At 76.1% G+C, this 224,394-nt stretch carries 208 protein-coding genes, 1 pseudogene and 2 riboswitches (1 of these 211 only partly in view); of the genes and pseudogenes, 112 read left to right on the top strand and 97 right to left on the bottom strand.

All coding sequences use genetic code 11. The annotated features are described in order from the left end of the window. A protein-coding gene (locus tag LPA54_RS01045; RefSeq protein WP_228973120.1) for a helix-turn-helix transcriptional regulator crosses the window boundary here: on the top strand, nt 1-56 show its final stretch. 238 nt of this gene lie to the left of the window's left edge; only the last 56 of its 294 coding nucleotides appear in the window; its start codon lies beyond the left edge, outside the window; it ends in the stop codon at nt 54-56. Continuing rightward, nucleotides 53-439: a VOC family protein gene (locus LPA54_RS01040; RefSeq protein WP_228973119.1), complete on the top strand. Its 387-nt coding sequence runs from the start codon at nt 53-55 to the stop codon at nt 437-439. The genes LPA54_RS01045 and LPA54_RS01040 overlap by 4 nt, the downstream gene beginning before the upstream one ends. A 36-nt stretch (nt 440-475) precedes the next feature. Here the strand turns inward: LPA54_RS01040 and LPA54_RS01035 are convergent, their stop codons facing one another. The 6 genes from LPA54_RS01035 to LPA54_RS01010 all read right to left on the bottom strand — a co-directional run bounded on the left by LPA54_RS01035 (nt 476) and on the right by LPA54_RS01010 (nt 5,576). Continuing rightward, nucleotides 476-1,378: an aminoglycoside phosphotransferase family protein gene (locus tag LPA54_RS01035; protein ID WP_228973118.1), complete on the bottom strand. Its 903-nt coding sequence runs from the start codon at nt 1,376-1,378 to the stop codon at nt 476-478. 86 nt (nt 1,379-1,464) lie between these two features. Next, nucleotides 1,465-2,505, bottom strand: coding sequence for a serine hydrolase domain-containing protein (locus LPA54_RS01030; RefSeq protein WP_308112785.1), 1,041 nt, complete (start codon nt 2,503-2,505; stop codon nt 1,465-1,467). A 23-nt stretch (nt 2,506-2,528) separates the two neighbouring features. Then, nucleotides 2,529-3,461, bottom strand: coding sequence for a hypothetical protein (locus LPA54_RS01025; protein WP_228973260.1), 933 nt, complete (start codon nt 3,459-3,461; stop codon nt 2,529-2,531). A gap of 50 nt (nt 3,462-3,511) precedes the next feature. After that, nucleotides 3,512-4,531, bottom strand: a complete 1,020-nt coding sequence (locus LPA54_RS01020) for a hypothetical protein (RefSeq protein ID WP_228973117.1) — start codon at nt 4,529-4,531, stop codon at nt 3,512-3,514. Between the two features lie 80 nt (nt 4,532-4,611). Continuing rightward, entirely contained in the window at nt 4,612-5,373 is a 762-nt protein-coding gene (locus LPA54_RS01015) for a hypothetical protein (protein WP_228973116.1), read from the bottom strand. An 11-nt stretch (nt 5,374-5,384) separates the two neighbouring features. Then, a complete protein-coding gene (locus tag LPA54_RS01010; RefSeq protein WP_228973115.1) occupies nt 5,385-5,576 on the bottom strand; it encodes a hypothetical protein in 192 nt (63 codons plus the stop codon). 458 nt (nt 5,577-6,034) lie between these two features. Between LPA54_RS01010 and LPA54_RS01005 the strand changes: the two genes are divergently transcribed. After that, nucleotides 6,035-7,549: a carboxylesterase/lipase family protein gene (locus LPA54_RS01005; protein WP_228973114.1), complete on the top strand. Its 1,515-nt coding sequence runs from the start codon at nt 6,035-6,037 to the stop codon at nt 7,547-7,549. Nucleotides 7,550-7,594: 45 nt separating this feature from the next. Here LPA54_RS01005 and LPA54_RS01000 read toward each other — a convergent pair whose 3' ends face one another. Continuing rightward, entirely contained in the window at nt 7,595-8,905 is a 1,311-nt protein-coding gene (locus LPA54_RS01000; RefSeq protein WP_228973113.1) for a sodium:proton antiporter, read from the bottom strand. Between the two features lie 368 nt (nt 8,906-9,273). On the opposite strand from LPA54_RS01000, the gene LPA54_RS00995 reads away from it, so the two are divergent. Together LPA54_RS00995 and LPA54_RS00990 are read left to right on the top strand one after the other, a co-directional pair. After that, complete coding sequence (locus LPA54_RS00995; RefSeq protein WP_228973112.1) at nt 9,274-9,696, top strand: DUF6003 family protein; 423 nt, start codon at nt 9,274-9,276, stop codon at nt 9,694-9,696. Nucleotides 9,697-9,772: 76 nt separating this feature from the next. Further along, on the top strand, nt 9,773-10,309 hold the full coding sequence (locus LPA54_RS00990; RefSeq protein WP_228973111.1) for an isochorismatase family cysteine hydrolase: 537 nt from the start codon (nt 9,773-9,775) through the stop codon (nt 10,307-10,309). A gap of 43 nt (nt 10,310-10,352) precedes the next feature. On the opposite strand, the gene LPA54_RS00985 is transcribed toward LPA54_RS00990, so the two are convergent. Both LPA54_RS00985 and LPA54_RS00980 read right to left on the bottom strand, forming a co-directional pair. Continuing rightward, nucleotides 10,353-10,775, bottom strand: coding sequence for a VOC family protein (locus LPA54_RS00985; RefSeq protein ID WP_228973110.1), 423 nt, complete (start codon nt 10,773-10,775; stop codon nt 10,353-10,355). Between the two features lie 198 nt (nt 10,776-10,973). Next, entirely contained in the window at nt 10,974-11,912 is a 939-nt protein-coding gene (locus LPA54_RS00980) for an AraC family transcriptional regulator (protein WP_228973109.1), read from the bottom strand. Nucleotides 11,913-12,106: 194 nt separating this feature from the next. Here LPA54_RS00980 and LPA54_RS00975 point away from each other — a divergent pair, with 194 nt between their 5' ends. Further along, complete coding sequence (locus tag LPA54_RS00975) at nt 12,107-12,748, top strand: NAD(P)-dependent oxidoreductase (protein ID WP_228973108.1); 642 nt, start codon at nt 12,107-12,109, stop codon at nt 12,746-12,748. A gap of 53 nt (nt 12,749-12,801) precedes the next feature. On the opposite strand, the gene LPA54_RS00970 is transcribed toward LPA54_RS00975, so the two are convergent. Beyond that, nucleotides 12,802-13,113 (bottom strand): hypothetical protein, encoded by a 312-nt coding sequence (locus LPA54_RS00970; protein ID WP_306806445.1) that lies wholly within the window; start codon nt 13,111-13,113, stop codon nt 12,802-12,804. A 420-nt stretch (nt 13,114-13,533) separates the two neighbouring features. Beyond that, nucleotides 13,534-14,562: a hypothetical protein gene (locus LPA54_RS00965; RefSeq protein ID WP_228973259.1), complete on the bottom strand. Its 1,029-nt coding sequence runs from the start codon at nt 14,560-14,562 to the stop codon at nt 13,534-13,536. 175 nt (nt 14,563-14,737) lie between these two features. Here LPA54_RS00965 and LPA54_RS00960 point away from each other — a divergent pair, with 175 nt between their 5' ends. From LPA54_RS00960 to LPA54_RS00945, 4 genes are all read left to right on the top strand, one after another. Further along, nucleotides 14,738-15,193 (top strand): MarR family winged helix-turn-helix transcriptional regulator, encoded by a 456-nt coding sequence (locus LPA54_RS00960; protein WP_228973107.1) that lies wholly within the window; start codon nt 14,738-14,740, stop codon nt 15,191-15,193. Nucleotides 15,194-15,429: 236 nt separating this feature from the next. After that, a complete protein-coding gene (locus tag LPA54_RS00955) occupies nt 15,430-16,254 on the top strand; it encodes a glycerophosphodiester phosphodiesterase family protein (protein WP_228973106.1) in 825 nt (274 codons plus the stop codon). A gap of 112 nt (nt 16,255-16,366) precedes the next feature. Further along, nucleotides 16,367-16,939, top strand: coding sequence for a GNAT family N-acetyltransferase (locus LPA54_RS00950; RefSeq protein WP_228973105.1), 573 nt, complete (start codon nt 16,367-16,369; stop codon nt 16,937-16,939). A 196-nt stretch (nt 16,940-17,135) separates the two neighbouring features. Next, nucleotides 17,136-18,188, top strand: a complete 1,053-nt coding sequence (locus LPA54_RS00945) for a serine hydrolase (protein ID WP_228973104.1) — start codon at nt 17,136-17,138, stop codon at nt 18,186-18,188. A gap of 39 nt (nt 18,189-18,227) precedes the next feature. On the opposite strand, the gene LPA54_RS00940 is transcribed toward LPA54_RS00945, so the two are convergent. Further along, a complete protein-coding gene (locus tag LPA54_RS00940) occupies nt 18,228-18,626 on the bottom strand; it encodes a hypothetical protein (RefSeq protein ID WP_228973103.1) in 399 nt (132 codons plus the stop codon). A gap of 369 nt (nt 18,627-18,995) precedes the next feature. Further along, nucleotides 18,996-19,445 carry an SRPBCC family protein gene (locus LPA54_RS00935; RefSeq protein ID WP_228973102.1) on the bottom strand — a complete coding sequence of 150 codons (450 nt, stop codon included), beginning with the start codon at nt 19,443-19,445 and terminating at the stop codon, nt 18,996-18,998. A 292-nt stretch (nt 19,446-19,737) separates the two neighbouring features. Between LPA54_RS00935 and LPA54_RS00930 the strand changes: the two genes are divergently transcribed. The 5 genes from LPA54_RS00930 to LPA54_RS00910 all read left to right on the top strand — a co-directional run bounded on the left by LPA54_RS00930 (nt 19,738) and on the right by LPA54_RS00910 (nt 23,642). Further along, nucleotides 19,738-20,079 carry a DUF3140 domain-containing protein gene (locus tag LPA54_RS00930; protein ID WP_228973101.1) on the top strand — a complete coding sequence of 114 codons (342 nt, stop codon included), beginning with the start codon at nt 19,738-19,740 and terminating at the stop codon, nt 20,077-20,079. A gap of 211 nt (nt 20,080-20,290) precedes the next feature. Continuing rightward, entirely contained in the window at nt 20,291-20,713 is a 423-nt protein-coding gene (locus LPA54_RS00925) for a thioesterase family protein (RefSeq protein ID WP_228973100.1), read from the top strand. 349 nt (nt 20,714-21,062) lie between these two features. Beyond that, nucleotides 21,063-21,467 carry an ATP-binding protein gene (locus LPA54_RS00920; RefSeq protein WP_228973099.1) on the top strand — a complete coding sequence of 135 codons (405 nt, stop codon included), beginning with the start codon at nt 21,063-21,065 and terminating at the stop codon, nt 21,465-21,467. Between the two features lie 180 nt (nt 21,468-21,647). After that, nucleotides 21,648-23,261 carry an adenosine deaminase gene (locus LPA54_RS00915; RefSeq protein ID WP_228973258.1) on the top strand — a complete coding sequence of 538 codons (1,614 nt, stop codon included), beginning with the start codon at nt 21,648-21,650 and terminating at the stop codon, nt 23,259-23,261. 132 nt (nt 23,262-23,393) lie between these two features. Then, entirely contained in the window at nt 23,394-23,642 is a 249-nt protein-coding gene (locus tag LPA54_RS00910; RefSeq protein ID WP_228973098.1) for a DUF5133 domain-containing protein, read from the top strand. Nucleotides 23,643-23,777: 135 nt separating this feature from the next. Here the strand turns inward: LPA54_RS00910 and LPA54_RS00905 are convergent, their stop codons facing one another. Next, nucleotides 23,778-24,158: an STAS domain-containing protein gene (locus LPA54_RS00905; RefSeq protein WP_228973097.1), complete on the bottom strand. Its 381-nt coding sequence runs from the start codon at nt 24,156-24,158 to the stop codon at nt 23,778-23,780. Between the two features lie 120 nt (nt 24,159-24,278). On the opposite strand from LPA54_RS00905, the gene LPA54_RS00900 reads away from it, so the two are divergent. The 4 genes from LPA54_RS00900 to LPA54_RS00885 all read left to right on the top strand — a co-directional run bounded on the left by LPA54_RS00900 (nt 24,279) and on the right by LPA54_RS00885 (nt 29,065). Beyond that, nucleotides 24,279-24,623: a helix-turn-helix domain-containing protein gene (locus tag LPA54_RS00900; protein WP_228973096.1), complete on the top strand. Its 345-nt coding sequence runs from the start codon at nt 24,279-24,281 to the stop codon at nt 24,621-24,623. Nucleotides 24,624-24,909: 286 nt separating this feature from the next. Further along, nucleotides 24,910-25,164, top strand: a complete 255-nt coding sequence (locus tag LPA54_RS00895; protein ID WP_228973257.1) for an EF-hand domain-containing protein — start codon at nt 24,910-24,912, stop codon at nt 25,162-25,164. Nucleotides 25,165-25,439: 275 nt separating this feature from the next. After that, entirely contained in the window at nt 25,440-27,794 is a 2,355-nt protein-coding gene (locus LPA54_RS00890; RefSeq protein ID WP_228973095.1) for an Orn/Lys/Arg decarboxylase N-terminal domain-containing protein, read from the top strand. Nucleotides 27,795-27,988: 194 nt separating this feature from the next. Then, nucleotides 27,989-29,065 (top strand): GNAT family N-acetyltransferase, encoded by a 1,077-nt coding sequence (locus LPA54_RS00885; protein ID WP_228973094.1) that lies wholly within the window; start codon nt 27,989-27,991, stop codon nt 29,063-29,065. Nucleotides 29,066-29,309: 244 nt separating this feature from the next. Here LPA54_RS00885 and LPA54_RS00880 read toward each other — a convergent pair whose 3' ends face one another. Then, the gene (locus tag LPA54_RS00880) at nt 29,310-31,370 is read right to left on the bottom strand and encodes a SpoIIE family protein phosphatase (protein WP_228973256.1); all 2,061 of its coding nucleotides are present in this window, start codon (nt 31,368-31,370) and stop codon (nt 29,310-29,312) included. A 519-nt stretch (nt 31,371-31,889) separates the two neighbouring features. Beyond that, the gene (locus LPA54_RS00875) at nt 31,890-32,276 is read right to left on the bottom strand and encodes an antibiotic biosynthesis monooxygenase family protein (protein WP_228973093.1); all 387 of its coding nucleotides are present in this window, start codon (nt 32,274-32,276) and stop codon (nt 31,890-31,892) included. A 220-nt stretch (nt 32,277-32,496) separates the two neighbouring features. On the opposite strand from LPA54_RS00875, the gene LPA54_RS00870 reads away from it, so the two are divergent. Next, complete coding sequence (locus LPA54_RS00870) at nt 32,497-34,470, top strand: PQQ-binding-like beta-propeller repeat protein (RefSeq protein ID WP_228973092.1); 1,974 nt, start codon at nt 32,497-32,499, stop codon at nt 34,468-34,470. Nucleotides 34,471-34,520: 50 nt separating this feature from the next. Here the strand turns inward: LPA54_RS00870 and LPA54_RS00865 are convergent, their stop codons facing one another. The 3 genes from LPA54_RS00865 to LPA54_RS00855 form a co-directional block, all read right to left on the bottom strand. Continuing rightward, nucleotides 34,521-36,104, bottom strand: coding sequence for a GAF domain-containing SpoIIE family protein phosphatase (locus LPA54_RS00865; protein WP_228973091.1), 1,584 nt, complete (start codon nt 36,102-36,104; stop codon nt 34,521-34,523). After that, nucleotides 36,101-36,682, bottom strand: a complete 582-nt coding sequence (locus tag LPA54_RS00860; RefSeq protein ID WP_228973090.1) for a methanogen output domain 1-containing protein — start codon at nt 36,680-36,682, stop codon at nt 36,101-36,103. Before LPA54_RS00860 ends, LPA54_RS00865 begins: the two co-directional genes overlap by 4 nt. Before the next feature lie 613 nt (nt 36,683-37,295). Continuing rightward, on the bottom strand, nt 37,296-37,502 hold the full coding sequence (locus LPA54_RS00855) for a hypothetical protein (protein ID WP_228973089.1): 207 nt from the start codon (nt 37,500-37,502) through the stop codon (nt 37,296-37,298). Nucleotides 37,503-37,774: 272 nt separating this feature from the next. Between LPA54_RS00855 and LPA54_RS00850 the strand changes: the two genes are divergently transcribed. The 4 genes from LPA54_RS00850 (at nt 37,775) to LPA54_RS00835 (ending at nt 41,817) form a co-directional block, all read left to right on the top strand. Then, nucleotides 37,775-37,984 (top strand): hypothetical protein, encoded by a 210-nt coding sequence (locus tag LPA54_RS00850; protein ID WP_228973088.1) that lies wholly within the window; start codon nt 37,775-37,777, stop codon nt 37,982-37,984. A 185-nt stretch (nt 37,985-38,169) separates the two neighbouring features. Continuing rightward, nucleotides 38,170-40,092 carry a protein-arginine deiminase domain-containing protein gene (locus tag LPA54_RS00845; RefSeq protein WP_228973087.1) on the top strand — a complete coding sequence of 641 codons (1,923 nt, stop codon included), beginning with the start codon at nt 38,170-38,172 and terminating at the stop codon, nt 40,090-40,092. A 109-nt stretch (nt 40,093-40,201) separates the two neighbouring features. Then, complete coding sequence (locus LPA54_RS00840) at nt 40,202-41,041, top strand: alpha/beta fold hydrolase (RefSeq protein ID WP_228973086.1); 840 nt, start codon at nt 40,202-40,204, stop codon at nt 41,039-41,041. Then, the gene (locus LPA54_RS00835; protein ID WP_228973085.1) at nt 41,038-41,817 is read left to right on the top strand and encodes a methyltransferase domain-containing protein; all 780 of its coding nucleotides are present in this window, start codon (nt 41,038-41,040) and stop codon (nt 41,815-41,817) included. Before LPA54_RS00840 ends, LPA54_RS00835 begins: the two co-directional genes overlap by 4 nt. A gap of 15 nt (nt 41,818-41,832) precedes the next feature. On the opposite strand, the gene LPA54_RS00830 is transcribed toward LPA54_RS00835, so the two are convergent. Both LPA54_RS00830 and LPA54_RS00825 read right to left on the bottom strand, forming a co-directional pair. Then, complete coding sequence (locus LPA54_RS00830) at nt 41,833-42,279, bottom strand: Imm63 family immunity protein (protein WP_228973084.1); 447 nt, start codon at nt 42,277-42,279, stop codon at nt 41,833-41,835. 313 nt (nt 42,280-42,592) lie between these two features. Then, a complete protein-coding gene (locus LPA54_RS00825; protein WP_228973083.1) occupies nt 42,593-43,390 on the bottom strand; it encodes a PepSY domain-containing protein in 798 nt (265 codons plus the stop codon). A 132-nt stretch (nt 43,391-43,522) separates the two neighbouring features. On the opposite strand from LPA54_RS00825, the gene LPA54_RS00820 reads away from it, so the two are divergent. Continuing rightward, nucleotides 43,523-44,188 (top strand): response regulator transcription factor, encoded by a 666-nt coding sequence (locus LPA54_RS00820; protein WP_228973082.1) that lies wholly within the window; start codon nt 43,523-43,525, stop codon nt 44,186-44,188. Next, nucleotides 44,185-45,693, top strand: a complete 1,509-nt coding sequence (locus LPA54_RS00815) for a HAMP domain-containing sensor histidine kinase (RefSeq protein ID WP_228973081.1) — start codon at nt 44,185-44,187, stop codon at nt 45,691-45,693. The genes LPA54_RS00820 and LPA54_RS00815 overlap by 4 nt, the downstream gene beginning before the upstream one ends. A 48-nt stretch (nt 45,694-45,741) precedes the next feature. Here LPA54_RS00815 and LPA54_RS00810 read toward each other — a convergent pair whose 3' ends face one another. From LPA54_RS00810 to LPA54_RS00800, 3 genes are all read right to left on the bottom strand, one after another. After that, nucleotides 45,742-46,728, bottom strand: coding sequence for an aldo/keto reductase (locus LPA54_RS00810; protein WP_228973080.1), 987 nt, complete (start codon nt 46,726-46,728; stop codon nt 45,742-45,744). Between the two features lie 105 nt (nt 46,729-46,833). Beyond that, nucleotides 46,834-47,496 carry a lysophospholipid acyltransferase family protein gene (locus tag LPA54_RS00805; RefSeq protein ID WP_228973079.1) on the bottom strand — a complete coding sequence of 221 codons (663 nt, stop codon included), beginning with the start codon at nt 47,494-47,496 and terminating at the stop codon, nt 46,834-46,836. Between the two features lie 124 nt (nt 47,497-47,620). Next, complete coding sequence (locus tag LPA54_RS00800; RefSeq protein WP_228973255.1) at nt 47,621-47,971, bottom strand: helix-turn-helix transcriptional regulator; 351 nt, start codon at nt 47,969-47,971, stop codon at nt 47,621-47,623. A gap of 135 nt (nt 47,972-48,106) precedes the next feature. Between LPA54_RS00800 and LPA54_RS00795 the strand changes: the two genes are divergently transcribed. Next, nucleotides 48,107-49,189: an NADH:flavin oxidoreductase/NADH oxidase gene (locus LPA54_RS00795; protein ID WP_228973078.1), complete on the top strand. Its 1,083-nt coding sequence runs from the start codon at nt 48,107-48,109 to the stop codon at nt 49,187-49,189. A 190-nt stretch (nt 49,190-49,379) separates the two neighbouring features. Here LPA54_RS00795 and LPA54_RS00790 read toward each other — a convergent pair whose 3' ends face one another. Next, nucleotides 49,380-50,144, bottom strand: coding sequence for an alpha/beta fold hydrolase (locus tag LPA54_RS00790; RefSeq protein ID WP_228973077.1), 765 nt, complete (start codon nt 50,142-50,144; stop codon nt 49,380-49,382). Between the two features lie 158 nt (nt 50,145-50,302). Here LPA54_RS00790 and LPA54_RS00785 point away from each other — a divergent pair, with 158 nt between their 5' ends. Further along, complete coding sequence (locus LPA54_RS00785; RefSeq protein WP_228973076.1) at nt 50,303-51,049, top strand: hypothetical protein; 747 nt, start codon at nt 50,303-50,305, stop codon at nt 51,047-51,049. A 32-nt stretch (nt 51,050-51,081) separates the two neighbouring features. Here LPA54_RS00785 and LPA54_RS00780 read toward each other — a convergent pair whose 3' ends face one another. Then, the gene (locus tag LPA54_RS00780; RefSeq protein WP_228973075.1) at nt 51,082-52,326 is read right to left on the bottom strand and encodes an MFS transporter; all 1,245 of its coding nucleotides are present in this window, start codon (nt 52,324-52,326) and stop codon (nt 51,082-51,084) included. Nucleotides 52,327-52,380: 54 nt separating this feature from the next. Between LPA54_RS00780 and LPA54_RS00775 the strand changes: the two genes are divergently transcribed. Together LPA54_RS00775 and LPA54_RS00770 are read left to right on the top strand one after the other, a co-directional pair. Next, nucleotides 52,381-53,133, top strand: coding sequence for a helix-turn-helix domain-containing protein (locus LPA54_RS00775; RefSeq protein ID WP_228973074.1), 753 nt, complete (start codon nt 52,381-52,383; stop codon nt 53,131-53,133). A 504-nt stretch (nt 53,134-53,637) separates the two neighbouring features. Further along, nucleotides 53,638-54,378 (top strand): trypsin-like serine protease, encoded by a 741-nt coding sequence (locus tag LPA54_RS00770; protein WP_228973073.1) that lies wholly within the window; start codon nt 53,638-53,640, stop codon nt 54,376-54,378. A gap of 123 nt (nt 54,379-54,501) precedes the next feature. Here LPA54_RS00770 and LPA54_RS00765 read toward each other — a convergent pair whose 3' ends face one another. After that, nucleotides 54,502-56,010, bottom strand: coding sequence for a SulP family inorganic anion transporter (locus LPA54_RS00765; RefSeq protein ID WP_228973072.1), 1,509 nt, complete (start codon nt 56,008-56,010; stop codon nt 54,502-54,504). Between the two features lie 14 nt (nt 56,011-56,024). Then, complete coding sequence (locus LPA54_RS00760; protein ID WP_228973071.1) at nt 56,025-56,609, bottom strand: carbonic anhydrase; 585 nt, start codon at nt 56,607-56,609, stop codon at nt 56,025-56,027. 458 nt (nt 56,610-57,067) lie between these two features. On the opposite strand from LPA54_RS00760, the gene LPA54_RS00755 reads away from it, so the two are divergent. Then, nucleotides 57,068-57,223: a hypothetical protein gene (locus tag LPA54_RS00755; protein ID WP_228973070.1), complete on the top strand. Its 156-nt coding sequence runs from the start codon at nt 57,068-57,070 to the stop codon at nt 57,221-57,223. An 83-nt stretch (nt 57,224-57,306) separates the two neighbouring features. On the opposite strand, the gene LPA54_RS00750 is transcribed toward LPA54_RS00755, so the two are convergent. Further along, nucleotides 57,307-58,494 (bottom strand): spore photoproduct lyase family protein, encoded by a 1,188-nt coding sequence (locus LPA54_RS00750; RefSeq protein ID WP_228973069.1) that lies wholly within the window; start codon nt 58,492-58,494, stop codon nt 57,307-57,309. Nucleotides 58,495-59,107: 613 nt separating this feature from the next. Here LPA54_RS00750 and LPA54_RS00745 point away from each other — a divergent pair. After that, nucleotides 59,108-59,566: a hypothetical protein gene (locus tag LPA54_RS00745; protein WP_228973068.1), complete on the top strand. Its 459-nt coding sequence runs from the start codon at nt 59,108-59,110 to the stop codon at nt 59,564-59,566. 145 nt (nt 59,567-59,711) lie between these two features. On the opposite strand, the gene LPA54_RS00740 is transcribed toward LPA54_RS00745, so the two are convergent. From LPA54_RS00740 to LPA54_RS00730, 3 genes are all read right to left on the bottom strand, one after another. Next, the gene (locus LPA54_RS00740) at nt 59,712-62,216 is read right to left on the bottom strand and encodes a prolyl oligopeptidase family serine peptidase (protein WP_228973067.1); all 2,505 of its coding nucleotides are present in this window, start codon (nt 62,214-62,216) and stop codon (nt 59,712-59,714) included. After that, nucleotides 62,189-63,976 (bottom strand): N-acetylglutaminylglutamine amidotransferase, encoded by a 1,788-nt coding sequence (locus tag LPA54_RS00735; protein WP_228973066.1) that lies wholly within the window; start codon nt 63,974-63,976, stop codon nt 62,189-62,191. The genes LPA54_RS00740 and LPA54_RS00735 overlap by 28 nt, the downstream gene beginning before the upstream one ends. 177 nt (nt 63,977-64,153) lie before the next feature. Further along, nucleotides 64,154-65,329 (bottom strand): glutamate--cysteine ligase, encoded by a 1,176-nt coding sequence (locus LPA54_RS00730; protein WP_228973065.1) that lies wholly within the window; start codon nt 65,327-65,329, stop codon nt 64,154-64,156. Between the two features lie 242 nt (nt 65,330-65,571). Here LPA54_RS00730 and LPA54_RS00725 point away from each other — a divergent pair, with 242 nt between their 5' ends. From LPA54_RS00725 to LPA54_RS00715, 3 genes are all read left to right on the top strand, one after another. Next, on the top strand, nt 65,572-66,180 hold the full coding sequence (locus LPA54_RS00725; protein WP_228973064.1) for a PadR family transcriptional regulator: 609 nt from the start codon (nt 65,572-65,574) through the stop codon (nt 66,178-66,180). Between the two features lie 169 nt (nt 66,181-66,349). Further along, nucleotides 66,350-68,071, top strand: a complete 1,722-nt coding sequence (locus LPA54_RS00720) for an acyl-CoA dehydrogenase family protein (RefSeq protein WP_228973063.1) — start codon at nt 66,350-66,352, stop codon at nt 68,069-68,071. A gap of 119 nt (nt 68,072-68,190) precedes the next feature. After that, nucleotides 68,191-69,474 carry a hypothetical protein gene (locus LPA54_RS00715; protein ID WP_306806435.1) on the top strand — a complete coding sequence of 428 codons (1,284 nt, stop codon included), beginning with the start codon at nt 68,191-68,193 and terminating at the stop codon, nt 69,472-69,474. 44 nt (nt 69,475-69,518) lie between these two features. Here LPA54_RS00715 and LPA54_RS00710 read toward each other — a convergent pair whose 3' ends face one another. The 5 genes from LPA54_RS00710 to LPA54_RS00690 are packed head-to-tail and all read right to left on the bottom strand — an operon-like array spanning nt 69,519 to nt 82,306. Next, a complete protein-coding gene (locus LPA54_RS00710; protein WP_228973062.1) occupies nt 69,519-71,408 on the bottom strand; it encodes a hypothetical protein in 1,890 nt (629 codons plus the stop codon). Then, nucleotides 71,405-75,103: a DUF5682 family protein gene (locus LPA54_RS00705; protein ID WP_228973061.1), complete on the bottom strand. Its 3,699-nt coding sequence runs from the start codon at nt 75,101-75,103 to the stop codon at nt 71,405-71,407. The genes LPA54_RS00710 and LPA54_RS00705 overlap by 4 nt, the downstream gene beginning before the upstream one ends. 5 nt (nt 75,104-75,108) lie before the next feature. Then, nucleotides 75,109-76,299 (bottom strand): AAA family ATPase, encoded by a 1,191-nt coding sequence (locus LPA54_RS00700; protein WP_228973060.1) that lies wholly within the window; start codon nt 76,297-76,299, stop codon nt 75,109-75,111. Beyond that, on the bottom strand, nt 76,296-81,455 hold the full coding sequence (locus LPA54_RS00695; RefSeq protein ID WP_228973059.1) for a hypothetical protein: 5,160 nt from the start codon (nt 81,453-81,455) through the stop codon (nt 76,296-76,298). Before LPA54_RS00695 ends, LPA54_RS00700 begins: the two co-directional genes overlap by 4 nt. Beyond that, a complete protein-coding gene (locus LPA54_RS00690) occupies nt 81,452-82,306 on the bottom strand; it encodes a DUF4132 domain-containing protein (RefSeq protein WP_228973058.1) in 855 nt (284 codons plus the stop codon). Before LPA54_RS00690 ends, LPA54_RS00695 begins: the two co-directional genes overlap by 4 nt. 313 nt (nt 82,307-82,619) lie before the next feature. Here LPA54_RS00690 and LPA54_RS00685 point away from each other — a divergent pair, with 313 nt between their 5' ends. After that, entirely contained in the window at nt 82,620-83,837 is a 1,218-nt protein-coding gene (locus LPA54_RS00685; protein WP_228973253.1) for a glycosyltransferase, read from the top strand. A gap of 107 nt (nt 83,838-83,944) precedes the next feature. Here LPA54_RS00685 and LPA54_RS00680 read toward each other — a convergent pair whose 3' ends face one another. Beyond that, entirely contained in the window at nt 83,945-84,220 is a 276-nt protein-coding gene (locus LPA54_RS00680; protein ID WP_228973057.1) for a helix-turn-helix domain-containing protein, read from the bottom strand. A 57-nt stretch (nt 84,221-84,277) separates the two neighbouring features. On the opposite strand from LPA54_RS00680, the gene map reads away from it, so the two are divergent. Beyond that, on the top strand, nt 84,278-85,045 hold the full coding sequence (gene map / locus LPA54_RS00675; RefSeq protein ID WP_228973056.1) for a type I methionyl aminopeptidase: 768 nt from the start codon (nt 84,278-84,280) through the stop codon (nt 85,043-85,045). Nucleotides 85,046-85,078: 33 nt separating this feature from the next. On the opposite strand, the gene LPA54_RS00670 is transcribed toward map, so the two are convergent. The 4 genes and pseudogenes from LPA54_RS00670 to LPA54_RS00655 all read right to left on the bottom strand — a co-directional run bounded on the left by LPA54_RS00670 (nt 85,079) and on the right by LPA54_RS00655 (nt 88,941). Further along, complete coding sequence (locus LPA54_RS00670) at nt 85,079-86,062, bottom strand: DUF5995 family protein (protein WP_228973055.1); 984 nt, start codon at nt 86,060-86,062, stop codon at nt 85,079-85,081. 174 nt (nt 86,063-86,236) lie between these two features. Beyond that, nucleotides 86,237-87,163: an aminoglycoside phosphotransferase family protein gene (locus LPA54_RS00665; RefSeq protein ID WP_228973054.1), complete on the bottom strand. Its 927-nt coding sequence runs from the start codon at nt 87,161-87,163 to the stop codon at nt 86,237-86,239. Between the two features lie 378 nt (nt 87,164-87,541). Further along, nucleotides 87,542-88,468 (bottom strand): annotated as a pseudogene (ppk2, locus tag LPA54_RS00660) (polyphosphate kinase 2); the annotation flags it as partial. Nucleotides 88,469-88,773: 305 nt separating this feature from the next. Continuing rightward, nucleotides 88,774-88,941 (bottom strand): hypothetical protein, encoded by a 168-nt coding sequence (locus tag LPA54_RS00655; RefSeq protein WP_228973053.1) that lies wholly within the window; start codon nt 88,939-88,941, stop codon nt 88,774-88,776. A 476-nt stretch (nt 88,942-89,417) separates the two neighbouring features. On the opposite strand from LPA54_RS00655, the gene LPA54_RS00650 reads away from it, so the two are divergent. Then, a complete protein-coding gene (locus tag LPA54_RS00650; RefSeq protein WP_228973052.1) occupies nt 89,418-89,984 on the top strand; it encodes a hypothetical protein in 567 nt (188 codons plus the stop codon). 29 nt (nt 89,985-90,013) lie between these two features. On the opposite strand, the gene LPA54_RS00645 is transcribed toward LPA54_RS00650, so the two are convergent. After that, nucleotides 90,014-90,541, bottom strand: a complete 528-nt coding sequence (locus LPA54_RS00645; protein WP_228973051.1) for a hypothetical protein — start codon at nt 90,539-90,541, stop codon at nt 90,014-90,016. A gap of 145 nt (nt 90,542-90,686) precedes the next feature. After that, the gene (locus LPA54_RS00640; protein WP_228973050.1) at nt 90,687-91,271 is read right to left on the bottom strand and encodes an HdeD family acid-resistance protein; all 585 of its coding nucleotides are present in this window, start codon (nt 91,269-91,271) and stop codon (nt 90,687-90,689) included. A 325-nt stretch (nt 91,272-91,596) separates the two neighbouring features. Here LPA54_RS00640 and LPA54_RS00635 point away from each other — a divergent pair, with 325 nt between their 5' ends. Beyond that, entirely contained in the window at nt 91,597-94,089 is a 2,493-nt protein-coding gene (locus LPA54_RS00635) for an SCO7613 C-terminal domain-containing membrane protein (RefSeq protein ID WP_228973049.1), read from the top strand. 83 nt (nt 94,090-94,172) lie between these two features. Here LPA54_RS00635 and LPA54_RS00630 read toward each other — a convergent pair whose 3' ends face one another. Both LPA54_RS00630 and LPA54_RS00625 read right to left on the bottom strand, forming a co-directional pair. Next, on the bottom strand, nt 94,173-94,496 hold the full coding sequence (locus LPA54_RS00630) for a hypothetical protein (RefSeq protein ID WP_228973048.1): 324 nt from the start codon (nt 94,494-94,496) through the stop codon (nt 94,173-94,175). A 496-nt stretch (nt 94,497-94,992) separates the two neighbouring features. Further along, the gene (locus LPA54_RS00625; protein WP_228973047.1) at nt 94,993-95,538 is read right to left on the bottom strand and encodes a hypothetical protein; all 546 of its coding nucleotides are present in this window, start codon (nt 95,536-95,538) and stop codon (nt 94,993-94,995) included. Nucleotides 95,539-95,878: 340 nt separating this feature from the next. Here LPA54_RS00625 and LPA54_RS00620 point away from each other — a divergent pair, with 340 nt between their 5' ends. Beyond that, on the top strand, nt 95,879-96,808 hold the full coding sequence (locus LPA54_RS00620) for a YihY/virulence factor BrkB family protein (protein ID WP_228973046.1): 930 nt from the start codon (nt 95,879-95,881) through the stop codon (nt 96,806-96,808). Here the strand turns inward: LPA54_RS00620 and LPA54_RS00615 are convergent. Continuing rightward, the gene (locus LPA54_RS00615) at nt 96,777-97,529 is read right to left on the bottom strand and encodes a sigma-70 family RNA polymerase sigma factor (RefSeq protein WP_228973045.1); all 753 of its coding nucleotides are present in this window, start codon (nt 97,527-97,529) and stop codon (nt 96,777-96,779) included. The two genes, LPA54_RS00620 and LPA54_RS00615, sit on opposite strands and share 32 nt — an antisense overlap. A 162-nt stretch (nt 97,530-97,691) precedes the next feature. Between LPA54_RS00615 and LPA54_RS00610 the strand changes: the two genes are divergently transcribed. The 5 genes from LPA54_RS00610 (at nt 97,692) to LPA54_RS00590 (ending at nt 103,617) form a co-directional block, all read left to right on the top strand. After that, a complete protein-coding gene (locus LPA54_RS00610; RefSeq protein WP_228973044.1) occupies nt 97,692-98,693 on the top strand; it encodes a MerR family transcriptional regulator in 1,002 nt (333 codons plus the stop codon). A gap of 216 nt (nt 98,694-98,909) precedes the next feature. Then, entirely contained in the window at nt 98,910-99,716 is an 807-nt protein-coding gene (locus LPA54_RS00605) for an FAD-dependent oxidoreductase (RefSeq protein ID WP_228973043.1), read from the top strand. Nucleotides 99,717-100,061: 345 nt separating this feature from the next. Beyond that, nucleotides 100,062-101,336, top strand: a complete 1,275-nt coding sequence (locus LPA54_RS00600; protein ID WP_228973042.1) for a lycopene cyclase family protein — start codon at nt 100,062-100,064, stop codon at nt 101,334-101,336. After that, nucleotides 101,333-102,064: a class I SAM-dependent methyltransferase gene (locus LPA54_RS00595; protein ID WP_228973041.1), complete on the top strand. Its 732-nt coding sequence runs from the start codon at nt 101,333-101,335 to the stop codon at nt 102,062-102,064. The genes LPA54_RS00600 and LPA54_RS00595 overlap by 4 nt, the downstream gene beginning before the upstream one ends. Further along, a complete protein-coding gene (locus tag LPA54_RS00590; RefSeq protein ID WP_228973040.1) occupies nt 102,061-103,617 on the top strand; it encodes an FAD-dependent oxidoreductase in 1,557 nt (518 codons plus the stop codon). Before LPA54_RS00595 ends, LPA54_RS00590 begins: the two co-directional genes overlap by 4 nt. A gap of 133 nt (nt 103,618-103,750) precedes the next feature. Here the strand turns inward: LPA54_RS00590 and LPA54_RS00585 are convergent, their stop codons facing one another. The 6 genes from LPA54_RS00585 to LPA54_RS00560 all read right to left on the bottom strand — a co-directional run bounded on the left by LPA54_RS00585 (nt 103,751) and on the right by LPA54_RS00560 (nt 110,263). Next, on the bottom strand, nt 103,751-104,755 hold the full coding sequence (locus LPA54_RS00585) for a DUF5914 domain-containing protein (RefSeq protein ID WP_228973039.1): 1,005 nt from the start codon (nt 104,753-104,755) through the stop codon (nt 103,751-103,753). Then, on the bottom strand, nt 104,752-105,753 hold the full coding sequence (locus LPA54_RS00580; protein WP_228973038.1) for a phytoene/squalene synthase family protein: 1,002 nt from the start codon (nt 105,751-105,753) through the stop codon (nt 104,752-104,754). Before LPA54_RS00580 ends, LPA54_RS00585 begins: the two co-directional genes overlap by 4 nt. Further along, nucleotides 105,740-107,374: a phytoene desaturase family protein gene (crtI, locus tag LPA54_RS00575; RefSeq protein WP_228973037.1), complete on the bottom strand. Its 1,635-nt coding sequence runs from the start codon at nt 107,372-107,374 to the stop codon at nt 105,740-105,742. Before crtI ends, LPA54_RS00580 begins: the two co-directional genes overlap by 14 nt. After that, complete coding sequence (locus LPA54_RS00570; RefSeq protein ID WP_228973036.1) at nt 107,371-108,654, bottom strand: polyprenyl synthetase family protein; 1,284 nt, start codon at nt 108,652-108,654, stop codon at nt 107,371-107,373. Before LPA54_RS00570 ends, crtI begins: the two co-directional genes overlap by 4 nt. Before the next feature lie 149 nt (nt 108,655-108,803). Continuing rightward, a complete protein-coding gene (locus tag LPA54_RS00565; protein WP_228973035.1) occupies nt 108,804-109,688 on the bottom strand; it encodes an SDR family oxidoreductase in 885 nt (294 codons plus the stop codon). Between the two features lie 218 nt (nt 109,689-109,906). Further along, nucleotides 109,907-110,263, bottom strand: coding sequence for an alpha-amylase (locus LPA54_RS00560; protein WP_228973034.1), 357 nt, complete (start codon nt 110,261-110,263; stop codon nt 109,907-109,909). Nucleotides 110,264-110,453: 190 nt separating this feature from the next. On the opposite strand from LPA54_RS00560, the gene LPA54_RS00555 reads away from it, so the two are divergent. Both LPA54_RS00555 and LPA54_RS00550 read left to right on the top strand, forming a co-directional pair. After that, nucleotides 110,454-110,747 (top strand): hypothetical protein, encoded by a 294-nt coding sequence (locus tag LPA54_RS00555; RefSeq protein WP_228973033.1) that lies wholly within the window; start codon nt 110,454-110,456, stop codon nt 110,745-110,747. 532 nt (nt 110,748-111,279) lie between these two features. Next, a complete protein-coding gene (locus LPA54_RS00550) occupies nt 111,280-112,287 on the top strand; it encodes an isopenicillin N synthase family oxygenase (protein ID WP_228973032.1) in 1,008 nt (335 codons plus the stop codon). Between the two features lie 23 nt (nt 112,288-112,310). Here the strand turns inward: LPA54_RS00550 and LPA54_RS00545 are convergent, their stop codons facing one another. Continuing rightward, a complete protein-coding gene (locus LPA54_RS00545) occupies nt 112,311-113,138 on the bottom strand; it encodes an MBL fold metallo-hydrolase (protein ID WP_228973031.1) in 828 nt (275 codons plus the stop codon). A gap of 366 nt (nt 113,139-113,504) precedes the next feature. Here LPA54_RS00545 and LPA54_RS00540 point away from each other — a divergent pair, with 366 nt between their 5' ends. Then, on the top strand, nt 113,505-114,524 hold the full coding sequence (locus LPA54_RS00540; protein WP_308112784.1) for a lactonase family protein: 1,020 nt from the start codon (nt 113,505-113,507) through the stop codon (nt 114,522-114,524). Nucleotides 114,525-114,624: 100 nt separating this feature from the next. Here LPA54_RS00540 and LPA54_RS00535 read toward each other — a convergent pair whose 3' ends face one another. After that, a complete protein-coding gene (locus LPA54_RS00535; protein WP_228973030.1) occupies nt 114,625-115,104 on the bottom strand; it encodes a C40 family peptidase in 480 nt (159 codons plus the stop codon). A 3-nt stretch (nt 115,105-115,107) separates the two neighbouring features. After that, nucleotides 115,108-115,291, bottom strand: a riboswitch (cyclic di-AMP (ydaO/yuaA leader). A 236-nt stretch (nt 115,292-115,527) separates the two neighbouring features. Next, nucleotides 115,528-115,944, bottom strand: a complete 417-nt coding sequence (locus LPA54_RS00530) for a VOC family protein (RefSeq protein WP_228973029.1) — start codon at nt 115,942-115,944, stop codon at nt 115,528-115,530. Between the two features lie 206 nt (nt 115,945-116,150). On the opposite strand from LPA54_RS00530, the gene LPA54_RS00525 reads away from it, so the two are divergent. Further along, nucleotides 116,151-116,837 carry a hypothetical protein gene (locus LPA54_RS00525; protein WP_228973028.1) on the top strand — a complete coding sequence of 229 codons (687 nt, stop codon included), beginning with the start codon at nt 116,151-116,153 and terminating at the stop codon, nt 116,835-116,837. Nucleotides 116,838-116,965: 128 nt separating this feature from the next. Here LPA54_RS00525 and LPA54_RS00520 read toward each other — a convergent pair whose 3' ends face one another. Both LPA54_RS00520 and LPA54_RS00515 read right to left on the bottom strand, forming a co-directional pair. After that, complete coding sequence (locus LPA54_RS00520) at nt 116,966-117,436, bottom strand: hypothetical protein (protein ID WP_228973027.1); 471 nt, start codon at nt 117,434-117,436, stop codon at nt 116,966-116,968. Continuing rightward, on the bottom strand, nt 117,433-117,714 hold the full coding sequence (locus LPA54_RS00515; RefSeq protein ID WP_228973026.1) for a hypothetical protein: 282 nt from the start codon (nt 117,712-117,714) through the stop codon (nt 117,433-117,435). The genes LPA54_RS00520 and LPA54_RS00515 overlap by 4 nt, the downstream gene beginning before the upstream one ends. Before the next feature lie 294 nt (nt 117,715-118,008). On the opposite strand from LPA54_RS00515, the gene LPA54_RS00510 reads away from it, so the two are divergent. Together LPA54_RS00510 and LPA54_RS00505 are read left to right on the top strand one after the other, a co-directional pair. After that, nucleotides 118,009-118,842, top strand: a complete 834-nt coding sequence (locus LPA54_RS00510; protein ID WP_308112783.1) for an aldo/keto reductase — start codon at nt 118,009-118,011, stop codon at nt 118,840-118,842. A 123-nt stretch (nt 118,843-118,965) separates the two neighbouring features. Further along, complete coding sequence (locus LPA54_RS00505; RefSeq protein WP_228973025.1) at nt 118,966-119,886, top strand: hypothetical protein; 921 nt, start codon at nt 118,966-118,968, stop codon at nt 119,884-119,886. A gap of 114 nt (nt 119,887-120,000) precedes the next feature. On the opposite strand, the gene LPA54_RS00500 is transcribed toward LPA54_RS00505, so the two are convergent. Further along, entirely contained in the window at nt 120,001-120,486 is a 486-nt protein-coding gene (locus tag LPA54_RS00500) for a DUF6098 family protein (RefSeq protein WP_228973250.1), read from the bottom strand. Between the two features lie 326 nt (nt 120,487-120,812). Here LPA54_RS00500 and LPA54_RS00495 point away from each other — a divergent pair, with 326 nt between their 5' ends. Then, nucleotides 120,813-121,082, top strand: a complete 270-nt coding sequence (locus tag LPA54_RS00495) for a DNA-binding protein (protein ID WP_228973024.1) — start codon at nt 120,813-120,815, stop codon at nt 121,080-121,082. Nucleotides 121,083-121,198: 116 nt separating this feature from the next. Here LPA54_RS00495 and LPA54_RS00490 read toward each other — a convergent pair whose 3' ends face one another. Further along, nucleotides 121,199-121,804 (bottom strand): flavodoxin family protein, encoded by a 606-nt coding sequence (locus tag LPA54_RS00490; RefSeq protein ID WP_228973023.1) that lies wholly within the window; start codon nt 121,802-121,804, stop codon nt 121,199-121,201. A gap of 135 nt (nt 121,805-121,939) precedes the next feature. On the opposite strand from LPA54_RS00490, the gene LPA54_RS00485 reads away from it, so the two are divergent. Then, nucleotides 121,940-122,536, top strand: a complete 597-nt coding sequence (locus LPA54_RS00485; protein ID WP_228973022.1) for a DUF2730 domain-containing protein — start codon at nt 121,940-121,942, stop codon at nt 122,534-122,536. 75 nt (nt 122,537-122,611) lie between these two features. After that, nucleotides 122,612-122,944, top strand: a complete 333-nt coding sequence (locus LPA54_RS00480) for a glyoxalase superfamily protein (RefSeq protein WP_228973021.1) — start codon at nt 122,612-122,614, stop codon at nt 122,942-122,944. A gap of 88 nt (nt 122,945-123,032) precedes the next feature. Here the strand turns inward: LPA54_RS00480 and LPA54_RS00475 are convergent, their stop codons facing one another. Genes LPA54_RS00475 through LPA54_RS42800 form a run of 3 tightly spaced genes read right to left on the bottom strand, consistent with a single transcriptional unit; the run spans nt 123,033 to nt 124,871 of the window. After that, on the bottom strand, nt 123,033-123,791 hold the full coding sequence (locus LPA54_RS00475; RefSeq protein ID WP_228973020.1) for an ALF repeat-containing protein: 759 nt from the start codon (nt 123,789-123,791) through the stop codon (nt 123,033-123,035). Nucleotides 123,792-123,816: 25 nt separating this feature from the next. Continuing rightward, complete coding sequence (locus LPA54_RS42150) at nt 123,817-124,092, bottom strand: restriction endonuclease (RefSeq protein WP_308112782.1); 276 nt, start codon at nt 124,090-124,092, stop codon at nt 123,817-123,819. Next, nucleotides 124,032-124,871, bottom strand: a complete 840-nt coding sequence (locus LPA54_RS42800) for a restriction endonuclease (protein WP_308112781.1) — start codon at nt 124,869-124,871, stop codon at nt 124,032-124,034. The genes LPA54_RS42150 and LPA54_RS42800 overlap by 61 nt, the downstream gene beginning before the upstream one ends. Before the next feature lie 329 nt (nt 124,872-125,200). On the opposite strand from LPA54_RS42800, the gene LPA54_RS00465 reads away from it, so the two are divergent. Together LPA54_RS00465 and LPA54_RS00460 are read left to right on the top strand one after the other, a co-directional pair. Continuing rightward, nucleotides 125,201-126,415 carry an FG-GAP-like repeat-containing protein gene (locus LPA54_RS00465; RefSeq protein WP_228973019.1) on the top strand — a complete coding sequence of 405 codons (1,215 nt, stop codon included), beginning with the start codon at nt 125,201-125,203 and terminating at the stop codon, nt 126,413-126,415. 214 nt (nt 126,416-126,629) lie between these two features. After that, nucleotides 126,630-127,520 carry an NAD(P)-dependent oxidoreductase gene (locus LPA54_RS00460; protein WP_228973018.1) on the top strand — a complete coding sequence of 297 codons (891 nt, stop codon included), beginning with the start codon at nt 126,630-126,632 and terminating at the stop codon, nt 127,518-127,520. Between the two features lie 181 nt (nt 127,521-127,701). Here the strand turns inward: LPA54_RS00460 and LPA54_RS00455 are convergent, their stop codons facing one another. Next, entirely contained in the window at nt 127,702-128,016 is a 315-nt protein-coding gene (locus LPA54_RS00455) for a DUF6355 family natural product biosynthesis protein (RefSeq protein WP_228973017.1), read from the bottom strand. A gap of 156 nt (nt 128,017-128,172) precedes the next feature. Here LPA54_RS00455 and LPA54_RS00450 point away from each other — a divergent pair, with 156 nt between their 5' ends. Further along, nucleotides 128,173-128,844: a helix-turn-helix domain-containing protein gene (locus LPA54_RS00450; RefSeq protein ID WP_228973016.1), complete on the top strand. Its 672-nt coding sequence runs from the start codon at nt 128,173-128,175 to the stop codon at nt 128,842-128,844. A 114-nt stretch (nt 128,845-128,958) separates the two neighbouring features. Here LPA54_RS00450 and LPA54_RS00445 read toward each other — a convergent pair whose 3' ends face one another. The 7 genes from LPA54_RS00445 to LPA54_RS00415 form a co-directional block, all read right to left on the bottom strand. Then, nucleotides 128,959-129,555, bottom strand: coding sequence for a dihydrofolate reductase family protein (locus LPA54_RS00445; protein WP_228973015.1), 597 nt, complete (start codon nt 129,553-129,555; stop codon nt 128,959-128,961). Between the two features lie 212 nt (nt 129,556-129,767). After that, nucleotides 129,768-130,328, bottom strand: a complete 561-nt coding sequence (locus tag LPA54_RS00440; protein ID WP_228973014.1) for a GNAT family N-acetyltransferase — start codon at nt 130,326-130,328, stop codon at nt 129,768-129,770. Between the two features lie 121 nt (nt 130,329-130,449). Further along, the gene (locus tag LPA54_RS00435) at nt 130,450-130,803 is read right to left on the bottom strand and encodes an SCO0607 family lipoprotein (protein WP_228973013.1); all 354 of its coding nucleotides are present in this window, start codon (nt 130,801-130,803) and stop codon (nt 130,450-130,452) included. A gap of 131 nt (nt 130,804-130,934) precedes the next feature. Then, entirely contained in the window at nt 130,935-132,233 is a 1,299-nt protein-coding gene (locus tag LPA54_RS00430) for a phytase (protein ID WP_228973012.1), read from the bottom strand. 253 nt (nt 132,234-132,486) lie between these two features. Beyond that, nucleotides 132,487-134,097 carry an MFS transporter gene (locus tag LPA54_RS00425; RefSeq protein ID WP_228973011.1) on the bottom strand — a complete coding sequence of 537 codons (1,611 nt, stop codon included), beginning with the start codon at nt 134,095-134,097 and terminating at the stop codon, nt 132,487-132,489. Nucleotides 134,098-134,485: 388 nt separating this feature from the next. Beyond that, on the bottom strand, nt 134,486-134,959 hold the full coding sequence (locus LPA54_RS00420) for a MarR family winged helix-turn-helix transcriptional regulator (protein WP_228973010.1): 474 nt from the start codon (nt 134,957-134,959) through the stop codon (nt 134,486-134,488). A gap of 182 nt (nt 134,960-135,141) precedes the next feature. Further along, nucleotides 135,142-135,603 (bottom strand): SRPBCC family protein, encoded by a 462-nt coding sequence (locus LPA54_RS00415; protein WP_228973009.1) that lies wholly within the window; start codon nt 135,601-135,603, stop codon nt 135,142-135,144. 272 nt (nt 135,604-135,875) lie between these two features. On the opposite strand from LPA54_RS00415, the gene LPA54_RS00410 reads away from it, so the two are divergent. The 4 genes from LPA54_RS00410 to LPA54_RS00395 all read left to right on the top strand — a co-directional run bounded on the left by LPA54_RS00410 (nt 135,876) and on the right by LPA54_RS00395 (nt 139,312). After that, a complete protein-coding gene (locus LPA54_RS00410) occupies nt 135,876-136,376 on the top strand; it encodes a SigE family RNA polymerase sigma factor (RefSeq protein WP_228973008.1) in 501 nt (166 codons plus the stop codon). Then, nucleotides 136,369-136,815 carry a hypothetical protein gene (locus LPA54_RS00405; protein WP_228973007.1) on the top strand — a complete coding sequence of 149 codons (447 nt, stop codon included), beginning with the start codon at nt 136,369-136,371 and terminating at the stop codon, nt 136,813-136,815. Before LPA54_RS00410 ends, LPA54_RS00405 begins: the two co-directional genes overlap by 8 nt. Nucleotides 136,816-136,920: 105 nt before the next feature. Continuing rightward, nucleotides 136,921-138,219: a hypothetical protein gene (locus LPA54_RS00400; RefSeq protein ID WP_228973006.1), complete on the top strand. Its 1,299-nt coding sequence runs from the start codon at nt 136,921-136,923 to the stop codon at nt 138,217-138,219. A gap of 118 nt (nt 138,220-138,337) precedes the next feature. After that, the gene (locus LPA54_RS00395) at nt 138,338-139,312 is read left to right on the top strand and encodes a TIGR03557 family F420-dependent LLM class oxidoreductase (RefSeq protein WP_228973005.1); all 975 of its coding nucleotides are present in this window, start codon (nt 138,338-138,340) and stop codon (nt 139,310-139,312) included. Nucleotides 139,313-139,484: 172 nt separating this feature from the next. Here LPA54_RS00395 and LPA54_RS00390 read toward each other — a convergent pair whose 3' ends face one another. Together LPA54_RS00390 and LPA54_RS00385 are read right to left on the bottom strand one after the other, a co-directional pair. After that, complete coding sequence (locus LPA54_RS00390; RefSeq protein WP_228973004.1) at nt 139,485-140,213, bottom strand: carbonic anhydrase; 729 nt, start codon at nt 140,211-140,213, stop codon at nt 139,485-139,487. A 79-nt stretch (nt 140,214-140,292) separates the two neighbouring features. Then, nucleotides 140,293-141,489 (bottom strand): galactosyldiacylglycerol synthase, encoded by a 1,197-nt coding sequence (locus LPA54_RS00385; protein ID WP_228973003.1) that lies wholly within the window; start codon nt 141,487-141,489, stop codon nt 140,293-140,295. A 181-nt stretch (nt 141,490-141,670) separates the two neighbouring features. Here LPA54_RS00385 and LPA54_RS00380 point away from each other — a divergent pair, with 181 nt between their 5' ends. The 3 genes from LPA54_RS00380 (at nt 141,671) to LPA54_RS00370 (ending at nt 144,180) form a co-directional block, all read left to right on the top strand. Continuing rightward, entirely contained in the window at nt 141,671-142,438 is a 768-nt protein-coding gene (locus LPA54_RS00380) for an SDR family oxidoreductase (RefSeq protein WP_228973002.1), read from the top strand. 9 nt (nt 142,439-142,447) lie between these two features. Beyond that, the gene (locus tag LPA54_RS00375) at nt 142,448-143,320 is read left to right on the top strand and encodes a DMT family transporter (protein ID WP_228973001.1); all 873 of its coding nucleotides are present in this window, start codon (nt 142,448-142,450) and stop codon (nt 143,318-143,320) included. Between the two features lie 140 nt (nt 143,321-143,460). Beyond that, the gene (locus LPA54_RS00370) at nt 143,461-144,180 is read left to right on the top strand and encodes a polysaccharide deacetylase family protein (RefSeq protein WP_228973249.1); all 720 of its coding nucleotides are present in this window, start codon (nt 143,461-143,463) and stop codon (nt 144,178-144,180) included. A 104-nt stretch (nt 144,181-144,284) separates the two neighbouring features. Here the strand turns inward: LPA54_RS00370 and LPA54_RS00365 are convergent, their stop codons facing one another. Continuing rightward, nucleotides 144,285-144,509: an acyl-CoA carboxylase subunit epsilon gene (locus LPA54_RS00365; protein WP_228973000.1), complete on the bottom strand. Its 225-nt coding sequence runs from the start codon at nt 144,507-144,509 to the stop codon at nt 144,285-144,287. Nucleotides 144,510-144,821: 312 nt separating this feature from the next. On the opposite strand from LPA54_RS00365, the gene LPA54_RS00360 reads away from it, so the two are divergent. The 3 genes from LPA54_RS00360 to LPA54_RS00350 are packed head-to-tail and all read left to right on the top strand — an operon-like array spanning nt 144,822 to nt 147,788. Then, entirely contained in the window at nt 144,822-145,994 is a 1,173-nt protein-coding gene (locus LPA54_RS00360) for a type III polyketide synthase (protein ID WP_228972999.1), read from the top strand. Nucleotides 145,995-146,034: 40 nt separating this feature from the next. Further along, on the top strand, nt 146,035-147,252 hold the full coding sequence (locus LPA54_RS00355) for a cytochrome P450 (protein WP_228973248.1): 1,218 nt from the start codon (nt 146,035-146,037) through the stop codon (nt 147,250-147,252). Further along, nucleotides 147,249-147,788, top strand: a complete 540-nt coding sequence (locus tag LPA54_RS00350; RefSeq protein ID WP_228972998.1) for a cupin domain-containing protein — start codon at nt 147,249-147,251, stop codon at nt 147,786-147,788. Before LPA54_RS00355 ends, LPA54_RS00350 begins: the two co-directional genes overlap by 4 nt. A gap of 154 nt (nt 147,789-147,942) precedes the next feature. Here the strand turns inward: LPA54_RS00350 and LPA54_RS00345 are convergent, their stop codons facing one another. Then, entirely contained in the window at nt 147,943-148,398 is a 456-nt protein-coding gene (locus tag LPA54_RS00345; RefSeq protein WP_228972997.1) for an SPW repeat protein, read from the bottom strand. A 314-nt stretch (nt 148,399-148,712) separates the two neighbouring features. On the opposite strand from LPA54_RS00345, the gene LPA54_RS00340 reads away from it, so the two are divergent. The 3 genes from LPA54_RS00340 (at nt 148,713) to LPA54_RS00330 (ending at nt 150,971) form a co-directional block, all read left to right on the top strand. Beyond that, the gene (locus LPA54_RS00340; RefSeq protein WP_228972996.1) at nt 148,713-148,946 is read left to right on the top strand and encodes a hypothetical protein; all 234 of its coding nucleotides are present in this window, start codon (nt 148,713-148,715) and stop codon (nt 148,944-148,946) included. 332 nt (nt 148,947-149,278) lie between these two features. Next, entirely contained in the window at nt 149,279-149,728 is a 450-nt protein-coding gene (locus tag LPA54_RS00335) for a subtilase-type protease inhibitor (protein ID WP_228972995.1), read from the top strand. 202 nt (nt 149,729-149,930) lie between these two features. Further along, entirely contained in the window at nt 149,931-150,971 is a 1,041-nt protein-coding gene (locus tag LPA54_RS00330; RefSeq protein ID WP_228972994.1) for a hypothetical protein, read from the top strand. Between the two features lie 62 nt (nt 150,972-151,033). On the opposite strand, the gene LPA54_RS00325 is transcribed toward LPA54_RS00330, so the two are convergent. From LPA54_RS00325 to LPA54_RS00315, 3 genes are all read right to left on the bottom strand, one after another. Next, nucleotides 151,034-151,546: a two-component system response regulator gene (locus LPA54_RS00325; protein ID WP_228972993.1), complete on the bottom strand. Its 513-nt coding sequence runs from the start codon at nt 151,544-151,546 to the stop codon at nt 151,034-151,036. Nucleotides 151,547-151,681: 135 nt separating this feature from the next. Beyond that, on the bottom strand, nt 151,682-152,374 hold the full coding sequence (locus LPA54_RS00320; protein ID WP_228973247.1) for a polysaccharide deacetylase family protein: 693 nt from the start codon (nt 152,372-152,374) through the stop codon (nt 151,682-151,684). A 323-nt stretch (nt 152,375-152,697) separates the two neighbouring features. Then, nucleotides 152,698-153,102 carry a hypothetical protein gene (locus LPA54_RS00315; protein WP_228972992.1) on the bottom strand — a complete coding sequence of 135 codons (405 nt, stop codon included), beginning with the start codon at nt 153,100-153,102 and terminating at the stop codon, nt 152,698-152,700. 181 nt (nt 153,103-153,283) lie between these two features. On the opposite strand from LPA54_RS00315, the gene LPA54_RS00310 reads away from it, so the two are divergent. Then, on the top strand, nt 153,284-153,607 hold the full coding sequence (locus tag LPA54_RS00310; RefSeq protein WP_228972991.1) for a plasmid stabilization protein: 324 nt from the start codon (nt 153,284-153,286) through the stop codon (nt 153,605-153,607). A gap of 25 nt (nt 153,608-153,632) precedes the next feature. Here the strand turns inward: LPA54_RS00310 and LPA54_RS00305 are convergent, their stop codons facing one another. Next, nucleotides 153,633-154,298: an HAD family hydrolase gene (locus tag LPA54_RS00305; RefSeq protein WP_228973246.1), complete on the bottom strand. Its 666-nt coding sequence runs from the start codon at nt 154,296-154,298 to the stop codon at nt 153,633-153,635. Nucleotides 154,299-155,139: 841 nt separating this feature from the next. On the opposite strand from LPA54_RS00305, the gene LPA54_RS00300 reads away from it, so the two are divergent. Continuing rightward, the gene (locus LPA54_RS00300) at nt 155,140-155,649 is read left to right on the top strand and encodes a DUF6328 family protein (RefSeq protein WP_228973245.1); all 510 of its coding nucleotides are present in this window, start codon (nt 155,140-155,142) and stop codon (nt 155,647-155,649) included. Here LPA54_RS00300 and LPA54_RS00295 read toward each other — a convergent pair. After that, entirely contained in the window at nt 155,631-157,178 is a 1,548-nt protein-coding gene (locus LPA54_RS00295; RefSeq protein ID WP_228972990.1) for an ATP-dependent DNA ligase, read from the bottom strand. The two genes, LPA54_RS00300 and LPA54_RS00295, sit on opposite strands and share 19 nt — an antisense overlap. 192 nt (nt 157,179-157,370) lie before the next feature. Between LPA54_RS00295 and LPA54_RS00290 the strand changes: the two genes are divergently transcribed. Beyond that, the gene (locus tag LPA54_RS00290) at nt 157,371-158,417 is read left to right on the top strand and encodes a phosphatidylinositol-specific phospholipase C domain-containing protein (RefSeq protein ID WP_228972989.1); all 1,047 of its coding nucleotides are present in this window, start codon (nt 157,371-157,373) and stop codon (nt 158,415-158,417) included. A 516-nt stretch (nt 158,418-158,933) separates the two neighbouring features. On the opposite strand, the gene LPA54_RS00285 is transcribed toward LPA54_RS00290, so the two are convergent. From LPA54_RS00285 to LPA54_RS00275, 3 genes are all read right to left on the bottom strand, one after another. Then, nucleotides 158,934-159,341 (bottom strand): roadblock/LC7 domain-containing protein, encoded by a 408-nt coding sequence (locus LPA54_RS00285; RefSeq protein WP_228972988.1) that lies wholly within the window; start codon nt 159,339-159,341, stop codon nt 158,934-158,936. Between the two features lie 99 nt (nt 159,342-159,440). Next, entirely contained in the window at nt 159,441-160,025 is a 585-nt protein-coding gene (locus LPA54_RS00280) for an ATP/GTP-binding protein (RefSeq protein WP_228972987.1), read from the bottom strand. After that, nucleotides 160,006-160,524, bottom strand: coding sequence for a DUF742 domain-containing protein (locus LPA54_RS00275; protein WP_228972986.1), 519 nt, complete (start codon nt 160,522-160,524; stop codon nt 160,006-160,008). The genes LPA54_RS00280 and LPA54_RS00275 overlap by 20 nt, the downstream gene beginning before the upstream one ends. Nucleotides 160,525-160,788: 264 nt before the next feature. Between LPA54_RS00275 and LPA54_RS00270 the strand changes: the two genes are divergently transcribed. The 3 genes from LPA54_RS00270 (at nt 160,789) to LPA54_RS00260 (ending at nt 163,073) form a co-directional block, all read left to right on the top strand. Next, nucleotides 160,789-161,388: a class I SAM-dependent methyltransferase gene (locus tag LPA54_RS00270; RefSeq protein ID WP_228972985.1), complete on the top strand. Its 600-nt coding sequence runs from the start codon at nt 160,789-160,791 to the stop codon at nt 161,386-161,388. A 114-nt stretch (nt 161,389-161,502) separates the two neighbouring features. Further along, nucleotides 161,503-161,865: a hypothetical protein gene (locus LPA54_RS00265; protein ID WP_228972984.1), complete on the top strand. Its 363-nt coding sequence runs from the start codon at nt 161,503-161,505 to the stop codon at nt 161,863-161,865. Nucleotides 161,866-162,146: 281 nt separating this feature from the next. Next, complete coding sequence (locus tag LPA54_RS00260; protein WP_228973244.1) at nt 162,147-163,073, top strand: hypothetical protein; 927 nt, start codon at nt 162,147-162,149, stop codon at nt 163,071-163,073. Between the two features lie 66 nt (nt 163,074-163,139). Here LPA54_RS00260 and LPA54_RS00255 read toward each other — a convergent pair whose 3' ends face one another. Next, on the bottom strand, nt 163,140-164,228 hold the full coding sequence (locus LPA54_RS00255; RefSeq protein WP_228972983.1) for an acyl-CoA desaturase: 1,089 nt from the start codon (nt 164,226-164,228) through the stop codon (nt 163,140-163,142). Nucleotides 164,229-164,657: 429 nt separating this feature from the next. Between LPA54_RS00255 and LPA54_RS00245 the strand changes: the two genes are divergently transcribed. Both LPA54_RS00245 and LPA54_RS00240 read left to right on the top strand, forming a co-directional pair. Next, nucleotides 164,658-167,858: a DEAD/DEAH box helicase gene (locus LPA54_RS00245; protein WP_228972982.1), complete on the top strand. Its 3,201-nt coding sequence runs from the start codon at nt 164,658-164,660 to the stop codon at nt 167,856-167,858. Beyond that, nucleotides 167,855-169,243 carry an SWF or SNF family helicase gene (locus tag LPA54_RS00240; protein WP_228972981.1) on the top strand — a complete coding sequence of 463 codons (1,389 nt, stop codon included), beginning with the start codon at nt 167,855-167,857 and terminating at the stop codon, nt 169,241-169,243. Before LPA54_RS00245 ends, LPA54_RS00240 begins: the two co-directional genes overlap by 4 nt. Before the next feature lie 135 nt (nt 169,244-169,378). Here LPA54_RS00240 and LPA54_RS00235 read toward each other — a convergent pair whose 3' ends face one another. The 3 genes from LPA54_RS00235 to LPA54_RS00225 all read right to left on the bottom strand — a co-directional run bounded on the left by LPA54_RS00235 (nt 169,379) and on the right by LPA54_RS00225 (nt 171,576). Next, nucleotides 169,379-170,251, bottom strand: coding sequence for a bifunctional 5,10-methylenetetrahydrofolate dehydrogenase/5,10-methenyltetrahydrofolate cyclohydrolase (locus tag LPA54_RS00235; protein ID WP_228972980.1), 873 nt, complete (start codon nt 170,249-170,251; stop codon nt 169,379-169,381). A 31-nt stretch (nt 170,252-170,282) separates the two neighbouring features. Next, a riboswitch (ZMP/ZTP riboswitch) is annotated at nt 170,283-170,372 on the bottom strand. A gap of 230 nt (nt 170,373-170,602) precedes the next feature. Next, nucleotides 170,603-171,307 (bottom strand): helix-turn-helix domain-containing protein, encoded by a 705-nt coding sequence (locus LPA54_RS00230; RefSeq protein WP_368857856.1) that lies wholly within the window; start codon nt 171,305-171,307, stop codon nt 170,603-170,605. Next, nucleotides 171,304-171,576 carry a hypothetical protein gene (locus tag LPA54_RS00225; RefSeq protein WP_228972979.1) on the bottom strand — a complete coding sequence of 91 codons (273 nt, stop codon included), beginning with the start codon at nt 171,574-171,576 and terminating at the stop codon, nt 171,304-171,306. The genes LPA54_RS00230 and LPA54_RS00225 overlap by 4 nt, the downstream gene beginning before the upstream one ends. 310 nt (nt 171,577-171,886) lie before the next feature. On the opposite strand from LPA54_RS00225, the gene LPA54_RS00220 reads away from it, so the two are divergent. Both LPA54_RS00220 and LPA54_RS00215 read left to right on the top strand, forming a co-directional pair. Beyond that, nucleotides 171,887-172,330 (top strand): hypothetical protein, encoded by a 444-nt coding sequence (locus LPA54_RS00220; protein ID WP_228972978.1) that lies wholly within the window; start codon nt 171,887-171,889, stop codon nt 172,328-172,330. A gap of 8 nt (nt 172,331-172,338) precedes the next feature. Then, nucleotides 172,339-172,530 (top strand): hypothetical protein, encoded by a 192-nt coding sequence (locus LPA54_RS00215; protein ID WP_228972977.1) that lies wholly within the window; start codon nt 172,339-172,341, stop codon nt 172,528-172,530. Nucleotides 172,531-172,659: 129 nt separating this feature from the next. Here the strand turns inward: LPA54_RS00215 and LPA54_RS00210 are convergent, their stop codons facing one another. Further along, nucleotides 172,660-173,304, bottom strand: coding sequence for a TetR/AcrR family transcriptional regulator (locus LPA54_RS00210; protein WP_228972976.1), 645 nt, complete (start codon nt 173,302-173,304; stop codon nt 172,660-172,662). 84 nt (nt 173,305-173,388) lie between these two features. Here LPA54_RS00210 and LPA54_RS00205 point away from each other — a divergent pair, with 84 nt between their 5' ends. Then, nucleotides 173,389-174,633 (top strand): FAD-dependent monooxygenase, encoded by a 1,245-nt coding sequence (locus LPA54_RS00205; RefSeq protein WP_228972975.1) that lies wholly within the window; start codon nt 173,389-173,391, stop codon nt 174,631-174,633. Then, the gene (locus tag LPA54_RS00200; RefSeq protein WP_228972974.1) at nt 174,630-175,106 is read left to right on the top strand and encodes a hypothetical protein; all 477 of its coding nucleotides are present in this window, start codon (nt 174,630-174,632) and stop codon (nt 175,104-175,106) included. Before LPA54_RS00205 ends, LPA54_RS00200 begins: the two co-directional genes overlap by 4 nt. 203 nt (nt 175,107-175,309) lie before the next feature. On the opposite strand, the gene LPA54_RS00195 is transcribed toward LPA54_RS00200, so the two are convergent. Both LPA54_RS00195 and LPA54_RS00190 read right to left on the bottom strand, forming a co-directional pair. Then, on the bottom strand, nt 175,310-176,395 hold the full coding sequence (locus LPA54_RS00195) for an LLM class flavin-dependent oxidoreductase (protein WP_228972973.1): 1,086 nt from the start codon (nt 176,393-176,395) through the stop codon (nt 175,310-175,312). Nucleotides 176,396-176,565: 170 nt separating this feature from the next. Further along, nucleotides 176,566-178,998, bottom strand: a complete 2,433-nt coding sequence (locus LPA54_RS00190; protein ID WP_228972972.1) for an excinuclease ABC subunit UvrA — start codon at nt 178,996-178,998, stop codon at nt 176,566-176,568. 451 nt (nt 178,999-179,449) lie between these two features. Between LPA54_RS00190 and LPA54_RS00185 the strand changes: the two genes are divergently transcribed. The 10 genes from LPA54_RS00185 (at nt 179,450) to LPA54_RS00140 (ending at nt 191,358) form a co-directional block, all read left to right on the top strand. Then, a complete protein-coding gene (locus LPA54_RS00185) occupies nt 179,450-180,181 on the top strand; it encodes a hypothetical protein (RefSeq protein WP_228972971.1) in 732 nt (243 codons plus the stop codon). A gap of 154 nt (nt 180,182-180,335) precedes the next feature. Then, nucleotides 180,336-181,283 carry a hypothetical protein gene (locus LPA54_RS00180; protein WP_228972970.1) on the top strand — a complete coding sequence of 316 codons (948 nt, stop codon included), beginning with the start codon at nt 180,336-180,338 and terminating at the stop codon, nt 181,281-181,283. 259 nt (nt 181,284-181,542) lie between these two features. Next, nucleotides 181,543-182,322, top strand: a complete 780-nt coding sequence (locus LPA54_RS00175) for a methyltransferase domain-containing protein (protein ID WP_228972969.1) — start codon at nt 181,543-181,545, stop codon at nt 182,320-182,322. Between the two features lie 596 nt (nt 182,323-182,918). Then, nucleotides 182,919-184,964 (top strand): PhoX family phosphatase, encoded by a 2,046-nt coding sequence (locus LPA54_RS00170; RefSeq protein WP_228972968.1) that lies wholly within the window; start codon nt 182,919-182,921, stop codon nt 184,962-184,964. A gap of 349 nt (nt 184,965-185,313) precedes the next feature. Beyond that, complete coding sequence (locus LPA54_RS00165; RefSeq protein WP_228972967.1) at nt 185,314-186,054, top strand: class I SAM-dependent methyltransferase; 741 nt, start codon at nt 185,314-185,316, stop codon at nt 186,052-186,054. Between the two features lie 2 nt (nt 186,055-186,056). Then, nucleotides 186,057-186,701, top strand: a complete 645-nt coding sequence (locus LPA54_RS00160; RefSeq protein WP_228972966.1) for a bifunctional 4-hydroxy-2-oxoglutarate aldolase/2-dehydro-3-deoxy-phosphogluconate aldolase — start codon at nt 186,057-186,059, stop codon at nt 186,699-186,701. A gap of 70 nt (nt 186,702-186,771) precedes the next feature. Then, complete coding sequence (locus LPA54_RS00155; protein WP_228972965.1) at nt 186,772-188,031, top strand: aspartate aminotransferase family protein; 1,260 nt, start codon at nt 186,772-186,774, stop codon at nt 188,029-188,031. Continuing rightward, the gene (locus LPA54_RS00150) at nt 188,028-189,410 is read left to right on the top strand and encodes an aspartate aminotransferase family protein (RefSeq protein ID WP_228972964.1); all 1,383 of its coding nucleotides are present in this window, start codon (nt 188,028-188,030) and stop codon (nt 189,408-189,410) included. The genes LPA54_RS00155 and LPA54_RS00150 overlap by 4 nt, the downstream gene beginning before the upstream one ends. Then, a complete protein-coding gene (locus LPA54_RS00145) occupies nt 189,407-190,228 on the top strand; it encodes an inositol monophosphatase (RefSeq protein ID WP_228972963.1) in 822 nt (273 codons plus the stop codon). Before LPA54_RS00150 ends, LPA54_RS00145 begins: the two co-directional genes overlap by 4 nt. Continuing rightward, nucleotides 190,225-191,358 (top strand): Gfo/Idh/MocA family protein, encoded by a 1,134-nt coding sequence (locus tag LPA54_RS00140; protein WP_228972962.1) that lies wholly within the window; start codon nt 190,225-190,227, stop codon nt 191,356-191,358. Before LPA54_RS00145 ends, LPA54_RS00140 begins: the two co-directional genes overlap by 4 nt. 108 nt (nt 191,359-191,466) lie before the next feature. On the opposite strand, the gene LPA54_RS00135 is transcribed toward LPA54_RS00140, so the two are convergent. After that, nucleotides 191,467-192,375 carry a hypothetical protein gene (locus LPA54_RS00135; protein ID WP_228972961.1) on the bottom strand — a complete coding sequence of 303 codons (909 nt, stop codon included), beginning with the start codon at nt 192,373-192,375 and terminating at the stop codon, nt 191,467-191,469. Between the two features lie 27 nt (nt 192,376-192,402). Here LPA54_RS00135 and LPA54_RS00130 point away from each other — a divergent pair, with 27 nt between their 5' ends. From LPA54_RS00130 to LPA54_RS00050, 17 genes are all read left to right on the top strand, one after another. Then, a complete protein-coding gene (locus LPA54_RS00130; RefSeq protein ID WP_228972960.1) occupies nt 192,403-193,083 on the top strand; it encodes a gluconate 2-dehydrogenase subunit 3 family protein in 681 nt (226 codons plus the stop codon). Further along, nucleotides 193,076-194,767 carry a GMC oxidoreductase gene (locus LPA54_RS42135; protein ID WP_228972959.1) on the top strand — a complete coding sequence of 564 codons (1,692 nt, stop codon included), beginning with the start codon at nt 193,076-193,078 and terminating at the stop codon, nt 194,765-194,767. The genes LPA54_RS00130 and LPA54_RS42135 overlap by 8 nt, the downstream gene beginning before the upstream one ends. Then, a complete protein-coding gene (locus LPA54_RS00120) occupies nt 194,764-195,819 on the top strand; it encodes a hypothetical protein (RefSeq protein ID WP_228972958.1) in 1,056 nt (351 codons plus the stop codon). Before LPA54_RS42135 ends, LPA54_RS00120 begins: the two co-directional genes overlap by 4 nt. Before the next feature lie 230 nt (nt 195,820-196,049). After that, the gene (locus LPA54_RS00115; RefSeq protein WP_228972957.1) at nt 196,050-196,358 is read left to right on the top strand and encodes an acyl carrier protein; all 309 of its coding nucleotides are present in this window, start codon (nt 196,050-196,052) and stop codon (nt 196,356-196,358) included. Further along, nucleotides 196,355-197,407 carry an acetylserotonin O-methyltransferase gene (locus LPA54_RS00110; protein ID WP_228972956.1) on the top strand — a complete coding sequence of 351 codons (1,053 nt, stop codon included), beginning with the start codon at nt 196,355-196,357 and terminating at the stop codon, nt 197,405-197,407. The genes LPA54_RS00115 and LPA54_RS00110 overlap by 4 nt, the downstream gene beginning before the upstream one ends. A gap of 58 nt (nt 197,408-197,465) precedes the next feature. Further along, the gene (locus LPA54_RS00105; RefSeq protein WP_228972955.1) at nt 197,466-198,536 is read left to right on the top strand and encodes a glycosyltransferase family 2 protein; all 1,071 of its coding nucleotides are present in this window, start codon (nt 197,466-197,468) and stop codon (nt 198,534-198,536) included. Next, entirely contained in the window at nt 198,533-199,090 is a 558-nt protein-coding gene (locus LPA54_RS00100; protein WP_228972954.1) for an AAA family ATPase, read from the top strand. Before LPA54_RS00105 ends, LPA54_RS00100 begins: the two co-directional genes overlap by 4 nt. After that, nucleotides 199,087-199,860, top strand: coding sequence for a 4'-phosphopantetheinyl transferase superfamily protein (locus LPA54_RS42585; RefSeq protein ID WP_228972953.1), 774 nt, complete (start codon nt 199,087-199,089; stop codon nt 199,858-199,860). The genes LPA54_RS00100 and LPA54_RS42585 overlap by 4 nt, the downstream gene beginning before the upstream one ends. A 59-nt stretch (nt 199,861-199,919) precedes the next feature. Continuing rightward, the gene (locus tag LPA54_RS00090; RefSeq protein ID WP_228972952.1) at nt 199,920-200,213 is read left to right on the top strand and encodes an acyl carrier protein; all 294 of its coding nucleotides are present in this window, start codon (nt 199,920-199,922) and stop codon (nt 200,211-200,213) included. Further along, nucleotides 200,210-201,376 carry a beta-ketoacyl synthase N-terminal-like domain-containing protein gene (locus LPA54_RS00085; protein ID WP_228972951.1) on the top strand — a complete coding sequence of 389 codons (1,167 nt, stop codon included), beginning with the start codon at nt 200,210-200,212 and terminating at the stop codon, nt 201,374-201,376. The genes LPA54_RS00090 and LPA54_RS00085 overlap by 4 nt, the downstream gene beginning before the upstream one ends. Next, nucleotides 201,366-202,124, top strand: coding sequence for a beta-ketoacyl synthase N-terminal-like domain-containing protein (locus LPA54_RS00080; protein WP_228972950.1), 759 nt, complete (start codon nt 201,366-201,368; stop codon nt 202,122-202,124). The genes LPA54_RS00085 and LPA54_RS00080 overlap by 11 nt, the downstream gene beginning before the upstream one ends. Further along, nucleotides 202,121-203,647 carry a class I adenylate-forming enzyme family protein gene (locus tag LPA54_RS00075; protein ID WP_228972949.1) on the top strand — a complete coding sequence of 509 codons (1,527 nt, stop codon included), beginning with the start codon at nt 202,121-202,123 and terminating at the stop codon, nt 203,645-203,647. The genes LPA54_RS00080 and LPA54_RS00075 overlap by 4 nt, the downstream gene beginning before the upstream one ends. Then, nucleotides 203,644-204,627 (top strand): ACP S-malonyltransferase, encoded by a 984-nt coding sequence (locus tag LPA54_RS00070; protein ID WP_228972948.1) that lies wholly within the window; start codon nt 203,644-203,646, stop codon nt 204,625-204,627. The genes LPA54_RS00075 and LPA54_RS00070 overlap by 4 nt, the downstream gene beginning before the upstream one ends. Continuing rightward, nucleotides 204,624-205,361 carry an SDR family oxidoreductase gene (locus LPA54_RS00065; protein ID WP_228972947.1) on the top strand — a complete coding sequence of 246 codons (738 nt, stop codon included), beginning with the start codon at nt 204,624-204,626 and terminating at the stop codon, nt 205,359-205,361. The genes LPA54_RS00070 and LPA54_RS00065 overlap by 4 nt, the downstream gene beginning before the upstream one ends. A gap of 51 nt (nt 205,362-205,412) precedes the next feature. Next, nucleotides 205,413-207,764, top strand: coding sequence for an aminodeoxychorismate synthase component I (pabB, locus tag LPA54_RS00060; protein WP_228972946.1), 2,352 nt, complete (start codon nt 205,413-205,415; stop codon nt 207,762-207,764). 125 nt (nt 207,765-207,889) lie between these two features. Next, nucleotides 207,890-208,090 carry a Trm112 family protein gene (locus LPA54_RS00055; RefSeq protein WP_228972945.1) on the top strand — a complete coding sequence of 67 codons (201 nt, stop codon included), beginning with the start codon at nt 207,890-207,892 and terminating at the stop codon, nt 208,088-208,090. Between the two features lie 41 nt (nt 208,091-208,131). Beyond that, on the top strand, nt 208,132-209,637 hold the full coding sequence (locus LPA54_RS00050; protein ID WP_228972944.1) for a peptide MFS transporter: 1,506 nt from the start codon (nt 208,132-208,134) through the stop codon (nt 209,635-209,637). Between the two features lie 43 nt (nt 209,638-209,680). Here LPA54_RS00050 and LPA54_RS00045 read toward each other — a convergent pair whose 3' ends face one another. The 6 genes from LPA54_RS00045 to LPA54_RS00020 all read right to left on the bottom strand — a co-directional run bounded on the left by LPA54_RS00045 (nt 209,681) and on the right by LPA54_RS00020 (nt 217,699). Then, a complete protein-coding gene (locus LPA54_RS00045; RefSeq protein WP_228972943.1) occupies nt 209,681-211,486 on the bottom strand; it encodes an ABC transporter ATP-binding protein in 1,806 nt (601 codons plus the stop codon). Further along, a complete protein-coding gene (locus LPA54_RS00040; RefSeq protein ID WP_228972942.1) occupies nt 211,483-213,294 on the bottom strand; it encodes an ABC transporter ATP-binding protein in 1,812 nt (603 codons plus the stop codon). Before LPA54_RS00040 ends, LPA54_RS00045 begins: the two co-directional genes overlap by 4 nt. 201 nt (nt 213,295-213,495) lie before the next feature. After that, on the bottom strand, nt 213,496-214,443 hold the full coding sequence (locus tag LPA54_RS00035) for an aldo/keto reductase (protein ID WP_228972941.1): 948 nt from the start codon (nt 214,441-214,443) through the stop codon (nt 213,496-213,498). Nucleotides 214,444-214,568: 125 nt separating this feature from the next. After that, nucleotides 214,569-215,144, bottom strand: a complete 576-nt coding sequence (locus tag LPA54_RS00030) for an AAA family ATPase (RefSeq protein WP_228972940.1) — start codon at nt 215,142-215,144, stop codon at nt 214,569-214,571. Between the two features lie 69 nt (nt 215,145-215,213). After that, a complete protein-coding gene (locus LPA54_RS00025; RefSeq protein WP_228972939.1) occupies nt 215,214-216,095 on the bottom strand; it encodes a class I SAM-dependent methyltransferase in 882 nt (293 codons plus the stop codon). 482 nt (nt 216,096-216,577) lie between these two features. Further along, entirely contained in the window at nt 216,578-217,699 is a 1,122-nt protein-coding gene (locus LPA54_RS00020) for a LuxR C-terminal-related transcriptional regulator (protein ID WP_228972938.1), read from the bottom strand. A 143-nt stretch (nt 217,700-217,842) separates the two neighbouring features. On the opposite strand from LPA54_RS00020, the gene LPA54_RS00015 reads away from it, so the two are divergent. The 3 genes from LPA54_RS00015 to LPA54_RS00005 all read left to right on the top strand — a co-directional run. Continuing rightward, on the top strand, nt 217,843-218,157 hold the full coding sequence (locus LPA54_RS00015; protein ID WP_228972937.1) for a hypothetical protein: 315 nt from the start codon (nt 217,843-217,845) through the stop codon (nt 218,155-218,157). 329 nt (nt 218,158-218,486) lie between these two features. Then, nucleotides 218,487-221,792 carry a S8 family serine peptidase gene (locus LPA54_RS00010; RefSeq protein WP_228972936.1) on the top strand — a complete coding sequence of 1,102 codons (3,306 nt, stop codon included), beginning with the start codon at nt 218,487-218,489 and terminating at the stop codon, nt 221,790-221,792. A 107-nt stretch (nt 221,793-221,899) separates the two neighbouring features. Beyond that, on the top strand, nt 221,900-224,394 hold a 2,495-nt coding region (locus tag LPA54_RS00005), incomplete at its 3' end, for a BTAD domain-containing putative transcriptional regulator (protein ID WP_267486577.1).

Below are 224,394 nucleotides of genomic sequence, written 5' to 3'. Positions count from 1 at the left end.
TTGAGCACATCGTCAACCGGTGGCTCAGCCCCGATGCAACGGAGGACACCCCATGAGGATCCACCTGTCCAGCGTCTTCGTCGACGACCAGGAGAAGGCCGAGCGCTTCTACACCGACGTCCTCGGCTTCGTGAAGAAGCACGACGTCCCGCTGGGCGAGGACCGCTGGCTCACCGTCGTCTCGCCGGAGGACCCCGACGGGACCGAACTGCTCCTGGAGCCCTCCGGCCACCCCGCGGTGCGGCCGTACAAGACGGCGCTGGTGGAGGACGGCATCCCGGCCACCTCTTTCGCCGTCGACGACGTGCACGCCGAGTTCCGCCGGCTGCGCGCGCTCGGGGTGCGCTTCACGCAGGAGCCGCTGGAGATGGGGCCGGTCACGACCGCCGTCCTCGACGACACCTGCGGCAACCTCGTCCAGCTCGTGGCCGGCCAGTAGGGCGGCGGGCCGGGCGCCCCGGCGGGGACGCGCGCCTCAGCGCTCCGCGAGGACGGCCCGGATGACGTGCCGGGCGTTGCGCGCCATGGCCGGGTTGGTCGTGCGGTAGTACGGCAGGGCCACCAGCGCCTGCGCGAGCGTCCGGCCGCGGCCGCGCACCCAGCTCGCGTCGTCCACGCCGAGCTCCGTCCGGAAGACCACCCGTGCGGCGGGCGGCAGGAGGTTCCAGGCCGGGAACAGGTCGCAGGCCGGGTCGCCCGCCCCCGCGCACCCGAAGTCGATCACCGCGGCCAGCCTGCCGCCGCCGCGCACCAGCAGGTTGCCCGGCATCAGGTCGCCGTGCAGCCACACCGGCGACCCGTCCCAGGCCGGGGCCCGCAGCGCCTCCTCCCACACGGCGGTCGCGGCGTCGCAGTCGACGCGCTCCCCCGGCGTGCCGCGCAGCTCCTCCACCGCCGCGCGGACCTCCGCGTCCAGGGAGGCGACCGGCCCGCCGCGGTGGGCCGGCGGCGCGTCCGGCAGTGTGAGGCCGCGCATCGCGGCCACGAACCCGGCGAGGTCCCTCGCCAGCCGCAGCGGCCGCGCCGGCGCCGCCTCGTCGGGCGGCTCCCCCGGCAGCCACCGGTACACCGCCCACGGCCACGGGTACCCCTCCGCGGGCTCCCCCGCCCCGAGCACCTCCGGGACGGTGACGGGCAGCCGCGGCCCGAGCCGGGGCAGCCACCGCAGCTCGCGCTCCACGTCGGCGGCGGCACCGGCCACCAGCGGCAGCCGCACGACCATGTCGTCACCCAGCCGGTGCATGGCGTTGACCGTGCCGCCGGAGGGGAACCGGCGTACCGGCAGCCCCGCCCACCTCGGGAACCGCCCGGCCACCAGCCGCCGAACGAGTTCCTCGTCGACCGGGTGCTGCCCGGGGTGCATCGGTCCTGTGCCCATGGGACGCCATCCGACCCGGGGAAGGACGGGAGGCGCAACCGCTTTCCGGTCGTCCACGCGGGCGGCAGTCCCGTATGGCGGTCCCGTCAGAGGTCCTGGAGGAGGGAGTGGGCCGTGGCGATCAGGGCGTTGTCGGGGCCGTGGCGGCGGTTGCACACGGCCGCCAGCGCGGCGCCCCGGTCCGGGCGGAAGCCGAGGAAGGCGGTCTGGCCGAGGGTGGCGCCGCTGTGGAAGTACATCGTGCCGCCGTCCGCCGCCGGGTGGTGGAACCACGTCAGGGTGTGGGTGTGGCGGTGCCCGAACCCCCGGCGCAGTACGGGCCGGCGCACCTCGTGGAGCGCGGCGGCGAGCGGGGTGCCGTCGGGGGCGAGGTGCGCTTCGAGGAAGGTGAGCAGGTCGTGGGGGGTGGCCCGGACGGCGCCCGCCGCCTGGAAACCGCCGGTGCGCAGCGGCGGCGTGGCGGTCCCGTCACTGCGGTACCCGGTGGCGTCGGTGTCGGGGCCGGCCGGCCGCAACCCGGTCCCCGCGAGGCCGAGGGGGTGGAGGACGTGGTCGGTGACCAGGGCCTCCCAAGGCGTGCCGGTGGCGGCGGCGAGCACGTGGCCGAGGACGGCGACACCGAAGTTCGAGTACCGCCAGCGGGTGCCCGGCGCGTGGCGCGGACGGCTGCGGAGGAAGGCGCGGACGACCCGGCTCGGCGGGTATCCGCCGTACGGGTCGCTCCCCCAGCGGGGCAGGGCCTGCGGGTAGAAGTCGGCGGGGAGCGGCGGCAGCCCGCTGGTGTGGGTGACGAGGTGGGTGAGGGTGATGGGGCCGCGTGGCCCGACCGCCGGACCGCCGTCGGGCCGCAGGTGGCGCGAGGCCGGGTCGCCCCCGTGCACGGCCCCGAGGTGGACGAGGTGTGCGAGCAGCAGTCCGGTGTACGGCTTGGAAGCCGAGCCCAGTTCCCAGCGCAGGCGGTCGCGCGGGGTGGGAGGCGGGGGCCCGGTGCCGCCCGAGCGGACCGTCCGCCGTCCGTGGCGGGAGAGGGCGAAGACGACGTCCGGGGCGTCGACCGCGCGCACGGCGCCGTCCAGCCGTTCGGCGTCGCTCTCCCCCGTTCGGGGCGGCGCGGCCTGCGGCGCCACCCGGTCGGTGCCGGTCGGCGCGGTCACGCGGGGGCCCCGTCGACCAGGGCCGTGAAGGCGCGCGAGGTGGCCAGTACGGAGGCGAACGCGGCGACCAGCGTCGGGTGGTAGACGAGGTCGAACACCTCCTCCGGGCCGCCCTCGGGCATGTCGCCGATGACGGGCATGGCGCCGTCGGGCTGCTGGGCCGCGGCGAACGCCTGCCACGCGGCGGCGTCCAACGTGGGTCGTGGCAGGCAGGCGTCCACGACGAGCAGTTCCCCGAGCAGGTCCCAGCGCTGCAGGTCGGCCCAGTCGTCGAGCCAGGCGGGCAGCCACAGGTCCAGGTAGTGGGCGAGGGCGGCCGGGAGGCCGGCGGGGTTCTCGCCCCAGTCGGTCAGGTGGAAGACGGTGTGGGTGATGTCGTACCCCGTGCGGGTGACGACCGTCCACGGCTCCGGGGTGTGGGCGAGCCAGGTGCGGCGGGCCGCTTCGTCCTCGGGCATGGTCGGGGTGAGTCCGTAGCGGCGCTCGAAGGCGCTCAGGCACAGTCGGCGGACGGGGAGGAGCTCCGCGGCCCGCCAGCTGCCGAGGCGGTGGTTGAGCCGGATCAGGCGGTCCAGTTCGGGGTGGTCGTATCCGAGTTCCTTGAACGGCAGGTAGACCTCGAAGGGGATGGGTGAGTGGGGTTCGATCCGCTGCCCCCGGACCAGCATGCGGCCCCCGTCCAGGACGTCCCGCCAGGCGTGGTCGATGAGCTGGCGGGCGAGCGCGGCGTGGCGGGAGCCGGAGACGCCCTCCCGGAAGAGGACCTTGCAGATGACGGCGAGCTCCCCGACGGGCTTGAAGCGGTCGAGGAAGCCGGTCTCCGGGTCGACGTCCGGTTCGAGGCGGAACCCGTCGCGGTGGGCGTGCAGCCATTCCAGCGCGCCCGTGCCGACGGCCTGGATCAGCCGGATCCCTTCCGTGCCGGCCATGCCGCCGGTACCGGCAGGGCCGGCCGCGCCGGTGGTGCCCGTGGTGCCGCTCATGCCGGTGCCTCCCGGAGGGTGTGCCGGTCGTCGCCGTGGGGGTGGCCGGTGCGGCGGGCCGCGGTCAGGGTGGCGGCGAAGGCGGTCACCAGCGTCGAGTGGTAGCAGTTGACGAAGACGTGCGGCACGTCCTCCCCGCGCGGTCCGCGGCCGACCTCGGGCACGGCGCCGTCCCCGTCCTGCGCGGCGGCCAGTGCCGCCCACGCCTCCTCGGTGGCGTCCGGGGCGGGTGGGCGCGGCAGGCTCGCCGCGACGGCGAGCAGTTCGCCGCAGAGGTCCCACTGCTCGGCCTCGACGCACGTGTCGAGCCAGGGCGGCAGCCAGGTGAGCAGGTACGCGGCGATGTCGTCGGGGACGGCGTCGGGGCGGTGGCCCCAGTCCGTCAGGTGGAACACGACGTGCGTGAGGGTGTACGCGGCGGTCTTCTCGAAGAGCCAGGGTTCGGGGAGGGCCCCCAGCCAGGTACGGCGCAGCGGCCCGTCCATCGGCCCGTGCGGCGCGAACCCGGCGCGGTGCTCCGAGTTGAGGACGCCGAGGAGGCGGTTGGGCAGCAGCTCCGGGGTGCGCCAGCTGCGGGTGCGCACGAGCAGGCCGACCAGCTCCTCGTACGGCGGGTGCCGCAGTCCCGAGGCGGCGAACGCGGCGTACACCTCCAGGGGGTACGTGGCGTTCGGTTCCAGGCGCTGGACGTCGAGGAAGAGGGCGCCGTCGCCGGCCTCCTGCCAGGCGTGGCGCACCAGGGCGGTCGCCGCGGTGTGGAGCGGCGAGCCCGGGGGCGTGCTGCGGCGGACGCAGGTGCAGAGCTGGGCCAGTTCGCCGACGCGCTTCCACGAGGCGTTGGGGTCGGCGTCGGGCTCCAGCGCCCGCTGCCCCAGGCGGAAGTCGGGGCGGTGGGCGGACAGCCAGCCCAGCGCGGCCCCCGCCACGGCGTCCAGATCGGTGAGCCCCGTCGTATCCGCCGGGTCCGTGGGGTCCGCCGGGCGTGTCAGGCCCGTCGGACCCGTCGGAGGTGTCAAGGCCGTCGGTCGCCTCGGGGCCGTGCCGCCGCGGGGCGGGCCGTCGGGCGCGGGCGGGGGCGCGGGCAGGGGCGGGGGCGTCATCCGGCGCTCCCCCGGCTCCGGGCCAGGCCGTGCCGCGCCGCGTGGAGGTGCAGGGCCACCCGGGGGTCGTCACCGCTCATGGCCGCGACGAACTCCAGCCCGGTGTCGAGGCCCAGCGTGTCGGGAACGTCGTCGAGGACCGACAGCCACCGGCCCGCTCCGGCCGCCTGCAGCCAGCCCCGCCGGCGCACGGCGCGCACGAACCCGCGCGCGATGTCGACGGTCCGCCGGCCGGCGGCGCGCACCAGAGCGCTCTCCGCCGTCGGCGCCGAGGCCGACGCGGACGACACCGCAGGCGAGGAGGGGGCGGCCGGCAGGGGCACCGCCAGGCCGGCGAGGAGGGCGAGCTGGTGGGTGAGGGCCTGCCAGGGCAGGGTGTCCACCCACCCGGTGTCGGGTTCGTCGTCCTGCGGGACGACGGCCGCTGTGCTCTGGCCGCGCAGGGCCCGGGTCATCCCCCAGTGGGTCCACCGCGACGTGAGCGACGCGTCCGGGGCGGGCGGGAAGGCGATGACCGCCTTCTCGAAGAGTGCGAGGTCGTCGGGGTGTGGTGGCCGCAGGCCGAGGGCGCCGGGGAGCAGTGCGTCGGGGCCGAGGACGCGCACGGCCGCGAGCAGGAGGTCCTCGTCGCTGGTGGCGGCCGCCGCCGTACCGGCGAACACCGCCGGATGGTCTCCGCCCCGGAGGGCGGAGACCACCTGGGAAGCGAGGTCCTGCACAGCGCCTGCCAGGGGCGTCTGAGTGCCGGGACTCTCCATATCGTCGCCCGTCAGCGCTTCTTCGGACGGGGAGCAGGCGGTGACAGCAGCAGGCTGCCGGAGCCGCCCTTCAGGGCAAGTGCCGCACATTCGCGGGTGTCGCGGTAGAAGCCCTGGGCCTCACCAGGGTTCAGTACCTGTTCGACCTCGGCGTCCAGCGCAGCCTTGACTTGGTCACGGGTCACGTTGTCCAGCTTTGCCATACCCCACCATCTCCTTTGAAGTGGGCATTTTTTCCTTGCACATCCAGCCCAACACACCAGGACATACCTGGCAAATCATCCTTTGAATGACTTGTCAACTAAAATCTCTGTAAAGCGAGGTTTAAGCACCGATCGCTGCGGTCATTTCCGCGCACGGATGCGCGAAAGGCGCCGGGCGCGCACAGTGACGGAGAGGGGGCGTCACCCCAACGGGCGGCGGCGCGGGGGCCGGTGCGTCGTGCGACCGCCGTCGACCCGGCGGGCACTGGCGTCCGGTCGGGGCGCGCGGCACGTCGGCGCACGGAACGACGGGCCCAAGTCCCCCTTTTCCGAGGCCCATTGACATCACAGGCGAGTCAATCACAGCGATCTCGGTGTTGGTCATGTCGTGCGGGGCGGTGGCAGGCTGGGGCCGCCGCCGTCACCGGCGGCGCGACCAGCAGCGAGAGGTGGACTCCATGGACGTCTTCGAGACGGCCGGCGGCCCGGTACGGGGGCTGCGGCCCGCCACGGACGTCGTCGCCGTCCTCGGGATCCCGTACGCGGCCCCGCCGTTCGGCGCCGACCGCTTCCGGGCGCCGCGTCCGCCACGGGGGTGGACGGGCGTGCGGGACTGCACCGCCTTCGGACCGCCGGCCCCCCAGTCGGCGCGTCTGCCCGGTGCCCCGGTGTGGGAGCCCGGCGACGAGGACGTCCTCACCGTCAACGTCTGGACCCCTGCGCACTCCGGCGGGTGCCTGCCCGTCCTGGTGTGGATCCACGGCGGCGCCTACACCTTCGGCTCCTCGGCCCAACCCGACTTCGACGGCACGGCGCTGGCGCGGGCCGGCCTGGTGGTGGTCACGCTCAACTACCGGGTCGGCTTCGAGGGCTTCGGGCACGTACCGGTCGACGGGCCCGCCCCCGCGCGGGCCGACCTGCCGGACAACCGGGGCCTGCTCGACCAGGTCGCCGCTCTGCGCTGGGTACGCGAGAACATCGCCGCGTTCGGCGGCGATCCGGGCAACGTCACGGTCGCCGGCCAGTCCGCCGGCGCCACCTCCGTCGTCTGCCTGATGGTGATGGACCGGGCCCGCGGCCTGTTCCACCGCGCCATCGCGCACAGCCCCGCCTCCCCGTACGCCACACCGGACATGGCCGCTGCGACGACCCGCGAGGTCGCGGCGGCCGCCGGGTGCGCCGCCACGGCCCGGAGCCTGACCGCCACGAGCCCGCAGGCCCTGGTCGACGCCTCCGACCGCGTCGTGGACGACTACCGGCGCGACCCGGCGTCCGGCTCCCGCCACTACGACCCGGTGCTCTACGCCCCCGTCCTGGACGGTGACGTCCTGCCCGCCGACCCGCTCGGGCGGCTGGCCGCCGGCGCGGCCCGCGAGGTGGACCTGCTGGTCTGTCACACCACGGAGGAGTACTGGCTGTTCGACGCCGTCGGCGGCAGCGCCCGGGTCACCTCCGACGAGGGCCTCGCCCGGTTCGCCGAGGACTTCGGCCTCCCCGACGGGCTGGTGGCGGGCTACCGGGCGGCGATGCCCCACGCCCCGGTCCTCGACCTCTACCTCGCCATCTTCGGCGACCTGCTGTTCGGGGCGTTCACCGAGCGGCTCGCCGAACTGCACGCCGAGGGTGGCGGCAGGGCGTACCTCTCGCGCTTCGACCGGCGGCGCGCGGCACCGGACCGGACGGTGCGGGCCTGGCACTGCGCCGACGTGCCGTTCGCCTTCGGCAACCTCGGCGACCCGCACCTGGAGTTCCTCGTCGGCGGGCCGCCGACCGACGCCGACCGCGACCTGGCGGGACGCATGGTGCGCGCCTGGGCCGACTTCGCCGCCACCGGCGACCCGGGCTGGGCGCCGGTCGACGGGTCGCCCGCCCGCGCCCGCGTCTGGACCACCGACGACACCCCGGCCGACGAGGGGCCCGTCACCCTCCGGGACCTCTGGGCCGGCGTCGACTTCCCGCTCCTACGCCCGTGAACCCGTTCCGGCGGAACGTTTCTCCACGCTGTGGTCCACCCTCGGTCACAAACGTTCGCGGGCCACGTCCCCGTCGTCCGGTCCGCCGGGCCCACGCGCCTTCTTCCGGGCCTGGAGCAGGCGCAGACGGTCCAGCCGGCTGATCACCGGTGTGGCGGTCACCCCGTGCAGGACCACCGAGGCCAGTACCGTCACGCTCACCAGGGCCCACAGCGCGTCGGCCGGCACCCCGAAGTCGGAGTGGCCGAGCGCGTACGCCAGGTAGAACAGCGAGCCGATGCCGCGGACGCCGAAGAACGCCGTCACGACGCGTTCGCGTGGTCCGGCGGGGCTGCCCAGCTGGGCGGTCCAAGCGGTGAGGGGGCGCACGACGCACAGCAGGAGGAGGCCGACGACCGCCCCCTGCCAGGTCAGGGCAGTGAGGGCGCCCTGCGCGACGAAGGCGCCGAGCAGGAAGAGGAGGGCCGCGGTGAGGAGCCGCTCGATCTGCTCGACGAAGTCGTGCAGCACCGTGTGGTAGCCGTGCGCGCGTTCGGCCGCGCGGACGCGGCAGGCGGTGACGAACACCGCGAGGAAACCGTAGCCGTGGGCGAGTTCGGTGACCCCGTAGGCGAAGAAGGTGGCCCCCAGGGCGACGAAGCCCTCCCGGTGCTCGGACAGCCGCATCACCCGGCGGGAGGCGTGGAAGAACATCCAGCCCAGCAGCTTGCCGACGGCGAGCCCCGCCAGCACGCCGACCGCGCACTTGTAGGCCACGTCGACGAGGAGCCACCGCCCGAACCAGTCGCCCAGCGGCGTCGCCCCGGCGGTGGCCATAGCGACGGCCGCCATGACGACGGGGAAGGCGAGGCCGTCGTTGAGACCGGCCTCGCTCGTCAGCGCGAACCGCACCTCGTCCTCGTCGTGCTCGGACTCGGTCGGCGCGCCGACCCGCACCTCGGACGCGAGGACGGGGTCGGTCGGCGCGAGGACGGCCGCCACGAGCAGCGCGGCAGCCGGCTGCCAGCCGAGCAGCGCCCAGGCGGCCACGGCGGTCACGGCGATCGTCAGGGGCATGGTGATGCCGAGCAGCCGCCAGGTGGTGCGCCACGTACGGCGGCCGAAGGGGCGGTTCAGAGCGAGCCCCGCGCCCATCAGGGAGATGATCACGCACACTTCCGTGACGTGCTCGATCAGGGCGCGGTCCCGCACCGGGTCGATCTGCGGCACGGGCAGCGGCAGCAGCTGGACGGCGAACCCGCACAGCAGGAACACCAGGGGCATGGACAGCGGGCGGCCGGCGACCAGCCGCGGGACGACCGCCGCCGCGAGCGCGCCCGCTCCGAGCAGGGTGAAGAGGAAGTCAACCGAGGTCACCGCTCACGAATGCCCGCCGAAGGCCGATGGCACGCAGGTACGAATCATGAATCCCGCTCCCGCGCCCGCACCCGGCCGACGTGGCGACGCGGGCGCGGCGCAACGGGGCGGCGTGCGGGTCCGGGGGCCGAGGGCCGGCGTGCGGGTCCGGTCCCACGCGGCCGGCGTGCGGGTCCGGTCGGGCCGGGGCCGGGACCGGCTCCACCCCGCCGCGACACCGCCCGCGCCGGTGCGGCGACGGGGAGCGGGGCCGTGCTGGGGGAGGGCGCGGCACCACCCGGGTGACGCGGCGCCTCCCGTGACGATGATCCGGCCGCAGCGGGGTAGGAGGACCGCGACCACCGCACCACTGACCGAAGGAGCCGCAGGTGACCGACGACGCCTACCTGTTCCTGCTGGACGAGACCGCGACGCCGCTCGGCGTTCCGCCGGCCTCCGTCGGCGACCTCGCCTGCCTGGAGACCCCCGCCGTGCGGGCATGGCTCGACGCGCACGGTGTCACGGTGACGTCCCCGCGGCTGCGCCTGGTGCCGCCGGAGGAGACGGCGGCCATCCCCGAGGGGGCGGAACGGCTGCCGGTCCCGCTGGGCGACGACGAGCTGAGCCGACTGCGGCACGACAACGCCCCCGAGTCCCTCAGCCGCCTGGAGGAGCAGCTCCTCGCCTACCGGGAGTGCACCGACGGCCGGGACGCCCTGCTCGGCCGGGCGCTGGCCGCCGGGGTGCCCCTGTCGCGCGTCGTGGAGCTGACCGGCGAGGAGCCCCGTACCGTCGCGGAGGCCGCCCGATGACCCGGGAAGCGCGGCACGTCGGGCGGCGCGGCCCGGTCGACCCGGGCGAGCGCCGTGCGGTGGCAGCCTGAGCGACATGGCCAAGACCGCACTGATCGTGATCGACATGATCAACACGTACGACCACAAGGACGCCGACCAGCTGCTCCCCTCCGCCCGGGCCGTGGTGCCGGTCGTCGCGGAGCTGCTGCGGCGGGCCCGCGAGCGGGACGTCCCGGTCATCTACGTCAACGACAACTTCGGCCAGTGGCGCTCGCACCACGGCGAACTCCTGGACACCGCCCTGGCGGGGCCGCACGCGGACCTCGTCGAGCCCCTGCGGCCCGACGACTCGTCGCTCTTCGTCGTGAAGGCGCGCCACTCCGTCTTCTTCGAGACCCCGCTGACGTACCTGCTGCACCAGCAGGGCATCGAACGGCTCGTGCTGTGCGGGCAGGTCACGGAGCAGTGCGTGCTGTACTCCTCCCTCGACGCGCACATCCGGCACTTCGACGTGGTCGTTCCCCGCGACGCCGTCGCCCACATCCACGCGGACCTCGCCGACGCCGCCCTGCGCATGATGGAGCGCAACATGGGGGCGCGGGTGTGCGACAGCGACGAGTTGTGGTCCTGAGCCGGCCCGCCCGGGCGCCGTGCGCGCGCCCGGGCGGGCCGGCTCAGGACGGCGCGCTCACGAAGATGCAGAACGGGTGCCCCGACGGGTCCGCGAAGACGTACAGCGGCTCCTCCGGGTCGTCGTACCGGTCCAGCAGCAGCTCGGCGCCCAGTTCCCGGGCCCGTCGGCGCTGCTCGGTCAGCTCGGCCGTGTCCGGGACGGTGAGGTCGAGGTGCGCCTGCATCGGGACGTCGTGCGCGGGCCACGTCGTCCGTGGCAGGCGCTCGACCTGCTGGAAGGCGAGTAGGTTCACCCCGTCGGAGGTGCGCAGCACGAGCCAGTCGGGCTCGTCGGGCGCGCCGTCGGCCGGCGGTTCGTCGCCGGGGCGGTACGTCAGCCCGAGCAGGCGCCGGTAGAACTCGGCCAGCTCGCGGGGCCTGGTCGTGTCGAGGACGGTGTGCAGCAATCGGGGGTACGCGGTCACGGGCCCTCCCTGGGGGCGGCGGGTCGACTCCCTCAGCCTGCCCCGATCCGTCCGGTCGAGCCCCGCCCGCCTCCGTCATCTCCCCGGCCCCTTCTCCCTCTCAGTCCCCCGCTCCCCCGCCGCCCCCGTCACCTCCGGCGCTCTCCCCGTCCCTCTCCGCCGGCCTGCCTCCGGGCCCCTGTCCGCCCTGGCCGCCGCTCAAGGCTCCGCCCTGGACTCCGCCGCGGGCCGGCCCCGTACGGCGGAGCGGAAGCCGAGCGGGGTGTGCCCGGTGCGGTGCTGGAAGAACTTGCCGAAGTTGGTGGCGCTGGAGAAGCCGAGCCCGGCGGCGATCCGCGCGACGGAGGCGTCGCTGTGGGCGAGGACCCGCTTGGCCTCCAGCACCACCCGCCGGTCGACGAACTCCTTCGCGCCCACCCCGGCGGCGGCGTACGCGGCCCGGGTGAGGGTGCGGGGCGAGTAGCCGAGCGCCCGCGCGTACTCCTCCACCCGCCGGGTGCGCGTGAAGTCCCGCTCGGCCGCGTCCCGGAACCGCAGGAACGTCTCGTCGGGCTCCGCGCCCGGGCCCGTGACGGGCCGTGCCAGGTGGGACAGGCGCAGGACGAGGACGGCGAGGAGGTGGCGCAGCGCGGCGGTGTGCGGCTCCAGCGGCATCCTCCCCAGGGCGTCGAACTCGTGGCGCAGGTGCTCGGCGGCCAACCGCAGCGCCGGCGCGTCCCGGGCGGCGGGCGTGCCGACCGCCGCCGCGTACGGATCGTCCAGGTGCGCCGCGCCGGCGGTGGCGGCGTCGAGGAAGTCCGTCTCGAAGAACACCGCGATCCCGTCGACCCCCGTCATGTCGTGCCACTGCTGCACCTGGCCGGGCCGTACCCACAGCCACGAGCCGGGTCGGACGGTGTGGTGCACGAAGTCCACCGTGTGGTGCAGGACGCCGGCGGACGGGGCCAGCAGGTGGTGGAAGGCGGGGCGCTGCGGCGTCTCCAGGCTCCGCCGCGGCAGCCGGGCGGCGAGCGCGGCGAGCGACCCCACCTCCACGCCGGCCGGCACGCCGGCCGGCGCAACGAAGGGGACCTCCCTGATCCGCTCTCCGCCCCTGCCCCTGCCCTCGCCCGGCGCCTGTCGCTTTTTGACCGTCATCGGTCGCCAACCTACCCGGTGGCGGGGCCGCTGACCTCGTACGTTGAAGGAGGTCGAGGAGCCCCGCGCCGGGTGGAGTCCGATAAGGGCACCATCCGGCGGGGCGCTCGCACCCCCGCGCGGACGAACCGGCGGGGAGAGCTCGGCCACCGTGCCGGACGGGTCCCCCGTCACTCCCAGGAAAGGAACAGTCGATGAAGATCGCGCTCTTCGGTGCCACCGGAATGGTCGGGAGCCGCATGGCCGCCGAGGCGGTACGGCGCGGCCACGACGTCGTGGCGGTGTCCCGCTCGGGCGGGTCGCCCGTGGAGGCCCCGGGGGTGACGGCCGTCGCCGCGGACGCCCGCTCCGCCGAGGCGGTCGCCGCCGCCGTCGCGGGGGTGGACGTCGTGGCGTCGGCGCTCGCCCCCGTGCGCGACGGGAGCGACCCGCGGGCCCCGTTCGCCGCGCTGTACGACGCGTTCCTCGACGGCGTGCGGCGGGGCGGCGTGCGTCGGGTGGTGATCGTCGGCGGCGCCGGCTCGCTGCTCGTCCGGCCGGGGACGGCCCTGGTGGACACGCCGGACTTCCCCGCGGAGTACGAGGCCGAGGCGCGGGCCCACGCCGACCTGCTGGCCGCCCTGCGCGACGTGACCGACCCGGAGTGGACGTACGTGTCGCCGGCCGCGCTGATCGCCCCCGGGGAGCGGACGGGCGTGTTCCGCGTCGGCGGGGACGCGTTGCTGACCGACGCCGAGGGCGGCAGCGCCATCAGCGCCGAGGACTACGCGGTCGCCTTCGTCGACGAGATCGAGCGGGGCGCGCACCGGGGCACCCGGATCTCCGTCGCCTACTGAGCCGACGACCGTCGCACGCCCGCGCGCCCGGCGCCGCGGCGCGACGCTGTCGGTCAAGCCGCGGCGTCGCGGCTCCACGGCCCGTCCGGCGCGAGGGCGTCGAGCACGGCGCGCAGCTGCGGCGGTTCCACCGGGTCGGTCAGCGCGCCCAGGTCCGGCCACGCGAGCCAGGCATGGGTGTCGAGGCTCGCGAGCTCGTCGGGGAGCAGGCCGGTCCGGGCGAGCGGCGGCCGCTCGTCGGGGAAGCGGGCGAGGAAGAAGTCCTCCGTCCCGACGTGCCGCCCGCCGTTCCACCACAGGTCCCGGTGGACGGGGACGGAGCGGTCGAGCACGGCCGCCGGATCGAGTCCGGTCTCCTCCGCCAGTTCGCGCCGTGCCGCCGAGAGCGGCGTCTCGCCGGGCTCGACGCCGCCCGCCGGGCGGCTCCCACAGGTACGTGCCGTCGAGCGGGTCGCGCCAGCGCAGCAGCAGGAGGCGGTGGGCGGAGTCCAGGCAGATGATCCGGGCGGCGGGCCGGTGTGTCGGTTCCACCGGGTCGACGGTATGCGCCGCTCCGGTCCCGATCAAGACCGGGCGGCGGCCCGTGGGACGACCGAGCCGACCCGGTCCTGTCCGGTCGGCCCCGGAGGCGGCCGGCCCGTGGCCCGGGAGGCGGCCGGCCCGTGGCCCCTGAGGCGGCCGGCCCGGTCGACGGGAACCGACCCGGTCGGTACGGGAGCGGCGCGACGGGCCGCGGATCGGGCGGCGGGACGGACGGCGGGGCGGTGGGGTGGTGAGGGGGCTGGTCAGACGCCGACCGCCTCCTCCATCTCCTCCTCGGCCTCCGCCTTCCGCTCCTCCGGCCCTGCCTGACCGGCTCCCTGCGGCTCCGCGGGCCGGGCGGCGTGGCGGGGCGCGGGGGTCGCGGCGGCGCGGGCTCGGCGCGCCTCGGTGACGCCCGCGACGGCCGTCAGGGCGACGCCGGCGAGCAGCCACAGCGCCAGGACGAGGAGGTGCCCCCCGAGGGCGCGGCCGTCGAAGTAGACGTGTGCGCGGGCGCCCTCGACGAAGCCGGCGCCGTTCCAGAAGGCGTGCAGCGAGGCGAAGAAGCCCGGCTGGAGTTCGGGCCGGTAGATGCCGCCGGAGCTGGTGAAGTTGAGCATGACGAACAGCACCATGACGCCGAGGGTCGTCCACCGCTTGAGGTAGGTGTGCAGGCCGACGCCGATGAGGAGGATGCCGGCGCTGTACAGCCAGGCCATCGCCCACAGACCGGCCAGCCCCCGGTCGACGAGGTGGAAGACGGGCCCGGCGAAGAGGGTGCCGACGAGGCTGACGACGAGCGACATGCCCGCTGCGAGGAGGGCCCGGACGCGCATCGGCAGGACGGCTCCGGCGCCGCCGATGACGGCGACGGAGGCGTAGGAGCCGATGCTGAGCGCGACGAGGAGGAAGAAGACGCCCTGGCCGGTGGGGTCGCCGTCGGAGAGGGGCGCGACGTCCGTGACCTTGAGGGGCGCGTCCTGCGCGGCGGCCACCTTGGTGAAGACCTTCTCGACGGCCAGGGCGGTGGTGTCGGACGAGGCGCCGGCGACGAGCAGTTCGGGGTGGGCGCCGGGGAGGTAGGCGCCGAACGAGGACTGCTCGCGCAGGGCGGTCACGGCGTCGCCGCGGTCGGCGACGGTGCGGACGTCGAGGGCTCCGGCACCCCGGTCCTGGAGTGTCTGGGCGAGTACCCGGGCGGAGGGGCCGGAGCCGACGATGTCGACGCGCAGGTGGTCGGGGGCGGGGGCGTGGAAGGCGCCGAGGTAGGCGAGTCCCATGCCGACGCACATCAGGAGCGGGGTGAGCAGGTGCCCGAGGACGTGGCGCAGCGCCCCCCGGGGAGTCGGTCCTGCGGACACTGGACCTCCATGGTTGGCTTTTACAACTAATCTCGTTGTACTATACAACCGAACCGGACGCGCGTCGACCGACGGCGTGCGCGGGCGACGAGGGGTGCGGTGCACGATGGGCGACGACGCGCGCGAGACGTCCGTGGACGTCATCCAGCGGGAGCTGACGGCCTTCGCCCGGCGAGCCCGGTCCGCGGCGGCGCGGCTCCACCCCGACCTGCCGCTCGTCTCCTACACGCTGCTCGCCCACATCCACGACCGGCTGGGGTGCAGCGCCACCGACCTGGCGGCCCACTACCTGCTGGACAAGTCCACGGTGAGCCGCCAACTCGCCGGCCTGGAGCGGCTCGGCCTGGTGGAGCGGCGCACGGAGCCGGACGACCACCGCGTGCAGGTGCTGCACCCCACCGACGAGGGGCGGCGCGTCCTCGCCGCCACGCAGGCGAGCCGGCTCGCCGCCTACGAGGAGCGGCTCCGGGACTGGTCCGCCGAGGACCTCGCCCGCTTCGCCGCGTATCTCGTCCGCTACAACACCGCCGTCACCTCCGACCCTCCGGACACCCCCCGGTAGCTGACGCCCCGTCGGGTGAAGCGACCGCCCACCCGGGTCCCATCGGCGGACCCGACGGCAAGTGCCGCGCGCATGGGCACGGGACACGCGCGTTCTCCTCGTATGCTGCGGCGGCACCTCCCGCCCGCGCCCGCCCGCGCGCGCCGGCCGCGGGGTGGCGCCCCGGCCCCCGTCACGGCCGGCGGCGGAGACGGGCGCGTCCCGCGCGCCGGGACAGGTACGAGATGAGGAGAAGGATGAGACCGACGACATGGGGGGTGGCCGCCGTCACGGCGGCGCTGCTGACCGGCACCGCGCAGGTGGGCCCTGCCGAGGCGGCCTCGCTCCCCCTCTGCCCGACGGTGTTCGGGCACGGCGGTTACCCCACCGGGGCGAACCCCTGGGAGCGGGATCAGATCCGCCAGCCCAACCACCCGAGGGGCCTGGCGCAGCAGAAGAGCTGGGGCGCGAGCGGCGTGGAGGCCGACCTCCAGCTCACCAAGGACGGCGCCACGGGCGTGATGTGGCACAACACCACGACCAACGGACTGACCGGCACCCGCAAGGCCATCACGGAACTGTCGTGGGCGTCCGGGGCCGACCAGCTCAAGGGCCGTACGATCACGCGCGGGCCTTACGCCGGGGAGACGGTCTACACCTTCCGCGAGTGGCTCGACGCCGCCGCCACCCAGGGGATGATCCCGCTGGTGGAACTGAAGGGCGAGGCGAGGCAGTCACTGCTCCACAGCGACCCGGCGATCCGCGAGGCGGGCTGGTCGCAGGTCATCGAGCCCCTGGAGGAGCGGGTCACCTCGCAGCAGATCATGATCTACACGCATGACGCGACGCTCAAGCCCGAACTCGAACGGCGCGTCCTCGAGGCCGGTCTCGCCACCTCGCTCACCGGCTACCCGTACTGGGTCGACGCGATCGGCTGGGAGGAACCGCCCCCGCCGGCCTCGGGCAACCACGCGTCCTGGGAGCAGGAGTTGGCGCTGCGCGGATCCGAGGTCACGTCGGTGCGGATGGCGACGTCGTGGACGGAGGACTTCACCGCATGGCTCAGCGGGCGCTGCGTCTGACGCCCCGTCGGCGCCGGTCGCGCCACCCGGCCGGTACGGGGCGCGGCGGGCGCGTCGCCGCCGGCCGTGCGGCCGGTGCGCGCCGCCGCCGCGACCGTGGCATCGTGTTGCCATGACCATCGACGTGCGTCCGGCCACCGTGTTCGAGGACGTCCGGACCCTGGTGGGGCCCAAGTCGCCCGACGCCGACGTCTGCTGGTGCCTGAGCTACCGCGTCCCCTCCAAGGTCAACAACGAGCTGCGCGGCCCGGCCCGCGGCGCGTACGTCGCCGAGCTGTGCCGCACCGGGCCCCCGCCGGGCGTGATCGCCTACGACGGCGACGAGCCGGTCGGCTGGGCCGCCGTGGCGCCGCGCTCCGCCACGTCCTTCGCGCGCAGCCGCAGGATCCCGCACGTGGACGACCTGCCGGTCTGGTCCCTGTGGTGCATCCGCGTCCGCCCGGGGCACCGCAAGCGCGGGATCTCCCACGCCCTCATCGCCGGCGCGGTCGGCTTCGCCCGCGCCCAGGGCGCGCCGGCGGTCGAGGCGTACCCGCTCGACAACGGCGGCGCCCGGGTGGACCTGACGATGGCGTACCCGGGGCTCCGCGCGAACTTCGAGCGCGCCGGGTTCGTCCACGCCGCCGACACCACCTCGGTACTGGCCGGCCATCCCCGGGTCCTGATGCGCCGCGACCTGCGCTAGGGGTTGTCTCGTCGATCAGGCCGGATCAGCGAGACGTCGGGAGCCCGGCATGATCGGCGAGACACCCCCCAGGTCCTGTCCGGCAGGGGCCCCCGGGTGGCGGGGTGTGCCGTGCCCCTCAGGCAGGAGCGCCCGACAGTGAAGATCATCACTGTGGCCGATCAGGTGGTGGGTGTCGGAGCGTGATGCTGGGGCCATGACACAGGACCCTGGTGTACTCGCCCGGCAGACCGCCGAACAGCTGGCCGAGGACGGCGTCGGCGCGGTGGTGGCCGCGGTGGTGGACGGCCGCGCGGAGATCAGGGGCGCCGGACGCGTCGCATCCGACCGGCCGGACGTGCCGGGCGCGGACACCCTGTTCGAGATCGGCTCCGTGACGAAGGTCTTCACAGCGCTGTGCCTGGCCCGGCTCGCGGTGGCGGGCACCGTGGACCTCGACGAGCCGTTGGCGGGGCTTCTGCCCGAAGGGACGGTCGTACCGTCGCGCGAGGGAGCGGAGATCACGCTGCGGCATCTCGCGACGCACACCTCCGGACTGCCGCGGCTGCCGAAGGGCATGCTCCTGCGGACCCGGCTCCGCCCGAACGCCCCCGATCCGTACGCCCGCTGCACCGCCCGCGTCCTGCTGCGCGGCCTGGCCAGGACCCGGCTCGACGCCCGGCCCGGAGCGCGGTTCCAGTACTCCAACCTCGGCGCCGGACTGCTCGGGCTGGCGCTCGCCCGCCGCGCCGGGACCGACTACCCGTCGCTCGTGCGGCGGGAGGTCTGTGCGCCGCTCGGGCTGGCGGACACCGTGGTGACCGTCGGCGCGGACCGCGCGGACCGGCTGGCCCGGGGGCACGACGGCGACGGGCGGCCCACCCGGCCGTGGCACCTCGCCGACCTGGCGGGGGCGGGCGCGCTGCGGTCGACGGCGAGCGACCTGGTGACCTTCGTCCTCGCCCAGTGGGACGCCTCGGGACCACTCGCCGAAGCCGTACGTCTCAGCCGGGAGACGAGGCACCCGACGGGCCCCTCCTCGTGGGCCCACCTGGGGTGGGTGGGCCACCGCCCGGACCCGCGGCAGGGCGGCCGTCCGCAGATCTGGCACAACGGCGGCACCGGGGGCTTCTCCTCATTCGTGGGCTTCGACCCGGACCGGCGGACGGCCGTCGTCGCCCTCGCCAACACCCGGTCACCGGTGGACGCCGCCGCGGCCCGCCTGCTCGCCACCCTGCAGACGGGACACGCCGCTCCGGCCCGCCCGTGAGGGGGCGAGCCGGCGCGGTCGAGGGGAAGGAACGCCCGGTCAGCCCGCCCACACGCCGGAGTTGGCCGCCGTGGAGCCGAAGTCGAAGATGAAGCGGGTGCCGTCCTTGACATCGGTCGCGACGACCGTCCACACGCCGGCCTTCGCCGTCTTGAAGGACGGCTGGCACTGGCTCCCCCCGGAGGACGGACGGAAGCAGACCGCGATCTTGGTGGTGGTCTTCGGCTTGATGTTGATGTCGCTGCAGTTGGCGGTGGTGGTCAGGGTGCTGGAGCCGTTGTTCGGGTACCAGCGGTTGCCCGAGGGCTTGGAGTAGGACTTCGCGCTTCCGTAGCAGGACTCGGCCCCGGTCGGCTGGGCCTGCGCGGTCGGCGCGATCACCAGTCCGGCGACCAGCACGGCCGCGGAGAGCGTGCCCAGGGCGAGGTGCTTGTGCATGTTCTGTTCTCCTCCGGCAGGACGGACACGTCGGCTCCGCCCGGCCGGTCGCGCACGGCGCACCGTGCGCGCGGTCCCCGGCGGCGGGCGGCGTGGTGCCGCCGTACGGCACCGGCTCGACCCATGACGATGGTGACAGTCCGGTCTTGTGCCGGTAAGGGACGTTTCCGGCCATTGCGGGAGGGAGACGGCTGTCGGACGGGCCGGCTCCCGACCGGGCCCCGGGGGCTCCCGGCCGTGGACGCGGCGCCCGGCTCGCCACCCTGCCCCGGCACGGAGCAGGCCCCGGCCGCGGCACGGAGCAGGCCCCGGACCGGGAGCCGGTCCGGGTTCGCCGCCGCGCCCTTGGCGTCCTACGCCGCGCCCGGGTCACACCCCGCCGCGCCAGGCACCCGTCTCGGAGCCCCGCCCCTCGATGAAGGACCGGAAGCGCTCCAGGTCGCCGGTGACCTGCCGCTTCACGAAGCCGAGCTTGTCGCCGACCGTCTCCGCCACGCCGCTGGGGTCGAAGTCCATCTGGAGCATGACCTTGGTGGTGGTGTCGTCGATGCGGTGGAAGGTGACGACCCCGGCCTGCCGGGCCTCCCCGTCCACCGTCGTCCACGCGACGCGCTCGTCCGGGATCTGCTCGGTGATCTTGGCGTCGAAGGTCCTCTCCACGCCGTTGACGTTGGTCGTCCAGTGGGTGAGCGTGTCGGAGCGCTGCTCGACGCGCTCCACGCCCTCCATGAACTGGGGGAACGTCTCGAACTGGGTCCACTGGTTGTACGCGGTACGGACCGGGACGTTGACGGTGACGGATTCCTCGACCTGCGACATGGTGGTGTCTCGCCTTTCGCTCGCCGCCGCTCCCGCGTGGGAACCACGGGCTTCGCTCTCTCCGGAGACGCCCGTATACCCCCGACCGCGCCGGGCATGACGGACGCCGGCGGACGGGCCGGTCCGCAGTCCCGGGCGTCCGGGTGGCCCAGGCGGGCGCCACCCGGAGGGATGAACGCGACCGCCGCAGGCCGTACCCGCCCCCGGGCGGAGGAACGATCGCGGGGACCCGCCGCCCGGGGGCGACGGGGCCGCCCGGCGGCGCGCCCGCCACGACGAAGGGGACACGCGGATGAGCGACCGGGACGACCGCGACGAGAAGATCGCCGAGTTCGGGAGGCTCGTCAACCTCTCCCCCGAACAGTTGGAGGACTGGCTGGAGCGGGACGAGTCCAAGGCCGCGGGGCAGCACGAGGACGGCGGGGAGAGCACCGGCCACGCCTCCGGCCGCCGCATCGTGCGGCTGCTGCGCACCTCCCCTTCCGCGCTGGACGACGACGATGTCGCCCACATGCGCAAGGTCGTCGGCTACATCAGGCGGCACCTCGCCCAGCGCCCCTCGGGTGACGTCACGGACACCAGGTGGCGCCACTCGCTCATGAACTGGGGACACGACCCGCTGAAGGACTCCTGACACCGGCGTCCCGGCCCCGGGCGCACCGGAGGGGTGTGGCGGGTCCCGGACGGGGCAGGGAGCCGGGCGACGGCCCCTCCGTACGCCGGCCCGTCACGCCGACGACACGTCGCGCGGGCGGGCCGGCGCACGGACCGGCCGGCGCAGGGGCGGGCCGACGCAGGGGCGGGCCTGAACGTCGTCGGGGACGAGACCGTAGGAGAGGAACGCCGTGACAGAGCCGTTTTCGGTGCCCGTCGTCGTGCGCGGCTACGAGACCGACACCCAGGGGCACCTGAACCAGTCCGTCTACCTGCAGTACGCGGAACACGCCCGCTGGTCGCTGCTCCAGGAGGCGGGCATCCGGCAGGCCGACCTGCTGGGCAGGGGCCTCGGTCCGATGGCTCTCGAAGTGACCGTGCGCTACCTGCGCGAGCTGCGCGCGGGGGACGAAGTGCGGGTTTCCTGTGCCTTCGTGTGGGGTGAGGGCAGGACCTTCCGCGTCGAGCAGACGGTCCGGAAGGCCGACGGCACCGTGGCCGCCGAGGTGACCGGCGTCGGCGGGCTGATGGACCTGGGCGCGCGCAGGCTGGTGGCGGATCCGCGCGAGCTCTTCCGGGAACTCGCCGACCGGCCGGAGGTCATGGGCGCCTGACGGGCCGCCGGGCGGTCGCCCGGGCCGGGGGGCGGCCGGCTGCCGAGGCCCCGCCGCCACACCGTCCCGCCCGGGGCGGGGCTCCACACCACGGCCCGGCCAGGCGTCCGGCTCGTCGTCGGCGCTCCGGCACCGCCGTCGACGTCGACGTTGCCGCCCCTCACCAGCGGTCCACCCTGGCGCGCCGGGCGCGGGTCGTGCTCCCGGTCGGCTCCGGGCGGTCCGACGGCCGCGACTCGTCGGGCGGAGTTCGCGCCCGCGTGCGGACGGTCGCGCCGGGACCGGTGCATCGGAGGTGGGCGGGTAGACGCGTCGATGTGGGCGACATCACGACGGTGAAGGAGAAGCGATGACCGACTCTTCGATGAAGGCTGTGGGCTGGGCCCGTTCGTTCCCCATCTCCGGAGGCGTGCGCGCGGGGAGGCAGTGGGCGCGCGAGCACCTCGCGTCGCTGGGGTGGACGGAGCGGGCGCCGGAGACGGTCGACGACGTGTTGCTCGCCGTGTCGGAACTCATCACCAACGCCCACGTCCACGCGCACAGCTCGGCGCAGGTGGTGCTCACCTGGGACAACCGCTGCCTGCACGTCAGCGTCCACGACGCGGGGGACCGACTGCCCGCTCCGCGCACCCCGGACACCACTTCCCCGGGCGGCCGCGGCCTCGCCCTCGTCGACGCCCTGTCCGACCACTGGCACACGCACCCGCAGAAGGACGGCAAGACCATCACGGCCTGCTTCACCCCGACCGGTTAGCGCCTCCCGGCGGCCCCGCCCCCGGCGGCGGGCGGGTCACCCGGGAGGGTGGACCGTCCCCGTCCGCCGCCGTGGGGGCGCCGCCGCCCGCCCGTGCGTGGCGATCCTGCCGGGGTGACCGACACGCAGCCCCACTCCCCGGACCCGGCGGCGCGGCCCTGGGCACGGACCCCGGCACGCCTGCGGGCGCGCGTGCGGATCCGGGCCCGCACCCTGCTCGCCGCCACGCTCGGCGCCGTCGCCCTGCTCCCCCTGTCGCCGCCGGGCGTCGGCGCCGCCGCGCCGCCCCCGCTCCAGCGCCCGGCGCACGTACGGCCGTTGACGCCCGGGGAGGCGGGGACGCTCCGGTACCTGGTCGCCGTCCGCGACGAGCCGTCGCTCCTGCGCGACTTCTTCCGCCGCCTCCCCAAGGGCGCCGACCTGCACCACCACCTCGCCGGGGCGGTCCGTACCGAGTACCTGCTGCGCCTGGCGGCCGAGGACGGGCTGTGCGTCGACACCACGATGACGGCCCTCCCCCCGCCCTGCGGCCCCGGCACCCGGCCCGCGTCCGACGCGCGCCACGACAGCGCCTTCCGTGACGCGGTCGTACGGGCCTGGTCGATGCAGGACTTCCCGCCGGGCGGCGACGGCCACGGGCACTTCTTCGCCACGTTCGGGAAGTTCGCCGAGGTCGTCCGGCGCCACCGCGGCAAGCAGCTCGCCCAGGTCGCGGACGAGGTCGTCGCGCAGAACCAGTTCGCGCTGGAGACGATGGTCACCCCCGTTCCCGAGGGCGCGGAGGAACTCGCCGCCCGCACCGGCTGGGACGGCGACCCCGCGCGGACGCACCGCCGGCTCCTGGCGGGCGGCGGGCTGGACGCGCTGGTCGCCGCGGCGCGCGCGGAAGCCGACGAGGCCGACGCCGAGTTCCGCGCGGAGGCCCGCTGCGCGACACGCCGGCCCGCACCGGGCTGCCGTCTGCCGGTCCGCTGGATCGCACACGTCCTGAGGGGCGGCCCGCCCGCTCTGGTCTTCACCCAGATGGCCCTGGGGATGCGCCTGGCGGAGAGCGATCCGCGTTTCGTCGCGGTCAACCTCGTCCAACCCGAGGACGGGGACGTCGCCCTGCGCGACCACGACCTCCATCTGCGGATGCTCGCCCACCTGCGCGGCGCCTACCCGGGCGCGCACCTCACCCTGCACGCCGGCGAGCTGTGGCCGGGCCTGGTCGACCCCCGGCACCTGCGCTCACACATCCGGCAGGCCGTCACCGTGGCCCGCGCCGAACGCGTCGGCCACGGCGTCGACCTCCGCCACGAGGACGACTGGCGGGACACCGCCCGGACGATGGCCGCGCGGGAGGTCGCCGTCGAGATCCCCTTCACCAGCAACGCCCAGATTCTCGGCGTGCGCGGGGCGGACCACCCCTTCGCGACGTACCGGCGCTTCGGCGTGCCCGTCGTCCTCGCCACCGACGACCCGGGCGTCAGCCGCACCGACATCAGCCGCGAGTACCAGTACGCCGCCGAGACGTACGGCCTGTCGTACCCGGAGCTGAAGGACCTGGCGCGCGCCTCCCTGGAGTACGCCTTCCTCCCCGGCCGGAGCCTCTGGCGCGGCAATCCCACTCGTGACGGCTACCACCGCGTCCCCGCCTGCGGCGCCTCGCGGCCGGGCGGGGCGCAGCCGGCGGACGCGTGCCGGGCCCTGCTCGCCGCGAGCCCCAAGGCGGCGGTTCAGTGGCGCCAGGAGGTGGCCTTCCACCGCTTCGAGTCCCTCGCCCGTACGAGCGCCCGGGTCCCGGCGGCGTGAGGTCCGCCCTGCCCGGCCGCCGGCCCGGAGGGGAGCCGGTACGCCCTTCCGTGAGGTTCCGGCGGGGAATCCGGCATGGTCGTGTGAACTCGGGGTAGGCGGGCGACACTGGCCATCGATGAAGGGCTGCCCGTGCTCACACCTGCTCCTCAGTACCTGCGTACCCTGCTCGCCCGCTACGCGGACCTGCGCATCGCTCAGAGCCGCGGTGAGAAGGGACTCCAGCACCGCTTGGACGACGTGGTCTACACCCTGTGCGTCGCCACCGGCACCACGTGCGTCGAGGACGCCCTGGCCGCCGCGGACGCCATGCTGGCCTCGCAGGCGCTCGGGTCCGGGCAGCCCGCCCTCGCGGCGGAAGGCGCCGAGCTCGCGGCCTGAGGCCCGAACGCGTCACGTCACCCCGACCCGCCCTCCGGACCGGCCGCGCCGGTGCCGGCCGGGGCGGGTCGGCGTCTCACCGGGCGGAGCGGGGGCGTTTCACGGCGCAGGGTGGGGGCGGTTCGGGCGGGCGGGTCAGTCGAAGAGGCCGTCCGCGCCCGTCAGCTGGAGCAGGCGGTCGACGACCGGACTGCTGGAGCGGATGACGACCGTCTTGCCCTGTTCGAGGGCCTGCCGGCGCAGGCCGAGCAGGGCGTTGAGGCCGGAGCAGTCCACGAACCGTACGGCGCCCAGGTCGAGGTCGATGCCCTGGGCGGAGTCCCGCAGCGTCGCGCACAGGTCGTCGCCGATCCGCCCGTCAGCGCTCAGGTCGAGTTCCCCGGTCACGGCGACCCTGACGCGCTCCCCCTCCGCGCGGACGTCGGCCGTGGCCAGGCGGGGTCCACCCGCCGCCGGGCCGGCGCTCACCGCCGGTCTGCCCTCCCCGGCGGGCGCACGGTAAGCATCCTCGGGCATGCCACGTCTCTCCCTCGCGTCCGTCTCCAGGCTTCCCCTTCTGCCCACAGACGTCAACAGATACACGAAATCTTATACGTGCTTTTGAATGCGTGAAGGTCTTCTCGTTAAGGTAGGCGCATGGACGGAGTACCAGAGCCGCACACAGGATGGACTTTCCTCACCAACCACGCCCGGGTCCTCGCGGCCATCGCCGACGACCACACCACCCGGATCCGCGACATCGCCGCGCACTGCCGCCTCACCGAGCGCGCGGTCCAGAAGATCATCGCCGATCTCGAACGGGACGGGTACCTCTCGCACACGCGCGAGGGGCGCAGCAACACCTACCGGATCGATCCGAGCAAGGTGCTCCGCCACCCGGCGGAGGCCGGGCTCACCGTGGCGTCACTCCTCTCCCTCCTCGTGCAGGACGAGAGCCACCGCACCACGCCCGGCGCCGCTCGCCAACCGGCGCCCCGCTGAGCCCGAGCACCATGGACGCGTCACCTCGCCACGCCACGTCGCGTCGCGTCACCCGGGGACGTCTCCGGGCGGCCCCGCGAGGCCGGCGCGCGGCCCGTCCTCTCCCCTGGCCGTGGGCCTCGCCGACGCGGGCCTGCCGACCGGCCCGCGACCCGCGCGGACCGGTCGTCGCGCGGCCGGTACCGGCCGGTCGTCGGACGGTGGGAACCGGTGGCGGTCCGGCGGCGTTCTCGTCCGTGGGCGGGGCCGCCGCCCGCTCGGGGACACGACGGACGGGGACGACGTGATCAGTGACAAGGCGAGGAAACTGTTCGAGGCGTTGGACCTCGACCAGGACGGGACCCTGACCCGCGAAGAGGTGATCACCGCGCTGCGGGTGAAGGGCCCGTCCCTCGCCGCCTCCGGAGACCTGCCGTTCTGGGGCCTGGGCAACGCCGACGCCTCCTCCGCGCTCTTCGACAGCGCCGACCAGAACGGCGACGCTGTGCTGACGCTGGAGGAGTTCGCCGCGGTGGTCGACCGCCGCTTCGGCTGGCGCTGAGCCCCGACGAGGCCGCCCGGGGTGGGCGGCGCCGGGTCGAAACGGGCCCTGCCCGGCCCGGCCCCGTCCTCCCCGTGGCGTCATGGAGGCCCGGCCGGCCTCTCCCCCGGTCGGAGCGGGACACGGTCCCGGTGGGACGCCCGCCGGGGCCGGTCGCGCCCTGCCGCCCGGTCGTTGCGCCCTGCGGGTGACTCCCGCCCCGTCGCGGCCCGTGCGCGGCGGCCGCCTGCCCAGACTGGGCCCGAGGCGGCACGGGCCGCCGCGAAGGGAGCCGCATGGCGGACAGTCGAGTTCTGGTGGCGGTACGGGAGCATCCGAAGGACGAGGGCGCCGGGGCCAAGCAGTTGGTCCGCATCCGCGAGGCGATCGAGGAACGGGGGTTCGACGTCCGGTGGGCGGTCGACGTCACCGACGCCGAGGCGGTGCTGCGCACGGAGGCCGGGCTCACGGCGGCGCTCGTCGCGTGGGAGCTGCCCGGCCGGCTCGGCGCCGACGGCGAACCGGGCGGTGCCGCGGTACTGCGCTCCCTCGGCCGGCGCTACCGCGACCTGCCGGTCTTCCTCGTCATGAACGGCGACGGCGTGCGCGACCTTCCGCTGTGGGTGTCGGAGTCGGTCGTCGGATACGTGTGGCCGCTGGAGGACACCCCCGGGTTCATCGGAGGCCGGATCGCCACCGCCGCCCGGACGTACCGGGAGACGATCCTGCCGCCCTTCTTCCGGGCGCTGCGCCACTTCGACGACGCGCACGAGTACTCGTGGCACACGCCGGCGCACTCCGGCGGGGTCGCCCTGCTGAAGTCGCCCGTCGGCCGCGCCTTCCACGACTACTTCGGGGAGCGGCTGCTGCGCAGTGACCTGTCGATCTCCGTCGAGGCGCTCGGTTCGCTGTTCGAGCACACCGGGCCGATCGGCGCGGCCGAGCGCAACGCCGCCCGGGTCTTCGGCGCCGACCTCACCTACTTCGTGCTGCACGGCGACTCCACCTGCAACCGCGTGGTCGGCCACTTCAGCGCCACCCGCGACGAGATCGCACTGGTGGACCGCAACTGCCACAAGTCGGTGCTGCACGGACTGGTCGTCTCCGGCGCGCGCCCGGTCTACCTCGTCCCCACCCGCAACGGCTACGGTCTGGCCGGACCCCTGCCTCCCGCGGAGTTGGACGCGGAGTCCGTCGCGGCCCGGATCGCCGCCAACCCGCTGACCGCGGAGGCCGTTTCGGCGCGGGCCCAGTACGCGGTGTTCACCAACTCCACCTACGACGGCCTGTGCTACGACGCCCCGACCACCGCCCGGGCGTTCGCCGCGAGCACGCCCCGGCTCCACTTCGACGAGGCGTGGTTCGCGTACGCCCGCTTCCACCCGCTGTACGCGGGCCGGTACGGGATGTCCGTGGACGAGGACGCCTTCCCCGGCCCCGACCGGCCGACGGTCTTCTCCACCCAGTCCACGCACAAGCTGCTGGCGGCGCTCTCGCAGAGCGCGATGGTCCACGTCAGGCCCGCCCCGAGGGCGCCCGTCGAACACGACCGGTTCAACGAGGCGCTGATGATGCACGGCACCACCTCGCCGCTGTACCCGATGATCGCCTCGCTGGACGTGGCGACCGCGATGATGGACGGGCCGCAGGGCCGCTGGCTGATCGACGAGGCGGTGACGGAGGCCGTCAGGTTCCGCCAGGAGATGGTGCGCATCGGCCGCCGCATCGAGAGCGCCGGCGACCGGCCGCCGTGGTTCTTCGGCGTGTGGCAGCCCCCGACCGTCACCGACCCGGGCTCCGGTGAGCGGCTGCCGTTCGACGAGGCCCCCACCGACCTGCTGCGCACCGAGCCGTCCTGCTGGCACCTGGAGCCCGGCGCCGACTGGCACGGCTTCCCGGGGCTGGCCGACGGGTACTGCATGCTCGACCCGATCAAGGTGACCCTGACCTGCCCGGGCATCGACGCCACCGGGAGGACCGCCGAGTGGGGCATCCCGGCGCGGGTGCTCACCGCGTACCTCGCCACCCGCAACATCGTGGTGGAGAAGACCGACAGCTACACCACGCTCGTGCTGTTCTCCATGGGCATCACCAAGGGCAAGTGGGGCACCCTCCTCGACGCGCTGACCGACTTCAAGTCCCTCTTCGACGCGGACGCGGAGGTCGACCGCGTCCTGCCCGCGCTCGTCGCCGAACACCCGCGGCGCTACGCCGGCCAGACGCTGCGCGGGCTCTGCCGGGACATGCACGAGCACCTGCGCTCCGCCCGCCTCGTCGACCTGCTGGACAACGCCTTCCGGGAGCTGCCCGAGCCGGTCGCCCCACCCCAGCGGTGCTACCAGCGGCTGATCCGCGGCGGCACGCACCGGGTACGGCTGGCCGACGCGGCGGGGCAGGTGGCCGCCGCCATGGTCACCGTCACCCCTCCCGGCATCCCCGTCCTCATGCCCGGCGAGAGCGTCGGCTCGCCCGACGGGCCGCTGCTGCGGTACCTGACCGCGCTGGAGACGTTCGACCGGCGCTTCCCCGGCTTCCGCAGCGAGACCCACGGGGTGACCCGCGACCCGGAGACCGGTGACTACCTCATCGAGTGCCTCCGGCCGACGGGACAGGAGGAGACGGACGCCGCCGCTCCGCCGCGGCACGTGTGACCCGGGCGGCGGCGAGGGCCCGCCGAGGGCCGCCCGGGACGAACCGCGGGGCGGCGCGGCGCTCCGCGGCGGGACGGCGCGCGGCCGGTGCTCCCCTGCCGTGGGACGAGGGGGAACCCTTCTGCCGTGGGCCGATCGGGGCCGGGGGAAAAGGAGTCGGCCCGACCGGCGGGGTGCGGCCTAGGCTGGCCGGCATGGGGACGATGGGTGCGGTGGACGTCGACGCGGCGGTCTCTCTGGCCGCCGCCGCGCTGTGCGAGGTGGCCGACCGGGACTGGTCGGTGCCGGCGGTGGGGCTGGAGTGGAGCTGCCACGACACGGTGGTGCACCTCGCGCAGGACTTCGCGGGGTACGCCGCCCAGGTGGCGGGCCGGGTGACCGACGGGTACGTGCCGTTCGAGGTCGTGCCCGAGCCGGGTACCGGCCCGGACGGCCTGGTGCGTCTGGTGGAGGCGACCGGTGGGCTGCTGGCCGCGGCCGTGTCCCGGGCGCCGCGGGAGCTGCGCGCCTGGCACCCGTACGGATGCGCGGGCGGCGACGGCTTCGCCGCGATGGGCGTCGTCGAGGCGCTGCTGCACACGCGGGACGTCGTCGCGGCCCTGGGCCTCCCGCACTGGCGGCCACCCGGGCAGGTGTGCGCCGACGCCCTGGAACGCCTCTTCCCGCAGGCGCCGCGGGACAGCGACCCGTGGCGGACGCTGCTGTGGGCCACCGGCCGGGGCGGGCTCGACGGCCTGCCGAGGCTGGGCGCCTGGCGGTGGTACGCCGACCCGGTCCGCTCGGCGGGGCTCGTCCTGTGCGAGCTGTCACCGGGTTTCGCGGCCGATCTGCACAGGGGTGGAGAGGGCGGCTTCGCCTGGGCGGAGGGCGGCCCAGAGGAGGGGACCCGGTTCGCCGGGGGCCTGGTCGAGGAGGCGTATGGGGCGGGCGCGTACCGGCCGGGTTGGGGCGTGTACGTCATGGTCCGGGCCTCCGACGGGCGCGCGGTGGGAGGCATCGGCTTCCATGCCGCGCCGGACGCGGAGGGCGCGGTGGAGATCGGGTACGACGTCGTGGAGTCGGCGCGCGGCCGCGACCACGCCACGGAGGCGCTGCGCGCGCTGGCCGCGTGGGCGTTCCGCCACCCGGAGGCGCGGGTGCTGCGCGCCACCGTCGAACACGGCAACGCCGCCTCGCACACCGTCGTCGGGCGGGCCGGTTTCCGGCCCGTCGGCTCCGCCGGGGGGAACGTCCACTACGAGCTGCGGCGCGGCGGGCTCCGGACGGGGTGACCCGCTCGGCCGGGACGCCTGTGCGGGCGCGGTGAACGCGCCGGAAGCGGGCGGGCATGACCCGGGAGGGCCGGGGTACCCGGACGGGGACCCGAGTCGGCGTCGACGCCCCCCCCGACCGGCGCCGGGCACCCGGCCCCGCCACCCCTTCCTGTCCCGGTGGCGGGGCCGCCTTCCGTCCGGGCCCCTCCCGGCGCGGTCCCGCCGAGGTCCGCCGAGGTCCCGGCGCGGTCCCGGCGGGACGTCAGGGCGCCGGCGGTTCCGTGCGGAGCAGGAGCATGGCGATGTCGTCGGTGTACCGGCCCGACGTCCACGCGTGGCGGATCAGGCCGTCGATGAGCAGGTCGGGGTCCTGCGAGGCGTGTGCGGCCAGGTACCGGGCGAGGTCGGCGGTGACGCGGTCGGGGTCGGCTCCCGGCACCTCGGTCAGACCGTCGGTGTGGAAGGCCAGCGTCGTGCCCGGGGTGAGCACCAGGTCGGTGACGGCGCAGGTCAGCTCGGCGTCGACGCCGAGCAGCGGGGCCGGGTCGAGGGGCACCGGTCCGGGTGGCCGCCCCGGCTGGTACAGCAGCGGCGGCGGGTGCCCCGCGCCGGCGAGGGCGGCCCGCCCCCGGGCGAGGTCGATGTGCGCGTACAGGCACGACACCAGCAGATCGGTCTCCAGGTCGGCGAGGACCCGGTTCGTGCGCGCGAGGACCTCGTCGGGCGCGGCACCGGCGGTGGCGTGGATGGCCGTGCGGACCTGCCCCATGAGCGCCGCGGCGGCGACGTTGTGGCCCTGGACGTCGCCGATGACGGCCGCGACCGTGGTGGAGTCGAGGCGGATGACGTCGTAGAAGTCGCCACCGACGTTCATGCCGTGGCTCGCCGGGAGGTAGCGGGCGGCGATCCGCAGCCCCGCGACCGTGGGCAGGCTCCGCGGGAGCAGCGCCTGCTGGAGGCCGTGCGCGAGGTCGTGCACGGCGTCGTAGAGGCGGGCGCGGTCCAGGGCCTGGGCGATCAGTCCGGCCAGCGAGGTGAGCACGGCCCGCTCGTCGGCGGTGAAGGAGCGCGGGTGGTCGTAGGAGAGGATGCAGCAGCCCACGGGGCGCCCGGAGATGACCAGCGGGAGGAAGGCCCACGCCTGCTTGCCGCTGATCTGCGGGGCCCTCGGGTAGCCGTGCGCCATCTCCGCGGGGTCGGTGAAGAAGGAGGGCACCCCGGTGGCGAGGACCTGTCCGGCGGGGGTGAGGTCCGTGTCGAGCGGCAGCCCGTCGAGGCGCTCGATCACCCCGGGGTCGTAGCCGTGGTGGCCGGTGATCCGCAGCCGGCCCGCGTCGGCGGCGGACAGCACCAGGCCGTCGGCGTCGAAGGCGGGCAGGATCTGCTGGGCGACCAGGTCGACGACGTCGCGGACGGCGACGGTCTCGGTCAGGGCGGCCGCCAGGTGCAGCAGCTGGTAGAGCCGCCCCACCTGGACGGCGCCGGGGGCGGCGGTGGCGGGGGTGCCGGTGGGCCCGGGGGCGGTCGGCGCCGATGCGGGAGCGGTCGGCGCGGGTGGGGCGGCGGGAGCGGGGGACGCGGCCGGGCCGGGGCAGGGGGGCCCGGTCCCCTCGGGCGGGGCGGCGCGGGTGACGCGGACGCTGATGCCGCTGGCGTCCGGGTGGAGCTCGAAGCGCAGGTGCGTGTCCGGGGGGCGCAGCGTGGTGAAGGCCACGGGGTCGCGGCTGATCACGGCGGTGCGGTAGTGGTCCTCAGCGGAGGTGGCGTCGAGCCAGGGCAGCGACTGCCAGGGCCGGGTCCCGCGCAGCCGGTCGGCGTCGCGGCCGAGGAGCGCCGCGGCGGTCGAGTCGAGGAAGGTGATCCGGCCTTCCAGGTCCAGTGCCACGGCCCCTTCGGGGAGGCGTTCCAGGTAGTCGGCGGCGGCGTGGTGGGACGGGACGCCCGCGGGGTCGCCGGCGACCGGGATGAGGCGGGGCCGCGCCGACGCGGCGGGTGGGGCGGGGGCCTCGTCCAGCGTGCGGGCGATGCGCCGGGCGGCGGCGGTGATGTGCCCCCGCTCGCGGCGGGTGGCGACCTCCGGGTGGCTCGCGGGCCACAGCAGGAGCAGAGCGCCCCAGCAGCGGGCCCGGCCGGGCAGCGGGGCCGCCGCCAGGGCGAACCGGTACGGCAGCCCGGCGGCGGCGCGCGGGTAGGCACGGACCATGTCGTCCTGGGACGCCACCCAGACCAGGCGGTCCTCCCGGACGGCGTCGGCGACGGGGAACGGGGCGGCCACGGCCATCCGGCCCCACGGCAGCGCCACTTCCACGGGCACCCCGCACATCACCGCCAGCTCCAGCGTCCGAGCCGGCTCGTCCAGGAGGTAGACGCCCCCGGCGGAGGCCCCGGTACGGCGTACGGTGTCGGCGAGCGCCCCGTCCAGCAGCCCGGCGGCGACGGGCTCCTCACCCCGCGGACACACCACGGCCCCCTGCCGCACCGCCGGGCGGCCGCACACGCCGACGCCCGGCGGGCCGCACGGTCCGCCGGTGCGCGTCGGCGCCCCGGCGACCCGTAACGAGCCCGGCGGGGAGGCTCCCGGACCGGGCGGCACACCCGTCACCCATACCAGGACAATACGCTCATCGCGCTACCCCTGCGACGCCCCCTCACGCGCCCGCGGGCTCCCCCGGCCCGGGCGCGGGCCCCCCGGTCCCGCCGCCCGGCCGCCGCCCCCCTTGCCGTACGCCACCGCTCCCCCATGGCGGCGGCCGCCCGCGTCCGCGGCGGAGCGACAGCGGCCCGGCCCGGCCCGGCCCGTCGATCGTTCGGTCGGCCGGCCGGTCGGGGCAGGCCGAGTCGGTCAGGTGGGGTCGGTCAGGCCGTCGGGCCGCGACGTGACGGCGCGGAACTCCACGGCGACGTCGTAGAGGCCGGCGCTCGACGCGATGGGGGTGGTCGCGTCGTCGCGCGCGGCCTCGGTGCGTTCCCTGAAGAGCGTGTCGGCGGTGGCCGCCTCCCACGCCTCCTGGCTCTCCCAGTGCGCCACGTTGACCAGTTGGAAGCGGTTCTCCGACGAACGGGCCCGGTGCAGGCGGGAGTCGAGGAATCCCGGCTTGGCACTCATGAGGGCCGCCCGCTCCTCCCAGCGGGCCACGAAGGCGTCCAGGTGCTCGGCTGTTATCTCGAAGACGTTGATGAACGTGACGGAAGTTCCCGGCGCGGTCACCGACGGGTTGTCTAAGGCCATGGGTCGACTCTATAGCCGTCCCGTCCCGGCGCCTCCGACACCCCGAACGGCACCGCTGACGGCACCGTCCGGGGCGGCCGGGGGCGGTCGGGGAGGGTCCGCACCAAGATCGTCACAATAGGGCGGGGGGACGGCGCGACAGCGCCGCCGGTCCCGGGCCCCGGCCGTACGTCCGCCCCGGCACCACCGCCCCCTGGTGACGACTTCTCCTGGAGGACCTGTGAAACCTCGCTGGCTCGTACCGCTCCTCGCGGCACTGCTCGCGGTCCTGTCCCCGACGGCGCCCGCGCACGCGGCGTCCGCCGCCGACTGCGGCGGGACGGGGGTGGAACGCTTCGGCCCGGCCTCGGTCTCCGGGGCGATAGTCGGCGCCGTCGTGCACGAGGGCCGCGGCTACGTGGTGACGCGCGGCCAGACCCCGCCCGTCGTCGCCGAGTACGACCTCACGACCCGGAAGGTCGTGCGCCAGGTGCCCCTCGGCGGTTGGCCGGGCAGCGTCGCGCCCGAGGGCGCGTGGGCCACCGTCGTCTCGGGCGGCCAGATCTACATCGGCACCTACCCGGCGCCGCTCCTCTACCGCTTCGACCCGGCCACGGGCACGGTGCGGTACCTGAAGACGCTCGGCGCGGCCAGGGGCACCATCTGGAGCCTCGCCGCGGCGCCGGACGGGAAGATCTACGCCGGCACCAACCCCGACGGGCGGGTGTGGGAGTACGACCCCGCCGGCGGGGCCACCAGGAGCTGGTCGCTCGCCACCGGGGAGCACCACGTCCGTGCCGTGGCCGCCGACGCGACCACCGTCTACGCCGGCCTGCTCGACACGAAGCGGCTGCTCGCCGTCAACCGGACCACGGGAGCGGTGCGCGTGCTGGCGCAGGGTGAGACGGGGTTCTCCACGGTCTCCCTCGGCCGCACCCGGCTGCGCGCCGGCAGCGGCTCCACCCTGTACGACATGAAGACCGACGGCAGCGACGTCCGGACGGTGTCCCTCGGCCGCAACTCGGCGGACTCGATCGGCGTCGCCGCGGACTACACCGCGTACATCTCCACCCGCCCGGCCGGCCACGTCTTCTCCTACCGCACCGGGGACACGGCACCGACGCTGGTGGGCACGGGCAAGCCGCAGGACGAGACCCGGCACCTCGCCGTCGGCGGCACCACGCTGACCGGCTTCGCCGGCAGCGGTGGCGTGTGGACCATGGACCTGGCGACCGGCGCGTCCGCGCACACCGACCTGATCAAGGCCGGACTCTCGGTGGGCGCCGAGCGCCCGCACTCCATCCTTCGCCACCCCGACGGCACCGTGTGGGTGGGCGGCCACTTCAAGATCACCGTGCATGATCCCGCCGCCCGCACCTCGCGGAGCATCTGGGTGCCGGGCGAGCCGAAGGCCATGGCCCGCGTCGGCGAGCGCGTCTACGCGGCCCTGTACCCGAGCGGCGAGATCCTGGAAATCGACCCGCGCGACGAGGACCGGGTACGGTCCCTCGGCGCCTTGGGGCACGGCCAGCAGCGCCCCTGGGACATGGAGTACGACCCCGTCACCGGCAAGCTGCTGGTCGCGTCCGTGCCGCCCGGGGCGAACCTGAAGGGCGCGCTGACCGTCGTCGACCCGGTGGCGCGCACGATGAAGGTGTTCGTCGACGTCATCCGCGACCAGGGGCTGACGACCCTGAGCGCCGGCCCCGGCGGCGTCGTGTACGTCGGCGGTGACGTCCTCGGCGGCGGTACGGCCGCCGCCACCCGGAGCACGGCCGCCGTCGCCGCCTTCGACCTGGCCACCGAGAAGGTGCTCTGGGAGGTCGAGCCCCTGCCGGGCAACCGGACACTGCAGGACGTCAAGGTCCACGACGGCCTGCTCTACGGGGTGCTCAAGCGCGACGCCGGCTGGTTCGTTATGGACCTGAGGACCCGTGAGGTCCTGCGCCACGGCGCCCTGTCCGGCTACGGCGAGATCGAGGTGCACCAGGGCCAGGTGGTCGCTTCGACCTACTTCGCCGGCGGAAACGTCCATCTGCTGGGCCCTGGCCTCGCGGAGCCCAGGACGCTCGCGACGGGCCTCGGCGACGAGTGGCACACCGACCCGCAGCTCGCGTTCGAACCGGTCGGCTGGCGCGCCTGGACGCTCGTCGGACGGGACCTCGCCCGCCTGCGCCTCGACCCGGCGTGCGCGCCGCCGCTGCTCGGTTCCTGACCGCACGGCCGGAGGGGGGTGAGGGGCGGGGGTCGCGCGACCCCCGCCCCTCACCCCCCTCCGGCCGGACCGGGCGGGAAGCGGACGGTCAGCAGCGCCCGGTCGTCGGGCATGTCGGAGTCGGGCTGCTGGTGCAGGAGCCGGTCGCAGGCGCCCCGGGCGTCGAGGCCGGCGGTCGCGCGGGCGGCCCGGGCGAGGCGTTCGAGCCCCACGTCGAGGCTCTCGCCGCGCCGTTCGATGAGGCCGTCGGTGTAGAACAGCAGCGTGGCGTCGGCCGGGATGGTGACCTCGGCCTGCGGGTACTCCGTGAACGGCACGGGGCCGAGCGGCGGGGCCAGCGCCCCCTCCAGGTACCGGGTGGTGCCGTCCGCGCCGATCAGCAGGGGCGGCGGGTGCCCCGCCTTGGTGTAGCGCAGGGTCCGGGTGGGGCGGTGGTAGGCGGCGTAGCAGGCGGTCGCCATGCGGCCCTCGTGGTACGTGCCGAGGAAGTCGTTGAGCTCCGCCATGATCGTCGGTGGGTGCTCGCCGTGTCGGCGGGCGATGCTGCGCAGCACGGTGTTGATCTGCGCCATCGCGGTGGCCTCGGCGATGCCGTGGCCGGCGACGTCGCCGATGGTGAAGCCGACGGTGTCGTCGTCGACGAGGTGGACGTCGTACCAGTCGCCGCCGACGTCGACCATGTGCGTGCCGGGGGCGTAGCCGCTGGCGATGTCGAGGTCGGGGACGTCCGGGAGGCGGGGCAGGAGGCTGCGCTGGAGCCGTTCGGCGAGGCGGTGTTCGTGCTCGAAGAGGCCCGCGCGGCGGAGGGCCTGGGCGATCTGCTGGGCGATCGCGGTGCTGTGGTCGGCGTCGGGTTCGGTGTCGGGCTCGTAGTGGACGGCGAGGCTCCCCAGGTGGATGCCCTCCGTCTCCAGGGGGACGCGGCGGGCCGTCGCGGGCAGGGGCGGGCCGGGCGGGGCGTGGGACCGCTCGTCGAGGTCGATCCAGCGCGTGGTCGCGGTCGGGAGGGTGTCGGTGGGCCCCAGGGCCGGCACGATGCGCCGCACGTGCAGCTCCAGGCCCACCTCCCGGGCGTCGAGCGCCGCCGGCGCGCACCGGTGGACGGCTTCGCACACGTCGGTGAGGTCGCCGCTGGCGGCGAGAGCGGCGGTGAGCCGGTACAGGCGCTGCATCCGGGCGCGGGCGGCGGTCTCGGTGCGCAGCAGCCGGTCGCGCTCCTCCGCGATCGCGTGCCGGTAGGCCAGTTGCTGGTGCATGAGGGTGACGCGCTGGCTCAGGGCCACGAACCGGTCGCTGACGTCGAGGCGCGCGAGGTGGATCTGGACCGCGGGTTCCCCGCCGCGCCACCAGGTGGCTCGGGCGCCGTGGCACCGCAGGCGTACGGGCGGGCCGCTGCCGCCGCGCACGGTCATGACGCCGGGCAGGGGGGATCCGCTCCGCAGCCACTGCCCGAGCCGCGCGGCCACCTCGTCGGCGTCGGTCACCAGCTCCAGCAGTTGCGCGCCGGGGCGCAGGCCGTCGACCGTGCGGTGGGTCGCGGCGTTGGCCGCGAGGACCCGCCCCGAGGCGGTGCACACCATGACGGCGTGGGGCAGCGGCCGGGTGACGGCCTGGAACACGGACAGGTCCATCATCCGCCCGCCGTGGAGGGGGCGGCGCCGCCGGGCGCGCCGAGTGCACCGCCGGTCCAGGTCGCCCCGGCGCCGCCGGGCGCCACCGTGGTCCGTACGTCGCCGAAGTACTCGCGACCGGGTTCGTCCAACACGTCGAGGTCGGGGCGCAGGTGCACGACGACGCGGCAGCCGGAGCTGCCGCGGGCGATGGTCTCCTCCAGGTCGACCCGCGCGTACCCGAGGTTCTGCGCGGCGATGGTGCCGAAGACGTTGGACGTCATCATGCACATGGACTCGCGGCCGAGCACCTTCTCCGCGAACGGGCAGCTGCGGCTGCCGAGGACGATCTTCTCGTCGTCCTGCGAGATGACGAAGAAGTCGCCCTCGATGCGCAGTTTGAGGTCCACCAGCACGTCGGCCACCTGCTCGCGGGAGAGCCGCGGTACCGCGAGCGCCCTGGTGTACGCTTCGTTGATCTGCGAGCCGACCGACTGGCCGACGAGGCTGATGTAGCCCGACGCCTCCTCCAGTCCGACCACGGACTCCAGGGAACTGGCCAGCTCCCTGATGAGGCCACGCATGAAAACGTCGCGGTCCAACGCGACATCGGATTCGTTCGCCGACTTCAGGGCCGCCCCCTTCCGTACGCAGTGGAGCACCGTGCGGCCTGCCGGCGCGTACACGACTCCGGGCGCGGCCGCCCGGGTTCGTGACCCCGTCCCTTCGAGCATAGGGCGCGCTCACAGGTTGTCGAAGCTTCGCTTCCACCACCATCCGGACATGGGACAATGCCTCCCGCCGGTCCGGCACCGGCCCCATGAGCGCCTCCGAACGCGCCCGTTCCCACCACTCCCACCACCGTGGCTCCCCCCCCCGCCCCCGTAAGCGGGGCGACCGCCGCGAGGGGTCGGCCCGGGCCCGCCGGGGCCGGTCCGCGCTCCCCCGGCGGTGCTCGCCGACGGGACCCGCCCGGTGAGGGTTCGTCGGGTACGGTCCCGTGACCGCCTGCCGGCGGGACGGCCGGCCGGGCCGGGCCGCTCCCGGACGCGGTCGATGGCGCTCGGCGGTCATGACGGTGCCCCCTCCCCACGGCCGCGAGACGGGGGGCCTGCTCGCAGCCGTGGGGAAGGGGCACTCGGCACGCCCCGCGCCGCGGGTACACGCGGTCGGACGGGCGCTCGCCCGCGGGGGCCTCGTGACGGACGGCCGCCCTCAGGCGGCGTGGCGGCCGTGACCGCGCGTCCGCGCCGCGCCCGGCTCCCGCGAGTGGACCAGGCGCAGGTGGCCGCGGCGGGCGTGGCGAGGCGGGGCGGGCGGGGCCGAGCTCGTCGGCGGGGCCAGGATGCGGTCCTCGTACCGGCCGAGCAGCACGACGGCGAGGAGGAGGAAGGGCGGCAGCAGGATGCCAAGGACGAACACGGTGTCTCCCGTTGGGAAATGGGTGGTGCCATCCGGGTTGCCGGGGTCCCCGGGACCATGGCCGCAAGTCTGTGAAGGTGTTGTGACCGATACGGCGCGCGGTCGGGGCTCGCGCGCCCGGGGCGCACACCTCCCGTCACGGTCCGCGGGGCGGGTTCGCGGGGTGCGGTGGGTAGAGCTGCGGGGTGAGACCCTCATGGATCGTTCAAAGCAGAAACGAATCGCCCTTCCGGGAGGCACCCGCCTTGAGCGCGGGGTTGCCCCGCCCGCCCGTGAACACGATGGCGGTGGACGTGCACCCGTGGGAGCTGCGCGTGGGAGACGTCGTCCCCTTCTCCGACCACGTGGGTCGGCCCGTCATCGACATACGAGCGGTGAGCCTGGGCCAGCGGGCCCGGTGCCTGACGTTCGCGGACCTGCCGCCGGTGACCGTGCACGGCCGCATCCGCGTCTACCGCAGGTGTGAGCTCCGGGTCGCCTGACCCGCGCGTGCCCCCGGCCACGGCCGCCGGGGGCACCCCGTACCGATGCCGCCCGCCCCGCGCGGCGGCCCCGGCCCCTCGCCAATCGGCCAACGGTCGGCAAAATCCGCCACACAGGCAACGCCACGCGTCTCCATCGACTCTTGCCGGTCGTCAGACCGCCACTTTTCACGATGGGACGCACGGTGGTTACGAGCAACGCGAGACGAGTGACCCTCGCCCTCACCGCAATAGGTGCCGTACTGGCGCCCACGACACCGGCGTTCGCCGCGCCGGCACCGCCCCGGGTGGACCTGCGGGCGGACGTCGACCGGGACGGCCGCGTCGACGTCACAGGGACGACCGACACGGCCGGCGAGGACGGCTGGACCGCCGACCGCGGCGCCGTGTTCCTCCCCAACATCGACGACGACACCAAGCGCTGCCCCACGGCCGGCCCCGGCGGGCGGCCCCTGTCCGACGCCGCGCTCGCCGCCTGCAACGACGCGGCCGACGCGGTCGTCAACGGCAACGCCGACGCCACCGACCTCGCGCGGGTCCGCTCCGTACCGATGGCGAACCTCCCCGCGAGCGCGAGCGGCACGCTGACCGTCCGAGCCGGCGCCAAGAACACCCGGGTCTTCGTCAAGCGGGGCTCCGGCTGGACCCTCGTCACCGGCAAGACCCGGCTGACCGGCGCGGAGCTGCGCGCCGGCGTGGAGTTCGGCGTGGAGGCCACCGACGTCGTCCGCGACGCGAAGGCGTGGGGAGGGCGCACCGTGCTCCGCCTCGCGGTGACGGTGCCCGGCGGCCAGGGCGGCACCGACGACATCACCCTGCGCGTCGCGCCGCTGCTCACCCACCACCACCTCCAGGCCGCTCAGCAGCTGATGGTGACGAAGGTGTCGGGCAAGGAGGACTACGCGCGCCGCCAGCAGGCGTTCGTCGCCGGCCTCGCCCAGGAGGTGAAGTCCGCCGGGATCGCACCGCCCCTCCTCACGTTCGACAAGTACCAGGACGTCTGGGCGCAGGACTTCGTCGAGCCCGGGTACGTGAGCATGCCCGCCGCGGACGGCCGGCGGCAGGTCATCCGCGTCATGCTGCGCTCGGCGCAGCCGGACCGGGAGGCGGGCCGCGAGCTGTTCGAGAAGCTGCGCGGCCGGGGTGTCGGCGTGGTGCAGGTGTCCGGGGTCCGCGACTCCGAGGAGTGGACCCTCAACTCCATGGGCAACCTCGAGACCATCCCCCCGTACGCCCACGGCGGCCGGTCGTTCCCCGCCGGGCGCATCATCATGGGGGAGCGCAAGGACTACGGCTCCAAGCCCGCGCAGGCCATGCGGACGCTGCTGGCCTCCCAGGGCATGCAGGACCCGCTGCTGCTGGACACGTCGTGGCTGCACGTCGGCCACGTCGACGAGTTCGTGCAGTTCCTGCCGGCCGCCACCCCCCGCGGGTGGAAGATCGGCCTCGCCGACCCCGAGGCGGGGCTGAAGCTGCTGCGTGACGCGCAGAAGGCCGGGCACGGCAAGGTCCGGATGTTCTCGGTGCCCGGGACGAAGGACACGCCCGGGCCCAGGGAGACCATCGACCAGGCCCTGGCCTCCCGGTGGCTCGTCGCCGACAACACCCTGGCCGCGCAGCGGATCAAGGCGAACCTCGCGATCCTGCAGCGCGAGACGGGCGTCACGGACGCCGAGGTCGTGCGGATACCGGCCCTGTACACGCGCGGTACCGAGGTGGACGCGGCGCCCGGGGACCGGGTGCCGCGCCTGACACGGCTCGGCGCCGACCAGGTGCCGCGGGCGGTCAGCGAGTACGGACAGCAGCAGGAGCTGACGCGCCGCACGGACCGCGCCAGGACCGCGGACACCGTGATGACCAGCGCGTACGTGCCCGGCGCCGTCAACGGCATCCTGCTCGCCCGGGACCGCTACCTGGCGCCCCGCCAGTGGGGCCCGGTCATCGGCGGCAGGGACGTCTTCACCGACGCCGTGACCGCCGCCTACACGACGGTCGGCATGCGGGTGTCGTACATAGACGACTGGTACACCTACCACCTCGGCATGGGCGAGGTGCACTGCGGGACGAACACCCTGCGCAGCACCTCCGACGCCTGGTGGAGGCGCTGAGCGAGAGCGCACCACGGGGCAGTCCGGGCGCGGTCCGCGCGCCCGGGCTGCCCCCCCCCTCATCGAAATGGGCGGGCCGCCGGCGGGTGCCTCGACTACAGTCCGCCGGATGCCTCTCTCTCATGATCTTTCCGGCCGGTCCCCCGCCGGCGGCACCGACGTCGTGCTGTTGCACTCGTCGGTGTGCGACCGGCGCATGTGGGACCCGCTGGTGCCGGTGCTGGCCGACGCCGGCCACCGCGTGGTCCGGTGCGACTTCCGCGGGTTCGGTGGCACCCCCGTCGCCGAAGGACCCTACGACGACGCGGCGGACGTCGAGGCGCTGCTCGACCGGCTGGGCGTCGAGCGGTTCGCGCTGGTCGGGGCGTCGTACGGCGGGCAGGTCGCCCTGCGGATCGCCGCCCGCAGGCGGGACGCGGTCACCGCGCTGGTGCTGCTGTGCTCCGCTGCGCCCGACCACGAGCCGGGGCCCGAGCTGCTCGCCTTCGACGCGCGCGAGGAGGCGCTGTTCGCGGCCGGTGACCTCGCCGGTGCCGTGGAGCTCAACGTGGCGACCTGGCTCGGTCCGGAGGCCGACGACGGCGTCCGGGCGCGGGTGCGGGACATGCAGCGCCACGCGTTCGAGGTGCAGTCGGCCGCGGCCGAGGAGCACGCGCCGGATGGGCCGGCGGCCGAGGAGCACGCGCCGGACGAGCCGGAGGTCGACCTGTCGCGGATCGGGGCGCCGTGCCTGGCCGTCTCCGGCGCCCACGACCTGGCGGACTTCCGGGAGATCGCGCGGAGCATGCCCGAACGCGTGCCCGGCGCCCGCCACGTGGAGCTCCCCTGGGCCGGCCACCTGCCGAGCCTGGAGCGTCCCGCGGAGGTCGGCGCCCTGCTCACCGACTTCCTCCGCGTGGCGGTGCCGGAGGGCCGAGGCGGGTCCGGCGGGGCCATGACGGGGCGGTGACGCGTACGTACGAGGAGCTCGTCGGCGAGGCGGAGTCGGCCCCCGTCGAGGGCTGGGACTTCTCCTGGCTCCGGGGGCGCGCGACGGAGGAACGCCCCTCGTGGGGGTACCAGCGGCAGATGGCCCGGCGCCTCGCCGGCGCGTCAGCCGCCCTGGACGTCCAGACCGGCGGCGGGGAGGTACCGGCCGGTGCGCTGCCCGGCGAGCCGGGGGCCCGTCCGCCGGTGATGGTCGCCACCGAGTCGTGGCCCCCGGACGTCGCCGGAGCCACCCGGCTGCTGCACCCGCGGGGCGTGGTCGTCGTCGCCGATCCCGTCGAGCCCCCGCTGCCCTTCGCGGACGGGGCGTTCGACCTCGTGACCAGCAGGCACCCGGCCACCGTGCGGTGGTCGGAGATCGCCCGCGTCCTGCGGCCCGGCGGTACGTACTCCGCCCAGCACGTCGGGCCCGCCAGCGTGTGGGAGCTGGTCGAGTTCTTCCTGGGGGCGCGGCCCGAGGCGCGCCGCGAACGCCACCCCGACGACGAGGCGGCCGGGGCGCGCGCCGCGGGACTGGAGGTGGTCGACGTGCGCTGCGAGCGGCTGCGCGTGGAGTTCCTCGACGTCGGCGCGGTCGTCTGCTTCCTGCGGAAGGTCATCCGGACGGTCCCCGGCTTCACCGTCGCGCGGTACGGCGACCGGCTCCGCGAGCTCCACGAACGGATCCGGGCGGACGGCCCGTTCGTCGCCCACTCCTCCAGGACCCTCATCGAGGCCCGCAGGCCCTCCGACGGCTGAGCCCCGCCCGCAGACCTATGTGCCCGGCGGCAGTCCGGGCACGAGGCGGATGTCGTCCGGGTCGCGGAACGAGGCGATCAGGTCGGCTCTCCGGCGGTGTGCCCAGGCGGGGCGCAGGGTGTGCAGCAGGGCGAACTGACGCCGCCAGAGCGTCACCCGGAAGGGCTCCCCGTCCTGCGGCCGGCTCCGGGCCCAGACGGCTGCGGCCTCGAAGGTGGCGTCCTGGAAGGCCCAGTAGAGGACGTCCTCGGGGTCGTGGGTGACGCGTTCCAGGACCTTCCGGCCGCGCTCGTAGGCGAGGTAGCGCAGCTCTCCGTCGGCGCCGACCTCGACGAACGGGTAGGCCCCGTCGCAGGGCGTGAAGCCCGGCAGACGGCCGGGCGCGATGCCGGCGAGCCGGCCCAGCCGGGCCATCTCGTCCTCCAGGTACCCGCGTGTCGCGGCCCGCTCGTCGTCGGTCATGTCCGTCCACTTCACCGCTCCCCCGCCGCGCTCGCGCGCGCCGCTTTCGGCGACGGCGGGCGGCGGGTCGCCGCCAGCCTTCCCCAGGCCGGGGCCCGGCCGCAACCGCGACCGAGCCGACCGGCGGGACGGCCGTGTCGGCATGGCGGTGTGGCGGTGTGGCGGTGTGGCGGTCTGGTGGTGTGGCGGTGCGACCGGGTGCGCCCGGCCGGTCCAGCCCGGGAGCGCGGTCCGGCCGGGCCGCCCCCGGGGGGTGCGGTCCGGCCGGGCGCCGGCCTGCCGTATGCGGGCGGCCATGCGGACGCTGAGGCCGTCAGTCCTCCGAGCCGGGCGCGTCGTCGTCCGAGCCGGACGGGCGCGAGGAGTCCGCCGGCGCGGCCGCCTTGCTCGCCGGGGCCGTCCTGGCGTCGACCCGCGCCTCCTTCTCGGCGCCGTCGGCGGTGCGGAGCTCGACCTCCCAGGTGCCGTCGTCGTCGAAGCCGACACCGGTGACCTTGGTGCCGGGGTGTGCCTTGAGGGCCTCGGCGCTCGCCTGGGCGGCGTTCACCCCGGCCGAGCGCAGCGCGGCGCGCTCCGCGCGGTCGTCGTCGGCCCGGTCGTCGTCCGCGTCGTCGCCGGGCCGGTCGTCGTCGGGTGTCACGGTCGCCTTGGCGGCGTCCACCCGCAGGTCGTGCTCACGGCCGTCCTTGCCCAGCACCTCGACGTCCCAGTGGGTCCCGTCGTCGTCCAGCTCGGCCGAGGCGACCACGCCGGGCGCGGACTTCAGCGTGGCGGCGATGGCCTGGGCGGCGGTGACGGAGCCCGTCGGGGCCGCCTGGACGTGGTCGCGGTCGTCGTCGCGGTCCTCGCCCCGGTCGTCACCGCGGCCGTCCTTGTCGTCGTCGGCCCTGTCCTCCGCCTTGTCGTCCGCCTTGTCGTCCGGCGTCCCGCCCGCCTCGTCGTCGGCCTCGTCGGCGTCGTCGGCTCCGCCACCGACGTGGTCGTCCACCACGGCCGCCGCCGTCCGCAGGGACGGCGTCGTGTCGCCGGTGGCCGCGGCCACCGCCGTGTACGTGCCGCCGCCGACCAGGGCGGCCGCCGTCAGTGTGGCGATGACGAGATTGCGCTTCATGGGTGTTCCTCCTCCGTGCCGGCACGCTCGGTGCCGTTCGCCGATGACGTGGTCCACCCTGGCCGCCGCACGCTGAAGGCAGCCTGAAGCCACCTGAAGGGTTCTTCAGCTCCGCTCTGCGACCCTGAGGCCATGAGGTTGTTGATCGTGGAGGACGAGAAGCGGCTCGCGGCGTCCCTCGCCGCGGGGCTGAGGGCCGAGGGCTACGCCGTGGACGTCGTCCACGACGGGCTGGAGGGGCTCCACCGCGCCTCCGCGGAGGCGTACGACCTCGTGGTCCTCGACATCATGCTGCCCGGCATGAACGGCTACCGGGTCTGCGCCGCCCTGCGGGCCGCCGGCAACGACGTGCCCCTCCTGATGCTGACCGCGAAGGACGGCGAGTACGACGAGGCGGAGGGCCTGGACACCGGCGCGGACGACTACCTGACCAAGCCCTTCTCGTACGTGGTGCTCGTCGCCCGGGTCAAGGCGCTGCTGCGCCGCCGGGGCCGGGGCGCGGCCTCGCCGGTCCTCAGCGTCGGGGACCTGCGCGTCGACACGGCCGCCCGCCGGGTCTTCCGCGGCGACGACGAGGTGGCGCTGACCGCCAAGGAGTTCGCCGTACTCGAACAGCTCGCCGTCCGTCCGGGCGAGGTCGTCGGCAAGCCGGAGATCATGGCGCACGTGTGGGACTTCGCGTACGAGGGCGACCCGAACATCGTCGAGGTGTACGTCTCCGCCCTGCGCCGCAAGCTCGGCGCGCACCGCATCCAGACGGCCCGCGGGGCCGGCTACCGACTGGTGGCGGCGCCGTGAGGTCGGTCCGCGCGCGGGCCGCGCTCGGTGCCACCCTCGTCGTGGCCGTCGCGCTGGTGGCGGCGGGCGCCGTCCTGCTCCAGGTGCTCCGGGCGAACCTGATCGGCCAGGCCGGGCTCCAGGCGGAGATCGCCGCGCGGGAGGTCGCCTCGCAGATCGCCCTGGACCGGCCGCTGGACCGGCTGGACCTGCCGGACGGCGACGAGCGGCCGGTGCAGGTCGTCGAGGAGGGCGGCCGGGTGGCGGCGGTGAGCGAGGGGCTGGAGGCGGTCTCGGGCACGTCGACCCGAGCGGTCGCGCCCCTGCCGTCGTCGGCGGCGTCCCCACCCGGCGACGACGACGGGGACGACGGCGGCGCCGACGGGAACGACGACGACGCGCCGGCACGCGGCGAGGTCGGCGCCGGCCCTCCCCGGTTCACCTCCGGCAGCGCCACCGTCGACGGGCGGACGGCGGCGTACCGGTTCGCCGCGGTGCAGGTGACGTCCGGTACCGCCCAGCGCACGTACACCGTGTACGCGGGGGCGCCGCTCGCGGCGGAGCGGGACGCGGTGGCGACGGTGCGGACCGCGATGCTGATCGGCCTGCCGGTGCTGCTCGCCGTGGTCGGCTCGGTGACCTGGCTGGTGACCCGGCGCGCCCTGCGGCCCGTCGAGGCGATCCGGAGCGAGATGGCCGCCATCACGGCGTCCGAGGACCTGTCGCACCGCGTGCCCGAGCCCGCGTCGCGGGACGAGGTGGCCCGGCTGGCCCGTACGACGAACGAGACGCTCGCGGCGCTGGAGGCGTCCGTGGAGCGGCAGCGCCGGTTCGTCGCGGACGCCTCGCACGAGCTGCGCAGCCCCATCGCGTCGCTGCGCACGCAGTTGGAGGTCGGCGCCGCCCACCCGGAACTGCTCGACCTGGACGGAGCGGTGCAGGACACGCAGCGCCTCCAGCAGCTCGCCGCCGACCTGCTGCTCCTGGCGAGGCTGGACGCGGGTGAACGGCCGGCGGCACGGCGCGTGGACGTGGCGGAGCTGCTCCAGGAGGAGGTGGCGCGGCGCCACGGCGACCGCCTCCCCGTCACCGTGGCCGTCCACAGGGGCGGGGCCGGACCCGGGGCCGGCGACGGCGCCGGGTTCGAGGTGATCGGGTCGCCGGGGCAGCTGCGCCGGGTCATCGGCAACCTGCTGGACAACGCCCAGCGGCACGCGGCCGCCTCCGTGTCCGCGTCCGTGCGGGCCGCCGCGGGCCGGGTGGAGGTGGTGGTGTGCGACGACGGGGCGGGCGTACCGGAGACGGACCGCGAGCGGATCTTCGAGCGGTTCGTACGGCTGGACGACGCCCGTACGCGCGACGAGGGCGGCGCCGGCCTGGGGTTGGCCATCGCGCGGGACGTGGCCGGGCGGCACGGCGGCACCCTCACGGTCGGCGCGGCGGAGGGCGGCGGCGCGCGGTTCGTCCTGTCCCTGCCCGCAGCGACCGGCGCCGGCCAGGCCCCCACCGGACCCGGGCCCGCCTGAGCGGGCGGGGCCCCGGGGCCGGCGGCGCGACCCGGGGCCGGGGCGGTCTCAGCCGTCGACGAAGGCGAGGGCGGCCTCGTCGTAGCGGTTGCCGGCGACCTGCCCGGGCGGGGCCGCGGCCTCGATGGCGGCCAGGTCCTCGGCGGACAGCTCGACGGTCAGGGCCGCGAGGTTCTCCTCCAGGTAGCTCTGCCGCCTGGTGCCGGGGATGGGCACCACGTCGTCGCCGCGGTGCTGCACCCAGGCAAGGGCGAGCTGACCGGCGGTCACGCCCTTCGCCCCGGCCAGCTCCTCCAGCCGCGAGACGATCGCGAGGTTGCGTTCGAGGTTGCCGTCGGCGAACCGCGGCTGGCTCCGCCGGATGTCGCCCTCCGCCAACCCGTCGACCGAGCTGTACCGGCCGGTGAGGAAGCCGCGGCCGAGCGGTGAGAAGGGGACGAGCCCGATGCCCAGCTCCCGGCAGACGGGGGCGACCTCCGCCTCGGGGTCGCGGGTCCACAGCGACCACTCGCTCTGGAGCGCGGCGATCGGGTGCACCGCGTGGGCCCTGCGGAGGGTGTCCGCGCCGGCCTCGGACAGTCCGAGGTGGCGGACCTTCCCGGCCCGCACCAGCTCCGCCATGGCGCCGACCGTCTCCTCGATGGGCACCCGCGGGTCGACGCGGTGCAGGTAGTAGAGGTCGATGTGGTCGACGCCGAGGCGGCGCAGCGACGCCTCGCACGCCTGCCGTACGTAGGGGGCGTCGCCGCGGATGCGGGTGGGCTCGCCGAGGCGGTTGGCGAAGCCGAACTTCGTGGCCAGCACCGCCTCGTCGCGGCGCCCGGCGACGGCCCGTCCGACCAGCTCCTCGTTGTGCCCGGCGCCGTAGAAGTCGGCGGTGTCGAGGAGGGTCACCCCGAGGTCGAGGGCGCGCCGGAGCGTGGCGATGGACTGCGCGTCGTCCGCGGCGCCGTAGCCGTGGCTCATGCCCATGCAGCCCAGGCCCTGGGCGGAGACCGCCAGGGCGCCCAGGTGCCGGGTGGGTACGTCGGTCATGCGGGTGCCTCCCGTGGTCGAGAACCGTTCACACGTGACGCTAGGTATTGGAGTGCGCTCCAGGTCAACCCTGCGAGGCCGGGCGCGCGTTCCGCGTCCGGTCCCTCAGCGTCGGGCGGCGGGTTCGTCGAGGTGGGCGGCGGCCGTCCGCCAGGCGGCGGTCACGGCGCCCAGCGCCTGGGACGTACCGGCCGCGCCGTCGCCGGTCAGCGCGAGCGGCCGACCCACGTGCACGTGGAGACCGGGGCGGCGCAGCGGCGCGGTGACGAGACCCGCGAGCTGCTTGGCCGTACCGCCCGAGACGAGCCGCCGCGCCCCGGCCTGCCCGACGGGGACGACGGGCGCGCCGGTGCGCCGGGCGAGCCGGGAGAGACCGCTGCGGAAGGCGCCGGGCGGGGCCTCGGCGGCGTCCGCGCGGCGCGGGAGGCCGCCCTCGGCGTAGATGAGGACGAGACGGCCCCGGTCTAGGGCCGCCTCGGCCAGGTCGAGGGCCCGGGCGGCGCGCCGGTCGCCGCGGTGGACGGGGATGTGCCCGTCGCGGACGAGGGCGCGGCCGAGCAGGGGTACCCGCCAGAGGCCGGCGGCGGCCATGACCACCGGCTGGGCGCCGAGGTGGCGCAGGGCGGCGAGGACGACGGCGGGGTCGGCGAGCGAGGTGTGGTTCGCGGCGACGATGCTGCCGGGCGCCAGGTCGGCACCGTCGTCCGCGGTGACCGAGAGGCGCCCGAAGGCGGGTACGAGGGCGTCGGCGAGGCGGCTGATAAGCATGCGGGTCTCCCGGTGGCGCGGCTTGGTGATCGCCATCATGGGAGGCCCGGCGGCAACGGGGCCTGAGCGCTCGTACTCGGGTGGGGCAGGTCGCGGTACCCAGACGGGCCGCGCGGACAGCCCCCTAGGGGGCGGCGAGGCGGGCGGCCTGGTCGCGGGCCGCGGCGAGGACGGCGTCGAGGAGGCCGGGGAAGAGCGCGTCCAGGTCGTCGCGGCGCAGGCCGTTCATCTTGGCGGTGCCGCGGTAGGTCTGGCGGATGACGCCGCTTTCGCGCAGTACGCGGAAGTGGTGGGTGGTGGTCGACTTGGAGACGGGCAGCTCCACGTCCGAGCAGGTCACCTCCGTGTCGGCCGCGGCCAGTTCGCGCACCACGCGCAACCGCATCGGGTCGGAGAGCGCGTGGAGCACGCCTTCGAGACGGATGTCGTCGCGCGCGGGGTGCGGGAGCTCACGCGGGCTTGTCGCGGCGGTCACGGGTGTCACGGGGGCTCCAGGCTCGTCGGGTCGTGCCCTCATTGTACGAAGGCCCTCGTAGTTTGACAGATGGCGTACTACGAAGGCTATCGTACGAGTCGTACACCGGTCCCGTCCTTCCGAGTGGAGTCCGCCGTGAGCGCACTGTTCGAGCCCCGCACCCTGCGGTCGCTGACCGTCCCCAACCGCGTCTGGATGGCGCCGATGTGCCAGTACAGCGCCGAGGCGACCGGCCCGGACGCCGGCGTCGCGAACGACTGGCACTTCGCCCACTACGCGGCCCGCGCCGCGGGCGGCACTGGCCTGATCCTGCTGGAGGCGACCGCGGTCTCCCCCGAGGGCCGCATCAGCCCGTACGACCTCGGCATCTGGAACGACACGCAGGTCCGCGCGCTGCGCCGGATCACCGACTTCCTCAAGGGCCAGGGCACGGTGCCGGGCGTCCAGATCGCCCACGCGGGCCGCAAGGCCTCCACCGACCGCCCCTGGAAGGGCGGCGCCCCGGTCGGCCCCGACGCGCACGGCTGGCAGCCGGTCGCCCCGAGCCCGCTGGCGTTCGACGCGGACCACCCGGTACCGGACGAACTGACGCATCAGCGGATAGAGGAGATCAAGGGGCAGTTCGCCGCGGCGGCGCGGCGGGCCCTCGACGCCGGTTTCGAGGTCGTCGAGATCCACGGTGCGCACGGCTACCTGATCGGCGAATTCCTCTCGCCCCACAGCAACCACCGCACGGACGCGTACGGCGGCTCCTTCGAGAACCGCGCCCGGTTCGCCCTGGAGGTCGTCGACGCGGTACGGGAGGTGTGGCCGGAGGAGCTGCCGCTGTTCTTCCGCATCTCGGCCACCGACTGGCTGGAGGACCGCGCGGGTTGGACGGCCGACGACACCGTGCGGTTCGCGGCGTTGCTGAAGGAGCACGGCGTGGACCTGCTCGACGTGTCGACCGGCGGCAACGCGCCCCGCGTGCGCATCCCGGTCGGGCCGGGTTATCAGGTGCCCTTCGCGGCGCGGGTGAAGGCGGAGACAGGCCTGCCGGTCGCCGCGGTCGGACTGATCACCGAACCCGAGCAGGCGGAGAAGATCGTCGCCAACGGCGAGGCCGACGCGGTGCTCCTCGGCCGCGAACTGCTGCGCAACCCGTCGTGGGCCCGGCACGCCGCCCGCGAACTGGGCGGCGACGTCCACGTGCCCGACCCCTACCACCGGTCCGTCTGAGAGGGCGGTCCCCGAGTCCGGCGAGGAGCCCTGCCGTCGCGAGGCACGCTGTGGGCCCGAGCGGGACGCGCAGGGCAGGCGGGGCCGGGCCGTGGACATCCCCGGCCCGGCCGTCGCCGCCACCGTCTCGGCCGTGAGCGCGACGACCCCGCTTTGACGGGGCAACCGGCGGGCAGGACCCGCGGGGGGGTCAGTCCGAGTCGGACAGGAAGTCCTCGACCGCGGCGGCGAACCGGTCCGGAGCGTCGTGGTGCACGACATGACCGGCGGGCAGGTCGACGCGACGGATCACACCGGTGTGACGGGTGGTCATCTCATCGGCATGGGCGGCCGTCAGCTCGTCGCTGCGCGTTCCGCGGATCAACAGGGTGGGGCAGGTCACCGCCGTCCAGTCCGGCCAGTGGTCGCCGTTGAGTGCCTTCTGGGACGCCACCGTGTGTTCGATGTCGAACGAGAATCCCCAGCCGTCCTCCGACCGGCGGAAGGAACACTCCACGTACGGAGCGGTCGCGCCCAGCGCGGCCACCAGTTCCCGGCGCGACGGCGCACGGCGGGGCAGCCGCGAGGTGAACGACCAGTCGCTGTCCACGACCGCGCCGATGTCCTCGACGATCAGCGCACGGACCCGGTCGGGCTGCCGGGCGGCGTACTGGTAGGCGTTGACGCCACCGAGCGAGTGGCCCAGCACCGCCACCGGGCCGATGTCCAGATGCCGGTGGAAGGCGGCGACATCGGCGACGTAGTCGTCCCGCCCGTAGCGCCGCGCACGATCGGACTCGCCGTGGCCGCGCTGGTCGAGCGCGACGACCCTCCACCGCGGCGCCAACGCCTCGGCCAAGGGCGCGAACGCCGACGCCTCGTTGTAGTGCCCGTGCAGGGCGAGAAGCGGAGTACCCGGGCCGCCGAAGTCCAGGTACGACAGGGTCCGTCCGCCGACCACGAAGAATCCACGCATGACGCGGATGCTAGACGGCGCCACCGACAGCCGATGGCCGACCAGCGTCCGGAAGGGCACGGCGGCCTTCCTCCCGGTCGGGACGGGCGGCCGACGGGCAGCACCTGACGAACCGCCCCCGAGATCCCGCTGTTCGGCGCGTCCGGCAGACTGGGGGCGTGGACGACCACCCGCCCGTACACGGCGACTACCCGCCGGTGGACCGTGACCGCGCCCCCGAGCCCTACGGACGCCTGCGCGCACGGACCGACCTCGGCCCCGCCCGCTGGCTCACCCGCCACCCGCCCGGCGCGGGCGCCTTCGGCACGGTGGCGGGTGTCGCCGCGCCCGGCTTCGCCGCGTACGTCCGCGTCCTGCACCCGGCCTCCCTGGAGGACCGGCCCGTGCGGTGGTCGGCGGTGGCGGCGGCCCACGGGCGGCGGATCACGCCGACCACGCGCTGGCACGAGGTGGTCGGCATGGACGACCTGTACCAGAACGCGTCCGTGTACGGCCTGGCCGGAGTGTGGGACGAGCACCCGCAGGAGGGGCCCACGCCGCCCGACGTGGCCCGCGCCCTCATCCCCGTCCTCGCCCGGCACACCGGCACCCCCGACGACTGCTGGTACGGCCTGTGGAACGGCTACGGCAGGTGGGACTTCGACCACCTGCCCGTCTTCGAGCGGCCCCACCGGGACGAGGTGCTCCTCGCCGGCAGGCTCGCCGACGCCGTGTCGCCGGCGGAACTCGACACGTTCGCCGAACTCCCCGACCTGTGGTGGCCCCAGGACCGGGCCTGGTGCCTGGGCGGCGACGTGGACCTGGTCAGCACGTACATCGGCGGGTCGGAGGCGCTGGTCGCCGAGGTGCTGGCGGCGCCCGGCCTGGAGGCGCACCGGGTGGACCCCGGCGACCCCGTCGGCTGAGCCTCCGGTAGGCCCCGCTCCGGCGGGGCGGTTCACTCGGGGGCCGACCGCGCCGGCCGCGCCCCCGGGGCCCGGGGGTCGTCCCCGGGCGCCGGCGGTCCGTCGCCCTCGCCGGCCCGGGGGGCCGCCGCCCGGGCGCGGGGCGCGCCCGGCTCCGGGAGGGTGCGGAAGAGCAGGGAGGCCGCGAGGGGCAGCAGGACCAGCGGGCTCAGCGCGGTGGCCAGCGTGGTCGCGTCGGCGAGGGCGCCGACGAGCGGGGCGGTCAGTCCGCCGACGCTCACGGTGAGTCCGAGCGTGATGCCGGCGGCCGTGCCGACCCGCGAGGGCAGGTAGTCCTGACCGAGCGTCACCTGGAGCGAGAACGGCACGTAGAGACCGACGGAGGCCAGGGCCACGCACGGCACGAGCGCCGGGCCGGGCAGGGCGACGATCCCGGCGACCGCGACGGCGGTGGCCAGGTACGACCAGCGGCAGACCGTCACCCGGTCCCAGCGGTCGGCCAGGGCCCCGCCGAGCACGGACCCCACGGCGCCGCCGAGGAAGAGCACGAAGAGCGCCACCGTCCCCGCGAGGGCGTCCCCGCCGCCGCGCTGCCGGGCGAGGAGGGGGACGAAGGTGCTCAGGCCGACGAAGACCACGGAGCGGCAGACCACCGCCAGGGACAGCCGCAGGAAGGGGCCCGGCCGGTCGGGCCCGACCGCGGCCACCGCACCGGCGCCGGCCCGCTCGGCCCTCCGCACGGCGCGGATGGCGGGCAGGCACAGCACGCCGCCCACCAGGGCCGGTACCGCGAGGAGCGGTGACATCCGCAGCCCGCCGACGGCCATCACGGCGGCGACCAGGAGGGGCGCGAGCGCGAAACCGACGTTGCCGCCGAGGGAGAACCAGGCCATCGCGCGGTGGCTGCCGCCCGCGGCGAGCCGCGCGACGCGGGCGGACTCCGGGTGGTACGCGGCCACGCCCAGCCCGGACACCGCCACGAAGAGCAGGGTGTGCGCGTACGAACCGCCCACGCCGACCAGGGCGATGCCGGCCCCGGCCAGCAGCGTGGCGACCGGCAGCAGCCACGGCATCGCCCACCGGTCGGTGAGCAGCCCGAACAGCGGCTGGGCCACCGAGGACAGCACGGACGCGGCGAGGACGACGCCGGACACGGCGGCGTAGCCGTAGGCGTGCTCGGCGACGAAGAAGGGGACGAGCGAGGCCACGGCGCCCTGGTAGACGTCCACGCAGGCGTGCCCGACGGACAGCATGATGATCGGTCTGTTCTTCCGCACGGCCCCATCGTGCGCCGCGCGACACCCGTCGTACTTCCGATAACCTGCCACGCGATGACGGAGATCCGCCACCAGCCCGTGGCGCCGACCCGGGTGCAGAGCATGGCCACCGGAGCGGTGATCGACGCCCACCGGCACGACGACCACCAGATCGTCCACGCGGGCCGCGGGGTGCTGACGGTGACGACGGACCGGGGCACCTGGGTGGCCCCGGCGACGCGTGCCATCTGGGTGCCGGGGGGCACCGTGCACGCCCACCAGGCGCACGGGGCGGTGGAGTTGCACCTCGTCGGCCTGCCCGTGGCCGACAACCCGCTCGCCCTGCGCGAGCCGGCCGTCCTCGCCGTCGGCCCGCTGCTGCGCGAGCTGCTCCTCGCGTACACCCGGCCGCCGCTCGACGACTCCCCCGCCCGGGGCAGGCTGCGCGGTGTCCTGCTGGACCAGTTGCGGGTCTCCCCGCAACAACCGCTGCACCTGCCGACGCCCGCCTCGGCCCTTCTGGCGGCGGTGTGCGGGCTGCTGCGGGACGACCCGGCCGACCAGCGCACGCTGCCCGCCCTGGGCCGGGCGGTGGGTGCCAGCGACCGCACCCTGTCCCGGCTGTTCCGCGAGGAGCTGGGCATGACCTTCCCGCAGTGGCGCACCCAACTGCGCCTGCACCGGGCGCTGGTGCTGCTGGCGGAGGGCGTCCCGGTGACCGCCGTGGCGCACCGGTGCGGCTGGTCGTCCGCCAGCGCTTTCATCGACGTCTTCCGCCGCGCTTTCGGCCACACTCCGGGCGAGCACCGGGTGCGCCGGCCCCGGTGACGCCTCCGGGCGTCCGCCCGCGAGGGTGTCCGCAGTCGGTGGACTTCTCGACCGGAACGCCCTTTCGATGCGATTGCGGTCCAGACCACTCCTTTCCTCTCACTATGCAGGAAAGCGCATATCTACGCGAATAGCCAGCCGGCCGACACGAGCGGTGCGCGAGGCCGTACGGAGGGTCATTGCCGCGAGGGTGGATCGGGCGGCGCGCATCGGAGGAGGCCCGGTGCCGCATGACGGCATTCCTGCGACGAACTCGGACCTCGACCACAAATACCCCTGCCATCAGCCTGTTTGGCACGCAAATCCTCATCGCCCCATCAACGGGCGCCAGTTGGTCCGGTCCGGACCCTTGCGGGGGCGGCGACCCGTCTGCCAGATTCACCACAGCCGCACATGGCATGCACGCGACAGGTTTACCCAGCCGTCGCGCGCTTCCGCTGCTGCATAAGTATGCAGCGCAGTCCTCATGAAGGACGCCTCCACCCCCACACAAGGGAGACGCACGTGCGAACAAGCAGACTGGTCACCGCGCTCGCCGCCACCGCGCTGACGGTCCTCGGGCTCGCCGCCCCCACCGCCACCGCCCAGGTGCCGACCGTCGACAGCGCGCCCGCCGCGGTGTCCGGGACCGCCGTCCAGCCGATCATCGGCGGCGGTTACGCGAACAACGCCCCCTGGGCGGCCCGGCTGTTCTCCAACGGCCGGCAGACCTGCAGCGCCTCGATCATCGCACCCACCTGGATCCTCACCGCCAAGCACTGCGTGGGCGGCGGCGGGCTGTCGTTCCGCATCGGCAGCCTCGACCAGAGCAGCGGCGGCACGGTCGCCAACGGCGTCAGCGTCTACAACCACGCCTCGTCCGACCTGTCCCTGGTGAAGCTCGACCGGTCCGTCTCGGGCACGTACGCCCGCCTGGGCCAGCCCGGCTCGGTCTCCGTCAACCAGACCGTCCAGGTGTACGGCTGGGGCGCGACGTCCCAGTGCGGCTCCGAGGCCAACTGCCAGTCGCAGTACCTCAAGGTCGCCAACGTCATCGTCACCGGCGGGTGCCGCGACGCCTACAACGGCTCGGCCATCTGCGCGCGCCGCGGCGACGGCATCACCGCCGGCGGTGACTCCGGTGGTCCGATGATGGCGAACGGGGTGCAGGTCGGCGTCGCCTCCACCAGCGACCGGCAGACCACCACCGCGTACACGAACGTGACCGCGTACCGCTCCTGGATCCAGGGCATCGCCGGCGTCTGACCGGCCCCCCTCCCCCGCCGCGTCGCGAGCCGCGCGCGGCCGGGAGGACACCGGGGCGGTGCGGACCGGGCGCCGGGAGGCGCACCGGCCCGCACCGCCCCTCGGCCGTGCTCACCGCACCGGTCAGCGGCCGGCGCCGACCGTCTCCCGCCCTTCCCGCTGCCGGGGCAGGGCCGGCAGGGCGGTCATGCTGACCGGCCCGTCGCCCGGCGCGCCCCGCTGCTCCGCCCAGGTCCGCAGCGCGGCCCGGCACGCGTGGTCCAGGTGGTGGAGCCCGGAGAGGTCCAGCTCGACGCTCCGGTCGCGGGGCAGCGCCTCCAACGCGTCGAGTATCCGGGGCAGTCGGAGGAAGGTCGCGTTCCCGGAGAGCCGGGCCCGTACGGGTCCGGCGCCCGGGTCCACGACGTCCAGCCTGACGTGCGACGCGTCCCAGGCCGCCTTGGCGACGGAGAGCGCCAGGCCGATGAGGACGCCCTGGAACATGTCGATCGTGACGATGGCGACCGCGGTGACGACGAGGACGACCGCCTCGCCGCGGTGGGAGCGCCACAGCGTGACGACGCCCCGGAAGGGGATCAGCTTCCACCCGGCGTGGACGAGGATGCCGGCGAGCGCCGCGAGCGGTACGAGCTCCAGGGTGGCCGGCAGCGCGGCGGCGAACAGCAGCAGCCAGACGCCGTGCAGCACGCGGGACGCCTTGGTCCGCGCCCCCGCCTGCACGTTGGCGGAGCTGCGGACGATCACCGCGGTCAGCGGGAGCGCGCCGAGCAGGCCGCAGACGGTGTTGCCCGCCCCCTGCGCCATGAGCTCCTTGTCGTAGTGGGTGCGCGGTCCATCGTGCAGCCTGTCCACGGCGGCGGCGCTGAACAGCGACTCGGCGGAGGCGATGAGGGCGAAGGCGAGGACCGTGCCGAGGAGGCCCGGCGAGGCCAGCTCGGCGAACGCGTCGAGCCCCGGGGGCTGGACGGCGCCCAGCAGGCCGTCCACCTCGACCGTGGCGACCGGCAGCTCCAGCCACCAGGTGAGGAACGCGGCGAGGACCACCGCGGCCAGCGCGCCCGGCACCGCCCGGACCGGGCCGGGCAGGCGCCGCCACAGGACTATCAGGACGACGGTGCCCGCGGCGATGGCGAACGACACCAGGGCGGCCGGGCTGCCCGCGGCCTCGACGACCGCCTCCGGCAGCCGGGCCACCTTCTCCAGCCCGGAGGCAGGGGCGTCCGCCCCGGCGGCGGCGTACAGCTGGCCGGCGATGATGACGAGTCCGATGCCGGCGAGCATGCCCTCCACCACGGCGAGGGAGATCGCACGGAACCAGCGGCCCCACTTCAGCAGCCCCATGGCGAGCTGGAGCACGCCCGCCAGCAGGACGATGACGCCGAGGACGGGCAGGCCGTAGGTGCGCACGGCCTCGAAGACGAGCACGGTGAGCCCGGCGGCCGGCCCGGACACCTGGAGGCTGCTGCCACGCATCAGCCCGGTGACGATGCCGCCGACGATGCCGGTGACCAGCCCCAGTTCGGCGGGCACGCCGGAGGCGACGGCGACGCCGATGCACAGGGGCAGGGCGACGAGGAACACCACCAGGGAGGCGGCGACGTCCTGCCGCAGGTGGGGGAAGCGGTCGCGCACGGTGTCCACCCCCCTCACAGCGCCTCGAAGGTGTCGGTCGCCGCCCGGTGTTCGCGTACGGCGCCGGTGTGGACCTCGTAGTACCAGCCGCGCAGCGTGATGCGCCCCTCGTCCAGGCGCCGGGCGACGCACGGGTACGAACGGAGCCGCAGCAGCTGCGCCAGCACGTGGTTCTGGACGGGCCCCGCGACCGTCGGGTCGTCGTCCGCGCGGTGCCCGGCGGGTGCCGGCGCCGCGTGCGCCAGCCAGTCGCGGACCGCCGGGACGGTGCTCAGGTCGTCACCGCGGACCAGGGCGCCGACCGCGCCGCAGTGCGAATGGCCGCAGACCACGACGTCCCGGACGCCGAGCACCTCGACGGCGTACTCGATGGTGGCCGCTTCGCCGGTGGGCCGGCCCGTGCCGTACGGCGGCACGATGTTGCCCGCGGTGCGCAGTTCGAAGAGCTCACCCGGACGGGCTCCGGTGATCAGGGCGGGGACGACCCGGGAGTCCGAGCAGGTGATGAACAGGACGCCGGGCGACTGGCCTTCGGCGAGTCCGGCGAACTCCTCAGGGCGCTGTCCGAACGTGCGGGCGTTGTCGATGAGGGGTTGCATGCGGTGATTCCTCCTGGCGCGCACTGACGGCGCGTCGGGCTGACGGGGGGTCAAGTGGAGGGCGACGGGGGTCGCCCGGTGGCGGCGTGCAGCGGGGGCGGCCGGGACGCGGGCCGCCGCGCCGGGTCTCGGCGGGTGACGCTGCGGACCACCTCCTTCCTTCGCGGCGGGCACGCCGAGCACGGCCAAGGAAAGTTAAAGGCAAGGTCAATGAAGAGTAATGGCGCAGGTGGGGTGGGACTGTGAAGACACTCTGAACACACGGTGTTTCCGACTGGAAACGGCCAGAAGTCGACGGAAAACCGCCCGGCGCACGGGGTGAAACGGGGGCGCGACGACGGCGGACACGTAGCGGCACCACTCTCTGAGCCACCGCCGCGCCGCGGAAGCGGAACGCTTCGGTCTGCTCAGCGCCATGCGGACATGCGTCGTCCTGTATGGCCTCTGGCGTCTCCGCCATGACGACGACGCGGAACACCTCCGAAGCCCCCGCGTCCCCCGTTCACGGTGGCGAGCGCGGCGAGCTGCTGCGGGCCCTGGCCGAGCAGCGGGGACTGCTGCCGATCACCGTCCGCGAGGCGTTGGACGGCGCCAGTACGACCGAGCAGCGCTGACCCGGCTCCGCTCCGTCCACCGGCCCCGGTCCGCCCCCGGTCCGCCCCGTGCCGGAGCGGCGGGGCGGGGGCGGGCGCCTGCCTCAGAAGGCGTAGCGAACGTCCAGCCAGGGCGCCTCGGCGTCGATCAGTCCCCGCAGGGTGGCCACGGACGCGGACTTGACGGTGTTGCGGTACCGGACGTTCCGGTCGCCGTTCTGGGAGAGCTTGGGCTGCTGGACTTCGGGCCGCCACAGCAGTTCCTCGGCGCGCGGGTGCCAGTCGAGGTTCACCTCGTGGAGGCGTTCGTTGTGGGTCAGCATGATGACCTCCGCCCGCGCCTGCTCCTTGACGCGCGGCGGCAGCACGTCGTCCAACTGCCGCAGCAGGTCGGCCCAGTCCCGCTCCCAGCCGGGCCGGACCACGACCGGCGAGAGGTTGAAGTGGACCTCGTAGCCGGCGTCGAGGAAGTCCGCCGCCGCGGCGATGCGCCGCTCGACGGGGCTGGTGCGGATGTCGAGCGTCCGTGAGTCGGCGGGCGGCATCAGCGAGAACCTGACGCGGGTGCGGCCCTGCGGGTCCAGTTCCAGCAGGTCCGGGTTGACGAACTTCGTCGCGAAGGACGCCTTGGCTGTGGGCCAGCGGCGGAACGCCTCGACGAGGTCGGCGGTGTTGTCGCAGATCAGGTCGTCCACGGAGCAGTCGCCGTTCTCCCCGATGTCGTAGACCCACGCGTGCGGGTCGCACTGGTTCGGCTCGGGCTTCGTGCCGTGGGCGGCAACGTGCCGGGCGAGGTGGCGGACGACCTGCTCGACGTTGGTGAAGACGGTGATGGGGTTGGCGTAGCCCTTGCGGCGGGGCACGTAGCAGTACGCGCACGCCATCGCGCACCCGTTGCTGAGCCCGGGGGCGATCCAGTCCGCCGACCGGCCGTTGGGCCGCGTGGTGAGGGAGGAGCGCTCGCCGAGGACGAGCGTCCGGCGCTTGACGCGTACCCAGCGCTCCGCGTTGCCCTCGTTGCCGTGGAGGTGGGGGATGCGCCAGTGCGAGTCCGTCTCCAGGACGCGCGCCTCGGGGAAGCGGGCGATGATCTGCCGGCCCCGGGGCGAGGCGGCCGCCCGGGGTTCGGCGTGGATCTCGGTGACGTCGAGCATCCGGCGGGCCTCCGGCGAGTCGCGGAAGGCGCGCCGGCGCGTCCCGCCCGCCTCCGCGGGCCGGGCGGCCGCGGCGAGGTCGTCGACGGAGAACAGTCCCTCCTGGCCGCCCTCCGCTCCGCTGGGGCGATGCCGCATGACCACTGGACAGCTCCGATACGGACGGGGTGGGGCCGGGGACGGCGCGGGCAACCACCGCGGGGCGCCACCCGCGCTCGCCCGGGGGCGGGCGAGCCACCCCCTACTGTACGAAATCGGACACGGCTTCGGCGCTGCCCTACCCCGGGGCGAGCGGACGCCCGCGCTCCCCGCCGTCGACCCGCCGTCCGCCCGCCGTCTATCCGCCGTCCGCCGCCCCGGTGCCCCGCCGCCCCGGTGCCCCGCTCCCGTCCCGGTGCCCCGGTGCCCCGCTCCCGTCCCGGGACGGGAGCGTCCCAGCAGGTCACAAGGGTCGGGATCCCGGACTCGGTGAAGCGTGCGGGACCCGCTTGTCCGGCTTCCCGCGGGCTGCTCCCATGGTGCTCACCGCCCCTCCGGCGGCCCGGTCCGACGGGCTGCCGCGCCGGGCGGTGCCTCGTCCGACCAGCGCCTTCCGCCATGTGGAGGCGCCTTGCGGCGCCGGCGGCCGACCACCGTCGGCGCCGTCACGGTCGGCGGCGCGTCCCGACGGCGGTCCCGGCCACGGGGCCGGTCCGCTGCATCCATCCGTCCCGCCGGCAGCTCGACCTGCCCGGAAAGAAGGAGCACACCCATGCACACCACCTCGCTCGCACCGGCCCTCCGCGCCTCCGCCGAGGGCGGTACCGTCCGACCGGCCCGGCGGCTGCGCAGGGCCGTGCTCGCGGGCCTCACCGCGCTCACCGTGGCGGGCGGCCTCGCCTCGGCCGCGCCGGCGCAGGCCGCGACGCACACCCTGGACTGCCTGATCACCGGGGGCATCGCCTACACCGGCTGTTCGGGACAGCTGACCGTGAACCCGGGGCAGCGGGTCGACGTCGACCTGGTGTCCTCGGGCGGCAAGAAGGTCCGGTTCTGCGTCGAGCCGTTCGGCGGCGGCTGGGACCTCGGCTGCTCCGGGTGGGTCCACCCGGGTGCCCACACCGCCCTGGTGTGGCACAACACCACCGGCCAGGCCCACCGGGTCCAGCTGATCGCCGGCAAGAACGTGTCGGTGAACGTCCACGCCAAGGGGCAGTACCACGTGCGCTAGCCGCCGTGGAGGTGGTGGGGGCGGGATGCCCTGGCCCCACCACCGGCCGGGACCGCCGCCTGCCGGCCGGGACCGCCGCTCGCCGGACGCACGGGGGTCCGGCGGGCGGGGTCCGGCCGGCGGGCGGCGCCGTGCGTCCCGCGGCTCACTCCTCGCCGTGTCCGAAGGGCACCGTGCCGCTGCCCCCGCCGACCAGGTGGCGTTCCAGCCAGTCGGCCGCGGTGCGGCGGAAGAGGCGCCGGTTGTCCGCCCGCTGGAAGTCGTGCCCCTCGTCGCGGAGCGTCAGCAGCTCGGCGGGGATCCCCCGCTCGCGGGCGGCCCGTACGAACTGCTCGGACTCGCCCGGCGGCACGTTGGTGTCGTGCTCGCCGTGGACGGCCAGCACCGGCACCCGCAGGGCGTCGATCCGGTGCAGCGGGGAGAGCGACCGCAGCAGCTCGCGGTCCCGCTCGGGGTGGCCGTACTTGTGGGCGGCGGACTCGGCGATCCACGGTTCCGTCCCGGCGAAGAACGTCTGGAGGTCGGACATGCCGCACACGGCCACCCCGGTGCGGAACAGCTCCGGGTGCCAGACCAGGGACGCCATGACGAGGTAGCCGCCGTACGAGCGGCCCATCACGCCCAGCCGCGCCGGGTCGGCGGGGCCGGCGAGGACGGCGTGCGCGGCGCAGTCGGCGACGTCCTGGAGCGCGGCGAACCGGCCGGTGCCGAGGTCGGCGTCGACGAAGGTCCGCCCGTGGCCGGACGAGCCGCGCACGTCCGGCGCGAACACGTCGAAGCCTCGGCCCAGCAGCTCGTGGTAGAGCGGGTCCAGGACGGGCCGCTCCTGCTCCTCGGGGCCGCCGTGCAGGTGGATCACGCAGGGCGCCGGCCGGTTCGGGCCGCGTCCGGGGGCCCGGTAGTACCAACCGCTCAGCGGCGTGCCGTCGCGCGCCGTGAAGCGGTGCAGGACGGGCCGCGTGGGCCGGCGGCCGGGCGGTACCGCGTCCTCGTCGCGCGAGGACCACGGCGTCCGCAGCGGCGCCCCCGCGGCGGGCAGCCACCAGAGGCCGGGGCGGCGCTGGGAGCCGCTGAGCGCGACGACGGCCGCCCCGCCGGTGCCGGCGGGCGCGACCCGCGTGGCGACCTCGTGGGGCAGGGGGACCTCGCGGCCGGCCTCGGTCACGGTCCTCCCCGGGTCGGACGCCTCGGGGTCTTCCGGGGCGCCCTGAGCGGGCGGGGGCTGCGGTGCCTCCGTGCCGGGCGGGGTGGCCGGGGCATCCGGGGTCGCCGGGGCTTTCGGGGGCTGCGTGAGCGGACGGAACTCCAGCTCGCTCAGCCCGCCGTCGTTCCAGGCGAGGAAGGCGCCGCGACCCTCGGGGGCCACCGCGAGCAGTTCCAGGTCGACACCGTCGCGCTCGGCCGCGACCGACAGCCGGGTGATGCTCCCGTCGGGCGCGAGGTCGGCGGCGAGCAGGGCGGCGAACTCCCGGTCGGCGTCGCTGCGCAGCCAGAGCCGGCGCCCGTCGGGCGAGAAGGCGCCGATCCACGGGTCGCCGTCCGCGACCGGGACGGCCGCGGCCGTCCCGAGGTCGGACAGTCGTACGACCACGGCCTCCCGCCGGTTGCGGGGCCCGCGCCGCAGGACGGCGAGCCGGCCGTCACGGCTGACATCGCAGATGCGCAGGGTGGCCGCCGTCCGCTCGACGGCGACCAGTACCGGCGCGCCCACGCCGTCCGGGTCGACGAGGTAGGCCGCCAGGCCGCTGCCCGCGCGCACCGTCGGCCCGCCGGGGCCCGGTCCGCCGGCCGTGCCGGCGCGCGTCCCGTCCGGACGCGTCAGACCGGTGAGCGTCCCGTCGAGGAGCGTCCCGTCACGGTGCGCCCCGTCGAGGAGCGTCCCGTCGAGGTGGTCGCCGTCGAGGTCGAGGCGGGTGCCGTCCACCGGGGGGTACGGCGCGCCGGTGAACAGTTCGTCGAACCGGCGGCGGCCCCCCGGCCGGTACGCCGTCCCGTCGGGCAGGACGACGACGGGCGGCCGGACGGCGGGGTCGACATCGCCGCGGTGCGCCCCGCCGAGGAGCACGGCGCGTCCGTCGCGCTCCCGCCAGCCCGCCGGGAGCCCGGCGAAGGACGGGTCGCCCGGCTCCGCCTCGCCCGGCGCCGGCTCGCCGGGCGCCGGGCCCGCCCCCGCCGCGGGGGCGGCGACCGTGACGGCCAGGGCGGACCCGTCGTGGAGCCAGCACCCCAGGTAGGCGGAGGTACCGGGCTCGGCGCCCGCGAGGACGCGGCGCCCGGTGCCGTCGGGGCGTACGCACAGCACGCGGGAGTGCTCACCGCCGCCGGGCCTGGTGGTGTAGGCGATCCACCGGCCGTCCGGCGACCACGCCACCTCCGACACGGGGTCCGGCCCGGCGTCGAGGAGATGCGCCTCGCCGCCGTCGACCGGTCCGGTCCACAGCTGCGGCACGCCGCCGCGGTCGCAGACGAACGCGACCTGCGCGCCGTACGGGTCCGCCGACGGGTACCAGCAGCCGTGCGCGGTGAGCCGCACCGGTTCGTCCCGGCCCCCCTCGGCCGGTGCCAGGAGGACGGCCGAGGGGGCGGCGACCGGGGCGTCGCCTTCGTCCCGCCGGGGACCGGTCAGTTGATGCCGTGCTTCTGCAGCCATAGCTCCAGCAACGCTACCTGCCACAGGCCGTTCGCTCCTCGCCTCGTGCGGTGCTCGTCGGGCGCCGCGAGGAGCTCCGCCACGTACTCCTCCCGGAAGACGCCGCGCGCCTTGGCCGCGGGGGCGTCCAGCGCCTCGCGCACCCGCTCCAGGACCGGACCGGCCATGTGCTTGATGGCCGGGACCGGGAAGTACCCCTTGGGCCGGTCCACCACCTCGGCCGGCAGCAGTTTGCGGCCGGCTTCCTTGAGCACGCCCTTGCCGTCGTGGGCGAGCTTCAGCTCCGGCGGGCAGGCCGCGGCGAGCTCGACCAGCTCGTGGTCGAGGAAGGGCACCCGGGCCTCCAGGCCCCAGTCCATGGTCATGTTGTCGACCCGCTTGACCGGGTCGTCGACGAGCATGACGTGGGTGTCCAGCCGCAGGGCCGCGTCGAGAGCCGTCTCGGCCCCGGGGGCGGCCATGTGCTCCCGGACGAACCGCGTCGCGACGTCTTCGTCGGGGAGCATGTGCGGCTGCACGATGCGGGCGAGGTCGGCGTGCGTGCGGTCGAAGTACGCCTCCGCGTACGCGTCGGGCGCGTCCTCGCGCACCGGCACGGCGAGGCGGGGGTACCAGTGGTAGCCGGCGAAGACCTCGTCGGCGCCCTGGCCGCTCTGCACCACCTTGACGTGTTCGGACACCTGCCGGGACAGCAGGTGGAAGGCGATGACGTCGTGGCTCACCTGGGGCTCCGCCATGGCGGCGACGGCGGCGTCGAGCGCGCCGGAGACCTCGGTGGACGGCACCATCAGCTCGTGGTGGTCGGTGGCGAACTCACGGGCCATGAGCCGCGAGTAGTGGAACTCGTCGCCCTGCTCGCCGCCGGCCGACTCGAAGCCGACGCTGAACGTGGCCAGGTCGCGCTGGCCCTCGTCGGCGAGGAGCGCCACGACCAGGCTGGAGTCGAGGCCGCCGGAGAGCAGCACGCCCACGGGCACGTCGGCGACCATGCGGCGGCGGACGGCGACGCGCAGCGCCTCCAGGACGGCGTCCCGCCACTCGTCCGCGCTCATCCCGTCGTGCTCCGGGCGGCGGGTGTACGACGGCTGCCAGTAGTGGCGGTCGCGGTACGTGCCGTCCGGCTCGACCACGCGGACGGTGGCCGGGGGGAGCTTGGCCACGCCGTTGAGGATCGTGCGGGGGGCGGGGACGGTCGCGTGCCACGTCAGGTACTGGTGGAGGGCGACCGGGTCGATGGAGGTGTCCACCCCGCCGGCGGCGAGGAGGGCGGGCAGCGAGGAGGCGAACCGCAGCCGGCCGGGGCCGGGCGCCAGGTACAGGGGCTTGATACCGAGCCGGTCCCGGCCGAGGACGAGCTGCCCGGTGCGGTGGTCGAGGAGGGCGAAGGCGAACATCCCGAGGAAGCGGTCGACGCACTGGACACCCCACTCCAGGTACGCCTTGATCAGCACCTCCGTGTCCGAGGTGGACACGAAGCGGTGACCGAGGCGCTGCAGTTCCCGCCGCAGGTCCTGGTAGTTGTACAGGCAGCCGTTGAAGACGCCGGTCGCGGCGGCGTCGGAGCCGTCCGTCATCGGCTGGGCGCCCCGGTCCGACAGGTCGATGATCTTCAGCCGGCGGTGGCCGAGGGCCACCGGGCCCCGGCTCCACAGGCCCTCGCCGTCGGGGCCGCGCGGGGCCAGCCGGTCGTTCATGCGCCGTACCGCGTCGGTGTCGGCGCGGCCGCCGTCGAAGCGTATCTCGCCGCTCAGGCCGCACATCGCGTGTCACCCCCCGGGGTGAGCGCCTCGGCCGCCTCGCGGCCGGGCCGACGGGTGCCTCCGGCCGGTGGGCGACCCTGGGGTGTGGTATCGCCGGACATGCGGATCCTCCTTCTCGTGTGCTTCGTCTTGCCTGGCGGCCCGGCCCGGGTGCGGGGGGCCGCCGCGTGGTGGCGGTCAGCCGCCGATGGGCTCCACGGGGCCGCGGCGCAGACCGGTCCGGGCGGGCCTCGCGGGCGCCGGGGCGCGGTCGCGCCGGCCGTCCGCGCCGCGGGTCAGCGCGATGAGCTCGTCCACGCAGGCGAGCAGGTCGTCCTGGGCCGCGATGCGGCGCAGCCGGTGCGCGGCGCTGCCGTCGGCGAGGGCCTTCTCGCTCAGCTCCCGCACGGTCTCCCAGTCACCGCACGCCTCCAGCTCCGGGCGGAGCCGGGCCAGCATCGTGCGGACGACGCGGGCGGCGGGGGCGGGGCGGCGGGAGACGGGGTCGATCAGATCGCCCTCCAGGCCGGAGCGTGCCGCCCGCCAGGTGGCCGCGCGCAGCCATTCGTGTCGGCCGCCGCAGCGCGCGGACGCGGAGCCGCCTGCTTCGAAGCGGCTCGTCGCGCGCATCACCAGGGCCCGGAAGAGCGCGGCGACCAGGACGACCGTCTCGGCGCTCGGCGAGGAGTCGCAGACGCGCAGCTCCAGGGTGGGCTGGTGGTCGGAGGGCCGGAGGTCGTAGTAGATCATCCCGGGGTCGGTCACCACGCCGGAGTCGATCAGCTCCGCGACGGCGGCGTCGTAGGCGGCCGCGTCGGGGAAGCAGCCGGCGGGGCCGGCGGTGGGCCAGCGCTGCCAGAGCATGGTGCGCCAGCTCGCGTACCCGGTGTCCGACCCGTCCCAGAAGGGCGAGCTCGCGGAGAGCGCCAGCAGGACCGGTGCCCAGGGCGAGATCAGGCACATCATGCGGACCGCGGTGTCGCGGTCGGGGACGTCGACGTGGACGTGGGTGCCGCAGATGAGCTGCTCGTCGGCGATCTGCCGGTACTCGGAGACCATGTGGCGGTAGCGGCGGTCGGGCGTCACCCGGCCCGCGCCCGTGCCGGCGAACGGCACGGTGCCGGCCGCCACGACGGCCAGCCCGTTGGCGGCGGCGTTGCCGCCGAGGCGTCCCCGGGACTCGATCAGGTCGGCCCACAGGGAGTCCATCGTGGTGTGCACGTCGCTGTTCGACTCGACGGTCGACTGCAGGAGCTCCGTGGTGTAACGCCCCTTCGGCAGCCCTTGGAGCACGTCCCCGGCGCGCGGGACCAGCTTCCCGGTCTCCACTTCGAGGACATGGAACTCCTCTTCCACTCCCACACTGAGCGTCACCGTCACTCCTCCTGAACAGTGCGCGGCGTGACCCGCGCTCGCCCCCACCGGGTGCCCCGAAGCGCGGGCAACACGCCTGACCCATTTCGTCCGGGTGGCAGAAGGGGGCGCCGACGGCGCTCCGGCGGGTTCCCGCGGCGCCTCGGGCGGCACCGGGGGCCACCCTTCCGACCCGGGGTGAGCCGCGTCTCACCGGGGCTGCGCGACTTGTCTATGCAACAAGTTGCATAGAAGATCGGGGCATGGCGCTCGACCACGCGATCCTCGTCTCGCTGCTGGAGCAGCCGGGCTCCGGCTACGAGCTGGCCCGGCGGTTCGACCGGTCCATCGGCCACTTCTGGACCGCGACGCACCAGCAGATCTACCGCGTCCTCAAGCGCATGGAGGGCGACGGCTGGGTCGACGCCCGGGACGTGCCCCAGCAGGGCCGCCCGGACAAGAGGGAGTACTCGGTGGCCCCCGCGGGGCGGGCCGCCCTCTCCGCGTGGCTGCGCGAGCCGGTCGAACCCGAGAGCCTCCGCCACGACCTCGCCGTACGGATCCGGGGCGCCGCGTTCGACGACCCCGCCGCGCTCGTCGCGGAGGTCGAGCGGCACCGGCGGGCGCACGCCGAGCGCCTCGCCCACTACCTCGCGGGCGAGGCGCGCGACTTCCCGCCCCCGGACGCCCGGGACGCCGCGACCGCCGACCGCACGGGACCCGACGCGGGGCGCGAACTGCAGCACGTGGTGCTGCGGGGCGGCATCGCGTACGAGCGGATGACGATCGCCTGGCTCGACGACGTCCTCGCCACCCTGCGCCGCCTCGCCCGCACCGGTCCGGCCGGCGGCGGCCCCGTCGGCGGCGGCTGAGCCGCACCGCCCCGGGCCCCGCTCGCCCACCGGCTGCGCCCACCGACGGTCCGCACCGGCGACGGTACGGCCCGGCGGCGGGGCCGCCCGCGCGCCGGCGGCCCCGCCGCGACCCACGACCACCCACCACCACTCGCGATCCACGACCCTCACCAGGAAGGCGGACCCCATGGCCGACCCGCTGCTGTTCAACCCGCGCACCTACGACCCGGCGCACTTCGACACCGAGACCCGCAGGCTGCTGCGGGCGACGGTCGACTGGTTCGAGAGCCGCGGCAAGCGCCGGATCATCGAGGACTACCGCTCCCGCGCGTGGCTGGGCGACTTCCTCGACTTCGCCGCGAAGGAGGGGCTCTTCGCCACCTTCCTCACCCCGGCCGGCGCCGCCGACGGGCACGCCGACAAGCGGTGGGACACCGCCCGCATCGCCGCCCTCAACGAGATCTTCGGCTTCTACGGCCTCGACTACTGGTACGCCTGGCAGGTCACCATCCTCGGGCTCGGCCCGGTCTGGCAGAGCGGCAACGCCGAGGCGCGCGCGCGTGCCGCGCGGCTCCTCGCCGAGGGGGAGGTGTTCGCCTTCGGCCTGTCGGAGAAGAACCACGGCGCCGACATCTACTCCACCGACATGCTGCTGGAGCCCGACGGCGAGGGCGGCTTCCGGGCCACCGGGTCCAAGTACTACATCGGCAACGGCAACGCCGCCGGCCTGGTCTCCGTCTTCGGCCGCCGCACGGACGTCGAGGGCCCCGACGGGTACGTCTTCTTCGCCGCGGACAGCCGCCACCCCGCCTACCACCTGGTGAAGAACGTCGTCGACTCCTCCAAGTACGTCAGCGAGTTCCGCCTGGAGGACTACCCCGTCGCCGCCGAGGACGTCCTGCACACCGGCCGCGCCGCCTTCGACGCGGCCCTCAACACCGTGAACGTCGGCAAGTTCAACCTCTGCACCGCCTCCATCGGCATCTGCGAGCACGCGATGTACGAGGCCGTCACCCACGCCCACAACCGGATCCTGTACGGCCGCCCCGTCACGGCCTTCCCCCACGTGCGCCGCGAGCTGACCGACGCGTACGTCCGCCTCGTCGGCATGAAGCTGTTCAGCGACCGCGCCGTCGACTACTTCCGCTCGGCCGGTCCCGACGACCGCCGCTACCTCCTCTTCAACCCGATGACGAAGATGAAGGTGACCACCGAGGGCGAGAAGGTCATCGACCTGATGTGGGACGTGATCGCCGCCAAGGGCTTCGAGAAGGACAACTACTTCGCCCAGGCCGCGGTCGAGATCCGCGGGCTGCCGAAGCTGGAGGGCACGGTCCACGTCAACCTCGCGCTCATCCTGAAGTTCCTGCGCAACCACCTCCTCGACCCGGCCGACTACGCGCCCGTGCCGACCCGGCTCGACGCGGCCGACGACGAGTTCCTCTTCCGGCAGGGTCCGGCGCGCGGCCTCGGGTCGGTGCGCTTCCACGACTGGCGGCCGGCGTTCGACACGTACGCGCACCTGCCCAACGTGGGCCGCTTCCGCGAGCAGGCCGACGCCCTGTGCGCGTTCGTCACCACCGCCGCACCGGACGAGGAGCAGAGCCGCGACCTCGACCTGCTCCTCTCCGTCGGGCAGCTCTTCGCGCTGGTCGTCCACGGCCAGCTGATCCTGGAGCAGGCGGGCCTCACCGGGCTCGACGAGGACGTGCTGGACGAGCTGTTCGCCGTCCTGGTGCGGGACTTCTCCGCGCACGCCGTCGAACTGCACGGCAAGGACTCCGCCACCGAGGCCCAGCAGGCGTGGGCGCTGGGCGCCGTGCGGCGGCCGGTCGTCGACGAGGAGCGCTCGGCCCGGGTCTGGCAGCGCGTCGAGGCGCTGTCCGGCGCGTACGAGATGGCGCCGTGACCCCGTGACAGCGCCTGGTGGGCGGCCGGCCCCCTAGGGGAACCCCGGGTGGCCGGCCCCCCGACCGCCGGGGCGGCCGCCCCGTGTCGCCCCGCGGCGCGACGGGACAGCATCGGGGCATGGACATCACCCACCGCAAGCCGCCGGGGTCCCGTCCCGTCGTCGTGGCCCCCGTGGTGGCGGCCGTGGCCGCCGTCGCGCTCCTGGCCGCCCCCGCCGCGACCGCCACGACCACCGCACCGTCCGCGTCGGCCGCGAGCACCGGGTCCACGCTCGCCCGCGGGGGTGGTCGGGCCGCCGCGCCGGGGACGGTCGTGGCCGTCGAGGCAAGGGGCGGCATGACCGCGGCGGAGGTCTCGCTGAGCCTCCGTGAGGCGGACATCGACGCCTCACGGGTGCGGTACGGGGCGACCTGGTACCGCGTGCTGTACCGCACCACCGACAGCGCCGGCGCCCCCACCACGGCGAGCCAGCTCGTCGTCCTGCCGCACACCCGGCGCGCCACCCTGCCGGTCGTGTCCTGGCTGCACGGCACCACCGTCCACCGCGACGAGGTCGCCTCCGTCAACCCCGCCTCCAACGACCGGCGGGCGGCGCTCCTCTTCGCGTCCACCGGACGGGCGGTCTCCGCTCCGGACTACGTCGGCCTCGGCAGGGGCGAGGGGTTCCACCCGTACGGCGATCCCGCCGCGACCGTCTCCGCGGCCGTGGACGGGCTGCGCGCCGCGCGCGCCCTCGCCCGGAGCACCGGCCGCGACCTGGCGCGCGAGGTCCTGATCAGCGGGTTCTCGCAGGGCGGCCCGGCGACGATGCTGGTGGGCCGGGCCCTGCGGGAGCAGGGCCGCGACCCGTACTTCCGGGCTGGTGCGCTGGCCCCCGTGGCCGGCCCCTTCGCGCTGAGCGCCTTCGAGGCCGCGGCGGCCGACGACGCGGTCGACCACGCGCCCCTGTACCTCGCCTACTTCGCCACCGCCTGGAACCGCATGTACGGCCTCTACGACACACCCGCCGAGGCGTTCCGCGCCCCCTACGACCAGCGGATCGAGGAGCTCTTCGACGGCCGCCACAGCGCCCGCGACCTCAAGGAGGCGCTGCCGGCCACCTCGCGCGAGCTGTTCACCCCCGCCTTCCTGGACCGGATCAGGAAGCCCGACGGCGACCTCGCACGCAGGCTGCGCGTGCTGGACCACACCTGCGACTGGCGGCCGGCCGTCCCCGTGCGCCTCTTCCACGGCAGCGGGGACCAGGACGTCGTCTTCGCGCACGCGCGGCACTGCGCCGCCCAACCGGAGCGCAACCGCGCCGACCACGTGCTCACCGACGTGGGGGCCGTCGACCACAACACCTCGGTGAAGCGTGCCCTGCCGCTCGTCGTCGACTTCTTCGACCGCCGGCGGCCCTGAGCCCGCCCGCCCCACGGCCGCTCCGAAGGCTGACGCCTCCCCCGTCACACCTCCCCGCCCCAGGCGGCCGCGCACAGGGCGCGGTCGACCTCGTCCGCGTAGACGGCGGCCGCGAGCCACGACCGTGCGAAGTGCCCGGTGTCCGCCGGGAGAAGGCGCCCGAAGGGGTCGCGGCCGCGGTCCGCGGCGGCGGCGTGGAGCCGGTCGAGCAGGTCGGCCGCGGTGGGGAGTCCCTGCCGGCGCAGGTGCCGCGCGTCGGCGGCGGCGTCCCGGTCCAGGGCGAGCATCCGGCGCCCGCCCGAGACCGCCTGGTGCACGCGGCGGCGCAGGAGGTGCAGCGGGGACCGGTCGGCGGCTGTACCGGGCGCGGCCGCCGCCGGCGCGGCCGCCGCCGGCGCGGCAGGCCCGCTCGTCGCGGCCGCCGGTGCGAGGTCCGCGCGCCGGAGCCGGTCGAGGCCCAGATCGAGGCGGACCCCCGCGTCGGTGGGGTGTGTGACCGCCAGGAGCCCGGCGCGGGCGTGGGAGGCGGGGACGAGGCGGGCGACCGCGCGCAGCGGCGTGCCCGCGGTCTCGGCGAGCAGGCGGAGGTTCTCCCGGTACGCGAGGTCGGGGTGGTCGTCGGCGGCGGTGAGGCGCACCGTCACGCCCCCGCAGTCGGCGAGGAGGCAGTCGCCGGCGGCCTCCCGGACCGTGCCGGTGACGGTGAGGTCGAGGAAGAGCAGCCCGTGCCGCTCGCCGGCCAGGGCGCGCGCGGCCTGTTCGGCGACCGGGACGGCCCACAGGCGGTCGAGTGGGTCCTCGTGCCACCCGGCACCCCGGGCGCGTACGGCCCGAACGCCGGAACCGGCGCCGAGCCTGCCGTCCGCGGAGACGGTCGCGCCGGATACCGCGAGGCCCTCGCGGGAGAGCCGGCGGTGGGTGAGCGCCGTGTCACCGAGCCGTACCGCGCGGTCGGCGGCGCCGGCGGCGCGGGCGGGACCGCCCGGCGCGACGTCCGACACGGTGTACAGCCGGCCCTCGGCATCCGCGGTCCAGGTGACGGCGCCGGCGTAGCCGCTCGCCGTGACGACGGGCTCGCAGAACAGGCCGTGGAGGCGGAGGGACCCCTCGGGGGTGTAGGCGCGGCGGGCCGTGCCCCGCAGCTCCGTCAGCTCGGCCCCGGTGGCGTGCGGCAGGCGGTGGGCGGTGGCGAGCAGGTCGCGGAGCCGCCCGGAGAGCTCGGCCAGTCGATACGCCGGGTCCGCCGACCGCGCGGCACGCAGGCCGTTGACGACGGCGACCGCCGTCGCGGCGGTGCGGGGCAGTCCGGTGAGGCGGGCGGCGTGGGCGGCGCGGAGCAGCTCGGCCTGGGCGACCGCGCCGGCGCCGTCGGTGCCGGTGTCGAGCACGGCGGCCGCGGCCCCGAGGACCGCCTCGGCGGCGGCGCCCTGTCCGGCGGTGGCGCGCGAGCCGTGCGGGGCCTCGCCGTCCGGTGCGGGGGTGCCGTCGGCGGCGGGGGCGTCGGGGCTCGGGTGGCCGTCGGGCGCGGCCGTGGGCCCCTCGGGCCGGGTTCGCTCCGTGTCCTGGTCTTCCGTCTCCTGGTCCGCTTCCGCCTCCGGTGCGGGATCGGTGTCGGCTCCGGTGCCGGTCTCGGTGTCGACTGCCGTGTCGGCGACGGGCGCCGCCGACGCGGCAGCGGCACGGTGCAGGCAGGCCGGCGCGAGCAGGCAGCCGCAGCGGACCGCCTCGGCGGTCGTCACCGTGCCGCCGGGGGCGTGCAGTTCGAGGGTGGTGTCGTCGTCGAGGGCGATCCGGACGACGTCGCCGTCGCGTACGACCGGGCGGGCGGAGAGCTTCGCGACGCCGCCGTCCAGCCGCTTGCGCAGCCGGGGCGGGAGCGCGGCGACGAGTTCGGCGGTCACCGCGGGGGCGACGGCCGGCAGGTGCGGGCTCATGAGATCTTCTCCCCTACCCATTGGGCGAGTTCGAGCGGGCTGAGGGCGGCCACGGGCATGCCCGCGGCGACGAGCCGCGCCGCGACGCCCGTGGAGTAGCGGGGACGGCCGGAGTCGTCGAGGCTCGCGCAGCCGAGGACGTGGCAGCCCGCGCCGACCAGGGCGCGGACCTCGGCGAGGAGCCCGCCCACGGGGTGGCCCTCCTCGAAGTCGCTGACCACCACGACGAGGGTGCGGGACGGCACGGTGACCAGTTCACGGGCGTGGCGCAGTCCGGCGGCGATGTGGGTGCCCCCGCCCACGCTCACCTCCAGCAGGAGGGACAGCGGGTCGTGGACGTGGTCGGTGAGGTCGACGACCTGGGTGGAGAAGGCCAGGAAGTGCGTGGAGAGGGTCGGTACCCCGGCCAGCACCGAGGCGGTGAGGGCGCTCCAGATCGTCGACGCCTCCATGGACCCGGACACGTCGGTGACGAGGACGAGCCGCCAGTCGGCGGTCCGGCGGGCGCGGGTGCGGAAGACCGGCCGCTCCGGGACGATCGCGACCGTGCCGTCGGGGCCGGGGCGGGCCGTCGCGAGGTTGGCCCGCAGGGTGCGCGCCAGGTCGAGGCCGCCGCCGGGGCGGCGGGAGGGGCGGGGCAGGGCCGTGCCGTGCAGGGCGGGCCGCAGACGGGTGGCCAGTTGCCGGGTGAGTTCGTCCACCAGGCGTCGCACCAGCGGGCGCAGCGCGGCCACCCGCGCCTCGGGCAGTCCTCCGGCGTGGCGAAGGACGGTGCGCAGCAGTTCGACGGAGGGGCGCACGCCGCGCGGGTCGAGCTCGGCGAGGACGTCCGCGCGGCCGGACGCGGCGGCCGCCGCGAGGACCTCCTCGCGCACGCCCGGCCCGAACAGCGCCGCCAGCTCCCGCGACCACTCGCGGACCCCGGGATACGGTGCTTCACGGCCACCTCCGGGTCCGCCGGGACGGCCGCCCCGGCTGCCCTCGCCCCGCCCGGTGCCGTACAGCTCGTCGAGGGCGGTGGCGAGCGCGCCGGCCGCGGGCGGCAGCCGGTCGGCGCGGCGGCCCAGCACGAGCCGCCAGCGGTCGGCCGCCGCCAATCTTCGCTCCCCCGCCGCTGCTTCCGGGTACGCCGGGCGCGTCCCGTACGGCGTGAGGTGCGTCGGGGTGTCGTCGGGGGTCCGCACCACCGGGCGGTCGGCTGCCGGTGGGGCGTCCCGTACGGCCGCCTCGCCGGCAGCGGTGTGCGAGGGCGCCGGCCCGCCCGCCGCTGCGGCCGCTGCTTCCGGCGCCGGCCCGGACGGGGGCGGGGGCAGCAGCTCCAGCCGGTGCAGCGCGGCGCGTGCGGCGAGGTCCGCGCGGGCCCACAGGGCGAGGGCGGCGGGATCGGCGTCACCCGTGTCCGCGACGCCCGCGCCGAGCCGCTCCTCGACGACGGCGAGCAGGCGGTCCCGGGCGGCGGGGCTGAGCGTGTCGAAGCCGCCGCGCAGCGCGGGCAGGCGGGTGAGGAACGCCTCGTCGGGCAGGTCGGCGACACGGTCGAGCAGCGGGTCCAGCGCCGCGGCGGCCGTCTCCAGCAGGGGGCCCGCCGCGGTCAGCAGCCCGGCGAGGCGCGCGGTGAGGGCCGAGCGCGACGGCGGGTCCCCGGCCGCGTCCACCCACGAGGCGGCGCGCGCGCCGAAGCGCGCGGCCTCCTCGTGCCCGAGCAGGACCCGTACGGCGCCGGCCGCGCCGCGCATCAGCGGGGAACCGTCGTCGGCGAGGCGCGCCAGGGCGGCGGCCGGCCGGACACCTCCCAGGAGGTCGGCGCGGTGGGCGAGTTCGACGAGGGCGCGGGCGTCGGCGGGGTCCTCGGAGCCGGTGAGGCCGTCGATCTGGCGGACGGCGGCCGCGGTGAGCAGTCGCGTCGTCTCCGTCACCGCCCGCAGCCGGTCCTCGTCCGCGTCGAGACCGGGGACGTGCCCGGCGCGCACCCGGTCCGTCAAGGACAGCCCGGCGAGCAGCTCCGGCAGCGTGGCCGTCGCGGGCAGGACCTCGGCGACCTCGGCGAGGCGGGCGTCGACGAGCGCGGGCAGGGCGCACCGCGCCGCCTGTTCGAGCCCGAGGAGGACCTGCGCGGCCGTGGGTCCGCCGTCGGCGGCCTCGGCGCGGCGGCCTTCGCGCAGTACCCCCTCGGCGGCCTGCGCCAGGGTCACGCCGCGGGCGCCGGCGGCGGCGAGCACCGCCGCGGTCGCGGGCGTCCAGCGCACCTCCCACCGGGAGGTGAGGGCGTCACCGCCTCCCGTGCCGGCGACCTCGCGGGCCTGCGCGTACGGCACTCCGCACACGCCGAGCCGGTGCAGCGCCAGTTCCCGGCGGCGGTCGAGGTCGGAGCGGAGCGGGTCGAGCCGCAGGTCCACGGCGTCGGCCGACCGGGGACCGGGGCCGGGCAGCCGCAGTTCCGCCAGTTCGGCCTCGACCGCCGGTCCGAGGCCGCTGCGGGGCACGTCCGGCGCGAGGCGGCCGCATCGGTCGCCGACGAGGACGCGCTCCATGGCGCGCGCCACGGCCCGGCCCCTGCCGTACGGCTCGCCCTGCGCGAGCACCGTCTGCACGGCCTCGACCAGTTCGCCTCGGCCCGCGGCGGGAAGTCCCCGCAATCGGGCGAGGTCACCGGCGAGGCGGCTGATCTCGCGGGCGTCGGCCGGGCCCGAGGGATGGCCGAGGGAGCGCAGTTCGGCGCAGATCCGCACGGCCGCGCGGACCAGGACGTCCTCGTGTGCGGCGGGGTCCTGGGCGGCTGTCAGGACGAGGTGCTGCCACTCGGGGTCGCGGATGCCGGCCGGGTACCCGGACCGGGCGTCGAGGAGGGCGTAGGTGTAGGGGATGAGCGACGTCGTCCAGGCGGACCGGCCCCCGCCCGAGCCGTCCGTGCCGTCCGTGGGCCCGGAGCCGTCCGTACCGTCGAAGGCGTCCGGGCCGTCCGTGTCGGGCGGTGCGAGGGCCGGCGCCAGCGCCGGGGCGTGGAAGGCGCCGACGACGGCCGCCGCCCGCTCGCCGTTGACCGTGGCGGCGGCCAGAGCCGTACGCATCCACCGCTCGCGGCGCAGGTCCAGCGGGCTGACGCCGCCTCCGGCCGTGGCGTCCTCGCGCAGCGCCCAGCCCGTGAGGAGGGCGGCGCGGCGCACCGCGTGCGGTGGGGAGCCGGGGGCGGCGGCTTCCACGAGGCGGTCCCACAGGTCCTCGCCCGGGCGTCCGGTGAGGCGGGAGCGCAGGGCGTCGTGGATCCCGGGCGCGGTCCGGCAGGAGGCGGGTGCGGTGGTTGCGGCGGGGGCCCGCCACGCCGCGTCGGCGAGCGGCAGGTCGCAGGCGACCACCGGGACGCCGTGCCGGGCGGCCCAGCGGACGGCGACGAGTTCCGGCGAGAAGTCCGCGAACGGGTGGAAGGCCGGCCCGGCGCCGCCCTCCCCCGCGCCGCCGCGGCCGCCGGGCACGGCGGCCAGGGCGACCGGGGCGTGGGTCCCCTCGTGGGCGAGCCACGGCAGCCACTCGCCCATCTCGGCGGGGAGCTCCACCAGGAGCACGTCCGGTGCGGCCTCCTCCAGCAGGGCGGGGACGACTGCCGCGAGGGAGGGCGCGTGGTGCCGCACGCCGATGAGGTAGGGGCCGGCCGGGTCGGTGAGGGCGGCGACGGCCTCGTCCGGGGAGAGGGGGGTCACGGCTGTCAGCCCTCCAGGACGGCGCGCAGGTCCCACAGGGTGCGCCAGGTGGCGGAGCCCTGTTCGGCGCGGCGCCGCACGGGGCCGTCCCAGTACCCCAGCAGCCGGGCCGCGTCGGCGGGGTCGTCCTTGCGGACGACGCCCAGCAGGTGGCCGGGGAGGAGGCCGAGGACGTCCCGGTCGCCCGGGAAGTACGCCGCGGCGAGGCCGAGCGCACCCGCGACGGAGACGGCCTCGGCGGTGCTCATCACGGTCGAGGGGCGCTCCACCTCCCACCCCTCGGACGACCGGCCCTCCCGCAGGTCGCGGAAGGCGGTGACGAGGGCCTCCAGGACGGTGTCGTCGACGTGGAAGGCCGCTCCGGCGCGCTCGACCGCGGCCCGGGACTGCCGGCGGACCAGCGCGGTCTCCGCTTCGAGGTCGCCGATGGGGCCGACGGTCTCGAAGTTGAAGCGGCGCTTGAGGGCGGCGGACATCTCGGAGACGCCCTTGTCGCGCAGGTTGGCGGTGGCGATGACGTTGAAGCCGGGCGCGGCGTGGGCCAGGGCGTCTTCGGTGCCGGCCAGTTCGGGGACGGAGAGGCGTCGTTCAGAGAGGAGGGACACCAGGGAGTCCTGCACCTCGGGCAGGCAGCGGGTGACCTCCTCGACCCGGGCGATGGCGCCGCGGCGCATCGCCGTGAGCACGGGCGAGGGGACGAGCGCGTGGCGGCTGGGGCCCTGGGCGAGGAGGAGGGCGTAGTTCCACCCGTACCTGAGCTGGTCCTCGGTGGTGCCCGCGGTGCCCTGGACGACGAGTCCGCTGGTGCCGCACACGGCGGCGGAGAGCAGCTCGGACAGCATCGACTTGGCCGTGCCGGGCTCGCCGACGAGCAGCAGGCCGCGCTCCCCGGCGAGGGTGACGACGCACCGCTCGACGAGGGCGCGGTCGCCGACGAACTTTCCCTCGACGACGAGGCGGCGCGGTACGCCCTCGGGGGCGGGGGCGTCGTCGGGGAGGCGCAGGGTCCGCCCGTCGCTGCCCATGACGAAGGTGACGGCGGCGCGCGGGGTGAGCCGCCAGGCGGGCGGGCGCGGTCCGTCGTCGTAGGCGGCGAGGAAGGCCAGTTCCGTGGCGTGGCGCTCCTCCGGCGGGACGATCTGCCGGCCGCCGGGGGTGGCGCGGGGGGTGGAGGGGGTGGTGGCGGTGGTGCTCATCGGCGGCGGCCCTTCCGGGTGGCTCGGGTGGTCAGTTCCTCGTAGGCGGGTGCGTCGCCGGCGCGTACGCGGTCCCAGGCGCGGGCGAACAGTTCGGGCACCGGCAGCAGGGGCAGCACGCGGGTCCCTTCGCGTACCGGGTACAGCCCCTCCTTCCAGGTCTCCAGCGGCAGGGCCGGGGCCTTCAGGTCGCGCCAGCCGCAGGGCAGGAAGAGGGTGCGGCCGGCACGGGCCCTCTTGGCCTCGACGACGAGGTCGGTCGCGGCGAGTTCGGCACGCGCCTCCCTGATCCGGGCGGGCCGCAGGCCGGTCCAGCGCGCGCAGTTGCGGTCCGTGGGGTCGGGCAGGGCGAGGAGCTGGAGGTACAGCGCCGCCGCGTCCTCGCTCAGGCCGTGGTGCGCGGCGACCTCGGCGACGAGCGCCGGGGCGCTGACGGTCGGGTCCTGGGCGTGGCCGGCGGGGCACCCGTCGGCGGCGCCGGCGGCGAGGGTGCGGGCCAGGTCGTCGCCGAGGACGGTCCGCAGGGCGTGCAGGGCGCTGCCGGCCCGCGCGCCGACGAGCCCCTCCAGCAGGCCGAGGACGGGGTCGTCCGACCCGGTGAGGGCGGCCGGGCGCAGCAGTACGGCTTCGGTGTCGCCGTACCAGGGGCGCAGGACGAGGGCGTCGCCGACGGGCGTGAGGCCGCGGGCGTCGGTGCCGCCGACGGGCGCGAGCCCGTACGCCTTGCGGATCCCGACGGCCGTGGCCGTTCCCTTCTCCGTCCACGACACGTGCGGGTCGAGGAGGAGTCCGGGGTCGGCGAGGCGGCCGCGCAGGGCGGCGAGGCCGGCGGGCAGCGCGGTGCGCAGCGGGTGGCCGTACGGCAGGTGGTAGGCGAGCGCGGCCAGGGTGTGGACGGCTCCCGTCAGGTGGCCGGGGGCGGGCAGGGCGGCGGGGTCGTCGGGGACGAGGTCGCCGTCGGCGTCGGGCCGTTGGACGGTGGTGCGGCTCAGCCAGGGTGTGCGCCCGGGGCCGAGCACGGCTTCCGCCGTGCCGGGCTGGACGTCGGGCAGTTCGGCGGCGACGTCCTCCGGGAGGCGGACGCGGGAGCCGAGGCGCGCCGCCCACTGGTGGGCGGCCGCGGCCGTGTCGGGGCCCGCCGTCCACAGCTCCTCGGGGTCCTGCGGGAGGAGGGCGGCGACGAGCGCGGCCCGGTCGGCCTCGTCCACCGTCCGCAGCAGCTGGCCGCCGAGCGCGTACTGGCGGGTCTTCAGCCCCGTGACGGCCGACGTCTCCGCGGTCGGCCGCTGCGGCAGCCCGGCGAGCAGGAGGGTGGCCTGTACGGGGCCGAGGCCGGGCGCGCACGCGTCGGTGAGGGCGGTGACCGCGTCGTCCCGCCAGGGGGCGGGGCCCTTGTCGCGGACCAGTCGGGTGACGGTGGTGAGCAGTTCGGCGGGGCAGTCGGGGGTGCGGTCGGTCTCCTCCCGCAGCGTGAAGTGCGCGACCGCGCCGAACACGCCGGAGGGGTCGTGGTCGAGGGCGAGCCAGGAGACCCGCTCGCGGCGGTCGTCGCGTCCCTCGGAGGCGAGGATCACCACGGTCCTGCCGTCGCGGCGCAGGACCTGCCCGACGCGCTGCTGGTGGTCGTGCTTCTCGCTGAGGACCACCTCCCGCAGCCGGCCGGTGGGCGCGGCGAGGGGGCCTTCGGTGAGGGCGTCGAACAGCAGGAGGAGCGCGCGGCGTTCGTCGTCGGGCAGGGCGGGCGAGGTGGCACGGTAGGCCAGGGGGCGCAGGGCGGTGAGGAAGGGCGGCCAGTGGGCGCCCATGGCGGGGGCGGTGTGCGCGTCGCCGCGCCAGCCGCCGTCGAGGGCGTTGAGGCGTTCGGCGCCGGGCAGCGGCCTGCCGTCGGCGGGCCTGCCGGACAGGACGTGGTTGACGGCGTGGACCTGGCGCAGGGCGCTCCAGCGCCGGTCGCTCCCCCACCAGGAGTACCGGTGTTCGACGGTGAGGCCCGTGGTGGCGCGGCGGAGCGTCTCGTCGTCGCCGCTCTCGGGGCTGACGTGGGCGAACATCTCGGTCGTCCCGGGTCCGGCCTTGCGGGGGGTGTCGGGCGTGGCGTACGCCGTGGCGGCCTCGGCGTGCCGGACGGCGGCGCGGACGACCGCCGTGACGCCGATGAGCAGCCGCTCGTCGGTGAGCGCGGGCAGGGCCCGCGCCACGGCGAGGCGGGCGACGTCCTCGGCGGTCGGCCCGGTGGTGGCGGCGCGGTCGGCGCCGGTGGCCGCGGTGGCCGCCGCCCGGTGCTCGGCCAGGGCGCGGGCGGTGGTGGTCAGCAGCTCCGCCGCCCGCTCGTCGGTGAGGGCGCGCAGGGCGCGGGAGCCGTGCTCGTCGCGGGGCCGCAGCGCGTGCCAGAAGGCGACGGGCGGGACGTACCGGGTGCCGGCGGCGAACTCCCCACCCGGCTTGCCCGGGGTGACGCGGCCCAGCTCGGCGGTGCCGGGCCCCGGTTCGGCGGTGCCGGGGCCGCCGCCGGGGAGGAGGACGACGCCGCTGCGGGTGAGCGCGACGACGGGCGCGGCACCGCCCGGCAGGCGCAGCGCGCCGAGCGGGGTGGGGGCGGTGCCGTCGGGTCCGGCGGTGAGGGTGACGGTCCGGCCGTCGGGGGTGCCGGTGGTGGTGCGGGTGCCGGCTCCCTCGCCCTCGGTGCGGACCCAGCGGCCGAGGACGGTGCCGTCGGTTCCGAAGGGGCTGTTCTCCAGACCGGGCTGGAGGGGCAGCAGCTCGCAGGCGTCCTGGAGGAGCCGCGCGTCGTCGCGGATGCCGGACCGCAGGAAGGCGGGGAGCGAGGCGCGGCCGTGTGTGCCGGTCGCGGGGTCGTACTCCAGCCACACGGCCCGGCCCGACTGCCGGCCCTGGCGCCAGTACCCGGTGCCGTCGCCGAGGACGGGGCGTCCGGGCGGCAGGGCCGTGTCACCGGCGTGCAGGGCCCGCCCGCCGGTGGCGCGGCCGCCACCGGGCAGCGGCAGGGAGGGCGTGCCGGTCCCGTCGTACCACCAGCGGGGAGAGAGGTTCTCGCCGCCGACGGTGAACACCTCGGTGGGCCGGTTCGACCAGTAGCCGAGCTGCTTGCCCTCGTGCCACCACACGACGAGGAGTTCGCCGTCGGTGTACCGGAAGTGGGGGCGGCGCCACCGGTCGGGGGCGCCGGGGATGCGCAGGTCGTGTTCGAGGAGCACCCCGTCGGGGCCGACGACGACGGCCCGGTCGCCGCGGGAGAGGACCAGCGCGGGCCACGCCTCGGTGACGTGGACGGTGTCGTCGTGGCCCTTCTTCGGGGCCTCGTCGAGCCGCCGCACGGCGTCGTCGAGCTCGGGCCAGCCCAGCTCGTCGAGGATGCCCGCGCGCAGGGTCCGGCCGAGGAGCGGCGCGGCCTCGTGGCGGGCGACGCGGGCGGTGGCGTCGGGGTTGACGCGCGCGGCGACGGAGCGGAACAGGCGGAGCCGGTTGAGCGCGGTGCGCGCGGCGGGCAGCCCCTCGGCGCCGTCGAGGGCGTCGGCCGCGCCGGCCAGCCAGTCGCGCAGGACGCCGCCGAGCACGGGGTGGGCGGCGACACCGTCGAGGATCTCCGGGGTCGGCCGGTTCTCGCCGAGGGCGCCGACCGCGCGGTGGAGCAGGTCGCGGAAGCGCGGGTCGGCGCCGAGGGCGGTCAGGTCGCGCCGTCCGGGGCCCTGGTCGGCGAGCCAACCGTCGAGGGGCAGGTGCGCGTCGGCGGGCGGGGTGGTGAGGGGGATGCCGGCGGCCACGCACAGGTCGAGCAGGTCGGGTTCGGCGCCGGAGCGCCAGCGGCCGGTGAAGAGGTCGACGGGACGACCGTCGGCGCGCAGCCGCGGCGCCATGCGGGCGACAAGGTCGAGGGTGGCCGCGGACCGGCGGGATGCCACGGCACCGTGCTTGCGGTGGGCGGCCCACCGGCTGAGCCACTCGGCCGGGTCCACCCGACCGTCGGCGCCGGCGGCCGGGTGGACCCGGCCGACTCCACCGGCCCCTCCGGCCCCGTCGCCCCGACCGGTCCCGCCGGTCTCCCCGGCCCCGCCGGTCTCCCCGGTCTCCCCGGTCCCGCCGGTCTCCCCGGTCTCCCCAGTCCCGCCGGTCTCCCCGGTCTCGCGGGTCTCGCCGGTGAGGAGGGTGTCCGCCCCCGTCTCCGCCAGCAGCCCCAGCCACCACTCGTCGTCCTCGACGCCGCTGCCGAGCTCCCTCGGAAGGATCTCCAGCAGCCTGGCCCTCACCTCGGGGCGCTGCCCGGCGAGAACGGCGAGAGCGGGCCGGTAGGTGGTCCAGAAGGTGCGTGGTGCGCGGACGACGGCGGGTGAGGCGACCAGGTCGGCGACGAGGGCGCACTCCTCGGCGACCCGGTCGAGCCCGGCCGCCCTGACGAGGGCGCGGGCGTCCTGCGGCAGCGAGGCGTACGGGGGCATGCCGGCGGCGCAGCGCTCGACGGCCAGCTGTCGGTACTGCGCCCACGCCTCGGCCGGTTCCAGCCGGTGGGCGAGGTCCTTGACGTGCTCCTTGAGGGCCTTGACCGTGAGCGCGCCGGCGAAGGCGAACTCCAGGAACACGGCCCGCTGCCGCTCCTCGTCGACGGCGAGGCGGTGCACCCGCTCCGCTTCGCGGGCCCTGCCGAAGAACGCGGCGGCGTACGTGGTGTTCTCGTGCCGGAGGAAGATGCGCGCGGCCTGCTCGTAGAAGGTCGGCAGGAAGTGCGGGACGGTGCGGCCCAGGCGCTCGCCGAGGGCCTCGAAGCCCTGCTTGGCGGCGCCGGCGCGGGACTTCGCCTGCCGGGCGAGCCGCTCGACGTCCTTCACCAGGGCGAGGGCGTGCCGCCCGTTCGCCGGGTCGTTGACGAGGGCCCAGGCGGGGAAGCCGAGCGTCTCGCGGCGGATCCGGCCGACCTCGGGGGTCTCCGGTTCACGGGCGAGGCCGAGGAACTCCAGGGCGAGGTCCTCCGCCTCACCGAGCGTGCCCGGGACGAGGCGGACGACGCGACGGTCGTCCAGCGCGGCGTGCGAGTAGGTGCGCACGGTGAGCGTGTCGGCGTCCTCGCGGCCGCTGCCGCCCGGCGGCAGGATCGCGCCCGACTCCAGCAGGGTGGCCTCGGTGGTGTGGTCGTGGGTGCTCATGCGGCACGCTCCTCGTCCTCGATGTCGCGTCCGGCGTGCAGCGCGGCCGCCATGCGCATCCCCTCCGACCAGGCGACGGGCCCGACCTGGCCCGCCCTCAGCGTCCGACCGGAGCGGTCCGTCCAGGTGAGGGGGCCGGTCTCGGTCTCCTCGTAGCCGTCGTAGTCGCCGATCCACACGCGGGCCTCGGTGAAGCGGCCGTCCTCCAGCACCGGGCAGACGGCGTGGCCGCCCCGCACCCGGTAGCCGAGCTGGGTGGCCCGGCCGTGCAGGAAGCGCAGCTCCTTGAAGGCGCCGCCCGCGTACGTGTCGACGCTGCCGCTTTCCGGGTCGTGGTCGGCCGGCCGGTGCCACACCTCGCGGAAGAGCTGTCCGACGCGCTGCTCGACCCCGAGCTCGACGGCGAACTCGCGCAGGTCCTCCAGGTCCTCCAGGAGGACCGGGTGCGGGACGCGGACCAGCGCGGGGCTGATGCGGACCGTTTCACCGTCGAGGTCGACCAGGCCCAGTCCGCGCCCGGGGGCGGCGTCCCGCAGGAACCCGGCCACCTCCCCGTCGTCCCCCGAGACGACGAGGTCGCGCAGGGCCGTCTGCCAGGCGGGGTCGGGCCACACCCGTTCGATCACGGCGAGGGGCACGGGCAGGGAGCGGACCATCCAGCGCTCCACGTCGTCCAGGCACCGGCGCTCGTGCCGCTCCAGCCATTCGACGAGCTGCCGCAGGCCGACCACGGCCGGGTCTTCGGCGATCTTGGCCGGTACGGACTTCAGCCGCCGTCCGGTCGCGTTGCGGCAGACGACCTTCCCGTCGTCGAGGGCGACTTCGTAGTCGCCCGCTGCCACCCACCCCATACGTGCCTCCCCAGCACCGTGCTGATCTTTCGAACCGGAACGCTAGGGGACGGCACTGACAACGCCGCCCCTGGGGGCGCGGCCCCCACCGGCCCCCACCAGTGCTGACGGGGTGTCACCCGCCGGTCCGGGGCCGCCGACACCGCCGGCCGCCCACGGCCGACCAGCCGCCGACGAGCGGGCCGGTGAGCCGCCGCGGCACCGGCGCCGGATCACCCTCCGAGCCGCCGCGCAACCGGGCGCGGCGGCACCGGCGGGCCCTCTGTGCCGCCGCGCCCGGGCGCGTCAGACTGACCCGGTGCGAATCGTGATGATGACCGCGGGGTCGCGGGGCGACGTGGCCCCGTACACGGGACTGGGCGCCGGGCTCGTACGGGCCGGGCACGAGGTGACGCTGGCCACGCACGCGGTGTTCGAGCCGTTGGTGGCCGGCTCGGGGGTGCGTTTCCACCCGCTGCCCGTGGATCCGCGGGCCGAGCTGCACTCCGAGCGGGGCCGTCGGCTGCACGAGGCGCGGACCGGCCCGGGGAAGCTGGTGCGCCTGGTGTCCATGGCGCGGGAGGCGGTCGCCGACCTGACGGCCGCGTTGGTGGAGGCGTCACGGAAGGGCGACGTCCTGCTGGTCGGTGGCGCGCTCGGACCGCTCGGGTACGCCATCGCCGACGGCCTGTCGGTGCCCGCTCTGGGACTGCACCTCCAACCGCTTCACCCCACTGGCGAGTTCCCCGCGTCGATACTCGGCACGCGGTCGCTGGGCACCGTGGGGAACCGGCTGAGCGGACGGGTCGTCACCACGTCGGTGGAGCTGGTCTTCGCCGACGCCCTCCGTACGGTGCGGCGGCGGCACGGACTGCCCGCGGTCGGGCGCGAGCGCGGCACCCGCACGCCGCGGCCGGTGCTGCACGGCTACAGCGAGCTGGTCGTCCCCCGCCCCCGCGACTGGCCCGCCGAGCTGCGGGTCGCCGGCTACTGGTGGCCCCACGAGACCGAGCGGCGGCTCCCGGAGGAACTGGAGGACTTCCTCGCCGCCGGGCCCGCCCCGGTCTTCGTCGGCTTGGGCAGCGCCACCGTGCCCGACGCGGAGCGGGTGAGCCGCGAGGTCGTCGGCGCGCTGCGCGCGGCCGGGCTGCGCGGGGTCGTCCAGCAGGGCTGGGCCGGGCTGGCCGCCGACGGCGACGACGTCCTGACGATCGGCGAGGTGCCCCACTCGCTGCTGTTCCCCAGGACGGCCGCCGTCGTCCACCACGCCGGGGCGGGGACGACCGGCGCCGTCCTGCGGGCAGGGGTGCCGACCGTACCCGTACCGGTCCAGTTCGACGCCGCCTTCTGGGCGTCCAGGCTGACCGCGCTGGGCACCGCCCCGGGGGCCGTACCGCTGCCCCGCCTCACCGCGGGCACCCTCGGCGCGGCCCTGCGCCGGGCGACGCGGGACGAGGCGCACCGGGTCCGGGCCCGGGAGCTGGCCGCGCGCCTGGCCGAGGAGGACGGCGTGGCACCGGTGCTCGCCGCGCTCGACCGCCTGCGGCGCTGACCCCCGCCCTGCCTCTGCCCCGCCCCTGCCCCTTGCCTCCGCCAACCGACCGCCGCCACGCCGACCGATGCTCGGCGACCCGTCGGCTGTCGGCCGTCGGCCGCCAGTCAGGCGGAGAGGGTCTGCTCCTCCTCCGGCATGTCCCGGGCGCACGCCGCCACCAGGTCGTCGAGGGAGACCCCGAGAGCCGTCGCCAGGGCCACGACGGTGAAGAACGCCGGAGTCGGCGCCCGCCCCGTCTCGATCTTGCGCAGGGTCTCCGCCGAGACCCCGGCCGCCGCGGCGACGTCCACCATGCTGCGCCCGCCGCGTGCTTCCCGGAGCAGAGCGCCGAACCGTTCCCCGCGCTGCCGTTCCCACCGGGTCAAAGGAGTCCTCACCATGACCGTGATACTAATACCGGTATAAGAATTGGCACCACAGGGGTGGGAGAACCGGACATGGTGGAGCTGAAGAGCGAGGCGGCAGTGGCGGCGATGCGCGAGGCGGGACGGGTCGTGGCCCGTGCGCTCGCCGCGGCCGAGGCGGCGGCCGTGGTGGGGGCGACCCCGCAGCAACTGGACGAGGCGGCCCGTGCGGTGCTGGCCGGCGCGGGGGCGCGCTCCCCGTTCCTCGGGTACCGGCCCTCCCACGCCCCCACGCCGTTCCCGGCCGTCATCTGCGCGTCCGTCAACGACGCCGTGGTGCACGGCATCCCGTCGCGGGACCGGCTGCGCGACGGGGACCTGGTCAGCGTCGACTGCGGCGCCCTGCTGGACGGCTGGGCGGCCGACGCGGCGGTCAGCTTCGTCGTCGGTACGCCGCGCCCCGCCGACCTGGCCCTGATCGACACCACCCGGCGCGCGCTCGACGCGGGCATCGCCGCGGCCGTACCGGGCAACCGGGTGGGCGACATCGCGCACGCCATCGGCGCCGTCGCGCGGGAGGCCGGGTACGGCGTGCCCGCGGACCTCGGCGGCCACGGCATCGGCCGGCGCATGCACGAGGACCCGCACGTACCCAACCGGGGCCGTCCCGGGCGCGGCTTCCCGCTGCGCCCCGGCGTGGTCCTCGCACTGGAGCCGATGTTCACGGCGGGCGGGCGCGACGAGTACGCCACGGACGGCGACGGCTGGACGCTGCGCACGGTCGACGGGAGCCGGGCCGCGCACGTCGAGCACACCGTCGCCGTCACGGCCGACGGCCCGCGCGTGCTCACCCTTCCCTGAGCGCGCCGGCGTTCCGCGCGGAGCCGTCCGGGCTCAGCCTCCGACGACAGCGGCGGCGGCGGACGGTACGCCTGCGGCCGCGCCGGCGACCGCGGGCGGGGTCGGGGCAAGGCCGTGTGCGGGGCGCGCCCGGCAGTACTCGTCCCGCACCGTCCGGTAGCCGGGCACGCTGGCAGTGCCCAGCAGCTGCGCCCACTGCGCGGCGTTCGTCTCGATCTTCCGGACGACGCGGTCGCGGGCCGCCTGGTCGGGGGCGGCGGCGAGCTGCGCCGCGTGCTCCCACGCCTGGGCGCGCCAGGTGCGGAACAGCTGCCCGGCGGTGAGGCCGGCGATGGGGTTCCAGCGGTCGTCGGCGAGGGCGACGAGCGGGTCGTAGCGGCGGGCGACGTCCTGGACGGCGGGCCCGTAGGCACGGTCCATGACGGCCTGGAAGCGGTCGTAGTCGGTCTTGCGGGAGCCCCCGTCGGGGCGGGTCAGGCCGAGGGCGGCGAGGACGTACGGCATGTCCCGCTGGATGTGCGCGTTGGCTCCGAGGAGCACGTCCTGCCCGGCGTTGACGTCGGCCGTGCGCGCCGCCTCGAACGCCGCGTGCCAGGCCGCCGGGACGGGTCGCCCCGCGCGGTCGGCCTCGTAGGCGTCGAGGTACAGGTTGACGAAGCCGGTGTTGAGGCTGCCGGCGAGCCATGACGGTTCGTCGAAGGCGCCGCCGTCTGCGACCGCTGTCTCCAGTGTGCGCTGGAGGTGGACGTAGATGGCGGAGAAGGGGGCGCGGTGGTCGCAGCCCAGCCGGTCCCGGACGGCCTCCAGGGTGCGGCGCGCCTCCCGGACGCAGCCGATGACCGGGCCGTGGCACGACAGGCGCCCGACCGGGGCGGCGGCCGGTGAGGCGATGGCCGGCGGGGCGGCGGGGCGCGTGGCGGCCGGTGGGGCGGCGGAGGCGGTGCCGCCGGTCAGGGCGATGACGCCCGCCATCGCGACAGCGGTGATCGTGCGGACTCCGTGCGGCCGACGGCCCATGGGTCGCCCCTCCTCGTTCCCGGCGGTGGTGGTGTCGCCTGCTGGAACGAGGCCGGCGCAGGGGCGGTTACGGCCGGTGGGGCCGCGTGGCGGCACGGGCCGCCGGTAGGAGGGAAAGGCGTCCGACGGCGGACGGGGCCCTGCGGCCGGGCGCCCGCGTCACGCGAGGGGCCGTCAGGGCCGGTGCAGGAGCCCGTCGGAGATGACGACCTCCGACGGGGTGAGCGCCCGCGCCCCGTCCTCGATGTCCCACAGGGCGTTCTGCAGCAGGCGGCCCAGGGTCCACGCGGCCGCGCGGTCGCGGTCCAGGCCGAGCGCGTCGGTGAGCAGGTCGAACCGGCGGCGTACCGCGCGAGCGGGGTCCGACGCCGCGGCCATGCGGTCCCACCGGCTGTCGAGGGCGGGCCACAACTCGAAGCCGGGGTCGCCGGCGAGCGGCTCGGGGTCGATGGCGAGCCACGGCTCGCGCTCGCCCGCGAGGACGTTGCCGTAGTGGAGGTCCCAGTGCAGCAGCCGGTCGCCGGGATCGCCGGCCGGCTCGGCGACCGCCGCCGCCCAGGTCCGCAGGAGCCGCCGGTCGGCCGCGTCGGTGAGGGCCCGCCGCGCGTCGGGTACGCGCTCCAGCATCGCGGCGACGACGTCTCCGAGCCCGCGCAGGTCGGGTGGCGCCGGGACCGAGACGAGCCGGGCGAGGAGCCCGCCGAGGACGCCGAGGGCGGTGTCGTCGTCCTCGACGGTCTCCAGCGTGCGGGTGTGGTCGAGGCGCTCCAGCAGCTGGGCGCCGGTGCCCGGGTCGTGGTCGAGGAGGCGGACCGCGCCGTCGCCGTCCCAGAGGCGCAGTCCGGTCACAGCGGCGGCGGCCCCCTCGCCCGGGGGTCGGAACTTCAGCACGCCGCGTGTCCCGTCACGGCGCAGGGCCACCGGCAGCACCAGGGACGCCTGCCCGGAGGCGACCTCCCCGTCCGGCGCGGCGTCCCACCGCCGCAGGGCCTCCGCGACCCGGCCCGGCAGCGACGCGAGCCACGCCCGCCCCGCCCCGCCGCCCCCGGCGTACGACGCGGCCAGCGCGTCGGGGACGCGGATGTCGGGGGGCGAGGGCATGGGGCCACCTCCGTCGGCTACGGGCTGCCCCCGCACAGTAGCCGCGAACCCCGGGGCGGCCCACGGCTTTTCCACGGAGGGACGGCGGGGGGGGGCGGGCCCCGTCCGCGCCGCGACTGTCGATGTCCGCCGACCGGCGCCGCCGCCCGCGGCTCAGGAGTCCCTGGCCCCGCCCGCCGTACCGCCCGCACTGCCTGCCGCCCCGCCGGACCGCCCGCCCGCGCCCGGCCGATCATCCGGACCGCCTTCCGCCGGCGCCGGGCCGTCCGCCGGGCCGTCCGCCCGGCCGACGGTCGAGCCACCCGCCGGGCCCTCCGCCGGACCGCCCGCCGAATCGTCCCCCTGGGGGGAGCCGGGGTGGGAGCCGGGGTGGGCGCCGGGGTGGGCGCCGGGACGGCCGGCGGGGTGGGTGAGGGGCGTGGGCGAGAGGTTCGAGCTCTCCTCCCCCGCCTCCAGCAGGGTGTCCGCGGCGCCCACGATCAGCGGGTCCGGTTCGCCGAGGAGCTGCCCGTCCTTGCGGTCGTAGTCGAACCGCCACAGCAGGCTGCGCATCGCCTCCAGCCGGCCGCGACGCTTGTCGTTGTTCTTGACGACCGTCCACGGGGCGTGCGACGTGTCGGTGGCGCGGAACATCTCGACCTTGGCCGCCGTGTAGTCGTCCCAGCGGTCCAGCGACTCCAGGTCCACCGGCGACAGCTTCCACTGGCGCACCGGGTCCACCTGCCGGATCGCGAACCGTGTGCGCTGTTCGGCCCGGGAGACGGAGAACCAGAACTTGACCAGCAGGATGCCGTCCTCGACGAGCATCCGCTCGAAGACGGGGCACTGCCGCAGGAACAGCTCGTACTGCTCGTCGGTGCAGAAGCCCATGACGCGCTCGACGCCGGCCCGGTTGTACCAGGACCGGTCGAAGAAGACGATCTCACCGGCGGCGGGCAGGTGCGCCACGTACCGCTGGAAGTACCACTGGCCGGCCTCCTTCTCGGTGGGCTTGTCCAGGGCGACCACGCGGGCGCCGCGCGGGTTGAGCCGCTCCGTGAAACGCTGGATCGTCCCGCCCTTGCCGGCCGCGTCACGGCCCTCGCACAGGACGACCAGGCGCTGCCCGGTGTCCTTCACCCACCGTTGCAGCTTCAGCATCTCGATCTGGAGGACGCGCTTGCGCTGCTCGTAGGCGCCGCGCCGGATCTTCGTCGCGTACGGGTAGTTCTCCCGCCAGGTCTCGATGGACGCGCCGGAGCCGTCGAGCAGGATGGGCTGCTCCGGCCTGCTGGTGTCGACGGTGAGCCCGTCGAGCAGCTCCATCGACCGGTCCTGGTCTTCCTCGCTGTCGTTCACACTCCCCACCTTCCCCGGATCGCCGCGGAATCGCCCACGGACCGCTCCCGGGCGCGCCTCGACGGACGCGGGGCGGGGGCGGGGCGGGTACGGCCGGCGGTGGGGGGCCGGCGGGGACGGCGTACGGCTGCGGCCGGTGCCGCTGAGACCGACGCCCCGGGCGTGGGGAAGCGGGTGTCACGAGGGGTGGCCGGCGCGGCGTCGGCGGCGGCCGTCGGCGGGCCCCCGGCCGCACGCGGACACCGCGGCCCCGGGGGCGGTCCGGGCAGCCCTCAGGGCGCGTGGGGGCGGTAGTGCTGGCCGGTGGCGGGGGGCTGCGGGCCCGTCGCGATCAGCCGGCCGAGGTCCCGGCGTATCCGCTCGGCCTCACCGCGCACCTCCTGGGGGACGTCACCTCTCTCCGCGACGAGCCGGCTGTAGATCGGGGTCTCCTGGAACACAGGCTGACTCTGCTTTCTGGTTGGCCTCTACTGCTGCTGGCAAGGGTGGGCGTGCACATGGCACACCCTGACGGCAGCTTAGAGGGAAGCGCTGACAGCGGGTCAGGGCAACGAGAGATAACGCACACCACGCGCCACTCCACACGCGGCGGGGGGAGAGAGCCGTCGCCCCCGGGCACGCACCCGGTACGAGCGCCCGGGCGATGTCGCATACGGGCGCGGAGCGGACGGCCGGGACGAGGAAGGCTCCGCCGGGTCGGTCCGTCATCCCCAGACGGAGTGCGTACTCATGCGAAAGGACCTCTGAGTCCGGGCGGTCGGCATCCGCTCACCGGGGCGGCCGGGCGGGCCGCCGCCCGGTCGCCCCCTGCTCGCGCGGTTCCGGGTGCGACGGAACGGGCATGCCGTACGCGTCCCGGCCCTACGATGGTCGGCACGGCCCGCCGGTCGGGCCCTCGCACACCTCGGGAGGCCCCGTGACGACGCCCATGGACGCTGGGAAGTGGCCGCCGAGCTACCCCCCGAGGACACCACCGCCGCCGAAGCGGCCGGTGGAGCCGCCACGCCCCGACCCGAAGGGCGACGCGGGCGACGCCGTCGCCACGCGCTCGCGTCTCCGCGCCAGGATCGCCAACCGCCGCGCGGGCAACTGGACGTACGACACCGCACCGTGGGCCTCGTCCTCGTCGCCGTCGAAGGCCGGTGACGACGTGCTGTCCCGGCTCCGGGCGTGGGGCTACCACCTGCCGGACGACCACCCCGTGGTGGCCCTGACGGCGCGGTTGGTGCGGGCCGCGGTGGCCGACGGGGGCCGCCGCGCGAGCGTCCACCTCGCCGACGAGGAGCAGGACCGCCAGGTCGTCGTCCTCGTCCTCTCCCACCGGCCCGGCCCGGCGCCCGACGGCTCCGGGCGGCCCGGTGACACGACACCCGACGACGGGGGGCTGTTGCAGGAACTCGCCGTTCTCGGGGCGAGTTCGTGCGGGACGGAGACCGACCGCGACGGCGGCGGCCGCCGCCGCTGGGCACTCGTCGCCCTCTGAGCGGACGGCGCCGCCCGCCGGACGGGGGTCTACCTCCGGGCGGGCAGCACGGCGGCCAGGGCGGCGAGGAGGGCGGCGCGGTCGTGTGTGGCGATGGAGAGTTCCTCGCCGCCGCGCGTGGTGAGGACGACGATGTCCATGCCCAGCGGGACGCCCCACCCGCCGCCGACGAGGCGGGGCGCGCCCCGGTCCGCCGCGCGCAGCCCCGGGACCGGAGCGTCGACGGCCTGTGCGGAGGCGGCGTAGCGGGCCGTCGCGCCGGGCGTCGGTTCCCGTAGCGCCGCGTGTACCGACGCCGGGTCGATGTCGGCCAGCGCGAGCCGTTCACGGCCGACGCGCAGGACGCCGGCGTCCCCGTCGACGGCGACGCGGTGGTAGATCGCCTTCGACAGGGGTACCGCGAGGCACGGCAGGAGCACCAGCAGGAAGGCGGCGGAGACGATCAGCCACAGGCCCAGGTCGTCCGGGAGGGTGTCGATGCCGAGGTTGACGACCAAGGCGAGGTAGATGCCGACGGAGATGACCGTCCAGGTCTTGGGAAGTCGCTCTCGGTACACGCGGTGCCTTTCGGGCTCTCGGGGGCGGGCGGTGGCCCGCGGGGGCGTGAGGCGACCCTATGCGCGCCGCCCCCGGGGGAGGTGGGCCGCCCCCGGTGGGACCGTCGGCCCGACCAGCGGTGGTGAAGAGTGGTGGATCATCGGGTCAGGCGCGGCCGGGCTGGTGTGCGTGGTGGGCGCGGTGGCGCGGGGTGCCCGTGTGCCGGGCGGCGGTGTGCAGGCGCCAGGCCGCCGTACCGATCAGCGCGCCGGTGATGAGGGCGTACACGCCGATCACCTGGGCCACCGCGACCGCGCCGATGTCGGGCCGGAGCCACAGCAGTACCCCCGCGACGACGGACGCGGCGCCAGCCAGGGCGAGCGCCCACTCGTGCCGCAGTTCGCGGTGGAAGCGCACGGCCGCCCAGATCTCGGCGGCGCCGGTGACGACCGCCCACACGCCGACGAGGGTGGTGAGCACCAGGGCGGTGACGCCCGGCCAGGCCAGGGCCACCAGGCCCGTGACGACGCCGAGACCGCCGGCCAGGGCGTGGAGCGCGCGGTGCCGGCGGTCGTCGTGCCGCCGGAAGACGTCCACGAGCATGGCGATGCCGTCCACCAGCGCGTAGGCACCGAAGAGCAGGGCCAGGGCCACCACCGTCACACCCGGCCACATCACCGCCAGGAGCCCGAAGAGGAGCGCGGCCGCGGCCCGCAGGGCCAGCGTCCAGGTCAGTCGCCGAGTCGCCATTCGTGCACGTCCCTTCCGTCGGCCCGGCACCGTCCGGGCGTGTGCAGCCCCGCCTACCCGCGCGCGGTCGGTGATCACCTCATCGACGGAGCCGGACGGGGGCCGGGGCCGGTGAGCGGGCGGCCGGGGCCCGAGCGGGGCGGGCGGCCGGGGCCCGGGAGACGAGGGACGGGGGGGCGGGGGACGGTCAGGAAGCTGGGGGCGAAGGGGGTGCTCGAGTCGCTCTCATCGGCGGCCAGTCGCGCTCCCGGGCTGCGGAAGAGGTCCTGGGATCTGAGTACGTGGGCTCATGTCCGGCGCGGTCGGCGGGGGGACACTCCCAGCCATGACGACGCTTCCGCCCCCGGCCGAGGAACTGCGGCTCATCGACACCGAGCTGCGGCACCTCGACGCCCGCCGTGCCGTCCTGCTGCGGCGCCGCGAGTGGCTGGTCCACACGTTGCGCGCGGCCGCCGCCCAGCAGCCCGCCCCGGGGCCCGGGCACCCACCGCCGGCGTGGCCCGTCGGCGCCGGCGCCGGTACCGCCGCCCGTCGGCCGGAGGCCGCGGAACCGAGTGTGCAGAACGTGCTGCTGCTCCTCGGCGGGATCCTGCTGACGATCGCCGCGGCCGCGTTCACCCTGGTCAGCTGGGGCCACCTGGGCGTCGCCGGGCGGGCGCTGGTGCTCGGTGCGGTGACGGTGGCGGCGCTCGGCGCGCCGGTGGTACTGCTGCGGCGCGGACTCGGCTCGACCGCGGAGGCGGTGGCGGGTCTCGGGCTGGCGCTGACCGTCCTCGACGCCTACGCGCTGCGCGAGGCCGCGTTCGCCGGCACGGACGGCCTGGGATACGCGGCCGCCGCGTCGGCGGTCCTGGCCGGGACGTGGACCGCGTACGGCCTGGGCGCGGGCGTGCCGGCGCCGCCCGCGCGGGACGGCGCGGGGCGGACGGGCGGAACGGGGCGGGTGGTGCTCCGGCTGCCGCTCCCCCTGGCCGTGGCGGTCGCGCAACTCCCCCTGCTGCTCTGGGCGCTCGCCGCCGGGGCGGGCCCGTACACGCTCACGGCCGCCTTGTTGGTGACCGCTGCCGCCGACACCGCCGTCGCCCTGCGGGCGGCGCTCCCCTCGGTCCGGGTCGTCGCCTCGGTCGGAGCGTGCGCCCTGGGCGCCGGGGGTGTCCTGTCGGCGGGGTGGCTCTGCTGGGGCGCCGCGACGCCGGGCTCCGCCGGCCGGGCGGCGGCTCTCCTGGCCCTGGCCGCGGCGATCGCCTTGGCCGGGGCCCGGTTCGACCCGAGGCGGGCGGTCGCCACCGGTTCCGCCCTGGTCGGGGGTCTGTGCCTGGTCGCCGGGGCGGGCGGGGTGTTGCGGGCGTCGGTGCCCGGGGAGTGGACGGTGCCGGGGTGCCTGGCCTGCGCGGTCGCCATGAGCGCGGTCGTGCGGACGCGCCTGCCCGAGCCCGTGCGCCACGGTCTGGCGGGGGCTTCGCTGGCCGTCCAGGGTCTCGCGGTGCTGTGGACGGTGCCCCTGGTGGCCGGCACGCTCGTCGGTCCGGTGGCATGGGTGGGGCGGATCTGGTCCGGGGCGCCGTCGGGCACCCGGGTCGCCGTGCTCGCCGGGGCGCCCTGGCATCCGTACGCGGCGACCGTTCCGCTCGTTCTCGCCGCGGTGGCCGGTGTCTCCGCGGTGGCCGGGCGCGGGGCGTCCTGGCGTCCGGCGGCCGCGGTGGGTTCGCTCGTCCTGGGGTGGGCGGCGGCGTTCGTCCTCCCGGCGGTGCTCGCACTCCCCTACGCCGTGGGGCTGGTGGCGCAGGGCGCCTTGACGGTGGCGGCGCTGGCCTTCGCCGAGGGGGCGCGCCGCCGCTGCGTCGAGGCGGCCGGCCGCTCGGCGTCGCACCTCGCGGCGGTGGTGCTGGCCCTGGTCACCTCGCTCCACCTGGCGCTCCTGTCGCTGGCCTCGCAGCCCGCGACAGTGGGTGTACTGGCGGCGCTCACGGTCCTGTTCGGCGCGGCGAGTCTCCTGCGGGGGCGAGGGCTCGCCGTGTTCACGGCGCCCGCCTCGCTGGGGTACGCCGCGGCACTGGCGTGCGCGGTCGGCGCGTCCGCCGGATGGCAGCCGCAGTACACCGCGCTGCTGGTCCTCGTCGTCCCGGCCGCCGGGGCGGTGGTCGCGGCGCGTACCGGCGGCGCCGCCGCGACCGTCGCCGTCGAGGCGACCGCGGCGGTCGGGCTGCTGCTCGCGTCCGTCCTGGCCGTGGCCGATCCGCCGATGCTGGCCCTGGTGCTCTCGCTCGGCGGGGTCATCGCGGCGGGCACGGCGCTGCGGCCGGAGCGGCGGCCGAGCGGCTACCTGGCCGCCGGCCTGTTCCTGCTGGCGGCCTGGACACGTCTGGCGGCCTGGGACGTCACCGTCCCGGAGGCCTACACCCTGCCGGTGACCGCGCCGGCGCTGGTCGTCGGGTACCTGCGCCGGCGCCGCGACCCGGCGGTGTCGTCCTGGACCGCGTACGGCGCCGGGCTGGCCGTCACCCTGCTGCCGAGCCTCCTCGCGGCGTGGGACGACCGGCACTGGCTGCGCCCCCTGCTGCTCGGCACCGCGGCGCTGGCCGTCACACTGGTGGGCGCCCGGCACCGGCTGCGGGCGCCGCTGGTCCTGGGCGGGAGCGTGCTGGCGCTGGTGGCGCTGCACGAACTCGCCCCGTACGCGGCCCAGATCGTCGGGGCGCTCCCCCGCTGGGTGCTTCCCGCGCTCGCCGGTCTGCTGCTGCTCGCCCTGGGCGCCACCTACGAGCAGCGGCTGCGCGACGCGCGGCGCGTGCGCGAGGTGTTCGGGCGGTTCCGCTAGCCGCCGACCTCTTCGGCAGCCGGCCGGGGGCTCGGCGCAGGGGCTTGGCCGGGGGCTTGGCCGGGGGCTTGGCGCGGGGCGCCTCAGCGACGCGGGGGGCGGCGGGACGCCGCGGCCTGCTGCCTGAACGTGACGGCGAGGCTCATCGCCGCCAGTACGACGACCAGGGTCAGACCGAACGTGCCCTCGCCCACCTCGCCGTCCGCGAGCACTCTGACGATGTGGGGCAGGGCGGCCAGTGCGGCGCCGCCGGTGAGCAGCCACGGCGGGAGAACGGTCTCCCCTGGCCGGTCGGGATCGAAGTGGAACACCGCTTTCCCTACGGCGCCGGCGATCACCAGCGCGATGACCGCGACCGGGTACCACCATCCGTCGGCGGCGGAGTCGAGCAGGCCCCTTGCGTCCACCGTGCGCCTCCCCGTTGTCGGCTCGGGGGAGCCTGCCCCGGGGGCGTGCGGGGTAGTCCCCCGCTCCCTGCGGATCGACGTGCGGCGGGGTGCCCGGCGGCACCGGCCGTGGACGGCAGCCGAAAGGGGCACGCCCCTCCCCCGACGCGCCGCACAGACGTTCCCTCGGCCACTGCCGCGCGTGGCGGCACGGGAGGCGGCCCGCGACCGCCCGGTCACCGGCCCGAACGGGGCTCCCGGGTGACGCGCGGTGGGCGCCCCGGCCGCGGGTCCGTCCCGGCCCGGGCAGGCGTCAGGCCCCGCCACGACGGGGGAACCGTGGCGGGGCCTCGCACCCCGTCTGCCCGGGCTCCGCGGTAATACACCTGTTCTCTCTCCATCGGTGGAATACCGGCCGGAACTCACCGCCGGAGGGGCGCGTACCGGGTCGGGGCCCGCCTCGGCCGGGAGTCCCGGGACGGCCGCCCCGCCCCGGAGGGGTACCCGTGAGCCGTGGTCAGGCGGGGCGGGACGGTCCGCCGGCGCCGTCCAGTTCGGCGAGCAGCGCCCTCGCCTCGCTCCGCACCCGGGGCACGTCGACGTCGTCGCAGACCACTTCGAGTCCGAGCGCGGTCGATCCGGGCCCGCCGGGCAGCGCGTAGTACGACTGGTAGGCGAAGAAGCCGCGCAGCTCCTCCTCCGGGTCCCGGCCGATCCACAGGGTGGCGTACCGGGTCTCCTCCGCCGGACCGCCCAGCAGTGTCCTCCGGACGGTCTCCGAGAAGACCAACCGCCGTTCGTACGGGGCAGGCTCAGGCGGCAGGTCGAGCACCGCCCGCGCGAACTCCGCGACGTGCTCGAGCCCGTCGAAGGCGAGGGTCTCGCTGAAGTCGGGCGACCCGGCCAGGAGGACCCAGCGCCACAGGTGCTCCGGAGCCCCCGGATCCGACTCGTGGGCGGCGGACCCCTGCGCCAGGGACTCACGGGCGACGGACAGGACGGAAGGTCCCCGCCCTGTCGGCCCGTCCTGCCAGGCGTGGGTGAAGACCTGTTCGAAACGCACCGTGTGCTCCCTCGTATGTACGCGTACCGCCGCACCGCGGGGCGGGTGAAGGAGGCCGGCGGCCGGGTGTGGAGCGGCGTCCTCCGCGAGGCTGCGGCGGTGCGCCGTCCCCGTGCCACGACCCGCCGCGGCCCCGACCCTACCCGGGGCGCCGCCCGCCTCGTACGCGCTTTCGGCGGGCGCCGGCCGCAGGGCGCCCGCCCGGCCCGGAGCCGGGGCGGGGCCCGGAGCCGGGGCGGGGTCGCTCGGGCGCGCGGGTGGCGTAGGGCGGGTGGCTCGTTCCGGTGCCGGTCGGCGGTGCGGCGCCCCGCGCCGGGCGGGCGCGGGTAAGCGATGTCCCATGTGGTGGTTCCACCGGATGCACGGCTCCTTCCGCGGCTCGGCCGCCGGTCGCGGCTGGCGGCGCGGCAAGAGCCTGGAGTTGATGCACCGGGCGACGGGCTTCGCCGCGCTCGGTCTGCTCACCCTCGTCCCCCTGCTGATCGTGGTCGCCGCGGCGGACCCGGCGAACGGGCAGGGCTTCGCCGAGTGGCTGGCGGAGGGGCTGGGGGTGGCCGAGGCGTCCCGGGACGAGGTCGAGCGGCTCTTCGCGCCGCCCCGCACGGCGTTGGAGTCGACGACGGGCTTCGGCCTCGCGGCGCTCGCCGGCTTCGGCCTGACGTTCGGCGGTGTGGTGCAGACGGGGTACGAGAAGGTCTGGGAACTGCCGGCGGCCCGCTGGCACACGATGTGGCGCCACCTCGTGTGGCTGGCCGCCCTCATCGGGTACCTGCTGCTCTCGTCGCACATCGCGGCCCGCCCGTCCGACGCCGGGGACCTGACCTGGCGGGTGGCAGTCGCCACGATCAGCGCGTGGCTGTTCTTCTGGTGGTCGCAGCGCCTGCTGCTGGGCGGGCGGGTCCCGTGGGGGGCGCTGCTGCCGGGGGCGATCGCCACGGTCGTCGGGCTGGCCGGGCTGTGGGTCTTCTCGCACCTGGTGTTCTCGCCGCTGATCGCCTCGAACGCCGTCGCGTACGGCCCGGTGGGCACGGTGCTGGTCATCCAGTCGTGGCTGGTGGGCGTCGGTTTCGTCGTCTTCGGCGGGGCGCTCGTGGGGCGGTTGCTGTACGAGGAGCGCTGGCTGCTGGGCCGCTGGGCGCGGGGCGCCGTACGGCGAGCGGTACGGCGGCCCGGACGGCGGCGACCGCCGGTCGGACGAGCGGGCCGGGGCCGCCCGCGCGGCCGGACGGTGGATCGGCCTACGACGCGTCGGCGGTGGCGGTCGCGGTGACGGCCGAGGAGGCGGCGGGTCCGTCGGACCGCCCGATCCGGCGGCGCAGTACGTGCAGGCCCCTGCGGGCGTGGCTCTTCACCGTGCCCAGCGGCATGCCGGTGCGCCGGGCGATCTGCGTCTGCGTCAGGTCCTCGTAGAAGGCGAGACGCAGGACCTGCCGCTGCCGCTTCGGCAGCCGGGACAGTTCACCGGCGAGGACGACGCGGTCCAGTACGCCGTCGGCCGCGGCCTCCTCCCGCAGCGGGGCGGAGGCATCGCAGAGCCGGGCGGCGGCCTCGGCGAGCCGGAGGCGACGGGTCCGCGCGGCGAGGGCGTCGACGGTCTTGCGGCGGGTGATGCCGACGAGCCAGGCGCCGAGCGCCCCGCGCTCGGGGTGGAACCCGGCCCGCCCGTGCCAGGCCGCGACGAAGACCTGCTGGGTGACGTCCTCGGCCTCGCGCGCGTCACCCAGCGAGCGGGTGGCCATCGCCTGGACGAGCGGGCTCCACCGCCGGTATATCGCGGCGAAGGCGGCCTCGTCCGACGCGAGAAGGCCCCGGGCCAACCGCTCCTCGGCCCACGTCTCCCGGTCCCACGTCTCCTCGGCCGGGGCCGGTTCGGCCGGGATCTCCTCGGCCGGGGCCGGTTCGACCGCGGTCCGTTCGGCCGGGGCCTGTCCGGCCGGGATCCTCTCGGCCGGGGGGAGCAGGCGGTCCGCCGGGCGCGTGATCGTGCTCATGGTCTCTCTCCTCCAACCGGACGGCGTGCGCGGGACGGGGAAGCCGCGTGCGGGAAGGGCAGCACCGACGGGCCCGCGCGCCGGAACCTGCGCGTTCCCCCAGTCTTGGACGCACAAACGACGCATGCAACGTGCGTCGCTTGTGCGTCGTATCCTGGCGTGGTGAGCGAGGACGACCACCTGGACCAGGGGAGGGGCGGCGGGCTGACCACCGGTGAGGTGGCGCGGCGCCTGGGCGTAGCACCGACCACGGTGCGCTCCTGGGACCGCCGTTACGGGCTCGGCCCCGACGCGCACACCGGCGGCAGGCACCGCCGCTGGACACCCGCGGACGTGGCCCGGCTGGAGCGGATGTGCGCCCTGACGGCGACCGGTCTGCCGCCCGCCGAGGCGGCGCGCCTGGCGCGCACGGGCATGGGGGCGGAGCCCGCGCCGCCGCCCGGGCGCCGCGCGGCCCGCGCGGGGGGCCGGGTCCGTACGGGCCTCCAGCTCGGCGGGGCCCGACAGGAGTGCAGAGGGCTCGCCCGGGCGGCGCTGCGCCTCGACGCCGTGGCGCTGGACGAACTGCTCTCCGCGGCCATCGCCGAGCACGGACTGGTGACCGCGTGGACGGAGGTGATCATGCCGACGCTCCAGGCGGTGGGCCGCAAGTGGGAGGGCTCGGGCGAGAAGTACGTGGAGGTCGAGCACTTCCTGTCCTGGCACGTGTCCGGTGCCCTGCGCCGTTGCGCCCCCGCCCCGCCGGCCGCCGGCGGCCGGCCCGGCTCCACCGTCCTGCTCGCCTGCGTCCCCGGGGAGAACCACACCCTGCCCCTGGAGGTGCTGACCGCCGCGCTCGCCGAACGCGGCGTTCCGGTGCGGATGTTCGGGGCCGCCCTGCCCGTGGAGGCGCTGGTCGAGGCGGTACGCAGGACCGGCCCGGCGGCTGTCGGCCTGTGGGCCCAGTCCCGTACGACCGCGAGCCGGCCCCTCGCGCAGCACGTCGCGGCGATGGAGTGGGGTGTGCGGGGCGCCCGCAGGCAGCCCGCCGTCCTGACGCTCGGCCCGGGGTGGGCCGGGGGGCAGGCGGTGCCGGGGCTGCCGCGCCCGCCGGGGCTGGCGGAGGCCCTGGCCGCGCTGGGGGCGGCGCGGCCGGGCGACCCCCGACAGGGCGTCACCCGATGAGGTCACCGCCGTGGCGGCTCCTGGCGTCGGCGTCCGCGGCGTGGTCCGCTGGACCGCCCTGCCGGACCCGTCCGGGTCGGCGGGAGGTCCCCGGGCCACTCCGCGCCGCCGCGCCGGCCGCCCGCGGGGCGGGGCCGCACGGCACCGCCGGCCGGGCGGAAGGCCGCGGTCGGGCGGAAGGCCGCGCCGACGCCCACCGGTGGACGGAGGAGACGGATGACGAGGGATCAGCGGGAGGGCGCGGCGGACGCGGTGGTCGTCGGCGCGGGACTCGCGGGACTCGCCTGCGCCCTGGACCTGTGCCGGTCGGGGCGGCGCGTCACGCTGCTGGAGGCGTCGGACGGGGTGGGTCGCAGCATGGCGCGCGGCACCCTGTGCCTGTCCGCCGACGGCATCGGGGCCGTACCGGCGATGCTCGCGGCCGGGCTGCCCGAGGGGGCCTTGCGCCTGGAGACCCCCGTCGCCGCCGTCACCGACGAGTGGGTGCTCCTGGCCGACGGCACGGAACGGCCGGCCGGCCGCGTGGTCGTCGCCACCGACGCCGCCACCGCGGCCCGCCTCCTGCCCGGCCTGCGGATCCCGGGCAGCCGCACGGTCACCACCTACCACCACGCGGCCGACGCCCCGCCTCTTCGCGAGCCGACCCTCGTGGTGGACGCGACCCTGGCAGTCCTCAACACCTGCGTGCTCACCGAGGTCAGCCCCACGTACGCTCCGCCCGGCACGGCCCTGGTCTCCACCTCCGAGGCGGGCGGGGGGCCGCCCGGCGGGGAATCCGCGGTGCGGCGCCGCCTCGCCGAGCTGTACGCCACGGACACCGTCGCGTGGCGGGAGGTCGCCGCGTACACGGTCGACGGCGCGCTGCCCGCGATGACGCCGCCCTGGCCGCTGAGCCGTACGACGCGCTTCGCGCCGGGCCGGTACGTGGCCGGGGACCACCGGGCGACGGGATCGGCGCAGGGCGCGCTCGCCTCGGGTGCCCGGGCCGCGCGGGAGGTCCTCGCGGACCTGGCGGGCGGATGACCGCGGCGAGAGCCCGTCCCCGGCGCATCCGGCGGCGGGTGGCCGGCCGAAGAGGGGACGTCAGCGGGATCCGGGGCAGGGAGCGGGGCATGGAGTCGGGCATGGACGTCGACGGAACGCGCGGGCCGGCACGGGCGACCGGAGTGGCACCGGCACCGGCACAGCGGGCCGTGCCGGCGGGGCGCCGGGGCCGGGTGCCGTGCTGACGGCGCGCCGCACACCCGCCGGAGACCCCGCCCGTGCCGCGGGGGCCTGCCCTGCGGTCCGTGCCCCCCGCACCGCGGGCGGCGGACGACGGCGGGTGCCGTGCCGCGCCGTCCCGGCCCTCGCCGGGCGGCGCGCGCGGTGAGCGGCGGCGCGCGCGGCGGCACTCGCGGCACTCCGGACACCGGGCCGGACGGCGTGGTCATCGTGGGCGGCGGCGCGGCGGGGCTGAGCCTCGCGCACTGGCTGACGAAGACCGGCCACAGCCCCGTGACGGTGGTCGAGGCGCCGGACGGCCCGCTGCGCCCGACCGAACGCACCTGGTGCTACTGGGACGAGGGGCCGGGCGAGTTCGACGAGGCGGTCCTGGCCTCCTGGCCCCTGCTGCGGATCCACGGCCGGGACGGCGGCGCCCTGACCGCCGACCCGGCGCCGCTGCGCTACCGCATGCTGCGCTCCGCGGCCTTCGAGGCGCTGGTCCACGCCCGCCTCGACCGCCACCCGGGGGCGCGCGTGGTCCGCGCGACCGCGCACACCGTGCGGGACGTGCCGGGCGGGGCGGAGGTCCGGTGCACGGCGGCCGACGGGCGGGAGCTGACCCTGCGGGGCCGCTACGCCTTCGACTCGCGGCCGCCCCGACGGCTGCCGCCCGCCCGTACGACGCTCCTGCAGCACTTCCGCGGCTGGTTCGTGCGGACCGCCGCCCCCCGCTTCGACCCGGGCGTCGCCGACCTCATGGACTTCCGCGTGCCGCAGCCGCGCCACGGCCTGGCGTTCGGGTACGTCCTGCCCCTCGCGCCCGACCGCGCCCTCGTGGAGTACACGGAGTTCTCCCGCGCCCCGCTCGGCACCGCCGCCTACGAGGCCGCCCTCGGCCACTACACCCGCGAGGTGCTGGGGCTGGGCGCGCTGCGCGTGGAGGCGGCCGAGCAGGGCGTCATCCCCATGACCGACGGGCGCTTCCCCCGGCGGACCGGCGCCGCCGTGTTCCGCGTCGGCACAGCCGGGGGCGCCACCCGCCCCGCGACCGGCTACACCTTCGCCGCGGTGCAGCGGCAGAGCCGGGACGTGGCGCGGGCGCTGGCCGAGGGGCGCGACCCCGTGCCGCGCCCCCACGGGCGCCGGGCGCTCGCCATGGACGCCGTGCTGCTGCGGGCCCTGGACACCGGCCGCGTCGACGGGCCCGACTTCTTCACCGGGCTCTTCCACGGGGTGCCGACGGAACGCCTGCTGCGCTTCCTCGACGGCGCCACCTCCCCCCGGGAGGAGTTCGGCATCGGGCTGCGCACCCCCGTCGGGCCGATGCTCCGCACCGTCGCCGAGCTGCCCTTCCTGCCCCGGCGCTCCTCCACCGGGCTGCCCTTCCCGCCCCGCCGCACCACCGTCCGACCGCCATCCGGAGAGAAGCCCCTATGACGCTCCTGCGGGACAACGACCTCGCCACCGCCTTCGACCGCGCCGCCCCCGCCTACGACCGTCTGACGGCGGCCAACCCCGGCTACCACGCCGACCTGCGCCGTTCCGCGCGGCGCCTCGCCCTGCCCGACGGGGGCGCCGGACTGCGGGTCCTGGACCTCGGGTGCGGCACGGGATCCTCGACGCGCGCCCTGCTCGACGCGGCGCCCCGCGCGCGGATCACGGCCGTCGACGCGTCGGCGGGGATGCTGCGCCGCGCGCTCGCCAAGACGTGGCCGGACAACGTGCGGTTCCTGCACCTGACGGCGGAGGAGGTGGCCGCGGCCGCCGGCGAGGCCCCGTACGACGCGGTCTTCGCCGCCTACCTGTTCCGCAACGTGACCGACCCCGACGACGTGCTGACCTCCGTGCGCGCCCTGCTGCGCCCCGGCGGGCGCCTCGCGGTGCACGAGTACAGCCTCAGCGGCTCCCCCGTCCACCGGGCGCTGTGGAACGCGGTCTGCCGGGGAGTGATCATCCCGGCGGGCACCCTCACCGGCGACCGGGCGCTCTACCGTCACCTGCGGCGCAGCGTCCTCGACTTCGACACCGCGCCGGCCTTCGCGGCCCGTCTCGCCCGCGCCGGTTTCACCGGTGTGCGCACGCTGCCGGTCGCGGGCTGGCAGACCGGGGTGGTCCACACGTTCCTCGCGCGCGGTGGCCGGACGGACGCGGCGGCCGCCCGATGAGCCCGACCGGGGAGCGCGCCGCCCGCCGGGGCCGGGACCGCAGGGCGCAGGTGCTCCTGCCCGCGCCCGGGCGGGAGCGCTGCGCCGGCGACGGGCCGCGCGCCGCCGTCGTCGGCGGCGGCATCGCGGGCCTCGCCGCGGCGACGGCGCTCGCCGAACGCGGCGTCCGCGTCACCCTGTACGAGCGGGAGGACACCCTCGGCGGGCGGGTCCGCGGCTGGCGCACCCGGTTGGCGGACGGCTCCGAGGTGACGATGAGCCGCGGCTTCCACGCCTTCTTCCGCCAGTACTACAACCTGCGCGGGTTGCTGCGGCGGACCGACCCGGGGCTGTCCCGGCTGGTCGGGCTGCCCGACTACCCGCTGCGCCACAGCCGGGGCGTGACGGACGGTTTCGCCCGGGTGCCGCGCACTCCCCCATGGAGCGCGATCGGCTTCGCCGCCCTCAGCCCGACGTTCCGCGCGCGGGACCTCACCGCCCTGGACGCCCGGGCGGCGCTCCCCCTGTTCGACGTGCGGGTGCCCGAGGTGTACGAGCGGTTCGACGGCGTGAGCGCGACGGAGCTGCTGCGGCGGATCCGCTTCCCCGAGGCCGCCCGCCACCTGGCGTTCGAGGTGTTCTCCCGCAGCTTCTTCGCCGACCCGCGGGAGCTGTCGGCCGCCGAGCTGATGGTGATGTTCCACATCTACTTCCTCGGCTCCTCCGAGGGCCTGCTGTTCGACGTGCCGGACGATCCGTACCCGCAGGCCCTGTGGGAGCCGCTGGGCCGGTACCTGGACGGGCTCGGCGCCGAGGTGCGCACCGGCGCGCCGGTGCGCGGCGTCCGCGAGGTCGAGGGCGGCGGCTTCGTCGTGGAGGGCGAGGGGACGGCCGACCGCCACGAGGCGGTGGTCCTCGCCCTGGACGGCGGCGGGCTGCGGCGGCTCGTGGCCGCGTCGCCCGGCCTCGGCGGGGACGGGTGGCGCGGCGACGTCGCCGCGCTGCGCGACGCGCCGCCGTTCCTCGTGTCGCGGCTCTGGCTGGACCGGCCCGTGCGCCGGGACAGGCCGGGCTTCCTCGGGACGAGCGGCTACGGCGGCCTGGACAACGTCAGCGTCCTGGACCGCTGGGAGGGCGAGGCCGCCCGCTGGGCGGCGCGCACCGGCGGGTCGGTGGTGGAGCTGCACGCCTACGCCGTCGACCCCGCCGACGAGCCGAAGCGGGTGCAGGACCGGCTCGTCGGGCGGCTGCACGAGGTCTACCCGGAGACGCGGGACGCGCGGGCCGTCGACGTCCGGCACGAGTGGCGGGCGGACTGCCCGATGTTCCCCGTCGGCACCTACCACCGCCGCCCGGAGGTCCGCACGGGCCGGCCGGGGCTCGTGACGGCGGGCGACGCGGTCCGCTGCGCCCTGCCGGTCGCCCTGATGGAACGGGCCGCCACCACGGGCTTCCTCGCGGCCAACACGCTGCTCGCCGGCTGGGGGGTGCGGGGCCAGGTGCTGTGGACCGTCCCGCGCGCGGGCCGCTCACCGGTGCTGCGCGCCCTGGCCGCCCTGGGCGGACGCGGCTGACCCGCCCCGGCCTCACCCTGGCGGGACCGGTCGCGCCCGCCCGAGGCAGCCGGCAGCGGGCCCGCCCCGGGAAGCGGGCGGCGGTTCACCCCGGGAAGCGTGCGGGCGGCTCACCTGGGAGGCGAGCGGCGGCTCACCCCGGGAAGCGGCCCGTGCTGCGCAGGGCCCAGCGCCGCTCGGCGTAGGCCAGGTCGTCGCGCCACAGCCGGCCGGCGGCCCGGCGCACGAGGGGCCGCAGCAGCGGGGCGGTGGCGCGGGCCAGCGCGAAGCCGCGCCGGTCGGAGGCGGCGACGACCGCCTCGACCACGGCGGTCCGCGGGGCGGCCGACCCCTCGGCGGTGAGCGGCGTGGCGTGCGTCTCCACCACGGACGTCGCCCCCTCGCCCTCGGTGATGTGCATGACGACGGTGCGGGGTTCGGGCGCGGTGAACTCCGCCCGTACCGGTACGACCAGCCGGCCCGCGACGCGGAACGAGACGTCGACGGCGAACGCGTCCTCCCCCTCGCCGCGCGGGACGTCCACCACGCGCAGGTCGACGAACGAGTACGGGTGGAACCAGGAGCCGTGCCACGGGTCGAGCCGGTTGGCGACCACGTCCTCCGGCTCGCACCGGCCCACGGCGGTGAACACCGTGTCCACGCCGACGCCGGACGCCGGGCGCACCGGGACGACGGGGCGCTCCAGCGGCTCCTCGCCGCCCGCCCGGTCCAGGCGGACCCACACGAGCACCCCGTCGTCGTGGACCGGGTAGGGCTCCCAGCCGGCGGACGGCCCGCCGTCCAGGGCGAGTCCGTGCCAGTGGCACACCAGCGTCCCGCACACGACGCGGCTGTCCCGCAGCGGGGCGCCCAGGTGCGGGCAGGCGCCCGGCCCGGCCCGCAGCTCACCGGAGGGCGACCGCCACAGGACGACCTCGACGCCGGCGACGGTCCTGCCGTACGGGCGGCCCGGGGCGACGTCCCGTGAGGCGCCGACGACGAACCAGTTGCCGGAGGGCCGCGCCGAGGCGCGTTTCAGTGCCTCGGCGATGAGTGCGGGCTTCGCCTCCCGCCACGTGGGCCGCTGCTCCTCCCACCCCGGGCCCCGGCGGATCCGCAGCGGTGACGTCCATCGCGTCCCGTCCCTGGCGTCGCTCATCGGCCGCACCGCTCCCGTTCCGTCCGTCCTGCGTGTGCCGGCGCCGCCGGGGGGCGCGGCGCCAGCCGTGCGTGTACCCGTGCGCCGACGACGTGCGCCAGTCCGGCGACCGCCGCGGCCGCCCGGCGGCGGCGCGGCACCACCGAGCGGCGGTGCAGCACCGCGTAGCCGTCCTCGGCGATGGCGTCGAGGATGCCGCCGTACAGGGTGCGGGCCGCGAGGATGCAGGGGCGTACCCGCGGGTCGAGCATGGCGATGCCGGGTTCCGCCTCGCGGTACACGGACCGGGTCAGGGCCTCGGCGGCGGTGAACGCGGCGCGGATGCGGGTGTCGCGGCGCCCGGTGCGGCGGCTCCACTCCAGCAGCGGCCGGTCGACGCCGTGGGCGGCGAGCAGGTCCGCCGGCAGGTAGACGCGGTCGCGGTCCAGGTCCTCCCCCACGTCGCGGAGGAAGTTGGTGAGCTGGAACGCCACGCCGAGGGCGGCGGCGTGCGGCGCCGCCTCCTCGCGGGGGGCGACGGTGCCGAGCACGGGCAGCATCTGGAGCCCGATCACCGCCGCCGAGCCGTGCATGTACGCGCGCAGGTCGGCGTAGGTGGGGTAGTCCGTGACGCTGAGGTCGCTGCGCATGGACGCCATGAAGTCGGCGAACAGGCGGTGGTCGATGCCGTACCGGTCGGCGGTGTCCGCGACGGCGCGGACCACCGGTTCGTCGCCGGCGCCGCCGCGCAGGCCGTGCGCGAGGTCGTCCTCCAGGTGGCGCAGCAGCCGGTCGCGTTCGCAGGGGGCCCGGCCGCGGTCGAGGTCGTCGACGATGTCGTCGGCCCACCGGGCGAAGCCGTACAGCGCGTGGACGGCGGAGCGTCGTTCGAGGGGCAGCAGCCGGGTGGCGAGGAAGTAGGTCCGGCCGTGGCGGGCGTTGAGCTGCCGGCACCGTGCGTACGCCGCGCGCAGGCCGGGGTCGGTGACCCCGGCGGCGTCCAGTTCACGACGGGTCATCGGCGCTGCCTTTCGGGGAGGGCGAGACGGCGCTCGCGCGGGGCGCGGGGGCTCCGGTACCGGTGCCCGAGCGCGCGGCGTTACCGGCGGTGGGGCGTGCGCCCGCTCCCCCTCCCGCCCGGCCCCGGGGTGCGGCGGCGTGGCCGCCGGTGACGCGGGCGGCGGCGAGCTTGCCGCTGACGAGCACGGTCGGGACGCCCACGCCCGGTGTGGTGCCGCACCCGGCGAGGACGACGTTGTCCCAGCCGCGTACGAGGTTGCGCGGCCGGAACGGGCCGGTCTGCGCGAACGTGTGGGAGACGGAGAACGGCGTGCCCGCCGCGTGGCCCTGCGCGGTCCAGTCCAGCGGCGTGACCAGCTGCTCCCGCTCGACGGACGCGGCGAACCCGTCCAGCCCCCGCCGCTCCAGTTCGGCCACGAGGCTGTCGCGGTAGCGCGGTCCCAGGCCGTGCCAGGACTCCGCCGCGGGACCCGTCGTGGTGTTGGGGCAGGGGGCGAGGACGTAGTGCAGGTGGCGCCCTTCGGGGGCGAGGGACGGGTCGTGCGTCGTCGGCCGGGTGATGAGCAGCGACGGGTCGCTCATGAGCGTGCCCCGGCGCGTCAGCTCGTCGAAGGTGCCCTCCCAGGCCGCGCCGAAGGAGATGGTGTGGTGGGCCAGTTCGGGCCAGGTGCGGTCGGTGCCCGCGTGGAGGACCACCGCGGACGGCGAGTGCCGCAGCCGTACCGGCCGGCGGGGCGCCCGCCCGAGGAGCCGGTGCGCGACGGGCAGGTCGGGGGTGAGGACCACGGCGTCGCAGGGGACGCGCTCCCCGGTCGACAGGTGGACGGCGCTCGCGCGCCCCGCCGAGCGTTCCAGCCGGGTCACCTCGGCCGACCAGTGGAAGCGGGCGCCCGCGTCGGCGGCGGCGTCGGCCATCGCCCGCGGCAGGGCGTGCATGCCGCCGCGGGGGAAGTACACGCCGGCGACGGTGTCCATGTAGGCGATGACGGCGTACGCGGCGAGGGCGCGGGCGGGGGCCACGCCCGCGTAGAGGGCCTGGAAGGAGAAGACCCGGCGCAGGCGCTCGTCGGAGAGGAAGGAGCCGATGCGGGGGGCCAGCCGTCCGAAGCCGCCCAGTGCCGCCAGCCGGGCCAGGTCGGGGTGGAGCAGGGAGAAGGGCGAGTCGAAGTTCGCGTCGATGAAGCGGCGCATCTGGACCCGGTACAGGCGTTCCAGCCAGCTCCTGAGCCTGCGGTAGCCCTCGGCGTCGGCGGGCCCGGCGAAGCGCCGCACCTCCGCCTCCATGGCGTCGGCGCCGGTGTGGACGTCCAGCGCGGAGCCGTCGGCGAAGCGGGCGCGGTACGCGGGGTGCAGCGGCAGCAGTTCGACGCGCCGGTACAGGCTGTCGCCGACGGCGGCGAACGCCTCGTCGGCCAGGTCGGGCATGGTCAGCACGGTGGGTCCGGTGTCCAGCCGGTAGCCGCCGAGCTCCTGCCGGCCCGCGCGGCCGCCCGGGCCGGCGTCCCGTTCCACGACGGTCACCCGCCGGCCGGCGCCCAGCAGGTGCAGCGCGGCGGCGAGGCCGGACAGCCCCGCTCCGACCACGACGACGTGGTCGGTCGGTCCGGGCACGGTCCTCATGCGGTCCCCTCCGTGTGCGCTGCGTCGGTCGGTACGTCGGGCGGTGCGTGGGTCGGCGCCTCGGCCGGTACGCGGCCCGGGGCGGCGGCCCGTGCGCGGGTGGGTGCCCCGGTCGGTATGCCGGCGGCCGGTACGGGGCCCGCCGGTACCGGTCCGACCGCCGCCCGCACCGACGCGGCGAAGTCCTCGCGCGCCGCCGCCCCGGCACCCGAGGCGGCGAAGTGGCGCAGGCTCAGCGCGGCGAGCTCGCCGATCCGCGCCTCCACGGCGGCGCGGGCCCCGGTGCGCTCCATGGCCGCGCGCATCCGGGCGACGCCCTCGTCGCCGACGTCACCGGCCGGGGGCCGCAGGGCGGCGACCGCCTCCGTGTCCCCGGCCGCCTCGGCGAGCGAGGCGGCGACGGCGAGGAGGTAGGTGAGCTTGCGTCCGCGCAGGTCCTCGCCGGTGGGCTTCCCGGTCACCTCGGGCTCCCCGAAGGCGCCCAGGAGGTCGTCGCGGAGCTGGAAGGCGAGGCCGGCGCACCGCCCGGCGGAGCGCAGCCCGCCCAGGACGGCGTCGTCGGCGCCGGCCAGCGTGGCGCCGAGGGCGAGGGGGCGTTCGACGGTGTACAGGGCGCTCTTCAGCACGGCGATGACGACCGCGTCCCCCACACCGGACGCGCCGGTCGCCTGGGCGTGGATGTCGCGGTACTGGCCGGCGACCATCTCGCCGCGCATCGCCCGCCACTCGGCGTGCAGCCGCCGCGGGTGGGGGGTGGCGAGGGCGGTCTCGGCCAGCAGGTCGTCGGCCCAGGCGAGGGCGAGGTCGCCGGCGAGGACGGCGGCCGCGGTGGAGAAGGCCCCGGGCGCGCCCCGCATGCCGCCCGTGTCGTGCAGCCGGGCGTACTCGGCCTGGACGGAGGGCGCGCCGCGCCGCATCGGGGACCCGTCCATCACGTCGTCGTGGACGAGGGCGCACGCCTGGAGCAGTTCCAGGGCGGCGCCGGTCCTCAGGACGGCCGCGGGGTCGCCGCCGCCGCCGGCGGCGCGCCACCCGCACCACAGGAACGCCGTCCGCAGCCGCTTCCCGCCCCGCTGCACGAACGCGGCGACACGGCCCGCGACGTCCCGGGCGAAGACCGGGTCCATTTCGCGGGCCTCGCGCAGCCGCCCGCCGAGGTGTTCCGCGAGGACCGCCTCGACGGCCGCGGCGGCGTCCCGCGCCGAGCGGGGCTCCTCGCGCGCACCACCCGCGCCGGCCCGGCCGTCGCCGCCGGGCGCGGTCGTCCGGGTGCCGAACATGCGCAACCCCCTTCGCTGTGACGTCGTCGCCTGCACACCCCGTCCTTCCGCGCGCGGCACGGGAACGGATGCGCTCATCCCTGCCCGGTACGGCGCGCTGCCGGGATACGGCTCACCGGGATGGCCGACAGGGGGGCCGTTCCGGCCGGTCAGCCGGCGGTGGGGCGGTGATCCGCGGTGTCGGCCCTGCCGCCCGGTCCGAGCAGGCCCGTCGGCTCGAAGGGCTGCCGGGCGGCGAGGCGGGGCAGTTCCCTGCGGGAGAGCGCCGTGACCACGGGCGGCATGGCGGCGCGGACGAGCTGGGTGGCCCGCAGCCAGGCCGGTACGTAGACGGCGGCGCGGCGCCGTTCGATCGCGGTGACCAGCCGGCCGGCGACGTGGTCGACGGGGTACACCTTGCGGGCCGGGGGCGGCATGTGGCCGCGCAGCTCGCGCAGGACGGCGTGCGCGTCGACGTCGCGGACCATGTCGGTGTCGGTCCAGTTGATGTAGGCGATGCCCACCCCGACGCGGCGGTGCGCCACCTCGGCCCGCAGCGCGTGGGCGAACGACTCGACGCCGGCCTTGGAGGCGCAGTAGGCGCTCATCATCGGCGCGGCGCCGATCGACGCGAGGGAGGCCACCTGGAGGAAGTAGCCCCGCGTCGCGTACAGGGCGGGGAGGTGGGCGCGCGCGGTGGCGGCGCTGCCGACCAGGTTCACCTCGATGACGCGCCGCCAGACGGCCGGGTCGGACTCGGCGAAGGGGCCGCCCTCGGCGACGCCCGCGTTCGCGACGACGACCGACGGGGGGCCGAACCGCTCGGCGATCTCGGCGGCCACCTGTGCCATGCGGGCGTCGTCGGTGACGTCGACCTCCCAGCAGGAGGACTCGCCCGGCAGCCGGTCCCCCACCCGGGCGAGGGTCTCCTCCTCGCGTCCGAGGAGCGCCACCCGGGCGCCGCGTTCGGACAGGAGGCGGGCGAGGGCGGCGCCGAGGCCGCGCGCCGCTCCGGTGACGACGGCGGTGCGTCCGTACAGCGGGCTCACCGGCACGGTCCGGGCGGCGCCCCTCACGCCGGGCCCCGCCCGGGCCGGCCGGTCGAGGGGCCGGCGGGGGTGCGGGCCGCGGCGGTGCGGTGGTCCATGGGGCGCCTCCCTGCGGCGACGCGGCCGTGGTCGGCCGTCGTGTCGACGCTAGGCGCACCGGCGCGGCCCGGCGCGGGGCCGTGGGCCCATCGGGTGACGGCCAGGGCCCCGCCGGACGGGTCCGGTCAGCAGGCGGCGACGTACGCGACGTGGCCGTGCCGGCCGGTGTAGCCCTCGCCGACCGTGCTGGTGGTGCCGGGCCGCACGGTGTGGCAGAGGCCCTCGGCGCCGTCCTCGTAGACGACCTTCACGTCGAGGGTCGTGGCGCAGTCGTTGGCGACCTGGGTGTAGCGCCAGCTCTGCCAGTGGGTCACGCACGGCGCGGCGGGCTCGGCGGAGGCGGGCTCGGAGGCCGTGGGGGCCGCGGCCGCGATGGGCGGGGCCAGTACGGTCGCCGCGGCCAGCAGGGCGCCGAGTCCCGCGCCGAGCGCCGTCCGTGCCGCGCGGGCCGTCCGTGCCGCGCGTCGGGTCTGGGCGTTCATGGGAGGGTCCTCTCGGTCGGTGGTGGTGACGGCCCCAGGCTAGGAGCCGGGAATGCGCCCGTGTTAACGGTACGTATCGCCCCTGTAACACTTCGTGCAACATTGAACCGCCCCTGCCCCGGCGGGCGGGCGGCGCACCGGCCGCGGCACCCGGCCGTGTCCTGAGCGGGGGTGGGGCGTTGATCCCGGTATGACCAAGACGCAGCGCGTTCTCGCCGCCCTCGCCGTCGCCGCCGGGGCCACCGCCCTGGCCGCGCCCTCCGCGCACGCGGCCCTCGTCCCCGCCCCCGGCCCGCAGGGCCCCTCCCTGCTCAGCCAGGTCGACGACCTCGCGGTCAGCGGCATCGACCCGCGGTACCGCTCGCAGGTGCCGCGGATCATGGACCAGTTCGGCGGGCTCAGGGGGGTCCAGGAGCTGGGTCAGCTCCGGCAGGTCATCGCCCCGGTGGCGCCGGCGCTGGGACTGGTCCCCGGGATCGGCTGAGCCTCACCCGTCCCCTCCCCCGGCGCCACTCGGCGCGGTGGGCGAGACGCCCCGTGACACCCGTCGCGGGGCGTCTCGCCGTACGGGCCCGTCCGCACGCGCGCTCGCCGGCGGCGGTCCGGGCGCGGCCACGGCACGGCGGGCGGGGGCAGGGCGGCGGCCCGTACGCGCCGCTCACCGTCCTGTTCCGGCCGTCGCGCCCCTGCCCGCGGGACGGCACCGGGGCGGGGTGCCGCTCGGCGACGCGGGGCCGGAACCGCCCCCGCTGTGGCGGACGTCTCCCCGCCGTCCCGATCACCCCGCGCTACGCTGTGCGGGTGACTCTTCTCGTGATGCGCCGCCACGTGGACTACGCGCGCGTCACGACCATGAGCTGTCTGCGCCAGGACTGATCTCTCCCCTCTCCACCGGTCCTGCAGCGGACGCACGTCTTCCGGCACACCCACGCCGGCACCTTCCGTACGCCGCTATCCCGCCATCATCGGGATGTGGGGCCTCGTCACACTCGAAACGGAAGGCCACCATGCCGGCCATGACTGCCGCCACCACCCGCTCGCTGCCCGTCATCGACCTGTCCGCGGCGGACGACCCGGCGACCCGGGGCGCGTTCCACCGGGACCTGCTCGCCGCGGCCCGAGACGTCGGGTTCCTCCACCTCACCGGCCACGGCGTCCCGCCCGGGGAGACGGCCCGCCTGATGGAGCTGACCAGGGCGTTCTTCGCTCTCCCGGAGGCCGATCGGCTGGCGCTGAGCAATCTGAACTCGCCCCACTTCCGGGGCTACACACGCGTCGGGCACGAACTCACCGGGGGCCGTTCCGACTGGCGCGACCAGCTGGACGTCGGCGCCGAGCGCGCGCCCGTCCCCGTGGGCCCCGGCGACCCGGCCTACCTGTGGCTGGAGGGCCCCAACCAGTGGCCGTCGGCGCTGCCGGAGCTGCGTACGGCGGTCCTCGGCTGGCAGGACCGGCTCGCCGGGGTGGCCCACCGGCTGCTGCGGGAGCTGCTCACCGCCCTGGGCGCGCCGGCGGACTTCTTCGACGGGGCGTTCGCGGACCGCCCGCACCTGCACACCAAGCTCATCCGCTACCCCGGGTCGGCCCCCTCCGGGGCGGACCAGGGCGTCGGCGCGCACAAGGACTACGGCTTCCTGACCCTGCTCCTGCAGGACGAGGTCGGCGGCCTCCAGGTCCGCTCCGGCGACGGCTACCTGGACGTGCCGCCGCTCCCGGGCGCGTTCGTCGTCAACCTCGGCGAGCTGCTGGAGATAGCGACCGACGGGTACCTCTCGGCGACCGACCACCGGGTCGTCAGCCCGCCGGGCGCGGTCGAGCGCTTCTCCGTGCCGTTCTTCTACAACCCGCGGCTGGACGCGGTGGTCGAGACGGTCCCCGGCGCCTACCTGGAGCACGCGCCGGGCCTCGCCCAGGACGGCGCCAACCCGCTGCACGCCGAGTACGGCCGCAACGAGCTGAAGGGCTGGGTGCGCGCCCACCCCGAGGTGGCCCGGCGCCACCACCCGGAGCTGGTCGCCGGCTGACCGCACCGCCCGGGTGCCCCGCTTCACGCCGCCGGTGCGCCTCCCTGAGGGCGTACCGGCTCGAAGCCGGCGAGCATCCGCTCCAGCGCCTCCTGGTCGGGCCCGACGAACGGGTCCGCCTCGGGCGCCCTGCCCAGGGTGTCCAGCATCCGCCCGGTGATGCCGACAGCGGGCGGCAGGTGCACGGAGAGCACCGTCTCGGGGTCCATCTCGCGAAGCGGCCGGAGCCCGGCCAGGAACCCGTCCCGGTCCACGATGTGCACCCACGGGCTGTCGACGGTCGCCCAGAGCAGTTGCGCGCCCTCCAGCTGGTCGGCGTCCAGCGCCCCGGCGTCCCCGCTGTCGGCCAGCTCGGAGGTCGGCATGGGGCCGCCGAAGCAGTCGGAGCTGAAGCACGTGCGGGAGCGGTCGTCGTAGAAGCCGACGGTCGCCGGATTGTCGAAGAGCGGCGGACGGAAGGCGTACAGGGTGCGGTCGCCGACGTCGAGGGACTGCCCCGGGTTCAGCAGGAAGACCCGGCTCGTGGGCAGCGGCCGCTCGGTGGACATGATCCCGGCGCCGATGTACGTGGTGACGACCCGCGCGTCCGGGGCGGCCTCCAGCAGGTCGAAGAGCCCGCCGGTGTGGTCGCGGTCGGGGTGGGTGAGCCAGATCCAGCGGACGTCGACCGGGTCCATCACGGAGCCGAGCCGGGCGAGGAAGTCGCGGTCGGGGAGCCCGAGTCCGGTGTCGACGACCACGGGCTCACGGGCGTGCAGGACGAACGCGTTGACGGTGAGGAAGCCCATTCCGGGGACGGGGAGCGAGTCCCCGAGGACGGTGATGTCACGGCCGACCCTGTGTGTGGTCATGGCGGTGCTCCATTGCCCCCCGGGGGGTGAACGCTCGCGACCGCGGCCGGACCTCCGGTACGTCCATCATCGCGCCTGCCGGACCGCGCCCGCATCTCGCCCGGCCGGCGCCCCCGCGCCGGTCGTCGTACCGCCCGGAGGAGGGCTCCGGCGCGCGGCGAGCGCGCCGCCCGGTGACGATGGCGCCGTAGGACGACGAGGACGACGGAAGGGGTCACCGTGGGCGGCGAAGCACCGGCGGCAGACACGGGCGGTACGGACGGGACGGACGGGACGAGCGGCCGGACCGGGGGGACGGGCGGTGCGCGGGGCGGGGGTAGGGGCGGGGGGCCGGGCCGCAGGCGGGGCGGCGGGCGCTGGGCGTACATCGGTTCCTACACCTCGGGGGGCGGCCGCGGCATCACCGTGGCGGCCGTGGACCCCGGCGACGGGTCGCTGGCCCCGGTCGCGGTGGTCGACACGGCGCCGAACCCGGCGTGGCTGGCCCTCGACCGGGAGGCCGGGGTGCTGTACGCGGTGAGCGAGGCCGATCCGGGCGCGGTGACCGCCTTCCGGGTCGACGGGCCGCGGCTCACACCGCTCGGTCCGCCGGTGGGGGTGGGCGGCGCCGCGCCGACCCACGTGGGGCTCGCCGCTGGCAGGCTGTTGACCGCGAACTACGCCTCGGGGAGCGTGAGCAGCCTGCCGCTCGCGCCCGGCGGCGCCGTCGGCGGGCCGCCCGTGGTCCTGGCGCACGAGGGTTCCGGCCCGGATCCGGACCGGCAGGAGGCGCCGCACGCGCACCAGGTCGTCGCGGACCCGGGCGGCCGGTGGCTGCTGGGGGTGGACCTGGGGACCGACTCGGTCCGCGTCTGCGCGTCCGACCCGGACACCGGCGGCCTGCGAGTGCACGCGCGGACCGCGCTGCGGGCGGGCTCGGGGCCGCGCCACCTCGCCTTCCACCCGGACGGCGAGGTCGTCTACGTGCTGCACGAGCTGGCCCCGCAGCTGACGGTGTGCCGGTGGGACGGTACGTCAGGGGCGCTGGAGCCGCTCGCGGAGGTCGCGGTGGACGCCGACCCGGCCCCGGAGGGCGGCCGGCTTCACCCGTCGGTCGTCGCGGTCGCGGCGGACGGGCGATTCCTGTGGGTGGCCGTGCGGGGCAGCGACACCCTGCTCACGCTCTCTCTGGAGGACGGGGCGGAGAAGCCCCGTGTCGCGGGGAGCGTGGGCTGCGGCGGCGTGTGGCCGCGCGACCTGGTGCCCGACGCCGCGGGCCGCCGGCTGTACGTGGCCAACGAGTGGTCCGGCGACGTGACGTGGTTCGACGTGGAACCGGAGACCGGGCTGCCGCGCCCGGCCGGTGCGCTGGAGGTGCCGGCCGCGGCGTGCGTCGTCCTCGGCTGACCGGCCCTCTCGGGGCGGCCGCGCCGGGCGCCGGGACCCACTCGCGGTCCCGGCGCCCCGGCGTTCGGACGTTCGGGCGTCCCGGCGCCGGCGGTGGCCGTCAGCGCACGCGGCCGTAGTAGACCGCCTTGGACCAGATCTTCTCCTGCTTCACCACCGAACCGGCCTTCGGGGAGTGCCAGATCTTGTTGCTGCCGGCGTAGATGCCGACGTGGTAGACCCGCCCACCGGAGTGGAAGAAGACCAGGTCGCCCTTCTGGCGGCTGCCGGCCGAGATGCGGCGGGTCTTGTTGTACTGCTGCTGCGCCGTGCGAGGCAGCGTCTTGCCGGCCTGCTTGTAGGCGTAGAGCGTCAGCCCCGAGCAGTCGAACCGCTTCGGGCCGACGGCCCCGTACTGGTACGGGGAGCCCTTCTTCGAAGCCGCCACGTTGAGCGCCTTGGTGGCGGGCGCGGGTGCCGCGGCCTCCGCTTGCGGGGCGACACCGGGGGCCAGGAGCGAGCCGCAGACTGCGGCGATGGTGAGAGCCGAGACCGTACCGGTCCTGGACAGCACGGACGGGACATGAATCTGCGCGGTCATGCGCAACCCTTCGTCATCCGCCTGCGAAGGATGACCTGTCGGGTTCGGGCTGGCGAAGTTGCCCGGCCGCTGACGCGGCTTCACCCCAAGGGACGGCCGTGGTGCACACGTCCCGTACTGCTGGGTCCTCCACTCCTGCCGATTCACATCTGTCGACCAGTCATCCGGGCAGCGGCAGGACTCGGCGTCCGCCCGGACCGCCCCGCCACGGCGGCGAGGGCTTGTCGTCGTCACGGATCCTGACCCATGTCGAGCCGAAAGATCGAACAGATTCGGCTTTTTGTGAGACTCCTCACCGCCCACCCCTTCCCGGCATTACGGGTGTTTCCGGACGGGGCGTCATGGCGTGAAACCCCCTGCGAGCAGGGCGATTCGCGGCGGAATCACCCCTTCCGGAAAGCTCGGCCGCCGCGGCCGGGGAGGTCAGGCCGACGCGGGGCTCCCGGCCGTCCCGAGGTAGTCGGCACGGCCGTCGTCGTCGTCGACCTCGAACGGGCCGGGCGGGATCACGCAGAACTCGTTGCCCTCCGGGTCGGCCATGACGAGGAACCCGCCGGCCGCGTACTCCCGCAGATGACGGCCGCCCAGGGCCTCGATCCGCCGCCGCGCGGAGGCCGGGTCCGCCGCGGCGACATCGAAGTGGACGCGGTTCTTCCCCGGTGTGGGCGCCGCCACTTGCTGGAAGCCGACCCCGGGCCCCGGCCCCCGGGTGAGCCAGACGTACGGTCCGGTCCTGGCCGCGACGGGGCGGCCGAGGAGCTCCGCCCAGAAGGCGGCGACCCGTTCGGCGTCGACGCAGTCGATGATCAGGTCCTTGATGGCAAGGTGAGTATCGGTCACCCGCTCATGGTCGCAAGGTCCGTTCGATTCCGGCCGGTCCGGTGACGCCGTCCTTACGCGAACGCCGGCGGCGTGCGCCCCCGTTCGCTTCCGTGACCCGCGGAGCGGGACCTTTTCGGCCTGCCGGCCGGGACCTACCCTCTGCGGGCAGCGGGGCCACACGCGCCGACGGGCGGGGCGGCACACGGGTGCGACGGGGAGGGATCGTGGAGCGTTTCCTCAAGCGGTTCGGACGGCGGCGCGGGGGCGCGCCGGGCGGCGGGACCGGCCGCCGAAGGCCGGGCGGGCCGGGGCCGGACGCCGTGGGGGAACGTGGGGCGGACGAGGCGCTGGTGCGGGAGGTCGCGGCCCTGGTGATCGGACAGGCCGCCCCGCACGAATCGGTGGCCTTCCACGCCGAGAGCACGGCCTACTTCGCCGACCCCGAGGGGACGCTCGACGCGGCGCGCGCACGCTCGATCCGGATGGGCGCCGGCCCGGAACGCAGCTGCGGGGCGGCCGAGCCGGTGGAGACGCTCTCGCCGTACGCCCTCGCGGTGGTGGGCGCGGTGCTCCGGCCGATGGTGGAGGACCTCGTCCGGTCGGCGGCCGTGCGCGACCTCGCCGGGGCGCGCGCAGCGGTCCGGGGCCGGTGGGCACGGACACGCTCCGAGCCGGACGGCACCACCGGCACGGACGCGGCGGACGCGGCGGGGAGTCCTGAGGCGGCGGATCCGGGTGGGGCGGGCCGTCCCGACGCGGCGGCTGTCGCCGCCGCCCTGGAGCAAGCGGGGCATACGCGCCGCCGGGTGTGGCAGGCGGCGTACGACGAGGGGCTCCGGCTGGGCCTTGACGACCGGGGCGCCCGGCGGCTGGCCGACGCGCTGGCGGAGGGCCTGGACGACCGGCGCTGAGCGGGCGCGCGCCATGCGCGACCGGCCGCACCGGGGGGCGGTGCGCATGTGCCGCCGCGCGGGTGACGGGGCGGTCGAAGGGCCGTACCGAAGCGGCCGGGTCGATGTCGCGGGCCGGCCCGCCGGGGTCAGGGCGCGGAGGGTCCGGGTCCGCCGGGAAGCCGGACCAGTTCGTACAGGTCCCCGGCGTCCGGGTCGCCGACGTACCGGTACAGGACCAGGGTCAGCGTCCCGCCCCCGCCGTCCGACCAGGTGCCGACGAGGGACGCCTTGTCGACCCGCGGCGGGTGGTACTCCGTCAGGAGCCCGGTGCGGATCGCCATCCCGCAGAGGGCATGGGCGCACACCACCAGGAGCGTCCCCCACAGCGCCACCGTGCCGACCGACCCGCGGCGCCGCAGTCGGCTCAGCAGGGCCGCCGCGGTGATGGCCACCGCCGCGAGCGCCCAAATACCGAAGTAGCCCGCCGGGCCCCGGGCACCGGTCACGGCGGCCCCCGCGGCGGCGGGCGGCAAGGCCACCGCGGAGGCCACCGGTGGCACCCACCGCCAGGACTGGCGGCCGCCGGTCCGGCGCCCCAGGGCACCGCTCAGCCTCACCACCGGCAGGACGAGCACAACCGACGCGACGAAACGGCGACCGCCCCGACGACGAGGAGGGACGGGACGGTCAGCGGCCCGCCGTCAGGGCCGCCGACGCGCGATTCCTGCGTCATCGCGTACGTGGACCCGATCACGGACGCCAGTGCCGCCGCCAGGAGCAGCACGGTCACCGAGACCGCCGGCCTCCAGCCGTGCCGACCGTCCTCGTCCATCCCGGCCCCCTTCGCGACGCCGCGGGCGGCGGCTTGTCGGGCGTCCACCGCGTCAGCGCCCATCCTGACAGGTGGTTGAACGCGTTCAATACGCGGGGTCCGGCACGGCACCGCCACGGCCACGGCCGCGACCGCCGCGCCCGTCCGGCGCACCAGCCCTCCTTCCGGCGGAACGCCCCGCAGGGCGTCCCTCCTGCGCGCGCCCGCCCCGCCGGCCTGTGACGGCCGGCCGGACGCCGGGGCGCGCGGACCGCCCGGTCGGCCCGACATGGAAAGCACCGATCCGGGAATGCGTCACCGCGTGTGATCGTTGATCCCCGGATGTACCGACCGATATGACGTAAGGATCGACCGCCCGTGAGCAAGGTCCCCTCCCTCATCCTGAACAACGGTGTCGCCATGCCGCAGCTCGGCTTCGGCGTCTGGCAGGTCCCGGACGACGAGGCGGCGAGCGCCGTGGGCACGGCCCTGGAAGCCGGTTACCGGAGCGTCGACACGGCCGCCGTCTACGAGAACGAACGCGGCACCGGACAGGCCATCGCCTCGTCGGGCATCCCCCGCGAGGAGCTGTTCGTCACCACCAAGCTGTGGAACAGCGAGCAGGGCCACGACTCCACGCTGCGCGCCTTCGACGCCTCGCTGGAGCGGCTGGGCCTCGACTACGTGGACCTGTACCTGATCCACTGGCCCGTCCCGGCGCTGGACGCGTACGTCGACACGTACAAGGCGTTCGAGAAGATCCTCGCCGACGGGCGCGCCCGCGCCATCGGCGTGTCGAACTTCCTGCCCGAGCACCTGGAGCGGCTGATCGACGCCACCTCCGTGGTCCCGGCCGTCAACCAGATCGAGCTGCACCCGCAGCTCGCGCAGGCCGAGTCCCGCGCCTTCCACGCCCGCCACGAGATCGCCACCGAGGCGTGGTCGCCGCTCGGACAGGGCAGGGGCCTGCTGGAGGTGCCGGCCGTCGCCGCCGTCGCCCGCAAGCACGGCCGCAGCCCTGCGCAGGTCGTCCTGCGCTGGCACCTCCAGCTCGGCAACGTCGTCATCCCGAAGTCCGTGACCCCCTCGCGCATCCGGGAGAACATCGACGTCTTCGACTTCGAGCTGGACTCCGAGGACATGGCGGCGTTCGCCGCCCTCGACGAGGGCAAGCGGCTCGGCCCCGACCCGGCCGAGTTCGACGTCCGCTGACCGAAACGCGACACACAATGACCGACGCTGACCGGTACTGACCGGTCGAACGGCACACGGCAGGGCGGGGCGGGGCGCGGCCGGTTCGCGCCCCGCCCCGCCCTACCGCGCAGGAAGGGCCCCATGGACATCGACCGAGACCCCGGGTTGGAACGCACCTGCCATGAGGTCGCCGCGCTCGCGCCGCGGTGGACCCCCGTCTCCGAGCGGGCCGCGTGCGGACTGTGGCGGCTGCCCCGGGCGGCGGAGGCCGTGGAGCGGGCCCTCGCGTCCGAGGACACGGCCCTGCGCGAGCGGGGCTGGGTGATGGTGCGCGCCCGCGTCGCCGAGGAGATCGACTCGGGGCGCGACTGGACACGGGAGGCGGCCCTGTGGCTCGCCCGGGGCTCGGCCTCCTGGGTGGAGTCGGCGCGGGTGACGGGCGACCTCTCCTGGCGGGCCCGGGCGGAGGGCCGCAGCGCCCTGCTCTTCCTCGGCGACGACCACGTGGCGTCGGTCGACCCCGGCGGCGCGTACGGCCGCGCCGTGTGGCACTGCTTCCTCACGACGCTCCGGTACGACTTCCGGTGCGCCGCCATCGAGGAGTTCTTCGGCCGCGGCCCCCGCGAGCTGCCCGACCTCGACCCGTACAGCGACGCCATGCGCGTCTTCGCCCTGCTGGGCCGCTCGCGCACCGAGGGGCTGCCGCTGCTGGACGCCGTCGTGGCCCGGGCGGGCGACGACGACAAGGTGGTCCATGCCCTGCTGCACGGCCTGTGGCTCGGGGAGGACCTGCCCGACCAGGCGGACCGCATGCTGCGCCTGCTGGACGCGCCGGCCTTCGCCGGGGGCCTCGACCCGGAGGCGCTGTTCCGCAAGGCGGGGGCGCTGCGCCGGCTGCGGCGGTACGGGCCGGCCCTGGAGGCCGTCCAGGAGGCGATCGACGGGCTGGACCCGAGCCAGGTGGTCGTGCACGCCGACTGCGTCCGCGAGCGCTCCCTCATCCTGGCGGAGCGGGACCTGTACGGGGCCGCCGGGGGGAGCGAGCGCGCCCCGGCCCGCTGACGGCCGGGCGACACCGGCGAGCGGGCGAGAGACAGCGGCGGGGGCGGCCCGGATCCCGGGCCGCCCCCGCGTCACCTGCCGTGCCCCCTGTCACATGCCGTGCCCCCCCCGCTCTCACGGCTCGCGGCGCATCGGTCCCCACGGGCGCCGCTGCCGCGCGACCTCCTCCTGCGCCTCCTCGATCACCGCGAGGTCGATCCAGCACACCGGCTCCACGTCCCGCACCAGTGGTTCGTTGTCCGGGCCCCGTGCCACCTCGCTGCCCCGCAGCGCCCAGGGGCGCACGTCGCCACCGCGCTCCTGGCGGAGGTGGCAGTAGTCGTAGAGGCGGCGCGCCACCCACAGGCGGACGGGGCGGGCCTCCCACCACGTCTCGATCGCCAGAGGGTTCGCCGACAGGCCGGGCATGGTGATCCCGGTCAGGTGGTCGACGCTGCGGCTGGTCCGCAGGTCCTCGGCAGGGCCCCGCGACCAGCGGACGTAGAGGGAGCCGTGACGCTCCAGGAGCTCGGCAAGCTCCGTCAGGCTCCTCACGTTCGGCAGCTCGGTCCGGCCGTCGTGCGCTGCCGTCGCCGTCGGCGGCGTCGCGGTCTCCTCCATGTGGCTCACGCTCCTCGTGGTACGGGACGAACGCCGCGTACCCCCGCGGACGGGGGTCGATTCCCCCGCTGAGCTGGGATGCTGCACCGGGTGCCGGACCCGGACCGTCCGGCGCGGGCGTGGCCGGGGCCGAGAGGGCCGCGAGGGACGGGAAGGTCGGCACGGCCCCGCGGAGGGCCGTGCCGGGTGCGGCGGGGCCCCGGGTTCGCCCGTTCGGCCGCGCCCTCCGCCGCCGGCGGTGCGGGCCGTGCCGGGCAGCGGTTAGCGTCGAAGGGCCCGCCCGCCGGTGGTGCGGCGGGCGGAGGACCCCACCCTGTTGTCGGAGCTTGGAGCTGCTTGTGGACAGGTCAGCGCTCGCGGAGGCCACGGCCCGCAAGGCGTCGGAACGCGGCGGCCAGGTGTCCGTCGACGACGTCGGGCGGGTCCTGGAGGCGCTCTTCGGCACGGTCGTCGACGCGGGGACCCTCGCCGAGGCGCTGCGCCGCGACCGGACGGTCAGCGTCATGGGATTCGGCAGCTTCCACCTCCAGGACGGGACGGCGGTGCTGCGCCCCGGCCAGGCGCTCAACGAGTACCTCAACGGCAGCCTCGACTGACGCGCCCGCCGGGCGCCTGGTCGGAACCCGCCACGCCCCCGGCCCTCCCCCGCCCCCGAGCCTCCGCCCCGCGCCCGGCCCAGGCGGCCGGGTGCGCGCGGCGGGCCCGCGAGGGATCAGTCCGGCGGGGTCTGCAACGGCGTGACCTGGAGGGCCTTCGCCACGCCGTGGAGGTTGGCCGCCATCGCGCGGCCGGTCTTGTGGGCCCAGTCGTGGCCGCGTTCGTCGTCGAGGTAGTCGGGTCCGGCGCCCGGGCCGAGGTGCCAGTACGTCCACGCCTGTCCGGGGATCGTGTAGCCGATGTCGCCCAGCGCCCCGGCGATCTCGCTGACGACGTGGTGGGCGCCGTCCTCGTTGCCGGTGACGACCACGCCCGCCACGCGGTTGTAGGCGACCGGCCGCCCCTGGTCGTCGGTCTCCGACAGCATCGCGTCCATGCGTTCGAGGACCCGCTGGGCGAGGGACGACGGGCGGCCCAGCCACGTCGGTGACGCCATGACGAGGATCTCGGAGCGGAGCAGCTGCTCGTGGACGGCCGGCCAGGCGTCGCCGGGCCCCGCGTCGGTGGTGACGCCCGGCTTGATGTCCAGGTCGACGGCCCGGACGAAATCCGTCCGCACCCCGTACGCCTCCAGCTGCTGCGCCACCACCCGGGCGAGCGCCTCGGTGTTGGACGGTTCCGGTGAGGTCTTGAGCGTGCAGTTGATCACCAGTGCTCTCATTCCAGGGCCTTACCCCGCCCCGTCGGGAACGCCTCCTGCGTCGCGCCGACCAGGTGACGCCCGGCCTCCCGCGGGGAGGCGCCGATCCCTCGGAAGCCACCCGTCCGGTGGGCGGCGCCGGATACCTTGCCCGCCATGGGAGACACACAGAACCCTCAGCCCCCTACCGCCTCACACCGCATACGGATCAAGCGGGTCTCGGCCGCCGTCGCGGGGGCGGCGGCCCTCGTGGCCCTCAGCGTCGGAGCCGCCCTCGCGGCCGGCTCGGCCGAGGGGCCACCCGCCACGGCGTACACCACCTCGCCGGCGGACGAGCCCACCGTCGACCCCGGAAGCGGCGGCTCCGTCGTCGGGGCGGACGGGGGCGGCTCGGCCGGGATCACCGGAGGGAGCGGATCGGCGGACGGCGGATCGACGGACGGCGGGTCCTCGGAAGGCGGATCGACGGAAGGCGGATCGCCGGAAGGCGGGTCGACGGAAGGCGGGTCGACGGAAGGCGGGTCGTCGGGCGGGTCGGACGGCGGCGAGTGGCCCAACCCGTCCGAGACCCCGACCGGCACCCCACCGCCCACCAGCGGCCCCGGTCCCCACCCCTCCACCCCGCCGAACCTCGCGGAGATCGAGCGGCGCCTCACCGAACTGGACCGGAAGGTCGACCAGCTCCCGACCAAGAAGGAGTTGGCGGACGCCCTGCGCGCCTTCGCGGACCAGCTGGACCGGCAGCCCTCCTGACGTCGCCTCCCCTCGCACCGGGGGTACGCCCGCCGTGCGCGTCCGGTGGACGGCGGGCTCTGCCACGATGGGGCCATGGACGACGAGGTGATCCCGATTCTGCGGGTGGCGGATGCCGACACGGCGGTGCGCTGGTACGAGCGGCTGGGCTTCACCAGGCAGTGGGAGCACCGCTTCGAGCCGGGGTTCCCCGCCTTCGTCGAGGTCGCGCGGGGCCGGGCGCGGCTGTTCCTGTCGGAGCACGCCGGGGACGCCCGCCCGGACACGCTCGTCTACCTGCGCCGGGACGACGTCGACACGGTCGCCGCCGACTTCGGGCTGCCGGTGGCCGAGCTGCCCTGGGCACGCGAGGTGGAACTGCGCGACCCGGACGGCAACCGCCTCCGCGTTGGCACCCCCACCCGCTGACGCGCGGCCGCCCCGGCGCCGCACGCGACGGCACCGGGGCGGCCCCCGTCCGGTAGGGGCAGGCGCCGGGCCAAGCGCCGCCGATCGGTCAGCGGCGCTTGGCCTGCGCGGCCTTCTCGGCCGCCCGGTCCTTCGCGTGCGCCTGGTAGTGGCCGACGTCCAGGAAGTGCCGGACGTCGTCCGGGGTGCCCGCGAGCGCCTTGCGGGCGGCCGCCTTCACGGTGATGCCGCCTGCCTGGGCGATCTGGGTGACCCGCGCCCGGTCGTCCTTGATCCTGGCCGCGTGCTGGCCGGTCTCCAGGAAGCGCCCGACCGCGTCGCCTCCCTCCTTCAGCGCCTTCTGCGCGGCCGCCTTGACCTCGGGTCCGCCCAGGCTGTGTATCTGGGCGGTCCGTACCTGGTCGTCCTCGAGCCGGGCCACGTACTGACCGCTCTCCAGGAATTCGACGACGTCCCGCGGTCCGCCCCTGAGGGCCTTCTCCGCGGCGGCCTTCACTCCGGGCCCGCCCAGGCTGTGGATCTGGCTGGTCCGCACCTGGTCGTCCGCGATCCGAGCCTGGTACTGGCCGGTCTCCAGGAACCGGCGCATGTCCTCGGGCGTGCCGTCCAACGCCTTCTGCGCCGCCTCGCGCACGCCGACGCCCGTGTAGGGGTTCTCCACCATGCGGCGGATCACCGCCGCGTCGTCCTCCCCGGCGTCGTGCCCGGCGGCCGTCGCCGCGGGACGCGCGGGGACCGTCCCGGCGCCTTCGCCGCCGGCGGCCACGGCCGGGACGCCGAACAGCAGGGTGGGTACCGCCGCAGCCGCCGCCACCAGGGCGACACCGCGAACCGACAACTTTCTCAAGAATTCACTCCTTGTCGGAGAACCGTCACAATCGGCCCCACGATACGTTGATCTTCTTCTTCGCCGTCACCCCGTTTCCCACCGGCCCGCCGGAAGCGGTTCCCGGCACGCGTGCGGGTCCCTCGTCCAGCACGAGCGGGTTGCCGAGCGTCGCCCACCGGCGGAGGTCGTCGCGGTCGAGCAGGGTGATCCCGTACCGCGCGGCGCCCCGCTGCGCCGGTGCCGTGTAGCGCGTGTTCGTCACCAGCACCGCGTGGGTGGCGTCGTGGTCCGCCCACGCCGTCCCGTTGAACGTCTGCACGTCGCGGAGCCGATGCGCGCGCCGGGCTCCCGCCGGAGCTTGCACTGCACCACGATCCGCTCGCCGCCCGGCCCGGCGGCGATGACGTCCGCCCCCAGGTCGCCGCTCCCGCCGTGGCCGCGTTCCACGGCGTACCCGTCCCGCCGCAGGAGGGAGGCGACCAGCTCCTCGAACCGGCGGTGGCCCAGGGCGCGGATCTCCTCCAGGGAGACGCTCCCGGCGCCGGCGAGATACCGCCGGCGCGACCGCTCCTCCGCGTCGAGCTCCGCCATGGCCGCCCGGTACTCCGCCAGGCAGCGGTGAAGGTGGTCCCGGGCGGCGGCCAGGCCCGTGAGCAGGTCCCCCAGGGGCAGCGCCACCGCGGAGGGCGTCCCCCTCCCCCGCGTCCGCGCAGGGTCCTCCGGGTCCTCGACGACGGCCGCGCGGATCTCCTCGCACCGCTCGGCGGTCCCCCGGCTCCCGGCGAGCAGCCGGTCCAGCTCGCCGCGGAGGACCGCCTCGACGGCGTACCGCCCGTACCGCACGGTGTCCTGGGGCGTGTCGGCGTCGCCGAGGGCGCGGAGGGCCTCCCGGCAGCGAACCGACTCGGCCCGTACGGTGTCGGCGTGCGCCCGCCAGTCGCGGGCGAGCCGCGCCGCCGTACGGGCTTCGGTCAGCCAGGCGAACGCGGCCTCCATCTCCTGGGGGGTCGCCTCGTCGCGGGCCGCCCGCAGCAGCCGCCGCACCGCCTCGGCCGGGGAAGGGCGGACGGCGTCCGCGGAAGGTACGTGCACGGTCATGGCGTCAGCGTAGGGGCGCGCTCTGACAGTCGTCCGGGACGCTGGAAGTCCCCGACACGGCAAGGGCCTTGGGGCCGCGACGAGGAGGGGCCCGTCGACGCGCGGTGCGGGCGGGCCGCGAGGTGGAGGTCCACCTCGGCGGCGGCCGGGGCGGGTGCGGGGCCGGGCGCCGAGGGCCGGCCGCTCCGGAGGGCAGCGCCGGGGGCCCGGCGCGCTCTCCACCTGAGGAAACCCCGGCTCCGGGGGCAACCCTTCGGGGGTGTCATCGGTCGTCCACGGTGCACGCGCGCCCCGGCGGCCGGGGCGCGCCGGAGGAGGAAGACCCACACATGCGCAAGTCCTTCAGACGTCTCGCCGGCTCCCTGGCGGGCGTCGTCGCGGGCGGTCTTCTCGCCACCGCCCTGCCCGCCGGGCCGGCGCAGGCGGCGACCGGCGCCGACCGGTGTCCGACCGGGTACTTCTGCGGCTTCACGGGCACGTCCGGTGACGGCACCATGTTCTCGACGAAGACGAACATGGCGACGCTGGGCGCCTGGGACAACCGGATCCGCTCGTACACCAACCGCAGCTCGACGTTCGTCTGCCTCTACACGGAGCCGAACCACTCGCTGGCCGGCGCGAACGCCTTCTACTGGTCCGAGGCCCCGGGCGGGAAGGGCTCCTACGCCTGGAGCACCGGTTTCGACCGGGCGATCAGCTCCGTCAAGTTCGTCAGGACCGAGCGGGAGTGCTCGCGGAGCGCCTACCCGCAGTGGTACTCCTCGCCGGCACCGGGGAAGCCGGCCGGGTTCTCCGACCTCGACGGTGACGGCCGGTCCGACCTGCTCGTCCGGGACGCGGTCGGCCGCCTGTGGTTCCTGCCCGGTGACGGCTCCGGACGGCTGGTCGGCTCCGGCTGGAACGCCATGACGGCCCTCACCCGGCACGGCGACCTGTCCGGGGACGGCCGGGAGGACCTGCTCGCCCGGGACAAGGCCGGCGTCCTGTGGCTCTACCCGGGCCGCGGCAACGGCACGTTCGCGGCGCGTACGTCGGTCGGCTCGGGCTGGAACGCCATGGCGGAGCTGCGCGCGGTGGGCGACGTGTCCGGGGACGGCCGTGCCGACCTGCTGGCCCGGGACAAGAACGGCGTCCTGTGGCTCTACCCGGGGCGCGGCAACGGCACGTTCGCGGCGCGCAAGAACAACGGCTCCGGCTGGAACGCCATGAACCGCCTGGTGGGCACGGGCGACCTGACCCGCGACGGGCGCGCCGACCTGCTGGCCCGCGACACCGCCGGCCGGTTGTGGCTCTACCCGGGGCGCGGCACCGGTACGTTCGCGGCCCGCACCGCGCTCGGCGGCGGCTGGGGCGCGATGCGCGATCTCGTCGGTGTCGGCTCGTACGACGGCGACGCCACGAACGACCTGGTGACCGTGACCGACGAGTCGTACCGGGGCGGCCACCTCGGCTGGCTGCTCGGCTACCGCGGCACCGGCGCGGGAACGTTCCACCGCGCCCAGGAGCTGAACGGCGAGTGGTGGGGCCTGAACGGCGCCTACTGACGGCGGGGGCCGGGCGGCCCTGTCCGCGCCGCGGTGGGGCGGTTCACCGGGGCGCGGGGGCGGCCGGTTCCGGGTCCTGTCCGGGAAGCAGCGCCGTCCGCCCGGAGGGCGGGGGCGCGGCCCAGGCGGACTTTCCGGACAGGACCTAGGATCGTGCGGGGCACGCCCGCCCTCGCACGCCACCGCCGCGCCGTACGAACGGAAGGCCGCCGTCATGAGCGAGACCGTCACCGTGAGCGTCCTCGGTACCGGGATCATGGGTGCGGCGATGGCCCGCAACCTCGCCCGCGCCGGGCACCGGGTCCGCGTGTGGAACCGCACCCGCGCCAAGGCGGAGCCGCTGGCCGCCGACGGGGCGTACGTCGCCGGCACCCCCGACGAGGCCGTACGGGGGGCCGATGTGGTGCTCACCGTGCTCCACGACGGGGACGCCGTGGTGGAGGTGATGCGGCAGGCGGCACCCGGGCTGCCGCGGGGGGCCGCGTGGGTCCAGTCGACGACCGCCGGCCCGGAGGCGGTCGCCGAGCTGGCCGAACTGGCGCACGTCCACGGGTTGGTGTTCTTCGACGCCCCGGTGCTCGGCACCCGCGAGCCGGCGGAGGCGGGGAGGCTGGTCGTCCTCGCCGCCGGTCCCGTCGGGGCCCGTGCGGCGGTGGCGCCGGTGTTCGACGCGGTCGGGGCCCGCACGGTGTGGACCGGGGAGGACGCGGCGGACGGCAGCGCCACCCGGCTCAAGCTGGTCACCAACAGCTGGGTGCTGGCCGTCACGCACGCGACGGGTGAGGTCCTCGCCCTCGCGCAGGCCCTCGGGGTCGACCCGCGGGACTTCCTCGACACCGTCGCGGGAGGCCCGCTCGACATGGGTTACCTGCGCGCGAAGGCCGCCCTGGTGCTGGAGGACCGGTTGACGCCGCCGAGCTTCGCCGTCGCGACGGCCGCCAAGGACGCCGAACTCGTCGTCCGGGCCGCCCGTCGCGGCGGGGTGCGCCTGGACCTGGCGGAGGCGGGTGCCGAGCGGTTCCGCCGCGCGGCGGCGCAGGGCCACGCCGACGAGGACATGGCGGCGTCCTACCACGCCAGCTTCGAGGAGCGCCGCCCGTCCTGACGGACGGCGCTCCGGCCGTGTGTGCGCCGGCCCCGGCCGCTCGTGCCGCGCCTGCCGCGGGTCGGTGGCCTCCGTCGGCGCCATCCGGTCGTTCGCCGATGCCGCCCGGGACAGCCGGTGCGGGGGCCGAGGGGCCACGCGCCCGAGGTTCCCGGGCGCGTCACCGCAGGTCGGCACGGTGTCAGCAGGTGCCGCCCTTGTACCAGGCGTACTTGATCACCGAGGTGCTCCCCAGGTACGTGCGGTTCGGCCCGACGCACTTGTCGTAACCGCCGGCGCCGTGCCGCTCGACGCGGATCCAGATCCAGCTCCCGCTGCTCGTGCAGTGGTTGTAGTAGGCCCGGCCCGAGGCGGCGTCCGGGTCCCAGCCGCAGGCCAAGGCCCCGGTGGGGGCGGCGGCCGCCATCGGCGCGGTGGCCAGGGCGCCGCCCACCGCGGCCGCGCCGAACAGGCACGCCGCGGTGAGGGTGCGGAGGGTGGAGGAGATCCGTCGCATGTGTGTCCTCTTCTTCCTCGTCGTTTCCACGCGGGCACCGCACACGCATGACGTCAATTCGCCATCGCGCGTTTGCGGAGCCGCTGGGTCCTACGATGGCGCCGCCGCCACGGGGACGGCCATGGGGAGAAGTACGTATGGACAACCGGGGGAAGCATGACGGTTCTGCGCACGTGCGACTGGGAGAGGGTGCTCGACCTCGCGGTGGGCGTCCTGGAGGCCCGCACGCCGGAGCACCTCTGGCGGGCGGTGGCGCGGGAGTTGCTGGTGGCGCTCGACGCGGGCGCGGTGGTGCTGCGGGACGAGCGGGGGCCGGTGGGCGGGCCGGGGGTGGTCGTGCGGCGGGCGGCCGCACCGGCAGGTCCCCGGCGGCCCGGTGCGCCCGAGGAGGCGCCGGGCGGGATGTTCGGCGCGTGCCACGTGCTGGACGTGCCCCTGCCGGGCGCCGGTGGGCGCGCGTTCCTCGTCTACCGCGAGGGGCGCCCCTTCACCTCCCGCGACCGGCTGTACTGCGCGCGGGTACGGCCGCTGCTGGCCGCGGCCGCGGAGCGGTGCGCGCCACCGGAGCACCCGCGCCCGCACCCCGCCCCGCCCGGCCCGGCGGGCGGGGCGGGGTGCGCGCCGCTGACGGGCCGGGAGGCGACGGTCCTGCGGATGCTGTCGGAGGGGCTGCCCGCGGCGGCGATGGCGCGGCGGCTCGGCATCTCCGTGCGCACGGTCCACAAGCACCTGGAGAACCTGTACCGGAAGCTCGGCACGGCCGACCGCCTGGGCGCGGTGCTGCGGGCGCAGCGGGCGGGGCTCCTGGCGCCCGCGCGGGCCCGGTGACGGGGCGCCGGACCGGCAGGCCGGCGCACGCCGGGTGGTGGACCGCCGGACCGGCCGGCGCCGCTCCCACCGGCGTGCGGGTCCCGGTCCGGGTCCCCGTCGGCGGTACGGGCGCTACGCCCGGCCGGCCGGCCGGTAGGTGCAGACGTGCACGCCGGCGTCGCTGGTGGTGGTCGAGACCAGCTCCAGCGGGTGCTTGACGCCGTCGGCGGGGAAGATGGACTTCCCGCCGCCGAGGACCACCGGCATGACCATCAGTCGGAGCTCGTCGACGAGGCCCTCGTTCATGAGCGTGCGCACGAGCGTCGGGCTCCCCATGACGAGCAGGTCCCCGCCGCCGGCGGCGCGCAGGTCGCGGATGCGCGCGACGGCCTCGTCGCCGGGGATGCGCGTGGTGTTCTCCCACGACAGGTCGTCGTCGGCCAGCGTGCGGGAGACGACGTACTTCGGCAGGGCGTTCATCCGGTCGGCGAACGGGTCGCCGGCCCGCTCCGGCCACGCGCCGGCCATGGCCCACCACGTGCGCCGCCCGAAGAGCAGCGCGTCGGCCTTGGCGAGCGCCTCGTCGAAGGCGCCGCCCACCACCTCCGGGTCAAAGTAGGCCTGCGTCCAGCCGCCGTGGGCGAAGCCCCCGTCGGTGTCCTCCTCGGGTCCGCCGGGCCCCTGCACGACGCCGTCCAGGCTGATGAACTCGCTGATCACGATGCGCACGAGCCGCACTCCTTCTCTTCCACCACGGGTGTACGGCAGGGAAGACCGCCCCGCCCCGCCGAACTCATCGCCCCCACCCCACCACACCGTGTGAGCTGCGGCACACCCACCCCGGCCGGAACAGGAGCGGGCGGCCCGGGCCGGGGTGGTGCTCCGGGGGCGGGCGGGCCGCGGTGCGGCCGGGCCCGGTGGCCGGGGCGTGTGCCGGGCCGTCAGGGTGCCTGCCGGGCGGCGCGCCACTCGGGGGCGAGCACCGCCCAGACCTCCTCGTCGTGCCGCACGCCGCGGTACGGGTGGCTCTCGCGCAGTACGGCCTCGCGCGTCATGCCGAGCCGCCGGGCCACGGCGATGCTGGGCAGGTTGCCGGACGACACCACCCACTCGACGCGGTGGATCCCGCGCTCCTCCACGGCCCAGTCGACGAGCACGCGGACCGCGCGGGTCACCAGTCCCCTGCCGACCGCCGAGGGCTCCAGCCAGCACCCCGCCTCGGCGCTGCCCTGCCGGACGTCCAGCCGGCGGAAGATGACGGCTCCGACCAGTCGGCCGTCCACCCTGATCCCGCAGATGCGGCCGGTGTCGGCGGCCGTCTTGTCGGCGTACGCCTGGAGGAACGCCCGGCTCGACTCCAGGTCGGTGACGACGTCGGGCAGTCCGTTGTGGCGCCCGATGAACTCCCGGCCGCGGTCCACGTGGGCCAGGAACTCCTCGGCCTGCCAAGGTTCGAGCGGGCCCAGCTCCGCGCCGTCGTCGCCCAGGGATATCGCGTACATGGTCACCTTCCACCGAGTGGCCGCCCGTGCGGCGAACGGATCCTCTCACGCGGCCGTCGACGGCGGGCGGGTCGCCGAGCGGCGGCGCCCGCGCCGCGGCCCGGGGGTGCCCGACGGAAGGTCAGGGGGTGGTCGTGGCACGGGTGCCCGGGACGACGCGGCCGTCGCCGTCCAGGACGCGGTCGTCCCAGTACACGTCCCACTCGTCCCCGAGGTGTTCGGGGACCTGGCCGGCCGGGTAGCGCACGTACCCCTCGGGCGGCTGCTCGCCGTCCGGGACGCAGGCGCTGCCCGTCGTGTTGCCGACGGCCTTGACCGGATACTCGTCCGAGCCGCAGACCCGCTCCTGGTAGGCGCACCCGGCCAGGAACGGCAGTGTCAGGGCCGCCGCGGCGAGCACGGGCAGGCAGGCGCGGACGGCGGCGCGGCCGCGCGCCCGGCCGGTCCCCCCGGTGCGCCGGGTGGTCGCGTGCATGGTGGTCGGCTCCTCTCGACGGTGGGTCAAGCGTCGTCGGCCGGGCGGCGGGACGCATGAGTACGCGTACTCAAGCGTCCCGCCGCCCGGGGCCCGACCGGGGCGGCCGGTGTGAGCCGGGGCCGCGGGGGTCAGTCCTCCACGGCGTCGAGGACGTCCCCGAGGTCGACGAAGGTGAAGCCGGTGGCGTCGCGGTCGGTCTCGGCCGGGGTGTCGTGGCCGTCCTGGACGACGAGCAGGCCACGGGGGTACTTGCGACCCAGCGGGGCGTTCAGCACGGCGGCGCCGTCGCACTCCTCGGAGCCGTCGACGGTCCGCGAGGCGGTGACGCGGAAGCCGCCCTCGTACTCGTTGTCGTCGGACACCTCCCGGTCGTAGAGGGCGAAGGTGTCGTCGCCCTGGCTGGAGGCGAGGACGTAGCCGTCACCGTCCGGCTCGGTGAGCAGGGTGAGGCCCTCCACGTCGGCCGAGAGGTGCTTGCCGCCGTGGCCCGGGTCGGCGCCGGTGGGCCGGCACTCGTCGCTCTCCTCGTCGTACGCGGCGGGGACGCCGTACTCGCGGACCCGGTCGACGAGGACGGGCCGGCCCGTCAGGTCGGCGCGCAGGCGCCAGATGCCGACGTCCTCCTGGGCGGCGTACAGCGTGCCGTCGGCGGGGTCGACCACCATGCCCTCCACCTGGGGCAGTTCGCCGGGTTCGCCGCACGGGCGCCAGGTGGCGCCGTCGGGGAGGCGGAAGGCGGAGGGCAGGTCGAGGGTGCGGACCTTGGTGTAGCCGACGGTGCCGCCGGGGCGGGCGACGAGTTCCAGCAGCGCCACGGTGGTGTGGTTGTTGCGGCTGGCGAGGGCGTACGAGCGCCGGGTCGCGGGGTCGGTCCAGGTGGCCAGGCCGTAGGCGGTGTCCTGGTCGTCGATCTCGTCCTGGGAGGTGGAGAAGATCGGGGCGGCGCCGGGGTCGGTGACGTCGGTGAGCGGGCCGGCCGGGTCGTCGCGGTCGACGCGGTAGACGCGCAGCCGGTCGTGGCCGCGGTCGCTGACCACGGCGAGGTCGGACCTCCGGCCGGCGAGGGACGTGCCGAGGACCAGGTCGACGTTGTTGTACCGGCCGGGGGCGCCGCCGGGCGTGGCCGGCGGGGGCGCGGGGAGGGACTGGACCTGGCGGGCGTCGAGGTCGTAGACGCGCAGTCCGCCCTCCTTGGCCGTGGCGATGACCAGACTGCGGTCGGGCGCGGCCGCGTTGCGCCAGATCGCGGGGTCGTCGGCGTCCGCGTTGCCGCCCCGCTCGTCGTCGTACAGGGTGGCCGTCTCGGCCCTGGGGGTGACTGCGGGGAGGCCGGACGCGGCGGTGCTCGCGCCGGCGGGCACGGCCGCGGCGGCCACGGCCGTGCACAGCAGCACGGTGGCCGTGAGGGCGGAACGGCGGAGGGTCACGGGGTCTCCTCATCTCGGCGGGTGGGCGTCCGCATGATCATGAGGCGGTGCCGAGGCGGCCGGGTGACGCGGCCCGGAACGCGGCCGGTCCGGGCCGCGAACGGGGTGTGACGCACCTGTCCGACCGCTCGGACGGCCCGCCCCTCGCACGACCCGGGCCGGGCGGGACGGTCAGGGCGGCCGGGCTGAGGCGGACCCGCCTTCCCCTGCCCGTGCAGGGGAAGGCGGGTCCGCGGCGGAAGGGCGGGCCGGATCAGCCCCGGAAGGCGGCGGCCCGCGGGGCGAGGCCGGCCGCCGCGACGACGGCGCCGAGGACGCACAGCACACCGGTGACGGCGGCCGCGACGTGCAGCCCGCTCATGAACGCCTGGCCGCTGCCCTCGACGACCGCTGCCCGCAGCGCCGCCGGCATGTCGCCCGAGACCGGCGCGACGCCCATGGCGACGGCGTCCTTCGCCTCCGTCAGACGCGCGGCGAGGGCCGGGGGCACCCCCGCACCGGTCAGTTCCCGGCCGAGGACGGAACCGACCCGGCCGCTGATGAGCGAGACGAGGACGGAGGTGCCGAGCGCGCCCCCGATCTGGAGGGCCGTCGCCTGGAGCCCGCCGGCGACGCCACTGTCCTCGACGGGCGCCTGGCCGACGATCGCGTCGGAGGAGGCGGACAGGACCATGCCGACGCCGAGGCCGAGGGCGACGAACGGCGGCCACATGGCGGCGTACGAGGAGGAGGTGTCCCAGGCGATCATGGCGAAGGCGGCGGCCGCCTGGAGCAGCATGCCCAGCGGCATGGTGAACCGCGGACCGAGGCGTCCGGTGAGCACGGCCCCCAGCGGAGAGGCCACGAGGGAGGCGAGGCTGAGCGGAAGGGTGCGCGTCCCGGCCTCGACGGGCGAGAACCCGCGCACGTTCTGCAGGTAGAGCATCACGAAGAAGATCGCGCCGAGCAGGACGAAGAAGTTGAGCGCGGTGACGACCGTACCCACCGTCAGGGAGCGGCTGCGGAACAGCCGCATCGGCAGCAGCGGGTGCGCGATCCGCGTCTCGTACCAGCCGAACAGCACGAGGAGCAGCACGCCGGCGGCGAGGGCACCGAGGGTACCGGCCGAGGTCCAGCCCCAGGTCTCGCCCTTGACGACGCCGAACACCGCCGACAGCAGGCCCAGCGCGAGCAGGACGACGCCGGGGACGTCGAAGCGTCGGGCACCGGCCGGGCTCTTGCTCTGCGGCAGGACGGCCGCGCCGACGATCAGCGCGAGGACGCCGATGGGCGCGTTGATGAAGAAGACGGACTCCCACGAGACGTGCTCGACGAGCAGCCCGCCGACGATGGGCCCGAGCGCCGTGGAGACGGCGGAGACCATCGCCCAGATGCCGACGGCCATGCCGAACCGCCGGGGCGGGAACACCGCGCGCAGCAGGCCGAGCGTGTTGGGCATGAGGAGGCCGCCGAACAGGCCCTGGACCGCGCGGAAGAGGACGACGCCCTCGATCGACCCGGCCAGGCCGATCGCGACCGAGGCGAGGGTGAAGCCGGCGATGCCGACCATGTAGTACGTGCGCCGCCCGTAGCGGTCGCCGAGCTTGCCGCCGAGGATGAGGCTCGCCGCCAGGGCGAGCAGATAGGAGTTGGTGACCCACTGGAGGTCCGCGGTGGAGGCATGGAGGGCGCGGCCGATCTCCGGGTTGGCGATGGCGACGATGGCTCCGTCGAGCTGGACCATGAAGAGGCCGAAGGCGACGGCGAGGAGCGTCAGCCAGGGGTTGGCGCGCCGCCCCGCGGCGCGCGCGGCCCCGGGCGGGGCGGCCGCGGGTGCGGTGGGCGTGGTGTGGGTCGCCGGGGTGGTTGCCGGTGTGGCGGGCATGGAGGTGTGACGTCCTGTCGAACTGGTGGGGTCGGGTGGGGTGGTGACCTGCGCGGCGCCCGCGGCGGGGCGGGCGCGGGGCACGCCTCCGTGCCGGGCCGCGCCTCCGTGCCGGGCCGCGCCTCCGTGTCGGGCCGCGCCTCCGTGTCGGGCCGCGCCTCCGTGTCGGGCCGCGCCTCCGTGTCGGGCCGCGCCGCCGTGCCGCGCCCGCGTCACGGGTACGCGGGTGCGGGCGGGCGCGACGGCGCCGGGGGCGGTGCGGATCGGGCGGGCGGCGGGCGCGGGTCGGCGGCGCGGGCGCAGGCGAAGCCGGGTCCGTGAAGGACCCGGGCCGTCGGATGCCGGGGCCGCTACGGGCGCGCGGGCCGGGGCCGGGCGCCGGTGGGCGTTACTCGGCCGCGGAGTGGAGGTGGCGTGTCAGCGACGTGAGCGCGCCGACGGCCGAACCGAGGGCGTCCATCTCGCCGTCGGTGAGGAGGTGGAGCGCCCCGGCCACGTGGGCGCCGCGGAGCCGCCGGACCTCGGCCAGCTCCCGGCGGGCCCGCGGAGTGGGGTGGAGGTGGGCGACGCGCTTGTCGGTCGTGTCAGGCCGGCGCTCCAGCAGGCCCGCGTCGGTCAGTCGGGAGACCAGGGCGCTGACGTTGTTCGGCCTCATCAGCAGGGCGTCGGCGGCCTCGCGCACGGTCGCGCCCTCGTGGCGGGCGACGTACCGCAGCAACGCGAGCTGCCCCTCGGGCGGCTTGGGGTGGTCGATGTCCTGGGCGACCCGGCGCTCCAGGGCGCGCTCCAGCGCGGGCAGGCACTCCGCCAGGGCGGCGGCCAGCCGTTCGGTGTCCCTGAGGGACGCGCGGGAGGGGGTCACCCCGCGAGGATAGGTCTACTCAGATAGGTATGTCAATGTAGCCATTTCGGGGCGGCGACCCCGTACGGTGGCCGGCCGGCGGTCGCGTGGGTTCGCGGGCCCGGACAGCGGAAAGGACCGCGCCGTACGCGGTCCCCTCGGCTTCGGTCACGGGCGGTCACGGCCCGACCGGTGGTCGTTCGTCAGTCGCCGGGCTTGATCCGGCCGCGCCAGGAGCCGGACTCGCCGCCCCGCGTCTCGATGTAGTCCTTGAAGCGGCGCATGTCGCCCTTCACCCGGCGGTCGATCGTGCCCGTCAGGTCGGCCGCCTTCTCCGCCATGCCGGTGGGTTCGACGTCCATGACGAGTTCGACGCGCGTGTGCGTGTCGTCGACCCGCTGGAAGCTGACCACGCCCTTCTGCTGCGTGTCGCCGCTCACCGTCCGCCAGGCGATGCGCTCGTCGGGGAGCTGGTCGATGATCTCCGTGTCGAACTCGCGCCGGACACCGCCGATCTTCGTGGTCCAGTGGTTGTGCTTGTCGTCGACCTGCCGGACCTCCTCGACGCCCTCCATGAAGTTCGGGAACTCCTCGAACTGCGTCCACTGGTTGTAGGCGGTGCGGACGGGCACCTCGACCTCGACGGTCTCCTTCACCTTGCTCATCAGTCGCTCCTCGTTCTCTCGTGACGGTGGCGCGACGGTTCGGCCGCCGCGCTCGGCACGAGGGCCCGGGTACCCGCTGTCGCGCGGACATGCACGTTCGTCCCGTATTTCCCTCAGCCGTGCCTGGCAAGGGACGCCGGACGCGGGCGCGGCGGGCGCGCCGGATACCCTGACCGACCGGACCGACCACCCGTACCCACCCGCGCGCGCCCCGGGCGCACGTGCTGCCCCGCACGCCCCGCACGCGCCGGAAGACCGCCTGGAGAGCCCCCGTGACCGACGAGGAGTTCGCCGTGTTCTACGCGCAGGCGGCCCGGCGGCTCACCGGGCAGCTGTACGTGATGACCGGCGACTTCCACGAGGCACAGGACGTCGTCCAGGAGGCGTTCGCCCGTGCCTGGGTCCGGCGGCACCGCCTGGACGCCGACCTGGGGCCCGAGGCCTGGGTACGCACCGTGGCCTGGCGGCTCGCCGTGAGCCGGTGGCGCCGGATCGTGCGCGGGCAGCGCGCGTGGCGCCGCCGGGGCGACGCCACCTCCGGCGGCGAACCCGACCCCGCGACGGTCGACCTCGGCGCCGCGCTGCGGCGCCTGCCGGCCCGGCAGCGCCAGTGCGCCGCCCTGTTCTACGTGTGCGACCTCACCGTCGAGCAGATAGCCGTCGAGACGGGGCTGTCGTCGGGCACCGTCAAGACCCACCTCTCCCGGGCGCGCGGCAAGCTCGCCCTCCACCTCGACGACCACGTCCCCGCCACGGAGGACCGCGATGCCTGAGCACGACGACCGGCTGGCGGCCGAGCTGCGCCACGCGGCCCTGTCGGTGGCCGAACGCTCCCGTCCCGCCGACCTGAGGGACGTACGCGAGCGCGGCAGGGCACTGCGGCGGCGACGCACCGCGACCGCCGGGGCGGGTGTGGCGTGCGGCGCGGTGGCGGTGCTGCTCGCCGTGTGGATCGGCCGGCCGGCCGGCGAGCCGCCGACGGGGCCGCGGCCTGCGCCCTCGCCGACCGTCTCCACCACCCCGTCTCCCACGGCCTCCCCGTCCCCGTCCTCCGCCCCCTCCCCCTCCTCCCCCTCCTCCGTCCCGACGCGGTCGCCCATGTCGCCCGGCACGAGCACCGTGCCCGTGCCGCCCCCGCCGACGACGACGTCCCCGCCTGCGGCGACGGGCGCGGCCACATCGGCGGCGGCGACCTCGCGGCTTGGGCAGTGACCCGCGTCACGCCTGTCAACCGAACGCCCGCCACCGGGCGTATCCCCGGCATCGCCCACCCCGACCAACGGGTCCGTACGGGACCCGCCGAAGGAGCCGATGCCGGTGCCGACCCCCACCCAGCGGGCCGCCGTCCTGTCCCGTCCCACCGTCCCGACCCTCCCCGCCCGAGCCGTCCCCGCCCAGGCCGCCCCCCTCCCGGCCGTTCCCGTCCCCGTCGAGGCCGGGACGGCCCCGCGCGGCGCCGTCCCGCCGGACCCGCCGGCGCGGCGGAGAACCCGGTCCGGGCAGGCGGCCGCCCGGACGGCGGCCGCGGTCGGCCTCGTCTACGCGGGCAGCCTGGCACTGCACCTGTGGCTGCTGGCGCTGATGGCCCCACCGGGGGGCGAGGGGGTACGCGCCCGGTTGCTGGCATGGGACGCCCGGCACTTCGCGGACATAGCGGCGCACGGGTACCCGGACGGCCTCAACCACTCCCCCGACGGCGAACCGGCCGGCAACGACCTGGCGTTCTTCCCGCTGTACCCGCTGCTCACCCGCGCCGTGGCGGCCCTCACCGGCGTCGACACGGGGACGGCGGCGCTCGGCACGTCCCACCTCGCCGTCCTGGCCATGCTGGGGGCCGTGCACTCCCTGCTGGCCCGGCTGCACGGCGCCCGCACGGCGCTCGTCGGGATCGTGCTGCTCGCCGGCGCCCAGCCCATGGCGTTGACGTTCTTCATGGGGTACAGCGAGGCGCTGTTCGCCGCGCTGGCCGCGGGCGCGCTGCTGGCGACGCACCGGCGGGCCTGGCTCACGGCGGGGTCCCTGGCCCTGCTGTGCGGCCTGACCCGGCCGGTCGCCGCGGCCGTCGCCCTGGCGGTGGCGGTGGCGGCCGCCCAGCACATGCTCCGGGCGCGCCGCCCGGCCACCCGGCCCGTCGCCGCGGTCGTCCTCGCCTGCGCGGGGACCCCGGCCTACCTCGCCTGGGTCGGCGACCGCGTCGGGCGCATGGACGCGTGGTTCCTGATACAGGAGGCCGGCTGGGGCACGCGGTGGGACAACGGGGCGGCCTTCCTGCGCTTCCTCGGCGAGGTCCTGCCCCGCGAGGACGGCTGGGTGCCGGTGAGCACCGCCCTGCTCGTCCTGGTGCTGCTGGGATTCACCGCGGCGGCGTGGCGGCGGGACAGCTGGCCGCCGCTGCTGGTCTACGGCACCGCGGTCGTCGTGATGGCCCTCGGCCAGTCCAACTACTTCCACTGCAAGCTGCGGCTGCTCGTGCCGGCCCTCGTCTTCCTCCTGCCGCCCGCCCGCGCCCTGGCGGGCGCCCGGCCGCGCACGGCGGTGGCCGTCCTGGCGGGAGCGGTGCTCTTCGGGTGCTGGTACGGCGCGCACATGCTCACCGTGTGGCCGTACGCCATATGACCCGGCGCGCGGGGACGCGCTACCCGTTCGGGCGGCGTCCGCCGACGGCGCCCGTTAGGGGGCGTGCCCGCGGGGTACCTCTGCGCGGACCAGACGGTTCCACCTGGAGGCATCTCGTATGGAGATCGGTTACAAGCTGGCGGCGGAGGCGTACGGGCCGGGTGAGCTGGTGCGGCAGGCCGTGCTGGCCGAGGAGGCCGGGTTCGACTTCGTCGAGATCAGCGACCACTTCCACCCCTGGCTGGACAACCAGGGGCACTCGCCGTTCGCCTGGACGGTGCTGGGCACGATCGCGGCCAGGACCAGCAGGATCGGGCTCGCCACCGGCGTCACCTGCCCGACCATGCGCTACCACCCGGCGATCGTCGCCCAGGCCGCCGCGACGCTCGCGCTGCTGTCGGACGGGCGGTTCGTGCTCGGCGTCGGCTCGGGCGAGCGGCTGAACGAGCACGTCATCGGCGGCGGCTACCCTGCGGTGACCGCCCGGCACGAGATGCTCCGCGAGGCACTGGAGATCATCCGGCTGCTGTGGAGCGGCGGCTACCGCTCGTACCAGGGAAAGCACCTCACGCTGGAGGACGCGCGCGTCTTCGACCTGCCCGACACCCCGCCCCTCCTGGCGGTCGCGGCGAGCGGCCCCGCCTCCACGCGCGTGGCGGCCGAGCTCGGCGACGCCCTGTTCGCCACCGAGGCGAAGGCGGAGATCGTCCAGGGGTACCGGGACGCCGGCGGGTCCGGCCCCCGGTACGCCGAGGTGCCCATGGCGTGGGCGCCGGACGAGCGGACCGCGGCGCGGGCCGCCCGGGAGACGTCCCGGTGGGCGGTGACCGGGTGGAAGGTGATGAGCGAGCTGCCGAACCCGGTGAACTTCGACGCCGCCACGACGACGGTCCGCGAGGAGGACATCCTCCAGGCGTTCGCCTGCGGCGACGACCCGGAGCGCTACACGGAGATGGCCCAGGGCTACGTCGACGCGGGCTTCGACCGGCTGGTGATGCAGAACGCCGGGCCCGACCCGGACGGGTTCATCGACTTCTACCGGCGCGAACTCGACGGCCGGATGCGCGCCCTGAAGCCCTCGGCGGGAGCCTGACCGGGCCGCCGGCGCCACGCACGCCCCAGGCCCCCGGCGGCGTCGGCGGCGGATCCTCGCCGGGCCGCGGGGCCGCGGGGCCGCGGCCTCGGCGCGTCCGCCGCTGACCGACGTCGCCGGGAGCGGGGAGCCGACCGGCTCCCGCGGCCCTACGCCTGACGGGGCGTCAGGGCTACGGGACGAGGCGTACCTCCTGGGTGCCGAGTTCGTAGCGCGCGCCGACGATCGCGAGGCGGCCGGCGGTGGTCCGCCGGGCCAGGTCGGGCTCGGCGGCGAGCCGGGAGCGGACCAGCCGGACGTTGGCCGTGATCGTCGCGTCGACGCGGGCCGGCCCCGTACCGGTGTGGTCGATCGCCGGCCGGATCTGCTCGGCGACGTATCCGATGTGGGCGGGTGGCTCCTCGCCCGTCTCGGCCGCGTGGACGGCGGCCGTCACGGCGCCGCACGAGGCGTGGCCCAGCACCATCACGAGGGGGATGCCCAGTTCGAGGACCCCGTAGGCGACGCTGCCGAGGACCGCCTCGTCGAGCACGCACCCCGCCGAGCGGACGGTCATCAGGTCGCCCAGGCCCTGGTCGAAGACGAGCTCGGGCGGGACACGCGAGTCGATGCACCCGAGGACGAGCGCGAAGGGGTGCTGCCCGGAGACGGCCAGCAGCCGGTCCGCACCCGCCTCGTGCGGGTGCGTCTGGTGGCGGGTGGCCCAGCGGTGGTTGCCGGCGCGCAGTTCCCGGAGGGCGGCCCTCGGGGTGGTGGGCCGGTGCGCGTGTCCCGCCGCGACGGCCGGCGTGGCGGAGAGGGCGAGGCCGGTGCCGAGGGCGGTACCTCCGGCTAGGGCGGCCCGGAGCAGGGCGCGGCGGTCGGTGCGGGCAGCGGGTATGTGCGCGGGTGTCGAGGTCACGCCCGGCACCGTACGTCCGCGGCTCGGGGACGGTGCGGGGCTTGGCGGTTCGTTGGGACGGACTTGGGCCGATCCTGGCTCAGGCCCGGCCGTCGGCGCGGTCGTGGGCCGTGGGAGTGGTGAGGGCGGCGACGAGGGCGGCCGCGTCCTCGCGGAAGAGGGCGTGGCCGAGGGCCCTCTGCCGGTCGCGGGCGGGGCCGTCGGGCACGAGCAGGTCGGCTGCGGCCAGCAGCGAGGGCAGGTCGGCCGCGGTGGTGGTCACCCCCTCGGCGGCCATGTGCCGTACCCCGTCGGCGCCGTGGCCGGGTATGGGGCGGTAGCCGACGACCGGCAGGCCGGCGGCGAGGGCCTGGACGGCGGTCTGCCCGGCGGCGTTGTCGACGAGGAGGCGGGCCGAGGACATGAGGCCGGGGAGGTCGTCCGTCCAACCGAGCGCCACGGCACCCGGTACGCGGGCGGTACGGCGGCGGAGCCGCTCGTCGCGGCCGCACAGGACCACCGGGCGCAGGCCGTGGCGGGCCAGGGCGCCGGCGGTCCGCGGCAGGTCCGAGCCCACGCCCCAGGCGCCGGCCGACAGCAGCACGACGGGGCGGTCCGGGCGAGGCGGGTGGCCCAGGCGGTCGGGAGTGGGGCGGTCGCAGTGGGCCGGGTACGGCAGGCCGGCCGGATCGGCCGTGGTTCCCGTGTCGGGGGGCGACCCGGAGTGGAAGGCGGGCGGGACGACCGGCCCCGGGGCGAGCGTGCGGCTCCCCGCGCCGTCGCGGGCCGCCGCCGCGGCGCCGTCGCTGACGCACAGGTACAGGTCGTTGCCCGGGTGGAGCCAGCCGCGGTGGACGGCGAAGTCCGTGACGTAGACGGCACTGGGTATCCGCAGCGCGCCCCGCTCCCGCATCCGGCCGGTGACCTGGGCGGCGAGGTGGAAGGTGGAGACCACGACGTCGGGGCGCAGTCGTTCGACGAGCGTGGCGAGGGGCCGCTCGGCCGAGATGGCGAGGGGGGAGGTGTCGGCGCGGGGGACGGTCCGGACGCCGTCCGGGCGGGGGCCGGGCGAGGCGAGGAACACCCGGTAGATCGCCGTGTACAGGGCGGGCGTGCGGCGCACCGCCGTCCGGTAGAAGCCGCGCAGGGCGGGCCCCGCGCCCGGGGGCAGGAGGGCCAGCACGTCGTGGAGGTGCACGTCGTGGCCCCGGGCGCGCAGCCGGCGGGCCAGCTCGGTGGCGACGGCGTCGTGACCCGCGCCCATGCTCGCGCTCAGGACGAGGCAGCGCCGCGTCATGTGGTCGCCTTCCGGTGGAAGGGGTCCGTTCCCCTCCATGGTGGCGCCGGCGGGCGCCCGGGGCGGTCCGAACGGGCCTGTTCGGGTGGTTCGCGGGCCCTGCCGACCGTCGTGGGGAGGTGGCCCGGATGCGAACCGTGAGGCTGGGGGGAAGCGGAGCCGCTCGATCCGGAGGTCTGGCATGGCGGGAACGGCAGGGCCGGTCGTACTCATCACGGGTGCGTCGTCGGGGATCGGCGAGGCGGTGGCCGAGCGGTTCGCCGCGGACGCCGAGCGGCGCTGGCGGCTGGTGCTCGCCGGCCGGGACGAGACGCGCCTCGGCGAGGTGGCCCGCCGTACCGGCGGCCTGGCGCTCCCCGGGGACCTGGACGGGCGCGCCGGTGTGGAGGACCTGGCGGGGCGGGCGTCGGAGGCGGCCGGGGGCCGGGTCGACGTGCTCGTCGCGGCGGCGGGGATCGGCTGGGCGGGCCCGTTCACCCGTACCCCGCCCGAACTGGTGGAACGGCTGGTGTCCGTGAATCTGACGGGGGTGGTGCAGTTGGTGCGGCTCCTGGTGCCGGGGATGGTGGAGCGCGGCAGGGGGCGGGTGGTCCTCGTCAGTTCGATGGCGGGGTGCGTGGGGGTGGCGAACGAGGCGGTCTACGCGGCGACGAAGGGCGGGCTGCTGGCGTTCGGCGAGAGCCTGCGCTACGAGCTGGCCGGTACGCGCGTGGGGGTCACCTCGGTGGTGCCGGGGGCCGTCGACACGCCGTTCTTCACCCGTCGCGGCGTCCCGTACCACCGCACGCGGCCCCGTCCGGTGCCCGTCGGGCGGTTGGCGGAGCTGCTGTGGGAGGCGGTGGTGCGGGGGCGGGACGAGGTGTACGCGCCGCCGTGGCTGACGGTGCCGGCGCGGATCAGGGGGGCCGCGCCGGGCCTCTTCCGGGCCATGGCCAAGCGGTTCGGCTGAGCCGCCGCGATGCTGGCCCTGTCGATCTGTCTCGCCCTGCTCGCGGCGGTGGGCAACGCCGCGGCCTCCGTGCTCCAGCGGCGCGCGGCGGCCGACGCCGGGCCCGTGGGCACGGCCGCGCGCGGGTGGTGGCCGGGGGGGCTGCTGCGGCGGCGGGCGTGGGTGCTGGGGTCCGTGGTGCTGGGCGTGTCCGGTGCCCTCCAGGCGCTGGCGCTGGCGACGGGGCCGCTCGCGGTGGTGCAGCCGGTGATGAGTACGGAGCTGCTGTTCACGCTGGTGCTGGGCGGGGTGGTGTTCCGGCGCAGCCCGGATCGGCGTACGTGGTGGGCGTTCGGGGCGATGGCCGCCGGGCTCGCCGCGTTCCTGGCGCTGGCCGAGCCGACGGGCGGGCGCTCCACGGTGCCGGCGGCGGACTGGCTGTGGACCGGGATGGCGGTGGGCGCGGCCATGGTGGTGCTGGTGGCGGTGGCTCTGCGGCTGCCGTCGGCGCCCCGGGCGGCGGTGCTGGGCACGGCCACGGCGATGGGCTTCTCCGTCACGGCGGCGCTGCTGAAGGACGCGCTGGGGCGGGTCCAGGACGGGGTGGGCGTGCTGCTGGGGACGTGGCAGTTGTACGCGGCCGTCGCGGTCGGTCTGACGAGTTTCGTGCTGCTCCAGGTGACGTTCCGGGCCGGGACGCTGGTGGCGTCGCAGCCGGCGCTGACGATGGGTGACGCGCTGCTGAGCGTGGTGCTGGGGGTCGTGCTGTTCGAGGAGCGGGTCACCGTGGGGGCGCGGGGCGTCTTCGAGGCGGTGGCGGTGGTCGTCCTGGTGGTGGCGTGTGTGGAGTTGGCGAGGTCGCCGCTGGTGACGGGCGGGGAGGACGGGAAGGGGACGTGGTGACGGCGGCGGGAGCGGTGGGGCGCGGTGCGGCGCGGGACGCCGCCGTACGGCACGCGGGCGCGGTGGGACGCGCGGAAGCGGTGGCGCGCGCGGCGGCGGGGCCGGGCGGTGCCGTACGGCACGCGGGCGCGGCGGGAGCGGTGGCGGCGGCCGGCCTGGCCGCCTGGCACGTGGGGCCGGCGGCGGCCTGGCTGCCGGGGGTGCGCCGGGCCCTGTGGCCGGCCTTGGACGGGCAGGGCGATCCGGGCCGTGTCGCGCTGACCTTCGACGACGGGCCGGACCCGGTCACGACGCCGCTGTTCCTGCGGGCGCTGGACCGGTTGTCGGTGCGGGCGACGTTCTTCGTGCTGGGCGAGCGGCTCGCGCGGGCGCCGGAGCTCGGGCGGTCCGTCGTGGCCGAGGGGCACGAGTTGGCCGTGCACGGTTGGCGGCACGACCGGCCGTGGACGCCCCGGCCGCTGCGCGACGTGCGGGAGGTGGCGCGGGCGGCCGAGCTGGTCGCGGACGTGGCCGGGCGCCGGCCCCTCTGGTACCGGCCCCCGTACGGGGTGCTGACCGGTGGCCGGCGGGCGGCGGCGCGGGCGGCGGGGCTGCGCACGGTGCTGTGGTCGGCGTGGGGACGTGACTGGACGGCGTCCGCGACCCCGCGGGGCGTGCGCGCCGAGGTGGCGCGCGGGCTGCGGGGCGGGGCGACGGTCCTGCTGCACGACTCGGACGCGATGTGCGCGCCCGGTTCGTGGCGGTCGGCCCTGGACGCCCTGCCGGGCGTCGTCGCCGACTGCCGCGCACGGGGGCTCGTCGTGGGCCGGCTCGCCGAGCACGGCGTACGGGACGGCCGGGACGGCGCGGCGAGGCGCTGACCGTCCGGGCCGTCCCGGTCGTCCGGGCCGCCCCGGTCGTCCGAGCCGTCTTGGTCGTCCGGGCCGATCGGGCCGACGGGGTGGCCGGCCGACCCGTCCGGCGCCTACGGGTGCCGGTGGAAGGGCAGCCGGGGGCCGCGGGCGCACCAGGAGTGGGGGGCGGGGTGCGGGTTCCAGTACCGGTCCCACTCGGCGCGGTGCGGGCGGCGGCGGGGGCGCCCGGCCGTGTGCTCGGCGGTGCCGTAGACGAGGGCGCCGAGCACCGCGGTGACGGCGGCGAGCTCCGCAGCCGTCGGTGAGCCGTGAACTATTCGCAGGTGGTGGGGCATTGGTCCATCGTGCGACGGCGGGGGCGGCTCCGCATCCGCGCGGCGCCACGCCCTCCCGGCGGGCGTGGCGGCGACCGCCCGCGGGTCCCCGCCGGATCCCGCGAGGGGGCCGCGGACCGCGGGCGGGTGGCGGCCGGACGGGTGAGGTGTCGGAGCGGCCCGTAGGCGCGTCGTCCCAGCCCCGCCTGCGGACGGGGGATCCGCGGGGCCGTTCGCGGTGACGGCGCGGATACGCCTCGACGCGCGCCGTCGTCGGACCTCCCACATCCTTTGAGTGAACGCGAGCAACACGCGACGAAAGGGCTCGACATCATGGCCACGTTGTGCAGACCCGCGGTGTCCGTCCCCGAGCATGTGATCACCATGGAGGAGACGCTCGAACTGGCGCGGACCATCCACGCGGATCACCCCCAGCTTCCGCTGGCGCTGCGGTTGATGGAGAACACCGGGGTGCGCAAGCGGCACATCCTCCGTCCGATCGAGGAGACGTTGAAGCACCCCGGCTTCGAGGAGCGCAACTCCGTCTACGAGGCCGAGGCGAAGGCACGGGTGCCCGCCGTGATACGGCGTGCGCTGGAGGACGCGGAGCTGCGCGCCGCCGACATCGACGTCATCATCTACGTGTCGTGCACGGGCTTCATGATGCCCTCGCTGACGGCGTGGCTGATCAACACCATGGACTTCCGCAGCGACACCCGCCAGGTGCCCATCGCCCAGCTGGGCTGCGCGGCGGGCGGTGCGGCCATCAACCGGGCGCACGACTTCTGCACGGCGTACCCGGACAAGAACGCGCTGATCGTGGCGTGCGAGTTCTGCTCGCTCTGCTACCAGCCGACCGACCTGGGCGTCGGCAACCTCCTGTCGAACGGCCTGTTCGGCGACGGGCTCGCCGCCGCCGTCATGCGCGGCAAGGGCGGCACGGGTGTGGCACTGGAGCGCAACGGCTCCTACCTGGTGCCGGAGACGGTCGACTGGATCGCCTACGACGTCCGGGACACCGGCTTCCACTTCAAGCTGGACAAGCGGGTTCCGGGGACGATGGAGCCGTTGGCGCCGGCGCTCAAGCAGCTGGCGGGCCAGCACGGGTGGGACGCCTCTGACCTGGACTTCTACATCATCCACGCCGGTGGTCCGCGGATCCTGGACGACCTGAGCAAGTTCCTGGGGGTGGCTCCGGAGGCGTTCCGCTTCAGCCGGGCCACGCTCACGGAGTACGGCAACATCGCCAGCGCCGTCGTCCTGGACGCGCTGCGGCGGCTCTTCGACGAGGGCGGCACCCCCGAGTCGGCGCGCGGGCTGCTGGCGGGCTTCGGGCCCGGCATCACCGCGGAGATGTCCCTGGGCCGCTGGACGACGTCCGGCTCCTCGCCGGCCGCCGCCGTCGGCGCCCGGTCGCGGGTGGGGGCCGCCTCGGTCTCCACCGTGGCTCCGAACGCCTTCGTCGACGCGTACACGGACACCGAGGAGCCCGACCGTGCTGGATGAGACAACGACGACGACCGCGCCGGAGGCCGGCGCGAGCGCGGTGGGCGCCGGCCCCGAGCTGCCGCCCGTACGGCACTGGCCGGCGCTCGACCTGGACGGCGTCGACTTCGACCCGGTGCTGGCCGGGCTGATGGAGGAGGGCCCGGTCACCCGCGTCAAGCTGCCGAACGGGTCCGGCTGGGCGTGGCTGCTGACGCGGTACGACGACGTCCGGGCGGTGACGAACGACCCCCGCTTCAGCCGGAAGCTGGTCGTGGAGAACGACGTCACCCGGCTGGCGCCGCACTTCATCCCGGTGGACGGGGCGGTCGGGTTCGAGGACCCGCCGGACCACACGCGGCTGCGCCGGTCGGTGGCGCCGGCGTTCACCACCCGCGGTGTCGAGCGGCTGCGCGACCGGGCGCGGGAGATGCTCGACGAGCTGGTCGAGGGGGTGCTGCGGGACGGGCCGCCGGCCGACTTGACCGAGCGGCTCCTGGGGCCGTTCCCGCTGGCCGTGGTGTGCGAGCTGATGGGCGTGCCGGCCGAGGACCGGCCGCGCATGCACGAGTGGACCAACCTCATCCTCTCCTCGGCACAGGGCGCGGACCGCAGCCAGCGGGCGAAGGAGGAGATGTGCGCCTACTTCGCCGAGGCGATGCGGCGGCGGCGCAGTGCCGGCGGCGGGGACGGCGAGGACGTCATCGGGCTGCTGTCGGCGGCGGTCGAGGCCGGTGAGATCACCGAGTCGGAGTCGGTGGGGCTGTCGCTGCTCATCCAGATCGGCGGCGAGGCGGTCACGAACAACACCGGCAACATGCTCTTCATCCTGCTCACCCGTCCCGACCTGATGGAGCGGCTGCGCGCCGATCCGGCGGGCCGGGGCCGGGCGATCGAGGAGCTGCTGCGGTACATCCCGCACCGCAGCGCGGTCGGCCTGTCGCGGATCGCCCTGGAGGACGTGACGGTCGCCGGGGCGCGGATCCGGGCGGGCGAGGCGGTGTACGTGTCGTACCTCGCGGCCAACCGGGACCCGGACGTGTTCCCCGACCCGGAGCGGCTGGACTTCGACCGGGCGCCCAACCCGCACGTGGCGTTCGGGCACGGGCCGCACTACTGCGTGGGCGCCATGCTGGCCCGGCTGGAGTCGGAACTGCTGGTGGACGCCCTCGCCGACCGCTTCCCGGGGCTGCGGCTGGCCGTACCCGCCGAGGAGGTCCGCTTCCGGCGCGGGGCGCTGATCCGGGGGCCCGAGTCGATGCCGGTGGAGTGGGGATGAGCGCGCACGCACCCGACGGGCTGCTGGTGCCGACCGGGCACGGCCGGACGCTGGCGGTGCCCGCCCACGAGGTCACGTTCAAGGTCACGGGCGAGCACTCGCGTACGGCGTCGAGCTTCGAGGTGGTCGTGCCTCCGGGGTTCGACGTCGGGGCCCATGTCCACGCGCACAGCGAGGAGCTGTTCTACCTGCTGGAGGGCGAGTTGGACGTGCTCGCCTTCGAGCCGCGGGTTCGGACCCGCGACGACTGGCGGAACTGGGAGTCCACGACCGGCCGCCGGACGGTGCGGGCGACGCCCGGCACGGTGATCGTGGTGCCGCCGGGGTGCCCGCACGCCTTCGCCAACCGGTCGGACCGGCCGGCGAGGATGTTCTTCCAGGCGTCCCCTCCCCCGGACCACGAGCGGTACTTCGAGGAGCTGCTGGAGATCCTCGACGCGGGCGGCTCGCCGGACCACGCGGCGATCGCCGCTCTGCGCTCCCGGTACGACATCGAGCAGCTGACGCCCATGCGGCACGAGGCGCCCGCGTCGTGAACCGTGGGTGGCCCGCGCGGCCGCTCAGGGCCCCGGGCCGCCCTTCGGGGCGGCCCGGGGCCCTTCGTTTCCGCGGTTCCCTTTCTCTCTCCGGCTTCTCCGGCCGGACCTGTCGCGGGGGGGGCCCCCCCCGCGACGCGTCGGTCAGGTCAGGTCATGGCACGGGGCGGTTGCGGCGGGCGCGGCCGCCGCCGCCGCGGCGTTCGCCCGTCGCGGCCATGGCGGCCCCCAGCAGCAGGGCCACGACACCGACGATGATGTTGTTCACGACGGTGCGGGTGGTGTCGACGTTTCCGGCGACCACCCATGGCGCGATGATCGTGAAGGCACCGATGGCCACGGCGCACCAGGCCATGGCGTGGGTCCGCTCGTAGGCGGAGCCCAGGCCGCCCATGCACAGCGCATAGGCGACACCGAGGATCAGGTTGCACACGGCGAGGGTCGTGAACCCGCTGAACCCCGCGATCCACGGGGACGCCGCGAGGTAGACACCGGTGAGGAACGCCAACGCCTCGATGGCCTGGCCGCGCGGCGTACTGGTGGCCCGCTCGAACCGAGCGCGCATCTCGGCGAGATCGGGGTGTTGCTCGATGGTCGGGTGCGTGGTCATTTCTGGGCCCGCCTCCTAGAGAAGCCTTTATCTGCCCTTTACGACCATATAACCCCTGCTCCGCCATTCGGGTCAAATGGAACTTTTCCTCCCCCGCTCCCCGAAACCGGCGCCGAGAGGCGCCCGGCACGCGGCCCGAGACGCCACCGACAGGCCGCCCGCCGGACCGCCCGGACCGCGCACCGGTTCAGCGGGACGGCGGCGGCGACGACACCTCCGCGGCGCGCCGTCGTTGATCAACCGCACACCCGGTCCCGCACGGCGCCGCGACCCGCGAACCGGTCGCCGCCGGCACCCCAACGGAGAGGCACATCATGAACCTTCGCACCGTCGCCCTGGCCGCGGCCGCCGGCGCGCTCGCCGCCACCGGCGCCGCCGGCACCGCCCAGGCGGCCCCGGCCGCGCCGCACTCCCCCAGCGTGGCGGACGCGTCGGAGGCCGCACCCGACGACGGCGGCGTCGCCCTGGTGAAGAAGGACGCCCTGACCCCGTGGTCGATCGTGGACTTCGCGCTCCAGCGGGAGGAGCGGGCCGACCAGGCACGGTGAACGGGGGCGGGCGGCGGGGCGCTTCGGAGCCCCGTCGGAACGGTGCGGCCGGCAGCGAAACGCGGGTGTTACCGGCGCGTTTCGGACATGTTGCGTCTCACATTCCGCACCAATCTGCGCATCGTGCACTTTTGAACCGAATGTACGATCGGCGACCAACCAGCGGTGACGTGATGCCAGGTGACGCACCGTAACAGTCCAGGGCAGCTTTCGCGTCACTGCTTGAAAGCGGGACCGAACCTGAAAACCTTCACTGAATGTGCGTCAGCGGCCCCATGTCGGCAGGCTGTTCACCGTCCCCGACCAATGGATTCGAAGGAAGAGTGAGGACGATGACGCACAAGCGGAACCCGCTGCGCCGCACCGCCATATTCGGGCTGATCACGGCCGCCGCCATGACCGCGCTGGCCCCGGCCGCCGGCGCCGCGGAGGCGGGCGACACGGCCGAGTCGCGCCTGTACGCCCCGAGCGCGCTGGTCCTGACCGTGGCGGGCGGTGAGGACGCCGCGACGGCGACCCCGCTCCGCGCGGTGACCCTCACCTGTATGCCGTCCCCGGGCGGGACCCATCCGGCCCCGCAGGAGGCGTGCGGCGCCCTGCGGGCCGTTGACGGCCGGTTCTCCGCCTTGCGGAGCGACAGCACGCGCCCCTGCGTGAAGATCTACGACCCGGTCGTCGTCACGGCCCAGGGCGTCTGGGAGGGCCGGCGTGTCAGCTTCGAGCGTACGTATGGCAACTCCTGCGTCCAGACGACGGAGGGTGCCCCGGTCTTCGCCTTCTGACGCGACCGGCGCCGACTTCCCGCGGCCCGCGTCGTCACCGGCGGCAGCCTCCCCTTGCCACCGGTACGGCGCGGGCCGCTGCCGTGCCCCGGGACCGCACGGGCGGGCGGCTCCCGGGCCGACCGGAGCCGGCGGGGGCATAGTGAGGGTGTGGGCGGGGTGCGGCAGCGCCCCCGCCGGAGCGAGCCGTGGGGCCTGAGCCATGGATCTCGAAAGCGTCGCCGACGAGCTGTACGGCCTGCGGCCCGCGCGGTTCACCGCGGTCCGCGAGCAGCGCGCCGCCCAGGCCCGCACCGCCGGGGACCGGGCGCTCGCCGATCGGATCAGGGCGCTGCGGCGCCCGACCCTGGCGGCCTGGGCGAGCAACCTCCTCGTCCGCGCCAAGCCGGAGGAGACGCGCTCGCTCGTCGCGCTCGGCGACGGGCTGCGTCAGGCGCACCGGGAGTCGGACGGCGCCGGGCTGCGCGAGCTGGGCCGCCGGCAGCACGTCCTGGTGGCCGCGCTGGCCCGGGAGGCGCAGCGGTTGGCCGCCGAGGCGGGCGAGCGGGTGGGGGACGCCGCCCGGGAACAGGTGGAGGCGACCCTGCACGCGGCCCTCGCGGATCCGGAGGCGGCCGCGGAGTGGGCCGCCGGGCGGCTGAGCAAGGCCCTGAGCGCACCGGTCGGGTTCCCCCCGGCCGGTTTGGCGCCCCCGGGCGGCGGGGCTGCCGGGCATATGGCGGCCGGCGGTGGTACCGCCGCTCGTGGCGGTGCCGGGGTCGCCGCCGGTGGCGTTCCCGCGCGGGGGCGTGCGGGCGGGGACGGCGCGGCGGCCCGGGCCGGGTCCCGGGAGGCGGAACGGGGCCGGGGCCAGGAGGAACGGGGCCGGGGCCAGGAGGAACGGCGGCGGGCCCGGGAGGAGGAGCGGCGGGCCCGGGAGGAGCGGCGGCTGCGGGCGGAGGTGGCGCGGGCCGAGGAGGACGCCGCACGCGCCCGCCGCGAGGCTGACGCGCGGGAGGGTGCGGCGGCCGCGGCCCGCAAGGAGGTGCGGGCGGCCGAGCGGCGCGTACGGGAGGCGGACGCCGGCGTTCAGGAGCTGACGGCCCGTCTGGAGGAGGCCCGGCGGCTCCGGGAGGCGGCGCGTGGAGCCGTGCGCGGGGCGCGGGAGCGCGCCAGGGACGCCGAGCAGGAGGCCGACCGGGCCGGGAGCCGGGCGCGGGAGGCGGCGGAACGGGCGGAGCGGGCGGCCGAGCGGTTGCGGTGACCCGTCGGGCAGCCCCCTGCGGGCGTCCCGGCCGGCCGTCTCCGGCGCGTGCGCCCCTCGACCTACGGGTATCCGGCGCGGCCGGCCCGGTCCGCGGGTGAGGGTGGCCTGTCCGGTCCCGCGGACGGCGCCGACCAGGCCGGCGCCGCCGGTGACTCCTGGCGGCCCGGGGCCTCCACCGGGAGGGGCCGGCCGCGGGCGGCATGGTGCAGGTACCGCACCTTGATGCACAGCGCCCACGGGTCGATCGGCTTCATCAGCAGGTCGGCCGCGCCCAGGCGCATCGCCGTGCGGGACAGCTGCGCGTCGACCCCCATGCCGGTCACCAGGATGACCGGGATGCGCCGTGTCTGCTCCAGCCGCTGCATGTACCGCAGGACGTCGAGGCCGCTCACGCCGGGCATCACCACGTCGAGGACGGTCACGGCGACGCCGCCGCGCAGTACCGCCTTCAGCGCCGCGTCGCCGCTGGTGGCCGACTCCAGCGGAAAGCCGAGCGGCGAGAGGGCGCTGTGCAGCGCGAACAGGTTGTCCTCACGGTCGTCGACCAGGAGGACCTTCTCCCCGGCGGGCATGGTCCCTCACCTCCGCTCCCGGGGCGGGCGGACGCGGACCGGCCCCACCGCTCCAGGATGCCCCGGTCGGGGCCGCGGCGGCAGGGGGCCGAACGAGCCGCGGCCGGACCGCGCCGGTGGTGTCGCGCGGGCGGGTCACGGACGGTAGACCTTCCCGGGCTCGGGCGTGGCGGGGGCGAGGAGTTGCGGCACGGTGACGAAGGTGAAGCCGCGCGCCTTCAGCTCGTCGATGATGCCGGGCACGGCGGGGACGGTGCCGTCGTAGATGTCGTGGAGCAGGATGATGCCGTCCCTGTCGGCGTCCTTGAGGGTCCGTTCACGGATCAGGTCGGAGTCGGTGGTGGCGTAGTCCTTGGCGGTGACGCTCCACAGGACCTGGGAGAGCCCCAGCTCGCGGCAGATCTCGGAGACCGTCTCGTCGGTGCGGCCCTGCGGCGGGCGCATGAGGGTCGGCTTTCGGCCGGTGAGGCGCTCGACGGCGTCCTGGGTGCGCTGGAGCTCCTCGCGTATCTCGTCCGGCTCGATGTCGGTGAGGTTGCGGTGCGTCCAGGTGTGGTTGGCGACCTCGTGCCCTTCGGCGGCGATGCGGCGGACGACGTCCGGGTAGCGGTCGACGTGCTTGCTGCCGAGGAGGAAGAAGGTGGCGGGGACCTTCTTCGCCTTGAGGATGTCCAGCAGCTCCGGCGTGTCCTTGCCGGGACCGGCGTCGAAGGTGAGGGCTATGCAGGCGGTCTCGCGGCAGTCCACCGGGCGCGGCGCCTCGCCCTTGGCGTCGTCGCGCGCGTCGGCGGGAGCGACCGTGTCGACCGAGCAGCCGCCGAGCGCCAGGACGAGAGAGGCGGCCGCGGCGAGGACGGCGGTCCGGCGACGGCGGGGGGTGCGGGGGACGCGCGTCGCGGGCGACGCCGAGGGCAGCGGGAACGGCACGGTGCGGCTCTCCTTCGAGAGGGTCGGGAAGGAGGCCCGGAGAGGGCCACGAGCTGCACTGTACACAGGGTGTATACACAGTATTTATAGTGGGGTCGCGCACGGCCCCGCACCGGCCCGTGGTGCGGGCCGGCGCGGGGCCGGGATTCCTCCGTCAGCGCGTCGACGCGCCGGTCTTCGCGGTGCCGTCCGTGGCGTCTTCTCGGCGTCCGCCGCCTGGAGCGTCAGCGCGGGGCGAGCAGCAGGCGCGATTCCCGTTCGTGCTCTCCGGAGACGTGCTGCGTGGACCGCACCTCGAAGAGCCGGTCGAGGACCTTCACCACCTCGTCCACGGCGTGGCTGTCCCCGGTCAGCAGGGCCTCCACCGGGGCGCTGAGCCGGGGGGTGCCGGCGGGGTCGCCCGAGAGCGCGGAGCTGTCGAACGTGGCCATCCACACGGTCGGTTCCGGCCCGTCGGAACCCGACGCCGGCGCCACGTCCTCGCAGCCGGCGAAGACCTGGTCCAGCACGTCGAAGACCGCCTCCGCGTCGGCGCGGCCGCAGTCGCTCAGCTGGACGGTGACGTCACAGTCCGCGCGGTGGCCGCCGGCGGTACCGTCCCCCGTGTCCCTTCCCTGGTCGCTTGCCATCTTCGTTCACCACGTCCTTCCGTCGGGTGCTGCGGGACGAGTACCCGTCTTCCCCATACCGCCACGGATGACGCAGGGCTGCCACTTCCGGGCCGCGCGCGGGTGGCCGCCGTGTGTTTGCGGCCCCGGCCGCCTGGTACCAGGGTGAGGTCGACGGGGGTCACCGAGGAGAGGAAGGGCCATGCCCGCAGGTTCCAGCCCGAAGCGTGAACGCCAGTACGAGCACATCAAGGACAGCGCGCGCGGCCGCGGCGAGAGCGAGAAGCGCGCCGAGGAGATCGCCGCGCGGACGGTCAACAAGGAGCGGGCCCGCAGCGGCGAGTCCAAGACCGCGAGCAAGACGTCGACGCAGGACAAGTCGTCGTCGAAGCGGGGCGGTCAGCGCTCGCACAGCGGCTCCCAGGGGCCCACGTACGACCAGCTGTACGCCGAGGCGAAGAAGCGCGACATCCCGGGCCGGTCCTCCATGAACAAGTCGGAGCTGCAGCGCAAGCTCGGGAAGTGACCCGGCGCCGGGCCGCCGGACGGCGTCACGAGGCCCCGCCGAACGGGCTCTCGTCCAGGTGGGCGAGGAGTTCGGCGGGGTCCGCGTAGATCGCGGTGGCGCCCGCCTCGACCAGGTCCGCGCGCGGGATGCCCCCGCAGAGCACGCCCACGCAGGTGACGCCCGCCCGGGTGCCGGCCTTCATGTCCCAGACGGTGTCGCCGACGAAGACGGACCTGTCGGCCTCCGCCCCGGCCAGCCCCAGCGCGTGCCGCACGGGATCGGGGGCGGGCTTGCCCTCCTCCGTGTCGTCGGCGCTGGCGACGGCGCTGATGGCGTCCCCCGCGTCGATGGCCCGCAGCAGCGCGTCCAGCTCCGCCCCGCCGGCGGAAGTGGCGAGGACGACCGTCCAGCCGCGTTCCGCGAGCACCCCGAGCAGGCGGCCGGCGTCCCGGAAGGCGGGCAGCCGGTCGGAGTACGTGCCGTAGAGGGCGGTGTGCGCGGCCGTGACGGCGGCGTCACCGCTCCTGTCCCGGTCCGGGTCGAGAAGGTGCTCGACCAGGTCCTCGGAGCCCAGGCCCACGGCACGGTGCACGGCGTGCATGGGCACCTGGTGGCCGGCCTGGCGGAACGCCTCCCACCAGGTGGTGACGTGCAGGTGGTTGGTGTCGGCCAGGGTTCCGTCGACGTCGAACACGGCGGCACGGGTCATGGGGTCGGTTCCTCTCGGTGCGGTGGCTCGGGCGGCTTTCCGGCGCGGACGCCCGCCCGGCCGGGAGCGGACGGGAGGCGTCGCGGCCCGCTCCGGGCGGGACCGGGCGGGCGGGACCGGGACCACGCCGCACATCCGGATGCCCCGCGACCGCGCGGGCACGCCACGCCGTGGGCCGGACGTCCGGCCCGCGCGGCCGCCACCGGTGCCCGCCGCACCGTGCACGCTCGACGGGGGCCGGAGCCGGGCCGGGCGCTGGACGGTCGAGGGCGGGGCGGGATGGTCGGAGCCGGGGCGGAGCGGTCGGGGCCGGGGGCGGGGCGGCTGAGGTGGGGCAGGACGGCTGCGGCCTGGTGGGGGCGGTCGGGTACCTCGCGGACGGCCGGGTGGCGGCGGCGGAGGGGCGCTGGGAGGCTCCGGCGGGCGCATGGGACGGGGCTCCCTTCGGCGGGTGGCGGCGGCCCGGGCGCGGCCCGGACGGGTCGTACGAGCATCGCCGCGGGCCGGCCCGCGGTCACGTCCCGGCAGCGCGACACCCGGCGCGCGTCCTCCCGGTGCCGTAGCGCGGCCGGACCCGGGGCGGCCCAGCCCGAACCAGACCGCGAGGCACCGCGGGCGGCCGGGGGAACTTTTCGGGCGGCAGGGGTGGATTCGGAGCGCCCGGAGCGTTACCAAGGGACTGGCGGACCAACGTCGGGAGGCCGGCATGCGTGGCAGCGAGCTTGGTGACACGGGCGGGGCGGACACGGCGGAGGGGGCGGACGGGCCGGGCGGCCCGGGCGGCCCGGGTACACGGAAGCCCGGGACGCCCCGGCAGGGCGGGCCCGCCGGCCGGGACCGGGTGGACGGGCGGAAGCGGGGCGGGCGGGAGGCCGTCCCGCCGCACGGGCGGCGCGAGACCCCCGAAGAGCGGGCCGACCGGCGCTGGGGCGAGCTCGTCCAGGAGATACGGGTGGCGCAGACCGGTGTGCAGATCCTGTTCGGCTTCCTGCTGACCGTGGTCTTCACCCCGCGCTTCGCGGACCTGCCCGGCCTCGACCGCGCCATCTACATCACCACGGTGGTCCTCGGCGCGGCGGCCACCGGGGCGCTGATCGGGCCGGTGTCGTTCCACCGGATCGTCTCCGGCCGCAGGATCAAGCCGCACGCCGTGGTGTGGGCGTCACGGCTGACCTTCACCGGGCTGGTGCTCCTGCTGCTGACGATGGTGTCGGCGCTGCTCCTGGTGCTGCGGGTGGCGACGCACGACTCGTTCGTGCCGTGGCTGGTGTCCGGCGTGGCCGCCTGGTACCTGCTGTGCTGGTTCGTCCTGCCCACCTGGGCGCGGCACCGCTACACCACGGGGGACTGAGGCCCGGCCAGGACCTGCTCGACGGTGTCGGCCTGCGCGGCGGGCTTGTCGGGCCGGTGGCGCAGGACGCGGGCGAAGCGCAGGGTGACGCCGGCCGGGTAGCGCGAGGAGCGCTGCAGGCCGTCGTAGGCGATCTCGACGACCATCTCGGGGCGCACGCGGACGGTCGTCCCGTCGTCGTCGATCGCCAGTTCGCGCAGCCGGTCGGTCTGTCGGCGCAGCATGTCGTCCGTGAGGCCCTTGAAGGTCTTGCCGAGCATGACGAACGTGCCGTCGGCGGCACGGGCCCCGAGGTGCAGGTTGGACAGCAGGCCGGTGCGCCGGCCGTGTCCCCACTCGGCGGCGAGGACGACCAGGTCGAGTGTGTGGACCGGTTTCACCTTGAGCCAGGACCGACCGCGGCGGCCCGCGCTGTAGGGCGCGTCGAGCGCCTTGACCAGGACGCCTTCGTGGCCGCGCGCCAGGGTGTCGGTGAAGAACGCCTCGGCGGCGGCGCGCTGCGCCGGGTCGGCCGGATCGGTGACGACGGTGCGCCGCACCCGCATCGGTTCGGGGACGAGACGGGCGAGCGCGGCGTGCCGGTCGCGGCCGGGCAGGTCGAGGAGGACGGCCCCGTCGGCGGCGAGGACGTCGAAGAAGACGGGCGACACGGGCCGGGTGGCCGCCGCGGCCGCCACGTCGAGGCGTGACCCGACGCGTGAGGCGGTCTCCTGGAACGGGACGGGCCGGCCGTCCGCGTCCAGGGCGATCACCTCGCCGTCCAGGACGAGTGCGTCACCGGCGAGGGCCCGGGCGGCCTGCCTGACCTCCGGCAGGCGGTCGGTGATCTCGTCGAGGGAACGGGTGTAGATCCGCACGTCGTCACCGTCGCGGTGCACCTGGACGCGGATGCCGTCGAGCTTCTCCTCGACGGCGCAGGGGCCGAGGGCGGCCAGCGCGTCGGCGACGCCCTTCGCGGTGTGCGCGAGCATCGGCTGCACCGGAGTGCCCACGCGGAGGCGGAACCTCTCCAGCGCGGTGGGGCCCTCGGCGAGGAGCGCCGTGGCGACACGGGGCAGGGACCCCTCCAGCATCACGGCGCGGCGCACGTCGGTGGCGGGGGCGTGAGCGGCCCGGGCCACCCCTTCGAGGGCGATGGCGTCCAGCGCTCCCTGGCGCACCTCACCGGTGAGGAGCCTGAGCAGGAACCGCTGCTCCGGCGCGGTGGCGGCGGCCATCAGCTCGTGCACGAGCCGCTGCCGCTCCCCCTGCGACCCGGGGCCGGAGAGCCGGGCGAGCGCGGTGAACGCGGCATCGGCGTCGGCGACGGTGAGTGTGGCGTGCCCGGCGGCCGGGACCGGCTCCCTGAGGGTGCTCCAGCCGACGCCGATACGGCCCTGCGGCAGGCGGCCCGCGAGGTAGGCGATGACGAGCGGCGCCTCCGCGGGCGGGGTCGCGGAGAACAGGTCGGCCAGGACGGCGATCTTCCGCGAGCGCGCCGAGGCGGCGGCCACCTGGTCGGACACGTCGGCGATTCGGGCCAGCAGCATGCCGCCATGGTGCCCGCCCCGCCCGCCGGCCGCACGCGGGCGGGACGTGCGGCGGACGGCACGGGCCGGTGGCCGTCGCCACGGCGACACCGGCGCGTGGCGGCGGGTCAAGTCACAGGTCTCCCTTCCTTCACGGAACTCCCCTACTCTTCGGCGGACTTCGACCGGTCCGATCAGGAAGCAGGGGACGACATGGGGACGTTGGCGCGCACCGCCGGGGCCGCTGCGGCGGCGGGGATGTTGGTACTGGGCGCGGGCCCCGGCCCGGCGTCGGCCGTGGACGCGGGGCAGCTGTCGTACGGCGCGTCGACCTCGGTCGGGGTGCACAACGCGTATGAGAAGAGCAAGTTCCGGTACTTCGCCGACGCGCTCGACTCGGGTGCCGGGATGCTGGAGCTGGACGTGTGGACGAACGCGTTGGGCCGGTCCTGGAGGGTGTCGCACAGCAATCCTCTCGGTAACGACAACAACTGCGAGAACGTCGCACACGCCGGCGAGCTGCGTACCAAGGCCCGCAACCAGGACCTCGGCGGCTGCCTGGCCGACATCCGCGCCTGGCACGACGCCCATCCGGGGCACCGGCCCGTGCTGCTGAAGATCGAGTTGAAGGACGGTTTCGCGGGGCGCCTCGGCCGGGGCCCGGCCGCGCTGGACGCGCTGTTGACCGCTCGGCTGGGCGACGCCCTGTTCCGGCCCGCCGATCTGGTCCGCGGGCACGCGGACCTCGACGCGGCCGTCCGCGCCGACGGCTGGCCCTCCCGCGACCGGATGGCCGGCAGGTTCCTCGTCGAGCTGATCCCCGGCACGGTGGAGGAGGACAATCCGGCCGACTCCCTGTGGACCGACCGCGAGTACGCCACGCACCTGCGCGACCTGGCGGCGGCCGGGCGGCTGCGGGAGGCCGCGGCCTTCCCCGCCGTGCACCGGGCGCAGTCCGGCGACCCGCGTGAGCGGTACGCGGACGCCGCCCTGCGGCCGTGGTTCGTCGTCTTCGACGGGGACGCGTCGGCGTACGCGAGCGGTTCGGTGGACACCTCCTGGTACGCGCGGCGGAACTACCTGGTCGTCATGACGGACGCGCACAGCGTGGCCCCGGCGATCGACGGCGTCCGTCCGACCGAGGAGCAGGCCCGTGACCGGGTCGGCCTGCTGTCCGGACGCCACGCCAGCGTGGTGTCGTCCGACTGGTACCCGCTGCCGGCGGTGCTGTCGTCGGTCGTCCCGCGCGCCCGCGGCTAGGGAGTGTCGGGGGGTCCCGTCGGTCGGCGGCGCCCGGCGCCATCCGGAGGACAGGCCCCGGTGGAGCGGCGCTCCTCGCCGGCCGCTCCACCGGCGCGCGACCGCCGCCGGCCGAGCCGCTCCCGGAGCCTCCCACGCCACCTGGGGGCGGTCCCCGTCGGGTGCGGCGATGGAGCCGACGAGGCCCCTGCCGACCGCCGCCGCACTCTCGCCCCGTCCCGGTCCCGGCTCCGGGGCCGCCCCCCGCCGGCCGGTGACGGTCTCGCCTTCCCCCTGTCCGTACCGCCTGGTCGCCCTCCATCACACCCCCCGCCTGTCGATCACTCTGCGTGACGATATCAGCGGGGTGCGGCCGGCTCCGCCGGTCCTGTGGAAAACCGCCCGCGGACGGTGCTCGCGGGCGGTCGTCAGGAGTGCTCGGGCGGTACCGCGGCGGCCCGTCGGAGCGACAGGCCGTCAGGTCGTCAGAGCGTCAGGCCGTGGAGCCGCCGGCCGAGCCGCGGCCGCGGCCGCCCGTCACAGCGTGCCGCGGCCGCCCGGGCGGCGGCTGGCCACGGAGAGGTGTTCGCCGACGCGCTGCACCATGAGGGTCATCTCGTACGCGACGTGGCCGACGTCCGCCTCGGCCGTGCTGAGCACGCAGAGGCAGCTCCCCTCCCCCGCAGCCGTCACGAAGAGTAACGCGTCGTCGAACTCCACCATGGTCTGGCGGGCGCCGCCGACCCGGAAGTGGTGTCCGGCCCCGCGCGCGAGGCTGTGCAGGCCCGACGCGACCGCGGCGAGGTGTTCGGCGTCCTCCCGTTCCAACCCGCTGCTCACGGCGGTGACGAGCCCGTCGCTCGACAGGACCAGGGCGTGCCGTATGTGCGCGACGCGCTTGGTCAAGTCGTCCAGGAGCCAGTCGAGTTCCTTCTCGAGCGCCATGCCCGGTCCTCCCCGTTCCGCATGTCCCCGTTTTTCCCCGTTCCCGCGTAAGCCTTACCCACCCCGGAGGGCCCGGCAAGCACCCTTCGGCCCACCTGGTCACGGAACGGCGTCGAGGAGGCGGGCGGCGTGGACGCGGGCCGCGTGCTCCACCAGCCGGACGAGCACCTCCTTGCCCGAGTCGCGGTCGCGGGCGTCGCACAGCACCACCGGAGTACCGCGGTCGAGGTCGAGGGCCGCCGCGACGTCGTGCGCGCCGTGGGGCCGCGAACCGGGGAAGCAGTTGACGGCGACCACGAACGGGACGCCCCGGCGCTCAAGCTGGTCGACGGCGGGGAAGCAGTCCTGGAGGCGGCGCGTGTCGGCGAGGACGACGGCCCCCAGGGCGCCCCGTGCCAGCTCGTCCCAGAGGAACGCGCCGCGGTCCTGCCCCGGCGTGCCGAAGAGGTGGAGAGACAGGCCGGAACGGAGGGTGATGCGGCCGAAGTCCATGACGAGCGTCGTGGTCCTCCGCTCCCCCGCTCCCACGGCTCCGACGCCGCCGGGCCCCCTCGCGGCGGCCGGTTCCTCGGTCCGCAGCGGGCGGATCTCGCTGACCGCGCCGACGAGGGTGGTCTTGCCGGCGCCGAGGCCCCCGGTGACGAGGATCTTCAGGGGCAGGAGCTCAGAGCGTGCGGAGGCCATCGATCACTTCTCTCAGGGTGTGCCCGTCGGGTGGGCGCACGACCGGGGCGGGGCGGTGGACCGTGACGAGCCCCGCCCCGGCGAGGTCGCCGAGGAGGACCCGGACGGCGCCGACGGGCAGGCCCGCCCCGGTGGCCAGGTCGGCGACGGACCGGGAGCCGGCACGGCAGAGGGCGAGGAGCGTGCGGTGCCGGGGGCCCAACAGGTGTTCCCCGGCCCCGCCGGTAGGCGGCTCGGCCACGGCGGCCACCAGGGCGACCAGGTCGAGGCCGGCCGTCGACGTGCCGACGGGCGGGTCGCCGGCGGCGCCGGCGAGTGTGTACGGGCGTACGAGGGGGCCGGCCTCGGTGTCGTACCAGCGGTCCCCCCGCGGCGGCGGGCGGTCCGCCGGCGACTCGCCCGGCGGTGGCTCGGTCCAGTTCGGCCGTGGGGGGCCCGGCGGCCGAACGGGGCGGCCCGGGGCTCGACGCCGGGCGGCCGGTCTCTCGGGGTCGCTCACGCGTGCCTCCGTCGCCGCGGTGGGTGGGTGGGTGGGACAGCCGCCGGTCGGCCGCCGGCGCATGGCGGGATCCGGTGGTTCCCTGGGTCGGTGACCGTAGTGCGGCGGGGGCGCGCTCCCGGCGCACGGAGCGAAGCTGACGGAACATGACGGGCCCGCGCTCACGTACGACCGAATCCGTTCGGACAGAGACGCGAAACGCCCCACGCGGCCGTGGTGTGGGGTACGGATTCGGCTGCGCCACCGGTACGGGACCATGGGCGCATGGACGACGACCACAGGCAGGTGCAGGAGTTCTTCACCCCCCGGGCGGCCGACTGGGAACGCCGCTTCCCGGACGACGGCCCGGCCTACGGGGAGGCGGTCGCCGACCTCGGCCTGCGCCCGGGTGACGCGGTGCTGGACGCCGGCTGCGGGACCGGTCGCGCACTGCCGGCGCTGCGGGCGGCCGTCGGGCCCTCGGGTGCGGTACTCGGCCTGGACCTGACGTCCGCGATGCTGCGCGAGGCGGTGCGGGCGGGCCGGGACGGCAGCGCCGCGCTGCTCCTCGGGGACGTGGGCCGGCTTCCGCTTCGGGACGGGTCCCTGGACGCGGTGTTCGGCGCCGGTCTCGTCTCGCACCTGGCCCGGCCCGCCGAGGACCTGCGGGAGCTGGCGCGGGCGGTGCGGCCCGGCGGACGGCTCGCGCTGTTCCACCCGGTCGGCCGGGCCGCGCTGGCCGCGCGCCACGGACGGCCGCTCACCCCGGACGACGTGCGCGCGGAGCCGAACCTGCGCCCCCTGCTCGCCGCTTCCGGCTGGCGGACGCTCCGCTACGTCGACGTGGACGCGCGCTTCCTGGTGCTGGCCGAGCGGACGGACTGACCTCGTCGTACCGGGCGCACGGCCCTCTTCTGCGGCGGCGGCCGCGAGCTTAGGTTGGAGGTGCGCGGACGGGCGCGGCCGACGGCGGCGCCGCCGCGCGGAAAGGTGGGCCCCATGTTCAGCAGGCTGCGTACGCTCCTCCCGCCGGCCGCGCGGGCCGGGAGGCGGGGCGCGCCGGCGCCCGGCGGCACGGGCGGGTCGGACGGTACGGGCGGGTCCGGCGGTACCGGCGGTACGGGTGCGACGCGCAAGCGCCGGCACAACATCTTCGAGGCGGCCGCCGTGTACGTGGCGGCGTGCGCCGAGGACGACGAGGAGGCCATGGACGAGGCGAGCGGCTGGGTGTCGCCCGAGGCCCTGTCGTTCGGAGTCGGCGAGCTGGCCTGCCGCGCGGTCATAGCCCTCGCCCGGGAGCGGGACGAGTCGCCCGAGACGGTGACCCGCACCCTCCTCGGCCTGCCGACGCCGGCACCCTGAGCCCCGCGCGGGCCGTGCCCGGCGGCGCCCGGGCCCCGCCGGTACGCCGGTCCGCGCCCGCACGCGCCCGGCCGTGCCCGCCGCCCGCCGTCCCGCTCCCGCGCCGGCGGCGTGCGCCGTACGTCTCGCTCCCTGCCTCTCGACGGCCGGGTTACTCACTGGTTAAGGTGCGCCGACCGGGCCCTCCCGACGGGACGCGGGATCGCTACCGGGCCGCTACCTGCAGGACGGAGGCCGCCGTGGCCGGGACGACGGACGAGGACGCGGGCGCACGCGCCTCGATGGGACTCGCGGAGGGGGCCGCCGCTGCGGCGGACGGCGCCGACGACCCCCTGTACGTGCTGACCGCCGTACTGCTCACCCCGGCGCAGTTCCCGAGCGTCCTCGGCGACGACTACCCGCAGGCGTGCCGCGCCCTGGGGCTCGAGCCGTACGCCGAGGGCTACGGGCTGGTGCTGGGGCAGGACGGCGAGGGGGCGCGTTGGACGGTCGCCGTGGACGACGTGTCGCTCGTCGCCGTCGCGATCGCCGCCTGGGACTGCGGCATGGAGTACGACCTGTCGCCGGGTGAGGACAGCGTCGTGGCGGCGCTGCCGGGCTGGCCGCTCAGCCTCGCCGTCTCCGCCCCGGGGCTCCCCGCGCCGCACGACCCGCGGCCGGAACCCGGCGACCCGTCGCCGCTCGCCCCGCCCGACGACTCGACCTGGGGCCCGGCGCAGCGGCGGCTCGGCGCCGACGAGATCGCCCTGCAGTGGGCGGCCTGGCGCGAGCGACTGGGCGCGGACGACTTCGCCCCGACGGACGTGCCCGCCCCGGTGGACGGATCCACCGGAAAGGCACGGGCCGCCGGAACGGCGGGGGCCGCCGGTGCGGAGGGGCCCGGTGCCGGTACGGTGCGGCCCGGTGTCGGGGGCGCGTACGGCGACGGCGACGGGGGACCGTACGCGGCCGTACGGCGGGTCCTGGACGAGGTGCGCGGCTACCTGGAGGACCCGCCGCCGCCCGGGCGGATACGGTCGACGTTCGCTCCCGGCGGCGCGCGGACGCTGCGGGCCGACGGGCCCGGATGGTCGCTGATAGCGCGGACCGACGACATCGCGTTCGTCCTGCTCGACGCGTACCCGGGGGAGGTCCTGCCGGTGGGCCGGGGGCCGCGGTTGCCGGGGCTCCTCGCCGGGCTCGACGCCATGGCGGTCCGTCCCGGCTGATCGACCGCACGCCGCCGACGCGCCCCGGAGGTACGCGGAGCGACGCGGGGCGGCGGTCCGTCGCCGTCAGGCTTCGCGCAGGGGCTCGCCGACGGCGTGCAGGTGGCCCAGCGCCTGGCGGTAGGAGTCGAACGCGCCGGTCTCCGCGTACGGGATGCCCAGGCTCCGGCAGTGGGCCCGTACCAGCGGCTGGGCGAGCCGCAGATGGGGCCTGGGCATGCTGGGGAACAGGTGGTGCTCGATCTGGTAGTTGAGGCCGCCCAGCAGCCAGTCGGTCAGGGCGCTCCCCCGGATGTTCCGCGAGGTCAGGACCTGCCGGCGCAGATGGCCCCAGCGCTCGTCGTCGCCGGGTACCGCCATGCCCTTGTGGTTGGGTGCGAACGCGAGTCCCAGGTGCAGGCCCAGCAGCATCTGGTGGAGCAGCGCGAAGAGCAGCGCCCGGCCGGGGGGCATCGTGGCGAGGAGCAGGGCCGTGTACCCCGCGACGTGGGCGAGGAGGAGGCCGCCCTCGACGGCGCGCTCACCGCGCGTGCGGCGCGGGCCGTCCGCCGAGAACAGCGCCTGGAACCCGTACACCTTGAGCGCGATGCCCTCCAAGGTGGTGAGGGGGAAGAACAGCCACGCCTGGTGCCGCGTCAGCCAGGCGCGCGGTCCGGTGCGGCCCGCCGCCTGCTGGCGGTCGAAGACCAGCACGTCCGGGGCGACGTCGGGGTCCTTGTCGACGTGGTTGGGGTGCGCGTGGTGGCGGTTGTGCTTGTCGTTCCACCACTCCTGGCTCATGCCGAGGAGGAGGTTGGCGTGGAGGAGCTGGAGGAGGTGGTCGGTACGGCGGCGTGCGGTGATCTGGGCGTGGCCGGCGTCGTGGGCGACGAACGCGGTACGCGCGGAGAGCACGGCCAGCGGGACGGCGAGCAGCAGGCTCCAGGCCGAGCCCCCGAAGACGGCGAGGGCGGCGCCGACCGCGGCGAGACCGGCGAGGTTTGCGGCGATACCGAGGGCGTACCAGCCGGTCCGCCGCTCCAACAGCCCCTGTTCCCGCACGGTGCGGAGCAGGGGGCTGAACTCGCTGCCGCCCCGGCGCGCCGGACCCCGGACAGGTCGCGGCGCGGCCGGGGACGGGGCGGGCTCCGGTGGGGCGGCGGTGGCTTGCGGCATGGCGGTCTCCGGTTTGTCTGCCGAGGAGTCGGCGCGGGGTTCCGTCCGCCGAGGGGGCGGCGCGGGGGTGGACGGGCGGGCGGGCGAACGGCGGTGAGTACCGGTGGCGTCGCCCCTCGAACGTAGGGCCGGCGTGCGGCGCCCGACCATGGGGGCAGCACCCGGTCGGACAGGGGGTGGCCCCTCCCCGCGTGCGGGGCGACCCTCCCCCGACCGGCGGGGCCGCCCCGCCCCGGCGGCCACCGCCCCGACCGACGGTGACGCTCCCGTTCCGGTCGGCCCCTCCCCCTCGGCCGCGGCACGGGCCGCGACACGTTCCGCAGGCGCGTGACGCACCTCACCTTCGGAACCTCGCCCTCCGGCCGCGCCTTCCTGTATGTTCGGCCCTTCCGATCTGAGCTAGTCAAATTTGAGGACTACGTCAGCACCGTGCATGTGGACCCCGCACTCATCGACCTGGCCCGCTGCTCCACCCTCTTCCTCCCGGGCGACCCCGCCCGCACCGGTCGTCTCGCCTTCCGGGCCCCCGACGGCGGGCCGCCGCCCGTACCGTCGGCGCGCGGCGCCGTGGAGGAGCTCACCGTCGTCGACGACGACGCCCTCCCCCGCCCCGTCCCCGCCCGCTGCCTGACCGTCGCGGAAGCCGTGCCCCTGCTCGCGGCGGTCGGTGCGGGAACGGTCGCCGAACCGTCGCCGTCCTGCGCCTTCTGGGGCGCCGCCGCCCTGCTCGCCCTGCGCGTCGCCGCGCGCGGGCGGCTACTGCCGGGCGTGAGCCCCGCCGGGTACGACGCGTGGCGGGCCGGTCCGCTCCCCGCCGACGACCTGGACCGGCTGCGGACGCTCGCCGCGTCGGCGCCGCCCGCCGCCCACGCGGTGCCCGCCGGGAGGGACGCCGACGGGGCGGTCCTGCTCCCCGAACCGGAGGCGCTGCTGCGCGCCTTCCTCGACGCGGTTGCCGACACGCTGCCGCGCACGCCCGCCGCGCCGCTCGCCGCGGGCGGCGCGCCGTACGCGGCGCGGGAACCGCGGTACGTACCCGGCCTGCGCGGCTGGGCCGCCGAGGTGGCGGCCGGGCACGACGCCGGGGTGCGGCTCTCCCTGCGGATCGAGGTCACCGGTCTCGGCGACGCGGACGGCACGGCCGCCGTCGGCACCGGCCCCGGCGGAAGGCCCGCGGACCCCGCGCACGGCCGGACCGTGGCCGAAGAGGGCCACGCCGTCGCCGAAGACGGCGCGGGGCGGCCGGCGTTCCGTGCGGTACCGCAGCTGCACGGCGTCGCCGAGACCGCGCTCGTCGCGGACGCCGCCGACGTCTGGTCGGGTGCCGCCGGTGCGGCGTTCGGCGCCTCGGCCCGCCGGGACGCGCTGCTCGCGCTGCGCCGTGCCGCCCGGGTCTGGCCCGCCCTGTCGCCGCTCCTGTCGGCCACCGTGCCCGACGCCCTGGAGCTCGCCGACGAGGAGGTCGCCGAACTCCTGGGCTCCGCCGGCCGGGCGCTCGCGCACCACGGCGTGGAGGTGCACTGGCCCCGGAGCCTGGCACGGACGCTGACCGCTCGCGCCGTGGTCGGGCCACCGTCGGGCGAGGACGGCGAAGGCCGCCCGCACGGACGCGCCGTCGAGCTGCCCTCGTTCCTCTCCGCCGACGCCCTGCTCTCCTTCGACTGGCGCTTCGCCCTCGGCGACCGGCAGATCGGCCGCGCCGAGCTGGACCGGCTCGCGGAGGCGGGCCGCCCCCTGGTCCGGCTGCGCGACCAGTGGGTCCTGGTCGACCCGGAGGAGGTACGCCGCGCCCGGCAGCGGCAGGACCGCAAGGTCACGCCGGTGGAGGCGCTCGGAGCGGTGCTGACCGGCACGACGGAGGTGGACGGCCGCCGGGTCGGCGTCGAGGCGTCCGGCTGGCTGCGGGAGCTGCGCGACCGGCTCGCCGACCCGGAGGGCGGCCACCAGGAGGTCGGGCAGCCCGCCGCGCTCGCCGCGACGCTGCGCGACTACCAGCTGCGCGGGCTGAACTGGCTGCACCGCATGACGTCCCTCGGCCTCGGCGCCTGCCTCGCCGACGACATGGGGCTGGGCAAGACGGTCACGCTCATCGCGCTGCACCTGCACCGGCAGACCGACCCCGCCGCGGCCGGCCCGACGCTCGTCGTCTGCCCCACTTCCCTCATGGGCAACTGGCAGCGGGAGATCGAGCGGTTCGCCCCCGGCACGCCCGTGCGCAGGTACCACGGACCGGGCCGCGACCTGGAGGGCGTGGCCGACAGCTCGTTCGTCCTCACCACGTACGGCACGATGCGACTGGACGCCCGGCGTCTGGCCGGCGTGGACTGGGGCATGGTCGTCGCCGACGAGGCCCAGCACGTCAAGAACCCGTACTCCGCGACCGCCCGGCAGCTGCGGACCGTCGGCGCCCGCGCGCGGGTGGCGCTCACCGGCACGCCGGTGGAGAACAACCTGTCCGAGCTGTGGGCCATCCTCGACTGGACGACGCCCGGGCTGCTCGGCCGGCTCGGCACGTTCCGCGGCCGGTACGCCCGGGCCGTCGAGGGCGGCGCCGACCCCGGGGCCGCCGAACGCCTCGCCCGGCTGGTCCGGCCGTTCCTGCTGCGCCGCCGCAAGACGGACCCCGGGATCGCCCCGGAGCTGCCGCCCAAGACGGAGACGGACCGGGCGGTGGCGCTGACGACGGAACAGGCCGCGCTGTACGAGGCGGTGGTCCGCGAGACGCTCGCAGCGATCGCCGCCGCGGACGGCATGGAGCGGCGCGGCCTCGTCGTCACCCTGCTGACCGCGCTCAAGCAGATCTGCAACCACCCGGCGCAGTACCTCAAGGAGGAGGGCGGCCCGAGGCTCACCGGCCGCTCGGGGAAGCTGGAGCTGCTCGACGAACTCCTCGACACGATCCTGGCGGAGGACGGGAGCGTGCTGGTCTTCACCCAGTACGTCCGGATGGCCCGGCTGCTCGAGGAACACCTGGCGGCCCGGGGCGTACCGGCCCAACTCCTGCACGGCGGTACCCCGGTCGCCCGCCGCGAGGAGATGGTCCGCCGCTTCCAGGACGGCGCGGTGCCGGTGTTCCTGCTGTCGCTGAAGGCGGCGGGGACGGGGCTGAACCTCACCCGTGCCGGGCACGTCGTGCACTACGACCGGTGGTGGAACCCGGCCGTCGAGGCGCAGGCCACCGACCGGGCGTACCGGATCGGGCAGACCCAGCCGGTCCAGGTGCACCGGCTGATCGCGGAGGGCACGGTCGAGGACCGCATCGCGGACATGCTGGCCCGCAAGCGGCGGCTGGCGGACTCCGTCCTGGGCGGCGCCGGCGAGGCGGCGCTCACCGAGCTGACGGACGCCGAACTGGCGGAGCTGGTCGAGCTGCGCGGCCCCGGCGGCGGTGGCGGTGGCGGTGGCGGATCCGACACGGTCCGCGGCGCCCCGGGGCCCGGCGCCACCGGCGGGACTGACGACGCCGGCGGCACCGACAGGGCCGGCATGGTCGATGCAGCCGGCAGGGCCGGCGGAACCGGCACGGTCGGCGGGACCAGTGGGATCGGTGTAACCGGTGGGACCGGCACGACCGGTGGACTGGACGAGGCGCGTGAGGCGCACGGGACGGACGGGGGGCGTGGGCGATGAGCGGTACCGAGCACGAGGACGAGGCGACGTACGCGGCGCTGCCGCCCGCGCGCGGGCGGGGATTCGCGGAGACCTGGTGGGGCCTGGCCTGGCTGCGGGCCCTGGAGGACTCCGCGCTCGACGGCCGGCAGTTGCGGCAGGGCCGGGTGCGGGCGCGCGCCGGGGCGGTCGGTGCCGTCACCGTCCGACCCGGCCGGATCACCGCGGTGGTCACGGACCGCGACGGCACCGCCCACCGTGCCGACGTCCTCGTCCCGCGGCTGCCGGACGGGGACTGGCAGCGGTTCGCGGTCACGGCGGCGGCCCGCGCCGGCCACGTCGCCGCGCTGCTCGACCGGGACGTGCCGCCGCACCTCGTGGAGGACGCGGCGGCGGCCGGCGTCGACCTGCTGCCGGGCACCGGGGAGTTGGAGGCGGAGTGCGGCTGCGGAGCCTGGGACCACTGCCCGCACACGGCGGCGCTCTGCTACCAGGTGGCGCGGTTCCTCGACCGGGACCCGTTCGTGCTGCTGCTGGTCCGGGGGCGTGGTGAGCGGCGGCTGCTCGCGGAGCTGACGGCGGGCGGCACCTCGCCGGCGGGCGCCCCCGCAGGGGCGGGCGCCGGAGCCGGGGAGTCGACGGGCGTCCGGGCGGACGAGGCGTTCGCGATGGGCGGCATCCTGCCCGCGCTGCCCGGCCCGCCGCCCGTACCGGAGGACGCCGGTGAGCCGCCGTCCCTCGCCACGGGCGAGGACGGCCCGGGCGGTACGGAGGGGCCGGGCCGTACGAGCGCTGCGGGCGAGGCGGCCGGGGACGTGGTGGACGCGGCGGCGCTGGAGGTGCTGGCCGCGGACGCGGCGGTACGGGCGCGGCGGATGCTCGCCGAGGCGCTGGGCGCGGTACCGGCGGGCCCGGTGGACGACGGGCCGCCGGACGTGCGCCGGGACGCCGTGCGGCTCGCCGCCACGACCGCGGCGGCCGCGCCCGGCGTGGTGGCGCGACTCGCGGAGGGCACGGGACGGGACGCGGCGGACATGGCGGCGGCGGTACGGGCGTGGCGGCTCGGCGGCGCGCCGGGCCTCGCCGTACTGGAGGGGGAGCACCCGCCGGCCCCGGACGCGCTGGCCCGCGCCGAGGCGCTGCTGGCGCGGGCCTGGGAAGGCCCTGCCGGGGACGGTGCTGCCGGGAGCGACCGCGCGGGCGGCGCGGGCGGGCGGCCCGCCCTGCGGGCGCTCGGCGGCGGACGGTGGGAGGTGCCGGAGGCGGGCGCGCAACTGCGCCTGGGGCGCGACGGACGCTGGTGGCCCTACCGCCGGGAGGACGGCCGTTGGACGCCCGCAGGTCCGGCCGGCCACGATCCGGGGGCGGTCCTGGCCGGGCTGCTGGAGGGGGACGACCTGGGGTGAGCGGTGGCCGCCCCCGGCCCCGCCCCCGTCACCGCCGGCGTGCCCCGGGTGGCCGGGGCCGCCCCGGCGCGGGCGGGCGCTCCCGACCGGGCCGGCGCGGCCCGTCGGGGCATCCGGCGCGTCGGGGCGCCGACTTCAGGCGGTCGTCGTGCCGCGCAGGCGCTCCGCCGCGTCGACGGTCTGCGCCAGCAGGGTGGCGATCGTCATGGGGCCCACGCCACCCGGCACGGGCGTGATCAGGGCGGCGCGCTCGGCGGCGGACGCGAAGTCGACGTCGCCGACGTTGCCCTCGTTGTAGCCCGCGTCGACCACGACGGCGCCGGGCTTGATGTCCTCGCCGGTGATGAACCGGGCCCGGCCGACCGCGGCGACGACGATGTCGGCCTCCCGCAGCACGGCCGACAGGTCGGCCGCGGACGTGCGGGAGTGGCAGTAGGTGACGGTCGCGTCGCGGGCCAGCAGCAGCATCCCGGCGGGCTTGCCGAGGATGGCGCTGCGGCCGACGACGACGGCCCGCTTGCCGGCCGGGTCGACCCCGTACGCGTCGAGCAGCCGCATGATGCCGCCCGGCGTGCACGAGACGAAGCCCGGCAGGCCGAAGCTCATGGACGCGAAGGAGCTGGTGGTGACACCGTCGACGTCCTTCTCCGGGGCGATCGCCTCGAAGGCGGCGCGCTCGTCGATGTGCGGGCCCGCCGGGTGCTGGAGCAGGATGCCGTCCACCTCCGGGTCCTGCGAGAGCGACCGCACGGCGGCGACCAGCTCCTCCGTCGTGGTCGCGGCGGGCAGTTCGACATGGCGCGAGCGGATGCCGGCCTTCTCGCACCGGGCGCGCTTCATCTTCACGTACGTGACGGAAGCGGGGTCCGCGCCGACGAGGACGGTGGCCAGGCACGGCGGGGTGCCGGTGCGGCGGGTCAGCTCGGCGGCGCGGGCGGCGGTCTCCTCGACGAGACGGCGGGCGAGGCCGCTGCCGTCCATGAGGCGGGCACTGGCGGTCGTGGACATGGTTCCTCCTGGGCGACGACAGGACGTGTGTGCTGATCGCCCAGGCGCGCGGCAGGTGGCGGTGTCCCGCCGGGCCGCTCCCCGGTGGTACTCCACCCAAGCGCCAGTCACGGCCCGGCCCCACTGTACGGGAGGCGGGGACGCCACCGGGAGAGGGCCCCGGGCGCCATCGCGAGGGGCCTGACCGTCGGGGGCGCGGCGGGAAGGCCGCGTTCCCCGGCGGCCCCGGGGCCGCCGGGGAACGGCGGCGCGCGCTCGACGGCCCCGGGGCGGCGCGTCGCCCGCGCCCGCCTCGGACGGTTCGCTCCCCTCCGGAGCCGTCCGAGGCCGGTCAGTCGAGCGGTGCGCCAGTCAGTCGGGCGGGTGCGCCGATCGGTCGGCCCGCCACTCGCTGGCCGGCACACCGTAGGCGGCCCGGAAGGCCCGGCTGAAGTGGGAGGCGCTGGTGAAGCCCCAGCGCTGGGCCACGGCGGTGACCGTCGGTCCGGTCCGGCCCCCGCGGCCGAGGTCGGAGCGGGCCGCCTGGAGGCGGCGCCGGAGGATCCACCGGCTCACGGTGGTGCCCTCGTGCTCGAACAGCCGGTGCAGGTAGCGCACCGAGATGTGGTGTGCGTCGGCGATCCTCTGCGGCGAGAGGTCCGGATCGGTGAGGTGCCGGTCGACGTAGGCCCGGAGCCGCACCCGTAGCGCGGTCGCCGCGGCGTCGCCGCCGGTCTCCGGGGCTTGGCCGTCCAGGCGCTCGGCGATCAGCGTGGCGAGCAGGTCGGCGGCGTTGCGCGCCAGTTGGTCGACTGTGTGCCGGGCGAGCCGCCCCTTGCGCGCGGCCAGTCCCGTCAGGAAGGGGATGACCAGGGCCGCCGCGTCCGAGTCGGGAGCCACCGGTACCGCCGTCATGCGGGCCAGGTCCGCCGGGCGCACGGTCAGCAGCCGCCGGGGCACCCGGAAGACGTGCATCCGGAAGGGCTCGGGGTAGGTGACCCGGTACGGGCGGAGCGGGTCGAAGAGGGTGAGCGTCCCGGGTGTCAGGACGGTGGTCTCGCGGTTCTGCTCGATCACCAGGCTGCCGCTGTCCTGGAGGCAGAAGTTGAGGTGGTCGGCGCCCGACCCCGGGGCCGGCGGCAGGGGTTGTGGACGCGCAGCGGGTCGCCGTGCGCCGTGGCGATGCCCAGGGGGCCGACCGGACCGACGTGGATGGCGCCCTCGTAGGGGTCGTCCGTCGGAGTGGAGATGTCCAGCCGGACGGAGGTCAGCTCCTGGTACGTCCGGCCTATCGCGTCACGCCAGTAGTCCAGCCGATCCCTCGGCGGTATCCGTCTCGTGCACACGGTGGGGGCGCCACGCCCGTCCTCGTCCCCTCGTCTTCCCTTTGTCCCGGACCGCGTCGGTGCCGTCGGCCCGCTGCTGTCCCTCCCGGTCACTCCGGTGCGCGGAAGGAGCCATCCGGTGCACGGAGAGGCACGTCACGGCCCGGGAGCGAATCCAGCGTGGCCGCGTAAGCCGTTCACCAGCCGATTCGTCGGACCTCGTCCCGCAGGCGCCGCGCGCCGCGTGCCGGGAGGCCGCGACGGCTCAGGAGACCGGTCGCCGGCACCCGCCGCGCCCCGCCCGCCCCCTCACACGAAGGACCGAACCACCATGAAGACAAGCGTCGGCAGGAAGATGCTCACGGCGGGCACCGCCCTCGCGGCGACCCTCGGACTCGTGACCGCCACCGCGCCCACGGCGCAGGCGGCAGGCTCGTACAACATCCGGATCGACACGCTGACCACCAACTACATCGCCGACTACTGCCTGCTCACCACAACCAGCGGCAACGGCCGGGCGGCGTGCAGCGGCAACAAGGGCAAGTTCGACTCGTTCCGCCTGGGCACGGTCCACAACACCGGCGACCGCGTGTGGCTGGACATCAACATCGTGGCCGCCACCGACCGAAAGGGGATCGACCTCCAGGGCAAGCACTACATCAGGACGAGGGGTGACCTCTTCGCCGTCGAGGTGTGCGGCTGGAAGAGCTACGAGTCGTTCACCAGCCGCAACACGGGCGTCCCCCTGCACGGCGACACGCTCTGCCAGTGGTGAGGCGCCCCGTGGACCGCACACACGTGAAGGGCTTCCCCGCCGCCGCGCTCGCGGGCGCTCCGACGGTCGGCTCCCTCGTCGCCGGCCCGGCACAGGCCACGGTCGTCACCGGCTGGAACGACGACACGGCCGGCATGCGCCCGGGTGGCGGCGCTCTGGCCGACGAGCAGCGCTGGGACCGCATGCCCGCGGTCTGCTGACCGCACGGCACCTTTCGCGGTACGAACGCGCGTGCGGGCCCGCCCCTTGACGGGGGCGGGCCCTGGCGCGTTTCCGCAGGGCCCGGCGGCCACTCGCCGCCCGTGACGCCCTGCGGGCCCGGTCCTCGGTCAGGCGGAGAGCGCGGCGGTGAGCATCCGCCGGACGACCGGGGTCAGCTCGGCCACGTCCGGCAGCGAGCGGGTCGCGGCCGGCGCGCCGGCGAGCCGGTCGTACAGCAGGCCGTCGGTCCAGGCGACGAGCAGGTCCGCCGCCGGTCCCGGCCGGGGAGCGCCGAGCGCCGCCAGCAGATCGGCGGCCCGGGACCGGGCGGCGAGGCCGGCGGTGCGCAGGTCGGCACGCAGCTCCGGCCGGCGGGTCGCCTCCAGACTCAGTTCGAAGCGGGCGAGTTGGCGCTCACGCGCCGCCGTCAGCCAGTGGTGCAGCAGCGCGGCCAGGGCTACGGCGGCGGAGTCCAGGTCCGCGTGGACCCGGCCCTCCGGGCGTACGTGGTCCGTGCCCGCGGCGGGGGCAGGGGTCAGGCCTCGGCCGTGGTCCGCCTCCCAGCGGTCGACGTCGGCGACGGTGAGTTCGGCCAGTCGGAGGTAGCAGGCGCTGATCAGCGCGCTCCGCGTGCGGAAGTAGTACGACGTGCTGCCGGCCGGCAGGCCCGCGGCGGTGTCGACCGCGCGGTGGGTCAGGCCGCGCAGCCCGGCGGTGGCCACGGTGCTGATGGCGGCGTCGGCGATCAGGGCTCGACGGTCGGGGAGGGACACACCCCGCACTCTACAGGTGTAGAGTGCGCCGCATCGGCCTCTACAGCTGTAGAGGCGAAGGTGTGGGGTGGGGAGGCAGTCGCCATGGGAGTTCGTCATGCCGTCGTGGCCGGTGGTGGCATCGGGGGGTTGACCGCGGCGGTGGCCCTGAGCCGCCGCGGATGGCGGGTGACCGTGTGCGAACGGGCCGGCGCCGTCACGGGCGGCGGCGCCGGCATCGTGCTCGCCCCCAACGCGCTGCGCGCCCTGGATTCGATCGGCTTCGGCGCCGAGGTGTGGGCCGGTGGCGCACCCCCCGGGCAGATCGGGATCCGCACACCGGACGGCAGGTGGCTGAGCCGAGCCGACGGCGGCGCGATGACCTCCCGTTACGGGCTTTCCGCGCGCGCCGTGCACCGCGGCCGGCTGATCGACACCCTCGCCGCGGCCCTGCCGGCCGGCTCCATCCGCCTCGGCGTGTCCGTGGACGGCGTGACCGACGCGGGGGACGCCGTGGTCGTGCGCACGTCGGCGGGCGACCTGCGGGCCGACGCCCTCCTGGCCGCCGACGGCCTGCGCAGCTCGCTCCGCCGGCAACTCTTCCCCCGCCACCGCGGACTGCGTCACTCCGGTGAGGCGGGGTGGCGAGCGGTGCTGCCCGGCAGCGGCCTGCCCACCCCGCAGGCCGTCGAGACGTGGGGTCGGGGCGAGCGGTTCGGCGTCGTCCCGCTCGCCGACGGCCGGATCTACGTCTACGCCACCGCCGTCACCGCCCCCGGCGTGCGGCCGACGGACCACCACGCGGAGCTGACCCGACGCTTCGGCGCGTGGCACGACCCGATACCCGCCCTGCTGGACCGGCTGAGCCGGCAGGGTCCGGACCCGGTCGGCGTACTCCACCACGACTTCCACGAGCTGGCCTCGCCCCTGCCCCGGTTCCACGCCGGCCGGGTGGCCCTGCTCGGCGACGCCGCCCACGCGATGACGCCCAACCTGGGCCAGGGCGGCTGCCAGGCCATCGAGGACGCGGTCGTCGTGGCGCACCTCCTCGCACCCCCCGCCGACGTGCCGGCCGCGCTCGCCGCCTACACGGAGGCCAGACACCGCCGGACGACCCGGATCAGCCGCCGCTCCCGACGCATGGGCGAACTCGCGCGGCTCTCCCACCCGCTGGCCGCTTCCCTCCGGGACCTCGCCGTACGGGCCGTGCCGCGGAGGCTGACGCTGCGGGCGCTGGACACGGTCCTCGCCTGGCAGCCCCCTCCCGGCGCCGCCGCTCCCGCGGCCGTCCCGGCCGCCACTCCCGCCACTCCCGCCACCATTCGTACCGACGTCAAGGAGCGACCGTGAACACCGCAGCCACCACCCGCCCCCTCCACCGGACGGACCCGGTCCGGCCCTTCACCGCCGGCGCCTACGGCCTCGTCCTCCTGGGCGTCGGCCACCTCACCCTCTCCGCCGTCGCCGCGTCGGCCGCCCGGACCCCGCGGCAGAGTGAGACCGACACGGCGATGCGGGAGTCCACGTTCACCCTGCTGGGGCTGGAGCGCGCGGTCCTGGACCTCTTCCACGGCATGAGCGTCGCCATGGCCCTCTTCAGCGTCACCTGCGGCCTGCTGATCCTCGCGGCCCTCCGGCACGCGCCCGCCCTCGTGCGGCAGCGCACCGCCTTCGGATGGATCGCCCTGACGGCCTCCGTGGCCGTCCTGGCGATATCCGTCCTCCTGCTGCCGCCCCCGCCGATCGTCGTCCTCACCCTCACCAGCTGCGCCTTCGCCCTGTCGCTGCACAGGGCGACCCCCACCGCTCACCCGGCCTCCTGATCGGACGCGGCGGAGGGGGCGGAGGTACGGCGCGCCTCCCCCGAGGCACCACCGCGGGGTACCGCGACCGCACCAGAACCGTTCGGGGAGGCCCGGAGCCCGTCTGCCGGCGAACCGCGACGCCGGACGCGTGGCTGAGCGCGCCGACGCGCGGGCCGCCCCGGGCGCACACGGGCCGTCCGAGCCGTCCGCACCGTGGGGGCTCAGCGCCGCTCCTCGCGGGCGCGGGCGGCCCGGGCGGCGTGGGTCGGCGCGGCCGGGACGTCGGCCGGCCTGCCGACCGCGAACTCCTTGCGCAGCACCGGCACGACCTCCTCGCCGAGGAGGTCCAGCTGCTCCAGCACGGTCTTCAGCGGCAGGCCGGCGTGGTCCATCAGGAAGAGCTGGCGCTGGTAGTCCCCCACGGCCTCGCGGAAGCCGAGGGTCCGCTCGATGACCTGCTGGGGGGAACCGACGGTCAGCGGCGTCTGCCGGGTGAACTCCTCCAGGGACGGGCCGTGCCCGTAGACGGGCGCGTTGTCGAAGTACGGCCGGAACTCGCGTACCGCGGCCTGCGAGTCGTGCCGCATGAAGACCTGGCCGCCGAGGCCGACGACGGCCTGCTCGGGCGTGCCGTGGCCGTGGTGCGCGAACCGCTGCCGGTACAGGTCGACCATCCTCCTCGTGTGCTCCTGGGGCCAGAAGATGTTGTTGTGGAAGAAGCCGTCCCCGTAGTACGCGGCCTGCTCGGCGATCTCGGGTGAGCGGATGGAGCCGTGCCAGACGAAGGGCGGCACCCCGTCCAGCGGGCGCGGGGTGGAGGTGAAGCCCTGGAGCGGCGTGCGGAAGCGGCCCTCCCAGTCGACGGCGTCCTCCCGCCAGAGTCTGCGCAGCAGCGCGTAGTTCTCGACTGCGAGGGGGATGCCCTGGGTGATGTCCTGCCCGAACCAGGGGTAGACCGGGGCGGTGTTGCCGCGGCCCAGCATGAGATCGACGCGCCCGTCGGCCAGGTGCTGGAGCATCGCGTAGTCCTCGGCGATCTTCACCGGGTCGTTGGTCGTGATCAGGGTGGTCGACGTCGACAGGATGACGCGCTCGGTGCGCGCGGCGACGTACCCGAGCATCGTGGTGGGCGAGGAGGGCACGAACGGCGGGTTGTGGTGCTCACCCGTCGCGAAGACGTCCAGCCCGACCTCCTCCGCCTTCAGCGCGATGGTCACCATCGCCTTGATCCGCTCGTGCTCGGTGGGCGTCCGCCCCGAGGTCGGGTCGGGCGTCACGTCGCCCACCGTGAAGATGCCGAACTGCACAGGATCCACCTTCGTCGTCCGTACGTGGTCGGTCGCGGGACGGCCCGTGGGTACGGTCGCGGAGCCGTGCGCCACCTCCCAGCATGCGCCTGCCGGTGCCGCCCGTGTCGGCGGCACCGACACGGGCGGCCGGATCATGTCCCCGCTCAGGGCGGCGTCCGCCCCGGCGGTCAGCGGCCGACGTACGCCGCGAGGTGCTCACCGGTGAGGGTCGAGCGGGCGGCGACCAGTTCGGCCGGGCTGCCCTCGAAGACGATCCGGCCCCCGTCGTGGCCGGCGCCCGGCCCGAGGTCGATGATCCAGTCGGCGTGTGCCATGACCGCCTGGTGGTGCTCGACGACGACGACCGACTTGCCCGCCTCGACGAGCCGGTCGAGCAGTCCCAGCAGCTGGGCCACGTCGGCGAGGTGCAGGCCGGCGGTCGGTTCGTCGAGGACGTACACGCCGCCCTTGTCGGCCATGTGCGTCGCCAGCTTGAGCCGCTGCCGCTCGCCGCCGGAGAGCGTGGTGAGCGGCTGGCCCAGGGTGAGGTAGCCGAGGCCGACGTCGGCGAGGCGGTCGAGGATCCGGTGGGCCGCGGGGGTGGCCGCCGCGCCGGAGCCGAAGAACTCCTCCGCCTCCGTCACCGACATCGCCAGGACCTCGCTGATGTCGCGGCCGCCGAGCCGGTACTCCAGCACCGACGCCTGGAAGCGGCGGCCCTCGCAGTCCTCGCAGGGGGTGGCCACGCCGGCCATCATGGCCAGGTCGGTGTAGAGGACGCCGGCGCCGTTGCAGGTCGGGCAGGCGCCCTCGGAGTTGGCGCTGAACAGGGCCGGCTTCACGCCGTTGGCCTTGGCGAACGCCTTGCGGATCGGGTCGAGCAGCCCGGTGTACGTGGCCGGGTTGCTCCGCCGCGAGCCGCGGATGGGGCTCTGGTCGACGACCACCGCGCCCGCGCCGGCGGGGAGTGAGCCGTGCAGGAGGGAGCTCTTGCCGGAGCCGGCCACCCCCGTGACGACGCACAGCACGCCGAGGGGGACGTCGACGTCGACGTCGCGCAGGTTGTGCGTGTTCGCGCCGCGGATCTCCAGGGTGCCGGTGGGCCGGCGCACCTTCTCCTTCAGTCCGGCCCGGTCGTCGTAGTGGCGCCCGGTGACGCTGCCGGAGGTCCGCAGTTCCTGGACGCTGCCCTGGAAGCAGACCGTGCCGCCGGCGGTGCCCGCCCCGGGGCCGAGGTCGACGACGTGGTCGGCGATGGCGATGACCTCCGGCTTGTGCTCGACGACGAGCACGGTGTTCCCCTTGTCGCGCAGTCGCAGCAGCAGCTCGTTCATCCGCTGGATGTCGTGCGGGTGCAGGCCGATGGTCGGCTCGTCGAAGACGTACGTGACGTCGGTGAGGGAGGAGCCCAGGTGGCGGACCATCTTCACCCGCTGCGCCTCGCCGCCCGAGAGGGTGCCCGCCGGGCGGTCGAGCGACAGGTATCCCAGTCCGATCTCCACGAACGAGTCGAGGGTGTGGCCCAGCTTGGTGAGGAGCGGCGCCACCGAGGCGTACCCGCCGCTCGGCGAGTCGGGGGAGGACCCGCCCAGGCCGCGGACCCAGTCGGCGAGGTCCCGGATCTCCATCGCGCAGGCGTCGGCGATGCTGATGCCGGCGACCTTCGACGCGCGGGCGCCCTCGCTGAGCCGGGTGCCGTCGCACTCGGGGCAGGTGGTGAAGGTGACGGCCCGCTCCACGAACGCCCGGATGTGCGGCTGCATCGCCTCCTTGTCCTTCGACAGGAACGACTTGTGGATCTTGGGGATCAGCCCCTCGTAGGTGAGGTTGACGCCGTTGACCTTGACCTTGGTCGGTTCCCGGTGGAGGAAGTCCCGCATCTCCCTCTCCGTGTACTCCCGGATCGGCTTGTGCGGGTCGAGGAAGCCCGACTCGGCGTAGACGCCGACGGTCCACACGTTGTCGGACTTCCAGCCGGGGATGGTGAACGCGCCCTCGGCGATCGACTTGGAGTCGTCGTACAGCTGGGTGAGGTCGATGTCGGAGACCGCGCCGCGGCCCTCGCAGCGCGTGCACATGCCGCCGGTGCGCTCGAAGGTGGCCTTCACCGCCTTCCTGGCGCCGCGCTCCACGGTGATCGCGCCGCTCGCCCGGACCGAGGGGACGTTGAAGGCGTACGCGCTGGGCGGGCCGATGTGCGGTTCGCCGAGGCGGCTGAAGAGGATGCGCAGCATCGCGTTGGCGTCGGTGGCGGTGCCGACGGTGGACCGGGGGTCGGCGCCCATGCGCTGCTGGTCGACGCTGATCACGGTGGTCAGTCCGTCGAGCACGTCCACCTCGGGCCGCGCCGGCGTCGGCATGAAGCCCTGGACGAAGGCGCTGTAGGTCTCGTTGATGAGCCGCTGGGACTCCGCGGCGATCGTGTCGAAGACGAGGGAGCTCTTGCCGGAGCCGGAGACGCCGGTGAAGACGGTCAGCCGTCTCTTCGGGATCTCGATGCTGACGTCCCTGAGGTTGTTCACACGCGCCCCGTGCACACGGATCGTGGCGTGGCGGTCGGCGGCGTGCGGCGCGTCCTGGCGGGCGTCCGTCGCCGTGGCCCTGCTCGTGGCCCTGCTCATGGTGTCTCCCTCGGTGTGCGGAGCCGGCCCGCCGTCTTCCCCGGGCGCCCCGCGGGTCGGTCCTGATCCCTGCGAGCGGTGGGCGCCCCGCCGTGCCCGGCCCCGCCGTGTCCCCCGCGGGCGGCGGCGCCGGGGTAGAAAGACCGGGACGGTGGCCGGGTCGTCGTGCGAGAGGAGAGTTTCGGGTGACGGGTGATGCCCACGGGGGCCAGGGTAGGTGCGGTCGGGTGGCCCGCGCTTCTCCCTTTCTGATCACTTCCGGTCGTCCCGGTCTTCCCGGTCCTCCCCGTCGTTCCGGTGCCCGGTGGGGCGGCGGACCCGGGGGCGCCGCCGGGAGGCCGTGCGCGCGCCGCCCCGGTGGGGATCTCCGCGCGACCACCGACCGTTGTACTCGCGGAGAGAGCGTTCCGTGCACGCGCGGCCGCGCCGCCCACGCGATGAGGAGGACCCCATGAACGCCGCCGGAGAACGACGGCAGCAGCTCGACGCGGCCAGCGTCCTCAACGCCAAGAGGACCCTCGTCCAGCTCCTCGGCCGCGCCGGGGTCTACGCCGGCGACGCGGAGGAGCTGGTGGGGCTGGTCGAGGCCGGCGCCCTCTCCCTCGCGGGCGACGAGGTGGCGGGCGTCGCGCGGGACGCGCCGGCGGAGAAGGGCGCGTTGTACGAGTCGGGCTGGCTCGACGGGGCGCGCGCCGCCGCCGACCGCCTCGGCGACCTCGCCGAGCGGGCCCTGCGGGACGCCGTCGCCCGCGACACCTCGGCTGTCGCGCAGGACGCCCGGCCGCCCGTCGGACGGATGGAGGTGGAGCGGGCGAAGGTGGCGGTCGTCCCCCTGTACCTCTCGTTCACCGCCCCCTCCGACCTCGACCCCGAGGTGACCGACCAGGTGCTCACCGCCGTCCTCGGCACCATGGGCTCCCGGCAGCGGGCCGGGTACGCGGGGTCCCTGACGGAGTTCGCCGCCGAGCACCACCGGCGCCTGGAGAAGCTGTACGCGACGTACGGGCCCGGCAGTTCCGTCGCGGTCCACGGCCGCTACTCGCTCATCCACTCCCCCACCAGCGTCGCCGTCCTGGAACGCCTCGGCGCGGCGCCGTCCGCACTGCGGGAGGAGTGGGACGCGGCCGAACTGCCGCCCGCCTGGCTGGAGGGACTCGCGACGGCCTGGGGGTCCCCCGCCTGACCGACGACGGGGAGGGGCGGGCCGCGTCGGGGCGGGTGGCCGGCCGCCGGTCGGGGCGGGTGCCGGTCACGGCCGGTGCCTGTCGCCGGTGGGGGCGCGCGGACTCCGACGGGGTGGCGGCGGCGGGCGCGGAGGCGGCCGTTAGCCTGCTCGGATGAGTGAGACGACCGGTGACGACCGCCATCTCCCACCCGCGCCGACCGGGGCGGCCGCCGTCCATCTGACGGGCGTCTGGTTCGTCGGCTGCGTGCTCACGGCGGTGCACTTCCAGGCGGCGCTGCTCACCCTCTTCGCCGGGGGGTGGGGGGTCTTCGCCGTGGTGCCGGTCGTCGTGGTGCCGCCGGCCGTGGCCCTGCTGGCGGTCCTCGGCAGGACGGCCCGCCTCCTCGTTCCGCTCGTCCGCCGGCGGCGCGGCACCTGGCGGTGGGCCGCGGTCGTGTACGGCCTGGGCACGGCCGGCGCGGCCGGCGCCGTCGCGGCGGACCTGTCCACCGGCGGACGCGGGGGCCCGCTCGTCTTCGCGGCCGGCGGGGCCTGCTACGCGCTGGCCGCCGCGTCCCTCCTGCCGGGCGCGCGGGCGCGGGCGGCGACGCTCGGGGCGGCGGTCCTCCTCGTGGCCGCAGGCGCGTACGCCGTGTGGGACGCCTCGCGCCCGCCCACGCTCGACGCCTGGCTCACCGCCCACCGCGTCGACCGCGAGTTGCTGCGCGTCGGCGACGCGCCCCGGGGGCACGCGCTGCAGGTCCTCGGTGCGAGCGGGGACGGGTTCGGCGTCGCGTACGAGCGGCCCGGGTCGCCGGGGCTGCACCTCGCGGTGGCCCGCGCCGGAGCGGACACCGGGCGGGTCGACGCGCGCGGCTGCCCCGTCCCGTACGGCGGTACGGTGCGCTGCTCCGACGACGCCGGGGGGCGGTTGCTGGTGACGTACGAGGACGGCGACGCCCGGCGGGAGCTGCGCCTCGAACGGGACGGGCTGGCGTACACGGTGACCCTCCGGGGCGCGGACGGCGATCTGGCCGGTGCCCGGCACGTCCTGTCCACGCTCCGACCCGCCACCGCCGCCGAGCTGGCCCCGCTGCGGGAGTTCGCGATGCCGCGGTGATCCGTACGCGTCCGCCCCTCGGGCCGGCCGGGCGGTGCGGCGGGCTGCCGGTCGGCGGGGACGATGGCGGGGGGGCGCGGGGGCGGGGTGGTGTGCGGGGGGTTCCCGTACGCCCCCGCGGGTGCCTCCGTACGCGCCCGTCCCCTCCGTGTCGGCGGGCCCGTGCCGTGGCAGTGTGTCACCGACCGTCAGTGAGCGGGCCGGTGGGCCGGAGCGGTCGCGCCACCGCCGGACCCCGGCAGGAAGGGACGACGCGCAGGTGTCAGCGCGGAACATCGCACAGCTCGGGGGCCTCCACACGGCGCAGGAGGCGTACCGGGACGCCTTCGGCCGGTTCCTCGCCGGGACCGACGAGAAGGACCGGACCCACCTCTACCTCGACCGGGTGGTGCGGGCGCTGCCCGCCCGCCGCGTGCTCCTGGACATCGGGGCCGCCGACGGCACGACGACCCGGCACCTGGCGCCGTCCTTCGAGCGGACCGTCTGCATCGAACCGAGCGAGCCCATGCGGCGCGTCCTGGCGCGGGCGTGCCCCGGCGCGCGGATCGTGCCCGAACCCGTGCTGGAGGCCGAGCCGGACGTCGCCGCCGACCTCGCCCTCCTGTCCCACGTCCTCTACTACGTGCCCCGCGCGCAGTGGGCGGCGGCGGTCCTGCGCGCCCTCGGGTGGCTGGCGCCCGGCGGCACCCTGGTCGTGCTGATGCAGCAGCCCGACAACGCCTGCATGACCATGGTCCGGCACTTCACGGGGAGCCGGTTCGACCTGCGGGAGTTGGCGGAGGAACTGGCGGCGGGGCCCGACCCGGTCGGGGACGTGCGCCTGGACACCGTGCCCGCGTGCTTCCGCAGCGCCGACCTGGAGGAGACCGTGGACGTGGCGGGCTTCCACCTCAGCGTCCCCGCCGGCGCGCCGGCTGGCGGCACGCCGGCGCGGGCCGAGGTGCGGGAGTACGTGCGGAGCCACTTCACCGACGCCGACGGCGGGTACACGATCCGGCACGACCAGGACGCCTTGCGCCTGACGCGCCCGGGCGGCTGACGGCCCGTCGACCGCGTCCACGCCGACGGGCGGCGGGCGGCGACCGGCGGGCCGCGGGCCCCTCCCGCCCCGCGCGGTGGGGGCCCGTGCGTCGCGCGGGGGCCGGCCGCGTCGGCTCGCGCCCCGGAGGGGGAAGCGCTCGCCGGGCGGGAGGACCGGCGGGAAGCCGGTCCCCGGTGTGGGAGGCGAACAGGCCATGCGCCGTCCCGGCGCCCGCCGCGCGCCCCTGACGGCCGTCCCCGCGGCGGTCCCGGCCGACCGCCCCGCCGGCCGGGGGCGGATCGTGCGGGGGTGGCGCGTTCCCCGTGGTCGCCGCGCCGTCCTGGCCCCGACGGACACCACCGCCCCGGCCGCGGGAGCCGTCCGGGCCGTCCCCCGCGCCGGGGGCCAACGCCCGCCGAATACGCGGGCGGTCGATAATTTCCGGACACACGCGCTTGCCGGTTCCCTCTTTGGTACACGCTCTGAAAGTTCCCGTCACACGCGTATCCGGCGCATATCCAGAAGGCATGATTGTCGCCTTCTCGGGGCTCATGCATACTGACGACGAAGTGAGTTCAGGCACCCTGAGAGATTCCCGAGGAAGGAACGTCGGCGTGTCCTCCCGGCAACTGCCCCTCCTGGCCACCCACCGCCCCACACCGCACCCCCCGGACACCTGCGCCTACAAATGCGGGAACGCGTGCGCCCGTGACGCGCCGAACACCTCCGGGAATACCTACTTCGGCGACGTCCTGCGCGCGGCCCTCTCCCGCAGATCCTTACTCGGCGGCGGCGCCCTCGCCCTGGTGCCGCCGGCCGTCCTCGCCACCTCCACCCCGGCATCGGGGCTCCACCCGCGCGCACGGGAGACGAGCGGGTGGGACTTCACACCGGTACCGCCCGACGCGGGAGACCGCGTCACGGTCCCGGCGGGGTTCACACACGAGGTGCTCATCGGGTGGGGCGACCCGGTCCTGCCAGGGGCGCCGCCCTTCGACTTCGACCACCAGACCGAGGCCGCGCAGGCGCGGCAGTTCGGGGTGAACAACGACTACTGCGCCCTCGTCCCGCTGCGGGGCGGCGGGCGGTGGCTGATGGTCTCCAACCACGAGTACGCCACCGAACCGCTGATGTTCCCCGACTGGGACCCGGCCGCCCCCACCGAGGCGCAGGTGCGGACGGCGTGGGCGGCGTACGGGCTCTCCGTGGTGCTCGTGGAGCGGGGCCGCGACGGACGGCTGCGCGCCCGGGTGGACGGCCGGTGGAACCGCCGGATCACCCTGCGCACACCGTTCGAGGTGCGCGGCCCCGCGGCCGGGTCTCCGCTGCTGCGCACGGCGGCCGACCCGGACGGGACGCGCGTGGTGGGCACGATGGCGAACTGCTCGGGCGGGACGACGCCGTGGGGCACGGTCCTGTCGGGCGAGGAGAACGTCCACATGCCGTTCGCGCACGCCGACCGGGTGGCGGATCCGCTGGTACGGGAGGGGCTGCGACGGTACGGCTTCCCCGAAGGGCCCTCCCCGCGCGGCTGGGAGGTCCACGACGCCCGCTTCGACCTGTCCCGCGAGCCGCACGAGGCGCACCGGTTCGGGTGGATCGTGGAGGTGGACCCGCTGGAACCGGACTCGGTGCCCGTCAAGCACACGGCGCTGGGCCGCTTCAAGCACGAGGGGGCCGACGTCTCGGTCGCCCCCGACGGGCGCGTCGTGGCGTACATGGGGGACGACGAGCGGTTCGAGTACGTCTACAAGTTCGTCTCCGACGGGCGCGTGCGCCCCGGCGGCGACCCGTCGGACCGCGCGCACAACAAGCGGCTCCTGGACTCGGGGACCCTCTACGTCGCCCGGTTCACCGGGGACAGCCCGCCGGAGGAGGCAGACGGGTCGGGCGGGCTCCCCGCCGACGGCGCGTACGACGGCACGGGCCGGTGGATACCGCTCGCGCACGGCCGCCGCAGCTTCGTGCCCGGCATGAGCGCGGACGAGGTGTACGTCTTCACCCGGACCGCCGCCGACCGGGTGGGCGCCACGCCGATGGACCGGCCCGAGGACGTGCAGCCGCACCCGGTGACGCGCCGGGTCTACGCCGCCCTCACCAACAACGACCACCGCGGCTCGCCCGGCCTGCCCGGCCCCGACGAGGCCAACCCCCGCTCCGGCAACCGCGACGGGCACGTCCTGGAGCTGTGCGAGCGCGGGGACGACCCGACCGCCGAACGCTTCACCTGGCGGCTGCTCCTGGTGTGCGGCGACCCCGAGTCCCCCGGGACGTACTACGCCGGCTTCGACAAGAGCCGGGTCAGCGCGATCTCCTCCCCCGACAACCTCGCCTTCGACGCGCACGGCAACCTCTGGATCGCCACCGACGCGAGCGGCCGGGGCGGGCGCAACGACGGCCTGTACGTGGTACCGCTGAGCGGCCCCGAACGCGGCCGGGTGCGGCGCTTCCTCACGGTGCCGACGGGGGCGGAGTGCTGCGGTCCGGTGATCGGACCCGACTTCGTGCTCGTCTCCGTGCAGCATCCGGGGGAACTGCCCGGCGCGAGCCCGCAGCGGCCCGCCTCGCACTGGCCGGACGGGGGCGCGGCCCAGCCGCGGGCCGCCGTCGTGGCGGTGCGCCGCACGGACGGCGGACCGGTGTCCAGACCCGGCCGGTAGCGCGCCGCCGACGGCGGAAAAGAACGCGTCGCTTTCGCGCCACACCGAACCATCGTCGCCAAAGGCGGCCCGTCCGCTTGCCTCGACAGCCCCCCGGGTAACTATGGTTCAACGGCCAACCGGATCACGCCGCGTTCGTCGGCAGGCGGCCCGGCCCGGTATTCACGCCGGGGATCCGCGCCCCCTCGACGTGTCATCACGTGCGACGACCGCCGCCCCCGACATCCCGTCGCAACAAAATACCCGGAATGCATTTCCGGGAGTTGTCCGGCACGAATGAGCCCTGCCCGGACGGGGCCGCCGTGCGTCTTTCTCCGCCATGAGTGAGTGGGTGACAGTGCAGTCGTCTGTGAACTTTTCGCCGGCCGCCGATTTCTACGACAAGACGCGTGGAGGTGAGGCCCGCGGCCGGCGCATCGCGCCGGCCATCGCCGAGCGCACCGCGAAGGACCGGCTGGTCCTCGACGCGGGCATGGGCACCGGCGTGGTGGCCCTCGCCCTGACCGACCTCGGGTACTCGGTCGTGGGCATCGACCTGTCGCACTCCATGCTCACCAAGGCGGTGGGCCGCGTCGGCCACACGGTGGCCGCCGCGTCGCTGACCGCGCTGCCGTTCGGCCCGGAGACCTTCTCGCAGGTGTACAGCGTGTGGGTGACGCACGTCGTGGGCGACCTGCGCAAGGGCCTGTCGGAGGTGCACCGGGTGCTGGAGCCGGGCGGGCGGTACGTCGTCGTCCCCGGCATGATCCTCTTCGACGACCACCCGGTCAGCAGGATCATGGAGGAGATCCAGTCCCGCACCGCGGAGGCCGACGACCGCGCCGAGCGGATCGTGCCGCTCGCCGAGTCGGTCGGCTTCACCGCCGTGGAGGTCGGCGAATTGGAGGCGGCCACCCACGAGCACAGCCCGGAGCAGATCGCCTCCGGCCTCGAACAGCGCATGCTCTACCACCTGTGGGCGGTGGACGACGCGGTCTTCGACGAGCAGGTCGCGCCCCTGGTGCGGGAGCTGCGCGCGCTGCCCGACCCCGAGAAGCCGGTGACCCGGCGGACCCGGCGCCAGATCGTCGTCCTCGAGAAGCGGGGGTGACCATGACCGGGGAGCACCGCGTCGACCTCGCCGCCGAAACGGCCGGCACACCGCTGATCGCCATGCTGACCGAGCCCGAGTCGCCCGCGGTGCCCGCCGTGACGGAGGAACTCGGCAAGGCGGGGATCCGGGCCGTCGAGATCACCCTCACCTCCCCCGGCGCGCTCGACTCCCTTCGCCTGGCCGTCGCCACCGGCGCCGCGCTGGTGGGCGCCGGCACCGTCCGCGACCGGGAGACCGCCCGGCGCGCCGTGGACGCCGGGGCGCACTACCTGCTCACCCCCGGCGTGCTGCCGGACGTCCTGGACGAGGCCGGGGCGCTGGGCGTGCCGGTGGTGTGCGGCGCCTTCACCACGACCGAGGTGATGGAGGCGTGGCGGCTCGGCGCCGCGCTGGTGAAGCTGTTCCCGGCGCGGCTGGGCGGACCGGCGTACCTGGCGTCGCTGACCATGGCCTTCGGGGACATCCCCCTCGTGCCCACCGGCGGCATCACCGCCGACGACCTCGTCGACTACTTCGCGGCGGGCGCCCACGCCGCGGCGCTGGGCCGACCGCTGGTCGGCGACGCGCTGCACGGCGGGGACCTCGCCGGCGTACGGCACCGCACCACCGACCTCCTCGACCGGGTGCGGGCGGCCCGGGCCTGAAGTCCCCTCCCCTCGCCGCCCGCCCCTCCCCGGGGTGCACGCCCCGCCGCTCTCGACGAAAGGGAGACCCTTGGGTCTGGACCGCTCCTTCGCACTGGACCGCCGGGCCGAGCGGATCGACGCTCTGGCCGCCAAGCGAAAGAAGGTGATCGCCTCCGACCAGATGATCGAGGGCCACTACCCGGTCTTCGCCGACCGGGCACACGGGGCCCGCTTCTGGGACGTCGACGGCAACGAGTACCTCGACTTCTTCCTGTCGTACGGCACCGTCATCCTCGGCCACGCCGACCCGGACGTGGACGAGGCGGTGGTGCGCGAGATCCGGCGCGGCTTCGCCACCGGGCTGATGAAGCCGGTGCAGACGGAGCTCGTCGAGGAGCTCCTGGACGTCGTGCCGGGCGCCGAGATGGGCATGCTGCTGAAGACCGGCTCGGACGCGACCGCCGCGGCCGTGCGGCTGTCCCGCGCGTTCACCGGCCGCGACCGGGTGGTGCGCTGGGGGTACAACGGCTGGCACGACTGGTGCGCGCAGTGGGACCACGGCATCCCGGCCGTCAGCCGGGCCCTGGTCGACACCTTCACCTACAACGACCTGGACTCGCTGCGGGAGGTCTTCGAGCGGCACCCCGGGCGGATCGCCTGCCTGGTGATGATGCCGTTCATGGTGGAGCGCCCCGCGCCTGGCTTCCTGGAGGGCGTGCGGGAGCTGACCCGCGAACACGGCACGCTGCTGGTCTTCGACGAGATCAGGTCGGGCTTCCGGATCGCGCTCGGCGGCGCCCAGGAGCACTACGGCGTGACCGCCGACCTGGTGACGCTGAGCAAGGCCTTCGCCAACGGGTACGCCATCTCGGCGCTGACCGGGCGGGCCGACGTGCTGCGGACCCTGGACTCGGTGCACATCTCGTCCACCTACTACGCCAACGCCGACGCGATGGCCGCCGCCCTGGCCACCGTCCGCAAGCTGCGCTCCGGTGACCACCTGAAGCGGGTGTGGCTGATGGGCGAGCGGCTCCAGGCGGGACTGGCGGCGCTGGTGGAGGAGTTCGGGGCGCCGATCGAGGTGGTGGGCCACCCGCCGATGCCGTTCCTCGACTTCGCCTTCGGCGACGAGGACGACAACCAGCGGGCGAAACGATCCTTCTACGCGGCCACGATCCGCGAGGGCGTCTTCCTCCACCCCAACCACCACTGGTTCGTCTCGGCGGCGATGACGGACGACGACATCGACACGGCGGTCGGCGCGGCGCGGCGCGGCTTCGAGGCGCTCGCCGCGGACGGCCGGCTGCCCCGGGACGGGGAACGGCGGAAGGGGAACGGGGCGATATGACCGACGACGGGAACCTGCCGGGCGTGCCGCCGGGGAGCGGCGCGCCCGGCGCGGACCACGGGTGGGGGATGCTGCGCCCGCGGACCCGGAGCGAGGCGCACTGGGCCGAGGAGCAGGAGGTGATCGGGCCGGGCCTCCAGGCGGTCATGCTGCTGTCGCGGTTGTGCGTGGCGGCCGCGGACGGCGCCGAACTCGTCGACGTCGACGGCAACCGCCTCATCGACTTCCAGGGCGCGGGCGGCGTGAACTCCCTGGGCCACGCGGAGCCGCGCTTCACCGCGGCCCTCGCCGAGGAGCTGACCCGCGCCACGGCCGGCGCCTTCGGCAGCCCCGCCCGGCTCGACATGGTGCGGGCGCTGCGCGACTTCCTGCCCGAGGAGCTGGACACCGTCCAGCTGTACAGCGGCGGCACCGAGGCGGTGGAGGCGGCGCTGCGGCTGGCCAAGTCCGTCACCGGCGGGCACGAGTTCCTCTCCTTCTGGGGCGGCTTCCACGGCAAGACGATGGGGAGCCTGGCGCTGACCGCGGGCGCGCGCTCGGGGCTCGGACCGCTGCCGCCGGGGTACTTCTCCGCCCCGTACGCCAACTGCTACCGCTGCCCGTTCAAACTGACCGCGCCCTCCTGCGGCTTCGCCTGCGTGGAGCACGCCCGCGACGTGATCAAGGAGAACTCGACCGGGGCGCTCGCCGCGATCGTGGTGGAGCCGGTGCAGGGCCGGTCGGGCAACGTGGTCCCGCCGCCCGGCTACCTCACCGCCCTCGGCGAGGTGGCGCGGGAGTTCGACGCGCTGCTCGTCGCGGACGAGATGATGACCGGTTTCGGCCGCACCGGCGCCGCCTTCGCCTACCAGCACGAGGAGGCCCGGCCCGACGTTCTCACCGTCGGCAAGGGCATGGGCGGCGGCTACCCCGTCACCGGGGTGATCGCCGCCCGGGAGACCATGGCGGCGGCGCCCTTCTCCGAGCCCAGCGCCAGCTCCTCCAGTTTCGGCGCCTTCCCGATGGCGTGCCGGGCCGTCGCCACGACCACGACCGTCCTCACCGACGACAAGCTCGTGGAGAACGCCGCCGAACGCGGCCGCGAGATGCTCCACCGGTTGGCCGACCTGGTGGAACTCGCGCCGCTCGTCGGCGACGTGCGCGGCGCGGGGCTCGCCCTCGGCATCGAGCTGGTGGCGGACAAGGCGACCCGGGAGCCGGCGCCGAAGAGCGTCGTCCAGCGGGTCTACCTGCAGCTGATGGAGGCGGGCGTCCTCGTCATGCTCGGCGGCAACACGCTGCGGCTGTACCCGCCGCTCACCCTCGGGCGGGAACAGGCCGAGACGGCCGTGGGGATCATCCGCGAGACCCTGCTGCGCGCCACCGGGGGCGAGGGGTGAGCGCCGTCCTCGACCTCGACCGCCTCACCGCGACGGCGGCCCAGGCGGCGGCGGTGGCGGCCAGGGAGCTGCTGCGCCGGCGCGGCACCCGCGTCGCGGTGCGCACCAAGGAGGGCGACGCGCCGGTGAGCGACGCCGACCTGGCGGCCGAGCACCACGCGCTCGCCATCCTGCGCGCGTACACGCCGGAGTACGGGATCGTCTCCGAGGAGAGCGACCCGGTCGGGCCCGGCGACGGCCGGCCGACGTGGATCGTCGACCCGCTCGACGGCACCACCAACTACCTGCGGGGGCTGCCCGACTACGCGGTGGCGCTGGCACTGGTCGTGGAGGGCCGCACGCTGCTGTCGCTGATCCGGCTGCCCGAGTCCGGCACCGTCTTCCGGGCGGCGGCCGGCCAGGGCGCGTACCGCGACGGCGTGCCGCTGCGGCTGCCCGCGGCCCCGCCCGGCGGACGACCTCTGGTGGGCACGGGGTTCGGCACCGACGGCGTGGTGCGGGGCAGCCAGCGGTCGGTGGCCGACCGGCTGCTCAACGCCGGCTTCGAGATCCGGGAGCCGGGCAGCGCCTCCACGGGGCTGTGCCGGGTCGCGTCGGGGGCGTACGACGGCTATCTGGAGTTCGGCATCGGGGTGTGGGACACGGTGCCCGGGGCGCTGCTGGTCGCGGAGGCCGGCGGGGTCGTCACCGGCTGGGGCGGCGGCCCGTTCACGCCCCGCCTCGGCCATCTGGTGGCGGCGGCCCCCGCCGTGCACGGGGAGCTGGTCGAGGCCGGCGGGCCCTGCCCGCCCGTCGCGGCCCCGGGAGGAGCGGCATGAGCGGCACGGCGATCGGCGGGAGCGGCGCGGATGACGCCGGGGGCGCGAATGTCCTGAGCGGTGCGGGCGGCGCGGGGGGCGCGGCGCGGACCGTGCCGCCCGTCCCGGTCGGCCGGGGGGCGACGGTCGCGGTGGCCGTCGTCGGCTTCGGGACCGCGGGCGGGGCCCGGCTGAGCGGGTACGGTTCCGTGCCCGGCGCGGAGGTGGCCGCCGTGGTGGACCCGTCGCCGGAGCGGCGGGCCCAGGCCGCCCGGCTGCTGCCGCACGGCCGGGTCCTGGCCTCGCTCGACGAGCTGACGGCACCCGGGGGGCCGGCGGTGGACGTCGTCGACGTGTGTACGCCGCCGGCCTTCCACGGGCCGCTGACCCGGGCCGCGCTCGCCGCGGGGCTCCACGTCGTGTGCGAGAAGCCGGTGGCGGCGCGGGGCGCCGAGGCCCGGGAGCTGACCGCGCTGGCCGCCGCCCGGGGCCGGTTGCTGTTCCCGTCGCACAACTACGGGACGTCGCCGCTGATGCGGACCCTGCGGGAGGCGGTGGACGGCGGGGTCGGGCGGCTGGAGTCCGCGACGTTCCGCGTCCTGCGCGACCGCCACGCGCGCGGCGTGCCCGGGTACGCGCCCGACTGGCGCCGCTCCCCCGACCTGGCGGGCGGCGGCATCCTGCTGGACCACGGCACGCACTGCGTCTACATGGCGCTGCGGCTGTTCGGGCGGGCGCCGGTGAAGCTCTCCTGCGACGTGGAGCGCCCCGGCGGGGACCCGTCGGCCGTGGACGAGGCGGCCCGGCTCCGGCTCGACTTCGGGGACGCGCGCTGCGACATCGAGCTGAGCTGGATCAGCGGCGAGCGGTCCAACCACTACTCCGTCAGCGGCTCCTCCGGGTGGCTGCGCGTCGACGACGGGGAGGTGTCGGCCCGTACGGCGGCCGGGCCCTGGCGGCGGTCCCTCGTCTCGCCGAGCAAGGACCAGACGCACCTGGAGTGGTTCGCGCCGATGTACGAGGACTTCCGGCGGGTGTTGGCGGACCCCCTCCTGTGGGACGGCCCCGCCCGGGAGATCGTCGACACGGCCCGGGTCGTGGAGGCGGCCTACGCGTCGGCGGACGCGGGCGGCCGCCCGGTGCCGGTGTGACCCCCGCGGCGGAGCCGGTGCCCGGCGACGGGCCGGGGCCCGCGGGGCCCCGGCCGGCGCTCCGGTCGGGGCCCCGGGGGCCGGAGGGCCGGGCGGGGCCGCGCGGGGTCAGCCGCCCGCCCCGATGGCACGGGCCAGCAGCGGTCCTTCCTCGGTCAGGTTGTCGAAGGTGGTGGAACGCTCGTGGGACGCGAAGTAGTGGCAGATGACCCGGTCGTCGATGGCGGGCAGCCATTCCAGGCGCCCGGAGCGGTAGGGCTCGCCGAGATCGCGCGTCCGCCCCCCGCCCAGCCGGCCGCCGAGCAGGGAGTACGACATCTGCGTGACGTAGCGGGGCGCGAAGCTGATCTCGCGCGGCAGGGAGGCGAGGGTCCGCTCCAGGAAGTCCGCGTCGAAGAAGGCGGCCGTGTCGGCGGCGGCGAACCCGCAGCACATGTACGGCACGTACGGGGTGCCCGGCAGGTGGTCGGCTATCCAGTGCACGCCCTGCGGCTCCCACCCGAACTCGGGCGAGTAGAGGAAGGCGGGGCGCCGGTCGGGCGCGGCGGCGGCCCACTCGACGAGGACGTCCGGGCGGGACAGGAACACCACGTCGCTGTCCATGCTGACCACCGAGGGCGCCTCGCTGAGCAGGAAGTAGTCGACCAGTTGGAGGATCCGGACGTTGTTGCGGCGCACCGCGGCGAGCGTGGGGTGGTCCGCGAGGAGCCGCTCGACCCGCCGGTCGGCCTCGGCGCGCGGGACGATCCGGGCGTCGGGCACGTGCCGGCGCAGCCGCTCGGTGTCGCGCGGGGTGAGCGTGCCGTCGTCGTGCACCACCGGCGTCACCTCCGGCCAGAAGCGGGCCAGCGACTTGGCGGCGAAGAGGTAGAGCGGCACGTGGTCGGAGGAGACGAGGCTGTGCACCTCCACTCCGTGTCCGCCGGTGAAGCGGGGCGCCTTCGTGGCGAGCAGCCGGCGGGTGAGCGCGAACGCGTCCCGCGCGCTGTCGGCGGCGACGGCTCCGGACTGACTCATACGGGTCTCCTTGACCGAAGGGCAAACATGGACGAACACCATGATTACCATCAAATTCCCACAGCGGTAGGGGAGTCGGCGCCGGGTGGGACGGGATGGCTGTTCTTCGCCCCGCACGAGGCGGACGTGGTCCGCGAGGCGATGGCCCTCCTCGTCCCGGGCCCGGCCGACGCGCCGGGCGAGCCCGGCCCCGGCGCCCGCGAGGCCGACGCCGTCCGGTACGCCGACCGGCTGCTCGGCGCGTTCGCCGCGGAGCCGCCGCTGGTGTACGCCTCCGGCCGCGCGGACGGTTCGTTCCTCGCCCTCTCCCCCGCCCAGCGGGTGGGCTGGCTCCGCCGCGTCGACGCTCTGCGCCGGGCCTACCGCGCCGGGGTCGCGGCGCTGGACCGGCTCGCGGACGGCGACTTCGCGGCGGCCCCGGTGGAGGTCCGGCACCGGGCGCTCGGCGACGGCGGGGTGGCGGCCTTCCGCGACCTGCTCTTCGACCACGCCGTCGAGGGGACGTACGGCGACCCCGTCTACCGGGGCAGGCCCCGGCAGGCCGGCCCGACGCCGCTGGGCCTGCCCGGCGTCGGCGCCCCCGCGGCCGCCGGGCCCGACCCGGTGGCGCCGTACGAGGGGGAGGGCGCCGACCCCGTCGCCGTCCTCGCGCGCCACTTCGCGGAGGCGGCCCGGGCGCTCGCCTCCTCGGGGGGCTTCGGTGGCTGAGCGGGCGGTGGTCGTGGGCAGCGGGCCGGGCGGCTCGGTGGCCGCCATGGTGCTGGCCGAGGCCGGTTGGGACGTCACCGTCCTGGAGCGCGGCCCCGACCACTTCGAGGACCTGCGGGAGCCGGCGCCGCGCCACGCCTTCTCCACCGACGAGATCAAGGGCCCGGTCCGGGGCTTCGAGTACCCCGACCCGCTCGCCGAGCCCCGCGTGTACGACGACCGCGCGTTCCCGGGCCCGCCCTCCACCGGGTTCGTCAACGCCCTGCCCGCGGCGGTCGGCGGCGGCTCGGTGCACTGGGACGCCAAGACGCCCCGGCTGTGGGACCTCGACTTCGCCAAGCGGTCGGCACTGGGGCCGCTGCCGGACGCCGACGTCGTCGACTGGCCTTTCGACTACGCCGAACTCGCCCCGTACTACGACGAGACCGAGGCGCTCCTCGGCGTGCAGGGCGACCGGGCCGCGCTGCCGGCGGTGACGCTGCGGCACTCACCGCGCGCGCGGGACTTCCCCATGCCGCCGGGCCCGGACCAGACCTCGTCGGTACGGGTCGCGGAGGCCGCGCGGACGCTGGGTCTGCACCCCTACCCCCTGCCGATGGCCGCCAACTCCCGCCCGTACGGCGGGCGTCCGGCGTGCACCGACTGCGGGGCCTGCTGCGGCTACGGCTGCCCCAACCAGTCGCGCGGCAGCGCCCTGTCCGCCCTGCGCCGGGCCGTGCTCGCCGGGGCGCGGGTGGTTCCGCTGGCCACGGCCGTCGAGGTGCGGCACGGCGGGCGGCGGGCGCGCGGGGTCGTCTACGCGGACGCCGCGGGCCGCCGCGCCGAGCTGCCCGCCGACCGGGTGGTGCTCGCCGGGTCGGCCGTGGAGAGCTGCCGGCTGGCGCTGCTGTCGGGGCTGCCCGACCCGTCGGGGCTGCTGGGGCGGCACCTGATGTTCCACTGGTACTCCGTCGCCTACGGGCTGTTCCTCGGCGAGCGGGTGCGCTCCGCGCGCGGCCGGAACATCACGCACGCCCTGGACGACTTCGCCGACCCCGACCACCCGGGTGCCCGCGGGGCGGCCCGCGCGGCGGGGCTGGCGTACCTGCGGGGCGGGGTGGTGGAGCTGGGCGGGGGGCAGCCCGGTCCCGTGCAGGAGGGCCACCTGTACCGGCGGCTCCTGCCGAGGCTGGCGGGGACTCCGTACGGCCGCGCGTTCCGGCGGCTGATGCGCGAGAGCCCCCTGCGGGACCGGCTGCTGGGGGTGCAGATGCACGGGGAGGACGTCTCCCAGCGGGAGAACCGCGTCGCGCTCGACCCGACCGTGCGGGACTGGCTCGGGGTGCCCGTGCCGCGGATCTCCTGGGCGCCGCACGCCCACGAACTGGCCGCCCAGCGCTTCTACCTGCCGCGCCTGGCCGAGCTGCTGCGCGCGGCGGGCGCCGACGCGGTGGCCGCGGTGCCGGAGACCCGCTCCCGGGCCTTCCCGCGCGAGCCGGGCGCCGTGCCCGGCAACTTCCACACGCTCGGGGGGCTGCGGATGAGCCACGACCCGCGCACCGGCGTCACGGACGGCGTGGGCCGGATGCACGCGCTGGACAACGTCTTCGTCGCCGACGGCGGCCTCTTCCCCACCTCCGGGGCGCACAACCCGACCCTGACGATCATGGCCACCGTGCTGCGCAACACGAGGAGGACGACGTGACCGACGCGACCGCCGAGGGCACCCGCCCCTACGGCTTCGACCCCGCCAACGCGCTGGGCTGGAAGAACATCGGCCTGGACGGGCTGGGGTGCTTCCTCCGCTCGGTGGAGGCGGTCCTGATGCACCACGGGTACGGGGCCGGGGCGGTGGCGCGCGGCCTGGCCGTCCCGCTCGACCTGGTCCGGCGCGGCGAGTGGTACGGCCCGGCGAGCGAGTTCCCCGCCTGCGCGGTCCGCTGGCACCTGGCGGACATCGGTGCCGGCCGGCGCCAGTGGCCGCGGGTGGCCGAACTCCTGCGCGCCGGGCGGCCGGTGGTGCTCATGCCGGACGGGCACCACTGGCCGGGCGACGACCACGAGGGCAGGGAGCACTACCACCACCACATGGTCCTCGCGCACCGGCTGGACGCGGACGGGCTGCACCTGCTGGACACCGACGCCCCGGCCGAGCACGGCCACCGGCGGGTCCTGCCCGTCACGGACGCGCTGGCCGAGGCGTGCACCCGGTACGCGGTGGTCGAGCGGATCGCCCCGCCCGACGACCGGCGCCCGGAGGCTCTGGCGGAGGGCCTCGTACCGGCCTCGCTCGCCCCCCTCGCCGAGGACGTCGCCGAGCTGCGCGCCTTCCACGGCGAGGTGTGGTCGGGGGCGCGGCTGCCGCTGCTGCTGGCCAAGGGCATGGACGTGTGGGTGCTCGGCGACGTGCAGCCGCAGCTGTTCCTGCTGGGCCACGCGCTGGCCGGGGCGGAGGACCCGCGTACGGGCGAGGTGTCGGCGGCGGCGCTCGCGGCGGCGGCCCGGGCCCAGAAGCTGGGACTGCTGCTGCTGGGGCTGCACCGGTTCCGCTCCGAGGGGGTGTACGCGATGGCGCACGAGGAGATCGCCGTGCTGGCGGACGCGCTGGAGGAGCTGCTCGGCGCCCTGTGCCGGTACGCGGGCGCCCGACGGCCGACGGCGGCGGGGGACGGGACGCGGCTCGTGCGGCGGCTGCGCGGCGAGGCGCAGTGGTGCTTCGGGGAGGGCCGGCCCCTGCCCGCGCTGTCCTTCGCCTGAGGCACCCGGGCGGTCTCGCGCCCAGCGCGCCACAACCCGGGGAAAACACCTGCGGAAACCTTGCGGAAAACACTCCGGAAAACCCGGGGCCGCACGGTCGGGTCCGCATTCCCTGAATGTTCCGTGAAGCATTGTCGATACCTTTTGGCAAACGTTTGACAGTGACGACTGATCGACTTAACGTGTGGCCTGGATCCCGCGTCGCCACACCGCGAACAGAGGAGCTGAGCATGGCCATGAGCAGCGGAAACGGCACCGGAGCAGCGGATCGTACGGTCATACTCGACGAGGTTCGCACGGTTCTCGTCGAGCAGTGCGAAACGCCGCACGAGGTGGCCGGGGATCTCGCCGAGAAAGACCCCATGAGTCAGCTCGGACTGGATTCCATCACCCTGGCCTATGTGTTCACGCATTTCGAGCAGAAGCATGACCTGACCTTCGAGAACGACGACATCGACCCGCTGCGGTACACCACGGTCGGCGACCTCGTGGACGTGCTCGCCGCCCGCGTGTCCGAGGCCGCCGCGGAGGCCCGGTGACCGCATCCGCCGCCACCGCCCACGGCGGTCCGCCGCCGGGCGCCGACACGGACGCCGCGGCCCCCGACGACCGGCTGCTGATGGACACCTTCATGGCGCAGTACCGGCTGCCGGCGGTCGCGGCCGCGGACCGCCTCGGCCTGTTCGCGGCGCTCGACGAGTCCCCCGCGGGCGCCGGCGAACTGGCCGCGTCACGCGGTCTCGACCGGCACGCGACCTCCGTCCTGCTGGAGTTCCTCGCCGCCCTCGGGTACCTCTCGGTGCTCGGCGGCCGGTATCACCCGACACCGTCCACCCGCGCGTTCCTGCTGCCGGGCACCGCGCCCTACTGGGGGCCGATGCTCGGGCTCGGCTGGGACGAGCGGTGCGCCGCCGTACGCGCCCTGGTCACCACCGGCAGCCCGCAGGGCTACCGGGGCAAGGGCATCTGGGAGACCCACGAGCGGTCCCCGCGCCACGGCGAGCGGTTCGCCCGCGCCATGCACGCCCACTCCGCCGCGCCCGCCGCCGCCCTCGCCGCCCGGCTGGACCTGGCCGGGTGCGGGACGCTGCTGGAGGTGGGCGGCGGCGTCGGGACCTTCGCGACGGCCCTGGCGCGCCGCAACCCGCACCTGCGGGCCACCGTGCTGGACCTGCCCGTCGTGGAGCGGGAGGCCCACCGGCTCATCGCCGGGGCGGGCCTCGCCGACCGGGTCCGGCTGCGCGCCGGTGACATGTTCGCCGAGCCGTGGCCGGGCGGGCAGGACCGGGTGCTCTTCGCCGACGTGCTCAGCGACTGGGACGACGAACGGTGCGGGGCCCTGCTGGAGCGCGCCCGCGCCTGCCTGTCCGCCGACGGCCGGCTGCTGGTCCACCAGGTGGTGCCCGACGACGCCGCCCGCCTCTCCCCCACCGTCGCCGGCTACTCGCTGGCCCTGGCGGTGATGACCGGCGGCCGGCTGCGCACGCTGCCCGAGCTGGCCGGCCTCCTCGCGAAGGCGGGCTTCGACGACTGCGCCGCCACCCCGGTGTACGGCCACTACGCACTGATCACGGCACGGCCCGCATGACGCCGTCCCGGCCGGCCACAGGCCGCCCCGACGCCCGCACCCGAACGGGAGACACCCCATGAACTCGCCCAGCTCGCCCGGTTCGCCCCGCGTCACCGCCATCATCACCAGCCGCGAGCGGTTCTCCTACGCCGAGGAGTCCCTCCGCAGCTTCCACGCCCACACCGACGTCCCCTGCCGGGTCGTGTACGTCGACGTCAACTCCCCCCGGGAGCGCTGGGAGCGGCTGCGCCGGCTGAGCGACGTCCACGGCTTCACCGCCGTCCGCGTGAACAAGTACGTCTCGCCGAACTGCGCCCGCAACATCGGGCTGCGCTACGCGGAGGGCGAGTACGTCGTCTTCCTCGACAACGACGTGGAGTACACGCCCCACTGGCTGGAACCGCTGATCGCCTGCGCCGACGAGGAGAAGGCCGCCATGGTCGGCCCGCTCTACCTGCACGGGCCGCTGGAGGAGCGGACGGTCCACATGGCCGGCGGGGACATGGAGTTCACCGGGGTGTGGGGCACCCGCGACTTCACCCAGACCCAGCGGTACTTCATGAAGCACGTCTCCGAGCTGCCCGACGAGGCGCTGCGCCGCCAGGCGTGCGACATCATCGAGTTCCACTGCGCCCTCGTGCGCCGCTCGGTGTTCGAGCAGGTCGGCGGGATGGACGAGGGACTGCTGACCACCCGTGAGCACCTGGACTTCAGCCGGCGCGTCCTCGACGCGGGCGGCTCGGTGTGGTTCGAGCCCAAGTCCGTGATCACCTACCGGATGCCGCCGCCCTTCGCCCTCACCGACCTGCCGTACTTCATGCTCCGCTGGAGCGACGCCTGGACGGCGGAGACGCTCAAGCACTTCGCCGCCAAGTACGGCATCAAGCCCAGCTACGTGGAGCGGGTCGCCAAGAACCGCAAGGGCCGCCAGTGGCTGCTGTTCGAGCAGATCAAGCAGTACCTGCCGGACGCGCTGGGCCCGACCGGCACCAAGGCGGTCAAGCGGGTCTTCCAGAAGGTCGAACCGGTCGGCAACCGGCTGCTGGTGGAGCTGATGGCGCTGCGCGACCGGCCGCTGGACTGGCAGGTCCACCACGGCACCGGTCTGGCCGAGCCCGAGACGGCCCCCGCCGGCGCCGCCCGGTGACCGCCCGCCCCCCGGCCGGGCCCCGCGTCGTCGTCGTGACGGGCATCCCCGGCAGCGGCAAGTCCACCGTGGGGGCCCTGCTGGCGCGCCGCTTCGAACCCGCCGTCCTCATCGAGGGCGACGTGCTGCGCCGGATGGTGGTCACCGGCCGCGCGGAGATGGCGCCGGACCCCTCCCCGGAGGCCCTGCGCCAGTACGGCCTGCGGCTGAACCACCTGGCGCTGCTGACCCGTTCGTACGCGGCCGAGGGGTTCACGGTGGTCGCCGAGGACAACCTGCTGGGCGAGTACCTGGAACGGTTCACCGGCCTCCTCGCGGACGTGCGGCCGTGCCACGTGGTGGTGCTGGCGCCCGGCCCCGAGGCGGTGCTGCGCCGGGACGCGGGCCGCGCCCACCAGGCGTACGACGGGCCGGGGTGGGGGGCGCGCGAACTGGACCGGGTGTTCCGACGGGACACCGCGCGGATCGGCCTGTGGCTGGACACGGGCGGGCAGGAGCCGGAGGAGACCGTCCGGGAGATCCTGGAGCGGCTCGACGAGAGCGCGCTGCCGTGACGCCCGCGGCCCGCCCCGGCGTCGACGTGCACCAGGCCCTGGTGAGTGCCGCGGCCGTCCACCGCTGCGCCGGGCTCCTGGACGCCGCCGAACGGGACCGGGCCGCCCGGCTGCCGGCCCCGGCCGCCGCGCGGTTCACCGTGGCCCGCGGACTGCTGCGCTCGGTGCTCGCGGACCGGCTGGGCGTGCCGCCGGGGCGGGTGTCCCTCACCGCGCGCTGCCCGGGGTGCGGCGGGGCCGGCCACGGCCCGGTCCGGCTCACCGCGCACCACGGCGGTGGCGACCGTGACGGGTACGGCGGCGCGGCGGGTGACGCCGGGTGGGCCCTGTCGGTCGCGCACTCGGGGTCGCTCGTCGCCGTCGCCGTCGGACACCGGGCCGGGCCGGTCGGCGTCGACGTGGAGACCGCCGAACGCGCCGAGCACATCGAGGAGCTGGCGCCGCGGCTGTTCCGCCCGGACCAGCGGGACCGGCTCGCCCGGCTGCCCGCCCCGGCCCGGCGGGCCGCCCTGCTGCGGGCCTGGACGGGCGCCGAGTCCTACGCCAAGGCGACCGGCACCGCCCTGGGCCGCGCCCTGGCCCGCGTCGACGCGACGGTCGACACCGGGGGCCGCGTGGCGGTGGCCGCGCCGGACCGCCTGGCGGGCTGGTCGGTACGGGCGGTACCGGCCCGCGCGCCCGGCTACGCCGCCGCCGTGACGGCCCGGCACGGCACCCGGGTGCGCACGCACCCGCGCACGGATCTGACGGCCGGCCCGCCGGCCGGCTGAGGCACCCGCCCGCCGCCCGCCCGTCATCGGCGGACGCGGGCAGACCCGAGGGGAGAGGGATGCGGCACACCGACGACGGCCCGGCGGCGCCCGCCGAGGCACTGGAGGAGCTGGTGCGCGAGCGGCTGGCCGAGCGGGTCGGCACCGACCTGGCCCGGGGCATCGCGCGGGAGGAGAGGTTCACCGATCTCGGTGTCGACTCGCTGGACGTCGTGACGGTGCTGGCCGCGCTGGAACGCGACTGCGCCGTCGAGCGCATCGCCGACGGCGAGCTGTGGGACGTCGCCGAGTCCGTCGGCGCCCTCGTCCGACACCTGTCGGCGCACGGCTCGCTGCCCGGGGAGGCGCGGTGAGCGGCCCCGCCGTCGCCGTGACCGGTGTCGGGGTCCTCTCGCCCGGTGGCGCGGGCGCCGACGCCCTGTGGCGGGCGTGCGCGGGCGGCGGCGCCGCCTTCCGGCCCGTGGAGCACTTCGACGTCTCGCGGACCGGCGCGCACCTCGCCGGCTTCGTCCCCGAGGAGGCCACCGGGCCCGGCGCGCCACCGCCGGGGCATCCGGCCCGCCTGCCCTGCCTGCTGCACCGGGCGACCGGCGACGCCGTGGCCGACGCGGCGCGCCGCACCGGGACGGCGGTCCGCGACCCGGCGGTGCGCACGGCCCTGGTGCTGGGCACCACCGACAACGGCGGGTTCCCGTCCGCCGCCGACTGGCGGGCCTGGCGGGAGGGGCGCACGACGGTGCCGGGGGCCGCCTGGGAGCCCTACGCCCCTCCCGTCTGGGACGGGCCGGTGGTGCAGGTCGGCAACGCCAGCGCGGCGGGCGCCACCGCGCTCGGCGTCGGCGCGGACCTCCTGCGCGACGGCGTCGCCGACCGGGTGGTGGTGTGCGGCGTGGACACCGTCACGGAGACGGCCTTCCAGGGGCTGGCGTCGCTGCGCACGCTCAGCCCCGCGGGGTGCCGCCCCTTCGCGGCGCGCCGCTCGGGCATCCGCATCTCCGAGTGCGCCGCCGCGCTCGTCCTGGAGCGCGCCGCGGACGCGCCGCTCGCCCACCTGCGCGGCTGGGGCAGCAGCAACGAGGCGAGCCAGGCCGCCCGGCCCGACCCGGAGGGCGTCGCCAAGGCGGTGCGCCGGGCCCTGGCCGACGCGGGCACCGACCCGGCGGAGATCGGTTACGTCAACGCGCACGCCGCCGGCACCCGCCACGGGGACGCCGCGGAACTGGAGGCCCTGGGAGAGGTGCTGGGCGAGCGCCTGCCCTTCGTACCCGTCGTCAGCAGCAAGGCGGCGCTCGGCCACTGCCAGGGCGCCGCCGGCACCGTGGAGGCGATCGTGACCGTACTGACCCTGCACCGCGGCGAGGTGCTGGCGACCCTCGGGCCGGCGGAGCGCGACCCGCGCTGGGACCACCTCGACTTCGGCGGCAAGCAGCCCGACCGGCCGCCGTCGGCGGCGCTGACCCTCTCGTGCGGCCTGGGCGGTTCCAACGTGGCGGTGGTGTTCGGCCGTGACGCGTGACACCGCGCGGATCGCCGCGACCGCCGTGCGCCGGGTGGAGCGCGAGGTGCCCCGTGTCCCCCGGGACACCGCCGAACTGCCGAGGACGCCGCTCGCCGTCCGGGACGTCCTGGGCCCCGAACTCCTCGCCGCCGCGCGGGAGGCGCTGGCAGGCGCGGGGATCGGCGCCGAGGAGGCGCGCGGACTCGGCTGCGTCACCGCCTCGCACCGGGCCACCGCCGTCACCTCCGCGTACATCGCCGAGGTCCTGGACACGGCGGGGCCGCGCTGGCTGGCCCCCGAGTGCTTCCTGCACTACTCGGCGCACTCGCTCACCGGGCGGCTCTGCATCGACCTGGGCTTGGACGGCACCGCCGTCACGCTGACCGGGCCGTCCAGCGGGGTCGACGCCCTCGGGTACGCCGCCTCGATGGTCGCCTCGGGCCGGCTGCGGCGGGTGCTGGTGGCCGCGGCGCACTGGCCGCCGCCGGCGACGCCGTACGACACCGGTCCGGTACCGCTGCGCACCGCCGCCGTGGTGCTCGACGGCGCCGGCGGCTGGGGCGGCGTCACCGACTGGCGGCCGGGCGGCGGCCACCCCGCCGTCCGGGAGGCCGTGGGGCCGACCGGCGGCGAGGACACGGACCCGAGCCGCGCGCTCGCCGTGCTCGCCGACTGGCACGCCCGCCGCCCGGTCGGCCCCGCCGAACTCCACGGCGGCGGCTCCCGGCTCGTGCTCCGCCCCGGCGGCCCGGGAGGCACCGCGTGACCGCGACGACGGCGACCGCCGCGCCGGCGGCCCTGCTGGCCGTCCGCGCCGCCGCCACCCCGCGGCGGGCCGCGGTGGAGCACCGGGGCACCGTCCTCACCTGGGCCGGGCTGGCCGCGCGCGTCACGCGGGCCCGGGCCCGCGTGCGCGAGGACGGGCAGGCGCCGGGGAGCCGGACGGGTGTCCTCGCGCGCAACGACCCCGACACGCTCGTGACGCTGCTCGCGGCGGCCGCGGAGGGGCGCGAGGTCGTCCTGTACGACGCGCGGGCGACGGACGCCGAGCGCGGCCAGGTGGCGGCCCTGGCCGGGCTGACGGGGTGGCACACCCCGGTGGCCGCCGGGGAGGCGGGCCGCGCCGAGGACGCCGGGCACGCCGGGGGCGCGGCTGCGGCCGAGGACGCCGGGCGCGCCGAGGACGCGGCTCCGGCCGGGGGCCCGGGCTCGACCGGAGGTCCCGCGCCGGCCCCGTACCTGGCGCTGGTGACCTCGGGGACGGGCGGGCGGCCCAAGGTGGTGCGCAAGCACTGGGGGGTGGCCCTCGCGAACTCCGCCGCCTTCGCCTCCCTCGCCGGCTACCGCGGCGACGACCGGATCCTGTGCACCACGCCCCTGCACCACGCGTACGCGTTCGGGGTGGCCCTGCTGCCGTCGCTGCTCACCGGCGCCACCCTCGTCCTCGCGCCGCACCCGGCGGCGCCGGCGGCCCTCGCGCGCGCCCTGCGCGACAGCCGCGCCACCGTCGTGCAGAGCGTGCCGTTCCTGTACCGGGCCCTCCTCGACGGCGGGGAACCGCTCGCGCCGTCCGCGCCGCGGGTCTGCGTCAGCGCCGGCGAGCCGCTGCCCGCCGCGACTGCCGCCGCCTGGCGCGCCGCCACGGGGGTGGCGCTGCGCGACCAGTACGGCTCGACGGAGTTCGGGCAGATCGCGTACGCGACCGGCACGCCGGGCGGTCCGCTGCGCCTCGTGCCCGGCGTCACGGCGCGGCTGCGCGCCCCTGACGGCACGTGGGTCGCGGCGCCGGACCCGGAGGCGCGCGGCGAGCTGTACCTGCGCCAGGCGGGCTCCGGGCCCGTCACCTACCTCGGCCTGCCGGAGCTCGCCGCGGCGTCGCACGTCGACGGCTGGTTCCGCACCGGTGACAGCGGGCGCCTCCCCTCCCCCGGCCACGTCGTCGTCGAGGGGCGCACGACGCGGCGGATATCCGTGGCGGGCCGCAAGGTCGACCCGGACGAGGTGGAGGCGGCCGTGCGCGGGGTGCCGGGCGTGCGCGACTGCTGGGTGTCGGCGCCGCCGGAGGGCAGCCCCGGGCACGGCGACCGCTTCGCGGCGTTCGTCGCCGTCGACCCGGGGGTGACCGAGGCGGTGGTGCGCCGGCACCTGGCGCGCGCCCTGTCCTCGTACAAGGTGCCCACCCGCTTCCACCTGCGGGACGAACTGCCCCGCACCGGTACGGGCAAGGTGCACGCGGCACGGCTGTGGCGGGAGGCCGGCGCGGGCCGGGGAGCGGAGGACGGGGCGTGACGACGACCGTGGCCGACGCCGTCTCCCGCGGCCGGTACGCGCTGCTCCTGCCGGGCGCCGGTTCGCAGCTGCCCGCGATGGCGCACCGCCTGTGCCGCTCCTTCCCGGTCGCCCGGGAGGTGCTGCAGAGGGCGGGGGAGGCAGCCGGGCTCGACCTGGAGCGGCTGTGCCGGGAGGGGAAGCCGGCGGAGCTCGCCGCCGCCGAGGTCTCCCACCCGGCGATCGTGGCGACCGGGCTCGCCGCGGCGGCGGCGCTGCGGGCGCACCTGGGTCACCGGTGGGCGCCGCCCGCCTTCGTCGGCGGCCACAGCCTCGGGCACTTCGGGGCGCTCGTCGAGGCGGGCTGCCTCGACCGCGACGACGCGCTGCGCCTGGTGGCGCGGCGGGCCCGGCTGATGGGCGAGCAGACCAGGTCGCGGCCGGCCCTCATGGCCTCGGTGGGCGGGGTGCCGCCGGAGCGGGTCGCCGCGTGGTGCGACGCCTGCCCGGAGGGGCTGGGCGTGGTGGTGCCGGCGTGCTTCAACGGCCCCCGGCAGACGGTGGTGTCCGGTGACGCGGCCGCCGTGCGCTGGGTCGGGGCCCGCGCCGCCGAGGAGGGCGCGGGTGACGACGGGGTGCGGGTGCGGGAACTGGCGGCGGGCGTCGCCTCGCACTCGCCGCTGATGGAGCCCGTCCAGCGGGCGCTGGCGCCGCGGCTGGCCGCCGTGCCCCTGGCGCGGCCGGCCGTCCCCGTCCTGCTCAACAGCACGGGCCGGGCGACCCGCGACACCGGCGAGATCCGCGCGGACCTGCTGGAGCAGCTGTCCGTGCCGGTCCGCTGGACCGACGCCATGCGGACCCTCGTCGCGGCGGGGGTGACCACCGTGCTCGACACCGGGCCGGGCCAGGTCCTGGCCCGCGCCGCCGCGCTCCACCCCGAACTGGAGGCCGTCGCGCTGAACGCCCTGCGCCCGCTGGAGAAGGCGGTGCCCTCGCCGTGACCGACCGGGACGTGACCGCGGGCCGCTCGGCCCTGGTGTTCGGCGGCAGCCGCGGCATCGGCCTGGCGACCGCGCACGCCCTGGCGGCCCGCGGCCACCGGGTGACCGTCGCCGCCCGGGGCGTGCCGGCGGACGGACCGGGGCCGGGCGGGTTCCCCGCGGTGCGCTGCGACGTGACCGACGGCGGACAGGTGGACGCCGCGTTCGCCGCCGCCGAGGCACGGCAGGGCCCGGTGGAGATCGTCGTCGCGGGCGTCGGCGTCCGCCGGGACGGGCTGCTGCACCGCACCGGCGAGGCGTCGTTCCGGGAGGTCGTCGACGCCAACCTCACCGGCTCCTGGCGCGTCGTGCGGCGGGCGGCGCCCTCGATGACGGCGCGCGGGTGGGGGCGGCTCGTCCTCGTCTCGTCCGTCGCGGCGGTCCTCGGCACGGCGGGGCAGGTCGCCTACGCGGCGTCGAAAGCCGGTCTGACCGGTCTGGCCCGCAGCGCGGCGCGGGAGTTCGGCCCGCGCGGGGTGACGTGCAACGTCGTGTTGCCCGGGTTCGTCGACACGGCGCTCACCTCCGACCTGCCGCCGCGCCGCCGCGAGGCGATCCTCGCCGGTACCCCGCTCGGCCGGGCGGGGCGCCCGGAGGAGGTCGCCGCGCTGATCGCCTTCCTCGCGTCCGAGGGCGCGGGGTACGTCACCGGCGCCGTCGTCCCGGCCGACGGGGGGCTGGCGATGGGCCACTGACCCCCCTCCCCCTCCGGCAGCCCCGTCCGACGCCCCGTCCTGGAGCCCCCCATGCGCACCCTGCTCGTGGACAACCACGACTCCTACAGCCACAACCTGTTCCAGCTCATCGCCCGCACGACCGGCACCGAGCCGCTGGTGCTGGCCAACGACGACCCGGCGCTGCGGCGCGTCGACCCGGAGGGCTTCGACGCGCTGGTGGTCTCCCCCGGCCCCGGGCACCCGGGGCGGGCCCGCGACCTGGGCCTCGCCGCGCGGCTGCTCGCCCGTTCGGCGCTGCCCGTGCTCGGCGTGTGCCTGGGCCACCAGGCGATAGCCCTGGCCGCCGGTGCCCGGGTGCGGCGGGCGCCGGTGCCCCGGCACGGCCACCTCAGCACCGTCCGCCACCGCGGCGAGGGGCTGTTCGCCGGCATCCCGCAGGACTTCACCGGCGTGCGCTACCACTCGCTGGCGGTGTCGGAGCCGCTGCCGGCGGAGCTGGAGGCGACGGCGTGGGCCGAGGACGGCGTGGTGATGGGCGTGCGCCACCGGACGCTGCCGCGGTGGGGCGTGCAGTTCCATCCGGAGTCGGTGGCCACCGAGCACGGTGAGCGGCTCGTCGCCAACTTCGCCCGCCTGGCCCTCGCCCACCGCCCGGCCCCCGCGGCGCGCGGCGGCGCCCCCGCGCCCCCGGCGGGAGTCGGGGGCACGACCGCGAGCGGGACCCGCCACACGGCCGCGGGCGGCGGCACGGGGCGGGACGGAAGCCGGGACGGCACGGGGCCGCACGCCGCGGGCCGGGACGGCACGGGGTGGGGCGGCACGGGCCCGGACGGCACGGGGTGGGGCGGTACCGGGCGGGACGGCACGGCGGGCACGGGCGTGGACGCCGGGGGCCCGGACGGCGCTGGGCGGGCGGCCACGGTGGGCACGGATCGGCCCCCGTACCGGCTCCACGTGCGCAGGCTGCCGGGCGCCCCCGACACCGAGGCCGTCTTCCGCGCCCTCTTCGCCCGCTCCCGGCACGCCTTCTGGCTGGACAGCTCGCGGGTCGAACCGGGCCTCGCGCGCTTCTCGTTCCTGGGTGACGCCGGCGGCCCCCTCGCGGAGACCGTGCGCTACCGCGCGGGGTCCGGCCGCGTGGAGGTGACCGGCGCCGGCGGCACGACGACCGTACCGGGGACCGTCTTCGCCTATCTGCGGGAGCGGCTGGCCCGCCGCCGGATCACCGCGCCCCCGCTCCCCTTCGACTTCGCGTGCGGGTACGTCGGCTGGTTCGGGTACGAGCTGCGCGCCGACTGCGGATCCCCGCTGACGCGGCCGTCCACCGGCGACGACGCGGCGTGGATCTTCGCCGACCGGCTCGTCGCCGTGGACCACGAGCGCGCCGAGACGTACCTGCTGTGCCTGGCCCGCGACGACCGGGCCGACGCGGAGCGCGCCGAGGCGTGGCTGCGGCGGACGGGCGCCCGGGTCGCGGCGGTGCCGCCCCCGCGCCCCCGCCGGGCGGAGGCGGCCGGCGGTGACGTCCCGGTGGTGCGGCCCGCGCGCGGGGAGGAGCGGTACCTCGCGGACATCCGGCGGTGCCGGGAGGAGCTGCGGGCGGGCGAGAGCTACGAGATATGCCTCACCGACACCGTGCGGGTGCCGGCCGACGCGGACGGGCTGTCCGTGCACACCGTGCTGCGGCGGCTCAACCCCGCGCCGTACGCGGCCTATCTGCGGTTCGGCGACACCGAGGCCGCGTGCTCCTCGCCCGAGCGCTTCCTGAGGATCGCCCCGGACGGCGCGGTGGAGAGCAAGCCCATCAAGGGCACGGCGCCCCGCGGGGCCGACCCGGCGCAGGACGCCCGGCTGCGGGAGGCGCTGACCCGCGACCCGAAGACGCGGGCCGAGAACCTGATGATCGTGGACCTGCTCCGCAACGACCTGGGACGGGTGTGCCGCGTCGGCAGCGTGCACGTCCCGCGCCTGATGCACGTGGAGACGTACGCGACCGTCCACCAGCTGGTGTCCACCGTGCGCGGCACGCTGCGGCCCGGCACCGGCGCGGTCGACTGCGTGCGCGCCTGCTTCCCCGGCGGGTCGATGACGGGGGCGCCCAAGCTGCGCACCATGGAGATCATCGACCGGTTGGAGGGGGCGCCGCGCGGCCTGTACTCCGGCTCGATCGGCTACCTCGGGCTGACCGGCGGCGCCGACCTGAACATCGTCATCCGCACCGCCGTCCGCTCGGGCGGCCAATGGACCGTGGGGGCGGGCGGGGCGATCGTCCTCGACTCCGACCCCGCCGAGGAGTACCGGGAGATGCTGCTGAAGGCCGCCACCCCGGTACGGGCCCTGCTGCGCGCGTCACGGGCGGCGGACCCGCCGGACGCCGCCGCGCCGGCCCCGCACGTCCCGGCCGCCACGCGCCGCGCGTGAGCGCCCCGACCGGACCGACGGCCGAGCGCCCACCCCGACCGCACCGACCCCGACCGACCTGGCCGACCGACCTGGCCGAACCGGCCGAACCGACCTGTTCCGTCACACCGTTGGAGGAGAACACCGTGCCCGTCGACAGCCGACTGATGGACATCCTCGCCTGCCCCGTGTGCACCGCCCCGCTCCGCGCGGACGCCCGGGAGACGGCCCTCACCTGCCGCGGGACCGGCTGCGGGCGGGCCTATCCCGTGGTCGACGGCATCCCGGTGCTGATCGTGGACGAGTCCCTGGCCGCCGCGTCCGTCTCGGGCGCGCTGGACGCCTGACCCGCGACGGGCTTCGACGACCACCGGGGAGGGAGGGGCACATGGTGGAGACGCAGGGAGCGGCGCCGGCCCGCGCGGCCGGCGGGCGCCACCCGCGCGGGCTGCTGACGCTGTGGAGCGTCGAGATGTGGGAGCGCTTCAGCTTCTACGGGATGCGGGCGATCCTCGTCCTCTTCCTCGCCGCGCCCGTGTCGGACGGCGGCCTCGGCCTGGCGCCGCACGTCGCGGCCGCCGTCTTCGGCGTGTACGGAGCGCTCGTCAACCTGCTGGCGCTGCCCGGGGGGTGGCTCGCCGACCGGCTGTGGGGCTCGCACCGGGCGGTGGTGCGGGGCGGGATCGTCATCACCGCCGGGCACACGGTCCTGGCGGTGCCGGCGGGCGCCGCCTCCGCCTACCCCGGGCTGCTGCTGGTCGCCGTCGGCACCGGGCTGCTCAAGCCCGGCATCTCCACGATGGTGGGCCGGCTGTACGACGCGGAGGACGGCGGCGGGCGGGACGGGCCGGGGTCGTCGGCGCGGCGCGACGCCGGGTTCTCCCTCTTCTACATGGGCATCAGCCTCGGCGCGTTCGCCGCCCCGCTGGTCACCGGCTTCCTCGGGGAACGCGTCGACTGGCACGCCGGGTTCGGCGCGGCCGCGGTGGGCATGCTCGTCGGGCTGCTGGTGTGCGTACGGGGCCGGGGCCGGTTGCCCGGCTCCCTCGCCGAACCCGTGCGGGCCCTGCCCGCGGCCGACGTCCGGCGGGCCGTGCTGGCCGGGGGCGGGGCGGTGGGGTTCCTCGCCGCGGTGTTCGCCCTCGCGGTGCTGTGGGGGCAGTCGCCCACGCAGGCCGCGATCCAGGCGGTCACCCTGCTGACGATCGCCGTCCCGGTCGTGTACTTCACGGTGATGTTCCGCGCGGCCGGCCTGGACGCGGTGGACCGCAGCCGGCTGGGCGCCTACGTGTGGATCTTCCTGGCGGCCTCGGTGTTCTGGATGATCGCCGAGCAGGGGGGTTCGCTGATCAGCCTGTTCGCCCGCGACCACGTGGACCGCACGCTGTTCGGCTGGGAGTTCCCCACCAGCTGGTTCCAGTCGCTGGGTCCGCTCTACAGCATCGTGCTGGCCACCGCGTTCGCCGCGCTGTGGCTGCGGCTCGGCGAGCGGCAGCCGAGCACCGCGGCCAAGTTCGCGCTGGGCCTGCTCGGGCTCGGGCTGGCCACGCTGATCATGGCGGGGGCCGGCTGGTCGGCGGCGGACGGCCGCGTCACGCCGCTCTGGCTGATCGTCGCGTTCCTCGTGCAGATCATGGCCGAGATGTGTCTCAGCCCGACCGGACTGAGCGTCACCACCCGGCTCGCGCCGTCCCGGTTCGCCCACCAGATCATGAGCCTGTGGTTCCTGTCGGTGGCGCTGGGCAGCGCCCTCAGCTCCCAGGTGGTGCGGCTCACCGTCATCTGGTCGCCCGGTACGTACTTCGCCGTGCTGGGCGCGGCCGCGCTGGTCTGCGCGGCGGCGGTGGCCCTGGCCCGCAAGCGCCTGCGCCGCCTGATGCGCGGCGTGACCTGACCACCCGCCACCCGGCGCGCGGCCGCACCCCCGCGCGCCCCGGTCAGCGCGCCCCGGCCGGGCCGGCCGCCCCCGTCGCCCCCGTCGCCGACATCCACGCCGCGTAGAGCTCGGCGTACCGCCCCGGCCGGGCGACCAGTTCGGCGTGGCTGCCCTGCTGGACGATACGGCCCCGGTCGAAGACGAGGACCCGGTCGGCGGCCTCGGCGGTCGACAGCCGGTGCGCGACCGAGACGGCGGTACGGCCGCGGGTGGCGTTCTCCAGCGCCCGCTGGAGGCGCTGCTCGGTGGCCGGGTCGACCGCCGAGGTGGCCTCGTCGAGCACGAGCAGGTCCGGGTCGGCGAGATAGGCCCGCGCCAGCGCGACGAGTTGGCGCTCGCCCGCCGACAGGGCCTCGCCGCGCTGGCCGACGGGCGTGTCCAGGCCGCGGGGCAGCCCGTCGAGCCAGCCGTCCAGGCCGAGGTCCCCGAGGGCCCGCAGCACGTCGTCCCCGGTGGCGCCGGGCCGGCCGTAGGCGATGTTCTCCCCGACCGTGGTGTCGAAGAGGAAACCGTCCTGCGGGACCATGACGACCCGTTCGCGCAGGGACGCGAAGGGGATCCCGGTCAGCGGCACGCCGCCCAGCGACACCCGGCCGGAGGTGGGGTCGGCGAGCCGGATGAGCAGCTTGACGAAGGTCGACTTGCCCGAGCCGGTCTCGCCGACCACCGCGACCCGGCTGCGCGGGGCGATGCGCACGTCGACGTCGCGCAGCACGGGCGGGCCGTCGGGGTAGGCGTAGGAGACGTCCTCGAAGCGCACCTCGACCGGGCCGGACCGCATCGGGGTGCCGCTCGGTCCCGGGTCCGGCACGTCGATCGGGGCGTCGACCACCGCCAGGGCGCGCCGCCACCCCGCGAGGGCGTTCTGCAGCTCGTTCAGGACCTCGGTGCTCATCTGGGCGGGCCCGATGAAGAGGGTGACGAGGAAGAGGAAGGCCACGAGCTCGCCGGCGGTGAGGTGCCCGTCGACGCCGAGGAGCACACCGAGGCTGACCACGCCGCCGATGGCGAGCGCCGCCGCGACCTCGCCGCTGGACAGGGTGACCGCCACCAGCCGCTGGGCGCGGCTCTGGGCGCGCCGGTGCTCCTCCACCGCCGTGTCGATGCGCCGGCCGATGAGGTCGCCGGCGTCGTAGGCGTGGATGACGGCCGCGCCGACGACGGCCTCGCCGGTCGCCGCGAGCATGTCCCCGCCGCGGGCCCGGACGCGGCCGTACGCCTGGGACAGGCGCCGTTGCAGGGCCGGGAGCACCAGCGCCAGCGGGAGGAACACCAGCCACACCATGAGCGCGAGCTGCCAGGAGTACACGAACATCACCACGCTGCCGACGAACAGCTGGCACAGGCTCACCAGGAACATGCCGCCGTACTGGAGGAAGGTGCTGAACTGGTCGACGTCCGCGGTCACCCGGGCGACGAGGTCGCCGCGCCGCTCGCCGGTCAGCGCGGGCGCCGACAGGTCGTGCACCCGCCGGAACGCCTTGACCCGCAGCGTCGCGAGGCCGGCCTCGACGCTGCGGTAGAGGCGGTGGTTCATCCGGTACGTCACCCAGGCGGTGGCCAGGACCGCCACCGCGCACACCCCGACGGTGGTCAGCACGAAGCCGGTGCGCGGGCCGTGCTCCGACCGGAGGCCCTCGTCGAGGGTGAGCTGCACGGCGACGGGCACGACGACCCGGCCGGCCGCGGCGAGCAGGGCGAGGAGGACCACCGCCGCCAGCCCCTCGCGCAGCCCGGGCGACACCTCCAGCGCCCTGCGGAGCGTCGCCGTCGCGCCCCGGCCCTCCCCCGTGATGCGGCTGCTCACGCCGTCCTCCCGTCCGTGTGCCGGCCCTGGCCCTGTGTCTGTTCCTGGCCCTGTTCCTCGCGCTCGTACGCCGTGACCAGGTCGCGGTAGCCGGGGCAGCGGGCGCGCAGTTCGTCGGGCGTGCCGCTGTCCACCACCCGGCCGCGCTCGACGTACACGACGTGGTCGGCGAGGGCGATGGTGGCCTGCCGGTAGGCGACCAGGACGAGCGTGGAGGGCACCCGCGCGTCCCGCAGGCGCCGCAGGATGCGCCCCTCCACCTCCGGGTCGATGCTCGACGTGGCGTCGTCCAGGACGAGCAGCCGGGGGCGCCGCACGAGCGCCCGCGCCAGGGCGATCCGCTGCCGCTGGCCGCCGGAGAGGGTCGCGCCGCGCTCGCCGACGCGGGTGTCCAGACCGTCGGGGAGCGCGCGGACGACGTCGGCGACCTGGACGGCCTCCAGGGCGTCCCAGACGCGTTCGTCGGGCAGTTCGAGGCCCAGCAGGACGTTGCCGCGGACCGTGTCGTCGAACAGCAGGGTCTCCTGCGGCACGAACGCCACGGCCGAGGACACCTCGCCGGAGCGCATGCGGCGGGCGTCGAGGCCGTCCATGAGCACGTCGCCGCTGACCGGGTCGACGAGCCGCACCATGAGCGTGGCGAGGGTGGACTTGCCCGAGCCGGTGGGTCCGACGACCGCCACCGTCCGGCCCGGGCCGACGGCGAGGGTGACGTCGTGCAGGACGGTGCCGCCGTCGTAGGCGTAGCTGACGCCGCGGGTGTCGAGGCTGATCGGCCCGGCGTCGGACAGGCGCAGTTCGCCGGTGGGCAGGTCGCCCTCGGCGTCGAGGACGTGGCGTACGCGGGCCCAGCCGACGGAGCTGCGCGGCAGTTCGGCGAGGACCCAGCCGAAGGCCCGCACCGGGAAGGCGATCATGGTGAAGAGGTAGGAGACCTGGACGAGTTCGCCGACGGTGAGGGCGCCCGCGGAGAGCCGGGCGGTGCCCACGGCGAGGACGCTGAGGATCCCGAGGTTGGGCAGGGCGTCGAGCATCGGGTCGAAGCGGCCGCGGGTACGGCCGACCGCGACGTTCGCGTCGCGCAGTCGGGCGGCGACGGCGGCCATCCGGGCCGTCTCGTGCTCCTCCAGGCCGAGGGTCTTGACGACCAGCGCGCCGTCGAAGCTCTCGTGCGCGATGTCGCTGGTCTCGGCCCGCAGCCCCTGGGCGTGCGCGGCGAGGGGGGTCAGCCGGCGCTGGTAGAAGACGTTGAGCAGCCCGATGGCGGGGAACACCAGCAGCGCCACGGCGGCGAGCACCGGGTCGACGGCGAACATCGACACGATGGCCGCGGCGAGCATGACGACGACGCCGATGGCGGTGGGGAGCGGCACGATCGGCGCCCACGCCGCCTCGACGTCGGCGTTGACGTTGGACAGCAGCTGTCCCGCCGGGTGGCGCTGGTGCCAGGCGAGCGGCAGCCGCAGGTAGCGGTGGGCCACCTTGCGGCGGTACGTCGCCTGGAGCCGGAACTGCATGATGCCCGCCCCGACGCGGCGCCCGATGACGCCGACCACCCGCAGCATGGCCACGGCGAACACGGCCAGGCCGGCGCCGACGAGCGCGCCGGCGGTGGTGCGGCCCTCGGCGAAGGCGGGCAGGACCACGTCCTCGGTGATGCGGCCCAGCGTCCAGGACGTGGCGACCGGCGCCACGCCGTACAGGGCGCTGGCGAGCAGGGCCGCGCCGAAGATCCAGGGTTCCTCGCGTACGGCGACGGCGAGGACGCCCAGGCCCCGGCGCAGGGTCGACCGGTCGGTTGCGGACAACGGGTGGGTCCTTTCGTGCGGGTGGTTCGGTGTCCGCGCGCGGCCGTGGCGGGGGCCGGGCCGGTCGGCGGACGGCTCAGGGCCTGTCCGGCCCGGGGCGCCGGCGGCCCGGGGGTCCGGGCCGCGGGGCGTCGCCGCGAGCCCGGCGGCACCGGCCGGGCGGGACCCGGTGCCGTGCAGCCGGAGGCGGCGGGCCCGGTCTCACTGGCGCGCCCCGACGGCGGGCGGCAGGGCGTCCAGCAGGGCGAGGTCGTCGGCGTCGAGGCGCAGATCCGCGGCGGCGACGTTCTCCTCCAGGTAGCGGACGGTCTTCGTGCCGGGTATCGCCACGACGTGCGGGCCCCGCGAGAGCACCCAGGCCAGCGCGGTCTGCGCGGGCGTCGCGCCGTGCCGGCCGGCGACGGCGCGCACCGCGTCGAGGAGGCGGAGGTTGGCGTCGAGGGCCTCCTGCTGGAAACGGGGGTTGCCGCGCCGGTAGTCGTCCTCGGGGAGGTCCCGCACGGAGGTGAAGCGGCCGGTGAGGAAGCCGCGGCCGAGCGGGGAGTAGGCGACGAGCGCGATGCCCTCGCGGGCGGTGTACGGCAGGAGGGCGTCCGTCGCCTCCCGGGTCCACAGGGACAGCTCCGCCTGGACGGTGGCCACCGGGTGCACGGCCTGGGCGGTGCGGACCTGGTCGACCGTCACGTCGGACAGGCCCAGCATCCGGGCCTTGCCGGCCTTGACGACCTCCGCCATGGCGCCCCAGGTCTCCTCCAGCGGCACCTGCGGGTCGACCCGGTGCAGCTGGTACAGGTCGACGTGGTCGGTGCGCAGGCGGCGGAGGCTGGCGTCGATCGCGGCGCGGACGTGCGCGGGGCTGCCGTCGCGCCGCAGGCGGGTCGGACCCGCCACGAAGCCGACCTTGGTGGCGAGGACGGCGCGCTCCCGGCGGCCGGCGAGGGCGCGGCCGACCAGTTCCTCGTTGGTGTGGGGGCCGTAGACGTCGGCGGTGTCCAGCAGGTCGGCGCCCAGGTCGAGCGCCCGGTGCAGCACGGTGACGGAGGTGTCGTCGTCGCGGCCGGCGGGGTCGTAGGCGTAGGACATGCCCATGCAGCCCAGACCGACGGCTCCCACCGGGACGCCGTCCGGACCGATCCTCAGCGTGCGCAACGCGTGTCCTTCCTTGGCGTGGTGCCGGGGCCGGCGCGGTGCCGGCCCCGTGCGGGTGGAGGGGCCGGGCCGGGGCGGGCGGGTGCGAAGTGCCCCCGCGCGCCGCCGGTCCGGCCCGCGGCGGGTCAGGAGACGGCGCCCTCGGACCAGGCCCGCTTCAGGATCTCGTCGACGGTCTCGTCGACGGTCTGGCGGGAGGTGTCGAGCCACAGCCCGATCCGGGGCGTGTCGTCCCGCAGGATCCTGTCGAGGTCCCGCGGCTGCCAGTCCGGACCGTAGCCGGTCTTGGAGCGCTGCTCCTCGCGCCGGGCCACGACCTCCGGGTCGGGCGCCAGCACGACGACGGCCAGCGGACGGCTCCTGACCATCCGGGTGATCTCCACCAGGTGCTCACCGAGCAGGATGTCCTGGAGCACGGCGGTGAAGCCGGCCTCGACGTAGGCGTCGGCGGACGCGGCGGCCAGCCGGTGGCGCAGCCGCAGCTGGGCGACCGCCTCCGGCGGGGCCTCGGCCGTCATGTGCGCCTGGCCGTTGACGATCATCCGGCGGAACGTGTCGCCGCGCACGTGCGCCGAGCGCGGCAGCCGCTCGGCGAGGGCCTGGGCGACGGTGGACTTGCCCGCGGCCGAGATGCCGGAGACGACGATGACGCCGGGCGTCCCGTCACCGGGGGTGGCGGCGGGGCTGGTGTTGTCGGTCATGGACGGGTGGTGTTCCTCTCTCGTACAGGGACGTGGGCGCCGCGCGGCGCCCGGACGACGCCGGCCGCCTCAGACGCGCTCGAGCACGAGCAGGTCCATCGAGGCGGGGCGCCGCGTCGAGACGCCCCAGGTCCCCGGGTGGGGGTCCCGGCGCATGCGCAGACCGTGGCGCTCCGCCACCGACAGGAGGTAGTCCAGCCGGTAGGCGATGGCGTACGTGGGCTCCTCCTCGGAGTGCACGTGGTAGTCGCCGTGGTCGTGCGTGAAGGTGAAGGCGGTGGCGCCGCGCGCGATGTTCGCGGCGACCGCGTCGTCCACCAGGTAGGCGGTGGTGAGGCACTGCCCGCCGGGTCGGAGCACCCGGGCCGACTCGGCCAGGTAGTTCTCCATCTCGGCCGGGCGCAGATGGCTGATGAGCCCGATCAGCGCGGCGATGTCGAAGGCCGCGTCGGGGGCGGGGAAGCGGAAGTCGACGGCGGAGAGCGTGCCTTCGGGGTTGTAGATCTCCTGGCGGATGTCGACGTGCGCGAAGCGGAAGTTCGGGTGGCGCGGGGTGATCGTCCGGGAGCACCAGTCGATGGCGTGGGGGACGATGTCGAAGCCGAGGTACGAGCCCTCGGTGAGGACGTCCGTGAGGGGGACCGCGACGCGTCCGGCGCCGCACCCCGCGTCGAGCACGTCGTGGCCGGGTCCCATGCCCAGCTCGTCCCGCAGGTAGGCGGTGATGCGGCGGCCCACCTCCAGGAAGTCGCCGTTGCCGATGAACCGGCGGTAGCGCCGGGGCGGGAGCAGCGGGTGCTCCTTGCCGCGCACCCGGTCCCAGACGTCCAGCGCCCGCAGTCCGGTGTGGTACGCCGAGCGGCGTAATCGCTCCAGGCTGCCGGCGGTACGCGTCGACGAGGTGTACTTCGTCGCCCTGAGTGACTTCAGATCCGACTTGCTGCCAGGCAAGGAACTACCCCTTCCGGTGGTGTGCCGTGGCGTTGCACCCGTGGTCCTCCCGTGGCCCCGCCCGCCGGCCGGGACGCGCGCCGGGTCACCGGCGTGCCGGTGCGGTCGTACCGCCCGGTCCCGCCGCGCGGGCGTGCCGCCGCGGCGGCCGTGGGGCACGCCGGAGGAAGCGGGCACGGAGGCGTCGGCGGCTCCCCGGCCCACCCGTTCAGAATGTCGATCACGCATGCAGTGGTCAACAGGACTTATTCGGACAGCGCCCCTTTCCGGCCTGATCACCCGGTGCGACCGGAGACGCGGTACGCCGCCGTCGGGCCGGAAACACCGCCGCGACATGCTCGCGCACAGCCGGCGCGGTCGCGGCGGTACGGCGTTTTCGCGTCGTAAAGACGCAGGCGCCTCCTCCTCGGCGGCCGCGAACGGCGGCGGGGGCGGTCCGGCGGGGGCTCCGCTCCGCCCGGCCCCCCTCGTCCGGCGGGTGGTCAGCCGCCCGCCAGGCGGGCCCTCGGCCGGGGGGCCGGTCCCGTGGCGACGGCCACCGCGGTGCCGTCCGGGGCGGTACGCGCGGCGGGCACGGCGTCGGGGCCCAGCCGCAGCGGCACGCCGTACGGGAGCCAGCCGGCCAGCACCGCGAGGATGCCGGCCTCGAACCGGCTGCGCGCGTCGAGCCGGCGCAGCAGGCCCGCGACGATGCGGCGGGCGCTGCGCGAGGAGATGCCGAGCCTCTTGGCCATCGACTCGTCCGTGTGCCCCTCGGCGAGGAGGCGCAGCACCTCGCGCTCGCGCCGGCTCAGTTCCTCGCCCGCGGTGGCGGGCCCGCCGGCCTGGGGGTCGGCGAAGGGCCGGGCGACGGCCCAGGTCTGGTCGAACAGGGCGCAGAGCGCCACCAGCAGGCTCGGTTCGCGCAGCACGACCGCGGCGTCCCGGGCGTCGGCGACGTCCAGCGGGAGCACGGCCGTCTCCCGGTCGACGATGATCATGCGCAGCGGGAGGGAGGGCACCGTGCGGACCTGCGCGCCGCAGCGGCCCAGCCACTCGACGTGCCCCCTGGTGGGGCCGTGGCCGCGGACGCTGTCCAGGTAGACCGTCCGTATCCGCACGCCGCGCGCGAGCATCGCCTCGTTGGGGCCGCGGCTGGCCTGCAGGTCCTCCTCGCTGTGCCCGCCGCCCGGGGCGAACGTCATCACCGAGCGCTGCGCGGAGTCGCCGAGTAGGGCTAATCGTCGGCGAATGGTGGCGATCCCGTGGAGACGCTCGACGGCGTCGCCGCCGGTGTCAGGATGGGCGGAGGCGTACTCGGCGACGAGGCGGGCGGCCGCCGCCCGCGCGGTCTCGGTGCGCTCCTGCTGGGCGGCGAGCGCGGCCTCCTGGCGGGCCAGCAGGATGCCCATGGCCGCCTCGGGCCGGACCACCCTCGGCACCTCGGACTCGCGGGCGTCGGGGTAGACCAGGGAGAGTTCGCTGAGTCGGTCGAGGGCCGGGACGAGGTCGCCGGGCGGCAGGTCCAGCCGGGCCGCGAGTCGCACCACGTCGTCGTCCGGGTGGGCCAGCATCGCCCGGTACACCCGCTCGCTGACGGAATCCAGCCCCAGCGCCTGCAGCATCGGTTTCCCTGTCGTTGAAAGTGGCATGCCAAGGACGCCACGCGATTCTGCCGCACCCCACGTCCCCGTGGAAGACGACTTCGGCCAAAGGGCCCCAGCCTGTCCCGGAGCCCCCGCATCCGCTTCGATCGCCCGGAGAAGCCATGTATCTCGTTCATGCCCAGTTCGCACCACCTCCTGCCGGCGGGCCGCCGCGCGGGGCGATGCTGCTGGCCAGGACGGCCGTCCTGCGCGATCCGCGGGTGCAGCACGTCGCCGTCCACCCGGAGGCGCCCTCGGGTCCCGTGCTCGGCGTCTTCGTGATGGCCGGATCCGTCGAGCAGGCCGAGGACCGCGTCACCGCCCTGTGCCGCGGCGTTCTGCGCAACTGCCCTGACCTGAGCGGATGGCGGCTCGTCCGGTGCGAGATCGTCCTCGGCGTGCCGGGCGCCTTCCCGAGCCTCGCGCAGGAGCGTTGATGGCCTGAATGGGACAGGGCCGGATGCGGAAACCCGGATGCCTTCCACCCCTTTCCGCCGCCACCCCACCATGAGGGCAGCTCCGACCGACCCTCGTGAGAGGAATCTCGCCATGCGCCGGAACGCAACCCGGTCCGGGAGAACCGCCGGCCGCGCCGCGCCCCACGACCTGACCTGGGGCGGCTGACCTGGCGGGAGGTGGCGGCCGCCCGACCGGGCGTGCGCCCTACCCCTGGTGCGACAAGGAAACGGGACAGAAGAGGTTGATTGGCTTGCCGCGACACCCCCAGCGCACGAGACGCTTCCGACACCTACCGACCCTGGCCGCGGTGTGCGCGCTCGCCGCCGTCGCCACCACCACCTCCGCCGCGGGCGCCGGCGGGACCGCGGCGGACCGGCCGGCGCCCGCGGTGGCCGGGCCCGCGCGGGCCGCGTCGGGGACGCCCGCCGCGCTCCCGCCCCGCCCGGCCGCCGCGGCGGGGCACGGCACGGTCTTCGTGGAACTCACCGGCGGCTCCGCCGCCGACGCCGCGACCGAGCGGGCCCGGGGCGGCGGCGACGCGGACGCCGCCCGCCGCGCCGCCGTGGAGGCCCGGCGCGCGGTCACCGGGCGCGCCGGTTCGGTCGCCGACGCCCTGCGCGAAGCCGACCGTACGACGAAGGTCCTCGCGGTCACCGGCAACGCCGTGCCCGGCCTCCTCGTCGAGACCGGGGCCGACGGGCTGCGCGCCCTCGCCGACCGGCCGGACGTGCGCTCGATCCGACCGGTGACGGCCCAGGAGAAGAGCAGCACCCACTCCGTGCGGCTCACCGGCGCCCTCAACGCCTGGCAGCGGACCGGCGGCACCGGCAAGGGCGTCCGCGTCGGCATCGTCGACGACGGGATCGACTACACCCACGCGGCGTTCGGCGGGCCCGGCACCAAGGCGGCGTACCGCGCCGTCGACCCCGACACGGTCGCCCCCGGCACCTTCCCGACGCCCAAGGTGGTCGGCGGGACCGACTTCGTCGGCGACGACTACGACGCCTCGGGCCGGCTCGGCTCCACCACCCCCGTACCGGACCCGAACCCGATCTCCTGCGGCCACCACGGCACGCACGGCGCCAGCATCATCGCCTCGCAGGGCGTCAACGCCGACGGGACCACCTTCACCGGCGACTACGCCGGCCTCACCGCCGAAGCCGTCGGCGCGATGCGGGTCGGCCCGGGCATGGCACCCGAGGCGTCCCTGTACGCGCTGAAGGTCTTCGGCTGCAACGGCCTCACCTCCGCCCTCACCGCCAAGGCCCTCGACCACGCCCTCGACCCCGACGGCGACGGCGACTTCTCCGACCGGCTCGACATCGTCAGCCTGGCGCTCAGCAGCAACTACAACAGCGTCGACGACCCGCTGTCGCTCTTCGTCCGCGAACTCGCCCGGCACGACGTGCTGGCCGTCTTCTCCGCGGGCAACGGCGGCGACCTGTACGACGTGGCCGGCTCCCCCGGCAGCCTCGCCCCCGAGGCGCTCACCGTCGGCAGCACCCGCGACTCGTACGTGCTGCGCGACCGGGCCCGCGTGGAGCAGCCGGCCGCGCTGGCCGGGCAGCGGCTCGGGCAGTTCAGCCTCGCGTACACCGGGATGGACACCCTCGACCTGAGCCGTGAGGTGGTCCGCCTGCCGGAGGGCAACGCGCGGGGCTGCACGGCGTACTCGCCCGGGGAGGCGGCGGCCGTCGCCGGGCGGACCGTCTGGTTGGAGATGCACGTCCAGCGGACCATCGAGGGCCTGGAGTGCGGGTCGGTCGCCCGCGCCACGCACGCGCAGGCGGCCGGCGCCGCGGCCGTCGTCCTCAGCTCCGAGCAGGACCACTTCACCTCGCGCGTCACCGGCACCCCGGGCATGCCGATGTTCCAGTTCACGGCCGGCGCGGCGAAGGCGCTCCGGCCGGCCCTGGAGGCCGGCACGCTGCGGGTGCGGCTCGTCGGTTCCGACCGGGCGAGCGTCGACACCTATGACGAGCGGCTCACCGACACCGCCTCCGAGTTCACCTCGCGCGGCATCCGGGGGCCCGTCGTCAAGCCGGACCTCTCCGCCCCCGGCGACACGATCGCCGCCGCGTTCAGCGGCAGCGGCACCGACCGCGCCGTCTACTCCGGCACCTCCATGTCGGCCCCGCACGCCACCGGCATCATGGCCCTGATCCGCCAGGCCCACCCGGAGTGGACCTACGAGGAGGCCAAGGCCGCTGCCATGAACACGGCCGGCCACGACATCACCGCCGACGACGGCACCCCGCTCACCCCGCAGCGGGTCGGCGCCGGACGCATCGACGCGCTCGCCGCGCTGCGCACCCGGACCCTCGCCTACGTCACCGAAGACCCGGGTGCGGTCAGCGCCTCCTTCGGGGTGGTCGAGGTGGAGCGCCGACTGCACCGCGCGAAGACCGTGCGCGTCGTCAACAAGAGCGGGCGCGAGCAGGTGTTCGACGCGTCCTACCGGGCGGTGGCGACGATGCCGGGCGTCCGCTTCACCGTCTCGCCCAGCCGGGTGCGGGTCCCCGCGCACGGCACGGCGAAGGTGACGGTCACGCTCCGGATCGACGACGCGCGCCTGCTCCGCAAGGCCATGGAACCGGCGATGGAGGCGGTCCAGGGCGGCCTGGCCCGCCAGTTTGTCGGCGACACCTCCGGCCGCCTGCTGCTCACCCCGCGCGCGGGCGCCGACCAGACCCTGCGCGTCCCGGTCGCCGCCTCGCCGAAACCGGTCTCCGCGGTCCGGGTCCCCCACGCGGTCACCCCGCGCGGCGCGGACGCCCGCGCCCTGCTGCGACTCACCGGCCGCGGCCTCGACCAGGGTGGGGGGCCCTCCGCCTACCGGGGCCTGGTCAGCGCGTTCGAACTGGGCGCCCGCTCGCCGCGGCTGCCCGACTGCGCCGACGCCGCGGGCGAGCGCTGCGTGCTCAACGCCACCGGCCGCGGCGGCGACCTGCGGTACGTCGGCGCGACCAGCACCGCCCCGCAGGCCCGCGCGGCGGGCCGCCCGCAGGACGCGCTGGCCGCCTTCGCGGTGGCGACCTGGGGCGACTGGGCCAACATCGGCAGCAACACCGTCCCGTACGTCAGGATCGACACGACCGGCGACGGCACGCCCGACTTCGAGTCGTACGTGGTGAAGGCGCCGCGCAGCGACGTCCTGCTGGTCAACACCGTCGACCTGCGCAGGCCGCGGCCCGGCGGCGGCTTCACCACCGTCGACACCCAGCCCGTCAACGGCCACCACGGCGACGTGGACACCAACACCTTCGACACGAACGTCGTCGTCCTGCCGGTGCGGCTCGCCGCCCTGGGCGTCGACCCGGCGGCGGCCTCCCACCCGATCGGCTACACCGTCGCCGTGGGCGGCTTCTACCGGGCACCCGGCAGCGCGGTCGTCGACCAGCTCGACGCACCGGTGGCCTACGACCCGCTCGCCCCCCGATACCGGGTGGAGGCGGCCGGCGCGCCCGCGCTGACCCACCTCGCCCGGCCCGGCACCGCCCTCACGGTGCACGCCGCGCCGCACGCCCGGGGCGGCGAACTGCTGGCCGTCCTGCACCACAACGGCGCCGGGCACCGCGCCGACGTCGTGACGGTACGGGCGGCACGCCGCTAGCGCGGGGACCACGCCGCCGGCCGGCCGGTGCCCGTCCCCACACCCGGGGCGGGCACCGGCCGCACGCGATACAGGCGATACACGCGAGTCAAGGAGGGGAACCACCCATGCCACCCCCCGGCCCGCGGGCCGCGTCCCACCCCGCCGCCACGACCACCGCCGGCGGCCCGGCCGCCGGCCCGGCCACCGGCCCCGCCACCACCACCACCGCCGGGGCGGTCCGCCCGGCCGCCACGGTGGAGTTCCGGCTCCTCGGCGACCTCGACGTGCGCCTCGGCGGCGTGCGCTGGACGCCGCCGCCGCCCAAGCCGCGCAGGCTGCTCGCCGCGCTGCTCCTCGCACCGCGCCGCCAGGTCGCCAGGGAGCGCCTGCTGGCGGCCGTCTGGGACGGCGAGCCGCCCCGCTCGGCGGCCGGCGCCCTCCAGGTCTACGCCTCCCGGCTGCGCCGCGCCCTGCCCGGCTGCGACCTCGTCTGCTCAGGCGACGGCTACCTCATCGACGTCGCCGAGGACACCGTCGACCTGCACCGCTTCCGGCGGCTGGTGGCCCGGGCCCGGGAGCTGCCCCCCGAGCTGCGGGCCGGGCCGCTGCGCGAGGCCCTGGGGCTGTTCCGGGGCGAACCGCTCGCCGACATCGGCTCCGAGGAGCTGCGCCGCGACGCCGAACCGGTCATCGTGGAGGAGCGCCTGGGCGCCGTGGAGCAACTGGCGGAGGTCGAACTGGCCCAGGGCCGCTGCGACCGGCTGGTGCCCGAGCTGCTGCGCCTCACCCGCGCCCATCCGCTGCGCGAGCGCCCGTGGGAGCTGCTGGTGCGCTGCCAGGTGTCCCTCGGCCGGGTCCGGGAGGCCGCCGACACCTACGCCCGCGCCCGCCGTGTGCTCCACGACGAACTCGGCGTCGAGCCGGGCGCGGCCCTGCGCCAGGCGGGGCGCCTCGCGGCCGCCGGTGACGCGCGGGCGGGGGCACCGGTGGGCGGGCCGGTGGCGACCCCACCGACCCCACCGGGCGGACCGACCCCACCGGGCGGGGCGGGCGCTGCCGGGCGCGCCGGGTCCGCCGCGGGCGGGACGGCGCGGCCGCCGGTGCGGACCGGAACCAGTGGCCGGACGGCCACCGCGGAGCCTCCGGTCCCCGCCCTCCCCCGCGCGCCGCGCAGCGGGCCGAACATGCTCCCCGGCGACCTGCCGGACTTCGTCGGGCGCCGCGCCGAACTCGACCGCGCGCTCGCCCTGGCCTCGGGCGGCGGCGCCGACCGCCGGGAGGACGGGGACGAGAGCGGCGGCAGCAGCGTGGTCCTGGCGGTCACCGGCATGCCCGGGGTCGGGAAGAGCGCGTTCGCCACGCGCGTCGCGCACCGGGCGGCGGCCGCCCACCCGGACGGGCAGTTCTACGTCGACCTGCACGGGCACAGCGCCGAGCGCACCCCCCTCTCCCCGTACGAGGCGCTGGACCTGCTGCTGCGGATGGCGGGCGAGCCTGGCGGGGCGGGGAGCGTGGCCCTGGCCGCCGCCCGCTGGCGGGCGGTACTCGGCCGGCGCCGGGTGGTCGTCCTGCTCGACGGCGCCGCCGACGCGGCGCACGTCCGACCGCTGCTGCCCGGCGGCTCCGCGAGCCTCGTCGTCGTCACCAGCCGGGGCCCCCTGGCCGAACTCGACGGCGCCCACCCCTTCCCGCTGGACGTCCTCTCCCCCGCCGAGGCCGCGGCCCTGTTCACCGGCGTCGCGCCGGCCGCAGCGCCGTACGCCGCGGCGGTGGCGCGGCGCTGCGGGTACCTGCCGCTCGCCGTGCGGATCGCCGCCGCGCGGCTGCGCCAGCGGACGAGCCGGGCCGCGCCGGAACTGGTCGACGGCCTGGTCGGCGCTGGGGCGTTGGACGAGCTGCGGCTCGGCAGCCGCAGCGTCGCACGCGAGTTCGACGCCTCCTACCGGTGCCTGGCGGCACCGGAGCGGTACGCCTTCCGCACCCTCGGTCTGCTGCCCGGGCCCGACGCCGACTCGGCGGCGGCCGCCGCCCTGCTCGGTGTGGCGCGCGACCGGGCGCGCCGCCTCCTGGACGGGCTGCTCGACCGGAACCTGCTGGAGCAGCGCACCCGCGACCGGTTCCGGCTGCACCCGCTGCTGCGCCGCCACGCGCTCGTCACGGCGCGGCGGGAGGACCCGGAGGCGGCCCGCCGGGCCGCCCTCGACCGGCTCGTGCGGCACTACGTCGGGTACGCCGCGGCGGCGTCACGACGGCTGGGACCGCCGCACGCCGCACCCGTCGCCCTCCCGGCCGTACCGGCCGCCCCCTCGGCCGGCGGGGAGGGGTGGGAGCGGGCCTTCCCCGACCGGGCGGCCGCCGCCGGGTGGCTCGTCGCGGAGCACCGCAACCTCGCCGCCGCCGCACGCGCGACGGCAGACGCGCCGCCGGGTCCCTGCCGCGCCCTGACCCGCCTCCTGGCGTCCCTGGGGGCCGCGCCGCCGGCCGGGTCGGCAGAACGGCCCGCGTCGGGGGCGATACCGGCGAGACGCCCTCCAGGGGGTGTCCCGCCGATCGGACCGGATCGCCGAGCGGCGTCCGGTGTCGTGCGGCGCGAGGCGGAGTCGGGGGGGGGGGGGGGGGG

The organism is Streptomyces sp. DH12 (assembly GCF_020873895.1).
In the GTDB taxonomy this organism is placed as follows: Bacteria; Actinomycetota; Actinomycetes; order Streptomycetales; family Streptomycetaceae; genus Streptomyces.
The sequence above is the reverse complement of the archived record's forward strand: the minus strand, read 5'-3'. Positions and strand labels throughout refer to the sequence as shown.

Bases quoted from the DNA above. Each gene is read 5' to 3' on its own strand.
- LPA54_RS01040 (WP_228973119.1), top strand. From the start codon at position 53: ATGAGGATCCACCTGTCCAGCGTCTTCGTCGACGACCAGGAGAAGGCC.
- LPA54_RS01035 (WP_228973118.1), bottom strand. From the start codon at position 1,378: ATGGGCACAGGACCGATGCACCCCGGGCAGCACCCGGTCGACGAGGAA.
- LPA54_RS01025 (WP_228973260.1), bottom strand. From the start codon at position 3,461: ATGGCCGGCACGGAAGGGATCCGGCTGATCCAGGCCGTCGGCACGGGC.
- LPA54_RS01015 (WP_228973116.1), bottom strand. From the start codon at position 5,373: ATGGAGAGTCCCGGCACTCAGACGCCCCTGGCAGGCGCTGTGCAGGAC.
- LPA54_RS01010 (WP_228973115.1), bottom strand. From the start codon at position 5,576: ATGGCAAAGCTGGACAACGTGACCCGTGACCAAGTCAAGGCTGCGCTG.
- LPA54_RS01005 (WP_228973114.1), top strand. From the start codon at position 6,035: ATGGACGTCTTCGAGACGGCCGGCGGCCCGGTACGGGGGCTGCGGCCC.
- LPA54_RS00990 (WP_228973111.1), top strand. From the start codon at position 9,773: ATGGCCAAGACCGCACTGATCGTGATCGACATGATCAACACGTACGAC.
- LPA54_RS00980 (WP_228973109.1), bottom strand. From the start codon at position 11,912: ATGACGGTCAAAAAGCGACAGGCGCCGGGCGAGGGCAGGGGCAGGGGC.
- LPA54_RS00975 (WP_228973108.1), top strand. From the start codon at position 12,107: ATGAAGATCGCGCTCTTCGGTGCCACCGGAATGGTCGGGAGCCGCATG.
- LPA54_RS00965 (WP_228973259.1), bottom strand. From the start codon at position 14,562: ATGTGCGTCGGCATGGGACTCGCCTACCTCGGCGCCTTCCACGCCCCC.
- LPA54_RS00960 (WP_228973107.1), top strand. From the start codon at position 14,738: ATGGGCGACGACGCGCGCGAGACGTCCGTGGACGTCATCCAGCGGGAG.
- LPA54_RS00955 (WP_228973106.1), top strand. From the start codon at position 15,430: ATGAGACCGACGACATGGGGGGTGGCCGCCGTCACGGCGGCGCTGCTG.
- LPA54_RS00950 (WP_228973105.1), top strand. From the start codon at position 16,367: ATGACCATCGACGTGCGTCCGGCCACCGTGTTCGAGGACGTCCGGACC.
- LPA54_RS00945 (WP_228973104.1), top strand. From the start codon at position 17,136: ATGACACAGGACCCTGGTGTACTCGCCCGGCAGACCGCCGAACAGCTG.
- LPA54_RS00940 (WP_228973103.1), bottom strand. From the start codon at position 18,626: ATGCACAAGCACCTCGCCCTGGGCACGCTCTCCGCGGCCGTGCTGGTC.
- LPA54_RS00935 (WP_228973102.1), bottom strand. From the start codon at position 19,445: ATGTCGCAGGTCGAGGAATCCGTCACCGTCAACGTCCCGGTCCGTACC.
- LPA54_RS00930 (WP_228973101.1), top strand. From the start codon at position 19,738: ATGAGCGACCGGGACGACCGCGACGAGAAGATCGCCGAGTTCGGGAGG.
- LPA54_RS00920 (WP_228973099.1), top strand. From the start codon at position 21,063: ATGACCGACTCTTCGATGAAGGCTGTGGGCTGGGCCCGTTCGTTCCCC.
- LPA54_RS00905 (WP_228973097.1), bottom strand. From the start codon at position 24,158: ATGCCCGAGGATGCTTACCGTGCGCCCGCCGGGGAGGGCAGACCGGCG.
- LPA54_RS00900 (WP_228973096.1), top strand. From the start codon at position 24,279: ATGGACGGAGTACCAGAGCCGCACACAGGATGGACTTTCCTCACCAAC.
- LPA54_RS00890 (WP_228973095.1), top strand. From the start codon at position 25,440: ATGGCGGACAGTCGAGTTCTGGTGGCGGTACGGGAGCATCCGAAGGAC.
- LPA54_RS00885 (WP_228973094.1), top strand. From the start codon at position 27,989: ATGGGGACGATGGGTGCGGTGGACGTCGACGCGGCGGTCTCTCTGGCC.
- LPA54_RS00880 (WP_228973256.1), bottom strand. From the start codon at position 31,370: ATGTGCGGGGTGCCCGTGGAAGTGGCGCTGCCGTGGGGCCGGATGGCC.
- LPA54_RS00875 (WP_228973093.1), bottom strand. From the start codon at position 32,276: ATGGCCTTAGACAACCCGTCGGTGACCGCGCCGGGAACTTCCGTCACG.
- LPA54_RS00865 (WP_228973091.1), bottom strand. From the start codon at position 36,104: ATGATGGACCTGTCCGTGTTCCAGGCCGTCACCCGGCCGCTGCCCCAC.
- LPA54_RS00840 (WP_228973086.1), top strand. From the start codon at position 40,202: ATGCCTCTCTCTCATGATCTTTCCGGCCGGTCCCCCGCCGGCGGCACC.
- LPA54_RS00830 (WP_228973084.1), bottom strand. From the start codon at position 42,279: ATGACCGACGACGAGCGGGCCGCGACACGCGGGTACCTGGAGGACGAG.
- LPA54_RS00825 (WP_228973083.1), bottom strand. From the start codon at position 43,390: ATGAAGCGCAATCTCGTCATCGCCACACTGACGGCGGCCGCCCTGGTC.
- LPA54_RS00820 (WP_228973082.1), top strand. From the start codon at position 43,523: ATGAGGTTGTTGATCGTGGAGGACGAGAAGCGGCTCGCGGCGTCCCTC.
- LPA54_RS00810 (WP_228973080.1), bottom strand. From the start codon at position 46,728: ATGACCGACGTACCCACCCGGCACCTGGGCGCCCTGGCGGTCTCCGCC.
- LPA54_RS00805 (WP_228973079.1), bottom strand. From the start codon at position 47,496: ATGCTTATCAGCCGCCTCGCCGACGCCCTCGTACCCGCCTTCGGGCGC.
- LPA54_RS00790 (WP_228973077.1), bottom strand. From the start codon at position 50,144: ATGCGTGGATTCTTCGTGGTCGGCGGACGGACCCTGTCGTACCTGGAC.
- LPA54_RS00775 (WP_228973074.1), top strand. From the start codon at position 52,381: ATGACGGAGATCCGCCACCAGCCCGTGGCGCCGACCCGGGTGCAGAGC.
- LPA54_RS00760 (WP_228973071.1), bottom strand. From the start codon at position 56,609: ATGCAACCCCTCATCGACAACGCCCGCACGTTCGGACAGCGCCCTGAG.
- LPA54_RS00755 (WP_228973070.1), top strand. From the start codon at position 57,068: ATGACGACGACGCGGAACACCTCCGAAGCCCCCGCGTCCCCCGTTCAC.
- LPA54_RS00750 (WP_228973069.1), bottom strand. From the start codon at position 58,494: ATGCGGCATCGCCCCAGCGGAGCGGAGGGCGGCCAGGAGGGACTGTTC.
- LPA54_RS00745 (WP_228973068.1), top strand. From the start codon at position 59,108: ATGCACACCACCTCGCTCGCACCGGCCCTCCGCGCCTCCGCCGAGGGC.
- LPA54_RS00740 (WP_228973067.1), bottom strand. From the start codon at position 62,216: ATGGCTGCAGAAGCACGGCATCAACTGACCGGTCCCCGGCGGGACGAA.
- LPA54_RS00735 (WP_228973066.1), bottom strand. From the start codon at position 63,976: ATGTGCGGCCTGAGCGGCGAGATACGCTTCGACGGCGGCCGCGCCGAC.
- LPA54_RS00725 (WP_228973064.1), top strand. From the start codon at position 65,572: ATGGCGCTCGACCACGCGATCCTCGTCTCGCTGCTGGAGCAGCCGGGC.
- LPA54_RS00720 (WP_228973063.1), top strand. From the start codon at position 66,350: ATGGCCGACCCGCTGCTGTTCAACCCGCGCACCTACGACCCGGCGCAC.
- LPA54_RS00715 (WP_306806435.1), top strand. From the start codon at position 68,191: ATGGACATCACCCACCGCAAGCCGCCGGGGTCCCGTCCCGTCGTCGTG.
- LPA54_RS00710 (WP_228973062.1), bottom strand. From the start codon at position 71,408: ATGAGCCCGCACCTGCCGGCCGTCGCCCCCGCGGTGACCGCCGAACTC.
- LPA54_RS00700 (WP_228973060.1), bottom strand. From the start codon at position 76,299: ATGAGCACCACCGCCACCACCCCCTCCACCCCCCGCGCCACCCCCGGC.
- LPA54_RS00695 (WP_228973059.1), bottom strand. From the start codon at position 81,455: ATGAGCACCCACGACCACACCACCGAGGCCACCCTGCTGGAGTCGGGC.
- LPA54_RS00690 (WP_228973058.1), bottom strand. From the start codon at position 82,306: ATGGGGTGGGTGGCAGCGGGCGACTACGAAGTCGCCCTCGACGACGGG.
- LPA54_RS00685 (WP_228973253.1), top strand. From the start codon at position 82,620: ATGACCGCGGGGTCGCGGGGCGACGTGGCCCCGTACACGGGACTGGGC.
- LPA54_RS00680 (WP_228973057.1), bottom strand. From the start codon at position 84,220: ATGGTGAGGACTCCTTTGACCCGGTGGGAACGGCAGCGCGGGGAACGG.
- map (WP_228973056.1), top strand. From the start codon at position 84,278: ATGGTGGAGCTGAAGAGCGAGGCGGCAGTGGCGGCGATGCGCGAGGCG.
- LPA54_RS00670 (WP_228973055.1), bottom strand. From the start codon at position 86,062: ATGGGCCGTCGGCCGCACGGAGTCCGCACGATCACCGCTGTCGCGATG.
- LPA54_RS00665 (WP_228973054.1), bottom strand. From the start codon at position 87,163: ATGCCCTCGCCCCCCGACATCCGCGTCCCCGACGCGCTGGCCGCGTCG.
- LPA54_RS00640 (WP_228973050.1), bottom strand. From the start codon at position 91,271: ATGGCGACTCGGCGACTGACCTGGACGCTGGCCCTGCGGGCCGCGGCC.
- LPA54_RS00635 (WP_228973049.1), top strand. From the start codon at position 91,597: ATGACGACGCTTCCGCCCCCGGCCGAGGAACTGCGGCTCATCGACACC.
- LPA54_RS00620 (WP_228973046.1), top strand. From the start codon at position 95,879: ATGTGGTGGTTCCACCGGATGCACGGCTCCTTCCGCGGCTCGGCCGCC.
- LPA54_RS00615 (WP_228973045.1), bottom strand. From the start codon at position 97,529: ATGAGCACGATCACGCGCCCGGCGGACCGCCTGCTCCCCCCGGCCGAG.
- LPA54_RS00605 (WP_228973043.1), top strand. From the start codon at position 98,910: ATGACGAGGGATCAGCGGGAGGGCGCGGCGGACGCGGTGGTCGTCGGC.
- LPA54_RS00595 (WP_228973041.1), top strand. From the start codon at position 101,333: ATGACGCTCCTGCGGGACAACGACCTCGCCACCGCCTTCGACCGCGCC.
- LPA54_RS00590 (WP_228973040.1), top strand. From the start codon at position 102,061: ATGAGCCCGACCGGGGAGCGCGCCGCCCGCCGGGGCCGGGACCGCAGG.
- LPA54_RS00585 (WP_228973039.1), bottom strand. From the start codon at position 104,755: ATGAGCGACGCCAGGGACGGGACGCGATGGACGTCACCGCTGCGGATC.
- LPA54_RS00580 (WP_228973038.1), bottom strand. From the start codon at position 105,753: ATGACCCGTCGTGAACTGGACGCCGCCGGGGTCACCGACCCCGGCCTG.
- crtI (WP_228973037.1), bottom strand. From the start codon at position 107,374: ATGAGGACCGTGCCCGGACCGACCGACCACGTCGTCGTGGTCGGAGCG.
- LPA54_RS00570 (WP_228973036.1), bottom strand. From the start codon at position 108,654: ATGTTCGGCACCCGGACGACCGCGCCCGGCGGCGACGGCCGGGCCGGC.
- LPA54_RS00560 (WP_228973034.1), bottom strand. From the start codon at position 110,263: ATGAACGCCCAGACCCGACGCGCGGCACGGACGGCCCGCGCGGCACGG.
- LPA54_RS00555 (WP_228973033.1), top strand. From the start codon at position 110,454: ATGACCAAGACGCAGCGCGTTCTCGCCGCCCTCGCCGTCGCCGCCGGG.
- LPA54_RS00550 (WP_228973032.1), top strand. From the start codon at position 111,280: ATGACTGCCGCCACCACCCGCTCGCTGCCCGTCATCGACCTGTCCGCG.
- LPA54_RS00545 (WP_228973031.1), bottom strand. From the start codon at position 113,138: ATGACCACACACAGGGTCGGCCGTGACATCACCGTCCTCGGGGACTCG.
- LPA54_RS00535 (WP_228973030.1), bottom strand. From the start codon at position 115,104: ATGACCGCGCAGATTCATGTCCCGTCCGTGCTGTCCAGGACCGGTACG.
- LPA54_RS00515 (WP_228973026.1), bottom strand. From the start codon at position 117,714: ATGGGCGCTGACGCGGTGGACGCCCGACAAGCCGCCGCCCGCGGCGTC.
- LPA54_RS00505 (WP_228973025.1), top strand. From the start codon at position 118,966: ATGGACATCGACCGAGACCCCGGGTTGGAACGCACCTGCCATGAGGTC.
- LPA54_RS00500 (WP_228973250.1), bottom strand. From the start codon at position 120,486: ATGGAGGAGACCGCGACGCCGCCGACGGCGACGGCAGCGCACGACGGC.
- LPA54_RS00490 (WP_228973023.1), bottom strand. From the start codon at position 121,804: ATGAGAGCACTGGTGATCAACTGCACGCTCAAGACCTCACCGGAACCG.
- LPA54_RS00485 (WP_228973022.1), top strand. From the start codon at position 121,940: ATGGGAGACACACAGAACCCTCAGCCCCCTACCGCCTCACACCGCATA.
- LPA54_RS00480 (WP_228973021.1), top strand. From the start codon at position 122,612: ATGGACGACGAGGTGATCCCGATTCTGCGGGTGGCGGATGCCGACACG.
- LPA54_RS42800 (WP_308112781.1), bottom strand. From the start codon at position 124,871: ATGACCGTGCACGTACCTTCCGCGGACGCCGTCCGCCCTTCCCCGGCC.
- LPA54_RS00465 (WP_228973019.1), top strand. From the start codon at position 125,201: ATGCGCAAGTCCTTCAGACGTCTCGCCGGCTCCCTGGCGGGCGTCGTC.
- LPA54_RS00460 (WP_228973018.1), top strand. From the start codon at position 126,630: ATGAGCGAGACCGTCACCGTGAGCGTCCTCGGTACCGGGATCATGGGT.
- LPA54_RS00455 (WP_228973017.1), bottom strand. From the start codon at position 128,016: ATGCGACGGATCTCCTCCACCCTCCGCACCCTCACCGCGGCGTGCCTG.
- LPA54_RS00450 (WP_228973016.1), top strand. From the start codon at position 128,173: ATGACGGTTCTGCGCACGTGCGACTGGGAGAGGGTGCTCGACCTCGCG.
- LPA54_RS00440 (WP_228973014.1), bottom strand. From the start codon at position 130,328: ATGTACGCGATATCCCTGGGCGACGACGGCGCGGAGCTGGGCCCGCTC.
- LPA54_RS00435 (WP_228973013.1), bottom strand. From the start codon at position 130,803: ATGCACGCGACCACCCGGCGCACCGGGGGGACCGGCCGGGCGCGCGGC.
- LPA54_RS00425 (WP_228973011.1), bottom strand. From the start codon at position 134,097: ATGCCCGCCACACCGGCAACCACCCCGGCGACCCACACCACGCCCACC.
- LPA54_RS00415 (WP_228973009.1), bottom strand. From the start codon at position 135,603: ATGAGCAAGGTGAAGGAGACCGTCGAGGTCGAGGTGCCCGTCCGCACC.
- LPA54_RS00405 (WP_228973007.1), top strand. From the start codon at position 136,369: ATGCCTGAGCACGACGACCGGCTGGCGGCCGAGCTGCGCCACGCGGCC.
- LPA54_RS00395 (WP_228973005.1), top strand. From the start codon at position 138,338: ATGGAGATCGGTTACAAGCTGGCGGCGGAGGCGTACGGGCCGGGTGAG.
- LPA54_RS00385 (WP_228973003.1), bottom strand. From the start codon at position 141,489: ATGACGCGGCGCTGCCTCGTCCTGAGCGCGAGCATGGGCGCGGGTCAC.
- LPA54_RS00380 (WP_228973002.1), top strand. From the start codon at position 141,671: ATGGCGGGAACGGCAGGGCCGGTCGTACTCATCACGGGTGCGTCGTCG.
- LPA54_RS00375 (WP_228973001.1), top strand. From the start codon at position 142,448: ATGCTGGCCCTGTCGATCTGTCTCGCCCTGCTCGCGGCGGTGGGCAAC.
- LPA54_RS00365 (WP_228973000.1), bottom strand. From the start codon at position 144,509: ATGCCCCACCACCTGCGAATAGTTCACGGCTCACCGACGGCTGCGGAG.
- LPA54_RS00360 (WP_228972999.1), top strand. From the start codon at position 144,822: ATGGCCACGTTGTGCAGACCCGCGGTGTCCGTCCCCGAGCATGTGATC.
- LPA54_RS00350 (WP_228972998.1), top strand. From the start codon at position 147,249: ATGAGCGCGCACGCACCCGACGGGCTGCTGGTGCCGACCGGGCACGGC.
- LPA54_RS00345 (WP_228972997.1), bottom strand. From the start codon at position 148,398: ATGACCACGCACCCGACCATCGAGCAACACCCCGATCTCGCCGAGATG.
- LPA54_RS00340 (WP_228972996.1), top strand. From the start codon at position 148,713: ATGAACCTTCGCACCGTCGCCCTGGCCGCGGCCGCCGGCGCGCTCGCC.
- LPA54_RS00335 (WP_228972995.1), top strand. From the start codon at position 149,279: ATGACGCACAAGCGGAACCCGCTGCGCCGCACCGCCATATTCGGGCTG.
- LPA54_RS00330 (WP_228972994.1), top strand. From the start codon at position 149,931: ATGGATCTCGAAAGCGTCGCCGACGAGCTGTACGGCCTGCGGCCCGCG.
- LPA54_RS00325 (WP_228972993.1), bottom strand. From the start codon at position 151,546: ATGCCCGCCGGGGAGAAGGTCCTCCTGGTCGACGACCGTGAGGACAAC.
- LPA54_RS00315 (WP_228972992.1), bottom strand. From the start codon at position 153,102: ATGGCAAGCGACCAGGGAAGGGACACGGGGGACGGTACCGCCGGCGGC.
- LPA54_RS00310 (WP_228972991.1), top strand. From the start codon at position 153,284: ATGCCCGCAGGTTCCAGCCCGAAGCGTGAACGCCAGTACGAGCACATC.
- LPA54_RS00305 (WP_228973246.1), bottom strand. From the start codon at position 154,298: ATGACCCGTGCCGCCGTGTTCGACGTCGACGGAACCCTGGCCGACACC.
- LPA54_RS00295 (WP_228972990.1), bottom strand. From the start codon at position 157,178: ATGCTGCTGGCCCGAATCGCCGACGTGTCCGACCAGGTGGCCGCCGCC.
- LPA54_RS00290 (WP_228972989.1), top strand. From the start codon at position 157,371: ATGGGGACGTTGGCGCGCACCGCCGGGGCCGCTGCGGCGGCGGGGATG.
- LPA54_RS00285 (WP_228972988.1), bottom strand. From the start codon at position 159,341: ATGGCGCTCGAGAAGGAACTCGACTGGCTCCTGGACGACTTGACCAAG.
- LPA54_RS00280 (WP_228972987.1), bottom strand. From the start codon at position 160,025: ATGGCCTCCGCACGCTCTGAGCTCCTGCCCCTGAAGATCCTCGTCACC.
- LPA54_RS00270 (WP_228972985.1), top strand. From the start codon at position 160,789: ATGGACGACGACCACAGGCAGGTGCAGGAGTTCTTCACCCCCCGGGCG.
- LPA54_RS00265 (WP_228972984.1), top strand. From the start codon at position 161,503: ATGTTCAGCAGGCTGCGTACGCTCCTCCCGCCGGCCGCGCGGGCCGGG.
- LPA54_RS00260 (WP_228973244.1), top strand. From the start codon at position 162,147: ATGGGACTCGCGGAGGGGGCCGCCGCTGCGGCGGACGGCGCCGACGAC.
- LPA54_RS00255 (WP_228972983.1), bottom strand. From the start codon at position 164,228: ATGCCGCAAGCCACCGCCGCCCCACCGGAGCCCGCCCCGTCCCCGGCC.
- LPA54_RS00240 (WP_228972981.1), top strand. From the start codon at position 167,855: ATGAGCGGTACCGAGCACGAGGACGAGGCGACGTACGCGGCGCTGCCG.
- LPA54_RS00235 (WP_228972980.1), bottom strand. From the start codon at position 170,251: ATGTCCACGACCGCCAGTGCCCGCCTCATGGACGGCAGCGGCCTCGCC.
- LPA54_RS00220 (WP_228972978.1), top strand. From the start codon at position 171,887: ATGAAGACAAGCGTCGGCAGGAAGATGCTCACGGCGGGCACCGCCCTC.
- LPA54_RS00205 (WP_228972975.1), top strand. From the start codon at position 173,389: ATGGGAGTTCGTCATGCCGTCGTGGCCGGTGGTGGCATCGGGGGGTTG.
- LPA54_RS00190 (WP_228972972.1), bottom strand. From the start codon at position 178,998: ATGAGCAGGGCCACGAGCAGGGCCACGGCGACGGACGCCCGCCAGGAC.
- LPA54_RS00185 (WP_228972971.1), top strand. From the start codon at position 179,450: ATGAACGCCGCCGGAGAACGACGGCAGCAGCTCGACGCGGCCAGCGTC.
- LPA54_RS00180 (WP_228972970.1), top strand. From the start codon at position 180,336: ATGAGTGAGACGACCGGTGACGACCGCCATCTCCCACCCGCGCCGACC.
- LPA54_RS00160 (WP_228972966.1), top strand. From the start codon at position 186,057: ATGACCGGGGAGCACCGCGTCGACCTCGCCGCCGAAACGGCCGGCACA.
- LPA54_RS00150 (WP_228972964.1), top strand. From the start codon at position 188,028: ATGACCGACGACGGGAACCTGCCGGGCGTGCCGCCGGGGAGCGGCGCG.
- LPA54_RS00140 (WP_228972962.1), top strand. From the start codon at position 190,225: ATGAGCGGCACGGCGATCGGCGGGAGCGGCGCGGATGACGCCGGGGGC.
- LPA54_RS00135 (WP_228972961.1), bottom strand. From the start codon at position 192,375: ATGAGTCAGTCCGGAGCCGTCGCCGCCGACAGCGCGCGGGACGCGTTC.
- LPA54_RS00130 (WP_228972960.1), top strand. From the start codon at position 192,403: ATGGACGAACACCATGATTACCATCAAATTCCCACAGCGGTAGGGGAG.
- LPA54_RS00115 (WP_228972957.1), top strand. From the start codon at position 196,050: ATGGCCATGAGCAGCGGAAACGGCACCGGAGCAGCGGATCGTACGGTC.
- LPA54_RS00105 (WP_228972955.1), top strand. From the start codon at position 197,466: ATGAACTCGCCCAGCTCGCCCGGTTCGCCCCGCGTCACCGCCATCATC.
- LPA54_RS00090 (WP_228972952.1), top strand. From the start codon at position 199,920: ATGCGGCACACCGACGACGGCCCGGCGGCGCCCGCCGAGGCACTGGAG.
- pabB (WP_228972946.1), top strand. From the start codon at position 205,413: ATGCGCACCCTGCTCGTGGACAACCACGACTCCTACAGCCACAACCTG.
- LPA54_RS00050 (WP_228972944.1), top strand. From the start codon at position 208,132: ATGGTGGAGACGCAGGGAGCGGCGCCGGCCCGCGCGGCCGGCGGGCGC.
- LPA54_RS00030 (WP_228972940.1), bottom strand. From the start codon at position 215,144: ATGACCGACAACACCAGCCCCGCCGCCACCCCCGGTGACGGGACGCCC.
- LPA54_RS00020 (WP_228972938.1), bottom strand. From the start codon at position 217,699: ATGCTGCAGGCGCTGGGGCTGGATTCCGTCAGCGAGCGGGTGTACCGG.
- LPA54_RS00015 (WP_228972937.1), top strand. From the start codon at position 217,843: ATGTATCTCGTTCATGCCCAGTTCGCACCACCTCCTGCCGGCGGGCCG.